Origin of the sequence: Pseudomonas sp. DP-17, assembly GCF_022380625.1 — a bacterium.
GTDB classification, from domain to species: Bacteria; Pseudomonadota; Gammaproteobacteria; order Pseudomonadales; family Pseudomonadaceae; genus Pseudomonas; species Pseudomonas nitroreducens_A.
The window spans coordinates 226152-453872 of sequence record NZ_JAKSXG010000001.1 but is presented as its reverse complement, the minus strand read 5'-3'; the positions used below and the strand labels follow the sequence as shown (position 1 = coordinate 453872).

The window sequence follows — 227721 nt, the reverse complement described above, 5'->3', positions numbered from 1 at the left end:
GACAGGTAATCGCCCAGGCGTGCGGCGATGTGCGGACGTTGCTGGGGGGGCACGTCGATCTCGATCTGCAGGATGAAGTGCGGATTGTCCACGCAGGCATGGGCGGTGATCGGGGCGGGTTGCGTCATGTTCCTTGGCTCCCTGGCTTGTACCGAATGCCTGGCGAGGGTAAAACCTCAACATAAGTTGAGGTCAATAGCCCATGAAAGAAACTTCTTCCTGCTCCATGCACCGCGAGTTGAGTGTCGGCGAACTGGCCAAACGCGCGGGCGTGGCCGTTTCCGCGCTGCACTTCTACGAGGCCAGGGGTCTGATCAGCAGCTCCCGCAACGCCGGCAACCAGCGCCGCTATTCACGCGACACGCTGCGTCGGGTGGCGGTGATCAAGGTTGCGCAACGGGTCGGCATTCCCCTGGCTGAGATCGCCAAGGCGCTGGGCTCGCTGCCCACCGGGCACAACCCGACGGCGGCGGACTGGGCGCGGTTGTCGGCGCGCTGGCGGGATGACTTGAACGAGCGGATCGAAAAGTTGCTGCTGCTGCGCGATCAGCTCGATGGCTGTATTGGCTGTGGATGCCTGTCGATGGAGGCCTGCCCGCTGCGCAATCCGGGGGACAAGTTGGCGGAGGAGGGGCCGGGGGCGCATTGGCGGGGGGAGTTGGAGTGAGTGTGCGGGAGTATTACCGAGTAACCCAAGAGCCCCTCTCCCCAACCCTCTCCCTGAAGGAAGAGGGCAAGCCCTCCGCTCCGAGGTCCAACGAAATACTCACCGCTCCCGCAAGGCCTCCCACCGCGCTTTGAGCACCGGCTTCAAGATGTAGTCCAGCACGCTCTTCTCGCCGGTGATGATGTCCACCGTCGCCACCATGCCGGGGATGATCAGCAGGGGCTTGGCGTCCGTGCCCAGGTGGTTCTTGTCGGTGCGCACCTGGATCATGTAGAAGCTGTTGCCCTTGTCATCGGTGATGGTATCGGCGCTGATCACTTCCAGCTTGGCCTTGAGCCCACCGTAGATGGTGTAGTCGTAGGCGGTGAACTTGACCGTGGCGCTCTGGCCGGGGTGGAGGAAGGCGATGTCCTGCGGGCGCACCCGAGCTTCCACCAGCAGGTTGTCCTCCAGCGGGACGATTTCCACCATGTCGTTGCCCGGCTGCACCACGCCGCCGATGGTATTGACCTTGAGCTGCTTGACGATGCCACGCATCGGCGCGACCACCAGGGTGCGGTTGACCTTGTCGTCGATGGCGCGGCTGGTGGCGGTGAGCTTGTTGAGGTCGGTGCGCACGTCATTGAGCTCCTTCAGCGCGTCGCTGCGAAAGCCCAGTTTCGACTCCTCCACCTTGCGCTGGATCTCGTTCACCGCCGCCTCCGCGCGGGGGATCGCAAGGTTGGTGGCGTTGAGGTCGCCACTGATTTCCACGGCGCTGCGGCGCAGGCGCAGCAGTTCGACCGGGGAGACCGCGCCAGCCTTCACCAGCGGCTCGGACATGTTGATCTCCTGCTGTACCAGCCCCAGGCTCGAGCGATATTGCTGGGTCTTGGCGCGGAACTCCTGCAGCTCCTGGCTCTTCTGCCGCAGTTGTTCCTGGAGGATGTTGAGCTCGCTGCTCTGCCGCTGCATGCGGGTCTGGTAGAGCGCCAGTTGGTCTTCCACCACCTGCGGCGCGGACTTCTTCAGGTCATCGGAGAACACCGGTTCGCGTCCTTCGGCTTCCGCTTTGAGGCGTTCGACGCGGGCCTCCAGCGAGTTGCGGTCGGCCTCGGTCTCGCCCTTGTTGGAGGTAAAGCGCGTGTCGTCCAGGCGCAGCAGCGGCTGGCCCTTGTTCACCACCTGGCCCTCGCGGACGAAGATTTCCGAAACGATGCCGCCTTCCAGGTTCTGGATGGTCTGCACCTTGGAGGAGGGAATCGCCTTGCCCTCGCCCTTGGTCACTTCCTCGATGTCGGCGAAGTAGGCCCAGGTGATGGCCGCCACCAGCAGCCCGAGCGCCGCCCAGAGGGTGATGCGGGTGGCGTTGGGCGAGTCCTCCAGCAGGGTGCCCTGGACTTCGGGCATGAATTCGGTATCGCGGGCGCCGTTGCCGCCGAGGTAATCGCGGATCGATTGCGAGAAGTGCATGGCCATTACCCCGCTGCCGGGCCGACGTGGCCCTTGCGCAATGCTTCGATGACCGCCTCTTTCGGGCCGTCGGCGACGATGCGGCCGCTGTCGAGCACCAGCAGGCGGTCGACCAGGCTGAGCATCGAGGTGCGGTGCGTGACCAGCAGCAGGGTCTTGTCGCGGCAGGCCTCGTGCAGACGTTTGCGAAGGATTTCCTCGCTGCTGTTGTCCATCGCGCTGGTGGGCTCGTCCAGCAGCAGGATCGGCGGGTCGAGCAGCATTGCGCGAGCCATCAGCACCGCCTGGCGCTGGCCGCCGGAGAGCAGCTGGCCGCGCTCGCCCACCGGACGGTCGAAGCCGGCCGGGTGTTGCCGGGCCAGTTCGCTGACGCCGGTCAGCTCGGCCACTTCGAGCATTCGCGCATCGCTGACGTAGCGCGCGCCAAGGGTCAGGTTGTCGCGCAGGCTGCCGGCCAGCAGCGGCAGGTCATGGGCCACGTAGCCGATCTGCTGGCGCAGGTCGGAGACATCGAGCTGGCGCAGGTCCAGGCCGTCGAGCAGGATCTGCCCTTCATCGGGGTGATAGAAGCCCATCAGCAGGCGGCCGAAGGTGCTCTTGCCCGAGCCGCTCTTGCCAATGATGCCGATCTTCTCGCCGGGGGCCATGCGCAGGCTGACGTGGTTCAGCGCCGGGGTGGTCTGCTCCGGATAGCTGAAGCTCAGTTGGCGGACTTCCAGTGCGCCGTGCAACTGGGTGCGCTCCAGCGGACGCTGGCGGGCCTGGCGCTCCTGTGGCAGTTCCATCAGTGCGTCGGTGCTCTTCATGGTCAGGCGCGCCTGCTGGTAGCGGGTGATCAGCCCGGCGATCTGGCCCAGCGGGGCGAGCACGCGGCTGTTGAGCATGTAGCTGGCGACCAGCGCGCCGACGCTGAGGTTGCCGGCGAGGATGCTGTAGACCCCGGCGCAGATCATCGCAAGGCCGGCGAACTGCTGGAGGAACAGGGTGCCGTTGGTGGCCAGCGCGCTGAGGAAGCGCGCGTGGTTGTCCAGCCGCGCCAGGGCGCCGTGGGTGGATTCCCAGCGGTACTGGCGCTCGCTCTCGGCGCCGCAGGCCTTGAGGGTTTCCAGTCCGCCCAGGGTCTCGATCAGCAGGGCCTGGCGTTCGGCACCCAGGGTCAGGCTCTTCTGCACGGTGTCGCGCAGGCGGCTCTGGATGATCAGGGCGAACACGATGGTGATGGGGAAGGCCAGCAGCGGCACGGCCACCAGCCAGCCGCCGAGCAGGCCGATGACCAGGATCATCAGCAGCGAGAAGGGCAGGTCGATCAGGCTGGTCAGGGTCAGGGCGGTGAGGAATTCGCGCAGGCCCTGGAAGTCATGGATGCTTTGGGCGAAGCCGCCGACGGTCTCGGGCCTGGCCTTGAGCGACATGCCGGTGATGCGTTCGAACAGGGTGGCGGAGAGGACCACGTCGGTCTTCTTGCCGGCCATGTCCAGCAGGTTGGAGCGCAACACCCGCAGCAGCAGTTCGAACAGCGTGCCGATCAACAGGCCGGCGGCGAGTACCCAGAGGGTCGACAGCGCCTGGTTGGGCACCACGCGGTCGTAGGTCTGCATGACGAACAACGGCACCAGCATGCCCAGCAGGTTGATCAGCAGGCTGGCGACCAGTGCGTCCGTATAGAGCCACCTGGACAGCCGCAGGGTATCGCGGAACCAGGCTTCGACGCGCGGCACCAGGGGTTTGCGCGCGGCCTCCAGTTCGTGCCGCGGGCGCGCGAAGAGGGCCTGGCCGCTGTACTGGGCAGCCAGCTCGGTGGCGCTGACGGACTGTTCGCCGCCATCGGTCTCGCACGGCAGGATCAGCGCCTGGCCGTCGTCGCGCCACTGGCGCAGCACCGCGCTGCGGCCGTCGTTGAGCAGCAGCAGGACCGGCAGGTTCAGGTTGGAGATGCTCGTCAGCTCGCGGCGCAGCAGCCGGCCCTGCAGGCCAGCGCGTGCGGCGGCGCGGGGCAGCAGGGCGGCCGAAAGCCGCTGGTCGCGCAGCGGCAGCCCGGCGGACAGGCTGTTGCGACTGACCGAACAGCCGTGCAGGCGGCAGAGAATCAGTAATCCATCGAGCAGGGGATCGTCATGGCTCAGGCGCGGATCGCCCGGCGCGGGTGCACTGCGCTCCTGGATGATCATGGTCACGCTACTTCCTCCCGGGCCGGGCCGCCGCGCGCCAACGCCACCCGGCGAACACTTGCAGGTGTTCGCCAGGGGCCGGTCGTCGGGTTCTCCGAGCCCTGTCGTATCGCTTCACGACCGTCGCCCCGACGCCGGGCGGCGCGGGGCAGGGACGGACGCATGCGATTTTCTTATTTCAGGTCAGGCAGGCGCGCCTCGTTCTTCACATCCGACAGGGCCACGGCCTCGTGCGGTGCCACCACATGCTGCGAGCGCAACAGGCTGCCCATGCTGCCGAGCACGCGGTACATCGAGTATTCCTCGGTGTAGCGCACGTCCACATAGCGGCGGTTGGCGGTGAACAGTTCGTTCTCGCTGTCCAGCAGGTCGAGCAGGGTGCGCTGGCCGAGGGTGAACTGCTGCTGGTACGCCTCGCGCACCTTGCGGGTGTAGTCGGCGTATTCGCGCGCCGGCTGGGTCTGCTTCTTGGCGTTTTCCATCGCGTCCCAGGCCAGCGAGAGGTTCTCGTTGAGCAGCCGCAGCGCGTTGTTGCGGATGTCCTGGGCCTCGTTGATCTGGTGCGAGGTGGCGTTCAGGTGGGCCTTGTCGCGCATCCCGTTGAACAGGTTGTAGCGCATCACCACCTGGGCTTCCCAGCTGTTGTAGTGGCCTTCATCGCCGTCGACGTTGTTGTTGGCCGCCTTGGCCAGCTCGGCGTCGAAGCGTGGGTAGAAGGGCGCCTTGGCGGCCTCGTACTGGGCTTCGGCGGCGTTCACGTCGGCCTGGGCCGATTTCAGCAGCGGGTTTTCATCGAGCATGCCCTGGCGCGCCGCCAGCAGGTCCGGCGGAACGTCCGCCTTGACCGTTGAAGGCGATTCGAGCTGGTCCGGCATGCGGCCGGTGGCGCTATAGAAGCTGGCCTCGGCATCGGCCAGGTTCACCTCTTCGGTGTAGAGGTTGTTCTGCGCCAGGGCCAGACGAGCGATGGCCTGGTCGTTGTCGGCAGTGCTGCCGACACCACGCTCGCTGCGCAGGCGGATCTGGTCGCCGATACGTTCGTGGGCCTGCAGGTTGTTCTTCGCCAGCGCTACCATCTCGCGGCGCTTGAGCACATCGAGATAGACCTCGACGGTGCGCAGGGCGGCGGTTTCCGACGTGCCGAGGATGCGGAAGGCCTTGGCGTTGACGTTGGACTCGTTGCGCTTGACCTCGTTGGGAGTGCCGAAGCCGTCGAACAGCATCTGCCGCAGACGGATTTCCGCATCACCGCGGGTCAGGGTTTCCTTGTTGTGGTCGCCCAGTGCGCGGGTGCTGGGGCTGTCGGTGTTCTCGCGGCCATAGCCCGCGACAAGGTCGACAGTCGGCAGGTAGCCGCCCCTGGCAAATTTGAGCTCTTCATCCGCGGTGAGGCGGCTGTTTACGCTCTGGCTGATTTCCGGGTGGTATTGCAGCGTGCTTTGTATAGCTTCGGTCAGCGTCATGGCTTGCCCATGAGTCCCCGACACCGCCAAAAATACACCGCTCCATAGTGCCGCGTTACGACTGCGCATGGCTTTGCTCCTGGTGTTCTCGTACTTCGATGCTCTTGGATCGCCAATTTATTGGCTTTTTTCTCTTATCAAGCGTTTCACGCCTGTAACATCAGAGCTAAGAACAACTTTTCGAAAACCTCAGAAGAATTTTTCACATGGGTTATTCGGAAAAAATCTTATGAGCCCTGTGAAAAACCGCACATTGTTTGGACGTGCAAGCCCTCGTGTTTCCTGGGTATGGGCCGGAGAAGGCGCTTGCAGAAAAGCCAGGTACGGTTTGTAGCAGTAAGGGCGGGGACCACCGCAGAAGGACAGAAAATGCGTGGCCAGCATGACAAAAAATTGTCGCTGGCTTTTTGATGCAAAAGCGCTAGCAGTCCTTTTTGCTCCCTTCGCAACTTTCTTCGCAGCATCCGGATACAAGCGTGCCGTGGCCTGTTTCGGTCAATTGCGCGCCGGTGGAACCGGCCGCGAGATGTGCAGCGGAGGAAGGACTCATGGCTACTTTGATGGGTGTCGTCAGCAAGGTAATCGGCGAAGTGTTTGCGGTAGCCGCCGATGGATCGCGTCGTCCTTTGGAACAGGGAGACAAGGTTTTTGTCGGTGAGCAGCTGGTCACCGGCGCCAATGGCGCGGTCGCGCTGAAGGTCGCCGGTGGCGGCGAGATCACCCTGGGCCGCGACAGCGCCCTGCCGCTGACGTCGCAGATGCTTTCCGCCGCGCACCAGGCGGAACAGGGTGACCAGGCAGTTGCCCAGCAACAGCCGGCAACGCCGACCCAACAGGACGTCACCGACGTCAAGGCCTTGCAGGCCGCCATCGCTGCGGGCGTAGACCCGACCCAGGCTGCCGAAGCCACTGCCGCCGGACCGAGTGCTGCGGGCGCCGCCAATGGCAAGCCCGGTGGCGGGCACTCCTTCGTCCTGCTGACGGAAGTCGGTGGGCACATCGACCCGGTCATCGGCTTCCCCACTGGGCCCATCGGCTCCGGTCCCTTGCCGCTGCGCGAGTTCGACGGTACGCCGGATGTACGCCCCGAGGCTGAACCGCCCGTGGTTCCGGTCGATGGCGTACCCACCGCCGGCCCGGGAGCGGCCAGCGTGTTCGAAGCCGGCCTGCCCGGCGGCCTGCCCAATGGCGCGGGTGAGGGCTCGACCTTTACCGGCAGCCTGGGCTACAGCTTCGGTGCCGACGGCGTCGGCAGCTTTACCTGGGGCACTGCCGGCCTGCCGAACCTCACTTCCGGCGGCGTGCCGCTGACCTACAGCGTCAGCCCCGATGGCCTGACCCTTACCGGTAGCGTCAATGGCGCTCCGGTGTTCACCCTGACCATCACCGACATCAACACCGGTGCCTTCGAGTTGAACCTGCAGCAGCCGCTGGATCATCCGCTGCCGGGCTCCGAGGACACCCTGACCCTCGAGCTTTCCTACACCATCACCGACGGCAACGGCACCCCCGCCGGCGGTACCCTTACCGTGGGCATCGTCGACGATGCGCCGCAGGCCAGCCTGTCCGCCGATAACGGCGTGGACGTCCTGCTGCAGACCCACGACGCCAGCACCGCTGGCGTGGCTTTCGACACCTCCACCGCCGACTACAGCTCGGCCTTCCAGGTGACCGCCAACTACGGCGGCGACGGCGCGGGAACCACCCAGCTGAGCTACAGCCTGAACCTGGTGGGCGGCAACGGCGCCGACTCGGGCCTGACCAGTGGCGGCGCCACTATTTACCTGTACAGCGTGGGCGGCGCCATCGTTGCCTCCACCTCGGCCAGCGCCGCTGGCATCACCGGCGAGAACACCATCTTCAGCCTGTCGGTGAACGGCAGCAGCGGGGTGGTCACCCTGACCCAGTACAGTGCCATCGACCATGCCTTGCCGGGCAGTGAAAGTGGTTATGCCAGCCAGAGCGTGGCGCTCGACTCCGGCCTGGTGCAACTGCAGGGCAACCTGACGGTCACCGACCGTGACGGCGACAGCGTTTCCTCCAGCAGCTCCATCGACCTCGGCGGCCGGGTCAGCTTCACCGACGACGGCCCGAGCATTGCCGTGGGCAACACCGAAGGCCTGCAACTGACGGTAGATGAATCGAACCTCGGACAGGACGCCACCAGCAGCGTGGCGGCGGGCGATCTGTTCAATGTGCAGTTCGGTGCCGACGGTGCCGGCTCGGTCAGCTACAGGATCGAAACCCAGGACAACACCGACAGTGGCCTGAAGGACACCGCTACCGGCAGCCAGATATTCCTGTTCAACACCGCCAGCGGCGTGGAAGGTCGTGTGGGTGGTGTGAACGGTGAAGTCGCCTTCCGCGTGACCCTCGGGCAGGACGGCAAGATCACCCTCGACCAGGTCCGCGCCCTGGTGCACCCGGACGACGCTGACTCGAACGACCCGCTCAGCCTGGGTCAAGGCAAGATCAGCCTGACCGCCACCGTGACCGATGCCGATGGCGACCATCAGAGCGCCAGCCTCGACCTGGGTAGCAAGCTGACCTTCCTCGACGACGGCCCGAGCATTGCCGTGGGCAACACCGAAGGCCTGCACCTTACGGTGGACGAGTCCGACCTGGGCCAGAACGCCATCAGTTCTGGCTCGGCGGCCGACCTGTTCAACACCCAGTTCGGTGCCGACGGTGCCGGCTCGGTCAGCTACAGGATCGAAACCCAGGACAATACCGACAGTGGCCTGAAGGACACCGCTACCGGCAGCCAGATATTCCTGTTCAACACCGCCGGCGGCGTGGAAGGTCGTGTGGGTGGCGTGAACGGTGAAGTCGCGTTCCGCGTGACCCTTGGGCAGGACGGCAAGATCACCCTCGACCAGGTCCGCGCCCTGGTGCACCCGGACGACGCTGATTCGAACGACCCGCTCAGCCTGGGTCAAGGCAAGATCAGCCTGACCGCCACCGTGACCGATGCCGATGGCGACCATCAGAGCGCCAGCCTCGACCTGGGTAGCAAGCTGACCTTCCTCGACGATGGGCCGAGCATTGCCGTTGGCAACACCGAAGGCCTGCAACTCACGGTAGATGAGTCGAACCTCGGTCAGGACGCCACCAGCAGCGTCTCGGCGGGCGACCTCTTCAACACCCAGTTCGGCGCTGACGGGCAGGGTTCGATCAGCTACAGGATCGAGACCCAGGACAACACCGACAGTGGCCTGAAGGACACCGCTACCGGCAGCCAGATATTCCTGTTCAACACCGCCAGCGGCGTGGAAGGTCGTGTGGGTGGCGTGAACGGTGAAGTCGCCTTCCGCGTGACCCTTGGGCAGGACGGCAAGATCACCCTCGACCAGGTCCGCGCCCTGGTGCACCCGGACGACGCTGACTCGAACGACCCGCTCAGCCTGGGTCAAGGCAAGATCAGCCTGACCGCCACGGTGACCGATGCCGATGGCGACCATCAGAGCGCCAGCCTCGACCTGGGCAGCAAGCTGACCTTCCTCGACGATGGGCCGAGCATTGCCGTGGGCAACACCGAAGGCCTGCACCTTACGGTGGACGAGTCTGACCTGGGCCAGAACGCCATCAGTTCTGGCTCGGCGGCCGACCTGTTCAACGCCCAGTTCGGCGCTGACGGGCAGGGTTCGATCAGCTACAGGATCGAGACCCAGGACAATACCGACAGTGGCCTGAAGGACACCGCTACCGGCAGCCAGATATTCCTGTTCAACACCGCCAGCGGTGTGGAAGGTCGTGTGGGTGGTGTGAACGGTGAAGTCGCCTTCCGCGTGACCCTCGGGCAGGACGGCAAGATCACCCTCGACCAGGTCCGCGCCCTGGTGCACCCGGACGACGCTGACTCGAACGACCCGCTCAGCCTGGGTCAAGGCAAGATCAGCCTGACCGCCACGGTGACCGATGCCGATGGCGACCATCAGAGCGCCAGCCTCGACCTGGGCAGCAAGCTGACCTTCCTCGACGACGGGCCGCACATCGCGCCCATCGAAGGTGGCGACCTGCAACTGAGCGTGGACGAAACCACCCTCGGCCAGACGGCGACCAGCAGCGGCCCGGTAGCCGAGCTGTTCAACGGCCAGTTCGGCGCCGATGGCGAAGGCTCGATCACCTACAGGATCGAAGCCGCCAACAACTCCGACAGCGGCCTCACCGATACCGCCAGCGGCCAGCGGGTGATCCTCTTCAACACCGCCAATGGGGTGGAAGGGCGCCTGGAGATCAGTGGCGAAACCGCCTTCCGCGTCACCCTCGGCCAGGACGGCAAGGTCACCCTCGAGCAACTGCGCGCGCTGGTGCATTCCGATACCAATGATCCCAATGACTCGCTGAACCTGGCCGGCAAGATCGCCCTCAGTGCAACCATCACGGACAAGGACGGCGACAGCGCAACCACTTCGATCGACCTGGGTGGCAAGCTCAGCTTCCTCGACGATGGTCCGAGCATCACGCAGGCCTCGGGGCACGACCTCCAGCTGACGGTGGATGAAACCAGCCTGAACCTGGATGCCACCAGCACTGCCAGTGTTTTCGACTTGTTCAACGCCCAGTTTGGCGCTGACGGTCCGGGGCAGATCACCTACAAGGTCGAGACCAGCGACAACACCGATAGCGGCCTGAAGGACACTGCCACCGGCAGCAAGATCTTCCTGTTCAACACCGCCACCGGCGTGGAAGGGCGCGTAGGAGGGGAAGATGGCACTGTTGCCTTCCGTGTGACCCTGGGGCAGGACGGCAAGATCACCCTCGACCAGGTGCGCGCCATCGTGCACCCGAATCCGGGCAGCAACAACGAGGGCGTCAGCCTCGACCCGAACACCCTGGCGCTGACCGCCACCATCACCGACAAGGACGGCGATAGCGCTACCACCTCCATCGATCTGAGCGGCAAGCTGTCCTTCCTCGACGACGGCCCGAGCATCACGCCGAGCACCAACGCCGACATCAAGCTGACCGTGGACGAGACCCACCTCGGCGTGCCGGATACCAGCAGCACGTCGGTCGCCGACCTGTTCAGCACCCACTTCGGTGCGGATGGCGCCGGTACTATCACCTACAAGCTGGCCGGCGCGGACAACAGCGACAGCGGGCTGAAAGATACCCAGACCGGTGAGAAGGTCTACCTCTACAACACCGCCGACGGCATCGAAGGCCGCCTGCAGGGCACCGACACCGTGGCCTTCCGCCTGTACGTGGACGGCGACGGCAAGGTCACGCTGGAGCAGCTGCGCGCCCTCGCGCATCCGGACACCAGCAATCCCGACGACCCCCTCAACCTGCCCGGCCAGATCACCCTGACCGCCACCATCACCGACAAGGATGGCGACAGCGCCAGCGCCCAGATCGACCTGGGCAGCAAGCTGACCTTCCTCGACGACGGCCCGAGCATCATTCCCTGCGTGGACGCCGACATCAGCCTGGAGGTGGACGAGTCCAACCTGTCGAACGACGCCCGCGTCGAAGTCAGCCTGGTGTCCCAGCTGTTCACGCCGAACTTCGGCGCTGACGGCCCGGGGACCATCACCTACAAGGTGACCACCGTCGATGGTACCGACAGTGGAGTGAAAACCACCCAGGGCGAGAGCATCCTGCTGTACAACGTCAATGGCACCGTGGTCGGCAAGGTGGCCGGCACTGGCGCCATCGCCTTCGTGGTCAGCGAGGACCAGGGCGCGCTGATGCTCGACCAGCGCCTGGCGCTCAAGCATCCCGACACCACCAACCCGGATGAGGCGCTGCGCCTGCCCGACGGCAAGATCACCCTCACCGCCACCATCACCGATGGCGACGGCGACAAGGCTTCGGCCCAGGTCGACCTCGGCACCAAGATGGTGTTCTACGACGATGCCCCGACCATCAACGCGAATGCGCAGGGCGCTCCCAGCCTGGTAGTGGACGAGACCAACCTGGCCAACAATGCCAGTGCGGACTTCTCCGGCCAGTTCAACGGCAACTACGGGGCGGACGGCCAGGGCTCGCTGACCTACAAGGTCGAAGCGGTCGCCAACGGCGCTGACAGCGGCCTGCAGACCAGCCAGGGCCAGACCATCCTGCTGTTCAACGAAGGCACCGGTGTGGTCGGCCGCGTGGGCGGCCCGGCCGGTGCAGTCGCCTTCAAGGTCACGGTAGCCGACGGTGTAGTGACCCTCGACCAGCAGATGGCGCTCAAGCATCCGAACGCCAGCAACCCCAATGACTCGGTGAGCATCGCCGGCGGCAAGATCAATCTGGTTGCCATCATCACCGATGGCGATGGTGACTCCAGCCGCGCCCAGCTTGACCTGGGCGGCCGTCTCACCTTCCAGGACGACGGCCCGAGCATCAGCGCCAACAGCCAGGGCGCGCCGGTACTGACGGTGGATGAAACCAACCTGGCGCTCAACGCCAGCGCGGACTTCAGCGGGCAGTTCACCAGCAGCTTCGGCGCCGATGGCGCCGGCAGCCTGACCTACCAGCTCAGCGCCGTCACCAACGGCATGGACAGCGGCCTGAAGACCACCCAGGGACAAACCATCCTGCTGTTCAACGAGGGCGGCAATGTCGTCGGTCGCATCGGTGGGGACCAGGGAGCCGTCGCCTTCAAGGTTACGGTTACCGACGGTGTGGTCACTCTGGACCAACAGATGGCGCTGCAGCACCCGAACGCCAGCAACCCCGATGACCCGGTCAGCCTGCTGAACGACAGGATCAACCTGGTTGCCACCCTCACTGATGCCGACGGCGATACGACCTCAGCCAGCCTCGATCTCGGCGGCCGGCTGACCTTCAAGGACGACGGCCCGAGCATCACCGCCGGCGCCGGCCAGGCACCGGTCCTGACAGTGGACGAAACCGTGCTGAGCACCGATGCCACCGGCAACTTCAGCGCGGCCTTCACCTCCAACGGTGGTGCCGACGGCGGCACTGTCAGCTACAGCCTGTCGGCGACCGACGGCACTGCGAGTGGTCTGCAGACCACCAGCGGGCAGAGCATCGTGCTGGTGAAGGTCAGCGACACCCTGGTCGAGGGCCGCGTGGGCAACACCAGCGGCGCGGTTGCCTTCAGCCTGACCCTCAACAGCGCCACCGGTGATCTAACCCTCGATCAGCGGCTGGCATTCAAGCACGCCGATACCACCAGCCCCGACGACCCGGTGAGCCTGCTGGGCAACAGGATCTCCCTGGTGGCGACCATCACCGACGGCGACGGCGATCAGCAATCCGCCAGCCTCGACCTGGGCGGCAAGCTGGTGTTCAAGGACGATGGCCCCGTGCTCATCGCAGGCGGCAGCGTGAGCGGTCAGGTCATGGAGGATGCGCTGACGGGCGGCAACCCCGACGGCGCCAGCGACACCACCACCGCCACGGGCTCGCTCACCAGCCTGGTGAACTTCGGCGCTGACGGCCCCGGTGCCTTCTCGCTGACTGGTGACTACTCCTCGCTGACCTCGCAGCACCTGACTTCCGGCGGCGTGGCACTGACCTACAGCGTGGTCGGCAACCTGCTGACCGCCATGACGGGCACCAAGACCGTCTTCACCCTGTCGGTGGATGCTGTGGGCAACTACGAGTTCAAGCTCGTCGGCCCGCTGGATCATCCGCTGCACAACGGCAGCGATGCCGAGCAACTGGCACTCAACCTCGGCGGCGTGATCAAGGCCACCGATGGCGACGGCGACCCGGTCAGCCTGGGCAGTGGCTCGCTGGTGATCAACGTGCAGGACGACCTGCCGGTCGTGCACAGCGAACCGCCGTGCCAGGATGTCGCCGACTCCCAGGGCTTCATCCTCACGGGAGCGCTGGATGTCAGTTTCGGCGGCGACGGCCTCGGGGCATTCGACCTGAGCGGCAACACGGCACCGGAGGGCCTGACCTACGTCGTCACCAGCCTGGCCGGTGGCGGTTCGCAGCTGACCGCCTATGACGACAGCAACCAGCCGTTCTTCGTCCTCAAGGTCAATGCCGACGGAACCTACAGCTTCGAAGTGGTGAACTCGCGACCGACCACTTCGGTGGAATACGACCTGACCAAGGTGTCCGCCGGTGGCCCGCAGCCCTCCATCGTCCTCAATTCCGATGGCCTTACCGCTACTTTCACCAGCCCGGGGAGCGTGGTGAACCCGTCCAACAATGGCATGGGCGTAGGTGGCAACAACCTGATCGATACCGGCGAGGTTCTCAACGTCTCGTTCAACGACAAGATCTATGACGTCAGCTTCGACGTGCAGAAACTCTCGGCCAACGACACCCTGACCTGGAACGTCTATGGCGAGGGCGGCACGTTGCTGGCCAGCGGCACCTACTCGCCTCCGGCCGGTACCGGGGAGGGCGATGCCATCCACTGGAACCTGCTCACCGACGGTCACTTCACCTCGGGCTCGGCCTACCAGTTGTCGCAGACCGGTTTTACCAGTGTCGTGCTCGGTAGCTCCAGCGGCGACTACCGCGTTGCCAGCATCGAAGTGAAACAGTCCGTGCTGCCCGAGGACCTGGACCTCAACTTCCACCTGGGCATTACCGACGGCGACGGCGACGCCACCAGCCTCAACCTGTGCCTGGACCTGAGCACGCCCAACCCGTTGCTGGTGGTGGGCAGCAATGACAATGACAGTGGCTCCTCCACCAGCCAGCACACCATTCCCAACCCCAGCGACGCCGACAAGAGCGGCGACATTCTCGGCGGCAATGGCAACGACGTGCTGGTGGGCGACAAGGGCGGCGTCTCGGTGTCCACCACACCGGGCAAGAACTACAACATCGCCCTGGTCCTGGATCGCTCCGGCAGCATGAACGAGCTGGGCGGGCCTGACCGGCTCACCTTGGCGAAGAACGCGTTGATCAATCTGCTTAACCAGGTCAAGGGTCATGATGGGGTGATCAACGTCGCGCTGGTCTCCTTCGCCAGCTCCTCGACCATCGCCACCCTGGCCGGGCTCAACAGCAGCAACGTGCAGGGCATGATCGACAAGATCAATGCGCTGACCGCCGACGGCAACACCAACTACGAGGCCGCGCTGAAGTCCGCCAGTGCCTGGTTCGCCGGGCAGGTGGGAGGCGGCGCGGATGCGGCGCACAACTACGTCAACCTGGCGTTCTTCCTCACCGACGGCAATCCGACAACCTTCAATGGCGACCTGACCAACTCCGGCAACAGCACCGAGTACAACGACGTGCAGAAAGCGCTGGTCGCCGGTGCCGACATGCTCAATGGCACCGGTGTGTTCGCCGGCGCCGACCATGTCTGGGTGAATGCCATCGGTATCGACGACGGCGTCAACACCAATATCCTGCGCTTCTTCGACAACACCAACACCGTTGGCACCGGGACCATCGACTTCGGCAAGAACGATGTCGCCGGCAATGTCGGCCAGCCGCAGATCATCCACACCGGCAGCGAACTGACGACGGCTCTGCAGGAGGGCGTGAGCAACGTCTCGCCGGCGCCGGTGGGTAACGACCATCTGGTGGGCGGTTCGGGCAATGACATCATCTTCGGCGATGTCATCAACACCGACGGCCTGTCCTGGGCCGGCCATGCCGCGGGTTCGCACAACGGCCAGGGCTTCCAGGGGCTGGTGGACTACCTGACCGCCACCAACGGCGGCGCGGCACCCACGTCCGGGCAACTGCTCGATTACATTGCCGCCCATGCCCAGGAGCTCAACGTCAGCGGTGACACCCGCGGCGGCGACGACATCCTCGAAGGCGGCGCCGGCAATGACCTGATGTTCGGCCAGGGCGGCAACGACAAACTGATCGGCGGGCCCGGCGACGACATCATGTTCGGTGGCACCGGAGCCGACGAGTTCGTCTGGAAATCCGGCGACACCGGCCACGATGTGATCAAGGACTTCAGCATCGCCGAACATGACGTGCTGAACTTCGCCGACCTGCTGCAAGGGGAAGCGGCTACGGCCTCGTCGCTGGCGCACTACCTGACCTTCTCGGTCAACACCGGCACCACCACCATCGGCGTCAGCCCCACCAGCGGCGGCGCCGTCACCCAGACCGTCGACCTGGCCAACGTCGACCTCGCCGCCAAGTACGCGGGCCATGCCGGTAATGGTGTGCTCTCGGCGGGGGATACCCAGACCGTGCTCAACGGGCTGCTGGGCGATCACGCGATCAAGACCGACACCGTCTGACCCTGTGTGAAACCCGTCGAAACCGCCGCCTTCGGGCGGCGGTTTCGTTTGCTTCCCGCCCAACGAGGGTGGGGGCACGGTCATACGGCTGGTGAATAATCGTCGCGGTGTGTCCTCAGCGGCGCTTATCCTCGGGCCACACCTTTCCTCAGTCCAACAACAAGCAACGAGGTTTCCCATGCGCGAAGTGGTGATCGTCGACAGCGTCCGTACCGGCCTGGCCAAGTCCTTCCGTGGCAAATTCAACATGACCCGTCCGGACGACATGGTCGCCCATTGCATCGACGCGCTGCTGGCGCGCAACAACCTCGACCCGCTGCTGGTGGACGACTGCGTGGTCGGCGCCGGCTCCAACGAAGGCGCCCAGGGTCACAACATCGGCCGCAACGCCGCCGTGCTGTCGCGCCTGGGCATCCACGTCGCCGGCATGACCCTGAACCGCTACTGCTCCTCGGGCCTGCAGGCCATCGCCATTGCCGCCAACCAGGTGGCTTCTGGGTGCAGCGACATCCTGGTGGCTGGCGGCGTCGAGTCCATCACCCTGACCATGGGCAAGCAGAACCTCGACAACTTCGTGAACCCGCGCCTCAAAGACGAATTCCCCGGCATCTACTACCCCATGGGCCAGACCGCCGAGATCGTCGCCCGCCGTTACAACGTCACCCGCGAGCAGCAGGACCTGTACTCCCTGCAGAGCCAGCAGCGCACCGCCCGCGCCCAGGCCGAAGGCCTGTTCGACGATGAAATCGTGCCGATGAGCGTGAAGTACCTGGTGGAAGACAAGGCCACCGGGGAAAAGAAAGTGCTCGACGGCGTGGTCGACCGCGACGACTGCAACCGCCCGGACACCACCCTCGAAGGCCTGAATTCCCTCAAGCCGGTGTTCGCCGAGGACGGCTCGGTCACCGCCGGCAACGCCTCGCAGCTCTCCGACGGCGCCTCCATGACCCTGGTCATGAGCCTGGACAAGGCCCTGGAACTGGGCCTGAAACCCAAGGCCTTCTTCCGCGGCTTCACCGTGGCCGGCTGCGAGCCGGACGAGATGGGTATCGGCCCGGTGTTCTCGGTGCCCAAGCTGCTCAAGGCCAAGGGCCTGCAGGTCAGCGACATCGACCTCTGGGAACTCAACGAAGCCTTCGCCTCTCAGTGCCTGTACGCCCGTGATCGCCTGGGCATCGACAACGAGAAGTACAACGTCAACGGCGGTTCCATTTCCATCGGCCACCCGTTCGGCATGACCGGCTCGCGCCAGGTCGGCCACCTGGTACGCGAACTGCAGCGTCGCAACCTGCGCTACGGCATCGTCACCATGTGCGTGGGCGGCGGCATGGGCGCCACCGGGCTGTTCGAAGCCGTTCGCTGAGCACGGCGGGCGAGGGCACCAGTCCTCACCTGGATGGCACCGACCGCTCCACGCAAGCGGTTCGGTGCCCTGAGAACCCCCGGCGGTGACGCCGGGGGTTTTTTATTGCCGGTGCCGGGAGCAATCTCGGCGCAGGGTTCGCTCGTCTGGTTGTCGGTCGGCAGAAAAACAAACCCCGGCACCGGGCCGGGGTTCCTGATCACAGCCTTGCTGCTCGCCGTTACTGCATCCGCGCAAACAACGCCGCGGCCTGCCGCATGCGGTCGATGTACTGCGCCACCTCGCGCTCGGCATCGAAGCGGGTGAAATAGGGCCCCTCCAGGGTCCCTTCGCGAGTAGAGAAGAAGTACTGGCCATTGACCGCACTGATGCGGTCGCTGCGGTAATGGGTGGCCGCCTGACTGTCGTTGACCCGTTGTCCCAACATGAACCCACCTCCCGAGCCAAAGAAATAATTAAATCGAGTGTATGCCGCAAAGCCGCGCCGTGCCTGGGCTGCAGAGGGCAGGCGACGAACGGCCAACGACTGTTTCAGCGGTGAAACACTCGCCGGCATGGGCTTCGTGCTCACTTGACTATGCTCAGTATCCGGCGGCGGTCGCCGTCGAGCAGGGTCCGGAAAAGAGAGATAATTCGGTTATAAGAAGATCGAAATATATTCTTTTTAATGCGTAAAGACCTTGTGCATAGTGGCTACCAACACGAACAAGGAGAGACCCATGAGCTTGCGACTTGGCGACATCGCCCCCGACTTCGAACAGGAATCCAGCGAAGGCCGCATCCGTTTCCATGAGTGGCTTGGCAACAGCTGGGGTGTTCTGTTCTCCCACCCGGCCGACTTCACCCCGGTATGCACCACCGAGCTGGGCCTGACCGCCAAGCTCAAGGATCAGTTCGCCGCCAAGGGCGTGAAGGTCATCGCCCTGTCCGTCGACCCGGTGGACTCCCACCTGAAGTGGATCGACGACATCAACGAGACCCAGAACACCGTGGTCAACTTCCCGATCATCGCCGACGCCGACCGCAAGGTGTCCGAGCTGTACGACCTGATCCATCCGAACGCCAACGACACGCTCACCGTGCGTTCGCTGTTCGTCATCGACCCGAACAAGAAGGTGCGCCTGACCATCACCTACCCGGCGAGCACCGGGCGCAACTTCAACGAGATCCTGCGCGTCATCGACTCGCTGCAGCTCACCGACAACCACAAGGTCGCAACGCCGGGCAACTGGCAGGACGGCGACGACGTGGTGATCGTGCCCTCGCTCAAGGACGAGGAAGAGATCAAGCAGCGTTTCCCCAAGGGCTACCGCGCGATCAAGCCCTACCTGCGCCTGACCCCGCAACCGAACAAGTGACTCTCCGCTCCCCATCCGGGGAGTCACTGTACGAGCAAACCTCGAGCGGAAATCGGGCCGGTCCGCCGGCCCATTTTTTATTCTTCATGCGCGGACCACGCCGCGCTTTTTTATTCAGCTCTGCTCTCTATCCGATCCATCCGATCTGACTTGCCCGCCAAACGGGAAGAAGACGCAAGCCCCGCCAAGGAGAAGACCATGGGTCATTCCACCTGGCGCCGCAGCCTGGCCGTCGCTCTTCTCGCGAGCCTGCCGATCGGCGCCTACAACAGTTCCGCCCAAGCCGCCGACGCACCGAAAGAGGTGCGTCTGGACTACGCCTATTACGCACCCACCAGCCTGGTGCTCAAGCACTTCGGCTATCTGGAAAAAGCCCTCAAGCCGCAAGGCACCGAAGTGCGCTGGGTGCTTAGCCAGGGCAGCAACCGCTCGCTGGAGTATCTCAACGCCGGCAGTACCGATTTCGCCTCAACCGCGGGGTTGGCCGCCGTGCTCAGCCGCGCCAATGGCAGCCCGCTGAAGACCGTGTACATCGCCAGCCGGCCGGAGTGGACCGCGCTGGTAGTACCCAAGGATTCGCCGCTGAAATCCGTCGCCGACCTCAAGGGCAAGAAGATCGCCGCCACCAAGGGCACCGATCCCTACCTGTTCCTCCTGCGCAGCCTGCAGCAGGCGGGGCTGGACAAGAACGACGTGGAGATCGTCCACCTGCAGCATCCTGACGGCCGCGCCGCGCTGGAGCAGGGCAGGGTGGACGCCTGGGCCGGCCTCGATCCGCACATGGCCGCCAGCGAGCTGCAGGCAGGCTCACGGCTGCTGTACCGCAACGTCGACTTCAACAGCTACGGCGTGCTCAGCGTCACCGAGCAGTTCGAGCAGGAACAGCCGGCACTGATCAAGCAGGTCATCGCCGCCTATGAAGAGGCGCGCCAGTGGGCCGTGGCCCACCCGGAGGAGACCGCGAAACTGCTCGCCGAGGAAGCCAGGCTGCCGCTGGAAGTGGCCAAGCTGCAACTCTCGCGTACCGACTTCAGCAAGCCGCTGCCCGGCGCCGAGCAGGTCGCCGCACTGAAGGCCGCCGCACCGATCCTGCTGGACGAGCAACTGGTGCGTCCGGGGACCGATGTCACCGCCGTGGTCGACCAACTGATCGCGCCGCAACTGGCCGGCGAGGTGATCGGCAAACCCGCCGTCGCCAAGGCGGGGCAATAATCCATGCCAACCCAGAGCCTGCCCCTGGCCCGCCAGCGTCGGGCACTGAAACTGCGCTGGCCGCGGCTGGGCTGGCGCGCCTGGCTGGTGCCGCTGCTGCTGTGTGCGACGCTGGAGCTGTCGGTGCGCGTCGGCTGGCTCGCCGAGCACCAGATGCCGGCGCCCAGCAGCGTCGCGCTGACACTCTGGCAACTGGCCCAGGGCGAGCTCTGGAAACATGTTGCCGCGAGCCTGGCGAGGGTCACTGCCGGATTCTTCATCGGCGCAGCCGCTGCCGTGCTGATCGGCACCTGGGTGGGCCTCAGCCAGCGCGCCGAGGCTTACCTGGAGCCCACTTTCCAGGCGCTGCGGGCTATTCCCAGCCTGGCCTGGGTGCCCTTGCTGCTGCTCTGGCTGGGCATCGACGAAACCCCGAAGATCGTACTGATCGCCCTCGGCGCGTTCTTCCCGGTGTACCTCTCCCTGGTGGCCGGCGTGCGCAACGTTGACCGCAAGTGGGTGGAGCTGGGCCGGCTGTATCACCTGTCGCCCTTCGCGCTGGTGCGGCGCATCCTTCTGCCGGCGGCGTTGCCCAGCCTGTTCACTGGTTTGCGCGGCGCCTTGAGCCTGAGCTGGATGTTCCTCGTTGCCGCCGAACTGATCGCCGCTACCCGCGGCCTGGGCTACCTGCTCAGCGATGGCCGGGAAACCTCGCGGCCGGACATCGTCATTGCCGCCATCCTCGTATTGGCTGTGCTCGGCAAGCTCAGCGACGGCCTGCTGAAGGCGCTGGAGCAGCGCGCGCTGGGCTGGCGCGATACCTTCCTGGGCAATGGAGAGAGTCAATGAGCGCCCTGCTGGAACTGCGTGATATCCGCAAGAGCTTCTCCGGCGTGCGCGTGCTGGACGACGTCAGCCTGAGCCTGGCGCCGGGCGAGGTGGTCAGCCTGCTGGGCCCCAGCGGCTGTGGCAAAAGTACCTTGCTGCGCATTGCCGCCGGGCTGGACGACGAATTCGCCGGCTCCCTGGAACGCAACCCGCTGCTGGGCTTCGGCCCGGATGGCGACAGCGGCCGTGGCGGTGGTGGCGTTGGCGTGGTGTTCCAGGAGCCGCGCCTGCTGCCCTGGCTCACCGTGGCGCAGAACATCGGCTTCGCCGACGGCTGGCTGGCGGACGACCACCGCATCGAACACCTGCTGCGCGACGTGGGCCTGGAAGGCAAGGGCGGCCTGCTGCCCAAGCAGCTCTCCGGCGGCATGGCCCAGCGTGCGGCCATCGCCCGTGGTCTCTACGGCCGGCCGCAGGTGCTGCTGCTGGACGAACCCTTCAGCGCCGTGGACGCCTTCACCCGCATCCGCCTGCAGGACCTGATCCAGCAACTGGCGCTGGAGTACGACATCAGCATCCTGCTGGTCACCCACGACCTCGACGAAGCCTTCTACCTCAGTGATCGCGTCCTGCTGCTGGGCGGCACACCCAGCCGCCTGCGCCGCGAATTCCCCGTGCCGCTGCCGCGCCCGCGCGACTGTCGCGCCGTCGAGCTGGCCTTCCTGCGCGGCGAAGCGCTGACCGAGCTGCACCAGTCCCACGTCATTTGATCCCGCGCACTTCGTAGGATGGCGTGGAGCGAAGCGATACCCATCAAATCGCGAACGACATTTCCACATGGGTATCGCTTCGCTCCACCCATCCTACATATAAATCTAAAATGCATAACTAAATGAATAAATAACATTTATTGGAATATGCGGAGGGCTGTTAAGGTCTATGCATATGGTTAGCAGGACGGCATTTGTACCGGCCTGATCGTTATAAGGAAGCGTGCGGATGTATGTAGTCACCCTTGCCGGCAGCCCGAGCCAGCGTTCCCGTTCCGGTGTGCTCCTGGATATTGCGCGGAACTGGCTGCACGCCCACGGCGCCGAGGTGCGCTCCTACAGCGTGCACGACTTCCCGGCCGAGGATCTGCTGTACGCGCGCTTCGACAGCCCGCGGGTGGTCGAGCTGATCGAGCAGGTCCTACGCGCCGATGGCCTGGTGATATCCACCCCGGTCTACAAGGCGTCCATCGCCGGTGCGCTGAAGGTCATTCTCGACCTGCTGCCGGAGCGGGCGCTGGCGCACAAGGTGGTGCTGCCCCTGGCCACCGGCGGCAGCAACGCGCATATGTTGGCAGTGGATTACGCGCTCAAGCCGGTCCTCGCCGCATTGAAAGCCCAGGAAACCCTGCACGGCGTGTTCGCCGAAGAGGGCCAGGTGCAATACCCCGAGGGCAATACCCCGGCGCGCCTGGAATCGACCCTCGAACACCGGCTGCTGGAGTCGCTGGAACAGTTCCACGGCGCCCTGGCGCGCCGACCCAAACCCATCGACCCCAACCTGCTCAATGAGCGGCTGATCAACGCCCGCTGGAGCATCTGACCGACAACACCCACGCAGGTGAACGCCAAGCCCCGACCCGGCAGGCGCCCACTGCGTCACTAACGAAAAGGCCCTCACCGTCCCGACAACGGGACCGCAGGTCCGGCAAGCACACTCGATGAAGGAGCACTCCCATGCGGACCCTCACTTTGCGTAGTGGACTGGCGGCCCTGCTGATCGCGGCCCTGTCCTACAACGCGCAGGCGGACGAACAGCCCGGCACCCTGCGTATCGGTTACCAGAAGTACGGCACCCTGGTGCTGCTCAAGGCCCGCGGCACACTGGAGAAGCGCCTGGCCGAGCAGGGCGTCAAGGTGCAATGGACCGAATTCCCCGGCGGTCCGCAGCTGCTGGAAGGCCTGAACGTCGGCAGCATCGACTTCGGCGTCACCGGCGAAACCCCGCCGGTGTTCGCCCAGGCCGCTGGCGCCGATCTCGTCTACGTCGCCCATGAACCGCCGGCGCCGACCAGCGAGGCGATCCTGCTGCCCAAGGGCTCGCCGATCCAATCCGTCGCCGAGCTCAAGGGCAAGAAAGTCGCCCTGAACAAAGGCTCCAACGTGCACTACCTGCTGGTGCGCGCCCTGGAGAACGCCGGCCTGAAATACAGCGACATCCAGCCCGTCTACCTGCCGCCGGCCGACGCCCGCGCCGCCTTCGAGCGTGGCAGCGTGGATGCCTGGGTGATCTGGGACCCGTACCAGGCCGCCGCCGAGAAGCAGCTTTCCGCCCGCACCCTGGTGGATGGCACCGGCCTTGTGGATAACCACCAGTTCTACCTGGCGACCCGTCCCTATGCGAACCAGCACCCGCAGGTGATCACCACCCTGATCGACGAGGTGCGTTCGGTGGGCGAGTGGTCGCAGCATAACCCGCAGCAGGTGACCGACCAGGTTGCGCCGCTGCTCGGCCTGCCGGCGGACATCACCTTGACCGCCGTGAAGCGCCAGGGCTATGGCGCCCAGCCGATCACCGCGGAAGTCACCGCAGCGCAACAGAAGATCGCCGACACCTTCACCGGCCTGAAGCTCATTCCCAAGCAACTGAGCATCAAGGACGTGGTGTGGACCGCGCCAGCCAAGGTCGCCGCCGCCCAATGATCCCTACGTAGGAGCGGACTCTGTCCGCTCCTACGAAAACCGCTGGACGTACAGCGAATCCCATCATCGCGCGGCTACGCCACGCCGGCGCGCTTATCTGGAGTTACTGCGATGAGTCTCGACATCTTCTGGTTCCTGCCGACCCACGGCGACGGCCACTACCTGGGCACCGCCGAAGGCGCCCGCGCCGTGGACCACGGTTACCTGCAACAGGTCGCCCAGGCCGCCGACCGCCTCGGTTTCGGCGGCGTATTGATCCCCACCGGCCGTTCCTGCGAAGACTCCTGGCTGGTCGCCGCCTCGCTGATCCCGGTGACCCAGCGCCTGAAGTTCCTGGTCGCCCTGCGCCCGGGCATCATTTCCCCGACCGTGGCTGCCCGCCAGGCCGCCACGCTCGACCGGCTTTCCGGCGGACGCGCGCTGTTCAACCTGGTGACCGGCGGCGACCCCGACGAACTCGCCGGCGACGGCCTGCACCTGAGCCACGCCGAACGCTACGAAGCCTCGGTGGAGTTCACCCGCATCTGGCGTCGCGTACTGGAAGGCGAGACTGTCGACTACGATGGCAAGCACTTGCAGGTGAAGGGCGCCAAGTTGCTCTATCCGCCGATCCAGCAGCCGCGCCCGCCGCTGTATTTCGGTGGCTCCTCCGATGCCGCCCAGGACCTCGCCGCCGAGCAGGTCGAGCTGTACCTGACCTGGGGCGAGCCGCCGGCCGCCGTCGCCGAGAAGATCGCCCAGGTGCGCGAGAAGGCTGCGAAACAGGGCCGCAGCGTGCGCTTCGGCATCCGCCTGCATGTGATCGTCCGCGAGACCAACGAGGAAGCCTGGAAGGCCGCCGACCGCCTGATCTCCCACCTGGACCAGGACACCATCGACCGCGCCCAGGCGTCCCTGGCGCGCTTCGATTCCGTCGGCCAGCAGCGCATGGCCGCCCTGCACGGCGGCAGCAAGGACAAGCTGGAAGTCAGCCCCAACCTCTGGGCCGGCGTCGGCCTGGTGCGGGGCGGCGCAGGTACCGCGCTGGTGGGTGATGGCCCGACTGTCGCGGCCCGTGTGAAGGAATACGCGGAACTGGGCATCGACACCTTCATCTTCTCCGGCTACCCGCATCTGGAAGAGTCCTACCGGGTCGCCGAACTGCTCTTCCCGCACCTGGACATCGCCCGTTCGCAGCAGCCGCAGGCACGTGGTTACGTCAGCCCGTTCGGCGAGATGGTCGCCAATGACATCCTGCCCAAGGCGGCATCGGCGAGCTGACCAGACCGTAGGGCGAATAACGCGCAGCGTTATCCGCCATCGATCCAGAACGGCGGATGAAGAATCCGGAGAGAAGAGATGAGTGTTTCCAACAACCTTTCCCAGCGCCTCGCGCCCTGGGCCCTGCCGGTGGGCCTGCTGCTGATCTGGCAGCTCGCGGTGGAATTCGGCTGGCTGTCCAGCCGCATCCTCCCCGCACCCAGCGCCGTGGCCGAGGCCGGCTACCACCTGGTGGTCAGCGGCGAGCTCTGGCAGCACCTGGCGATCAGCACCTGGCGCGCCGCCGTTGGCTTCCTCATCGGCGGCAGCATCGGCCTGGTGCTGGGGCTGATCACCGGCCTGTCGAAATGGGGCGAGCGCTTCCTCGACAGCTCGGTGCAGATGATCCGCAACGTGCCGCACCTGGCGCTGATCCCGCTGGTGATCCTGTGGTTCGGCATCGACGAGTCGGCGAAGATCTTCCTGGTCGCCCTCGGCACGCTGTTCCCGATCTACCTCAACACCTACCACGGCATCCGCAACATCGATCCGGGCCTGCTGGAAATGTCGCGCAGCTACGGGCTGTCGGGGTTTGCGCTGTTCCGCCAGGTGATCCTGCCCGGCGCGCTGCCCTCGATCCTGGTGGGCGTGCGCTTCGCCCTGGGCTTCATGTGGCTGACCCTGATCGTCGCCGAGACCATCTCCGCCAACTCCGGCATCGGCTACCTGGCAATGAACGCCCGCGAGTTCCTGCAGACCGACGTGGTGGTGCTGGCGATCCTGCTCTACGCCGTACTCGGCAAGCTGGCCGACCTCGCCGCTCGCGGGCTGGAACGGATCTGGCTGCGCTGGCACCCGGCCTATCAGGTCAAGGGAGGTGCGGCATGAACGCGGTCCACAACCTGCCCAAGCAACTCAAGAAAGGCATCCCGCTGGCACTGGAAAACGCGCGCAAGCGCTTCGGCGAACGCGAGGTGCTCAAGGGCATCGACCTGCGGATTCCCGCCGGCCAGTTCGTCGCCATCGTCGGCCGCAGCGGTTGCGGCAAGAGCACCCTGCTGCGCCTGCTGGCCGGGCTCGATGCAGCCAGCGAGGGCCAATTGCTGGCCGGCTCCGCGCCGCTGGAAAGCGCCCGCGAGGAGACTCGCCTGATGTTCCAGGACTCGCGCCTGCTGCCCTGGAAGCGGGTGATCGACAACGTCGGCCTCGGTTTGAAAGGCGACTGGCGCCCGAAGGCGCTGGAAGCGCTGGCGGCGGTGGGGCTGTCCGACCGCGCCAACGAATGGCCGGCGGGCTTGTCCGGCGGGCAGAAACAGCGCGTGGCCCTGGCCCGTGCGCTGATCCACCAGCCGCGCCTGCTGCTGCTCGACGAGCCGCTGGGCGCGCTGGATGCCCTGACCCGCATCGAGATGCAGCAGCTGATCGAAGGTCTCTGGCAGCAACATGGTTTCACCGTGCTGCTGGTCACCCATGACGTCGCCGAGGCCGTGGCCATCGCCGACCGGGTGATCCTCATCGAGGACGGCGAGATCGGCCTGGACCTCAACGTCGACCTGCACCGGCCGCGCGCGCGTGGTTCGGCACGCCTGGCCGCGCTCGAAGCCGAAGTGCTCGAACGCGTGCTGTCGCTGCCGGCCCAGCCGCCTGAACCGGAACCTGTTTCCCCACTGCCCACGCAATTGCGTTGGGCGCTCTGATCCACGTTCATCCGTGAAAACCCCATTCTCCCAAGGAGCTACGCCATGACCATCAAAGCCATCAACGTCCGCAACCAGTTCAAAGGCACCATCAAGGAAATCGTCGAAGGCGATGTGCTGTCGGAAATCGATGTGCAGACCGCCGCCGGCATCGTCACCTCGGTGATCACCACCCGTTCCGTGAAAGAGCTGGAACTGGCCATCGGCAGCGAAGTGATCGCCTTCGTGAAATCCACCGAGGTCTCCATCGCCAAGCTGTGAGTGCGGCGCTGGACAAGAACGGGCAGGCCGGAAACGGGCTGCCCGTTTTCTTTTTCGCTGGCGCGGTTTTCCCAATGGGCGTAGGAGCGGACTCCGTCCGCGATCGATTCCCGGCCACTCCGAGCCGGCCGGTGGCACATCGCGGACGAAGTCCGCTCCTACCCCGTGCCACCCTTGTGCAGGCTAGAGCAATTACTCTACCTCCCCTAGACTCCGCTCAAACCAACAAGAGAAAGGAGTCCCGCATGTCCCTCAGCCCCTCTGCCTTCGCGTTGCTCGGCCTGGTCGCCTGGACTGTGCTGCTGGTCCTGCTGCTGGTCAATCAGCGCGGCCTGCTGGTGATGTCCGGCCGCATGAAGGTCAACGCCTTCGCGGCCGACGGCAGCAACACCCCCGGCACCTTCGGCCAGCGCCTGGCGCGCGCCCACGCCAATTGCGTGGAGAACGTACCGCTGTTCTGCGCCGTGCTGCTCTATGCCATGGTCACCCAGCAGACGGTGATCACCGACCCGCTTGCGCCGACCCTGCTGGTGGCACGCATCGTCCAGTCGGTGGTGCATCTGGCCAGCACTTCGGCACTGGCGGTGTGGGTGCGCTTCGCCGCGTTCCTCGTCCAGCTGATCATCCTGATCTGGTGGCTGTTGCGCCTCTCGACCCTGATCTGACTGGCAGCGACGCAGCGTCGTCGGCGGATGACCGGAACAGTTGCGCAGGCCAACTGTTCCTATGGGGCGATACCGCCATGACTTAGCATGGCGGACCGCACACGCGTCGAGGCTCCCATGCACGTTTCATCCGGCCGCTGGCAATTCGGCCTGTTTCTCGCCCTGGTCACCGCCGTCCTCTGGGGCATTCTGCCGATCAAGCTCAAGGAAGTCCTGAAGGTCATGGACCCGATCACCGTCACCTGGTTTCGCCTGGTGGTTTCCGGTGGCCTGCTGCTCATCTACCTGGGCTTCACCCGTCAGTTGCCGCGCTTCGCGCCGCTGGGCAAGCGCGGCAAAGGGCTGGTGCTGGTCGCCATCCTCGGCCTGACCGGCAACTACGTCTGCTACCTGATCGGCTTGCGCATGCTCACCCCCGGCACCACGCAACTGGTGATCCAGATCGCGCCGATCCTCCTGCTGCTGGGCAGCCTGTTGGTCTTCAAGGAGAGCTTCAGCATCGGCCAGGCACTGGGTCTTGCGGTGCTGATCGCAGGCTTCGGGCTGTTCTTCAACCAGCGCCTGAGCGAGCTTTTCGGCTCGCTCGGCGAGTACACCACCGGTGTGCTCATCGTGGTCTTTGCCGCCTTCATCTGGACCTTCTATGGCCTGGCGCAAAAGCAGCTGCTGACCCAATGGACCTCGGTCCAGGTGATGATGGTGATCTACCTGGGCTGCGGCGCGCTGCTCACGCCCTGGGCGCATCCGCTGGAGGCGCTGGAGCTGTCGCCGCTGCAGGGCTGGCTGCTGCTGGCCTGCTGCCTGAACACCCTGGTGGCCTACGGTGCCTTCGCCGAGGCGCTGGCGCACTGGGAGGCTTCGCGGGTCAGCGCGACCCTGGCGATCACCCCGCTGGTGACCTTCGCCTCGGTGGCGCTTGCCGCCTCGCTGTGGCCGGATTTCGTCCTGCCCGAAGACCTCAACGGCCTGGCCTATGTCGGTGCGCTGCTGGTGGTCGGCGGCTCGGCACTGACCGCACTGGCGCCTTCGCTGTTGCGCAGCTACCGGGCGCGAAGGGCGCGTATCGCCAACGTCTGATTCCGAGGAAAGGCCGCCGTAGGGCGGCCTTCTGCTATCCATTGCTCGCGTGCGACTTCATTTTTGTAAATGATATGTATTATCATTTGTGTCATTCGATGGTTGTCGGGGCCCAGGGCCTCGGTTCGGGGGCGAAGTGGCAGCGGGCAACAGCAGGGCAGGGCGGCGACGCCGGGAGGCGTGCGTCGATGGATGAGCGCTTTTCCCGTTCGGTATCCCAGGCCTATCGCTCCTTCCACGGCGAGTTGCTGCGCTTTCTGCGCAAGCAGCTGGGCAGCTCGGCGGACGCCGCGGACCTCGCCCAGGACACCTTCGCCCAGTGGCTCAAGTCCTCTTCGCGGCATGAAGTGGAGCAGCCGCGCGCCTTCCTGTTCCAGGTCGCGCGCAACCTGCTGCGCGATCACTGGCAGCGCTCCCGGCGCTTCACCAGCGAGCCGGAAACGGCCAGCGACACCGACCAGCAACCGGCCGCCGAAGGGGGCGAACCCGTGGTGCAGTTCGAGCGACAACGTTATCTTCGCGAGCTTTCCAGGGCATTGGACAGCTTGCCGCCACGGCGTCGCGAGGCGTTCATCCTGCACAAGTTCGACGGCCTGTCGCAGCCCGAGGTGGCCAGGCGCATGGGGATCTCATTGAGCATGGTGGAGAAGCACGTCGCCAGTGCGCTGTTGCATTGCAAGCGTCAGGTTCAGGGGGAGGGCGAAGCATGACGCCGCCAGAAGAGCGCCAGCGCGTGATCGACGAACTGGCCGCCAAGTGGTTCAGCCGTCAGCGCTCGGGTGCCTGGGATGCACGCGAGCGGCAGGCCTTTGCCGACTGGTTGGCGGAACACGCTGCCCATGAGTGTGCTTACCGCGAAATCGAACAACTGTGGACTGACCTCGACCAGGTTCGTCGGCCCGCGTTCGCACCGACTCGCCGGCCTGCGCTGCCCTGGCGCGGGCTCGCCGCCGCCAGTCTGTTCCTCGGCGCATTGTTGTTGGCCAACGACTTCAGTGGCGGTCGGCTGGCCGATCCGCAGCAGGTGCAATCCACTGCGCCAGGCGAACAGCGTGAGGTAACGCTGAACGACAACACGCGGGTATTCCTGGCGGCGGATTCGGCGCTGCGGGTGGATTACTCCAGCAGCTTCCGCGATGTGCAGCTGCTGCGCGGCGAAGCCTATTTCGAAGTGACCCACGAGGCTGACCGGCCTTTCCGCGTGACCGCCGGCGATAGTCGAGTGCGGGTGCTCGGCACCGGCTTCGATGTGCATCGCGAGGGTGATGGACTGAGTGTCGCCGTGCGCCACGGCAAGGTGGCGTTGCAGGCGCAGCTCGACGCGCCAGGTGAGCAGACGCTGACGGCTGGCGACCGGGCCCGGTTGTCGAGCGGAGCAGGGGAGGCGCAGGTGGACCGCGTGCCCGTCGCCTCCATCGCCGCCTGGCGTGACGGCATGCTCGCCTTCCGCAACCAGCCGCTGGGTGCTCTGGTCGACGAGTTGTCGCAGTATCGCGCAGCGCCCATCCGCCTGGGCGATGAGCGCCTGGCGAACAAGCCCATCTCCGGCAACGTGCGCCTGGCTCGCCCGGACGACTTCCTCGCTGCCCTACCGGTGCTGCTGGACGTGCGCGTGCAGCGCAAGGCCGACGGCAGCGCCGTCATCCTGCCGCGCTGATCGCTTTTTTTGTAGGAGCGAGCTTGCTCGCGAACGTGTTTCCCGGCAGCACCCGAGCTGGGCCGGTTCGCGAGCAAGCTCGCTCCTACGAAAATCCCGAATCCCGAATCCCGAATCCCGAATCCCGAATCCGCTCGCACGTGCTCGGAATCTTTTTTTGAGAAATATTTTTATTTGCAGGTGTGGTTTTTTCTCGAGTGACGGTCTTCCCCGTCATTCGCTGCGAAACGCGCAGCGCTTTTCGACCCTGGGGAGGGCCTTGCATGCAGTCTCGATTCAACTTCCCGTTCGCGCGCCCGCTGGGCTGCGCCGTGCTGCTCGGCAGCCTGATGATGGCGGAGTACAGCCGCGCCGCCGACTGGCAGGTCGACCTGCCGGCGCAGGCGCTGAGCGAGTCCATCGGCAGCCTGTCGCAACAGGCCGGCGTGCAGGTGCTCTACGACGCCTCCCAATTGGACGGCCTCAAGGCGCCAGCGGTGAGCGGCCGCTACAGCGTGCGGGAAGCGCTGGAGCATCTGCTCAAGGGCTCTTCGCTGGAGCTGGTGGAGGCGGGTGACGGCTTCGTCGTGCGACGTTCGGGCAAGGTCGACAAGTTCAGCGACAACGCCATCGAACTGGATTCGCAGACCATCGTCGGCAGCGGCCTGTCCGTGGATTCCAGCAGCGTCGGCCGTTCGACCCTGACCCGCAAGGACATCGAGCGCATCCAGGCCGACAACATTCCCACCCTGCTGCAGACCCTGCCCGGCGTGACCATGGGCGGCTCGCCAAAGCCGGGCGGGCAGACCGTGAACATCTGGGGCCTGGGCGATGCCGAGGACGTGCCCTTCACCCTCGATGGCGCCCCCAAGAGCGGCTTCGAGCGCTACCAGCAGGGCACCGTGTTCATCGAACCGGAGCTGATCAAGCGCATCGAGGTGGAGAAGGGCCCGCACTCGGTCTACAACGGCAACGGCGGCTTCGGCGGCACCGTGCACATGGAGACCAAGGATGCGCCGGACATGCTGCGCGACGACCAGAACGTCGGCGCCATGCTCAAGTACGGCTACCACTCCAACGACCAGCAGAAGATCTACAGCGGTGCCGTCTACGGCCGCACCGAGGACCGGAAGGTCGATGCGCTGGCCTACCTCACCGCCCGTGACGGCCGTGACATCAAGCTCGCCGGGCATATCCCCGACCCGAACAACAATTACCCCATCAACCCCAGCCGCCTGCCCAACAGCGCCCAGGACCTGGACGCCGGGCTGTTCAAGCTGAACCTGCACCCCAACCTCGACAACGACATCAGTCTGGCCTACAGCCGCTCCCACAGTACGCGCTGGACGCCGTTCTCCTCGGCTTCCTACCCGACGCCGCCGACCCAGTCGAGCATTGACCGCTACGGCTACGAGGCCGCGCTCAAGCGTCTGCTGGCGCATCGCGACACCACCGACACCACCTGGTCCGGCAAATACGAATACCACCCCATCGACAACCCGCTGATCGACCTGATGGTGCAGTACTCCGAGTCGCACATCGACCAGACCGACGAGCGCAACCCGGACGCCTTCTTCCAGGTCTCCACCGGTGGCCGCAAGATGGACACCGACTACAAGGACAAGGTGCTCGAGCTGCGCAACACCAGCCTGTTCGCCACCGGCCCGGTGCAGCACGCGTTCACCGTGGGCACGCAGTTCCACCGCCACACCCGCACCACCGACATGTACATCCCCGGCTCCACCTATGACACCGCGCGCTACAACCACGGCCACTTCCAGCCGACCTTCATGCCCAGCGGCAAGCAGAACACCAACAGCGCCTACCTCCAGGACGCGCTGACCCTGGGCAGCGTGACCATCACCCCGTCGTTGCGCTTCGACCACGTGCGCAACCAGGGCAAGGACAACGACGCGCCGATCTACAACAACGCAGCCCAAGGCCACGACTACAGCTCGCAGACCTACAGCGGCTGGTCGCCGCGCCTGTCGCTGTTCTGGACCGCCACCGAGCGCCTGGGCTTCTTCGCCGACTACAGCCGTACCTGGCGCGCGCCGGTGATCGACGAGATGTACGAGGTGCAGAACAGCAGCACGGTCAGCGCCACCAGCCGCGACCTGGACCCCGAGCGCATCCACGCGCTGCGCTTCGGCTCGCTGGTCAACCTGCCGGACCTGTTCATCAACGGCGACAACCTGCAGGTGCGTACCACGCTGTTCCAGAACAAGATCAAGGACGAAATCTTCCGCACCCGTAGCGTCGGCTGCGAACAGCAGGCCATCGACAACGGCACCCTCTCCGGCAGCTGCGGCGATTTCCTGCCGCTCTCCAACTACCGCAACCTGCCGGGCGTGACCTACAAGGGCTTCGAGATCGAGAGCTTCTACGACAGCCCCTGGCTGTTCGGCGGGCTGTCGTATTCGTGGGTGACCGGCAAGCACGACGGCGCCTACAGCAACCCCTGGGGCCCGAACGTGTGGGCGCGCGACGTGCCCCCGGCCAAGTGGGTCGCCACCCTGGGCACCAGGATCCCGTCCTGGGACGCGCAGATCGGCTGGCAGGGCGAGTTCGTTCGCAAGACCGACCGCCTGCCCAGCGACAAGTACTCCGGCGGCATGGGCACCAGCGTCGGCGACATCTTCTGGGACCAGACCGTCAACGACAGCTACGACACCCACCGCATCTTCGCCAGCTGGAAGCCGCGCCGCCTGGGCCTGGAGAACACCGAGCTGAACTTCACCGTCGACAACCTGTTCAACCGCGACTATCACCCCGCGCTGGCGGGGGACAGCGTCTACAGCCAGGGCCGCAACGCCAAGTTCAGCCTGACCCAGTACTTCTGATCCGGTAGGCCGCCCAGGCCTGGATGGCGGATAACGCCGTGGGTGTTATCCGCCCTACGGAAAGTGCCAGCAGCCAAGGGTCGCTCGCCGAGTGCCCAGCGCAGGGCGCATAAGGTGGAACGCTTTATCCGCCGATGGCCTTGCAGCCGCAACGAAAAAAGGGCGCCTCGAGGCGCCCTTTTTCTTGTCGCAGGTAGCAGGCTCAGGCCGCCGGGCGTACCACGCGGTAGACCAGTGCACCGATCACGCCGCCCACCAGCGGGCCGACCCAGAACAGCCACAGCTGCTTCATGAAGGCCGGATCGGCGAACAGCGCCACGCCCAGGCTGCGCGCCGGGTTCACCGAGGTGTTGTCGATCGGGATGCTGATCAGGTGGATCAGGGTCAGCGTCAGGCCGATGGCGATCGGCGCAAAACCGGCCGGGGCCAGCTTGCTGTCGGTGGCGCCCATGATCACGAAGAGGAAGAACGCGGTCAGCAGTACCTCGATGGCCATCGCCGAGTGCAGGCTGTAGCCGGTCGGCGAGAGGGCGTCATAACCGTTGGCGGCGAAGCCGGCCAACGCATCGAAGCCCGGCTTGCCGGAGGCGATGTAGAACAGGACGGCACCGGCGATCACGCCGCCGATGCACTGGGCGACGATGTACGGCACCACATCCAGCGTGCGGACGCGGCCGCCGGCCCACAGGCCGAGGGTGACGGCGGGGTTCAGGTGGCAACCGGAGATCGGGCCGATGGCATAGGCCATGGTGACCACGGTCAGGCCGAAGGCGAGGGCGACACCCAGGACGCCAATGGCGTGGGCGGCGAAGATGGCGCTGCCGCAACCACCGAACACCAGCCAGAACGTGCCGATCATTTCGGCGGAAAGTTTGCGAAGCATGCTGCCTCCAGAGGCAAGAGGAACCCCGGATTGGGGCGAGCGCATGCTAGGGAAGTCGAGGGTGGGCGCGGTGTAGGAGAATTCCTTGAGTGGGTCGGGCAGTTCCGAAGCGGCAATGCGGACGCCGCGGCCTGGGCGCGGCGCAGGATGGCGTGGAGCGAAGCGGTGGATGAGCTGTTCTCGGCGTTGGCGAAGGTGAAGGCGTCTGCCGAGGCGGCTTGATCGGCTGGGGGGTGGAAATCCCGCTCCGGGTTATGCGCCCTACGGCTCTTCGTAGGAGCGAGCTTGCTCGCGAACAGCTCAACGCCGGCGCTGTCGTTTGACTCTGTTCGCGAGCAAGCTCGCTCCTACAGGTTTCTATCGCTTCCGCCGCGCGGTTCAGGCTTGCGTACCCAACTGTTCCGCCCGGCGCAGCCAGCCCTGGCGCTGCTCTTCACCGGAGCCGCGCACCGGGCTGAATTCTTCCAGGTGGTGCAGGGCGATGCCGCAGGGCGCGAGGATGCAGCGGGTCATCTGTCGGTGCGCCGGGGCGCCCTGGCGCAGGCGGTAGTGCCAGTGGGTCTGGTCATGGCTGACCAGCAGGTCGGCGCTGCGCCCGCCCAGCAGTGGCTCGAACTCGCGGGACTCCAGCGAGCGGTAGCGGAAGGCGAAGCCCGGTTGCAGCACGCGGTCGAAGAAGCCCTGCAGCAACGCGGGCAGGCCGCCCCACCAGATCGGGTAGATGAAGGCGATGTGCTGCGCCCAGTGGATCTGCCGCTGGGCTTCGAGCACGTCCGGCTCCAGGTTCTGGCTCTGTTCGTAACCGCCGCGCAGCACTGGGTCGAAGTTCAACTCGCCGAGCCTGAGCGTGTGCACCACATGGCCCTTGGCGCGGGCGCCGTGAGCGTAGGCCTCTGCCAGTGCATGGCAGAAACCGCCCGGCTTGGGCGAGCCCAGCACCAGCAGCACGCGCTTGCCGTCGCCCTCAAGCGGGGTTGCCCCGGAACGGGTCGGTTCAGCCATTCTGCCCGGCCTCCAGCATGGTCTCCGGGCGCACCCATTGGTCGAACTCGGCGTCGGTCAGGTAACCCAGTTCCAGCGCGGCTTCGCGCAGGGTCTTGCCCTCGGCGTAGGCCTTCTTGGCGATCTCGGCGGCCTTGTCGTAGCCGATGTGCGGGTTGAGCGCGGTCACCAGCATCAGGCCGCGGTCGAGGTGCTCGCGCATCTTCGCCGCGTCCGGCTCCATGCCGGCGATGCAGTGGGTGTTGAAGTTGCGGCAACCATCGGCCAGCAGGCGCGCGGACTCCAGCAGGTTGTGGATGATCACCGGCTTGTAGACGTTGAGCTGCAGGTGGCCCTGGCTGGCGGCGAAGGTGATGGCGGCGTCGTTGCCGAAAACCTGGCAGGCGAGCATCGACAACGCCTCGCACTGGGTCGGGTTGACCTTGCCGGGCATGATCGAGGAGCCCGGTTCGTTGGCCGGCAGTCTTACCTCGGCAAAACCCGCGCGCGGGCCGGAGCCGAGCAGGCGCAGGTCGTTGGCGATCTTCATCAGCGCCACGGCGAGGGTCTTCATGGCCCCGGCCAGGGTCACCAGCGGTTCGTGGCCGGCGAGGGCGGCAAACTTGTTCGGTGCGGAAACGAAGGGCAGGCCGGAGAGGTCGGCCAGCTCGGCGGCGATGGCGTCGGCGAATTCCTTCGGCGCGTTCAGCCCGGTGCCGACGGCGGTGCCGCCCTGGGCCAGTTCGTAGACAGCCGGCAGCGCCGCGCGAATGGCGCGCTCGGCATAGTCCAGCTGGGCGACGAAGGCAGAAAGCTCCTGGCCGAAGGTCACCGGCGTTGCGTCCATCAGGTGGGTGCGCCCGGTCTTCACCAGGTTGGCGTGGCGCGCGGCCTGCTGGGCGAGCCCGCCGCTGAGCTCGGCGATGGCCGGCAACAGGTCGTGCTGTACCGCCTGGGCGGCAGCGATGTGCATGGCGGTGGGGAAGCTGTCGTTGGAACTCTGCGCGCGGTTCACATGGTCATTGGGGTGCACCGGCTTCTTGCCGCCGCGGCCGTTGCCGGCGATCTCGTTGGCGCGCCCGGCAATCACCTCGTTGACGTTCATGTTGCTCTGGGTGCCGCTGCCGGTCTGCCAGACGACGAGGGGGAACTGGTCGTCGTGCTCACCGGCGAGCACTTCGTCGGCGGCTTCCTCGATCAGGCTGGTGATGTTCTCCGGCAACTCGCCCAGTTGCGCGTTGACCCGCGCGGCGGCCTTCTTGATCAGCGCCAGGGCGTGGACCACGGCGAGCGGCATGCGCTGCCCGCCGATGGCGAAGTTCTGCAGCGAGCGCTGGGTCTGCGCACCCCAGTAGGCGTCTTCGGGGACCTCGATGGGACCAAGGCTGTCGGTTTCGGTGCGGCTCATGGCGCTTCTCCGGAAAAAGGGTCTCGGCCAGTTTAGGCCGCTACGGGGCTTCCGGGTTCCTCGCTGGCTCAATGGCCGTGATAGAGCGGTTTCAGTAGCGCAGCAGATCACCAGCGGGCATGCGTGGCGCCGATCCAGCCGAGGGCGCCGCTGACGGGCACCAGGTCGCCGTCGGCGCTGCGCAGCGAGCCGTCGAAGCGCCCGAACCACTGGCTGGTCTCGGCGAACAGCGGGCCCAGGCGAGGGCAGGCGCGATGCAGCTTGCGCGGCGTGAAGGTGAGTTCGACGCGCTCCTCGCTGCCGCGCAATTGCCAGGGCGAGAGCGGATCGTGCGGTGCCTGGTGGATATCCACCGGGCCGTCCAGCGGCTGCAGCTCGCCGCCGAACCACAGGGCGTTCTCGCTGAGGTGGCTGTTTTCCGTCCAGCCGCTGCCGAAGTTGCCGGCTATACCACCGGGCGCGGCGAAGGCAGCGCGGGTCCAGTGGGTATTGAATGGCCAGACGCCGCGACCGAAATCCAGCGCGGCGAAGCTCTGGCCTTCGCTGCAGCGATAGGTCTTGTGGCCCAGGGTCAGGCTGCCGCTGATCGGCAGGCCCATCTGCCGGCTGCAGGCGTGGAAGCACTTGCCGCCCATGGGCACCACCAGGTTGACCGACTCCAGGTGCGCCGGGCGCTGCACTTCCAGCGAGAGGTTCAGCGGCTGCCCGCCCAGGTTGGGCGCGCAGGCGGTGATGCGCAATTGGCCGGGCTGCTCGTCGAAGCCCAGGCGCAGCTGGCCGTGTTCGAAACCATGGGTCTGATTCGGCGTATCGGGCAGCTGGCAGCCCAGGCCGAAGGGGCTGAACTGGGTACGGTGCACCGACTGTCCGGTTTCCAGGTCGAGGAAATAAACGGCGCCGTAGCCCAGGTAGTCCAGGTCGGCGATGGTGATCGACAGCATCCAGCCCGGCGCGTTGATGCACCAGTGGTTCCAGCGCTTGCGCCGGCCGGCGTTGCCGGACAGCTGGCAGAGCGTCTGCGGCCGCGACGACCAGCCCACGGCCGCGCTGTTCAGGCGGCCGCGCGCATCGCACAGGAGCGGCGCGGCGAAGGGCGTCGGCGGGCGGGTGAGGGTGTTCATCGGTCACATCCGTGTGGCAACGCGCCGCAGCATGCCGTTTCATGAACTGTCCTACAAGAGAAGCCGGTCACTTCCAGGGCATTTGCCATTCTCTTGAGCGCATTCCGAACTTAGGCGCAGAATGGCGGGTCCCACCCGGACACACTTTCAGACTCACAGGACTGCCCCATGACCGTTCTTCGTTCCCTCTGCACCGCAGCACTACTGGTTGGCTTCAGTTCCATGGCACTGGCTGATGCCAACGCCGAGGCGGAGAAATTCCTCAAGCAGGTCCATGCCGACAAGCTGACCGTTCCGGTCTACGCACAAGTCCAGCAGATGCTCGCCCAGCGCTTCGCCCAGGCCAAGGCGCCGGACAGCAAGAAGGCCGTGCTCGATCGCTACCAGGCCAAGGCCAACGCCGAACTGGACCGCGCTGTGGGTTGGGACAAGCTCAAGCCTGAACTGGTCAAGCTCTACACCAGCAACTTCAGCGAATCCGAGCTCAAGCAGCTGAACGACTTCTACGCGTCCCCGCTGGGCCGCAAGGTGCTGGAGAAGATGCCGCGCCTGACCGCCGAATCCGCCCAGCTGACCCAGGCCAAGCTGCAGACCGCAGTAGAGCCGGTGAACAAGCTGATGGCCGACATGGACAAGGAACTGGGCGTGAAGGCCCCGGCTGCTCCGGCCAAGAAGCCCTGATCGTCCTGATTTCCATCTGCCTGAACCGTACTGACTGCCAGCGAGGCCCGACATGAGCATGCGTGACCGACTCCAATCCGCCCTGGGCGCTCTCGAACCGCAACACCTCGAGGTGCTCGACGAGAGCCACATGCACAGCCGCGGGCAGGAAACGCACTACAAGGCGGTGATCGTCAGCCCGGCCTTCTCGGGGTTGAACTCGGTGAAGCGGCACCAGAAGGTCTACGGCACGCTCGGCGAGCTGATGGGCCAGATCCACGCCCTGGCCCTGCATACCTACACTCCGCAGGAGTGGGCGCAGCAGGGACAGGCGCCGGATTCGCCGACCTGCCGCGGCGGCAGCAAGCACGATCTTCCTCACTGATCGGCTCGGCTGACCAACCGCGTGCGGGGTTCGCCCCGCTCCGGTAGAATGCGACACCCAGCGCCGGCTTCTGCCGGCGCTGTCATTTTCAGCTGTCGATCAGCTTTTGTTTCCAAACTTGCTTTTCCAAAGAAGCCCGGTCCGCCCTTTACGCGGGCGACCACTGGAGTGATGCATGACCACCGAAAGAATCGTCGTCGCGGCGTTGTACAAGTTCGTCTCACTGCCCGATTACGTCGCCCTGCGCGAACCCCTGCTGCAGACCCTGCTGGACAACGGCGTGAAGGGCACCCTGCTGCTCGCCGAGGAAGGCATCAACGGTACCGTCTCCGGCACCCGCGCCGGCATCGACGGCCTGCTCGCCTGGCTGCGCAACGACCCGCGCCTGGCCGATGTCGACCACAAGGAGTCCTATTGCGTTGATCAGCCCTTCTACCGCACCAAGGTCAAGCTGAAGAAGGAAATCGTCACCCTCGGCGTGCCGGGCGTGGACCCCAATGCCAAGGTCGGCACCTACGTCGAGCCCAAGGACTGGAACGCGCTGATTTCCGATCCGGAGGTGCTGCTGATCGACACCCGCAACGACTACGAAGTGGCCATCGGCACCTTCGAGGGCGCCATCGACCCGAAGACCAAGTCGTTCCGCGAGTTTCCCGACTACATCCGCAAGCATTACGACCCGGCCAGGCACAAGAAGGTCGCGATGTTCTGCACCGGCGGCATCCGCTGCGAGAAAGCCTCGAGCTACATGCTCAGCGAAGGCTTCGAAGAGGTCTTCCACCTCAAGGGCGGCATCCTCAAGTATCTGGAGGAGGTGCCCGAGGCGCAGACGCTCTGGCGCGGCGACTGCTTTGTGTTCGACAACCGCGTGACCGTGCGCCATGACCTGACCGAGGGCGACTACGATCAGTGCCATGCCTGCCGCAACCCGATCTCGGTGGAGGATCGCGCCTCCGAGCATTACGCGCCGGGCATCAGTTGCCCGCACTGCTGGGACTCGCTGTCGGAGAAGACCCGCGCCAGCGCCCGCGAGCGGCAGAAGCAGATCGAGCTGGCGCGCCAGCGCAACCAGCCGCACCCCATTGGCCGTGACCCGCGCGCGGAGACCTGATCCATGACCAGCCGCCTGCTCTACGTAATGGACCCGATGTGTTCCTGGTGCTGGGGCTTCGCCCCGGTGGCCGAGAAGCTCGTCGAGCAGGCACGCGCCGCCGGCGTGCCGCTGGCGCTGGTGATGGGCGGGCTGCGCACTGGCCAGGGCGCGGCCCTGGAGCCGGCCACCAAGCGCTACATCCTCGAACATTGGCAGGCAGTGCATCACGCCACCGGCCAGCCGTTCCGCTTCGAGGGCGCGCTGCCCGATGGATTCGTCTACGACACCGAGCCGGCCTGCCGCGCGGTGGTCACCGCTCGCCGCCTGGACGAGGACTGCGCCTGGGCGCTGGTGGGTGAAATCCAGCAGACCTTCTACGCCGAAGGCCGCGACGTCACCCAGGCGGCCGTACTCACCGAACTGGCCGAACGCGTCGGTCTGCCACGCATCGAGTTCGCCGAAGCCTTCGACAGCCAGGACAATCACCTGGCGACCCTGGCCGACTTTTCCTGGGCGCGCGACCTGGGCATCGCCGGCTTTCCCACGCTGCTGGCCGAGCGCGATGGCCAACTGGCCCTGCTGACCAACGGCTACCAGCCGCTGGACGAACTCGCGCCGCTGCTGGAGCGCTGGCTGGAGCGCGGGCGGCATGCCTGAGCCGTCCGCTGACCGCCTGAGCTGGGCGGAAATCCGCCGGCTCGCATTTCGTCATCGCAAGGCCCTGCTCCTCGCCAACCTGGTCGCCGTGCTGGCCACCGCCTGCAGCGTACCGATTCCGCTGCTGCTGCCGCTGCTGGTCGATGAAGTGCTGCTGGGCAAGGGCGACGCCGCCCTGCAGGTGATGAACCACTGGCTGCCCGACGGCTGGCACAGGCCCGCCGGGTACATCGGCCTGATGCTGCTGGTGACCCTGGTGCTGCGCAGCTGCGCGCTGGTGTTCAACGTGCTGCAGGCCAGGCTGTTCGCGCGGTTGTCCAAGGATGTGGTGTACCGCATCCGCCTGCGCCTGATCGAACGGCTGAAACGTATCGCCCTGGGCGAGTACGAAACCCTGGGTGGCGGCTCGGTCAGCGCGCATCTGGTGACCGATCTCGACACCCTCGACAAGTTCGTCGGCGATACCCTGAGCCGCTTCCTGGTGGCGCTGCTGACCCTCTGCGGCACCGCCGGCATCCTGATCTGGATGCACTGGAAGCTGGCACTGCTGATCCTGCTGTTCAATCCGCTGGTGATCTTCGCCACGGTGCAGCTGGGCAAGCGCGTGAAGCACCTGAAGAAGCTGGAAAACGACAGCACCTCGCGCTTCACCCAGGCGCTGACCGAAACCCTCGAAGCCATCCAGGAAGTGCGCGCCGGCAACCGCCAGGGCTTCTTCCTCGGCCGCCTCGGTGTGCGTGCCCGGGAAGTGCGCGACTACGCCGTCGCCTCGCAGTGGAAGAGCGATGCCGCCGGGCGCGCCAGCGGGCTGCTGTTCCAGTTCGGCATCGACCTGTTCCGCGCCGCAGCCATGCTCACCGTGCTGTTCTCCGACCTGTCCATCGGCCAGATGCTCGCGGTGTTCAGCTACCTCTGGTTCATGATCGGCCCGGTGGAGCAATTGCTCAGCCTGCAGTACGCCTTCTACGCCGCCGGCGGCGCGCTGACCCGCATCAACGAGTTGCTGGCGCGCGCCGACGAGCCGCATTACCCGCACCGCCGCGACCCGTTCGCCGGGTACACCAGCGTCGGCATCCAGGTGCGCGACCTGAGCTTCGCCTATGGTGAGGAGCGGGTGCTGGACGGGCTCGACCTGGACATCGCCCCCGGCGAGAAGGTTGCCATAGTCGGCGCCAGCGGCGGAGGCAAGAGCACCCTGGTGCAGCTGCTGCTGGGCCTCTACCAGCCGCAGGCCGGCAGCATTCGCTACGGCGGTGCGGCGCTGGAGGAGATCGGCCTGGACTGCGTGCGCGAGCACGTGGCGGTGGTGCTGCAGCATCCGGCGCTGTTCAACGACACGGTGCGCGCCAACCTGACCATGGGCCGCGAGCGCGACGACCCAGCCTGCTGGCGCGCGCTGGAAGTGGCGCAACTGGCCGACACCATTCGCGCCTTGCCGCAGGGGCTGGACAGCGTGGTCGGGCGCTCCGGTGTGCGCCTCTCCGGCGGCCAGCGGCAACGCCTGGCGATCGCCCGCATGGTGCTCGCCGAGCCCAAGGTGGTGATCCTCGACGAGGCGACTTCTGCTCTCGATGCCGCCACCGAGTACGCATTGCACCAGGCCCTGGAGCGTTTCCTCGAGGGGCGCACCACACTGATCATCGCCCACCGCCTGTCCGCGGTGAAACAGGCTGACCGCGTGCTGGTGTTCGATGGCGGGCGCATCGCCGAGGACGGCGACCACCAGCAACTGATCGCCGAAGGCGGGCTCTACGCCCGCCTGTACGGGCACCTGCAGCAGGTTGATCAGCCGTAGCGGGTGACTTCGAGGAAGGCCACGCAATTGCCTGGGTCGTGGAAGACTCGCGCGCTGGCGATGTCGTTGTAGGGGATGCCCAGCAGCAGGTCGAGCAGAGCGGCGTCGTTGCGGTAATGCGGGTGCCAGTCCAGCAGGCCTTCGAGATAGGCGATATTCGGCACGCCGGGCAGGAAATTGCCCATCAGCAGGCGTCCGCCGGGCAGCAGGCGGGCGAAGAGGTTGCGGGTCAGGTCGCGGGCGTCTTGCTCGTCCAGCACCTCGTAGAGGCCGGGCGAGTAGATCAGATCGAAATGACACAGGTCCTGGCGACCGTAGAACAGATCGTCCAGCGTACAGAGCTGGGTGCGGATGCCGAGCGCGGCATAGCTGGCTTCCACTGTCTGCAGGGACAGCACCTGCGCATCCAGCGCGGTGAAGGCGCGGAACTGGCCATGGCGCAGCGAGCGCGCCAGATCGGCTTCGCGCAGGTGCCCGCAGCCCACGCAGAGAATGCGCGCCTGGCCGTTGAGCTGGTCACAGCTGCGGTCGATTTCTCGCGCCAGCAACTGGCGCCGCGAGCGCAGCGCGCGGGCGGCCGGTGCCGAGCTTGCGTAGCGGAACAGTTCTTCGGTGGGACCGTCGGGCAGCAGTGAACGCAGGGTGCTATCGATGCCGTACAGGTAATCCATCAGTACGGCATTGCCCGCGCCTTCGCCCATCGGTCGTTCGCGGCGCCTCGGAAAGGGCAGCACGCGCGGGGTTGGCATCGCCGGCCGGGCGCCGACCGCCAGCGCCAGCAGGTCGGTCTCGTCGTCCTTGAGGTGACGCAGTTGCTGTTCGAGTTGTTCGATGGCTTGGGTGAGTGAGTCCGGATGCTGCTGAATGCGATTGTCCATTCCGTCCGCCTGGAGTGCTCTGCTCAGTGAGATGAGGGGTACCGGCCGGCCAGGCCGGTGATCCGTTCATCACCTTAGGGGGCGCTTGGCCCCCGGGCCATCATCTGAATGAATGACGACCGCGAATATTCAGCGTTGCCCGAGCCGGACCAGCAGGCTGACCAGTTCAGCCTGGCGGCTGGTGCGGGTCTTGCGGAACAACGCACGTAGCTGGCTGCGCACGGTGTTGATCGAGGTGCCGAGCTGGTCGGCGCATTGCTCGGGCGCCAGGCCGCTAACCAGCAACGCGCCCAGGCGCTGCTCGGCCGGAGTGAGGCCGAACAGATCGCCCAGCAGGCCGCTCTGGCGATGCGCGTCGAGCAGCGCCAGCAGTACCAGCGGGCGTTGGAAGGGCTGGTTGAAGCTCGCTTCGGCGGGCACCGGCGTGACCAGCAGTTCCTGACCGCTGCCGTCGTCCAGCGGCAGCCAGCCGGCTTTGCCCTTGCCGGTGCCGGGGGCCGCGTGGCGTACCAGGGCCTGGAGCTTCGCATCGTGCTGGCGGCAATGCAGGCGACCGAAGACTTCCTGGAACAGGCTGCCGCGCAGCCCCAGCCGCTGCTGCGCCGCCTGGTTGGCATAGAGCACGCGGGCATTGCCTTCCAGCAGCCAGAGTGGCGTAGGGTGCTGATCCAGCAGCAGGTCGCGGTGGGCCAGTTGCTGGCGCATCGCGTCGATGCGCCCGAACATGCGCGCAGCGCGGGTCAGATGCTGGCTCACGCGGTTGAGCAGCGCCTGTTCCTGCGGGGCGGGATAGCGGGCGCCGATATTGGTCAGCACCGACAGGTAGATGCCTGAAGCGTCCTGCTCGTTGAGCTTCACGCAGGACACGTTGTGCATGCCGTTGGGCCGCTGGAATTCCTGGTAGTAAGGATCGCGGGCGATGCGCTGCGCGCCGTATTCCTCGCGGTCGTGGTACCAGTGACCGACCGGCCGGCGCTGCATGAAGCCCTTGCACGGGTCGATGGCGCTGAACTCGCGATTGTAGGTCTCGATGGCGCCCGGGTCGCAGAGGTTGATTTCGCTGGCCACCGCGCCGCTCTCGGTCTGGTCCCAGAACAGCATCGCGCCCTGCTGGCGGCCGCTGGCGCCGATCAGCCCGGTGAGCAGCGGCAGCCAGTTGGCCTCGTCGAGCACGCACTCGTAGGCCAGGCCCACGAGGTGATCGAACTGCCTGTCCAGATCCCGCCGTGGCATGGCCGCTCCGTCGGTTGGTTGCAGATTGCACGACTGAGGTATGGCACATGGCCTTGTGCCCTGCAAGACCGCCGATCGTTCAATCGTGCCAGCCCGCTTTTGGAGTGATAACAGGCATTTCTCGCTGCAAAAAACACATTTTTCCGCCGGACGGCGGGTCTCACGGCACAAAGGCCCCTGCCGGAATTCCCATGATCGGCTAGAAGTTAAGAAAGGGGCGGCCTGAGAGAAAAGTCCCGGGTGAGCCTGCTTTGCACCCTTGTGGCCTGCCAGGCATTTAAGAAGGAAGTCGAAACTGGTTATGGATGCAATGGGACTCTTGCCGACCCGGCGTACGACGCGTCTGCTCAGGCTGGTCTGGCCGTTCATGGTCGTGGTCCTGCTACAGACGCTGATCGGCAGCGGCAGCTTCTTTATCCTGTCCGGCGTACGCGCCTATGTCGGCGGCGAGAGCCTCTGGTCCAAGGGGCAGAAGGACGCCATCCATTACCTGCAGCTCTATGGCCAAAGTCGCGACCCGGCGGATTACGAGCGCTACCGGGCTGCCATCGCCATTCCCCAGGGTGACCGCACTTTCCGCGCCGCCCTCGATCTCAGCCAGCCAGACCTCGAACTGGCCCGCGCCGGCGCCCTGCAGGGTGGCATCCATCCCGACGACATCGGCACACTGATCTGGCTGTACCGCTACTTCCATGAGTACAGCTACTTCGACCAGGCCGTGAAGATGTGGATCATCGGCGATGCCTACCTCGACCAGCTGGAGCAGCTGTCCGATGAGATGAGCGCGAAGATCCGCGCAGGCGACGTCCGCCCCGGTGACCTGAGCTACTGGAACAGCCGCATCCAGGCCATCAACGACGGCGTCACGCCGGCTGCCATGGCCTTCTCCGCGGCACTGGGGCAGGGCTCGCGGATGATCATGTGGGTGCTGCTGGTGGTCAACGGCCTGACCGGACTGGCGCTGATCCTGCTGGCGGTGTGGCGCACGCGCAAGCTGCTGCGCCAGCAGCGCGCCTTCGAAAGCGCCCTGGATACCGAGCGGGAACGCGCCCAGACCACCCTGGCGGCTATCGGCGACGGCGTGGTCACTCTCGATGCGCACGAATGTATCGCCTACTTCAATCCGGCCGCCGAGCGCCTGATCGGCTGGGACAATTCCATGGCGGTCGGCCTGCCGCTGCGCTCGCTGCTGCGGGTATTCGACGAGAACTCCCAGGTGGAGGGGCTGCCGCTGGTGGGGCAGATCCTGCGCGGCGAAGTGGACGGTGGCAGCGAGACCAGCAAGCTGATCCAGCGCCTGGACGGCACCAGTGTGGCGGTGACCCTGGTCGCCACCCCCATTCATGCCGAAGGCAAGGTGGTCGGCACGGTGCTGGTGCTGCATGACATGACCCGCGAGCGCCAGTACATGGCCAGCCTGTCGTGGCAGGCGACCCACGATGCGCTGACCGGCCTGACCAACCGCCGCGAATTCGAGTTCCGCCTCAAGCAGGCCCTGGATAGCTCGGCGGACTCCCACGACCGGCATTCGCTGATGTACCTGGACCTGGACCAGTTCAAGCTGGTCAACGACACCTGTGGCCACGCCGCTGGCGACGAGCTGCTGCGCCAGGTCTGCTCGGTGCTGCAGCAGTGCCTGCGCGACGGCGACACCCTGGCCCGCCTGGGCGGCGACGAGTTCGGCATCCTCCTGGAACATTGCCCGGCAGACCTCGCTGAGCAGATCGCCGAGCGCATCCGGCTGACCGTCCAGGCCCTGCATTTCATATGGGAAGGCCGTGGCTTCAACATCACCGTGAGCATCGGCGTGGTGCACATCTCCGCCATGCTGGTGTCGGTGGAAGAGGCGTTGCGCTGCGCCGACATGGCCTGCTACATGGCCAAGGAAAAGGGCCGCAATCGCGCCCAGGTGTTCCGCCCGGACGATACCGAGCTGTCCAACCGCGTCGGCGAGATGGCCTGGGTGCAGCGCATCCGCCTGGCGCTGGAGGAGGAACGCTTCTGTCTTTTTGCCCAGCCGATCTTCCCGGTCGACGATCGCGTGCTCGAAGGCGCCCATGTCGAGCTGCTGCTGCGCCTGAACGACGAGTGCGGGCGGCTGGTGGCGCCGATCAACTTCATCCCTGCCGCCGAGCGCTACGGCCTGATGCCGGAGATCGACCGCTGGGTCGTCGAAAACGCCTTCAGGACGCTGGCCGAACGCGCCGCCGAGGGCGGTTACGAACCGATCCACACCTGCGCCATCAACCTCTCCGGTGCCACCATCGGTGACGACACCTTCCTCGACTTCCTCCGCGAAGTGCAGCCGCGCTACGGCATCGAGCCCGCCAGTGTGTGCTTCGAGATCACCGAGACCAGCGCCATCGCCAACCTGGTCAACGCCACGCGCTTCATCCAGGAGCTCAAGGCCCTGGGCTATCGCTTCTCGCTGGACGACTTCTGCGCCGGCATGTCGTCCTTCGTCTACCTCAAGCATTTGCCGGTGGATTACCTGAAGATCGACGGCAGCTTCATCAAGGACATGCTCGAAGACCCCATCGACCGCGCCATGGTCCAGGTGATCAACCAGATCGGCCATGTGATGGGCAAGCGTACGGTGGCGGAATTCGTCGAAACCCAGGAAATCCTCGAAGTGTTGCGGGAAATCGGCATCGACTACGCCCAGGGATATGGCTTGGCGCGGCCGCAGCCCTTCAATCGAAGCTTCCTGCGTGAGACCCACGTCGCAGCTGTAGTATCCGACACAACCTCCGGACGGTGACGCGGAGCCGTGAGAGGACTAACCTGAGGCCAGATTTACCGGTGCTTGCATGGATCGACCAGCAACGGAGCCTTGGATGAACGACACCTTTGTTCGCAGTGGGCCGCTCAAGGAGCTTTCCAGCTATCCGCAATGGGCCCAGCGCCTGGTGCAGGAGTGCGAGGCCAGCCGTCTGGCGGTGGTCGAACACCCCCTCTACGCGCGCATGCGCGACGGCCAATTGAGCCGTCAGACCATGCGCGCCTTCCTGGTCGGCGGCTGGCAGGTGGTCGAGCAGTTCCCCCTGTACATGTCCCACAACCTGCTCAAGACGCGCTTCGGCCGCAGCCCCGGCGAAGACATGGCGCGGCGCTGGCTGATGCGCAACATCCGCGTCGAGCTCAACCATGCCGACTACTGGGTGCGCTGGGCCGAGGCCTACGGCGTGACCCTGGCCGAGCTCAAGGCGCAACTGGTCCCCGCCGAGCTCCACGCGCTCGGGCACTGGTGCTGGCACAGTTGCGCCACCGAAGAGCTGGCGCTGGCCATGGCGGCCACCAACTACGCCATCGAAGGCGCCACCGGCGACTGGTCGGCGCTGGTCTGCTCCACCGATACCTACGAACGCACCCTGCCGGCTGGCAGCCGCAAGGACGCCATGCGCTGGCTGAAGATGCATGCCCGCTACGACGACGATCATCCCTGGGAAGCCCTGGAGATCATCTGCACCCTTTGCGGTCCGCAGCTCGCCATGCCGCGTTGCCTGCAGCTGCGCGAGGCGATCTGCAAGAGCTACGGCTACATGCGCCTGTTCCTCGACCAGTGCCTGGCGCTGGAGCAGGTGCAGGGGGACGTGAAGCGGGGGCCGATGCAGATAGCGGGGTAGGATTTTCGGCTTTCGTGCGATGGTTGGCGCGGGAGCGGGAGGCCCTCTCCCCAACCCTCTCCCTGAAGGGAGAGGGGGCAGGTCGGCGTGACGGTTTTGGGTCTTGGCGCTCGCCGGAAACTCGCGCAGTGTATACAGGATGGTGACGCCTTCGCTGGCCTGCTCGGATGACGCCCTCTCCCTTACAGGGAGAGGGCGGGGGAGCGGGGTTCTCCGGCAACTTCAATACCATCCTCACGGCACGAGAATGATCTTCTCGCTGCTGCCTTCGTTGATCTCGTGATAACGCTGCACGCCTTCGCTCAGTGGCACTTCGTGCAGGCCGGTGGGCAGCGGCAGCCGGCCGTCGTCGAACCACTGGCCGAACTGGCGGAGCATCGCCGCGCAGGCGACCGTGTCGTACAGCAGCGAGTTCACTCCCACCACCGAGCCGCCGCGGCGATACAGCGCCAGGGCCGGCAGTTGCACGTGGCCATCCACCGGTGCGGCGATGATGGCGATGCGGCCGAAGGTCGCCAGGGCGGAGACGGCTGCGGGCAGCCAGAAACCGGTGGTGTCGAAGATCACCTCGGCGCCACCGGCGAAGTGCTCTTCCACCTGCGCCGCCAGGGTGTCCGCCGAGCCCAGCAGAATGCTCGGTACGCTTTGGGCCTGCAGTTCCACCTGCGACTCGGCACGACGCACCGCGCCCAGCACCTGCGCGCCACGGGCCTTGGCCAGGGAAATGGCCGCCGCGCCGACAGCGCCGGAACCGATCACCAGCAGGCGGGTACCGGCACCGACCTGGCTGCGCTCCAGCGCGTCCCAGGCGGTGGTGAAGGGTACGCCGCAGCTGGCAGCCTGGGCGAAACTCATGCGCTCGGGCATCAGCGCCACACCGCCGACCGGCACGCTCATCAGCTGGGCGTGGCTGCCGTTGCGGGTGAAGCCCAGGGCCTTGCCGGTGCCCCAGACGGATTTGCCCAGCAGTTCGGCCGGGCCTTTTACCACGGTGCCGGCGAAGTCGCGGCCCGGCACACGTGGCAGGGTGGTGTAGGGGAAGCGTCCGAGGACGTTCTTCACGTCGCTGGGGTTCAGGCCGGCGGCGTGGACTTCCACCAGTACTTCATCGGTGGCGGGCAGCGGGTCGGCGATGTCGGTGAAGCTCAGGGCGGCGAGGTCGCCGGTGCGGTCGAATTGCAGGGCTTTCATGTTCGGGTCCTTGGCAATCAGTGGTAGATGAGGAAATCAGTGGAACCAGCGAGTCAGCAGCGGCAGGGCGTTCTCGCCGATCTGCATGCCCAGCAGGCCGACCAGCGCCACCAGGGGCGGCGCTGGCGAGCGGAAGTCGAGGAAGTGGTAGGCGAGGCCGACGGCGATGCCGATGGCCAGGGAGATCAGGTAACTCATGGTGTCCTCCGTGGATGGTTCCGGCGGCTGGCGGGAATGGAGCCAGTCTAGGAGCCGCGTCTTGGCGCCGCCGGTCATTGGCTTCGGAATATCGGACAGATGATGGACAGGGTATTGGAGGAGCGTGCCGGCCCCCGAGAAGGCTGAGGCCCGATCGTAGGGTGCATAACGCGCCAGCGTTATCCGCTGCGAGGTAATCAGCGCATAACCCGTTCCGGGTAATGCGGCCTACGGTCCTGCGTTGGCTTGAGGTTTTCAGCGCCGCGACGGCTTGCGCGCAAATTCAGTGTTTCGCCCCCTCGGGCGACCTTCTTTGGCAAACGACCCAAAGAAGGCAAAGGTCTTGCCCCGGACATCCGGTTTTTCGCTTAGGCGAAAAATCCCCTCGTTGAATCGAAGTTTCAGGGGCACGCTGCGGAGGGCCATCCCTGGCCCATCGCAGCTCTCGCGACATCCATGTCGCTCAACCCCTGAAACTCCAATTCAACGAGGCCTTCTGAACGGGGCATTCGGGAGCGCCTGGATGTTTCTCTGGAAGTCTTCTAGAAGCCGGAGCCGGAGCCGGAGCCGGAGCGTGGAGCACGCTTTTCCTGTAGGAGCGAGCTTGCTCGCGAACCCGCAAGGCACGGTGCAATGCCGTTCGCGAGCAAGCTCGCTCCTAAGAAAGGCCCGGCCTACCGGACGCAGTATTCCGAAGGCGTCACGCCCAGCTCACGGCGGAACATCTCGCTGAAACTTCCCGGCTGATACCCCAGCCCATGGGCGATCTGGCTCACCGCGAAGCCCTCGTTGAGTTGCGCCACCGCCGTAGCCAGTTGCACCTGCCGCCGCCATTGTGCGAAGCCCATGCCCAGGCTGCGCTGGAACAGGCGGGCGAGGGTGCGCACGCTGGCGCCGGCGTCGGCGGCGTGCTGCTCGAAGGAAATCTCCTGGCTCGGCTCGGCCATCACCGCCAGGCACAGGTTCAGCAGGCGGCGGTCGGAGTCGTCCGGCAACGGCACGCGCAACAGCAGGCTGCGGGCGCGTTGCAGCTCCAGCACGGCCAGTTGCGACAGCGCCTGGTAATACTCGGTGTCCGGTTCTCGCTCGTGCTCCACCAGCTTGACGATCAGCTCGCGCAGCAGCCCGCCCACTTCGAACGCCTGCACTTGCTCACCGAGCGTGTCCGCCGTCCCCGGCCGCAGGTAGATGTTGCGCATCTGCAGTTCGCTGACCACACGGATGCCATGGGGCACCTGCGGCGGCAGCCAGACGGCGCGATTGGGCGGCACCAGCAAGGCTTCGGAAGGCGTCTCCAGCCACATCACCCCGGACATGGCGTAGAGCACCTGCCCCCAGTCGTGGGAGTGCGGCTCGATGTGCAGGCCGCGCGGGTAGCTGCGGGCCAGGGCGCGCAGGGAGGCCGGGGTGGCGGCGAAATCGGGGGGAGCGGCGCGGGCCATGGTACGGGCGACAGTCGATTCGGGCAGGGAGATGGGCCGCATGGTAGCCGCCGCACGGCCCTCTGACGAGAGCGCGGCACTCGCGCTGGCAGGCTGGCGCACCGCCTTGTCACGAAATCTTTACGGTGCGGCGGCATGCCGCACGGAGCTTTGGCTCTCGTAACGATTTCTTGCCGGGCCAACCTCGCAGACAGGCCGCAAAACGGCGGCACCCGTCTTGTTCCAGAGCTGCGCGACAGATGAGATGAAGGCATTCCAGACGCCTGGACGGCCCCGCGCCGAGCCAGCCGATAACGACAACGAGGAGGCCGGATGAACGCCGTGACCAAGATCGAGCAACACAACCCCATCGGCACCGACGGCTTCGAGTTCGTCGAATTCACCGCCCCCGACGCCCAGGGCATCGAGCAACTGCGCCAGCTGTTCACCGGCATGGGCTTCACCGAGACTGCCAAGCACCGCTCCAAGGAAGTCTTCCTGTTCCAGCAGAACGACATCAACATCGTGCTCAACGGCAGCCCCACCGGCCACGTACACGAGTTCGCCAAGAAGCACGGCCCGAGCGCCTGTGCCATGGCCTTCCGGGTGAAGAACGCCGCCCAGGCCGCCGCCTACGTCGAATCCCAGGGCGCCAAGCTGGTGGGCAGCCACGCCAACTTCGGCGAGCTGAACATCCCCTGCGTCGAAGGCATCGGCGGCTCGCTGCTGTATCTCGTCGACCGCTATGGCGACAAGAGCATCTATGACGTCGACTTCGAGTTCATCGAGGGCCGCAGCGCCAATGACAATGCCGTCGGCCTGCTGTGCATCGACCACCTGACCCACAACGTCAAGCGCGGCCAGATGGATGTCTGGTCCGGCTTCTACGAGCGCATCGCCAACTTCCGCGAGATCCGCTACTTCGACATCGAAGGCAAGCTCACCGGGCTGCTGTCCCGCGCCATGACTGCGCCCTGCGGCAAGATCCGCATCCCGATCAACGAGTCGGCGGACGACAAGTCGCAGATCGAGGAATTCATCCGCGAATACCACGGCGAAGGCATCCAGCACATCGCCCTCACCACCGACGACATCTACGCCACCGTGCGCCAGCTGCGCGCCAATGGCGTGGACTTCATGAGCACCCCGGACACCTACTACGCCAAGGTCGACACCCGCGTCGCCGGTCACGGCGAGCCGCTGGAGCAGCTGCGCGAACTGAACATCCTCATCGACGGCGCGCCGGGCGACGACGGCATCCTGCTGCAGATCTTCACCAACACGGTGATCGGCCCGATCTTCTTCGAAATCATCCAGCGCAAGGGCAACCAGGGCTTCGGCGAGGGCAACTTCAAGGCCCTGTTCGAATCCATCGAGGAAGACCAGATTCGCCGTGGCGTGATCTCCGACCAGTAACTCGCTTGCCGGGCGACCGCGCGCATAGCGTGGCCGCCTGCGGAGAACCGCCATGCTCACCCTGTATTCCTACTGGCGCTCCAGCGCCGCGTACCGCGTGCGCATCGCGCTGGGCCTGAAGGGCCTGGCCTATCGCCAGGTGCCGGTGCACCTGGTGAAGGACGGCGGCCAGCAGCACGCCGCCGACTACAAGGCGCTCAACCCGCAGGAGCTGGTGCCGTTGCTGGTGGAGGGTGATGTGCGCATTGCCCAGTCCCTGGCGATCCTCGAGTACCTCGATGAAACCCATCCGCAACCCGGCCTGCTGCCGCGCGATCCGCTGCAGCGTGCCCAGGTCCGCGCGTTGTCCCTGCATATCGCCTGCGACATCCACCCGCTGAACAACCTGCGCGTGCTGCAGTACCTCAGCGGCCCGCTGGGTGTGGCGGACGAGACGAAGAATGCCTGGATTCGCCATTGGGTCGAGACCGGCCTGCGGGCGGTGGAAGAGGGCGTCGCCAACTGGACCGGCCCGCTGTCCCTTGGTGAGCGCCCCGGTTACTTCGAGGCCTGCCTGATTCCCCAGCTGTACAACGCACGTCGCTTCGATTGCGACCTCTCCGATTGTCCACGCCTGCTCGCCATCGCCGCGCGCTGCGAGGCCCTCGAAGCCTTCCAGCAGGCCGCCCCGGAGGTGCAGCCCGACGCCCAGTAATCCATCAGATCAGCCTGCTCGTTCCACCGCTCTTTAGCCTTGCCTTGCCCGCACCGCCCAGCCACGAGCCGGGCGGCCGATTCCCGTCACAGATAAAAACAACAGGTGACGCATGACGCGTGAAACTCAACACGCAGGCCAGCTCCAGCGCGGCCTGAAGAATCGCCATATCCAGCTGATCGCCCTGGGCGGCGCCATCGGTACCGGGCTGTTCCTCGGTTCGGCCGGGGTGCTCAAGTCCGCCGGGCCCTCGATGATCCTCGGCTACGCCATCGCCGGCTTCATCGCCTTCCTGATCATGCGCCAGCTCGGCGAGATGATCGTAGAAGAGCCCGTCGCCGGCTCCTTCAGCCACTTCGCGCACAAGTACTGGGGCGGCTTTGCCGGCTTCCTCTCGGGGTGGAACTGCTGGGTGCTGTACATCCTGGTGGGCATGTCGGAGCTCACGGCGGTGGGCAAGTACATCCACTACTGGTGGCCGGAGGTGCCGACCTGGGCCACCGCCGCGCTGTTCTTCCTCGTGGTCAACGCGATCAACCTGTTCAACGTGAAGGCCTTCGGCGAGGCGGAGTTCTGGTTCGCCATCATCAAGGTCGCCGCCATCGTCGGCATGATCGCCCTGGGCTGCTACCTGCTGGCCAGCGGCACCGGCGGCGAGCAGGCGGCGGTGAGCAACCTGTGGGCCCACGGCGGCTTCTTCCCCAACGGCATCAGCGGGCTGGTGATGGCCATGGCGATCATCATGTTTTCCTTCGGCGGGCTGGAGATGCTCGGCTTCACCGCCGCCGAGGCCGACCAGCCGAAAACGGTGATCCCCAAGGCGATCAATCAGGTCATCTACCGCATTTTGATCTTCTACATCGGCGCGCTCACCGTGCTGCTTTCGCTGACGCCGTGGGACAGCCTGCTGCAGACCCTCAGTGCGTCCGGCGACTCCTACAGCGGCAGCCCGTTCGTGCAGATCTTCTCGATGATCGGCAACAGCACCGCGGCCCACGTCCTCAACTTCGTGGTGCTCACGGCAGCGCTGTCGGTCTACAACAGTGGCACCTACTGCAACGGCCGCATGCTGGTCGGCCTGGCGGAGCAGGGCGATGCGCCGCGCGCGCTGGCCAAGGTGGACAGCCGTGGTGTGCCGGTGCGTTCACTGATGGTCTCGGCGGCGGTGACCTTCCTTGCCGTGCTGGTGAACTACCTGGTGCCCGCCCGCGCCCTGGAGCTGTTGATGTCCCTGGTGGTGGCCGCGCTGGTGATCAACTGGGCGATGATCAGCCTGGCGCACCTGAAGTTCCGTGCACGCATGGACGCCGACGGCAAGCGCACCGCCTTCCGCGCCGTGGCTTATCCGACGGCCAACTGGCTGTGCCTGGGCTTCGTGGTGTTCATCCTCGGCGTCATGCTGCTCACCCCGGGCATCCAGGTGTCGGTCTACGCGATTCCCGTCTGGCTGCTGGTGATGTACGGCTGCTATCGCCTCAAGCGCCAGGGCGAGGTGCGTAGCGAAGTGCGGACGGCGTTGGCGGACTGAGGCGCCCGACTTTGAGACGGGCCGCCCGAGATTGACCGTGCGGCCCGACCTTTCCTAGAGTGACCGGGCCATTTTTCGTCAGAGGGATACTCATGAAAAAAGCACTTTGGCTGCTTGCCGCGGCCGTGCCGGTCCTCCTCGCCGCCTGCGGTGGCGAAGAGCAGAAAGCCCCCCAGGTCGATGCGCTGGTCCTGCCCGGTGACGCCAAGCTGGATTCGCGCAGCGTCTCGTACAAGTGCGAGGACGGCCGCAAGATCAGCGTGCAGTACCTGAACAAGGGCGACAACAGCCTGGCCGTGGTGCCGGTGACCGACGCCTCGACCCTGGTCTTCGCCAACGTCATCTCCGCCTCCGGCGCTAAATACGCTGCCGGCCAGTACATCTGGTGGACCAAGGGCGAAGACGCGACCCTGTACAAGGATTGGAAAGGCGGCGAACCCGCCGACGGCGTGGCCTGCAAGGAGAGCTGATTCTTCTTGAGGCGCCCCCATGAAAAAGCCCGGCAGATGCCGGGCTTTTTCATGGGTATGCAAATCCGCGTCGATGCCGGGAGCACCCGTAGGATGGCGTGGAGCGCAGCGATACCCATCACCAACTGCGTGGTATCGGCGATGGGTATCGCAAGCTCCCCCATCCTCCGTTGAACCCTCGCTCAGAAGGTGAACTCCAGATTCACCGTCGGCGTCGAGGTACGCGTACCGCGTCCACCGTCCACGCCGAACTTGTTGTGCCAGTACTCGTAGCCCACGCCCAGCCACAGGTTCGGCTGGCGCTTGGTGCCCGGCAGGGTGGCGAACATCAGCGAGGTGCGGATCAGCGTTTCCGGAGCGGTGTCGTTGTCGTTGTAGTCCTCGCCCTTTTCCCCGGTGTAGTTCAGGAAGCCCTGGAACTTCGCTCCGTGGTCGCCCAGCTGGAAGGGCCGCAGCCAGGTCAGGTTGACCATGTAGGTGGCGTCGAAGGTGTGGTCCGGATGCTTCACGTTGGGGATGCCGGAGTGATTCTTCTCGCGGTAGTAGAACAGCGAGAGGTCCAGTACGCCGGGGCCGTTGAACTTGAGGGTGGGGCCGAACACCAGCGCGCGTTTCTTCGCCGAACCGAGGTTGTTGTTGCGGCTGGCGTCGAAGCCGAAGGTGAAGGCGTGGTCCTTCACCAGTCCCTTGCCCTGCGGCAGGTCGAACACCCGCGAGGCGTACAGCTGGCTGCGGAATACTCCGTAGACCTCGCTGCTGCCGCTGTCGGTGCCCTTGCGCGGGTCATCGCTGTCGGACTGCAGCACGTCGAGGTGGAAGAAGTTGCTGCCGTAGCGGTAACCGTCGGCATGGCTGAAGCTGAAGATGCGCTTGCTGATGTCGTGCGGGTTGTTCGGGTTGGTGAAGCCCTTGCCGTAGCGGAAGCCCAGCGTGTTGCTGGTCCACTCGAAGAAGCGATCGTCGTCGGCCTGCGCCATCCCCAGCGGGGCGAGCACCAGCGCGGTACCGAGGGCGAACCGGCGGCCGGTGCTCAGGCGGCGGCTGGAACGCGGTTGGGGGCGGGCGGCGCCAAGGGCCGTCGTCGCGGAAGAAACCATGCTGCACCTCTGTTCTTGTTTTTTTGGTTCTGGGGGCTTCGGGGCCGGCGTCCCGCAGGGTGAACTGCGGTCGGTGACAAGGCTGGGTTCTAATGGTGAATTGATGACATTGCAAGAAAAACTTGTACACAAATTCGTATACAAAAATTGACGTGAAAGTCAGGAACGGACGCGCCGGCGCGAACTAGATGGCTTGGGACAGGTGCGGTGGTGCAGGGTATCCTGATGATCATTTCCTCCATGAATCTTCACCATGCTGCAGATTTCCAACTCCGTGCAGATCCCCGATGCCGAGATCGAGCTGAACGCCATCCGTGCCCAGGGCGCTGGCGGGCAGAACGTCAACAAGGTGTCCAGCGCGATGCACCTGCGCTTCGACGTGCGCGCCTCATCGCTGCCGGAGTTCTACAAGGAACGCCTGCTGGCGCTGAGCGATCAGCGCATCACCAGTGACGGTGTGGTGGTGATCAAGGCGCAGCAGTACCGCACCCAGGAACAGAACCGCGAGGATGCGCTGAACCGCCTGGCGGAGCTGATCCGCAGCGTGGCGAAGGTGGAGAAGAAGCGCCGCCCGACCAAGCCGACGCTGGGTTCGAAGACGCGCCGGCTGGAGGGCAAGAGCAAGCGTGGGGCGATCAAGGCGGGGCGGGGGAAGGTGGATTTCTGATCCGTTGATTTGGCTGGATACTGGTGCTCGGGCGATTCCCTCTCCCTGAAGGGAGAGGGAGTTTCCGAGTCTCCTCAAGCATGGGCGGGTGCTGAAAATTGGGTGTTATCGGCTGACACCCTGCGTTCATCCGAGTCACCGAACCAGTCCCCTCTCCCTTCAGGGAGAGGGTCAGGGAGAGGAGTTCTTGCGCTAGCAGGAGCTGCATCGCCGTGCGTCAGTGCACCAGCATCCCGGTGAACACATAGGCCTGCGCCAGGGTGATCAGCCCGATGAACGCGGCGAAGATCAGGCTGTGCTTGACCGTGAAGCGGAACAGGTCCGACTCGCGTCCGACCATCCCGGTGGCCGCGCAGGCCACGGCGATGGACTGCGGCGAGATCATCTTGCCGGTCACCCCGCCGGTGGTGTTGGCCGCCACCAGCAGCGTATCGCTGACTCCGAGCTGGTGTGCGGTGGTCGCCTGCAAGGAGCCGAACAGCGCGTTGGACGAGGTGTCCGATCCGGTCAGGAATACTCCCAGCCAGCCAAGGAAGGGCGAGAAGAATGGGAAGGCCGCGCCGGTGCCCGCCAGCACCAGCGCCAGCGTCGTGGACATCCCCGAGTAGTTGGTGACGAAGGCGAAGGCCAGCACCATGCCAATGGTCAGCACCGGCCACTTCAGCTCCTTCAGCGTTTCGCCGAAGGTTGCAGCGCCGCTCTTCACGCCGATGCGCAGGATGGCCATGGAGATCAGCGCCGCGAGGAAGATCGCCGTGCCACTGGCCGACACCAGGTCGAACTTGTAGATCGCCGGCATGGGCGTCGCGTTGGCGACGATGGGTGCAGCCTTGAGTACCAACTGATCGAGGTAGGGCACCGGGATTACCGCCACCCAGCTTTCCAGCGCACCGCCGGGCAGGAACATTGCCTTGAACGGCTTCATCGTCCAGATCGTCACCAGCACGGTGAGAATCAGGAAGGGCGACCAGGCCTTGAAGATCTGCGCGAAGCTGTACTGCGATTCCCGGCGCTGCCCGCCACCGCCACCCCCACCGACGCTGCCCAGCGTCGCAGTGCCATCGGCGTTGATGCTGGAGAACTCCGTCTCACGCACGTTCGCCGGCTGCCATACGCGCAGGAACAGCGTCAGGCAGACCATGCTCAGCAGCGCCGAGGTGATGTCCGGCAGCTCCGGGCCGATGAAGTTGGAGGTGAGGAACTGGCTGATCGCGAAGGTGCCGCCGGCCACCAGCAGCGCCGGCCAAGTTTCGCGCACTCCGCGCCAGCCGTCCATCATCGCCACCAGCCAGAAGGGCACGATCACCGACAGGATCGGCAGTTGTCGCCCGGCCATGGCGCCGATCTTGAACGCGTCCACCCCCGATACCTGCCCGGCGACTATGATCGGGATGCCCAGCGCGCCGAAGGCCACCGGCGCGGTGTTGGCGATCAGGCACAGCCCCGCCGCGTACAGCGGGTTGAAACCCAGCCCGACCAGCAGCGCCGCGGTGATCGCCACCGGCGCGCCGAAGCCTGCCGCACCCTCGAGGAAGGCGCCGAAGGAGAAACCGATCAACACCACCTGCAGGCGCTGGTCGACGGTGATCGACAGCACCGAGCTGCGGATGATCTCGAACTGGCCGCTCTTCACCGTCAGCTTGTAGAGGAATACTGCCGCGACGATGATCCAGGCGATCGGCCAGAGCCCGTAGAAGAAGCCGTAGACCGCCGAAGCCAGCGCCTTGTCCACCGGCATGTGGTAGACCGTCACGGCGATCAGCAGCGACAGCACCAGGGTGATGGCGCCGGCGACGTGGCCCTTGAGGCGGAACACCGCCAGGGCGAGGAAGAAGAAGATGATCGGTACCAGGGCCGCCAGGGCCGACAGGCCGAGGCTGCCCAGGGGGGTATAGAGCTGCTGCCAGGTTTGCATGGGGATTGTCCCTTGTTGTTGTCAAAGGCAAAACGTCAGCGGTGGGTAACGCCTTCAGGAGGCGCATGCCTGGGCGGCGCGCGGGCCGGCAGGCATTGAAAAAGCCCCGCAACGCGGCGCGTAGCGGGGCTTCTGAAAGCGGGTGCGGGCAAGCTTTTCGGGGTGTCGCCACAGGCTCGCTCGAGGCCGGTGGCGACCATGACTCGGCCGCCGGCCACCAGTCGCCAGGGCCGCATGATCTTTTTCATAGCGCTGCCACTCCGGCGCTGGCGACCTGCGCATCCTCGCCGGCCTTCACACCGGAAACGCCCACCGCGCCGATCACCTGACCGTCCAGCACGACCGGCACGCCGCCTTCGAGCGAGGTGATCAGTGGCGCCGTGACGAAAGCCGTGCGGCCGCCGTTGACCATCTCCTCGTAGCCCTTGGTTTCGCGCCGGCCCAGTGCTGCGCTGCGGGCCTTCTCGGTGGCGATGTAGGCGCTGGCCGGTGCGCAGCCGTCGAGGCGCTCCAGGGCCAGTGGATGGCCGCCATCATCGACCACCACGATGGAGACTGCCCAGCGATTGCGCTGGGCTTCGGTGCGCGCGGCGGCGAGGATGCGGCCGACTTCCTGCTGGGTCAGAACGGCTTTGCTGAGCATGTTTCCACCTCGCCTTGGGAGTTTTGTGGGGCGTCGGCCAATGCCTGTTCCACCAGTTCGATCCAGTGCCGCACCGGCGTGCGCCCCGCGCCGCCCAGGTGCGTCTGGCAGCCTATGTTGGCGGTGACTATGACTTCCGGGGCGCCGCTCTCCAGCGCCTTCAGGCGATTGTCGCGCAGGCGCCGGGACAGCTCCGGCTGGGTCAGCGAGTAGGTCCCGGCGGAGCCGCAGCACAGGTGGCTGTCCGGTACCGCGGTGAGGCTGAAGCCCAGGCGAGTGAGCACGCCTTCGACCGCACCGCCGAGCTTCAGCGCGTGCTGCAGCGTGCACGGGCAGTGGAAGGCCAGGCGCCGGTCGCCGTGAAGGTGCAGCTCCTCCAGCGGCTCGTCGCGCAACACTTCGGACAGGTCGCGGGACAGCTCGCTGACCCGCCGGGCCTTGGCTGCGTACTGCGCATCGCGCTCCAGCAGATGGCCGTAGTCGCGGACGAAGGCACCGCAGCCGCTGGCCGTCTGCACTATGGCTTCAGCGCCGGCTTCGATGGACGGCCACCAGGCGTCGATGTTCCGGCGTGCGCGCTCAAGACCTTGCTCCTGGGCATTCAGGTGATAGTCCACAGCGCCGCAGCAGCCGGCGTCCGCGGCCGGGATCAGGCTGATACCGAGGCGATCCAGCACCCGCGCGGCCGCGGCGTTGGTGTTGGGGGAGAGGGCCGGCTGCACGCAGCCTTCGAGTATCAGCATGCGCCGCGTGTGACGTGGCTTCGGACGTTCCACGGGCGGATGCGGATGGCGCGGCAGCTTGCTCTGCAGGTTCGCCGGCAGCAGCGGGTAGAAACTGCGCCCGGCCTTGGCCAGTGCGCCGAACAGCGCGGCATTCGGCACCACGGCACGCAGGCCACGGCGCAACATTCGCTCGCTGAACGTACGCGGCACTTGCTGTTCGACTACCGCGCGGCCGATGTCCAGCAGGTTGTGGTAATCCACGCCGGAGGGGCAGGTACTCTCGCAGTTGCGGCAGCTCAGGCAGCGGTCCAGGTGCTCGCGGGTGCTGGCGCTGGGCTCGGCGCCTTCGAGCACCTGCTTGATCAGGTAGATGCGCCCGCGCGGGCCGTCCAGTTCATCGCCCAGCAACTGGTAGGTGGGGCAGGTGGCGGTGCAGAAGCCGCAATGCACGCAGGAGCGCAGGATGCGCTCGGCTTCCTCGGCGCGTGGCAGGAGCTTGGCCTGCTCGCTCAGGTTGGTTTGCATCAGAGCTCCCTGTACATCCGGCCGGGGTTGAAGATGCCCTGCGGGTCGAGCTGCCGCTTGAGACTCTGGTGGTAGCGCAGCAGCGCGGCGGGCAGCGGGTGGAAGCCGTCCTCGCCCGGCGTGTAGCGCAGCGCGTGGCCGCCGACCTCGGCGACGCTGTGGCGAACCAGTTCGGCGTCCGCGTCGGACTTCAGCCAACGCTGCGCGCCGCCCCAGTCGATCAGCTGTTCGCCCGGCAGGGCCAGCGCGGGCGACGCGTTGGGCAGCGACAACCGCCACAGCGTGCCGGTGCCGGCGAAGAAGGCCAGGCGCTGTTCGCGCAGGTCCTGCCAGTAGGCGCTGTCGATCTCCTCGCCACCCAGGCGCAAGCGCGCCGAACACACCGAGCCTTCGCCTCCTTCCAGGCGCAGGTGCAGCGCGGTGCCGTCATGGCACGCGGCGGTGATCGGGATCGGCTGCGCGCCCCATTCGGCCAGTTCTCCCAGCGCCTGATGCACGCCCATTTCCAGGCGCAGGCTGGCGCACATCCGCGGTTTGGGCAGCACCTTCATCGAGACTTCGGTGATCACCCCCAGGCAGCCGAAACTGCCTGCCAGCAGACGCGACAGGTCGTAGCCGGCGACGTTCTTCATCACCTCGCCGCCGAAGCGCAGCAGCTTGCCGTGGCCGGTGATCAGCCGCGTGCCCAGCACGTAGTCGCGCACCGAGCCGGACCAGGGCCGGCGCGGACCGGATAGCCCGGCAGCGACCACACCGCCGAATGTTGCGCCCGAATGATGGGGTGGCTCGCACGGCAGCATCTGTCCGGCCGCCTCCAGCGCCGCTTCGATCTCTGCCAGCGGTGTACCGGCGCGGGCGGTGAGCACCAGTTCGGTCGGGTCGTAGCTGACGATGCCGCTGTGCGGGCGCGTGTCCAGTTCCACGCCGTTCACCGGGCGACCCAGGAAGGCCTTGCTGTCGCCACCGCGAATGCGCAGCGGCGTTCGTGCGCTGAGCGAATGGTTCACCTGTTCGAGCAGGTCGGCGCTGGCGTCGGCCATCAGAAACGCTCCAGGTCGGGGAAGGGCAACCGGCCGTGGTGCACATGCATCGCGCCGAATTCGGCGCAGCGGTGCAGGGTCGGGATGTTCTTGCCGGGGTTGAGCAGGCGGTCCGGGTCGAAGGCCGCCTTCACCGCGTGGAACAGGGTCAGTTCGTCGCTGTTGAACTGCGCGCACATCTGGTTGATCTTCTCGCGGCCCACGCCATGCTCGCCGGTGATGCTGCCGCCCACCGCCACGCAGAGTTCGAGGATCCTGCCGCCGATGGCTTCGGCGCGTTCCAGCTCGCCGGGCACGTTGGCGTCGAAGAGGATCAGCGGGTGCATGTTGCCGTCGCCGGCATGGAACACGTTGGCCACGCGCAGGCCGAATTCCTCCGACAGCTCGGCGATGCCGTGCAGCACGCGCGGCAGCTCGCGGCGCGGGATGGTGCCGTCCATGCAGTAGTAGTCCGGCGAGATGCGCCCCACCGCCGGAAAGGCGTTCTTGCGCCCGGCCCAGAAGCGCACGCGCTCGGCTTCGTCGCAGGCCAGGCGCACGTCGGTGGCGCCAGCCGCGCGCAGCACGCCGTCGACGCGTTCGCAGTCGTCCTGGACATCGGCTTCCACGCCGTCCAGTTCGCACAGCAGGATGGCCGCCGCGTCCACCGGGTAGCCTGCGTGGATGAAGTCCTCGGCGGCGCGGATCGACAGGTTGTCCATCATCTCCAGCCCGCCGGGGATGATGCCGGCGGCGATGATGTCGGCCACCGCGCGGCCGGCCTTTTCCACCGAATCGAAACTGGCCAGCAGCACCCGCGCCACCTGCGGGCGGGGCAGCAGCTTGACGGTGACTTCGGTGACGATGCCGAGCATGCCCTCGGAGCCGGTGAACAGCGCCAGCAGGTCGAGTCCGGGGCTGTCCAGGGCGTCGCTGCCCAGCGTGAGGTGCTCGCCCTCGACGGTGAGGATGTCCACCTTGAGCAGGTTGTGCACGGTCAGGCCGTATTTGAGGCAATGCACACCGCCGGCGTTCTCGGCGACGTTGCCGCCGATGGAGCAGGCGATCTGCGAGGACGGATCCGGCGCGTAATACAGGCCGTGTGGCGCGGCGGCCTGGGAGATCGCCAGGTTGCGCACACCGGGCTGCACGCGGGCGAAGCGCCCCTGAGGGTTCACTTCGAGAATCCGGTTGAAGCGCGCCATCACCAGCAGGATGCCTTTCTCCAGCGGCAGCGCCCCGCCGGAGAGCCCGGTGCCTGCGCCGCGGGCCACCACCGGCACCTTGCGCGCATGGCAGAGCCTGAGCAGCGCCTGCACCTGCTCGATGCGCTCGGGCAGCGCCACCAGCATCGGCACGCTGCGGTAGGCGGAGAGGCCGTCGCATTCGTAGGGCTTGAGGTCCTCGGCGCGATGCAGCAGTTCGAGGTCGGGCAGGGCCGCGCGCAGCTCGGCCAGCAGGGCGGACTTGTCGACGGCAGGCAACGCGCCATCGACGCGTTCGTCGTAGAGGATGTTCATAGGCAGGCGGTGCTCTGATCTTGTTCTTGTTCGATAACAGCAAAGGTTCGCGCCCGCCAGGCGGTCGCGTGGAGCCACGGCTCCATGAAAATGCGACTGCCGGTCAGGCCGCGTCCACTGGCGCCGGCACTGGTCCTACCAGTTCTTGTACGGGTGTCCACTGGAAAGGCCCTGTCCTGACAGCTAGGGTTCTGGGCAGCTGTGCAGGCGAGAGCCTGCTGGTCCTACCAGTTCGGGAGAGCGCCAATGACGACTTATGCACAAGGCAAGCAGCGCGTCGCCGACCAGGTGGCCGAGAAGATCGAGCGACTGATCGTCGACGGCGTGCTCAAGGTCGGCCAGGCGCTGCCCTCGGAGCGGCGGCTGGTGGAGAAGCTCGGCTGTTCGCGCTCGGCATTGCGAGAAGGACTGCGGGCACTGCGCGGGCGCGGCATCGTCGACACCGAGCAGGGGCGCGGTTCGTTCGTCGCCGACCTGACCGGCGCCGAGGACGTGTCGCCGCTGCTGCACCTGTTCCGCTCGCAGCCGCGCACGCTCTACGACCTGCTGGAAGTTCGCGCTTTGCTGGAAGGAGAGTCGGCGCGCCTGGCTGCGCTGCGCGCCACCGAGGTCGACCTGCTGCTGATCGGCCGGCGCTTCGAGGAAATGCGTGCCGCCTTCGAGCAACCGCAGCCGCTGGACCCGCGCGAGCATGCGCGGCGCGATCACGCCTTCCATCAGGCGATCAGCGAGGCCTCGCACAACCCGGTGCTGGTGCACACGCTGCAGTCGCTCAACGAACTGATGCTCAGTACCGTGTTCGCCTCGGTGAACAACCTCTACAACCGCCCGCCGCAGAAGCGCCAGATCGACCGCCAGCATGCGCGGCTGTACCGCGCCATCTGCGAACGCCAGCCGGAGCAGGCGCAGCGCGCCGCCCGCGAGCATATCCACGGCGTGAGGGATAACCTGCGGGAGATCGAGCAGGAAGAACAGCGGCTGGTGCGGGCGACCTTGCGCCTCGAGGGGTGGAAATGACGTAGGAACGGACTTCGTCCGCGATGTGCAACCGGTCAGTCCGGCGCTGCCAGGAATCGATCGCGGACGGAGTCCGCTCCTACGCTCGCCGGCATTCTCGGAGCAGGAGCGGGCGATGCCCGCGATCGCATGACAGGCCGGAGCGTGAAATCAGGATTCGCTGGGGGCAGGGCGCTTCGCTGAAGCAGCGGACTTGGTCCGTCCATCACGGGCATCGCCCGCTCCTACAGGTCTGGCCTTGCGCTCGCGCATCTCCGCCAGCATGCGTTCGGCATTCGCGGCGCAGCCCATGCCCTCGGGCTTGTTCTCGATGCCGTCGATCACCTCCAGCAGGCGTAGACGGTTCTGCCGCAGCTGCTGCTCCATCGCCTCGATCTCCGCCACCTTGCGGCGCAGGCCGGCGACCAGTTCGCCGTGGCCGTTCTCGATGGAATTGGAGTGGGGCAGCAGGCTGCGGATTTCCTCCAGGCTGAAGCCGGTCTGCTGGGCGCTGCGGATGATCTCCAGCAGGTCGAGGGTTTCCGGCGGGTACGCGCGGTAGCCGTTGGCCAGGCGGCGCGCCGGGGCGATCAGCCCGCTGGCTTCGTAGAAACGGATGCGCGAGGGCGCCAGACCGCTGAGGCGGGCCAGTTCACCGATTTTCATGCTGGACTCCGAAAGGGGCTTGACCTTGAAGTGAACTTTAAACTTAGCCTTGCTCGCACCACAACCTCGGAGCCGCCTCATGTCCCCGTTCCAGCCCCTGCGCCTGCCCAACGGCGGCGAAGTTCCCAACCGCATCGCCAAGGCCGCCATGGAAGAGAACATGGCCGACGCCGACCAGGCGCCCTCGGCCGCATTGCTGCATCTTTACCAAGCCTGGGCGGACGGCGGCGTCGGCCTGATCCTCAGCGGCAACGTGATGATCGACGGCCGTGCCATGACCGGCCCCGGCGGGGTGGTGCTGGAAAACGACCGCCATCTCGAGCGCTTCCGCGAATGGGCGCGTATCGGCCGTTCCCGCGGCGCGCAGTTCTGGCTGCAGCTCAACCACCCCGGTCGCCAGGTGCAGACCAACCTCGGCCAGGGCGCCATCGCGCCGTCGGCGGTGCCGCTGGAAATGGGCAAGTTCTCCAAGCTGTTCGCCGTCGCCCGCGAGATGACCGAAGGCGATATCGCCCAGGTGATCCAGCGCTTCGTCCGCGCCGCCAAGCTGGCCGAGCAGGCCGGCTTCAACGGCGTGCAGATCCACGCGGCGCACGGCTACCTGCTCAGCCAGTTCCTCTCGCCGCTGGCCAACAAGCGCCAGGACCGCTGGGGCGGCTCGCTGGAAAATCGTGCACGGCTGTTGCTGGAGGTCGTTCGCGCGGTGCGCGCCGAGGTGTCGCCGGCGTTCTGCGTCGGGGTGAAGATCAATTCCGCGGATTTCCAGCGAGGCGGCTTCGACGCCAGCGATGCGCGCCAGGTGATCGAGTGGCTGAATGACGAAAAGGTCGATCTGGTCGAGCTCTCCGGCGGCAGCTACGAGGCGCCGGCCATGCAGGGCGAGGCCCGCGACGGCCGCACCCTGGCGCGGGAAGCCTACTTCCTCGAGTTCGCCCGTGAGATACGCGAGGCTGCGCGCATGCCGCTGATGGTGACTGGCGGCATCCGTCGCCTGCCGGTGGTGGAACAGGTGCTGGACAGCGGGTTGGAGATGGTCGGCATCGGCACCGCCCTGGCACTGGAGCCGCAGCTGGTGCTGCACTGGCAGCGCGGCAGCCAGACCCAGCCGCAGCTGCCACCGATCCGCTGGCGCTCCAAACCGCTGGCGGCGCTGGCCTACATGGCGCTGGTCAAGCTGCAGCTGAAGCGTATCGGCGCCCGCCGCGCGCCCAATCCGCAGGCTTCGCCTTTGCGCACCCTGGTGATGGAGCAGTGGCACACGCTGCGCCGCGCCAAACAGTACCGCCGCTGGGCAGCGCGGCAGGGCGCGTGATGACTGCGAAGGAGAGGGGCGTGCGGCCAGGGTCAGGAAGAGGGAAGTCCTGAAGGGAAAAAACCATCCCGCAGTGGGCGTTGCCTCAAGCGCGGACCTTCCGCACGCCCGTCGCCCGCAGGGACAGCAGCAGGACCAGCGAGGCCGCGAGGATCTGCAGGCTGGCATAGCCGTTGGTGGTGGCGACCAGGCCGTAGCGCTGGATCGCCAGCCCGGCCAGAATCGCCGGCACGCTGAAGGCCAGGTAGCTCAGCACGTAGAAGCTTGCCATCAGCGCGCCACGCTCGTGGGCATGGGCCAGCGGCACCACCGAGCGCAATGCGCCGAGGAAGGCGCCGCCGAAACCCAGGCCAGCGACGGCGGTGCCGAGGAAGAACAGCCAGAGGTTGGCGCTGTCCACGCCGAGCAGGGTGACCAGCAGGCCGAAGATCAGCGCCAGGCCGCCACGGCGCAGGATCGTCGGCGGCGGCTGGTTGCGCAGGGCGAAGATCGCCACGGCGCCGCAGAAGCACAGCAGTGACACCAGAGCGCCGCCGATCATCGGGACCTGAAGGCCCGTTACCTGCCGCGCCAGGGTCGGCCCCAGCGACAGGTAGAAACCGCCCAGCGCCCAGAGGCTGGCGTTCAGGGGGGCGACGCTCCAGAACGCCCGGCGCGCTTGCGGAGGAACGCGGATGCGCGGTTTCAGCGAGGCCCAGGCGCCGGGCTGCGGGCTGACGCTTTCCGGCAACCAGCGCAGCAGCATCAGCGCCAACGCGAATACCACCAGCAGCCAGACGTAGACGCGGTGCAGCGGGTCGCCGCCGAACTGCACCAGGGCGCTGCTGCCCAGGGCGCCCAACGCCATGCCGAGCATGGGCGCCACGCTGTTGATCAGTGGGCCGCGCTCGCGGTCGATGTCCAGCATCGCGGCGCCGAGCACGGCGGTGGCGATGCCGGTGGCGAAACCTTGCAGCAGGCGCGCGGCAATCAGCAGCTCCACCGAATTGGCATAGAGGAACACACTCATCGCCAGCAACTCGATGATCAGCGCCGCACGGATCAGCGGGCGGCGGCCGAGGTAGTCCGACAGCGAGCCTAACACCAGCAGTGCCAGCATCAACCCGCCGGCGTAGATGCTGAATACCAGGGTCAACAGGGCCGGAGAAAAGTGCCAGGATTCGCGGTACAGCGCATACAGCGGCGTGGGCGCGGCCGCGGCGGCGAGGAAGGCCATGAGGATGGCCGTCAGCAGCCACGCCGAGGCCCGGGGTGAGAAGCCGGCCGCGCTTTTCGAGGGTGGGTGTGTCATGATTCTGCTCGCAAAGGCTAAGATTTTGCTTTTGCGAGATGCTGGACCCCTTTCGGGATAAAAGCAAATTCTTTGCGTTAAGGTGCTTATGGCAATCAATCAGGGTGTTCGGCCGGGGGGCCGCAGCGCGCGGGTACAGGCCTCGGTGCATAAGGCCGTGGCGGAGTTGCTGGAGGAGCGTGAGCGCGCGGAACTGACGGTGCCGATGATCGCCGCCCGCGCGGGTGTCACGCCTTCGACCATCTACCGGCGCTGGGGCGACCTCAACGAACTCTTGGGCGACGTCGCCCTGCAGCGCATCCGCCCCGACGCCGAGCCGGTGGATACCGGCAGCCTGCGCGGCGACCTGCTGGCCTGGGGCGAGCAGTACATGGAGGAGACTGCTTCAGTGCCCGGCCGTGCGGTGGTGCTCGACCTGCTGGCGGCCGGCGGCGGCTGCTCCGGGCGCTGCATGGCGATTGCCTGTGGCCAGTTCGACATCATCCTGTTGCGCGCCAGGGAGCGCGGCGAGAACCTGCCCGAGGTCGATCGCATCGTCGACCGGCTGATGGCGCCGCTGGTGTACCGCATCCTGTTTTCCGCCGAGGAGCTGGATGTGGCGTATGTCGAGCGGCTGGTCGACCTGACGCTGGAGGGGTTGTAACGGATTTGCGGGCCGGCTCCACGCCTGCCATTGACGTATTGGTAAGATGGCGTGGAGCGCAGCGATACCCATCGATCCTGGCACCAGCAGCATGGGTATCGCCTAGGCTCCACCCATCCTACAGGTCAGCACCGGCGCTTCGAATGGCATCTGCCCACGACTGAAGAGCGTCGCAGGCTGCGAGTGCAATCTCTTCATCGCTACGCCCGGCAAACACCCTCTCCAGTGCATCCGCCGCGATCAGCCCGGCAACGGTCGGCGTGCCTACGGCGTCGGTGAGGTCCAGCCACTCGCCGAAGCTGGCCGGCGTGTCGTACCAGCGCAGGTAGCCTGACGGCGAAACCGGCCACCAGCGCTCGTCGAATTGCAGCACGACTTTCTCAAGTTGCCCCATGCCCAGGTGGTCGAGCGCATCCTGCTGCGCTGCCGGCAGGGGCGGGGTGAAGCGGATGGCGGGAACTACGCCGATGGGGGCGGTACAGATGCAGAAATCGGCGCTTTCAGCGCCCACACGTACCTGCTCGCCAGACCAGTCGACGGCGGTCACCGGCTGGTTGAGGCGGATATCCAGCCCGGCGGCGAGCTGCTCGACCAGCTGTGAATAACCCTGCGGGAGGAAGCGGTCGCCGGCGCCGACGCCTTCTTCGTCCAGCGCATCGACAGACAGCGACTCCAGCGGCAGGCAGGCTTCCAGGATCAGGTTGGCGTCCAGGGCGAAACGGGTGGCGCGGCGAGTTGGCTCGTCGCAACTCTCAAGATAGTGCGTGACACCTTCCGCCAGCGGCAGGCGGCGGTCGATCCCGGCGCGCAAGGCTTCCCAGGCTGCATCGATGTCCGGCACCGGGCCATCGGACGCCGCGGCCAGGGGCTGGCCGAAATCGGTTTCCCGCAACGGCAGGTCGAAGTGCCGCGCTTGGGCGGCCAGTGGGTTGTCATCGAATTGCTGCAGCCAGGCGGCACCTTCGTCGACCCGTACCGGCCCCAGGGTGATGCTGTGGACGCGGCCACCGATGCGGTCGCGGGCTTCCAGCACCACGCAGTCGATTCCAGCATCCCGCAGACGCCGGGCGGCAGCGAGCCCGGCGAAGCCCGCACCGATCACCAGTACCCGTCGGGCACCGCGTTCGATGGCGAGTTCGGCGGCGCGCAGGCCGTCGTTCCAGGCGCCATGGGTCATGGCCGGGGCGATGGGATTGCAGGCCTCGCCCGCCAGCACCAGCTTGCCGTCCAGCACTTCGCCGAGGCTGCGCCGATGTTCCGGCGTACCGCCGGGCAGCAGGGTGCTGTAGGCGCCGCGGCTGAACGGGTCGTCGCTCCAGTGGGTGACGTGGAAGGCGGTGGGGTGGTGGCGAAGGCTATCCATGGCGGTCTCGCTCGACAAAGAGCGACGACCTTAGAGGCGGCGAGGTGGTGAGTTCAATACTCAGATGACGGCTTTTCCGTGGGAGCGGGGGCGCCTGGCGCTTGCTCGCGAAAAGCGTGAGCCGGCAGCTTCATGGCTGGGTGGGTCGCGAACAAGCTCATTCCCACAGGTCAGGCATGGCTCAGGCGAATGACCTGGCGCGCCACCCAGACGCCGGTGAACAGCACCACGAACAGCCGCAGCGTCTGCATCGCCAGCACCAGGCCGACGTCGGAGTGGGTGTCCACCGCGATGATCGCCATGGCGTCCAGGCCACCGGGGCTGGTGGCGAGGTAGAGGGAGAGGAAGTCCATCCCGGTGATGGCCGCCAGCGCCCAGGCAAACAGCGCACAGCTGGCGATCAGCCCCAGTGCGCTGACGATCATGGCCGGCAGGTGGCGGCCGACGTAGGCCAGGCTCTCGCGGTCGAAGCGCAGGCCGATGTAGCAGCCGATGACGCCGTAGGCCGTGGCCAGCAGCCAGTGCGGCAAGGTGATCTGCAGTACACCGGTCAGTTGCAGCACGGCGCCGGCCACCAGTGGCACCAGCAGAGGGCCAGCCGGCAACTTCGCGCCGGCCGTGGTGCAGACGAAGATCAGCAGCAGGCAGTTGATCAGGTCGGGCAGGGTGGCGGTGTCGAGGATCGGCGTGCTGTGCGCCGCCGAGCCGCCGCCTTCGATCCCCAGCAGGCGGCCGACCAGGGCGCCGGCCATGACCACACAGACCACCCGCACGTACTGCATGGTGGCGACCACGCGAGGGTCGGCGCCGTTGGCTTCGGCCATCGACACCATGGCCGCCGCACCGCCCGGAGCGGTGCCCCAGGCGGCGGTGCTGCCGGGGATGCCGCCGAAGCGCACCATGGCGTAGCTGACGGTGGCGGAGAGCAGCACGGTGAGCACGGTAGCGCTGAGCATCAGCGGCCAGGAGTCGACCATCGCCTGCAGCACCGACCAGCTCATGGCGTGGGCGACCAGCAGGCCGATGCAGCCCTGGCTCAAGCGGAAGGCGCTGCGCGGCAGGCGAATTTCCGCGCCGCTGACGCCGAAGGCGATGGCCACCAGCATCGGGCCGAGGAACAGCGCGGCGGGGATCCCGAGCCAGGTCAGCAGTTGCCCGGCGCCTGCGGCTCCGAGCGCCAGGGCCAACCATTGCAGGCTGACGGGAATGCGGGCGACGGACAGGGCAGGGCGACTGGACACGGACGGCTCCGGGCGGGGAAGACGGGCAAATTATCGGTAGCCGGATCGATCAAGTCTATTTTCTAATAGTCATGAATCCATTCCTGAAATTTATCAGTTGGCGACCATGGACCTGCGCGATCTCGTCTACTTCGAAACCATTGCCGAACTCGGCCACCTGGGCCGTGCCGCCGAGCGCCTGGGGCGTAGCCAACCGGCACTGACCAAGAGCATCCAGCGCCTGGAGGAATCCCTCGGTGCACGATTGTTCCAGCGCGACGGCCGACGCATCCGTCTGACGCCGGCCGGTGAACTGATGCTCCAGCGTGCCCGGCAGCTGCGGCAGGACATCGATGAAACCCGCCGCGAGGTGCGCGATTTTGCCAGCGGCGTCGTAGGCAATATCCGCCTCGGCTGCGCCGCGACCATGGCCGAGTACCTGTTGCCGCGTCTGACCGAGGATCTGCTCGCACGTGCGCCGGACGTCACCATGAGCCTGGTGCTGGGCCAGGACGATGTGCTGCGCGAGGCACTGCGCAGCGGGCGGCTGGACATGGCGATCTGCTCGCGGATCGTCGACGATCCGCAGCTGAGCAGCGAGCCGCTGTTGCAGGACCAGGTGGTAGTGGTTGCCAGCCGCGACCATCCGATCTTCGACGCACCCGTCGCCATGGCCGACCTGTGTCGCTACCGCTGGGTACTGCCGGCGACGGGGGTGTCTTCGCGGCGCTGGATGGACGCCACCTTCCAGGCCCACCACCTGCCGATGCCGCAGGTGCAGATCGAGACCAACGCGATCCCGATGCTGCCCAACCTGATCGCCCGTACCCGCCTGCTCAGTTTCATCGCCCGCGAGGCGCTGGCCGGCGGGCACGGCATGGACCAGTTGCGCGAGGTGCAGCTGGCCGAGACCACGCTGACGCGGACCATCGGCCTGGCAGTGCGCGAGGGCGCCTATCTGTCGCCGGCCGCGCAGTTGTTGCGGGGAATGTTGCGCGAGCATGCGGGGCGGTTCGGGGCGGATCTTTAGGAACCGGGCCCGCGAGCCGCGAGCGGGCCCGATCAACGGCTCATCGTTCGAAGCTGCAGCCGACGCGCCCCAGCCCGTCGATCTCCAGCTCGACTACATCCCCTGGTGCAACTGGCGACATCGGCGCCAGGGCCCCGCACAGCAGGACGTCGCCGGACTTCAGCGGCACGTCCAGGCGCGCCATGCGCTGCGCCAGCCAGAGGCCGATGTCGAGCATCGCCCCGAGGCTCGTCTGGGTCGGCGGGAAGGCCGGTGCGCCATTGCGTAGCAGTTGCACAGCGAGAGCGGCATCTTCCAGTTTTTCCAGCGCCACCGGCTGATCGCCGGTCAGGTAGAGACCCGCGCAGAGGTTGTCGGCGACCGAGTCGAGCAGGCCGATCTGCCAGTTGGCCACGGCGGTGTCGTTGATCTCGATGGCCGCGACCGCTCCGGCGATACAGGCGCGGAACGTGGCCAGGTCGAGCTCTCCCGGCGGCAGGTCGCGGCCGATGAGCAGGGCCAGTTCCGCCTCTATACGCGGTTGCAGCAGGCGTTCGCGGGCGATGCACGCGCCGGACTGGCAGCGCAGGCCGGCGAGCAACCGGCCGTAAACCGGTTCGCCGACCTTCAGTGCCACCTGCATCGCCGGTGAGATCAGTCCGGCCTTGGCGCCCGCCAGGCGTTCGCCGCCGGCCAGCGCGAGGTCGATGCCCAGCGACTGTACGCGATAGGCATCGTCCAGCCCGGTGAGGCCAAAGTGTGCCGCGGGCGCGGCGATGGGCGTTCGGCTGGCCCGCGCGTCGGTGAGGGCGCGAGCGGCGGCGTGGAGATTGTCCGTGGTCATTGTTGGGCTCCTCAGCGGCTCGGCACTTCGCCGACGACGGTGGTGCGGTACATCTCGCGGCGCATGCCGTGGTAGTCCGACACGGGGTAGTGCCAGGTGCTGCGGTTGTCCCAGATCGCCAGGGTGCCGGCGCTCCAGCGCATGCGGCAGGTGAAGGCCGGCTGGGTGGCGATGCTGAACAGGTAGTCGAGCAGCGGCTGCGATTCGGCCGGGCGCATGCCCTTGATGCCGCTGGTGTAGGCCGGGTTGATGTAGAGGACTTTCTTGCCGGTCTCCGGGTGCCTGGTGACCAGCGGGTGCGAGCGCACTTCGCCGTCATGGCTGCCGTAGCGCACTGCCATGTTCTCCATCAGGTCGTTGTGCTTGGCCTCGGCGCCGTAGGCGCGTTCGGGGCTGTGGATGGCGTCGAGGGTTTCCAGTTGCGCGCGCAGTTTCGGCGACAGCCATTCGTAGGCCAGCGCCAGGTTGGCGTACAGGGTGTCACCGCCAAACGGCGGGATGTCGTGGCCGTAGAGCAGGGTGAAGGCCGGCGGGCGCTCCTGGAACGACCAGTCGCTGTGCCAGGCACCGCCGAACACCACCGGGGTCTTTTCGTTGGCTTCCTTCACCACCCGCACCACGTGCGGATGATCGTCCATGCCGACCACGTAAGGCTCGCGGCCGAATTCGCCGAAGCGCAGGGTCACGGCTTCGAGGGCTTCCACGCTGAGCGACTGGTCGCGGATGAACAGCACCTTGTGCGCCAGCAGCGCCTGGCGCAGCTCGGCGTAGCCGGCTTCGTCCAGCGTGGTCAGGTCGACGTCGCTGACGTCCGCGCCGATGGCGCCGGTGGCCGGGACGATGCGGAAGTGCTTGTACTCGGCGGCGCGGTTCTGGCTCGGCAGCGCGTAGAAGAACTCGAACATGGGGAAGCCTCTTGTGAGTGTTATTGGCACCTGAAGCATGGTCAGCGCCGCCACTTTCTTCCATGATCAAGTCCGCCAAAAATTGACTATCTCCGCCAAGTAGCCGCCCGCGAGGAATCACCGATGGACTGGCGCCAGACCCGCGAGATCACCGGAGTGCAGTACCTGCTCGACAGCGCCCGCGAGGAGGGCATCGGCGTGGACGATTGCCTGGTGGGCAGCGCCATCGCTCTGGCCGACCTGCAGGCGCGTTCCGGGCGTATCCAGGCCTGGCAGGAGCTGGCGGTGATCCGCAACCTGCTGCAACGGGTCAGCCGACCCGGTCTCGGGTTGGCGACGGGGCGGCGCTATCACCTCACCTCGCTGGGACTGCTGGGATTCACCATGCTCGCCAGCCGTACCTTGCAGGAGGCCTTCGAAACCTTCGGGCGTTTCCAGAGCCTGGCGCTGACGCTCTGCCCGGTGAGCAGCGAAGCAGAAGCGCGCGGGTTTTGGCTGGTGTACGACGACCGGGTGTTGCCGGAGGATGCCCGCGCCTTCGTGGTGGAGCGCGGCATCGCCGGGTGCTGGCAGCTTTCCGGCGAATTGCTGCAGCGGCCCTTGCGGCCGCTGGCCATCCAATTGCGCAGTGCGGCACCGGGCGACACCTCGCCGTTCCTCGACACTTTCGGCATCGAACCGGAGTTCGATGCGCCGCACAACGCCATGCTCTTCGCGCTGGAAGACCTGCAAGCGCCGCTGCCACAAGCGCAGATCAGCGCCCGCGACAGCGGCGAGCAACTCTGCGAACGCCTCTGTGGCGAGCTGGCGCTGACGCTGGTCGCCACACCCACCGCGCGGCAGGTTCAGCAACTGCTGCTGCGCGACTCCGCCAGCCTGCTCGGCGCCAGCGCGGTGGCCGAGCGGCTGGGCCTTTCCGAGCGCACGCTACAACGCCGTCTGGCCGAGGAGGGGCAGAACCTGCAGGCGCTCAACGACGGCATCAAGCAGCGTCTCGCCGAACGCCTGCTACGCGAATCGCGCATGGACCTTCACGGCATAGCCCAGTGCCTGGGCTATGCCGAGGCGGCGAGTTTTTCCCGCGCTTTCCAGCGCTGGACAGGGCAGTCGCCCGGTCGTTGGAAACGTCAGTCCGGAACCCTCCCGACGCCCTGAAGTCGAACCGCCCGCGATGCCTCTGGAACGGGTGGAAGCCGCGAGATAGAGCCTTCTGGTGTGGCCGATTGCCATCGGTCACGGGCTAATTTCGCGCGCTTCCCATCCGTTGCCCTCAAGAGACGCATCGCCATTTTTCGCGAGGCGCCCGACAAGAAAAGGAGAATCCATGTCCTCAGCAACCTACCTGCGCGCGTGCCTCGGAAGGCGCGGCGCGATGACCGTCACTGCGCTGCATGGGCGGACTTGAGCCGCCACCCAACCCCTTGCACCGGCACCGCGCGAGCGGCGCGGCCGCGTGCCCCTGGCCGGGCATCCGGCCGTCATCCGAGCATTGAGGGAATCAATGAGCAAGACCTTCCGACTGGCCGCTGTGGCCGGTAGCCTGCTGGCCACCGGATTGCCCGCGCTGGCCTATGGCGCAGCACTCGAGGCGCAGATCCGCTGGACCCGCTACGGCATCCCGCATATCCAGGCCAAGGACGAACTGGGCCTGGGCTACGGCATCGGCTACGCCTATGCGCGCGACAACGCCTGCCTGCTGGCCGAGGAAGTCCTCACTGCGCGGGGTGAGCGCTCGCGCTACTTCGGCGTAGACGGCAAGTCCTCCGCCGGCATCGGCAACCTGCCTTCGGACTTCTTCTTCACCTGGCTCAACGACAACGAATCCCTGCGCCGCATGCGCAGCGCCCAGCCGCAACCGATCCGCGACCTGCTCGATGGCTACGCCGCCGGCTACAACCGCTGGCTGTGGGATACCCAGGCCGCCGGCACGCAGTGCGCCGGCAAGGCCTGGCTGCGCCCGCTGGAGGCAGACGACCTGCTGCGTCTGACCCGTCGTCTGCTGGTGCAGGCCGGTGCCGGGCAGTTCGCCGAGGCCATGATTGCGGCCACGCCGCCGGGACAGGCGAGCACCTCGGTGGTCAGCGACGCTGAGGTCGTGGCATCAATGGAGCGGCGCGAAAACTTCCACCGCGATCACGGCAGCAACGCCGTCGCCGTGGGCAGCGAGCGCTCGGCGGACGGCAACGGCCTGCTGCTGGCCAACCCGCATTTCCCCTGGTTCGGCGCGCTGCGCTTCTACCAGATGCACCTGACCATTCCCGGCCAGCTCGACGTGATGGGCGCCTCCCTGCCGGGTATGCCGCTGGTGAACATCGGATTCAGCAAGGACGTGGCCTGGAGCCACACGGTGGACACCTCCAGCCACTTCACCCTGTACCGCCTCGACCTCGATCCGCAGAACCCGCACAGCTACCGCGTCGATGGCCTGTCGCGGCCACTGAAGGAAGTCACCCTGCGCGTTCGCGTGCTGGAGCCCAATGGCCGGGTGGGCACGCGCAGCCATACGCTGTACGAGTCCGAATACGGCCCGTTGCTCAGCGTGCCCGGCAAATTCCCCTGGAATGGCAACGAAGCTTTCGCGGTGCGCGACGCCAACCTGGGCAACGACCGCGTGCTGCAGCAGTGGTACGCCATCGATCACGCACGCAGCCTGGACGAATTGCGTGACAGCGTGGAGCGTCTGCAGGGCATCCCGTGGGTCAATACACTGGCCACCGATGCGGGCGGCAAGGTGCTCTACCTCAACCAGTCGGTGGTGCCGTACCTGAGCCAGCAGCAACTGGCCGACTGTGCGATCCCCGAGTACCAGAAACAAGGCCTGCCGGTATTGCAGGGCGGACGCCGCGCCTGCAACTGGTCGAGCGCACCGGGCACTCGCCATGCAGGGCTGACGCCGCCGGAGCAGATGCCTTCGCTTGTGCGCGAGGACTTCGTGCAGAACTCCAACGACAGCGCCTGGCTGAGTAACCCGGCGCAGCCGCTGACCGGTTTCTCGCCGCTGGTGAGCCGCGATTCGGTGCCGATCAGCGCCCGTGCGCGCTTCGCCCTGGAGCGCCTGGAGGGCGACGACAAGATCGGCCCGGACGACCTGCAGAAGATGGTCACCGACAACCGCGTCTACCTGGCCGACATGCTGCTCGACGACCTGCTGCAACTGTGCAAGCCGGCCCCGGCGGGCACCGAAGCGGCCTGTGCCGCGCTGGGTTCGTGGGACCGCCACGTCAACCTCGACAGCAATCCGGGCTTTGCCTACTTCCAGGCCTTCGTCGCGCGCTTCCTGAAGATCGACGGCGGCTGGCGCCTGCCCTTCGAGCCCAAGCTGCCGCTGGCCACGCCCTCGGGCATCGCCCTGGACAAGCCGGAGGTTCGCCAGCAGGCGCAGCAGGCGCTGGCCGCCGCCGCACAGGAGATCGACGGGCGCAGCATCCGTGCGGACGAGAAGTGGGGCGAGCTGCAACTGACCGGCGATGTTGCCAACCCGCTGGGCATCCCCGGTGGCTCCGGCAACGAGGGCGTGTACAACGCCATCACCTCGGAGTGGCAGGGCGACCATTACCGCGTGCTCAGCGGCAGCAGCTACATCCAGCTGGTGGACTTCACCGCCGACGGGCCGAAGGCGCGCGGGTTGCTGGCGTTCTCGCAATCCAGCGAACCCGGCTCGCCGCATCATCGTGACCAGACCGAGCTGTTCGCCCGGCAGCAATGGCCGGAGCTGCCGTTCACCGACGAGCAGATCAAGGCCGATCCGGAACTCAAAGTAATGGAGCTGCGCGAGCAGTGAGCCTGCTGTTGCAGGAGCGGGCACGCCCGCTCCTGCAACAGGCGCGCAGTGCCGGCGCTGTCACCAGCCTGACACCGCGCGCTCCTACTCTGGCGGCAAAGCCCCGAACCGCAGGCCGCCGCCATGCCCCTGACCCATGAATCCATGATCCGCCGCATCCACCGCGAACTGCTCGACCACAGCGACGAAGAGCTGGAGCTGGAGCTGGAGCTGCTCGAAGACGTGCGCAACCTCGACGAGCTGTTCGACGAGCATGCCGACGTCGACGAAGAGAAGCTCGCCCGCCGGCGCTATTTCAGCGAGCTGTTCCGCCTGCAGGGCGAACTGGTGAAACTGCAGAGCTGGGTGGTGAAAACCGGCCACAAGGTAGTGATCCTGTTCGAAGGCCGCGACGCCGCCGGCAAGGGCGGGGTGATCAAGCGCATCACCCAGCGCCTGAATCCGCGTGTGTGCCGCGTTGCCGCGCTCCCCGCGCCGAACGACCGCGAGCAGACCCAGTGGTACTTCCAGCGTTACGTCTCGCACCTGCCGGCGGCGGGGGAGATCGTCCTGTTCGATCGCAGCTGGTACAACCGCGCCGGTGTCGAGCGGGTGATGGGGTTCTGCTCGGACGACCAGTACGAGGAGTTCTTCCGCAGCGTGCCGGAGTTCGAGCGCATGCTGGCGCGCTCGGGCATCCAGTTGATCAAGTACTGGTTCTCCATCTCCGACGATGAGCAGCACCTGCGCTTCCTCAGCCGCATCCACGACCCGCTCAAGCAGTGGAAGCTCAGCCCCATGGACCTCGAGTCGCGGCGTCGCTGGGAGGCCTACACCAAGGCCAAGGAAATCATGCTCGAGCGTACTCACATTCCCGAGGCGCCCTGGTGGGTGGTACAGGCGGACGACAAGAAGCGCGCGCGGCTGAACTGCATCAGCCACCTGCTGAAGCTGATTCCCTACGAGGAGGTGGAACACCCGGCGGTGATCCTGCCGCAGCGCCAGCGCCACGAGGACTACTCGCGCACGCCGACGCCGCGGGAGATCGTGGTGCCGGAGGTCTACTGACGTGTGGCATAGCGCGTAGGAGCGGACTTCGTCCGCGATCGGCTTCGCATCGTGGCGGATGCCATCGCGGACGGAGTCCGCTCCTGCAAGAGCCCCTCGCCCTCTCCCGCAAGCGTTAGAGGGGACCGTTCGAAGCAGGATGAAACCACGCCATCAGCCGGCACGGACGGCTCCCTCTGCCTTCGGAGCGGGGCGCGCAGCCAGGGTTGGGGAGAGGGAAAACGTAGGCACGGAATTTCAGAAGAAGACAGTTGCTCCTACGCTCAGCCCGCCGGCAGGGTTGCTTGAGACACAACCTGTAACATTCGCCGCCGATCATGACCGGGCCCCCCTCCCAGCGGACTCCCAGCATGACCACCGATACCCTGGCCGTTCCCGTCGTCGAAGACCGGCCCCATCTGGAACACAAGCCCGGCCGGATCACCGCCTTCATCTTCTTCGCCGTGCTCGCAATCGGCCTGCTGTTCTCGGCCTGGAGCCTGGTGCGCGATGTCGACGACGTCACACCGCGGTCACCACCTGGACGCCGTTCCTGCTGCTCGGGGTCGCCCTGTTCATCGCCCTGGGCTTCGAGTTCGTCAACGGCTTCCACGACACCGCCAACGCGGTGGCCACTGTCATTTATACGCACTCGCTGCCGCCGCATTTCGCGGTGGTCTGGTCGGGCTGCTTCAACTTCCTCGGCGTGCTGCTCTCCAGCGGCGCGGTGGCCTTCGGCATCATCGCCCTGCTGCCGGTGGAGCTGATCCTGCAGGTCGGCTCCTCGGCCGGCTTCGCCATGGTCTTCGCCCTGCTGATCGCCGCCATCCTGTGGAACCTCGGCACCTGGTGGCTGGGCCTGCCGGCGTCGTCCTCGCACACCCTGATCGGCTCGATCATCGGCGTCGGTATCGCGAACGCCTTGATGCACGGCCGCGATGGCACCAGCGGCGTCGACTGGGCGCAGGCGGCCAAGGTCGGCTATTCGCTGCTGCTCTCGCCGCTGATCGGCTTCGTCTGCGCTGCGTTCCTGCTGCTGGCGCTGAAGAACCGCGCGCTGTACAAGGCGCCCAAGGGCAAGACGCCGCCGCCGTGGTGGATTCGCGGCCTGCTGATCCTCACCTGCACCGGTGTGTCGTTCGCCCACGGCTCCAACGACGGGCAGAAGGGCATGGGCCTGATCATGCTGATCCTGGTCGGCACCCTGCCGATGGCCTACGCGTTGAACCGCACCATGCCGGCGGACCAGACCGTGCAGTTCGTCGCCGTCGCCGAAGTCACCCAGCAGGCGCTGGTCCGTGCTGCTCCGCAGCCGGCCCCGGCCGACCCGCGCGCGGTGCTGTCGGAGTACGTGCGCACCAAGGAAGCCAAGCCGGAGCTGATCCCTTCCCTGGCGGCGCTGACCGGCGCCATCGGCGCGGAAGTGAAGGGTTATGGCAGCCTGGCGCGCGTGCCGGCCGAAGCCATGGGCAACGTGCGTAACGACATGTACCTGACCAGCGAGGCGATCCGCCTGATGGACAAGGACAAGGTCGGCAACTTCGATGCGGATACCACCAGCAAGCTGGCCGCGTTCAAGGGCAAGATCGACGAGTCGACCCGCTTCATCCCGCTGTGGGTCAAGGTCGCCGTGGCCATCGCCCTCGGCCTGGGCACCATGGTCGGCTGGAAGCGCATCGTGGTCACCGTCGGCGAGAAGATCGGCAAGACCCACCTGACCTATGCCCAGGGCGCCTCGGCGGAGCTGGTGGCGATGATGACCATCGGTGCGGCGGACATGTATGGGTTGCCGGTGTCGACGACCCACGTGTTGTCCTCGGGTGTGGCCGGCACCATGGCCGCCAATAGCTCGGGCCTGCAGATGCGCACCATCCGCAACCTGCTGATGGCCTGGGTGCTGACCCTGCCGGCGGCCATCGTGCTGTCCGCGTCGCTGTACTGGCTGTTCACCCATCTGTTCTGACCTTGGGTGATGCAGTGAAAAACGCCGCTCCCCGGAGCGGCGTTTTCATTCTGCGCATCCGTACGTGCGCGCACCATTTTCCCGGCGTGGGCCTTTGTAGGATGGGTGGAGCGCAGCGATACCCATGCTGTCGGTGCGCCGATTTGATGGGTATCGCTGCGCTCCACGCCATCCTACGTCGTGCTCATCCCGTTACTCCGCTCGGTGGCTTTAGCAACGGTCCCATTCTGGCCCGCTTGAAATATCGAACGCGTGGTGCGTATTTTGTACGGGCTCGCGCACCTCGCGCGGCGTCCTGTGACAGGGACAAGAAGAACAAGGATAAGAAGTCATGAGTAGCGATCTACGCAGCCCACTCGCCGAACGCCTGGCTGGAGTGGAAGAGATCGAGTGCGTCACCCCCGACCTCAACGGGGTGCCGCGTGGCAAGGTGATGACCGGCGAGGGCTTCCTCGCCGGGCGCCGGCTGCAACTGGCGCGCGGCGTGCTGCTGCAATGCATCATGGGCGGCTATCCGCCGGCCAGGTATTACGGCAGCGACGACGGCGACCTCGCCCTGGTCGCCGAGCCGACGCAGATCCACCGCCTGCCCTGGAGCGACGAACCCCGCGCCTTCGCCATCTGCGATGCGCTGGAGCTCGACGGCAAGCCCTCCGGCCTGTCCACCCGCGGCCTGCTCAAGCAGGTGGTCGCGCGCTATGCCGAGCGGGGCTGGAGCCCGGTGGTGGCAACCGAACTGGAGTTCTTCGTCTTCGCCCCCAACCCCGACCCGCTGGAAGCCTTCCAGGCGCCGGTCGGCCTCGACGGTCGCCGCGAGATCGGTCACTCGGCCTTCAGCGTGTCGTCCAACAACGGCCTGCGCCCGTTCTTTCAGGATGTCTATCGCTGCATGGCGGCGGTAGGGCTGGAGCGCGACACCTTCATGCACGAGATGGGCACCACCCAGTTCGAGATCAACTTCCTGCACGGCGATCCGGTGCTGCTGGCCGACCAGACCTTCCTGTTCAAGCACCTGCTCAAGGAAGTGGCGCTCAAGCACGGGCTTATCGTGGTGTGCATGGCCAAGCCGCTGGCGCACACGCCGGGCAGTTCGATGCACATCCACCAGAGCATCGTCGACGGCGAGGGCCGCAACATCTTCAGCGACGCCCAGGGCGAGGCCACGCCGGCTTTCCGCCATTTCATCGGCGGTCTGCAGGCGTGCCTGTCGGACTTCACCCTGCTGTTCGCGCCGAACGTGAATTCCTTCCAGCGCCTGTGCCATCCCTACGCTTCGCCGAACAACGCCTGCTGGTCCCACGACAACCGCGCCGCCGGCCTGCGCATTCCGGCCAGCGCGCCGGTGGCCCGTCGCGTGGAGAACCGCCTGCCGGGCGCCGACGCCAACCCCTACCTGGCCATCGCCGCGAGCCTGGTGGCCGGCCTGCATGGCATCGAGCGAGCGCTGGAACCCACTGCGCCGATCCAGGGTGAGTTCGAGGTGCCCCCGGAGCTGCTGCTGCCCTGCACGATGTACGACGCGTTGCAGCGCCTGCAGCGCAGCGAGCTGGCCCGCGAGGTGTTCGGCAACGAGTTCATCGACGGCTACAGCGCGACCAAATCCATGGAGCTGACCAGCTTCTTCGACGAGATCACCCCCTGGGAGCGCCGCGTTCTCGCCGCACAGGCCTGAGTGCGGAAACGCTGACACAGCTGCGTCGAAACCGGCGCGGCTGTGATCGGCAGCCATCTCCAGGCGATCTTCAGGCCATCCTCGTTCATCCCGCCGACATCCTTCGATATGCCCCGCATGACCGCGCGCGACACGCGCCATTCCAGGCCCGGCAGGCCTCTCGACGCGCCGATTGGCAGCCTCTAAGGTGTGAGCGCAAGTCCCGCTTTCCGCTACCCGACCGTCGTGCCGGGGTTGTCCTGGACCAGGAGGTCCAATGCTTCGGATCGTCACTGCCTTCCGCGCTCTGTACTTCGCCGCCGTCATGCTCCTGACCGGTTCCGGTCTGCTCAGTACCTACCTCGCGCTGCGCCTGGGCGCGGAGAAGGTCGACGGGCTGTGGATCGGCGCCATGATGGCTGCCTACTACCTCGGCCTGGTGCTGGGTGGCAAGATCGGCCACCGGCTGATCGCCCGCGTCGGCCACATCCGTGCCTACGTCGCCTGTGGCGGGTTGGTGACCGCTGCGGTGCTCGGCATCGGCCTGTTGCCCTGGCTGGGCTTCTGGCTGGTGCTGCGGGTCGCCATCGGCCTGGGGATGATGTGCCAGTACATGGTCATCGAGAGCTGGCTCAACGAGCAGGCCGAGGCGCGCCAGCGCGGCGTCGTGTTCGCCGGCTACATGGTGGCTTCGTACCTGGGGCTGGTGCTTGGCCAACTGGTGCTGGTGGTGCATCCGGGGCTCGGTCCTGAGCTGCCGATGCTGATCGCACTGTGCTTCGCGCTGTCGCTGATCCCGGTGGCTATTACCCACAAGGTCCATCCCGCGCCGCTGCGTCCGGCTCCGCTTGAGCCGCGCTTCTTCATCCAGCGGGTGCCGCAATCGCTGACCACGGTGCTGGTGTCCGGGCTGGTGGTGGGCTCGTTCTACGGCCTGGCGCCGCTCTATGCGGTGGACCAGGGTTTGGGCACTGAGGAGATCGGCCTGTTCATGGGCGGCTGCATCTTCGCAGGCCTGCTGGTGCAATGGCCGTTGGGCTGGCTGTCGGACCGCATCGACCGCGCCGTGCTGATCCGCAACGCCGCTATCCTGCTGCTGGTGGTGGCCCTGCCGCTGGCGGCGCTGCCGTTGCTGCCGGTGCCGCCGATTTCATTGGCGTGGCTGTTGCCGATGGGCTTCGTCGTCTGCCTGGTGCAGTTCACCCTGTATCCGTTGGCGGTGGCCTTCTCCAACGACCACGTCGAGGGTGAGCGTCGCGTTTCCCTGACGGCGATGCTGCTGGTGACCTTCGGCGTCGGCGCCTGCATCGGCCCGCTGGCGGCCGGCGCGCTGATGAAGCTGTTCGGCAGCAACATGCTCTACGCCTTCGTCTGCGTCTGCTCGCTGATCCTCATCTGGCGCGTGCAGCCGGAGAAGGTCAGCGGCGTGCACCGGGTCGACGAGGCGCCGGTCAAGCACGTCGCCACGCCGGACAGCCTGGCGTCCTCGCCGCTGTCCGCCGCCCTCGACCCGCGGGTCGATGAAGCGGCCGTGAAGGAACAGATGACAGGCAACGACAACAGCGCCCCGGCAGTCGAGCCGGAAGTGGAAGCAGAAGCCGAGGAAGAAAGCCGGCCCGCATGAGGCGGCCGGGGAAGGGCGGCAAATGCTTACCGCCCCGGGCGACCTAGAACAGCTCGTCCTTCTCGAAGCGCCGGGCTTCGCGTTGCAGCTGGTAGACAAAGCGCTCGATGTTGCGCTGCGCCAGCCCGCTCATCTGGTGGAAGCGCATGCCGGCGAAGCTGTAGCCGACCTTGTCCTCGAAGTGTACGTGGCGCAGTTCGACTTCCATGGTCAGCGCGCCGAAGGGCAGTCGCGCGGTGAATTCCTCGTAGACCTGGCCGGGCTGCAGGCGCTCGGCGGCATTGCCTTCGATGCGGATCTTGCAGCCGGTGGCGGAGATGTCGATGAGGGTGCCCTTGAGCGGTGACTTCAGCTTGCTGCCGCCAATCTCCACCGGCACGGGCTGGCCTTGGCCAACCGGGGCGCGGAAGGCGTTGCGGCGCTGGTGGTAGAGCATCTCGGCCGGCACCGGCAGCCAGTAGCAGCGGGCGCCGTCGATCTCGGAGAAGAAGGCGTTCCGGGTGTTTTCCCAGGCGATGCGCACGCCTTCGTGGAAGGCTTCGATGCGCAATTGCTCGCCGTTCTGCAGGAAGCGTTCGCCATCGTTGGGGATCAGCTCGTCCAGGGCGACGATGTTGCGCTCGCGGTTGATCTCGACGACAAAACTCTGGAAGCGCTGGCTGCGCCCTTCGAAGGTGACGACCAGGGGATCGTGACTGTCCATCAGCGTTTTCAGGCTGGCATGGATCTCCACCGGAGCTTTCAGCACTTTCGGCGGTTGAGGGCCATTTTCCTCGGCGAACAGATTGGACACGGTCCGCGGGTCTCCATTGTGTTTGTTATGAGTGTTGCACAGGGCAGGGCGAGTAATGGCATTTTGCCCTAGGGCGGGCGGGCAGACCAGCGCCGTCTCTCGACAATCGGAGTGGCGTCGCAGCGGCGATCAGGCCTGGCTGAGCGGGCGCTGGCGGCTGCTCTGGGTAGCGCCGCCACGGCGGTCGTAGAGATTGGGCGTGTCCTGGCCACGCAGGATGTCGAGCAGGCGGCCCGTGCTGGCCTGGCCGGCGCGGATGATCTTGCCGTTGCGCTGGTTGGCTTCCTGGCATTGATCGAGGAGGGCGGCGAGTTCGTCGCCGCGCGCCAGCAGTTCGCCGTTGCCACTGGCCTGGGCGAGCTGGGCGAGACCCTCGCGGTCGACACTCACGCCGGCCTGCTGGAGCGCCAGGCTGCGTTCGCGACCATTGCGCTCGAGCTGCTGGAGCAGCGGCAGCTTGCGATCGAGCAGCTTCTGCAGCTGGCCCAGGTCGCGCACCTGCAGCGCCTGGAACTCGTCGTCGATCAGCTGCAGCAGTGCGGTGGCTGCTTCGATGTCGCCATTGATCAGGGAAAGCAGGGCGTCAGACATCTTGGGCTCGGCGGTCTACGAGGGTGGTCCAGCGCGAGCGGGCTCAGCGCTGGGATTCGAAGTCGAGCAGCTTGCCGGCTACCCGCTGGCTGTCGACCTGATAGCTGCCGTCAGCGATGGCCGCCTTGATGCGAGCCACTTTCTCATTGTCGACCACGGGCTGGTCCTTCAGTTGATCGCTCACTTTCTGCAGCTGTTGCGCGGTGTCGCTGAGCTGTACAGGTTCGCCGCTCTTGGCCGGGGCGTTGACGGTGGGCTCGGCGGCGGCTTCGCTGCGACCGCTCTGGGCGGCACCGCTACGGCCAGTGGTGGCTGGCGTAGTGGCCGGGTTCAGCCGGTTGAAGTCGATAACCATGGTGGAAACCTCTGGAGGTATTGGACGCTTGCCAAGCTTTTCGGCCGTCTGCAGAAAAACTTTAGGCCGAATTTTTGTGCGCCCTTACACATTTTGCTGACTGCTGCCGTCATCATGCCAGAAATGGCCGTAAACCGCAGAGCTACAGGGTGACTTCGACGGTCCCCGGCTCGATCACCCGCGCCTTGACGATACGCTGCGAGCGGAGGTTGCGCACGCGGATCTGCTCGCCGGGCACGCCGTCGGACAGCGCCTCGCCGGGCATCAGCACGTTGATGGCGCTGGTGCGCGCGCGGATTACCACCTGCTCGCCCTTGCGAATTGCGGCAGCCTGTTCGAGAAAGACCGGTGCCAGCACCTGATCGTTCACTGTGGCGCGCTTGAGCTTCTGTCCCAGGGCCCGCTCGGGGTCGGTCAGGTAGCCCTGGGTCAGGGGGCCGACGTCGCGCTCGACGACACTGATGTCGGCGGCCTCGATCACGTGGTCGCGCTTGAGCGGCTGGGTGGTGACGACCACCTGACGGAACAGCCTGACCGTGGCCGGCACGAAGACCGTCCAGGGCGAGGAGCCGTCGCAGCGAACCCGCACGGTGACCCGACCAACGGGCTGCGCCGGGCTTTCCAGCGCCTGCGTCAGGTCCTTGTCGCATTGCGCCAGGCGCAGGCGGGGGTCGATGCGCGCGACTTCGATGTCGTAGCGCGCGTCTATGCCGGAAGTCTGCAGATAATCTTCCACCTTGAACTCAAGAAAGCCCTGGGTGGAGCCGATAAGGATTTCAGGCGCGGTGAAGCCTTGCGCCCCAGCCGGGGAGAAGGTCAGCGCACCCGTCATGCCGAACAGGGCCGCCACCCGGGTGGGCGCGCTTGGCAGACGTCGGAAAAATGTCGTTGCTTGTTTCATGCAACGATCCAAGCAATGGTCATGCCGTCTTCGCGAGTCGGGCGGCGTTGCGTGCACAGGAGGCTCAATGGCCGGAGTCATGGATTCGGTCAACCAGCGTACGCAGCTGGTTGGCCAGAATCGTCTCGAACTGCTGCTGTTCCGCTTGAACGGCAGCCAGCTGTACGGGATCAACGTGTTCAAGGTGAAGGAGGTGCTGCAATGCCCCCGCCTGACCGTGATGCCCAAATCCAGCCAGGTGGTGCGCGGGGTGGCGAACATCCGCGGCGGTACCATTCCGATCCTCGACCTGGCGCTGGCCACGGGGCGTCACGCCCTGCGCGACATCGCCAACAGTTTCGTGATCATCACCGAGTACAACACCAAGGTGCAGGGCTTCCTGGTGCACTCGGTGGAGCGCATCGTCAACATGAACTGGGAGTCGATCCATCCGCCACCCAAGGGCACCGGTCGCGATCACTACCTGACGGCGGTGACGCGGGTGGACAACCAGCTGGTGGAAATCATCGACGTGGAGAAGATACTCGCCGAGGTGGCACCGACTTCGGAGGACATCTCCGAAGGCGTGCTGGATGCCGAAACCCAGGCCCGCGCGGTGAGCAAGCGTGTGCTGGTGGTGGACGACTCGTCGGTGGCGCGCAAGCAGCTGGTGCGTTGCCTGGAGACCGTCGGCGTGGAAGTGCTGGCGCTCAACGATGGCCGCCAGGCACTGGATTACCTGAACCAGATGGTGGAAGCCGGCGGCCATCCGGGCAGTGATCTGCTGATGGTGATCTCGGATATCGAGATGCCGGAAATGGACGGCTACACGCTCACGGCGGAAATCCGTCACGACCCGCGCATGCAGGATCTGCACATTCTCCTGCATACTTCGCTGTCCGGGGTGTTCAACCAGGCCATGGTGAAGAAGGTCGGTGCTGACGACTTCCTGGCCAAGTTCCGTCCCGATGACCTGGCCGCCCGCGTGTCGGAACGGATCAAGGCAGTGGATGGCGCAACGGCCTGATGCGGCATGTAAAGACGCGGGTGGCGCCGGTGCCGCCCGTATCGTCTATGTTTTTTGGAACACCGGTCAGGCGGCTGCCGTCCTAGCAGGCAACAGCTGTCCACGAGTAAAGAGGCGTATCTGTGACATCCACCAATTCCGAATTCGAGCTGTTCCGGGATTTCCTGGAGAAGACCTGCGGCATCCTCCTGGGCGCCAACAAGCAGTACCTGGTCTCCAGCCGCTTGAACAAGTTGATGGAGCAGCAGGGCATCAAGTCGCTGGGCGAGCTGGTGCAGAAGATCCAGGTTCGCAGCCAGCTGCGCGAGCAGGTGGTTGACGCGATGACCACCAACGAGACCCTGTGGTTTCGCGATACCTATCCCTTCGAGGTACTGAAGAACCGCGTGCTGCCGGAAATGATCAAGGCATCGCCCGGCCAGCGCCTGCGCATCTGGTCGGCGGCCTGTTCCTCGGGGCAGGAGCCGTATTCGCTGTCCATGGCCATCGACGAATTCGAGCGCACCAACCTCGGCCAGTTGAAGGCGGGCGTGCAGATTGTCGCCACCGACCTCTCCGGCTCGATGCTCACCGCCTGCAAGGCCGGCGAGTACGACAGCCTGGCGATTGGCCGTGGCCTGTCGCAGGAGCGCCTGGCCCGCTACTTCGACCAGAAGACCCCGGGGCGCTGGACGGTCAAGCCGGCGATCAAGAGCCGCGTGGAGTTCCGCGCGCTGAACCTGCTGGACAGCTACGCCACACTGGGCAAGTTCGACATGGTGTTCTGCCGCAACGTGCTGATCTATTTCTCGGCCGAGGTGAAGCGCGACATCCTCCTGCGCATCCATGCCACGCTCAAGCCGGGCGGCTACCTGTTCCTCGGCGCCTCCGAAGCGCTCAACGCGTTGCCGGACCACTACCAAATGGTCCAGTGCAGCCCGGGAATCATCTACAAGGCCAAGTGATGGCCGACCCCCGCCTGTTCGGGCGGGGTTCTTGCAGTGTTGACCCGTTGCGGGAAGGGTTTTCCGCGCCGCTACGGTGTGTGCTGAGACCTCTTGGTTTCGCCCCTCGGGCGACCCGCTTTGGAGAGACGGATGGCCGCCCCACCCAAAGTGGGCAAAGGTCCTGCCCCTTCATCCGGCTTTTCGCTTAGGCGAAAAATTCATCGAGGCGCAGTTTCAGGGGCACGAACTAGGCGTCCTCCCACGAAGGGCCATCCCTGGCCGATCGCGGCTCTCGCGGCATCCATGCCGCTCAACCCCTGAAACTGCACTTCAGCGAGGCCACCTGAAAGGGGCGGCAAAGCGCAGCGGCAAGCTTGCCGCCTTGCCCCTGGCGGCAAGGAAACGGGTTGCCGCTTTGCCGCTGTTTGCCGCTCCTTGCCGCGTCGGAAATCCTCTCAAGCCATTGATTAACAAGGAAATGACAATATGGCACGCACCTTGCTGAAGTGTTGGCAAGCCCACACCGGCAAACAGGTTCGTGACCATGAGCATCAGCTTCGACAAAGCCCTCGGCATCCACCAGCAAGCACTGAGCTTCCGCTCCCAGCGCGCCGAAGTCCTGGCCAACAACCTGGCCAACGCCGACACGCCCAACTACAAGGCGCGCGACCTGGATTTCGCCTCGGTGCTGGCGGCCCAGTCGGACAAGATGAAGAACGGCACCTTCAGCGCCACCCTGACCAACGCGCATCACATTGCCGCGGACGGTTTCGGCATCGGTGACGAGTCGCTTAAATATCGCAACCCGACCCAGCCGTCGATCGACCAGAACACCGTCGATGAACAGATCGAACAGTCCAACTACGCGGAGAACTCCGTGCAGTTCCAGGCTTCGTTCACTTTCCTCAACAGCAAGTTCAAAGGGCTGATGAACGCCCTGCGCGGGGAGTAATCGCCATGTCGCTTGCCAGTGTCTTCAACATCGCCGGTACCGGCATGAGTGCCCAGACCACCCGTCTGAACACCACCGCCTCGAACATCGCCAACGCCGAGACCGTGTCCTCCAGCGTCGACCAGACCTACCGTGCCCGCCATCCGGTGTTCGCCACCATGTTCCAGCAGGCCCAGGGAGGCGGCGAGCAGGGGTCGCTGTTCGGCGAGACCGACCAGGCCGGCTCCGGCGTGCAGGTCCTGGGTGTGGTGGAAGACAAGAGCTCGCTGGTCCCTCGCTACGAGCCGAACCACCCGGCCGCCGACAAGGACGGCTACGTCTATTACCCGAACGTCAACGTGGTGGAGGAGATGGCCGACATGATCTCCGCCAGCCGCTCGTTCCAGACCAACGCGGAAATGATGAACACCGCCAAGCAGATGATGCAGAAGGTCCTGACCCTGGGTCAGTAAGCTGAGGAAAGAGCACGATGAGCATCGATAACAGCAGCATCAACGGCTCCAGCTCGGTTCTGGACCAGTATGCGATCAACAAGGACAGCGGCGGCACCGCGACCGCCGGTAAGAGCAATCTTGGCAAGGACGAGTTCCTCAAGCTGCTGGTGGCGCAGATGAACAACCAGGACCCGATGTCGCCCCAGGAGAACGGCGAGTTCATCGCCCAGCTGGCGCAGTTCAGCACCGTGGAAGGCATCCAGTCGCTGAACACCAGCATGGACAGCGTGCTTTCCAACTACCAGTCGTCCCAGGCGCTGCAGGCCTCGTCGCTGGTCGGCCGCAAGGTGATAGTTCCAACCGAGAAATCGATGGTGGATACCGCCGAGACCTTCAAGGGCACCTACACCCTGCCGGTGTCCACGGCCAACAGCTGGGTCAACATCTACGACGACAGCGGCACCCTGGTGAACCGCGTGGAGATGGGCCAGCAGACCGCCGGCAACGTCAGCTTCATGTGGGACGGTAAGGACTCCAGCGGCAAGCTCGCGCCGCCCGGCCGCTACAAGTTCGAAGCGCAGACCAACTACGAGGGCAAGACCTACGGCCTGACCACCTTCCTGCCGGCCAACGTGGACAGCGTGACGCTGGGGCAGAACGGCGGCGAGCTGACCCTCAACCTCGCCGGACTGGGCAGCATCGGCCTGTCCAAAGTCCAGATCATTGGCCAGTAAGTCGGCGATACCGACCAGGAGCTAAGCATGTCATTCAATATCGGGCTCAGTGGTATCAAGGCCGCTTCCAGTGACCTCAACACCACCGGCAACAATATCGCCAACGCCAGCACCGTCGGCTTCAAGCAGTCCCGCGCGGAGTTCTCCGACGTCTACGCGGCCTCCGTACTGGGCAGCGGCAGCAACCCGGTGGGCAGCGGCGTGCTGCTGTCCAACGTCTCGCAGTTGTTCAACCAGGGCACCATCGATTCGACGCAGAACGCGCTGGACATGGCCATCAACGGCAACGGCTTCTTCGTCACCAGCAACAACGGGGCGGTGAGCTACACCCGCGCCGGCTACTTCGGCACCGACAAGAACGGCTACGTGGTGGACAACAACGGCTACCGCCTGCAGGGCTACCCGGTGAACGCCCAGGGACAGTTGCAGAGCGGCGTGGTCGGCGACCTGCGCATCGAGACCTCGAACCAGGCGCCCAAGGCGACCACCCAGGTCAGCCAGACCTTCAACCTGAACTCCACCAACACCGCACCGACCGTCACCCCGTTCAACTCGGCCGACCCGACCACCTACAACTCCTCGACCTCGGTGAACATCTATGACAGCCAGGGCAACGCCCATGTCATGACCCAGTACTTCACCAAGACCGGAGCGAACACCTGGACCATGAACGTGCTGGTGGACGGCCGCAACCCGGCCAGCCCGAGCGACGACAGCACTGCCATCAGCGCGGCCACCACCGCGGCTGCGGCGACCGGCGCGACGCCGGCCAGCGTTGCCGCCGCCGTTGCCGGCTCTGGCGCGACCCCGGCGGCGATTGCCGCTGCCAACGCGGCTGCCGCTGCCACAGGCGCGACCCCGGCCAGCGTGCTGGCCGCCGTCAGCGGCATGGGCACCAGCCCGTACCAAGTCAACCTGACCTTCAGCCCGGCGGGCCAACTGCTGACCCAGACCCCGGTGAACAACGGCACCGGCGATGCCTTCACGGTCAACCCCACCGACGGCACCCTGGTGATGGGCGACTGGGTCCCGGCCATCTCCGATGGCAAGACTCCGGCCACCTGGAGCGCCAACGGCGCCACCGCCAACGCCGGCGGCATCACCCTGGACATCCGCAAGTCGACCCAGTACGCCACCGCCTTTGCAGTGAACAGCGTCAACCAGGACGGCTACACCACTGGCCAGCTGTCGGGCCTGGAAATCGACGACGAGGGCAACATCTTCGCTCGCTACACCAACGGCCAGTCCAAGGTGCAGGGCCAGGTGGTGCTGGCGAACTTCGCCAACGTCCAGGGCCTGACGCCGATCGGCAAGACCTCCTGGGTACAGTCCTCCGAGTCCGGCGAGCCGGTAGTCGGCACGCCGCGCTCGGGCACCCTCGGCGCCCTGCAATCGGGTTCGCTGGAGGCGTCCAACGTGGACCTGTCCAACGAACTGGTGGACCTGATCGTCGCCCAGCGCAACTACCAGGCCAACGCCAAGACCATCCAGACCGAAGACGCGGTCACGCAGACCATCATCAACCTGCGCTGATCGTCGTCATGAAGAAGCCCCGCCGGTTTGCCCGGCGGGGCTTTTTCGTTGCAGCTCATTCTCTACAAGGGAGTGGGCTGTCAGCGAGCGAGGTGGTTCTCGATCATTTTCACCACGTCACCGGCGTGCCCGCTGATCACCGCCTTGGCCGCGTACAGGGCCATGCCCTTGACCGCATCCGGCGCGACCTTGGGCGGCATCACCAGCTCCTGGTTGACCACCACGTCGAGCAGCGCCGGGCCGGGTTGTGCCAGCCATTCGACGACGGCTGCCTCCAGATCCTCGCAGTGGCTCACCTTGCGCCCCCACAGGCCGATGGATTCCGCCACGCGGCCGAAGTCCGGGTTCTGCAGGTTGGTGAAGGCGTCGAGCAGGCCTTCCACCCGTTGCTCCAGTTCGACGAAGAACAGCGCGCTGTTGTTGAACACCACCAGCTTCAGCGGAATCTGCTCCTGAACCAGCGTCAGCAGGTCGCCCATCAGCATCGACAGGCCGCCGTCGCCGCACAGGGCGATGACCTGGCGTTCGGGGAAGGCGACCTTCAGGCCCATGGCCTGCGGCATGGCGTTGGCCATGGTGCCGTGGACCAGGCTGGCCAGGGTGCGTCGGCCCGCCATGGCGCTGATGTAGCGCAGGATCCAGATCATCGGTGAGCCGCCGTCGGCGGTGAACATTGCGTCTGCGTCGGCGTGGCGGTCGATCAGGCTGGTCAGGTACTGCGGGCGGATCAAACCATTGCGCGTCGGCTGGGCATGTTCGCGCAGGCCTTCCAGCGACTTGCGGTGGTGCTCCAGGCATTGTTCGAGGAAGCCGCGCTCCTGCCGCGGTGTGATCAGCGGCAGCAAGGCTTCCAAGGTGCTGCGCACATCGCCCACCGCGCCCAGGCTGATCGGGTGGCGGCGGCCGAGATGACTGGCCTGGATGTCGATCTGGATGATGCTCGCGTGTTCCGGGTAGAACTGCCGCCAGGCGAAGCCCGAGCCGAGGATCAGCAGGGTGTCGCACTGGCTGACGGCGTGGCAGCCGGACTCGTGGCCCATCATGCCGATCATGCCGACGTTGAAGGGGTTGTCCGGCTCGAGGAAGTCCTTGGCGCGGGAGCTGTGGGCGATGGGCGCCTGCAGGGCCGCCGCCAGTTTCTTCACCTCTTCCTGTGCGCCGGCGCAACCGATGCCGCCGTAGATGGCGACGGACTTGCCGGTGTTGAGCGCTGCGGCGATCTTCTGCAGTTCGTCGTCGCCCGGACGTACCCTGGGCCGCGGCCGGATCGCCGGCAACGTCCTGGCGCCGGTCGGCGCGGGCATGCCGGCGATGTCGGCCGGCAGCACCAGCACGGCCACGCCGCGCTTGTTCAGCGCTTCCTGAACGGCCTGCCGGGTTTTCTGTAGCGCCTGTTGCGGGCTGTGGATTTCCTCGCAGTAGACGCTGCAACGGTTGTAGACCTGGAGGAAGTCGACTTCCTGGGGGAAGTCCGTGCCCTGGTCGTCGCTGTGGATCTGGCTGGCGATCAGTACCACTGGCGCACCGTTGCGGTGGGATTCGAACAGCCCGTTGATGAAGTGCAGGCTGCCTGGCCCGCAGCTGCCGGCGCACAGGGTCAATGTGTCGCTGACCAATGCTTCTGCACCGGCGGCAAAACCGCCGGCTTCTTCGTGACGCACGTGTACCCAGCGGATGCCACCCTGCCGGCGCAGGGCGTCGGTGAAGTGGTTGAGGGTGTCGCCGGGAATGCCCCAACAGTGCCGGGCACCTGCGCCATGCAGGATGTCGACCATCAGTTCTGCCACTGTCTGGCTCATATCGGGTTCCTTGAATCAACGGTGAGGGGGCGGCGCGCCCCTGAAGGTCCTGCGGGGGCCCCGTCATGGCAGGGCCGTTGTCGGAATTGAAGGCTCAGTGCTTCTTGCGCACGGCAGTGACTTCGATCTCCACCAGCCAGCCGGGATCGAACAGGCCGGCGACCTGGATGGCCGAGCGCGCCGGCACCTTGGGCTGGGCGGCGGTGCCGAAGAACTGGTTGTAGCCCTCCATGAAGCCGGAGAAGTCCATCTTGCCGCCGTGCTTGGGGTCGCCCACCAGGTAGGCCTGCATCTTCACCACGTCGCCCATGCCCAGCCCCATGGACTTGAGGGTGCCCTGGATGGACTGGAGGACGCTGACGGTCTGGGTCTTGGTGTCGCCGTACACCACGGTGGCGCCGGAGAGATCCTTCTGCGGCACGGCACCGGGCGTGAGGCCGCTGACGTGGATTTCCGAATAGCCTTCGGGCACTTCCACGGCCAGGGCGATGGGGAAGTTGGAGTCGGGCAGCTTGTAGCGGATCACCTCGGCGGCGCTGGCGCCGGGCGGGCCGGCCAGCACGGCCAGGGAGAGCGCGAGGGTGAAGGAATGGTGTCGTTTCATCGGTCGGCCTTCTGTTGTGACGGGAGGCGGGTGTGGAGTCAGCCTTCCTGGTAAACGATGGGTTTGGGCGGCCGCAGCTCCTTGACCTGCTGTTCGCTGATGGTCTGCGTGCTCTTGTTGCCGAAGTGGGTGGTCACGTAGTTGGCGACGGCGGCGATCTGCGCGTCGTTCAGGTAAGCACCGAAGCTCTGCATGCCATGCAGACCGTTGAGCATGATGGTGGCGGGATAGCCCGGGGTGGTCAGGCGCGGGTTGTCGGCGAGCTTGGGGTACATCCCCGCGCCGCTGTGGGCGCCCTGACCTCCGGGCATGTGGCAGCCCTGGCAGATGGACTGGTAGAGCACCGCGCCATCGGTGCTGGTGAAGTCGTGGTTGGCGTCGTTGCGGAAGATCACGTCGTCGTGGCGGTAAGGGTCCGGCGCGGCCACGGCCAGCGTTGACACCAGGGCGAGCAGGGCGGTGCCGAGGAAGGTTCGAGACATAGTTGGGCTCCTGTTCATGGGGCAGCCGACGATGCGCTGGTGCAGGCGGGTGATCGCGTCACGCGCGGACAGCGCGGCGCCTTCCTGCCAGGCCGGAATGTAGGAGGCGTGCTCGCCTGCCAGGAGGATGCGCCCGTCGATCCGGCACAGGTTTTCGTAGTGTTCCTTGCGCGTGTCGTCGGTCCACAGGCCATAGCAGCCGTTGGTCCAGGGCACGCGGTGCCAGGCGACGCTGATGCCGTTGTCGAACTCTTCGTGGTACTGCGGGTGGATCTGGGCGCCGTACTCGACGACTTTCTTCAGGCGCTCGTCAGGGGTCATCGCGCTGAACTTGTAGGAGTCCGCGCCGAAGGTGTAGGCCGCCAGCAGCACGCCCTTGCCTGGCTGGTTGATGCCGGCCATGGGGTAGCTGATGCGGTTGATCGGCAGGTTGGTGCGGGTTATGCCGCCGTAGATGCGCTCGTCGTCTTCCCAGAAGCGCCGCTTGAACTGGATGCCGGCCTTGAAGCCGGTGTCATAGGGCACCGCCGCGATGGCGGCTTTCATCTTGTCGCTGACGTTGATCTCGAGCTGGCTGAGGATCGACAGGGGCAGGGTGCAGATGCACCAGTCGGCATTGGCGTGCTCGGTCCTGCCGGTCTTCAGGTCGGTGTAGGTGGCGGTGACGCCCTTGTCGTTCTGCTCGATCCCGCTGACCTTGGCGTTGAAGCGCAGTACGGACTTGAGCTCGCGCTCGAAGGCCCTGGGCAACATGTCCATGCCGCCAGTGGGTTGGAACAGGGCGGTCTGGTACTCATAGAGCTGGCCCTGGGAGATGGCCGACCACATTCCGGAGTTAAGCAGATCCTTCAGCTGCATGGGCTGGGATGGCTGCGCCAGTGGCATCAGACCGCCGCCCGGGTCGATGTCGTAACCGCGCCGCGCGCTCGTACCGAGGCTCTGGGAGTAGCGGTAGTTGTTGTCCAGGGCGCCAAAGTCTTTCAGGGACTCGAGCAGCTTTTCCTGGTCCTCCTTGGTCAGCGGCGCGTCCAGCTTGCCCTGGCCGACCACCTTGGCCAGCAATTCGGAAACGCCGCCCTGGTAGTCGCTCTGCACGTGGCGCAGGCGCTGCGGCTTGCCGCCGAAAGCGTCGCTGGAGTGAACATAGGCGTTGTAGTTGACCTGGAAGAATGGATCGAGGCCGACGCCCAGCTCCCTGTAGTAGTCGAGCATCGCGTAGTGGTTGTAGGGGATGCGCCACGGGCCGGGGTTGATGTAAAGCCCCTCGTCGAACCGGCAGGTCTGCTTGATACCGCTCAACTCGGTGAATTCATCGCCTCCGCGCAGCGTCCAGGATCGACCGCCGGCCTTGGCGTTGTATTCGAGGACCTGCACCTTGTAGCCGGCCTTGCGCAGTTCGTAGGCCGACACCAGACCGGCGATGCCGGCGCCGAGGATCAGCACGCTGGCGCCCTTGGGGTCGCCGCCGAGCCTCATCGGGCCGCGGTACGGCGGCACGGCTGCATAACCCAGGCTGGTCATGGCCTGGTACAGCACCGCGCCGCCAGCGGCCATGCCGATCATGGAGAGGAGATTGCGTCGTGTCAGGGTGGAGGGGGAGTCACTCATGGTTAAGCACTCGCTTGCGGAAGGGAGTCTTCAGTCCGAAAGGGACTGCATGAAGCTTTAGCACTCTCGTTGCGGGTGGTGACGGGCAGGGCGTGGATGCAGACGGTTCTTTGACGCTTTGGAGAATAGTCGGACGGCCGGACTTCCTACTGGAAGTGCCTAGGAGTCGTAGAGCCATTGCGGCATTGGGGATGGGAAAAAGCTGGCATGCCTCTGGGAATGACGGGCATTGCGAGCATGACCCGGCCTTGCCGCCAGCGGCAGAGCGTCGCCGCTTTGGCGCTTCGGATCGCCGGGGTTTCTATTTTTTGCTTTTGCAATCAGCAAGTTAACTGAATTTCGTCGGATTGGTACGGCACTTGCTTCCTCCGCTTGCAAACGCCCGCAGCGGCAATCAGCTCGGGTCTGGAGGATTCGATGGACAAGATGCTTTACGTCTCCATGAGCGGAGCAAGCCAGAACACCCTGGCCATGCGCGCCCACGCCAACAACCTGGCGAACATCTCCACCAACGGCTTCCGCCGGGACTTCGAGCAGGCGCGCTCGATGCAGGTGTTCGGCGACAGTTTCCCGTCGCGGGTCTACGCCATGAGCGAACGCCCGGCCACCGACTTCTCCGCCGGCAGCCTGCAGGAAACCGGCCGTGACCTGGATGTGGCCGCCAAGGGCGACTCGTGGATCGCCGTGCAGGCGCCCGATGGTGGCGAAGCCTACGTGCGCACCGGCAGCCTGGAGATCGACGCCCTTGGCCAGCTGCGCACCGGCGACGGTTTGCCGGTGATCGGCAATGGCGGGCCGATTGCCGTGCCACCGCAGGAAAAGATCGACATCGGCGAAGACGGCACCATCAGCATCCGCGGCCTGGGCGACAACCCCAGCGTGGTCGCCGAGGTGGACCGCATCAAGCTGGTTACCCCGGACCCCAAGCAACTGGAAAAGGGCGCCGATGGCCTGGTGCGCATCAAGCAACAGCCCGGCCAGCCGGCGGTGCAGGCTGACGCCAACGCCAAGATCGAATCGGGTTTCCTCGAGGCGAGCAACGTCAATGCTGTCGAGGAGATGACCTCGATTCTCTCGCTGTCCCGCCAGTTCGAGCTCCACGTAAAGATGATGCGCACCGCCGAAGATGATTCGGCCGCCATGGCGCGTGTTTTGCAGTTCAGCTGACAAGAAACCTGATTAACCGTTCGAGGCGCCACGAATCCGGCGTCCGAGGAGATCGACATGCTTCCGGCACTTTGGGTCAGCAAGACCGGTCTGTCCGCCCAGGACATGAACCTGACCACCATTTCCAACAACCTGGCCAACGTCTCGACCACCGGCTTCAAACGTGATCGCGCCGAGTTCCAGGACCTGCTGTACCAGATCAAGCGTCAGCCCGGTGCCAACTCCACCCAGGACAGCCAACTGCCCTCGGGCCTGCAGCTGGGTACCGGTGTGCGCATCGTCGGCACGCAGAAGAACTTCACCGAAGGCAGCCTGCAGACCACCGACCAGCCGCTGGACATGGCGGTGAACGGCCGCGGCTTCTTCCAGGTGCTGATGCCCGACGGCACCGTCGGCTATACCCGTGACGGCAGCTTCCACCTGAATTCCGACGGGCAGATCGTCACCGCCAACGGTTATGCGCTGGAGCCGGCCATCGTCGTGCCGAACGAGACCCAGACCTTCACCGTCGGCCAGGACGGCACCGTCTCGGTGACCACCAACGGCAACGCCCAGCCGCAGATCATCGGCAACCTGCAGACCGCCGACTTCATCAACCCGGCCGGCCTGCAGGCCATCGGCAACAACCTGTTCCTGGAAACCGGCTCCAGCGGCGCGCCGCAGGTCGGCACTCCGGGCCTGAACGGCCTGGGCACGGTGCAGCAGAACACCCTGGAAAACTCCAACGTCAACGTGGTCGAGGAACTGGTGAACATGATCACCACCCAGCGCGCCTACGAGATGAACTCCAAGGTGATTTCGACCGCTGACCAGATGCTCTCCTTCGTCACGCAAAACCTGTAATCCATTGATCCCGTAGTCGCTCTCCCCGAGAGGTAGCTGTAGATGAACCGTTCCCACCTCCTTCCGCTGCTGGCCATCGCCGCGTTGGCAGGGTGCGTGAGCCCGCCGCCCAAACCGGACGATCCCTATTACGCGCCGGTGCTGCCGCGCACCCCGATGCCGGCCGCGCAGAACAACGGTTCGATCTACCAGTCCGGTTTCGACAACAACCTCTATGGCGATCGCAAGGCGTTCCGCGTGGGCGACATCATCACCATCACCCTCAACGAGAAGACCCAGGCCAGCAAGAAGGCCAGCGCCGACATCTCCAAGGACAGCAAGACCAAGATGGGCCTGACCGGCATGCTCGGCAGCAGCCTGACCACCGACAATCCCATCGGTGGCGGCGACCTCAGCCTCTCCGCCGAATATGGTGGCTCGCGCGATGCCAAGGGCGACAGCCAGGCCGGGCAGAGCAACAGCCTGACCGGCTCGATCACCGTCACCGTGGCCGATGTGATGCCCAACGGCATCCTCGCCGTGCGCGGCGAGAAGTGGATGACCTTGAACACCGGCAACGAGCTGGTGCGCATCGCCGGCATGATCCGCGCCGACGACATCGCCACCGACAACACCGTCGCTTCCAACCGGGTGGCTGATGCGCGCATCACCTACTCGGGCACCGGTGCGTTCGCCGACGCGAGCCAGCCGGGCTGGTTCGATCGCTTCTTCCTCAGCCCGCTGTTCCCGTTCTGAGGGTGAAGACGATGATGGTCTCTGGGAAAACGGTGGTAGCGATCGCGGACAAGGTCCGTTCCTGCGTTCTTGCGGTGTTGTGTGCGTTGCTCATGGTCCCGGTGGCACACGCCGAGCGGTTGAAGGACATCGCCACCATCCAGGGCGTGCGCAACAACCAGCTGATCGGCTACGGCCTGGTCGTCGGCCTCAATGGCACGGGCGACCAGACCACGCAGACGCCCTTCACCCTGCAGACCTTCAACAACATGCTGGCGCAATTCGGCATCAAGGTGCCGGCCAACGTTGGCAACGTGCAGCTGAAGAACGTCGCGGCCGTTTCCATCCATGCCGACCTGCCGCCCTTCTCCAAGCCCGGCCAGGTGATCGACATCACCGTGTCGTCCATCGGCAACGCCAAGAGCCTGCGCGGTGGCAGCCTGCTGATGACCCAGCTCAAGGGTATCGACGGCCAGACCTACGCCGTGGCCCAGGGCAACCTGGTGGTCGGCGGCTTCGATGCCGAAGGTCGCGACGGCTCCAAGATCACAGTCAACGTACCGTCGGCGGGTCGTATCCCCGGTGGCGCCACCGTCGAACGCGCGGTACCGAGCGGCTTCGACCAGGGCAACACGCTGACCCTGAACCTCAACCGCCCGGATTTCACCACCGCCAAGCACATCGTCGACCGCATCAACGAGCTGCTCGGCCCGGGCGTCGCCCAGGCCGTGGATGGCGGCTCGGTGCGCGTCAGCGCGCCGCTGGACCCGAACCAGCGCGTGGACTACATGTCGGTGCTGGAAAACCTCGACGTGCAGGCCGGCGAAGCCGTGGCCAAGGTCATCATCAACTCGCGCACCGGCACCATCGTGATCGGCCAGAACGTGCGCGTGTCGCCGGCCGCCGTGACCCACGGCAGCCTGACCGTGACCATCACCGAAGACCCGATCGTCAGCCAGCCCGGCCCGTTCTCCAACGGCCAGACCGCCGTGGTCCCGCGTTCGCGGGTGAACGCCGAACAGGAAGCCAAGCCGATGTTCAAGTTCGGCCCCGGCACCACGCTGGATGAAATCGTCCGCGCCGTTAACCAGGTGGGCGCCGCGCCCAGCGACCTGATGGCGATCCTCGAAGCCCTGAAACAGGCCGGCGCGCTGCAGGCCGACCTGATCGTGATCTGAGGACGCCGACGTGGATGCCAAACTGCTTTCCGCAGGCTCCTCCGGGACCAACTCCGGGGCCTACACCGACCTCAACCGCCTGGCGCAGCTCAAGAACGGCGCCGGCCGTGACAGCGAGGGCAACATCCGCAAGGTGGCCCAGGAATTCGAATCGCTGTTCATGAACGAGATGCTCAAGTCCATGCGTTCGGCCAACGACGTGCTGGCCGAGGGCAACTTCATGAACACCTCGACCACCAAGCAGTACCAGGAAATGTACGACCAGCAGCTGTCCGTCAGCCTGTCCACGAAGGGCCGCGGCATCGGCCTGTCGGACGTGCTGACCCGGCAGCTGTCGAAGATGAACGGCGGCAGGCACAGCGGCGCAGCCAACCCCTTCGCCCAGGTCGCCGGCGCCGATTCGAAACTCAACAGCACCGCCAGTTGGCCTTCGACCACCGGTGTGAACGCCAGCGGCAAGGCCTTGCCGCAACCCGAGCAGGGCCGCGACGACTCCAAGCTGCTCAACGCCCGCCGCCTGACGCTGCCGGGCAGGCTCGCCGACCGCGTCATGGCCGGCATCGTGCCGGGTGCGGCGAAGTCCGAAGAAGAGGGCAAGCCGCTGGCCGGCAACGACTGGAAGACCTCCAGATCCTTCGCCGATGCGGTGCAGGCAGTGGATGCCGCGGCGGCCGCCGTCGGCGCCACTGCCTCCGCTTCGGCGGAAGACGCCGGCAGCCGCCGCTCCGCCCAGACGACGCTGCAAGCCAGGGCCAAGTCGGCCTTCGCCTCGGCGGACGAATTCGTCGCCACCATGCTGCCCATGGCCCAGAAAGCCGCCGCCCGCATCGGCGTCGACGCCCGCTACCTGGTAGCCCAGGCCGCGCTGGAAACCGGCTGGGGCAAGTCCATCATTCGCGAACAGGATGGCTCCAGCAGCCACAACCTGTTCGGCATCAAGGCCGGCTCCAAGTGGGGCGGCGACTCGGCGCGGGCGCTGACCAGCGAATACGAGAACGGCAAGAAAGTGAAGGAGGTCGCGGCGTTCCGCTCCTACGACTCCTTCGAGCAGAGCTTCAACGACTACGTGAGCTTCCTGCAGAACAACGACCGCTACTCGGACGCCCTGGACTCCACCGAGCGTCCCGAGCAGTTCATGAAGGAACTGCAGCAGGCCGGCTATGCCACCGATCCCAACTACGCCCGCAAGGTGTCGCAGATCGCCAGGCAGATGCAGGTCTACCAGGCGGTCGCCGCGGCGGACACCCCGCCCCTGGGATAAGGACCAAGAGCGATGAGCGATCTACTTTCCATTGGCCTGTCTGGCCTGCGTTCCAGCCAGACGTCGTTGACGGTGACCGGCCACAACATCACCAACGTCAACACGCCCGGCTATTCCCGCCAGCAATCGGTGCAGCAGACCGGCATCCCGCAATACAGCGGCGCCGGCTACATCGGGTCGGGCAGCCAGGTCGTGGACGTGCGCCGGCTCGCCAGCGACTTCCTGTTCTCGCAGGTGCGTACTGCTACCAGCCAGTCCAACGAACTGAGTGCTTTCCAGGGCCAGATCGAACAGCTCGACTCGCTGCTCTCCGACACCACCACCGGCATCAGCCCGGCGCTGCAGAAATTCTTCGCCGCGCTGCAGACCGCCGCCGCCAACCCCTCCGCCAGCGAGGGCCGCGAGGCGCTGCTGGCCGAGGCGCAGGGGCTGTCGAAGTCGTTCAACACCCTCTACGACCAGCTCGACAAGCAGAACAGCCTGATCAACCAGCAGCTCGGCTCGCTGGCCAGCCAGGTCAACTCGCTGGCTTCCAGCGTCGCCAGCTACAACGACGCCATCGCCAAGGCCAAGGCCGCCGGCGGGCAGCCCAACGACCTGATGGACGCCCGCGAGGAGACCATCCGCAAGCTCTCCGAGCTGATCGGCGTGCAGGCCGTTCCGCAGGACGACAGCTCGGTCAACCTGTTCATCGGCACCGGCCAGCCGCTGGTGGTAGGCACCACGACCTCGTCCCTGCAGGTGGTGCCGGGCACCAATGACCCGAGCCGCTTCGAGGTGCAGCTGGTCAGCGGCAGCGCCACCCAGACCATCACCTCGCAGGTTTCCGGTGGCCAGATGGGCGGCCTGATCGCCTACCGCGACACCGCCCTGGACGCCTCCTACAACAAGCTGGGGCAGATCGCCCTGACCTTCGCCGACACCGTCAACAAGCAGCTCGGCCAGGGCCTGGACCTTTCCGGCAACGCCGGCAGCAACCTGTTCGGCAACATCAACGACCCGAGCATCGCGCGCCTGCGCGTGCTGGCACAGGCGAGCAACACCGGCACTGTGGATGCCCAGCTGCAGATCACCGACACCAGCAAGCTGGGCGCCAGTGACTACCGCCTGGAATACGACGGCAACAACTTCACCGCGCGGCGGCTTTCCGACAACGCGCAGGTCAACGTCACGGTCAGCGGCACCGGGCCCTACACCCTGAGCTTCGCCGACGGCAGCGGGGCGGACCAGGGCTTCACCGTCACCATGCCGACGCTGCCGCCGGCTGGCGATGGCTTCACCCTGCAACCGACCCGTCGCGGCGCCGCCGACATCAGCACCGTGCTGACCAAGGCCGACCAGCTGGCTTTCGCCGGCACCGCCCGCAGCGAGGCCACCACCAACAACCGTGGCACCGGCGCCATCGGCCAGCCCAAGCTCACCGGCGGCCCGTCGCCGATCAACACCGCCGACCTGCAGAACCTGTTTGGCGCCAATGGCCTGAAGCTGAGCTTCGATGCGACGACCAACAGCCTCACCGGCACGCTGCCGGCGGGCGCGACCCTGAGCTACGTGTCGCCCTCGACCACCGGCCTGACCTCCGGGCAGACCAACACCGTGCGCCTGGACTACACCGACCCGGGCACCGGCAACAGCTACCGCTACGAATTCACCCTGAGCGGCGCCCCCCAGGCCGGCGACAGCTTCACCCTCGGCATGAACACCAAGGGCATCTCCGACAACAGCAACGCCCTGGCGCTCTCCGGCCTGCAGAGCAAGGCCACCGTGGGCGGCACCGGCAGCGCCGGTTCCACCTACAACGACGCCTACGGCGGCCTGGTGGAACGCATCGGCACCCTGACCGCGCAGGTGCGCAACAACGCCGACGCCAGCGCCACCGTGCTCAAGCAGGCCCAGGACAACCGCGACTCGCTGTCGGGGGTGAACCTCGACGAAGAGGCTGCCAACCTCATCCAGTTCCAGCAGTACTACAGCGCTTCGGCCCAGGTCATCCAGGTCGCCCGCTCGCTGTTCGACACCCTGATCGGCGCGTTCCGCTGATAGCTGACGAAGGACTCGACCATGCGCATCTCCACCATCCAGGCGTACAACAACTCCGTCGGCGGCCTGCAGAAGAACTACGGCAGCGTTACCCGCACCCAGGAGCAGATCAGCACCGGCAAGCGCATCCTCACCCCGGCGGATGACCCGGTGGCCTCGGTGCGCCTGCTGCAACTGAGCCAGGAGCAATCGCTCAACGACCAGTACAAGAGCAACATCACGGCGGCGAAGAACAGCCTGACGTCCGAGGAATCGATCCTGCAGTCGGTGGGCAACGTCATCCAGCGCATCCGCGAAATCGCCGTCGAAGCCGGCAACGGCGCCCAGGACCCCAGCGACAAGAACGCCCTCGCCACCGAGTTGTCGCAGCGCGAAGACGAGCTGCTCAACCTGCTCAACAGCAAGGACGCCAGCGGCAAGTACCTGTTCTCCGGCAGCCAGGGCGATACCCAGCCCTTCGTGCGCAACCCCGACGGCAGCTACAGCTACCAGGGCGACGAAAGCCAACGCCAGGTGCAGATCGCCAGCAGCACCTTGCTGGGCATCAGCGACAGCGGCAAGGCGCTGTTCGACGACGTCAACAACATCAATCGCGTGACCACCGGCGCTGCTGCCGCGAACACCGGCACCGGGCGCATCTCCCTTGGCCTGGTCAACGACAAGCAGGCCTATGACGGCACCTTCCCGTCCAGCGTGCCGCCGGCCGCCACCGACGGCATCGGCATCCGCTTCATCGATGACAAGAACTACGAGGTCTACGACCTCAACGACCCAGCGCTGCCCGGCAGCTATACCCCGCTGAAATCCGGCGCCATCGACGACAACAGCCAGACCAACGACTTCATCGAGTACGGTGGGGTCAAGGTGCAGATCGACGGCAAGCCCGCGGCGGGGGATACCTTCAGCATCAACCGCGATCCCTCTACCGAGAAGAAGGGCCTGCTCAACGTCGTGGCCGACCTGCGCAAGGCACTGTCCAGCGCGACCTCGGACCAGGAAGGCAACTACGCCATCCGTGACGCGACCGCCGTGGCCATCTCCAACCTCGACTCGGTGAACACCCAGGTCCTCTCCGGCCAGGGCAAGATCGGCGCGCGCCTGAACGTGATCGACTCCACCGAGACCTTCATCGACGACGTCAAGCTGGTGAACACCGGCGTTATCTCCGACCTGCAGGACCTCGACTACGCCGAAGCGCTGTCGCGCCTGTCGATGCAGTCGACCATCCTGCAGGCGGCGCAGCAGAGCTACGTGAAGATCAGCGGGCTGAGCCTGTTCAACTACCTCAATTGATCTTCACACCGGCGGCGCTCTGCCGCCGCTGCCGCTCCTTTCATCGAGATTTCTTTCGCTACTGGGTGATTTGGGCATCCGGATTGCTTTACCTGTCTCCGGAGACCTCGCGCGTCATGATTCTGTCGCCAGGTCAGTGCAGATAATCAGCGCCGCCCCGCAGCCCGCGGGTGGCGTCCAGGGGAGCACCCATGAGCGATTTTCAGGACATCCGGGACCGGGCCTATCATCACTTTTCCGCCGGCGAACTGGGCGAGACCCTCTCGTTGCTGACGGAGCTGGAGGCCAAGGCCGGTGTCGATGCCGAGCTGGCGAACGACCTGGGTGTTGTGCTCTTCCGCATGGGCGACCACCTGGCAGCATTGCGGCGCTTCCAGCAGTCCGCCGCGCTGGAAGGCGAATCCCTGGTCGCCGGCAACCTCATCGGACTGCTGGCTGAGCAGGTGCAGCAGAACCAGTCGCAACAGGAAGAACTTCAGGCGTTCGTCGCGGCGCAGGCCAAGCCGAGTGCTTTCGAAACCCTGGGCAGCGAATTCTTCAGCCGCAGCCTGGGCCTCTGGCAGAAGGACAGCGCTCGTGCGTTGCACAAGGCAGCCTCCGCACTGAGCGATGAGCAGTGGCTGGAAGCGTTGCACGGCAGCGTCGAAGGCCAGACACTGGATGGCCACTTCCTGCCCGGATTCATCGACCCGGAGATGCAGCGCATCTATGTCGGCTCCTCCGGCGTGGCGGCCCTCAACGAGGCCCATCGCTTTATCCGACTGATGCTCGACTACGCCCGCGACAATGGCCTGGCGTTCGACGAGCGTACGCGCGCCGTGGATTTCGGCAGCGGCTGGGGCCGCTACACCCGCTTCATGCTCAAGTACGTTCAGCCGGACAACCTCTACGGTCTGGAAGTGAATCCGGGCATGACCGAGCATTGCCGCAAGGCATTCGGCATGGGCAACTTCCTGAAGGTCGAGAGCTTCCCGCCCTGCGACCTGCGCGATGACCTGGTCGACCTGATCTTCGGCTACTCGGTGTTCTCCCACCTGGCGCCCGATTGCGCCGACGCCTGGATCAAGGAATTCGCCCGCATCACGCGCCCGGGTGCGTTGGTGCTGATGACTACCCAGGGGCGCGACTTCATCGAGTTCTGCCGGCGCATCCGCGCCAGCAACGACCGCAGTCATCCCTGGTACGCCAATCTCGCCGATTCCTTCGTCGATCCCGAGCAGGCCTATGCCGACTACGATGGCGGCGCGTTCCTGCATGCCGGTTTCGGCCAGTACGACGGTACTTACGGCGAGTCGCTGATCTCGCGCGGCTACATCGAGCAGAACTGGCTGGAAGACTTCGAACTCATCGACTTCGTCGATGATCGCCGTGTGCTGCCCCAGGCGCTCTTCGTGCTGCGTCGCAAGGCGCGCGGCTGACTCCTGTATCGACTTTCCCGCAGCGCGGCAGCGGCCGCGTTGCCCAGACTTTCCGAGATGAGTGATGAACCAGAGCAATCCGCCCGCTGATTCCGGCCTCCACCGCCAGCCGCTGGCCGCGTTCAGCCAGGACGCCGCCTCCGGCGTCTGGAGCAATGGCGCGCAGAAGGATTTCGGTTACTCCGATGGCGATGCCGCCGAACAGAAGGTGGGCAGGACCGTTGCCGGGGCGACGGATGTCTCGGTCCATTCCGCCGAGTTGATCGCCCAGGTCGACGACTGGCCCAGCGAATACCACTTCTCGCCGCGCCGCTCGAACCTGTTGCACTGGATCGACGGGCTGGGGCAGGGCACCCGTGTGCTGGAGCTGGGTTGCGGCTGCGGGGCGATAACCCGCGCACTGGCCGAGCGCGGCTGCCGGGTGGACGCTGTGGAAGGTTCCCCGCGCCGGGCCGGCATCGCTGCTCGCCGCGTGCAAGCGTTCGCCGATGTGCGGGTGTTTCACTCCAACTTCCAGGACATCGCCTTCGAGCCGGTCTACGACGTCGTCACGCTGATCGGCGTGCTCGAATATTCGCCGGTCTACCTGGATGCCGAAGACGCCTTCGTCGCCTGCCTGCAGATGGCCGAGCGCGCGCTCAAGCCCGGTGGCGTCCTGGTGGTTGCCATCGAGAACCAGATGGGGCTCAAGTACTTTTCTGGCATCACCGAAGACCATTTCGCCAAGGCCTACTACGGCGTGGAAGGGCGCTACGGTCATCGCCAGACGACCACCTACGGCCGCCGCCGGCTGGCCGCGAAACTGGCGGCAGCGGGCTTCACCGAGCAGCATTTCGCCTATCCCTTCCCCGATTACAAACTACCGGAAGTGGTGGTCGGCGACGCCGGGGTGGCTCGCGGCGGCTTCGCGCCCGAGGACCTGGTCGCCTATCTGGAGAACCGCGACTACTCCGGCGTCGGTGCTCCCCAGTTCAACCTGCCCCTGGCCTGGGAAGGCGTGGCCAAGGAAGGGCTGCTGGGCGATTTGGCCAACTCCTTCCTGATCCTCGCTCACCGGGCGGGCGATTGCCGGTTCGTGCGGCGCAACCTGCTGGCGCAGAAGTACACCGATAACCGGCGTCCGGGACTGAATTGCATCACCTCCTTCGTCGAGCAGGACGGGGAGGTGAGGGTGCAGAAGTCGCCGCTGGGCGTGGGCGATGCCAGCAGCGAACTGGTATCGCAGTCGCTCCATGAACAGGCTTACGTCGCTGGCCGCAACCTGGGCGTCCTGCTGCGTAACGCCATTCTCCGGGAGCAGCGCGACATCGTGGTCGCCTTGCTCAACCATTGGCTGGCTGAGCTCACCGCACATGCCCGTGACGGTGAGTTGCCGTCGGGTTGGCTTGATGCCACGCCGGACAATTTCATCCTGCAAAGTGATGGCAGCCTTGCCCTTATCGATGACGAATGGCGGACGGCACAGCCGATCAGCCTGTCGGTGCTGTTCTACCGTGGATTGCAGTGCCTTGCCGCCGACGCGACCGTGGCGAGGCATCTGCCGGGCGCCGACGAAATGGCGCGTGTGGCGGAGCTCTGCCAGTGGCTGTCGCTGGAGTTTTCCGAGGCGGGACACGACGAGGCATCGCGGCTGAACCGCCGACTCTGGCAGGAAATCTATGGCAATGGGCGCTGGCGCGTGGACATGTACCGACGTGCTGGCGGGCGGCCGGAACTCGAGGCGCTGCCGGCAACTCCCCAGGCCGACCAGGCGCATGAAGTCTTTGAACCGCGCCTGATCGCCTTCCACCTGCCGCAGTTTCACCGAATCGAACAGAACGACAACTGGTGGGGCGAGGGCTTCACCGAATGGACCAACGTCCGCCAGGGCGCGCCACTCTTCGAAGGCCACTATCAACCCCACGTGCCGACGGCTGAGCTCGGCTATTACGACCTGGCCGACGTCGCGACCCTTGAACGTCAGGCCCGCATGGCGCTGGAGCACGGGCTGCATGGTTTCTGCTTCTACTACTACTGGTTCGATGGCGAGCGCCTGCTGGAGCGGCCGGTGGACCAGTTGCTCGCCAACCCGCAGATCGACCTGCCGTTCTGCCTGTGCTGGGCCAATGAGAACTGGACGCGCCGCTGGGACGGTGGCGAGCAGGAAATTCTCATGCACCAGAGCTATTCGCCGCAGCTGAACCCGCGGTTCGCCGCGGACCTGGTGCCGTACATGAGCGACCCGCGCTACATCCGCGTCGGTGGCAAGCCGGTGCTGCTGGTCTACCGCGGTGACATCATTCCCGACCTGCCGGGCACCCTGGCGGCCTGGCGACAGCACTGGCGCGAAGCGGGCGTGGGTGAGGTGTACCTGATCGGCGTGGAAAGCTTCCAGGTGATCGCCCCCGCCGAGAGCGGCTTCGACGCGACCTGCGAATTCCTCCCCCACCAGGTGCGCCTGGATCGTATCCGGTCGCCGCAGCCGCTGCGGCAACTGAAGGATGCAAGCATCCACGTGGGAGATTACGAGCAACTGGCACAGGCGCAGCTGGCGCGTCCGGCGCCCGGCTACAAGCGTTTCCGTGGTTTGGTTCCCGGCTGGGACAACGCTGCACGCCGGCGCAAGGGGGGCGCCACGATGTTCGTCGGCTCGACGCCCGAACGCTATCAGCGCTGGCTGGAGCGCACTCTGGAGCTGACCGCGCAGGAGCAGCAGGGCGACGAGCGCCTGGTGTTCATCAACGCGTGGAACGAGTGGGGTGAAGGTTGCCACCTGGAGCCGGACGAGCGCTTCGGCATGGCCTACCTGCAGGCGACCCGCGATGCACTGGCGAACAAGGCGGAGAGTTTCTGCCAGCCGGCGCGCACCGCGGCACTGGATGGCGCCACCCGGCAGTACCGCGAATGGCTGGCTCACCGCGAGCTGTCGCCGGTCCAGCGGGCCACGCTGGAAGAGCGCGTCGCCGGCTGGTCCGCATGGCCTCGCGTGAGCGCGGTGATCCTCGATAAACACAGTAATGCCCGCAGCGTCCAGGCGACCCTGGACAGCCTCGACGCGCAGCTGTACCTCGCGCAGCAGACGCTGGTCATTTCCGATGCTCCCGCGCAGGCTCGCGACGGCTTGCTGTGGCTCTCCGCCGGCGGCGAGCCCATGGACGTGCTCGGTCTTTCGCTGGAAGCGCTCACTGGCGACTGGGTGCAGGTCCTGGTGGCGGGTGACCGCCTGGATGCCCACGCGCTGCTGGTGCTCGCCGAACGCATCAATCTGGCGCCGGACATGCGCTGCTGCTACTACGACGAGGACCAACTCCTCGACAGCGGGCACGCTTTCCCCTTGCTCAAACCCGACTTCAACCTGGACCTGCTGCGCAGCTACCCCTACACCGGCAGCGCCCTGGCCTTCCAACGCTCGGCTGCCTTCGAACGGGGTGGCATCGATCGCCGCTTCGGCGATCTTGCGCTACACGACCTGCTCCTGCGCCTGGTGGAATCCACCGGCTTCAATGCCGTGGGGCACATCGCCGAGATACTGTTGCATACCCGCCAGGGCTTCGGTACCTGGCTGGCCGAGGCCGCCACTGGCGACAACGCCGCGCGCCTGGTCTCGGCGCACCTGGATCGCCTGGGGCTGCGGCATGAGATCTACGCGGGCGCGGTCGCCCCGATCAATCGGGTGCAGTATCTGCACGAGCAACAGCCGAAGGTGTCGATCCTCATCCCGACCCGCGATCAGTTGCCGATCCTGCAACGCTGCGTGGAAAGCGTGCTGGAGAAGACCCGCTATCCGCACTACGAAATCCTCATCATCGATAACGACAGCCAGGCTGCCGACGCCTGCGCCTGGCTAGCCGGCATCGAGCAGTTGGACAGCGAGCAGGTGAGGGTGCTGCGCTACCCGCATCCGTTCAACTACTCGGCGATCAATAACTTCGCGGCGAAGCAGGCCACCGGCGATTACCTGGTGCTGCTCAACAATGACACTGCCGCGCTGCAGGAGGATTGGCTCGAGGCCATGCTCCACCACGCTCAGCGCGAGGAAGTCGGCATCGTCGGAGCCAGGCTGCTGTTCCCCGACGGGCGTCTTCAGCACGGCGGTGTCGTGCTGGGCCTCAACGGGCCGGCCGATCATGTGTTCATCGGTGACCCCGGCCATTCCCCCGGCTACATGCACCGCCTGTTCGCCGACCAGAACTACAGTGCGGTAACGGCGGCCTGCCTGATGATCCGCAAGTCGCTCTACGAAGAACTCGGCGGTATGGACGAGGAGGACTTCAAGGTCTCCTACAACGACGTCGACCTCTGCCTGAAGGCCCGGCAGGCGGGTTACCTCTCGGTGTGGACACCCTATGCGGTGCTGCTGCACGAAGGCAGTGTCAGCCAGACGCATGTCGATTCCTCCGCGCAGCAAGCCAAGCGTGCGCGCTTCAAGGGCGAGCAGCAGGCCATGTACCGGCACTGGCTGCCGGCGCTTGCCGAAGACGCGGCCTACAACCGCAACCTCTCGTTGCGCGGCAAGGGCTTCACCCTGGACGAGTGCGCGGCCAAGGCCTGGCAGCCGCTGGTGCAGCGAGTGGCGCCGAGCTTGCTGCTATACGCCGCCGACGATGCCGGTTGCGGCCATTACCGCGTGCGCCAGCCGTTCGCGGCAATGCGTCGTGACGGCCTGCTGGACGGCGTGATCAGTGCAAACCTGCTGGAAACGGTGGAAGAAGCGCGCCTCGCGCCGGACGCGGTGATCTTTCAACGCCAGATCACGGCACGGCAGCTGGAAATCATGGGCGACCTGCGCGCTTCGACCTCGACCTTCCGGGTCTACGAAGTCGACGACTATCTGCCCAACCTGCCGCTCAAGAGCGCGCACCAGGGCGAGATGCCGCGCGACATCCTGCGCTCGCTGCGCCAGGCGGTCTCGCTGTGTGATCGCTTCGTCGTCTCCACCCAGGCGCTGGCCGAGGCCTTCGCTGACCTGCACGGTGACATTCGCGTGCGGCCCAATCTGCTCCCGGTGGAGTGGTGGAAGGACCTTTCCAGCCAGCGCCGCGTCGGGCGCAAGCCCCGTGTGGGCTGGGCGGGCGGTATGGGGCACGGTGGCGATCTGCAGCTGATCGCCGATGTGGTGCGCGAATTGGCGAACGAGGTCGAGTGGGTATTTTTCGGGCTCTGCCCGGAGGCGCTGCGGCCCTACATCGCCGAGTTCCACCCCGGACGCACCATCGAGGACTACCCGCAACGCCTTGCTTCGATGAATCTCGACCTGGCGCTGGCCCCCCTGGAGCAGAACCGCTTCAACGAGTGCAAGAGTAACCTGCGTCTGCTCGAGTACGGCGTGCTGGGCTATCCGGTGGTTTGCAGCGACGTACGTTGCTACCAGGGCGACCTGCCCGTCACCCGCGTGAAGAACCGTTATCGCGATTGGGTGGAGGCCATCCGCATGCACCTGGCCGATCTGGATGCCACCGCGCGGGCCGGCGATGCGCTGCGCGAAGTGGTGCGCCGCGACTGGATGCTCGAAGGCGAGAAGGTGGTGGATTGGGCGCGAGTCTGGTTGCCTGACTGACGCCGCCGTCATCGATGCAAAGGGGCCCCAGGGCCCCTTTTTTGTGTCCATGGAAAAACCAGCTCTGCCATTGCCCTAAAGGAATGGTCGCGGTGGCCGATTTCTTCGTTGTCCGCGCGGGTTCTGACCTTCGCGGACGGTGCAAGACCTGACGCAATGGTTGGAATGTCGCCCCGGCAGGTCGTTGGAATGCGCCGCGAAGTGCGTTCAATGTCTTGAAAAACAAGGGGAAAAAAAACTTCCCGTTTTTCGCTAAAGCTCTTCGCGGCAACGCCGATAAACAGTACGAATGCGAATTCTTGGTGTCCCTGAGCAAGCAGGCCGAGATCTCGCAAGCTCAGGAACTAACAGGACCTCTGAAGGAGACCATCATGGCCCTTACCGTCAATACCAACATTGCTTCCCTGAACACCCAGCGCAACCTGAACGGTTCGTCGAACGCGCTGAGCACCTCGCTGCAGCGTCTGTCCACCGGTAACCGCATCAACAGCGCCAAAGACGACGCCGCCGGCCTGCAGATCTCCAACCGTCTGTCCAACCAGATCAGCGGCCTGGGCGTTGCCACCCGTAACGCCAACGACGGTATCTCCCTGGCGCAGACCGCTGAAGGTGCCCTGCAGCAGTCCACCAACATCCTGTCGCGTATTCGTGACCTTTCCCTGCAGTCCGCCAACGGCTCCAACAGCGACGCCGACCGCGCTGCCCTGCAGAAGGAAGTGTCCGCCCAGCAGGCTGAACTGACCCGTATCGCCGACACCACCACCTTCGGTGGCCGCAAGCTGCTCGACGGTTCCTTCGGTACCTCCAGTTTCCAGGTCGGTTCCAACGCCTACGAAACCATCGAGGTGAGCCTGCAGAACGCATCGGCCAGCGCCATCGGCTCCTACCAGATCGGTAGCGAAGGTGCCGGCACCGCTGCCACCGCAGCCGGCACCTCCAGCGCCTCGGGCGTTGCAGGCGGCGCAATCAACCTGGTGGGCGGCGGTCAGGCCAAGACCATCACCACCGCCGCTGGCGCCAGCGCCAAGGACATCGCCGAGCAGTTCGACGGCGCCATCCCGAACCTGTCCGCCCGTGCCCGTACCGAGTTCACCGCTGACGTTTCCGGCGTGACCGGCGGCTCGCTGAACTTCACCGTTCAGGTCGGCAGCAACACCGTCAACCTGGCTGGCGTAACCTCCACCCAGGACCTGGCTGACCAGTTGAACTCCAACGCTTCGAAGCTCGGCATCACCGCCAGCATCGACGACAAGAACGTGCTGACCGTCACCTCCGCCACCGGTGAGAACGTGACCTTCGGCGCCAACACCGGTACCGCTACTGCGGGTTCGGTGAACGTCAAGGTGATGGGTTCGGACGGCAATCTCGAAGCTACCGCCCACGATGCCCTGACCGCGGCCAACTCCAAGATCACCGGCTACGTCCAGCTGAACTCGCCGACCGCCTACTCGGTCAGCGGTGCCGGCAGCGCCGAAGTGTTCGGTAACTCCTCCGCCGCGCAGAAGAGCACTGTCGCCAACATCGACATCTCCACCGTGGAAGGTGCCCAGAACGCCATCGCCGTCATCGACAACGCCCTGGCCGCGATCGACTCCCAGCGTGCCGACCTGGGTGCCGTACAGAACCGCTTCGACAACACCATCTCCAACCTGACCAACATCTCCGAGAACGTCGACGCTGCCCGCAGCCGCATCAAGGACACCGACTTCGCCTCGGAAACCGCCACCCTGTCGAAGAACCAGGTTCTGCAACAGGCCGGCACCGCGATCCTGGCTCAGGCCAACCAGCTGCCGCAGTCTGTACTCAGCCTGCTCCGCTAACGGTTGGCGGATCTTCGATCCGACCGCAGGAGGAAGGGGCAACCCTTCCTCCTTTTTGCCTTTTCGAAGGAGTGAACGATGGACGTTGGAAACATAGCCGGACTTCCGGCGTTCAAGGGGACGAATCGCACCGACTCCGCGGTTCCCGCCACCAGCACCGCTGCGCCGCAGGATGGCGAGGCGCGCCCGGTGGAGCAGAAGGATTCGCGCGCACGCCTGGACGACGCCGTGTCGGACATCCAGAAGCATGTGCAGAGCGTGCGTCGCAACCTGAACTTCAGCATCGACGACACGACCGGCGATGTGGTGGTAAAGGTCATCGACGGCGATTCCGGCAAGGTGGTGCGGCAAATTCCTTCCGAGGAAGTGCTGAAACTTGCCGCCCGACTCGACGACATACGCAGCCTGATGTTCGAAGCCCAGGCGTGACGGGCTGTTCACAGAGCTGGTACGGCAATTGCTCTAATCTGGTGATTGGATAGCGCCGAACAGATTTTTGACGGAGGTGGAAGATGGCTGGTATCACGGGACTGGGTTCGGGACTCAACATCGACAATATCGTCACCGCGCTGGTGAATGCCGAGAAGACTCCCAAGCAGAACCAGATCGATGCCCTCGAGAAAAAGACCACCACGCAGATCACCGCGATCGGTGGGCTCAAGAGCGCCATCAGCACCTTCCAGACCGCCCTGGGGAAACTCAACACCCTGACGCAGTTCCAGGCGCGCAGCTTCACCTCGTCCAACACCGATGTGCTCAAGGGCAGCGCGACCGAGAAGGCTGCCGCGGGCACCTATCAGATCCAGGTCGAGCAACTGGCCGCCAGCAGCAAGGTGGCCCTGGGCGCCGTTCCGGCAACCTCGACCTCGACCTTCAACAGCGGCACCCTGAAAATCTCCGTGGGTGACGTCAATCTCGACGACATCACCATCGACGGCAGCAACAACACCCTGGCCGGCGTTCGCGACGCGATCAACAAGGCCGGCAAGGACAAGGGCGTCACCGCGACCATCGTCAACGATGCGCAGGGTTCGCGCCTGGTGGTGTCCAGCAACAAGACCGGTGAAGGCAAGGACATCAAGATTCAGGCCGTCGACAGCGGCGCGGGGGGTACCCAGGCCCTGAGCAAACTGGCCTTCGACCCGGCCAGCGCGCCCGATCTGTCCAAGCTGACCGACGCCCAGAAGGCCAACGGCGACGGCGGATTCATCACCCATGCGCAGAGTGCCCTGCTGACGGTTGATGGTCTGGAGATCAAGAGCGACTCCAACAGCGTGTCCACCGCCATCGAAGGCGTGACCATCGACCTGAAGACCAAGACCGAAGTCGACAAGCCCGTGACGCTGACCATCGACCTGGACCGGACGACCGTCAAGAACAACATCAAGTCCTTCGTCGACGCCTACAACACCCTGGTCAGCTTCGTGAACACCCAGACCAAGGTGACCAAGGTCGGTGAGGACAAGACGCCGGTGACCGGTGCGCTGGTGGGAGACGCCACTGCGCGTTCGCTGCTGAGCACCGTACGCAACGAGCTGGTCGCCACCCAGGGCGACAGCGACAGCAACATGCGCGTCCTGGCCGACCTGGGCATCACCACCAAGGCCGACGGTACCCTGGAAATCAACAACGACAAGCTGGACAAGGCAGTCGCCAACAACTTCCAGGACGTCGCCAATCTGTTCACCGGTGACAAGGGCCTGGCCACCCGCCTGGACTCCAAGCTCAAGGCGTACACCGATACCAACGGCATCCTCGACCAGCGCAACAGCATCCTGCAGAAGACTCTCAACAGCGTCGACGATCAGCAGGCAGCCCTGGACCGCCGCATTACCTCGCTGCAGGAACGCTTGTACAAGCAGTACAACACCATGGACTCCCTGGTCAGCCAGCTCACCCAGACCACCACGAGCCTGACCAGCCAGCTCGCCAGCCTGCCGTTCGCCAAGAGCTGACCCTGACTTCACCGTGGCCCGCTGAAGCGTGGCCACGGTGAAAAAATCGCAAACTAATCTTCAAGCTCCCGCTTCACTGGCCGATAGCTTGGTCAGTAAGAAAATTTGCAGCAGGAGCCTGCCATGTACGCCATGAAAGCCATGAAGCAATACCAGCAAGTCAGCCTGGAAGCACGCGTCGCCGAGGCGTCGCCGCACGGGCTGATCCAGCTGCTCATGCAAGGTGGCCTGGAACGTCTGGCCCAGGCCCGTGGCGCTATCGAGCGTGGCCAACTGGCCGAGCGCGGCGAGCTGATCAGCAAGGCCATCGGCATCGTTGGTGGCCTGCGCGAGGCGCTGAACCCCGAAGTGGGTGGCGAACTGGCCCTGAATCTGGACCGCCTGTATGCGTACATGACCGAGCGCCTGCTGGAAGCCAACCGCAACGGCGATGCGGCGATCCTCGACGAGGTTTCGGGGCTGCTGCGTGAAGTGAAGTCGGGCTGGGACGCCATCGCCGCCTGAAGGAAGGAACAGTCATGAGCCAGGCCATGCTTCAACTCAACGAGACTCGCGCCGCCCTGAGCGACGCCATGCATAACCAGGACTGGGAAGCCATCGGCGACCTCGACCAGAAATGCCGTGAGCAGGTCGAAGTGGCCATGCAGGATGCCGAGCGCGACGAGCAGGCCCTGCGCGAAACCATGGAACAGCTGCTGGCGCTGTACGCCGAACTGGTCCAGGTGTGCACAGCCCAACGCAGCGCTATCGGCGCAGAACTGACCGCGGTGAATCGCTCCAACAAGGGTGCCAAGGTCTACCAGATGTTCGGCTGATCCGTCCGGATCGGCCTTCCCTGGGCGGTGATCGGCCAAGTGCCGGTGGTCACCGCCTCCGCTTCGAACTACGCTCCACTTCAATTGCCATGACGGGGATCAACACCCTTCGTCGGGCGCCATCAAAAAAAACACGCCATAAATTTGACTCGAGCCACAAATTTGACTTAACTAGTGGCCAAATGCTGGCTAGCACGAGGAAATTGTGCTGAGGCCAGATCGTGTCAGCCGCCGTAGTACGGCCAGCCCGGGATGACAAGCTAAGATGTGGCGCGAAACGAAAATCCTCGTGATCGACGACAACCAGGACCGCTGCCGGGACCTCTCGGTGATCATCAGCTTCCTGGGCGAAGACCAGCTGTCCTGCGGCAGCCGCGACTGGCGGCAGGTTGTCGACCCGCTGCCCAACGGCAGCCGCGACGTCCTCTGCGTTCTGGTCGGCGCCGTGGAGAGCAAGGGCGGGGCGCTGGAGCTGCTCAAGCAGCTCGCGGCCTGGGACGAATACCTGCCCGTCCTGCTGATGGGCGAGCCGGTGCCCAACGAGTGGCCCGAGGAATTGCGCCGCCGTGTGCTGGCCAGCCTCGAGATGCCGCCCAGCTACAACAAATTGCTCGACTCCCTGCACCGGGCCCAGGTCTACCGCGAGATGTACGACCAGGCCCGCGAGCGCGGCCGCCAGCGCGAACCCAACCTGTTCCGCAGCCTGGTGGGCACCAGCCGTGCCATCCAGCAGGTGCGGCAGATGATGCAGCAGGTCGCCGACACCGACGCCAGCGTGCTGATCCTCGGTGAATCCGGCACCGGAAAGGAAGTGGTCGCGCGCAACCTGCACTATCACTCCAAACGCCGCGACGCACCCTTCGTGCCGGTGAACTGCGGCGCAATCCCGGCGGAGCTGCTGGAAAGCGAGCTGTTCGGCCATGAGAAGGGTGCCTTCACCGGCGCCATCACCAGCCGCGCCGGGCGCTTCGAACTGGCCAACGGCGGCACCCTGTTCCTCGACGAGATCGGCGACATGCCGCTGCCGATGCAGGTCAAGCTGCTGCGCGTACTGCAGGAGCGCACCTTCGAGCGCGTGGGCAGCAACAAGACGCAGAACGTCGACGTGCGCATCATCGCCGCGACCCACAAGAACCTCGAGAAGATGATCGAGGACGGCAGCTTCCGCGAAGACCTGTACTACCGCCTCAACGTCTTCCCCATCGAGATGGCCCCGCTGCGCGAGCGCGTGGAAGACATCCCGCTGCTGATGAACGAGCTCATCTCGCGCATGGAGCACGAGAAGCGCGGCTCGATCCGCTTCAACTCCGCCGCCATCATGTCGCTCTGCCGTCACGACTGGCCGGGCAACGTGCGCGAGCTGGCGAACCTCGTCGAGCGCCTGGCGATCATGCACCCCTACGGCGTGATCGGCGTGGGCGAGTTGCCGAAGAAATTCCGTCACGTCGACGACGAGGACGAACAACTGGCGACCAGCCTGCGCGAGGAGCTCGAAGAGCGTGCGGCGATCACTGCCGGGCTGCCGGGCCTCGACTCGCCGGCCATGCTGCCGGCCGAGGGCATCGACCTGAAGGACTACCTGGCCAACCTCGAGCAGGGCCTGATCCAGCAGGCGCTGGATGACGCCAGTGGCGTCGTTGCACGCGCCGCCGAACGCCTGCGCATCCGCCGCACCACCCTGGTGGAGAAAATGCGCAAGTACGGCATGAGCCGCCGCGAAGAGGAAATGGCGGAGGATTGACGCTTCCGCCGCTCTCGTTTTTTTAAGTCATTGAAATATAACGAATAAATTTTAGGCACGGGGTTTGCTAAGACTCATCCGACCGACAGATTCACGCCGTCGGACGGATGAGGAAAAACCCGCATGATGCCCGCCACCCATCGCCAGACTGAACTCGCTGCCCAGCTTCCTGCAGATCCGCTGCAGGTGCCGGTGGAGCAGCAGAGCCGCGCCCATCTGGAGCAGACCTTCGCGCTGTTCAGCCAGATGTCCAGCCAGCTCAACCAGTCCTACAGCCTGCTGGAAGCCCGCGTTACCGAGCTCAAGGGCGAACTCGCCCTGGTCAGCGCGCAACGCATGCAGGAGCTGGCCGAGAAGGAGCGCCTGGCCAACCGCCTGCAAAGCCTGCTCGACGTACTGCCCGGCGGCGTCATCGTGATCGATGGCCAGGGCGTCGTGCGCGACGCCAATCCGGTGGCGGTGGCCCTGCTCGGCAAGCCGCTGGTGGGCATGCTCTGGCGCGAGGTGATCTCCCGCAGCTTCGCCCCCCGCGCTGACGATGGTCACGAAGTTTCCCTGCGCGATGGCCGCCGTGTGTCCATCGCCATCCGCCCCCTGAATGGCGAACCCGGCCAACTGGTGCTGCTCAATGACCTGACGGAAACCCGTCGGCTGCAGGATCAACTGGCCCGCCACGAACGGCTGTCCGCCCTGGGCCGCATGGTCGCATCGCTCGCCCACCAGATCCGCACACCGCTCTCGGCTGCCATGCTCTATGCCGGCCATCTGAGCGAAGGCGAGCTGCCGGTCGAACAGCAGCAGCGTTTCGCCGGCCGGATCAAGGAGCGCCTGCACGAACTGGAAAGCCAGGTGCGCGACATGCTTGTGTTCGCCCGTGGCGAGCTGCCGTTGCCGGATCGCCTGATGCCCAACCAACTCTTCGCCAGCCTGCGCGCCGCGGCCGAATCCCACGTCGCCGGCCTGAATGTCCGCTGGCAGTGCGATGCCCGCGCGGGCGAACTGCTGTGCAACCGCGACACCCTGGTCGGCACCGTGCTCAACCTGGTGGAGAACGCCATCCAGGCTGCCGGGCGCGATGTGCGCCTGAAGGTGCACCTGTACTCGCGCGACAACAGCCTGCGCCTGTGCATCAGTGACAACGGCCCGGGCATGAGCGCCGAAACCCTGGCGCGCCTGGGCGAACCCTTCTTCACCACCAAGACCACCGGCACCGGCCTCGGCCTCGCAGTGGTGAAAGCCGTGGCCAAGGCCCACCAGGGCGAGCTGAGCCTGCGCTCGCGCCCTGGTGTCGGCACCTGCGCCACCCTGATTCTGCCGCTGATCCTGGCTCAACCCGTCGTCAACGAGGAGTGATTCCCATGGCCGCCAAAGTCCTGCTGGTCGAAGACGACCGCGCCCTTCGTGAAGCCCTCTGCGACACCCTGTCGCTCGGCGGGCACGATTTCGTCGCCGTGGATTGCGCCGAGGCCGCGCTGCCGGCGCTGGAGAAGGACGCCTTCAGCCTGGTGATCAGCGACGTGAACATGCCGGGCATGGACGGGCACCAGTTGCTCGGCCTGATCCGCAAGCGCTACCCGCAATTGCCGGTGCTGCTGATGACCGCCTACGGCGCGGTTGATCGTGCCGTGGATGCCATGCGCCAGGGTGCCGCCGATTACCTGGTCAAGCCGTTCGAACCGCGCGCGCTGCTGGAACTGGTGGCCCGCCATGCGCTGGGCGCCGTTCCCGCGAGCGCCGGCGAAGGCCCTGTGGCGCTGGAGCCGGCCAGCCAGCAGTTGCTGGAACTGGCTGCCCGTGTCGCGCGCAGCGATTCCACCGTGCTGATTTCCGGCGAGTCCGGCACCGGCAAGGAAGTGCTGGCCCAGTACATACACCAGCAATCGCCGCGCGTCGGCAAACCCTTCGTGGCCATCAACTGCGCGGCGATCCCTGACAACATGCTCGAGGCCACGCTGTTCGGCCACGAGAAGGGCGCGTTCACCGGCGCCATCGCCGCCCAGCCGGGCAAGTTCGAACTGGCCGACGGCGGCACCATCCTGCTCGACGAAATCTCCGAGATGCCGCTGGCGCTGCAGGCCAAGCTGCTGCGCGTGCTGCAGGAGCGGGAAGTGGAACGCGTCGGCGCGCGCAAGCCGATCAGCCTCGACATTCGCGTGCTCGCCACCACCAACCGCGACCTGCTCGGTGAAGTGGCTGCCGGCCGCTTCCGCGAAGACCTCTACTATCGCCTGTCGGTCTTCCCGCTGGCCTGGCGTCCGTTGCGTGAGCGTCCCGCCGACATCCTGCCGCTGGCCGAACGCCTGCTGGCCAAGTACGCCCGCAAGATGAACCATGCGCCGGTCACCCTGGCCGAAGACGCCCGTGCCGCTTTGCTGGCGCATCCCTGGCCGGGCAACGTGCGCGAGCTGGACAATGCCATCCAGCGCTCGCTGATCCTGCAGCAGGGCGGGCAGGTGCAAGCTGCCGACCTGTGTCTGACTGCGCCCATCGGCCTGGCTCCACGCCCGGTGCTGTCGGCAGTCCCGACGGCGGCAGCCCAGGCTGCCTGCGTCGAAATTCCGTCACCGGCCCCTGCCGAAGCGGGGCAGTTGGGCGAAGACCTCAAGCGCCGCGAGTTCCAGATGATCATCGACACCCTGCGCAGCGAGCGCGGCCGCCGCAAGGAAGCCGCCGAGCGCCTGGGGATAAGCCCGCGGACCCTGCGCTACAAGCTCGCGCAGATGCGCGATGCTGGCATGGACGTGGAGGCCTACCTCTACGCCAGTTGATCGGCGAACCAACAACCCCTCTTGGCCCGCATTCGTGCGGGCCTTTTCTTGACGCCTTCCCCGTGCGGGAAGGCAGGGCTTTTGTAGGAGCGAGCTTGCTCCCGAACCGGCCTTGCAGCGGGGCTGTTCGCGAGCAAGCTCGCTCCTACAGGTCTGGCCCAACCCTGGCAGTCGGCGGGCCTTCTGCGTATTTGCATAGCTTCTGAAAGGCCCATCCCAGAGCCTTCCTCCGCATTTTTCCTACGCCCTGAAAAACTGGCACCCAAGTTGCAATCTCCTCTGCAAAGCACCGCGCAGTGTCAAAAAACCGCGGTCAGTCGGAGGGGTAAGTGATGAGTCAGGGTATCGAGTTCAATCGTCTGTTGCTGGAAATGCGCTCCATGCAAATGGAGGCCATGGCAAAGGCGAAGACGCAGGCCGCGCCGGTCGAGCCGGGGGCGCCGAGCTTCTCGCAGATGCTTGGCCAGGCGGTGGACAAGGTGAACGGTACCCAGCAGGTCGCCTCCGACATGGCGTCCGCTTTCGAGATGGGGCAGGGCGGTGTCGATCTCACCGACGTGATGATCGCCTCGCAGAAGGCCAGTGTTTCTTTCCAGGCGATGACCCAGGTGCGCAACAAGCTCGTCCAGGCGTACCAGGACATCATGCAGATGCCGGTTTGAGCGGCGAGGATCGTAGGTAATGTCCCAAGCCTCCGTTGTTGACAGCCAGGTCCCGGCCAAGGTCGGCGAGCCGAAAAAGCCGCTGCTCGGCCTGACGTTCCTCGAGAACCTCGCGGATATGCCGGTGCTGCGCCAGGTCGGCCTGCTGGTCGGCCTCGCCGCGAGCATCGCCATCGGCTTCGGCATGGTCCTGTGGTCGCAGCAGCCGGACTACAAGCCGCTATACGGCAGCCTCAATGGCGTGGACGCCAACAAGGTGGTCGAGGCGCTGTCCGCTGCCGACATCGGCTACAAGATCGAGCCCAACTCCGGCGCGTTGCTGGTGAAGGCCGATGACCTGGGCCGTGCGCGCATGAAAGTCGCCGGTGCCGGCCTGGCGCCCACCGACAGCAACGTCGGCTTCGAGATCCTCGACAAGGAACAGGCGCTGGGCACCAGCCAGTTCATGGAAGCGACCAACTACCGTCGCGGCCTGGAAGGCGAGCTGGCGCGTACCGTCTCCAGCCTGAACAACGTCAAGGGCGCCCGGGTGCACCTGGCGATCCCGAAAAGCTCGGTGTTCGTCCGTGACGACCGCAAGCCCAGCGCCTCGGTGCTGGTCGAGCTGTATCCGGGCCGCACCCTGGAGCCGAGCCAGGTGCTGGCCATCGTCAACCTGGTCGCCACCAGCGTGCCGGAGCTGGACAAGGGCCAGGTCACCGTGGTCGACCAGAAAGGCAACCTGCTGTCCGACCAGCAGGAACTCTCCGAACTGACCATGGCCGGGAAGCAGTTCGACTTCACCCGTCGCATGGAAAGCAACTTCACCCAGCGCGTGCACAGCATCCTCGCGCCGGTGCTGGGCAACGGGCGCTACAAGGCCGAGGTCTCGGCCGACGTCGACTTCAGCGCGGTGGAATCCACCTCCGAGTCGTTCAACCCGGACCAGCCGGCCCTGCGCAGCGAGCAGAGCAACAACGAGGAACGGCAGAACAGCAACGGCCCGCAGGGCGTGCCGGGTGCGCTGTCGAACCAGCCGCCGGCGCCGGCCAGTGCGCCGCAGACCACCGGCGGCAGCGCCCCGTCCGACTTCGTCGCGCCGGGCCAGCCGCTGAAGGATGCCAACGGCCAGCCGATCATCGATCCGAAGACCGGCAAGCCGGAGCTCGCCCCGTACCCGACCGACAAGCGCGCGCAGAACACCCGCAACTACGAACTGGATCGCTCGGTGAGCTACACCAAGCAGCAGCAGGGTCGCCTGCGCCGGCTTTCCGTCGCAGTGGTGCTGGATGACCGCGTGATCGCCGATCCGAAGACCGGCGAAGTCAGCCACCAGCCCTGGACCGCCGACGAGCTGGGCCGCTTCACCCGCCTGGTGCAGGACGCGGTAGGCTATGACGCCAGCCGTGGCGACAGCGTCAGCGTGATCAACGCGCCGTTCGCCCCGGAACAGGGCGAAGAAATCGCCTCGCCGCCGTTCTACTCGCAGCCCTGGTTCTGGGACGTGGTCAAGCAGGTGCTGGGCATCGTCTTCATCCTGGTGCTGGTGCTGGGCGTGCTGCGCCCGGTGCTGAACAACCTGTCGGGCAACAAGAGCAAGGCCCTGGTGGGCGGCGGCGCTGCAGGCGAAGGCGGCCTGGGCGAGCTGGGCGGCCTGGAGGGCGAACTGTCCGAAGACCGCGTGAGCCTCGGGGGCCCGGCCAGCATCCTGCTGCCCAGCCCGTCCGAGGGGTACGATGCACAATTGAATGCGATCAAGACACTGGTCGCCCAGGACCCGGGGCGTGTTGCCCAGGTAGTGAAGGACTGGATCAATTCCGATGAGTGAAGCCCGCATGAGCGCCAAACTGAACAAGGTCGACAAGGCTGCCATCCTCCTGCTCTCCCTGGGTGAGACCGATGCCGCGCAGGTGCTGCGCCACATGGGCCCGAAGGAAGTGCAGAAGGTCGGCGTGGCCATGGCGCAGATGCGCAACGTGCACCGCGAGCAGGTCGAGCAGGTGATGGGCGAGTTCGTCGAGATCGTCGGCGACCAGACCAGCCTGGGCGTGGGCGCCGACAGCTACATCCGCAAGATGCTCACCCAGGCCCTGGGCGAGGACAAGGCGAACAACCTCATCGACCGCATCCTGCTGGGGGGCAACACCAGCGGCCTGGACAGCCTGAAGTGGATGGAGCCGCGCGCCGTGGCCGATGTGATCCGCTACGAGCACCCGCAGATCCAGGCCATCGTGGTGGCCTACCTCGACCCGGACCAGGCCGGCGAAGTGCTCAGCCACTTCGACCACAAGGTGCGCCTGGACATCATCCTGCGCGTGTCCTCGCTCAACACCGTGCAGCCCTCCGCGCTCAAGGAACTGAACCTGATCCTGGAGAAACAGTTCGCCGGCAACGCCAACTCCACCCGCACCACCATGGGCGGCGTGAAGCGCGCGGCGGACATCATGAACTACCTCGACAGCTCGGTCGAAGGCGCGCTGATGGACGCCATCCGCGAAGTCGACGAGGACCTGTCCGGACAGATCGAAGACCTCATGTTCGTCTTCGACAACCTGGCCGATGTCGATGACCGCGGCATCCAGGCACTGCTGCGCGAGGTTTCCTCGGACGTGCTGGTGCTGGCCCTCAAGGGCTCGGACGAGGCGATCCGCGAGAAGATCTTCCGCAACATGTCCAAGCGTGCCGCCGAACTGCTGCGCGACGACCTGGAGGCCAAGGGCCCGGTGCGCGTCAGCGAAGTGGAAGGCGCACAGAAGGAAATCCTCACCATCGCTCGCCGTATGGCCGAATCCGGCGAAATCGTGCTGGGTGGCAAGGGCGGCGAGGAGATGATCTGACGTGGTACCGCCGGCCAAAGACGAAGACAAACTCAGCGAGCTGATCCGAGCGCGCGACGTGGCGGGTTTCGACCGCTGGTCGCTGCCCAGCTTCGACCCGGCGCGCCCGGCCCCCGAGCCCGAGCCGGAACCCGAGCCGGAGGTCGCGGAGCAGCCGCAGATCGAGGAAGTGCCGGAGGAAGAGGTCAAGCCGCTGACGCTCGACGAGCTCGAGGCGATCCGCCAGGAGGCCTACAACGAAGGTTTCTCCACCGGTGAGAAGGATGGCTTCCATGCCGGCCAGATCAAGGCGCGCCAGGAAGCCGACGCGGCGCTGCAACCGCGCCTGCAGAATCTCGAAACCCTGATGTCGCACCTGCTCGACCCCATCGCCGAGCAGGACCAGATGCTCGAGGCGGGCATGCTCAACCTGGTGACCCATGTGGTGCGCCAGGTGGTGCAGCGCGAGCTGGCCACCGATTCCAGCCAGATCCGCCTGGTGCTGCGCGAAGCGCTCAAGCTGCTGCCCATGGGCGCCAGCAACATCCGCATCCAGGTCAACCCGCAGGACTTCGAGTTGGTGAAGGCCCTGCGCGACCGCCACGAGGAAAGCTGGAAGATCATCGAGGACGACGGCCTGCTGCCCGGCGGCTGCCGCATCGAGACCGAACATTCGCGCATCGACGCCACTGTCGAGACGCGCCTGGCCCAGGCCGTGAAGCAACTTTTCGAGCAGCAGCGCGACCAGGCGACCCATGCCCTGGAGCCCGACCTGCACGTGAACCTCGACGTCATCCAGGGCGGCTCCGATGCGTCTTGACCGCGTCAGCTTTGCCCGCCGTCTGCAGGGCTACAGCGACGCCGTGAGCCTGCCGACCCAGCCGGTGGTGGAAGGCCGCCTGCTGCGCATGGTCGGCCTGACCCTGGAGGCCGAAGGGCTGCAGGCCGCCGTGGGCAGCCGCTGCCAGGTCATCAACGACGGCGGCTATCACCCTGTGCAGGTGGAAGCCGAAGTCATGGGCTTCGCCGGCAGCAAGATCTACCTGATGCCGGTGGGCAGCCTCGCCGGCATCGCCCCCGGCGCCCGCGTGGTGCCGCTGCCGGATTCCGGCCGCCTGCCGATGGGCATGTCCATGCTCGGCCGCGTGCTCGACGGCGTCGGCCGCGCGCTGGACGGCAAGGGCGGCATGCGCGCCGAGGACTGGGTGCCGATGGACGGCCCGATCATCAACCCGCTGGCGCGCGACCCGATCCATGAGCCGATGGACGTCGGCATCCGCTCGATCAACTCCCTGCTCACCGTCGGCCGCGGCCAGCGCCTGGGCCTGTTCGCCGGGACCGGCGTCGGTAAATCGGTGCTGCTGGGCATGATGACGCGCTTCACCAAGGCCGACATCATCGTGGTCGGGCTGATCGGCGAGCGGGGCCGCGAGGTGAAGGAATTCATCGAGCACATTCTCGGCGAGGAAGGCCTCAAGCGTTCCGTGGTCGTGGCCTCGCCGGCGGACGACGCGCCCCTGATGCGCCTGCGCGCCGCGCAGTACTGCACCCGTATCGCCGAGTACTTCCGCGACAAGGGCAAGAACGTCCTGCTGCTGATGGATTCCCTGACCCGTTACGCCCAGGCCCAGCGCGAGATCGCCCTGGCCATCGGCGAGCCGCCGGCGACCAAGGGTTATCCACCATCGGTGTTCGCCAAGCTGCCGCGCCTGGTCGAGCGTGCCGGCAACGGCGAGAAGGGCGGCGGCTCGATCACCGCTTTCTACACCGTGCTCAGCGAAGGCGACGACCAGCAGGACCCGATCGCCGACGCCGCGCGCGGTGTGCTCGATGGCCACTTCGTGCTGTCGCGCCGGCTGGCCGAGGAAGGCCATTACCCGGCCATCGACATCGAGGCCTCGATCAGCCGGGTGATGCCCCAGGTCACCACGCCCGAACACCTGCGCGACGCCCAGCGCTTCAAGCAGCTGTGGTCGCGTTATCAACAGAGCCGTGACCTGATCAGCGTCGGCGCCTACGTGGCCGGCGGCGATCCGGAGACCGACCTGGCCATCCAGCGCTTCCCGATCATGCGCCAGTTCCTGCGCCAGGCGCTGGACGAAAGCCAGAACCTCGACGACAGCCGCCTGCTGCTGGATGCCGTCGTCAGCGGCAAGGCCGGCTGATGATCAACCTGCACGGTAGCTCCCGTAGGATGGGTGGAGCTTGCGATGCCCATCGATCCAGAGCGTCGGTCATCCCGGTGATGACGGAGCCAAGGCAGCATGGGTATCGCTGCGCTCCACCCATCCTACGAAAAGCGCAGCGGGAGATGTGTTCATGAACCGCCGCGCCGAACGCCTCGCCCCGGTGGTGGACATGGCACTCAAGGCCGAGCGCGAAACCGCGCGCCAACTCGGCCAGGTGCAGGGGCAATTGCAGCAGGCGCAGCGCAAGCTCGCCGAGCTGGAGCGCTACCGCCACGACTACCAGCAGCAGTGGATCCGCAACGGCCAGCAGGGCGTCAGCGGCCAGTGGCTGATCAATTACCAGCGCTTCCTTTCGCAGCTCGAAGGCGCGGTGGAACAGCAGAACCGCGCGGTGGACTGGCACCAGGGCATCGTCGACAAGGCCCGCGTCGCCTGGCAGGAGAAGTACGCCCGCCTGGAAGGCCTGCGCAAGCTGGTCGAGCGCTACCGCGAGGAGGCACGCCTGGCTGCCGACAAGTACGAGCAGAAGCAGCTCGACGAATTCGCCCAGCGCCTGAAACCCTCACCCGATTGACAGCCCGATGGCCGTGGTAGGCTCCGGTGCGAACCCAGACCGGAAACCCTCCATGTCACTGCCTCCTCCGCGCACCGCCGATTTCCAGTACCTGCTGAGCCTCTGGAAACTGGTCCCGGAAGGCGAGCCCATCGTCACCCCCAGCAGTCACCTGCTGCCGGTCCGCTGGCAGGGCCGGGCGGCGATGATCAAGGTCGCCCTCGATGTGGAAGAGCAGGGCGGTGGGCAAGTCATGCGCTGGTGGGACGGCGAGGGTGCGGCCCGGGTGTTCGCCCACGAAGGCGATGCGATCCTGCTGGAGCGTGCCGAGGGCAAGCGCTCGCTGCTGCACATGGCGCTGCATGGCGAAGACGACCAGGCCAGCCGTATCGCCTGTGACGTGGTGCGGCACCTGCATCGACCACGCGGCAAGCCATTGCCGGAGCTGATCGACCTGCGCCAGTGGTTCCGCGACCTCGCCCCGGCTGCCCGGCGCTATGGCGGCCTGTTCCCGCGTTGCCTGGAAACCGCCGAAGCGCTGCTGGCCAGTGAGCAGGATCGCAGCGTGCTGCATGGCGACGTACACCACGACAACATCCTCGACTTCGGCCCGCGCGGCTGGCTGGCCATCGACCCCAAGCGCCTGCATGGCGAACGGCTTTTCGACTATGCCAACCTGTTGTGCAATCCGGACCTGCCGACCTCTCGCGAGCGCACGCGCTTTCTCCGCCAGCTGGACGTGATAGTCGAGCACGCCGGCGTCGACCGGCGTCGTTTGCTGGAGTGGGTCCTGGCCTTCGCGGGGCTCTCCGCGGCCTGGTTCCTCGATGACGGCATGGCCGCCGACAGCGACCTGAGCGTGGCGCACCTGGCCGCCGCCGAGCTGGACCGCATGGCACGCTGCGCCTGAATCCTGGTCTGCCGCGGCGTATCGATGGCCGAGCCTGGCGGCACCTGCAGCCGATCGGCTGGCGCGGTCAGGACTGCAGCGTTTCGACAGCCAGCCTTAGCGCCATCGCGACGAAAGCCAGGGTGAACGTCCAGCGGATCAACGTCATCACCGCCGGGCGTCCGATCACATGCTGGCGCACCCAGGAAGCCAGCAGTCCGTAGCCGATGAACACGGTGAAGGTCATCAGGGCGAACACCAGGCCCAGCACCAGAAACAGGGCGCGGGTATCCTCGCTGCCGGTCGGCACGAACTGCGGCAGGAAGGCCAGGAAGAACAGCCCGAGCTTGGGGTTGAGCAGGTTCAGCCACACACCGGTGCCCAGCACCTGCGTGGTGCTGCGCGGGCTGCCGGCCGAATCCAGCGCCAGCGCGCCACTGCCGCGAAATACCTGCCAGGCGATGAGCAGCAGATAGGCCGTGCCCATCAGTCGGATGACCTGCAAGCTGGCCGCGCTGGCCTGCAGGATCAGGGACAGGCCGAAGGTGGCGACCAGCAGTTGCGGGACCATGCCCAGCGTGCAGCCCAGCGCCGCGACCATGGCTGCGCGGGCGCCGAGGCCGAGGCCGACGGCCAGGGTGTAGAGCACGCCAGTGCCGGGTAGCAGAACGACGACGAATGCCGTGAGCAGGAATTCTGCGCTCATTCCCTTGGGTTCCTGTATGGAGTAAGTGGCGCCGCGAGGCTGGCGCGTTCAGGGTGCTGGCGGTTGCCGGAGTGAAGACCGCCATTGGCCCGGTGTCAGTCCGAGCTGGCGGGCAAAGGCACGGGTCATGTGCGACTGGTCGGCGAAGCCGGCGAGCAGTGCGGCGTCGGCCAGCGTGCGGCCCTCGCCGATGGCCTTGTACGCTTGCCGTACGCGGTATTGCAGTAGGTAGGCGTGGGGAGTGGTACCCAGTTCGCGGCGGAAGCGCCGCAGTGCCGCGTAAGGCGTCAGCCCGGCGATGCCGGCCAGCTCCGCCAGTGCGGGGGCGTTGCGCGGGGCGTCGTGAATCCGTTCGAGCATACGCGCCACGCTGCGGGACGGCAGGGATGCCACGCTTGTGTCGAGGCGCTGGTCGAGCAGTTCGCCGAACAGGTCGAGCACGCCTTCGCTGGCTTCATCTGCACAGACCTGCGGCAGGTGTTGCAGCAGGCTGGCAATGCGCCGGGCGAGTTGCGGGTCGGCGAGGGCGGGTTGGGTGAACTCGCGACGGGCCATTTCCGCACCGGCCAGTTCCGCCAGCAGCACCGGTTCGACGTAGAGCATCCGCCAGCGCCGCGGCGCGCCGCGCAGGGCAATGCCGTCGTGCAGTTCATTGGGGCTCACGGTGATGATGTCGCAGGGATTCGCCTCGACCTGGCCGCGGCCGCTCCACGAGCGGTGCCCGCCCTCGAGCATCACGCCGAGGCCGTACTCGTCGTGGGCGTGGCGCGGGAAGCTGCGCTGCGTGAGGATCTCGACGATGCGCAGGCCGGGCAGGGCGGCGGCGGAGCAGTTCACTCGGTGCAACATCGCTGGGTCACCAGGGGTTGTGAAGTCGCCTTCGGGCGAGGGGTTCGCGCCTGAAGTGGGAGGAGTGACTGCAACCTTAGCCCGCCGTGCAGCGGCGCTCTTGAATGAAATTGACTTTCTGCGGCCGCGAGGCCGCTCAGAAGAACGGCCGCGAGGCCTTGAACATGAGCGCCGAATCGCAGTAGGCGTTGTGTCCGGAGTAGGCACTGCAGTCGCCGCCGGTGAGGCTGCTGCCGCTGTAGGAGAAGTTCAGGTCGATGCCTTTCCACGGGCGGCTGAAGTTCAACGACCAGTCGCCGAATTCGCTGACAGTGCCGCCGCTGCCCAGGCTCACCGGCGAGGCGAGGCTATAGGCGGAATACTTGAAGGTCACGTCGAAGCCCAGGTCTTGCTGCACACCGAGGTCGGTGAACAGGGTGGCGGTGCTGCGCCCGGCCTGAGCACTGTAGGCTGCGCCAAGACGGCTGCCGAATACCGAGAGACCGCCGTACAGGGCCTGGCTGTCATAGTCGGGCTGCTCCGGGCGGCTGTAGCGCAGGGTGCCCACTTCGTAGCCCAGCTTGCCGTCGCCCAGCGGATGCTTGTAGCCGGCGTAGCTGTCGATCTCCAGCGGCTTTTCCTGTTCCAGGTTCGACGTCCAGCTGCCGACGTACCAGCCACTGTCGTGGGTGATGTCGAGGCCGCCCTGGGCACTGTTGGCCTGGCCCGGCTGGACCAGCCCCTGGGCCATGCTGCGCGTGGGCGAGTTGGCGAACTTGAGCTCGAAGTCGCCCAGCTCGCGTTGCATCACCTGGGCGTTTGCGTACGACGCCGCGCAGAACACGCAGGCCGCGATGAGTATGGACTTGGACATGCTCCCCCCGTCTTTGCCTGGTGCGACCCTTCCAAGGCCTCTGGTGAGCCTTCGCTCTGCGTCGCACGGGTAAAAGGGTAAAGGCATTCGCCGTGGCTGTGGCGACCGGCGGTCCATTAATCGACCTGGCGGGTGCCGTTCGACCGGTCTGGCGGGGCGCTTTCCAATCGTTCGCCGAGGTTGCCCCTGTCATCGCTAACTGCTACATCTTCAAGCTCGTGCGCGACCATCGATCGATAAGGAGAATCCCATGGCCATTACTTCCGTACCCTCCGCTGACGGGCAGGAGCTCACCATCGTGGTCCAGGGGCGTTTCGATTTCGGCGCACACCAGGAATTCCGCAATGCCTACGAGCGCGTCGAGACGACGCCCAAGCGCTACGTGGTGGATCTCAAGGGCGCCACCTACCTCGATAGCTCTGCGCTGGGCATGCTCCTGCTGCTGCGCGACCACGCCGGCGGGGAGAGCGCGCAGATCCGACTGGCGCATTGCAACCCGGACGTGCGCAAGGTGCTGTCCATCTCCAACTTCGAGCAGTTGTTCAAGATCAGCTGACGCGGCGCGGTCTGCAGTGGCAACGGCCATGTCCGAACTCCTCACCGTCCTGATCGCCGACGACAACGCCGCCGATCGCCTGCTGCTGTCGACCATCGTCAGCCGACAGGGCCATCGCGTGATCACCGCTGCCAACGGCCTGGAAGCCCTGGCGCTGTTCGCCCAGGAGCGGCCGCAACTGGTGCTGATGGATGCGCTGATGCCGGTGATGGACGGCTTCGAGGCGGCGCGGCGGATTCGCCGTCAGGCCGGCGAAGAGTTGGTGCCGATCATCTTCCTCACTTCGCTGAGCGAGCCCGAGGCACTGGTGCAGAGCCTGGAGGCGGGGGGAGACGACTTCCTCTCCAAGCCCTACAACCGCGTCATCCTCGAAGCCAAGATCCGCGCCATGGGGCGCCTGCATCACCTGCAGCGGATGGTGCTGGAGCAGCGCGACCTGATCGCCCGGCACAACGAGCACCTGCTCAACGAGCAACGGGTGGCCAAGGCAGTATTCGACAAGGTGGCGCACTCAGGTTGCCTGAACGCGGCGAACATCCGCTACCTGCAATCGCCCTTCGCCCTGTTCAACGGCGACCTGCTGCTGGCGGCCTTCAAGCCCTCGGGCGGCATGCATGTGCTGCTTGGCGACTTCACCGGCCACGGCTTGCCGGCGGCCATCGGCGCCATGCCGCTGGCGGAGGTTTTCTACGGCATGACCGCCAAGGGCTACCCCATGGCGGACATCCTTCGCGAGATGAACGCCAAGCTCAAGCGCATCCTGCCGGTGGGCGTGTTCTGCTGCGCCGCGATGCTCAACCTGAGCTTCCAGCGCGGTCTGGTGGAGGTGTGGAACGGCGGCCTGCCCAACGGCTACCTCCACCGCCACGGTGGCGGTGAACTGCAGCCGCTGGTGTCGCGCCATCTGCCGTTGGGCATCCTCGATGCTGCCGCCTTCAGCGACCACTTCGAGGTTTACGCAATGGAGGAGGGCGACCGCGTGTTCCTCTTCTCCGATGGTGTGCTGGAGGCGCGCAATGCGTCCGGCGAGGCCTTCGGGGAGGATCGCCTGCGCCTGGTACTCAGCGAGGGCCATGCGCCGTCGCGCCTGTTCGACGACATCCAGGCGGCGGTTGCGCGCTTTCGCGGCGAGGCCCAGGACGACGTCAGCATGCTGGAAATCGCGCTGGTCCCCGAGGACTCGCTGCAGCGTCCGCCGCTGGCGTTCTCCGACAACGGCCTGAGCAGCCCGCTGGACTGGTCCGCCAGCTTCGAATTCCGCGCACCGACCCTGCGCAACTTCAATCCGCTGCCCTTCCTGCTCCAGTTGCTGATGGAGGTGCACGACCTGCGCCCGCGCGGCGGGGCGCTCTACACCGTGCTCGCCGAGCTCTACTCCAATGCGCTGGAACACGGCGTGATGGGCCTGGACTCGACGCTCAAGTGCGACGCCGCCGGGTTCGCCCGCTATTACCAGGAGCGCAGCAAGCGCCTGGTCACGCTGCGCGACGGCTTCGTGCGCTTCCACGTCGACCTTGCTCCCCACGGCGACGGCGGGCGTTTGCTGGTGCGGGTCGAGGACAGTGGCGACGGGTTCGACGTGGGCGCGGTGCTGGCTTCGCAGCAGGCTGCCGGCAGCCTTTGCGGGCGCGGCCTGACACTGGTCCGTCAGTTGGCCGACCGTTGCCAGTGGTCGGGCGATGGCAAGTCGGTGTCCGTGGAGTTCTTCTGGTCGGCTCAGGCATAATCGGTGCCTTCTTGTCCCCCCAAGGGTGGCGAGCCGTCCTTCAGGGAGTGCCCCATGTCCGAGCCGCATCTCGATGGCGCCGTGCTGAGCAATTTGCTGTCGATCATGGAAGACGAGTACCCGCTGCTGGTCGAGACCTTCCTCAGCGACTCCGAGGAGCGCCTGCGTAGCATCCGCGAGGCCTTCTCCGCCAGCGACGCACCGACCCTGCGCCATGCCGCGCACAGCTTCAAGGGCAGCTGTGGCAACATGGGCGCTGCGGTGCTGAGCAGCCTGTGCAAGCGTTTGGAGGAGGCCGCACGGCATAACGATCTGGACAGCGCCCAGGGTCTGATCGCCAAGGTCGAACATGAATTCTGCATCGTCCGCACCCTGTTGTTGCCCGGTCGCCCCTGACCTTTTCCGAGTTGGCCCGCGCCTTGCTATCTCCGTGTTGGATATTCACATCAACGGAGAACTCCGATGGCTGTCGCCCCGGATATTTTATTGACGCCCACGCCTGACTCCAGGCCCAAGGCGGCGCTCTCCAAGCCTGCGCAGAATTCGCCAAATACCAGCAACGACAAGGGCTCCAGCTTCGCCGACGTCTATGCGCAGGAGCAGCGTCCGGCGGCCAGCGAGCGCCCGGACAAAGCGCCCAAGGCCAAGACCGAAAAGCCCAGGGACGGCGCCGACAAGGATTCCAAGGTCAGCGACGCCAAGGACGCCGCTGCCGCCGACAAGCCAGCGCTTGCCGAAGACGGCAAGGCCTTGCCGGCCGATGACGTCAGCCAGGCGGAGGCGGACAAGGTGGCCGGGGGCGATGAGAATCCCGAGGCGACCCTCGACCCGTTGCTGATGCTGGGCATGACCGGCCAACTGCCCGTCACCGAGGCGCCGCCGCTGGTGGTCAGCAGTGGTATTGGCCAGCAGACCGCGGCCAGCACCGATGGCGATCTGGAGAAGCTCAACGTGCTGCCGGGAGTGATCGCCGGGGCCCAGGACCAGGCGCAGCAGACGCAGGCCGTCGGTGACCTGGCGGCCAAGGCCAAGACCGGCGATGCGCCGGTTGACGGCAAGGCCAAGCCGGACCTTTCCGCCGCCCTGGCTGCGCTGGACCCGGATGCCACCGCCAGGAGCGCCGCAGGCAAGCTGACGGAAGGCGCCCTGCAGGCCAGCGTCGACCTGAGCCAGCAACTGCCGGAATTGCAGGTGGAGGCCAAGCCGGAAGCGCCGCGCAACGACACCTTCGCCGCGCGCCTGGATTCGCTGACCCAGGCGCTGAACACGCCGCAGGCCATGACCAACCGCCCGGTGAATCCGCTGGTGCCGGGGCAGCCGGTGTCGGTGCAGCAGAACGGCTGGACCGACCAGGTGGTGGACCGGGTGATGTGGATGTCTTCGCAGAACCTCAAGTCCGCCGAGATCCAGATGGACCCGGCCGACCTCGGTCGCCTGGAAGTGCGCATCCACATGAGCGCCGACCAGACCCAGGTGAACTTCATCAGCGCCAACGCTGGCGTGCGCGAAGCGCTGGACAGCCAGCAGCACCGCCTGCGCGAGATGTTCAGCCAGCAGGGCATGGGCCAGCTGGACGTCAACGTGTCCGACCAGTCCGCCCGTGGCTGGCAGCAACAGCAGCAGGGGGATGAGCGTGGCAGCTCGCGGCGCGTGGCCGGCCCTGACAGCGGTGATGACGAGCCGATGATCAGCGGCGTATCGGAAATCCGCCCGCAGACGGCGGCGCAGGGCAGGGGACTGGTGGATTACTACGCGTGATCCCTGGCGATCCTGAGAGCGATGGGCGTGGCCTTGTAGCGCCCTCTCCCTGAAGGGAGAGAGGCGTTGTTCGCAGCGCGCTGAACGATCGGCGCTCGCCGGATGGCACATCACTTGGCACTGCACGGTTAGCTCACTCTCCCTTCGGAGCGGGGCGTGCAGCCAGGGCTGGGAGAGGGGAGCCCCGAGCACCAGGCTCCAGCCTGGATTCGCCCCCTGGTCGACCTGTCTGGGGCGTCCCAGGCGAAAATTCTTACGCTCCCCGTGACATCCTCCGTCTAGCCTGTAATATCCGCGGCGGCGCCAGTCGGACAATTCCGAACTGGCACAGCCCTTGCTGTTACCCCGGTATCAGCGCATCGCGCCGCAAATGTGACGGATTATTGGCATGGCCAAGAAAGAACAGACGCCTTCTCTCCCTGATGGCCAGGCGCCCGGCAAGGGCAAGCTGAAGCTCATCATCATCATCGCGCTGGCCTTCCTGCTGGCGGTGGGCGCGTCGGTGGGCGGCACCTGGTTCTTCCTGCACAAGAGCGCCAAGCCCGAAGCGGCTGAGGCCAAGGCCGCGGAACACGCCGAGCCGACGAAGAAGCAGGCGGTGTACGAGATTCTCGCACCGTCCTTCGTGGTCAACTTCAATCAGAACGGCCGTCAGCGCTATCTTCAGGTGGCCGTCGCCCTCATGGGCCGCGACCAGGCGCAGATGGATGCCCTGCGCGAGCAGATGCCGCTGGTGCGCAACCAGTTGGTGATGCTGTTCTCGAGCCAGAATTTCGACAACCTGGTGACGCCGGTCGGCAAGGAGATGCTGCGCCAGCAGGCGACCAGCAGCCTTCAGGAACTGGCGAAGAAAGCCACCGGTCAGTTGACCGTGGAGCAAGTGCTTTTCACCAATTTCGTATTGCAGTAGGTATCCGCCATGGCCATGCAGGATCTACTTTCCCAGGACGAGATCGACGCGCTGTTGCACGGCGTCGACGACGGCCTGGTGGAAACCGAGTCCGACGTCGAGCCGGGGGCGATCAAGTCCTACGACCTGACCAGCCAGGACCGCATCGTCCGGGGCCGCATGCCGACCCTGGAGATGATCAACGAGCGGTTCGCCCGCTACACCCGCATCAGCATGTTCAACCTGCTGCGTCGCTCGGCGGATGTCGCCGTGGGCGGCGTGCAGGTGATGAAGTTCGGCGAATACGTGCACTCGCTGTACGTGCCCACCAGCCTCAACCTGGTGAAGATGAAGCCGCTGCGCGGAACCGCGCTGTTCATCCTCGACGCCAAGCTGGTGTTCAAGCTGGTGGACAATTTCTTCGGCGGGGACGGCCGCCATGCCAAGATCGAGGGCCGCGAGTTCACTCCCACCGAGCTGCGGGTGGTGCGCATGGTCATCGAGCAGGCCTTCGTCGACCTCGCCGAGGCCTGGCACGCGGTGATGCCGATTGCCTTCGAGTATGTGAACTCCGAGGTGAACCCGGCGATGGCCAACATCGTCAGCCCCAGCGAAGTGGTGGTGGTCTCCACCTTCCATATCGAGCTGGACGGCGGCGGCGGCGACCTGCACATCACCCTGCCTTACGCGATGATCGAGCCGATCCGCGAGATGCTCGACGCCGGCTTCCAGTCCGACGTGGACGACCAGGACGAGCGCTGGATCAACGCCCTGCGCGAGGACATCCTCGACGTCAACGTGCCGGTGGGCGCCACCGTCGTGCGTCGCCAGCTCAAGCTGCGGGACATCCTGCACATGCAGCCGGGCGACGTGATCCCGGTGGAGCTGCCCGAGCACATGATCATGCGCGCCAACGGCGTGCCTTCCTTCAAGGTCAAGCTGGGTTCGCACAAGGGCAACCTGGCCTTGCAGATTCTCGATCCGCTCGTGCGTCCGCGCTGAGCGAATCCCCAGAGGACCCACCATGTCAGACGAAGAAAACGTAACTCCCGAAGAACAGGCGCTGGCCGACGAGTGGGCCGCGGCACTGTCCGAGTCCGGTGACGCCAACCAGGATGACATCGACGCGCTGATGGCCCAGGGCGGCGCCACGCCGGTGGTCCCGGCCGCACCGCGTGCGCCGATGGAAGAGTTCGGCATGGCGCCCAAGGCGCCGACCATCGCCGGCCTCGAAGGCCCGAACCTGGACGTGATCCTGGATATCCCGGTGACCATTTCCATGGAGGTGGGCCACACCGACATCAGCATTCGCAACCTGCTGCAGCTCAACCAGGGCTCGGTGATCGAACTCGACCGCCTGGCCGGCGAGCCGCTGGACGTGCTGGTCAACGGCACCCTGATCGCCCACGGTGAAGTGGTGGTGGTGAACGAGAAGTTCGGCATCCGCCTCACCGACGTGATCAGCCCCAGCGAACGCATCAAGAAGCTGCGCTGACATGGCCGGCCTGCTCGCTAAGCTGTCCGTCCTGCCGCTGGCAGGGCTGTCGCTCCTGGCTGTGGCCGAAGAGGCCGCCAAGGCGCCGGCATCCAACCCGGCCATCGTCCATGCCAGCTCCACGCCGAGCCTGATCACCGGCAGCGCCGGCGCACAGCTCATGCAGTTGCTGCTGGGCCTGGTGCTGGTGGTTGGCCTGATCTTTCTGCTGGCCTGGCTGGTGCGCCGCGTGCAACAGGTCAGCCCGCGCAGCAATCAGGCGATCCGCCTGATCTCCAGCCAGGCGCTGGGCCCGCGCGATCGGCTGGTGCTGGTGCAGGTCGGCGAGGAACAGGTGCTGCTCGGGCTGACTCCCGGCCGCATCACGCCGCTGCACGTCATGCGCCAGCCGGTGCATGCCGCCGAATCGGAAGCGGCGCAGCCGGAATTCGCCCAGCGCCTGCTGGAATTGCTGAACAAGGACAAGGGCCGCCCGCAGTGACCCGTTCGCCGAACCTCTCCGCTCTGGTCGGTGCGCTCAAGGCCGTCGCGCCGCTTCTGCTGGCCCTGCTGGCGCTGATGGCGCCGCAGGCCTTCGCCGCCGATCCTACGCAACTGACGGCGATCACCGTGACCACCAACCCGCAGGGGCAGCAGGAGTACTCGGTCAGCCTGCAGATCCTGCTGATCATGACCGCGCTGAGCTTCATCCCGGCGTTCGTCATGCTGATGACCAGCTTCACGCGGATCATCATCGTCTTCTCCATCCTGCGTCAGGCGCTGGGCCTGCAGAGCACGCCGTCGAACCAGATCCTGGTGGGCCTGGCGCTGTTCCTGACGATGTTCGTGATGGCGCCGGTCTTCGACAAGATCAACAGCACCGCGCTGCAGCCCTACCTGAACGAGCAGATCCCCGCCCAGGAGGCGATCAGCCGCGCCGAGGGGCCGATCAAGGCCTTCATGCTGGCGCAGACCCGGCAGTCGGACCTGGAGCTGTTCGTGCGCCTGTCCAAGCGCACCGACATCCAGAACGCCGACGCCACGCCCCTGACCATCCTGGTGCCGGCGTTCGTCACCTCGGAGTTGAAGACCGCGTTCCAGATCGGTTTCATGATCTTCATTCCGTTCCTGATCATCGACCTGGTGGTGTCCAGCGTATTGATGGCGATGGGCATGATGATGCTCTCGCCGCTGATCATTTCATTGCCGTTCAAGATCATGCTGTTCGTCCTGGTGGACGGCTGGGCGTTGATCATCGGCACCCTCGCCGGCAGTTTCGGGACGGTGTAGCGATGCTCTCTGCTCTTGTAGGAGCGAGCTTGCTCGCGAACCGAAATGGCACAAAAGCTTCGCGAGCAAGCTCGCTCCTACAGGCTGCTGCGAAAGAGGACCGACCATGACTCCCGAAGTTGCCGTAGACCTGTTTCGCGAAGCGCTCTGGCTGACCGCCATGATCGTCGCCATCCTGATCGTCCCCAGCCTGCTGGTGGGGCTGCTGGTGGCGATGTTCCAGGCCGCCACGCAGATCAACGAGCAGACCCTGAGCTTCCTGCCGCGCCTGATCGTGGTGCTGCTCACCCTCATCGTGCTGGGCCCCTGGCTGATCCGCCAGCTGATGGAGTACACCCAGACGCTGATTACCAGCATCCCCACGCTGATCGGCTGATGCTCGAGCTCAGCAACGCGCAGATCGGCAGCTGGATCGGGTCCTTCCTGTTCCCGCTGTTCCGCATCGCCAGCCTGCTGATGGTGATGCCGATCTTCGGCACCCAGCTGGTGCCCACCCGCGTGCGTCTCTACCTGTCCCTGGCGATTGCCGTGGTGCTGGTGCCCAGCCTGCCACCGATGCCACAGGTCGATGCGCTGAGCATGAAGGCCATGTTCCTGATCGGCGAGCAGATCCTCATCGGCGCCATGCTCGGCTTCGCCCTGCAGCTGATGTTCCACGCCTACGTCATCGCCGGGCAGATCATCTCCATGCAGATGGGGCTGGGCTTCGCCTCGATGATCGACCCCACCAACGGCATTTCCGTGCCGGTGCTGGGTCAGTTCTTCACCATGCTGGTGACCCTGCTGTTCCTCTCCATGAACGGCCACCTGGTGGTATTCGAAGTGCTCGCCGAGAGCTTCGTGACCCTGCCGGTGGGCGAGGGCCTGTCGGGTAACCACCTGATCACCGTCGCCGGCAAGCTCGGCTGGGTGATCGGCGCCGGGTTGATCCTGGCGCTGCCGGCCGTCACCGCGTTGCTGGTGGTCAACCTCGCCTTTGGTGCCATGACCCGCGCCGCGCCGCAGCTGAACATTTTCTCCATCGGCTTTCCGCTGACCCTGATCATGGGCTTCATCATCGTCTGGATCGGCAGCGCCGACGTTCTCTCCCAGTACCAGTCGCTTGCCAGCGAAGGGTTGCAATTGCTTCGCGAACTCGTGGGGGCCCGCTGATGGCCGAGAACGACAGCAGCGAAGACAAGACAGAGGAACCCACAGAGAAACGGCGCCGGGAGGCGCGCGAGAAAGGGCAGCTGCCGCGATCCAAGGAGCTGAACACCCTGGCCGTGCTCGTGGGCGGCGCCGGGGCGCTGCTGATGTACGGCGCCAACCTGGCCGACGCGCTGATGCGCCTGATGCGCGGCAGCTTCGAGCTGGACCGCGCCACGGTGATGAACAGCGAGAGCATGCTCAACCTGCTGGCGGCGGCGGCGAAGATCGCCGGCGACGGCGTCTGGCCGATTCTTGCCGTGCTGCTGGCGGCGGCGCTGATCGGCCCGGTATCGCTGGGCGGCTGGCTGTTCTCGGCGGAGGCGCTGGCACCCAAGTTCAGCCGGATGAACCCGCTGGAAGGGCTCAAGCGCATGTTCTCCATACGCTCGGTGGTGGAGCTGTCCAAGGCGCTGGTGAAGTTCGCGGTGGTGCTGGCGGTGGCGATCCTGGTGCTCAAGTCCGACCAGGACGACCTGCTCGCCATGGCCCACGAACCCATGGAACAGGCGCTGATCCACTGCGCCAGGGTAGTGGGGTGGAGCGCGTTCTGGCTGGCCTGCAGCCTGATGCTCATCGCCGCCTTCGACGTGCCCTACCAGCTCTGGGACAACCGCCAGAAGCTGATGATGACCAAGCAGGAGGTCAAGGACGAGTACAAGGACTCCGAAGGCAAGCCGGAGGTCAAGGCCAAGGTGCGCCAGATGCAGCGCGAGATGGCCAACCGCCGGATGATGCAGGCGGTGCCCCAGGCCGACGTGGTGATCACCAACCCGACCCACTTCGCCGTGGCCCTGCAGTACGACCCGGCCGCCAGCGGCGCGCCCAAGCTGCTGGCCAAGGGCAACGACTTCATGGCGCTGAAGATCCGCGAGATCGCCCAGGAGCACAAAGTCACGGTGCTCGAATCCCCGGCGCTGGCACGGGCGGTGTACTACTCCACCGAACTCGATCACGAGATTCCCGCCGGCCTCTACCTCGCCGTGGCCCAGGTGCTGGCCTACGTCTACCAGCTCAAGCAATACCGCGCCGGCAAGGGCAAGCGCCCGGGGCCGATGCCGGACCTGCCGATCCCGCCGGACCTGCGCCGCGACGAGTGATCCGCAGGCGCCGCGGGTGCAGTAGCATGGTCGGCTTGCGCTCGGCGTCGAAGGCTCCGGGCGGCCTGTTCAGCCAAGGGAACGTTTCATGCTTCGGGATTCCTTCGCCGGCCTGCGCTTCGCGTTCTGGCTCTTTCTCTGCCTCCTCACCTGCGTCCAGCCCGGCTGGGCTGACGCGCCTGCCGATGGCGGCGTGCTGCTGCCGCTGAACGAGCGCGTGGTGGATGTCACCGGCACCCTCGATCCAGCCTCCAGGGCCCGCCTGATCGACAAGCTCAAGGCCCTTGAGGATCGCCGCGGCGCGCAGATTGCGGTGGTGATGTTGCCCACTGTTGGCGAGATGGGGATCGAAGCCTTCTCGAACCGACTCTTCAACCTCTGGAAGCTTGGCCGCAAGGGCCTGGATGACGGTGTGCTGCTGGTGGTGGCCAAGGACGACCGCCTGATGCGCATCGAGGTCGGCTATGGCCTGGAAGGCGCGATTCCCGACGTGCTGGCCGGGCGCATCATCCGTGAGCGCATGGCGCCGGCCTTTCGCGAGGGCAATTACGCCGGCGGCATCGAGTCGGCGTTGGACGCCCTGATCACTCTGGTCGATGGCGAGACGCTGCCCGAACCCGTCCCCGAACCATTGCACCTGCCACTGGAAGCCTGGTTGTTGCTGGCGTCTTTCGTCGCGGGTGGCGTGGGCGGGGTGCTGCTCGCGGCGCGTCGAATGGGCTGGCGTGGGGCTCTGGCACTCGCTGCCGTGGTCGTCATCGGGGTGGCGCTGCTGGCCAGCGGCACGGACACCGTGGCGACCGTGGCGATCTCGCCCTTCTGCCTGCTGATCGGCGGCGCCACCTTCGGCGCGCTGTGGACGGTTCGCGCGGTGTTCTATGCCGTGCTCGGCCTGATCGCCTACTGCATCCTGCTCGGCTACCTGACGCCGCGATTCGGCGGCCTGCTCTGGGTCTATGCGCTGGCCGCCCCTGCGGCGCTGATGATCATCCTGGGTCTGTGGTGGTTGCTGATCTCGATGATGCGCGATGCGTGGCGCGGCGGGAGCCCGGGTCGGAAAGGACGCAAGCCGGCCAGGGGACGGGGCGGCCGCAAGGCCTTTTACTGGCGCCTGGCAGTCTTCATCGGCCTGTACCCTTTGCTCGGACTGGCTATCGGTGCGCCGGCCGCTCCGCTGAACTGGCTGCTGCTGTTGCCCTTCATGTGCCTGCCGGGGCTGCTGGCATTCGGCGCGGGGCAGGGTGGTGCGGGGGCAGGCTCAGGCTCCGGTGGCAGCTCGTCCAGCGGTAGCTCGGGGGGTGGCGGATTCTCCGGTGGCGGCGGCTCCAGCGGCGGTGGCGGCGCATCCGGGGGCTGGTGAGAAGGCCCGCTCTGTTCCAGGCATTTCAGCTCTTTCGAGAAAGTTGGAACGCTTCCTGCAAAACCCTGTGCGGATGCCGGTTGGGCGTCAAAAGTTTGATCCGGTGGCCGTCAGGGTCGCCAACGCGCAGGGGAAATTCGGGTGGATCGCACGCAACTGATCGGCACTGTTCGCAGCAATCTGGTAGGGCTCAGCCGGGGCAACCTCGGCGTGCCCCTGCTGTTGCTCGCCATGCTGGCGATGATGACCCTGCCCATCCCGCCGTTCCTGCTGGATGTGCTGTTCACCTTCAACATCGCCCTGTCCATCGTGGTCCTGCTGGTCAGCGTCTACGCCCTGCGCCCGCTGGATTTCGCCGTGTTCCCGACCATCCTGCTGGTCGCCACCCTGCTGCGCCTGGCGCTGAACGTCGCGTCCACCCGCGTCGTGCTGCTCCACGGCCACGACGGCCATGCGGCCGCGGGCAAGGTGATCCAGGCATTCGGTGAAGTGGTGATCGGCGGCAACTACGTCGTCGGTATCGTGGTCTTCGCGATCCTCATGATCATCAACTTCGTGGTGGTCACCAAGGGCGCCGGGCGTATCTCCGAGGTAAGCGCGCGTTTCACCCTCGACGCCATGCCCGGCAAGCAGATGGCCATCGACGCCGACCTCAACGCCGGCCTGATCGAGCAGGCGGAAGCCAAGAAGCGTCGCGCGGAAGTCGCCCAGGAAGCCGACTTCTACGGCTCCATGGACGGTGCCAGCAAGTTCGTCCGCGGTGACGCCGTCGCCGGCCTGCTGATCCTTTTCATCAACCTCATCGGTGGCGTGGCCATCGGCATGATCCAGCACTCGATGAGCTTCGGCGATGCCGGCAAGGTGTACGCCCTGCTGACCATCGGTGACGGTCTGGTGGCGCAGCTGCCCTCGCTGTTGCTGTCCACCGCTGCCGCGATCATGGTGACCCGCGTTTCCAGCGCCGAGGACATGGGCCAGCAGGTCAACCGCCAGATGTTCGCTTCGCCCAAGGCGCTGGCGATCTCTGCCGCCATCCTGATCGCCATGGGCCTGGTTCCGGGCATGCCGCACGTGTCCTTCGTCGGCCTGGGCGGCCTGGCCGCCGCCGGCGCGTACCTGATCTGGCATCGCCAGCGCCAGGCCAGCCAGAAGGCCGAGCAGGAAGCCCAGACCCAGCAGGAACTGCTGCCGGCGCAGCGCGCCGAGCAGACCAAGGAGCTGGGCTGGGACGACGTGACCCCGGTGGACATGGTCGGCCTGGAAGTGGGCTACCGCCTGATTCCGCTGGTGGACCGCAACCAGGGCGGCCAGCTGCTGGCGCGGATCAAGGGCGTGCGCAAGAAGCTCTCCCAGGACCTGGGCTTCCTCATGCCGTCGGTGCACATCCGCGACAACCTCGACCTGCTACCCAACGCCTATCGTTTGACGCTCATGGGCGTCAGCGTGGCGGAAGCGGAGATCTACCCGGACCGCGACCTGGCAATCAACCCCGGCCAGGTGTTCGGCACCCTCAACGGCATCGCCGGCAAGGATCCGGCCTTCGGCCTGGAGGCCGTGTGGATCGAGGCCTCGCAGCGCGACCAGGCGCAGTCCCTGGGCTACACCGTGGTCGACGCCAGCACCGTGGTCGCCACCCACCTGAACCAGGTGCTGCACAAGCATGCCCACGAGTTGCTCGGTCACGAGGAAGTCCAGCAACTGATGCAGCTGCTGGCCAAGACCTCGCCCAAGCTCGCCGAGGAATTGGTGCCGGGGATGATTTCCCTGTCGACCCTGCTCAAGGTGCTGCAGGCGCTGCTGCAGGAACAGGTGCCGGTGCGCGACATCCGTACCATCGCCGAAGCCATCGCCAACGTGGCGGTGAAGAGTCAAGATCCCGCCGCGATGGTGGCGGCGGTTCGTGTCGCGCTGTCCCGCGCAATCGTGCAAACCATTGTGGGACTAGAGCCGGAGCTGCCTGTGATCACCCTGGAACCCAGGTTGGAACAGATATTGCTGAATAGTCTTCAGAAGGCCGGACAGGGCTCCGAAGACGGCATGTTGCTGGAGCCCGGAATGGCCGAGAAGCTGCAACGCTCGATGGTTGAAGCGGCGCAGCGCCAGGAGATGCTTGGCAAGCCTGCAATTCTGCTGGTGGCGGGTCCGGTCCGCGCGATGATGTCCCGATTCGCCCGGATGGCAGTCCCCACCATGCATGTGTTGGCGTACCAGGAAATCCCCGACAACAAACAAGTCACGATTGTCGCCACTGTTGGGCAGAACTGATTGAGGTCCAAGGCCATGCAGGTAAAACGCTTCTTCGCCGCCGATATGCGTCAGGCCATGAAACTGGTCCGCGACGAGCTGGGCCCGGACGCCTCGATCATCGGCAACCGCCGTGTCGCCGGCGGCGTGGAGCTGACCGCGGCGCTGGATTACCAGGCCCCGGTGGCGGCCAGCAAGCCGAACCCGGCGCTGGAGGCCGAGCTGCGCAAGACCCAGGCGAAGATCGCCCAGGCGAAGGCGGACCTGTCGGCTCCCGCCCGTGCCGGCGATGGCGTGCGCAAGGACCGTCAAATGTACGGCACCGAGAAGCCGCGTCGCAGCGCTGCCGAAACCCTGGCCGAAGCCATGGACGCACCGGTCGCCCCGGCGCCGGCCGCTGCCGGTCAGCAGGCGCTGGAGGCCATGCGCTTCGAGCTCAACGGCCTGCGTGAACTGATCGAAGTCCAGTTGGGCTCCATCGCCTGGAACCAGCTGCAGAACCAGCGTCCGAAACAGGCCAACCTGTGGCGCCGCCTTCAGCGCATGGGGCTGCCGGCCGACCTGTCGCGCAGCCTGCTGGAGCGCGTGGCTTCCATTGCCGATCCGAAGCAGGCCTGGCGCATGCTGCTGGCGCACCTGGCGCGCTCGATCAGTACCCCGGAAATCGACCTGCTGGAGCAGGGCGGGGTGATCGCCCTGGTCGGCCCGGCCGGCATGGGCAAGACCACGACCCTGGCCAAGCTGGCCGCGCGCTACGTATTGAAATACGGCGCGCAGAGCATCGCCCTGGTGTCGATGGACAGTTTCCGCATCGGCGCCCAGGAGCAGATCAAGACCCTGGGCCGCATCCTCAACGTGCCGGTGACCCTGGTCGATCCGGGCCAGTCGCTGATCCAGGCCATGGCCCCGCTGGCGCGCAAGCGCCTGGTGCTGATCGATACCGCGGGCTTGCCCGCCAACGATCCGGCGCTGCGCATGCAGCTCGAAGCGCTGTCCTCGCTGAGCCTGAACGTGAAGAATTATCTGGTGCTGGCCGCGACCAGCCAGGCCCAGGTGCTCAAGTCCGCCTGGCAGAACTATCGCTCCTGTGGGCTGGCCGGGTGCATCCTGACCAAGCTGGACGAAGCGGGAAGCCTCGGCGAAGCTCTGGCTCTGGCTATCAGCCAGCATCTACCGGTAGCCTATCTGGCTGACGGGCCGAAGATTCCCGATGACCTGCATGTGGCGCGCGCGCACCAGTTGGTCAGCCGCGCGGTGAGCCTGCAGTCGCCGGAAGAACCCAGCGAAGACGCCATGGCCGACATGTTCGCCGGCCTTTACCAGCAGCCGGTGCGTCGCGCCAGCTGAAGATTGTGAGCCCCGGGTGGGGCGTGGGACGGCCGGTTGAGCCGTCCAAGCGATGCGGATGCTCTGCAAGACGATCCGCGAGCACCGGCAGCAGTGGAGCACCGCCGCCGGATTAGCCGAAGCGTCAGAAACGCGACGGTCGAACGACGAGACAAGGTATTGATATGGGTATGCATCCCGTTCAGGTAATCGCAGTCACCGGCGGCAAGGGTGGCGTGGGCAAGACCAACGTGTCGGTGAACCTGTCGCTGGCGCTGGCCGATCTCGGCCGCCGCGTCATGCTGCTGGACGCCGACCTGGGCCTGGCCAACGTCGACGTGCTGCTGGGCCTGTCGCCCAAGCGCACGCTGGCCGACGTCATCGAAGGCGAGTGCGACCTGCGCGACGTGATCCTCCAGGGACCCGGCGGCATCCGCATCGTCCCGGCGGCCTCGGGCACCCAGAGCATGGTGCACCTCACGCCGATGCAGCACGCCGGCCTGATCCAGGCTTTCAGCGACATCAGCGACAACATCGACGTGCTGGTAGTGGACACCGCTGCCGGCATCGGCGACTCGGTGGTGAGCTTCGTCCGTGCAGCGCAGGAAGTGCTGCTGGTCGTCTGCGATGAACCCACGTCGATTACCGATGCCTACGCTTTGATCAAGCTGCTCAACCGCGACTACGGCATGACCCGCTTCCGCGTACTGGCGAACATGGCCCACAGCCCCCAGGAGGGCCGCAACCTGTTCGCCAAGCTGACCAAGGTGACCGACCGTTTCCTGGACGTGGCGCTGCAGTACGTCGGCGCCATTCCCTACGACGAGTCGGTGCGCAAGGCGGTGCAGAAGCAGCGTTCGGTGTATGAGGCGTTCCCGCGCAGCAAGGCTTCCCTGGCCTTCCGTGCGGTGGCGCAGAAGGTCGACAGCTGGCCGCTGCCGGCCAACCCACGAGGGCACCTGGAGTTCTTCGTCGAGCGCCTGGTGCAACATCCCACGGGTTCGGCCGTATGACCGCGGCCTCCGGAGCGCGTATGTACAGCAAGGCACAGGCGCACAACTCCCAGGAACTGCTGATCCAGAAGCACGCGCCTCTGGTCAAGCGCATCGCCTACCACCTGCTCGGCCGTCTGCCGGCCAGCGTGCAGGTGGAGGACCTGATGCAAGCCGGCATGATCGGCCTGCTGGAGGCCGCGAAGAAATACGATTCAGGCAAGGGTGCAAGCTTCGAGACCTACGCCGGCATCCGCATCCGCGGCGCCATGCTCGACGAGGTGCGCAAGGGCGACTGGGCTCCGCGTTCGGTGCACCGCAACACCCGCATGGTCAGTGACGCCATCCGCGCCGTCGAGGCGAGAACCGGACGCGACGCTAAAGATCAGGAGGTTGCTGCCGAACTCAATATGAGCCTCGAAGATTATTACGGCATCCTCAGCGACACCCAGGGCAGCCGTTTGTACAGCTTCGACGACATGTTGCAGGACGGTGACCAGGGCAGTGGCTTTGCCGAGGACGCCTCGCACCACGACAACGAGCCGTCCCACGGGCTGGAAGACGAACGCTTCCAGGCGGCGCTGGCCGATGCCATCACCAAGCTGCCCGAGCGCGAGCGACTGGTGCTGGCCCTCTATTACGACGAGGAACTCAACCTCAAGGAGATCGGCGAGGTGCTGGGCGTCAGCGAATCGCGGGTCAGCCAGTTGCACAGCCAGTGCGCCGCGCGCCTGCGTTCGCGTCTGGCGGAGTGGCGCGCTCGCTGAGCATCGGGTAGTTTCGCGCCTGCTTGTTCCTAGCGAAAAGGCTGAAGGAATTTTCCCTAGGCAAGTTAAAGGCTTACGAATTTCTGGGTGACGTTCCTTTGACGCCCCCACAGCGAAGAGCGCTCGGCGCTCAATGAATTGACGGCACGCCCGCCAGGGCGCGTTTGGTATCGATGGAGGCAGGTTTGGACAAGAATATGAAAATTCTCATCGTGGACGACTTTTCCACGATGAGGCGCATCATCAAGAACCTCCTGCGGGACCTGGGGTTCACCAACACCGCAGAGGCCGACGACGGCACCACTGCGCTGCCGATGCTGCACAGCGGCAACTTCGACTTCCTCGTGACCGACTGGAACATGCCCGGTATGACCGGCATCGACCTGCTGCGTGCGGTCCGCGCCGACGAGCGCCTCAAGCACCTGCCGGTGCTGATGGTCACCGCCGAAGCCAAGCGCGACCAGATCATCGAAGCGGCCCAGGCCGGGGTCAACGGCTATGTGGTCAAGCCTTTCACCGCTCAGGTGCTGAAAGAAAAGATCGAGAAGATTTTCGAGCGGGTCGGCAGCTAAGGCCGGCATAGAGGGCGTCATGGATTTCAACGAATCCGCGGGTGACTTCGAGTCGACCCTGAAAAAACACGCGCGCGAATTGGTCGAATGCCTCGAGCAGGGCGACGTTCAGACCGCCGTGCAACTGATCTCCGAACTCAACCAGGCGCGTGATCGCGGGCTCTACCAGGAAGTGGGCAAGCTCACCCGCGAGCTGCACAACGCCATCGTCAACTTCCAGATCGACCCCAGCTCCCCGCGCGCCCAGGAAGTCTCGCAGATCGCCGATGCGACCGATCGCCTGTCCTACGTGGTGACGATGACCGAGAAAGCGGCCAACCGCACCATGGACCTGGTGGAAGAGTGCACCCCGGTGGTCATGCACATCGAGACCCAGGCCAAGGAGCTGCAGGAAGACTGGTCGCGCTTCATGCGCCGCGAATTGGGCCCGGACGCCTTCCGCGACCTGGCCAAGCGCGTCGAGCAGTTCCTCTACATCAGCGCCCAGGACAGCCGCAAACTCTCCGCGCACCTGAACGACATCCTGCTCGCGCAGGACTTCCAGGACCTCACCGGACAGGTGATCAAGCGCGTCACCAAGCTGGTGACCGAAGTCGAGTCGAACCTCGTGAAGCTGGTCTGGATGGCGGGCCAGGTGGATCGCTACGCCGGCATCGAGCATGACCACGAGAGCATGCGCGACGCGGTGGAAAAAGAAAGATCATCCAAGGGTGAAGGTCCGCAGATTGCTGCCGATACAAGAAAGGACGTCGTGTCCGGTCAGGACGATGTCGACGATCTGTTGTCCAGCCTTGGTTTTTAAGCGTCCGCTGACGCTGTAGAGGGAGCATCCGAATGAGCTTCGACGCCGATGACGAAATCCTCCAGGACTTCCTGGTGGAGGCCGGCGAGATTCTCGAGCTACTGTCCGAGCAACTGGTCGAGCTGGAAAGCCGTCCGGAAGACATGGACCTGCTCAATGCCATCTTCCGTGGGTTCCACACCGTCAAGGGTGGGGCAGGCTTCCTCCAGCTGAATGCGCTGGTGGAGTGCTGCCACATCGCCGAGAACGTGTTCGACATGCTGCGCAAGGGCGAACGCCGCGTGGATGCCGAGCTGATGGACGTGATGCTGCAGGCGCTGGATACCGTCAACGTCATGTTCCAGCAGGTGCGTGACGCGCAGGAGCCGACCCCGGCGACTCCCGAGCTGCTGGCCGCGCTGTCGCGCCTGGCCGACCCGAACGCCGCTCCTGCCGAGGCTCCCGCTCCCGCAGCTGCCCAGCCCGTGGTGGCTGCGGCTCCGGCTGAACCGGCGGCTTACGGTGACATCACCGACGATGAATTCGAACAGTTGATGGATGCCCTCGAGCCTTCCTCCGAAGCGCCTGTCGCGCCGGTTGGCAGCGGTGGCGACGACATCACCGATGATGAATTCGAAGCGCTGCTCGACCAGCTGCATGGCAAGGGCCAGTTCAGCGCTGGCGCCAAGGAGCCTGCCAAGGCGGCTGCGGCTGCCGCTGTCGAAACGCCGGCCGGTGGCGACGAGATCAGCGACGACGAGTTCGAAGCGCTGCTCGACCAATTGCATGGCAAGGGCCAGTTCACCGGCGCGAAGGAAGAAGCTCCTCCCGTCGAAACCGTTGCCCCGACCAAGCCCGAGGAAGCTGCGGCTGCGGGCGGCGACGACAACATCACCGACGACGAATTCGAGAAGCTGCTCGACGAGCTGCACGGCAAGGGGCAGTTCACCGGCGCGAAGGAAGAACCGGTCGTGGCCGCCCAGCCGCCCGCCCAGCCGGCTCCGGCGCCCAAGCCCGCTGCCGCTGCCGCCAGGCCTGCGCCGGCCAAGCCCGCCGCTGCGGCCGCCGAGAAGCCGGCCAACGAAGCGGAAACCACCGTGCGCGTGGACACCGCCCGCCTGGACGAGATCATGAACATGGTCGGCGAACTGGTGCTGGTGCGTAACCGCCTGGTGCGCCTGGGCCTGAACAGCGGCGACGAGGCGATGGCCAAGGCCGTCTCCAACCTCGATGTGGTCACCGCCGACCTGCAGTCGTCGGTGATGAAGACCCGCATGCAGCCGATCAAGAAGGTCTTCGGCCGCTTCCCGCGGCAGGTCCGCGACCTGGCGCGCAACCTGAAGAAAGAGATCAACCTCGAGCTGATCGGCGAAGAGACCGACCTGGACAAGAACCTGGTCGAAGCCCTGGCCGACCCGCTGGTGCACCTGGTGCGCAATGCGGTCGACCACGGCATCGAAGGCCCGGACGAGCGCGAGGCCGCCGGCAAGTCGCGTTCGGGCAAGGTGGTGCTGTCCGCCGAGCAGGAAGGCGACCATATCCTGCTGTCGATCTCCGACGACGGCAAAGGCATGGACCCGGACGTGCTGCGCGCCAAGGCCGTGGAGAAGGGCCTGCTGGACAAGGACGCGGCCGATCGCCTGTCCGAGTCCGACTGCTACAACCTGATCTTCGCCCCGGGCTTCTCGACCAAGACCGAGATTTCCGACGTCTCCGGCCGCGGTGTCGGCATGGACGTGGTGAAGACCAAGATTTCCCAGCTCAATGGGATCATCAACATCTACTCGACCAAGGGCCAGGGCTCGAAGATCGTCATCAAGGTCCCGCTGACCCTGGCGATCATGCCGACCCTGATGGTGATGCTGGGCAACCAGGCCTTCGCCTTCCCGCTGGTCAACGTCAACGAGATCTTCCACCTCGACCTGTCGAACACCAACGTGGTCGACGGCCAGGAAGTGGTGATCGTCCGCGACAAGGCCCTGCCGTTGTTCTACCTCAAGCGCTGGCTGGTGCCGGGCGCGCAACATGACGAGCCGGGCGAGGGCCATGTGGTGATCCTCTCCGTGGGCACCCAGCGCATCGGCTTCGTGGTCGATCAGCTGGTGGGCCAGGAAGAGGTGGTGATCAAGCCGCTGGGCAAGATGCTGCAGGGCACGCCGGGCATGGCGGGGGCGACCATCACCGGGGACGGGCGCATCGCGCTGATCCTCGACGTGCCGAGCATGCTCAAGCGCTACGCCCGTCGTATCTGACCGCCATGGGCGGGCCGCGGCTCGCCCATGTGATGGAAGAAGTTTTTTCAGGAGTGTCTATGGCTGTCAAAGTCCTGGTGGTGGACGATTCGGGGTTCTTCCGCCGCCGTGTCTCGGAGATTCTTTCGGCTGACCCGCAGATCCAGGTGGTCGGCACGGCGACCAACGGCCGCGAGGCGATTGATCAGGCCCTGGCGCTCAAGCCCGACGTGATCACCATGGACTACGAAATGCCGCTGATGGACGGCATCACCGCCGTGCGGACCATCATGCAGCGCTGCCCGACGCCGGTCCTGATGTTCTCCTCGCTGACCCACGAGGGCGCGCGGGTGACCCTGGATGCGCTGGATGCCGGCGCGGTGGATTACCTGCCGAAGAATTTCGAGGACATCTCGCGCAACCCGGATAAGGTCCGCCAGCTGCTGTGCGAGAAGGTCCACACCATCGCCAGGAGCAACCGCCGCTTCGCCGCGTACTCTTCGTACTCGTCGAGCCCGGCCGCACCGGCTTCGACTCCCGCTGCCGGCAGCGCGCGCCCGGCCGCTCCCGTTTCCTCGGGCGGCAGCCATGCGCCGGCCGCTCCGGCTGCGGCGACCTCTGCCGCCCCAAAGCGTAAGCCCTACCGGCTGGTAGCCATCGGCACTTCGACCGGTGGGCCGGTGGCGCTGCAGCGGGTGCTGACCCAGCTGCCTGCCAACTTCCCGGCGCCCCTGGTGCTGATCCAGCACATGCCGGCGGCCTTTACCAAGGCCTTCGCCGAGCGCCTGGACAAGCTGTGCAAGATCACCGTCAAGGAAGCCGAGGACGGCGACATCCTGCGTCCCGGGGTGGCCCTGCTGGCTCCCGGCGGCAAGCAGATGATGGTCGACGCTCGTGGCGCCGTGCGTATCCTCCCCGGCGATGAGCGGCTGAACTACAAGCCCTGCGTCGACGTGACCTTCGGTTCCGCGTCCAAGGCCTATGGCGACAAGGTCCTGGCGGTGGTGCTCACCGGCATGGGCGCCGATGGCCGCGAAGGCGCGCGGATGCTCAAGCAGGGCGGCGCCCAGGTCTGGGCCCAGGATGAAGCCAGCTGCGTGATCTACGGCATGCCCATGGCGGTCGCCAAGGCAGGCCTGGCCGACGCGGTTTACAGCCTCGACGACATTGGCCGGCACCTGACCGAGGCCTGCGGCTGATGGATGTCCTCAGCCTGGTCGGCCTGATTCTCGCGCTGGTCGCCATCATCGGTGGCAACTTCCTCGAGGGCGGGCACGTCGGTGCCCTGGCCAATGGCCCGGCGGCACTGATCGTAGTGGGCGGCACCCTCGCCGCCGCGCTGCTGCAGACTCCCGTGGCGGTGCTCAAGCGCGCCGTGACCATGCTGCGCTGGATGATCCTGCCGCCCAAGGTGGACCTGGTCGGCGGCATCAACCACGTCGTCGGCTGGAGCATGACGGCGCGCAAGGAAGGCCTGCTGGGCCTGGAAACCGTCGCCGATGCCGAGCGCGACCCATACGCACGCAAGGGGCTGCAACTGCTGGTGGACGGCACCGAACCCGAAGCCATCCGCAGCATCCTCGAAGTCGACCTGTACAACCAGGAAAGCCGCGACCTGGCCGCCGCCAAGGTGTTCGAGGCCATGGGCGGCTATTCGCCGACCATCGGCATCATCGGTGCGGTGATGGGCCTGATTCATGTGATGGGCAACCTCGCCGACCCCAGCCAGCTCGGCAACGGCATTGCCGTGGCCTTCGTCGCCACCATCTACGGCGTCGGCCTGGCCAACCTCCTGCTGCTGCCCATCGGCAACAAGCTGAAAAGCATCGTGCTGCGCCAGTCCTGCTACCGCGAAATGCTCATGGAGGGCCTGCTGTCCATCGCCGAGGGAGAGAACCCGCGCTCCATCGAGCTGAAGCTGCAAGGCTTCGTCGGCTGAGGGGGAGATGCGCATGCCTCGCCGCAGACGTCATGAGGAACACGAGAATCACGAACGCTGGCTGGTGTCCTACGCGGACTTCATCACCCTGCTGTTCGCCTTCTTCGTGGTGATGTACTCGATCTCCTCGATCAACGAGGGCAAGTACAAGATCCTCTCGGAGACGCTGACCGGCGTGTTCAACCAGCCGGACCGCTCGATCCGCCCGATCCCCGTCGGCGAGGAGCGCCCGCGCACCCAGCAGCCGGACGAATCGCTCAACGAGCCGCAGGACGAGGGCCAGGCCCAGGGCAACCCGGACACCCTGCAGCAGATCACCGACAGCGTGCGCCAGGCCTTCGGCGACCTGATCGCTACCGATCAGCTGTCGGTGCGCGGCAACGAGTTCTGGATCGAGATCACCCTCAATTCCAGCCTGCTGTTCCCCAGTGGCGACGCGATCCCCAACGACGCCGCCTTCGCAATCATCGAGAAGGTCGCCAGGATTCTGGCGCCTTACCGCAACCCGGTCCATGTCGAAGGCTTCACCGACAACGTCCCGATCCACAATTCGCAGTACCCGACCAACTGGGAGCTGTCCGCGGCCCGCGCCGCCAGCATCGTCCGCATGCTGGCCCAGGACGGCCTCGACGCCGGTCGGCTGGCGGCGGTGGGCTATGGCGAATTCCAGCCAGTGGCGGACAATGCCACGGCGGATGGCCGCGCACGCAACCGCCGGGTGGTGCTGGTGATCTCCCGCAACCTGGAGGTGCGCCGCAGCATCAGCGGCGTGGGCAGCGGCAAGGCGCAGCCGGACCCGGCGTTGCGGCATGCTGGCACGCAAACTGCACCAGTGGTTGCCAGCGAGGCGCCCGGCAGCGGCGCCGTCAATTCTTCGTCATCGGCAGGGACTGAATGATATGAACACCCTGAACCGAAACACGGCCTGCGGGGAGCCAGCACTATGAAAGTCTGGGCGGTAGCCAACCAGAAAGGCGGGGTCGGCAAGACCACGTCCTCCATCGCATTGGCGGGCCTGCTGGCGGACGCCGGCAAGCGCGTGCTGATCGTCGACCTGGACCCCCACGGCTCGATGACCAGCTACTTCGGCCACGACCCGGACACGCTAGAACACAGCGTGTTCGACCTGTTCCTGCACCAGGGCAACGTGCCCGAGGGACTGCCCGAGTCGCTGCTGCTGCCCACCAGCCACGAGAACATCCGCCTGCTGCCCTCGAGCACTGCGCTGGCCACCCTGGAGCGCCAGTCGCCTGGGCAGAACGGCCTGGGCCTGGTGATCGCCAAGAGCCTGGCGCAGCTGTGGAACGAATTCGACTACGCGATCATCGACAGCCCGCCGCTGCTGGGCGTGCTGATGGTCAACGCGATGGCGGCCAGCCAGCACCTGGTGATCCCGGTGCAGACCGAGTTCCTTGCCCTCAAGGGCCTGGAGCGCATGGTCAATACCCTGAAGATGGTCAACCGCTCGCGCAAGCAGGCGCTGCCGTTCACCATCGTGCCGACCCTGTTCGACCGCCGTACCCAGGCCTCGCTGGGCACCCTGCGGGTACTGCGCGACACCTACCCGGACACCCTCTGGCAGGCGTTCATCCCGGTGGACACCAAGCTGCGCGACGCCAGCCGCCTGGGCACCGTGCCTTCGCGCAACGACAGCAACAGCCGCGGCGTGATCGCCTACCGCGCGCTGCTCAAGCATCTGCTGGCCCACGTGCCGGCGAGCCAGGTAGCCTGACCATGGCGCCGCCGAGAAGCGCAGGCTCCAACAAAAGAATCCGACGGATGCGCTCAAGAGCGGCGCATCCGCTGCCGATAGGCTGGACAGTCACCTTGCGCGGTTATCCATCATGAGTCGTTCCGCTACCGCCACTCGCCCCCAGCTCGCACTGCAGTCCTACCTGGATGCGCTGCTGCAGGAGGCTACATTCGAAGACTTCGCTCCGGAACCGGAAGCGCAGCCCGTTGCCGCGCCTGTGGCCCTGGCTCCGGTTGCACCGGTGGCGTTGGTGGTCAGCGAGCCGGTGGCGCCGCTGGTTCCCGAGCCTCAGGCTGCGGTGGTGCAGACTTCGGAAACCAGCGTCAGTCTCGATGAATTCGAAGCGGCCGTGCTCGAAGAGCAGGTCCGCGACGCGCGCTTGAACGTGCCCGCGCGCGCGCCGGCTATCCAGGCTCCGGCGGCTGAACTGCGCTTGCCCGAGCCGACTGCCCCGGCGGTGGAAACCGTTGTCGCCGATGAGCCGCCGGCGCAGCTGGGCCAGGTCATCGACCTGCACCAGCCCGGCAGTGCCGAGCTGCCCGCCGCGCCGCTGAAGCTGCTCGACGACGGTCGCCCGGTGTGGGCGGCCGAACCCTTCGAGTGCCTGCTGTTCGACGTCGCCGGGCTGACCCTGGCCGTGCCGCTGGTGTGCCTGGGCTCGATCTACCCCCTGGCGGGGCACGACCTGACCCCGCTGTTCGGCCAGCCGGACTGGTTCCTCGGCATCCTGCCGGGCCAGAACGGCAACCTGAAGGTGCTCGATACCGCGCGCTGGGTAATGCCCGAGCGCTACCGCGACGACTACCGCGAGGGGCTGCAGTACGTGATTTCCGTGCAGGGCTATGAGTGGGGGCTGGCCGTGCATCAGGTCAGCCGCTCGGTGCGCCTGGACCCGTCCGAAGTGAAGTGGCGCAGCCAGCGCCAGCAACGGCCGTGGCTGGCCGGCACGGTGATCGACCAGATGTGCGCGCTGCTCGACGTCTCGGCCCTGGCCGAACTGATCGCTAGCGGTGCGGCCAAGCGCCTGCAGCCTTGAGGCCGGCTTGAAAACCACCTGAATTGAAAGACAACCTCCGCGCCGCAGGCGGCGCGGAACCAGAAGAGGCGAGGGGATATGAAGAAAACGTCAGCGCAAGGTGCCGAAGATCCGATTCTGCAGTGGGTCACCTTCCGCCTGGACAACGAGACCTACGGCATCAACGTGATGCAGGTCCAGGAAGTGCTGCGCTACACCGAGATCGCGCCGGTGCCGGGAGCCCCGAGCTATGTGCTGGGGATCATCAACCTGCGCGGCAACGTGGTCACCGTGATCGACACCCGCCAGCGCTTCGGCCTGGACCCGGCGCCGGTCTCGGACAACACCCGCATCGTCATCATCGAAGCCGACAAGCAGGTGGTGGGCATCCTGGTCGACAGCGTCGCCGAGGTCGTCTACCTGCGTCAGTCCGAGATCGAGACCGCGCCGAACGTCGGTAACGAGGAATCGGCCAAGTTCATCCAGGGCGTCTGCAACAAGAACGGCGAGCTGCTGATCTTGGTCGAGCTGGACAAGATGATGACCGAGGAAGAGTGGTCGGAGCTGGAGAGCATCTGAGGTGCTGATCGCTCTGGTGGTGCTCGGTATCGCCTGCGTGGGCCTCGCGCTGTCCTGCGTCTGGCTGTTCGGCCGCCAGCGCGCCCAGGAAGCCCGGGCGGCTCAGCTGGAGAAGCAGCTCGCGGTGTTCGAGCAGCGTCTGAAGGAGCAGGGCAAGCGCATCGAGTCCTACCAGCAGATCAACGTCCGCATGGGCGAGGAGCTGCGCGAGCTGAACAAGCAGGTCGCGCCGCTGCCCGAGCGCCTGGTGCGCATCGAGCAGCGCGACCCCACCAGCCTGTCCTTCAGCCAGGCCGCGCGCCTGGTCGGCATGGGAGCAAGCCCCGAAGACCTGACCCAGAGCTGCGGCCTGTCCCAGGCCGAAGCCGAGCTGGTCGCCCGCCTGCATCAGGGCAAGGCGCGGGACTGAGCCCGCGCCCGCTGTTTTCGTGACGAATCGCTATCCGCGGCGGTAACCGGCGGCCTCGATGGAAATGGCGTCGGAGCGGCACTCCTTGCGGTCTTCGCTGCGCCGTGGAGCGAAGTGGCCATCCATGATTTCCCTGACGGAGCGTGCGCCTCTGAAGTCCTGGGGCAGCACGATGCGTATCTCCTCCAGGTAGTCGCCGCGGCAGATCAGCAGGGCGTTGTTGGCCGCCGCCGTGCTGCCCAGTTCATCGGTCAGTTTTGAGTAAAACGTCTGCTTCGATATCGTGCCGCCGACGTGTTCCCGGACATAGCTGCCGGGAGTCGAATCGTTGAAGGATTTCGTCAGGTCGACGGCAAGACGGAAGTAATCGTCATCGCTCAGAGCGGTTTGGCAGACGCCGTGCGTCTTCCATTCGTAGTTGCCGAATTGGGTGCTGAACTGGAAGTTGGGCATCCACGGCTTGATGTACTCCAGGGTCGAGTTGCTCAGCTCCAGGGATGCCCCTCGGCAGTTGCCGTAGCGCTTGCCGCATGGCGTCTTGTTCGGCCACAACCCGTGCAATGTGAAGTTCGACACCGCCAACCGGCCATCCTTCATCGCCTGGCATTCGGGCTTCTGGCCGCCAGCCGGGTTATGCACGCAGAAGCCTGGCTGCCAGGTCAGGGCCAGCACATAGCTGTCGTAGGTGTCGGCCATGCTGCACTGTGATGAGCCGGTTTGACGGCCGCCGATGAGCAGGTCGCTGACCGAGCCGCAGCCGCTGGAGACCCAGCGCAAGTCATTGGAGACTTGCACGCGGACCCAGTCATATTGCTGCTTGTTGACCTCGACGATACGGTAGGTTTCGCCCGGTTGCACGACGAGTGAGCCAGGGTTGCTGCCTTTCTTGAACGACTGGTAGGCCTCGCACTGCGTCGTGACATCGAAGGTGCCTTGCGTGACTTCCACGGCCTGGGCGCGAAGACCGGCAATCAGCGACAACGTAACGAATATCCCTGTGACGACGCGCTTAATGTCCATTGGCTGATCCTGTGGTGATGCGGCGTTGCCGATTTGCGCTGTCCCAGTCCGCCAGAGCTCGCAGCAGAAATAGTAAAGCCCCTGGGAGGGGCTTTTCGGGCAGAGCATGATTGCATTCAGTCGCCGTTGCGCGGGGTGCCGATATTGAAGCGTTGAGCAATGACGCCCATCGCTACGATCACAGCTGCCAGCAGGAGTGTATACACCACTTCGTAGAAGTAGGTGCCTTCCCAGACCATGACGATGAACGCGCCGATGATAAACAGGATCACCGCGTAGGTCAGCCAGGGGAACAGCCAGACCTTGAGCTGGATGTCCTTGCCTTCGGCTTCCAGCTTGCGGCGCATCCGCAGTTGCGAAAAGGCGATGGCGAGGTAGACGAGCAGGGCGATGGTCCCGGTGGTCTGCATCAGCACGTCGTAGACGTCCATCCATTGCATGGCCGTCAGGACAATCGCCACCAGCGCGAAGATGCTCGAGATCAGCACGCCAACGAACGGAGTGCCAGTGCTGCGGCCGGTGATCTGCATGATGCGGTGGGCATCCCCGCGGCGGGACAGCGAGTACAGCATGCGCGAAGCGGTGTACAGCGCTGAGTTGAAGCAGCTGCACACGGAGGTGAGGACAACGAAGTTGACGATCAGGCCGGTGTAGGGAATGCCCAGGGCATCCAGCGTTACGCGATAGGAGCCCCAGGTCGGATCGCCCAGGTGCGGGTTGTTCCAGGGTACCAGCGCGACCACGATGAAGATCGAACCGATGTAGAACAGGCAGATCCGCCAGACCACCGATCTGGTGGTGCGGATGATTTCCTTGCCGGGATTGGCCGACTCGGCGGCGGCCACGGTGACGATCTCGGCTCCCAGGAATGCGAACATCACGCCGAGCAGGGCAACCACCACCGATTTGCCGCCATTGGGCATGAAGCCACCCGTCGAGGTCAGGTGCGACCAGCCACGGGTCTCGCCCCAGGGCCAGAGGTGGGCAATCGCCAGGCTGCCAATGATGATGAAGATGACGATGGCGATGACCTTTACGAGCGCGAACCAGAACTCGAATTCGCCATAGCTGCGCACGTTCATGAAGTTCACCACCATCAGCGACAGCGTGACGATCAGGGCGAAGCCCCAGCCAGGGATCAGCGGGAACCAGCTGTTGAGGATGTTCCCGGCGACAAAGGCTTCCCAACCCATCAGCAGGGCCCAGAAGTACCAGTACAGCCAGCCGATGGTGAAACCCGCCCAGCGGCCAATGGCACGGTCGGCATAGGTGGAGAACGAACCCGTGTCCGGTTGGGCGACGGCCATTTCGCCCAGCATCCGCATGACCAGCACCACCAGGATGCCGCCGCCCAGATAGGCCAGCACTGCAGCGGGCCCGGCCAGCGCGATGGTCTTGCCGGAGCCCACGAAGAGTGCTGCGCCAATGACCCCGGCGATGGACATCATCGTCAGGTGGCGCGACTTCAGGCCACCCTTGAGTTCGGTGTTGTGAGGCGTGCTGCCTGCGTCATTCAAACTGCTCAAATCAGACTTTCCTGACCGATGCGCGATCGGATCGAACGAGTGGATGTGTATGGCGGCCTCTGCGCTAGACCGGTTCAGTGGATAGGGAGCGCGGCGGGAGGGGCGAAACGGTCAGGGTGTTTACCTGAGGTCCGATGGAACCTTCACGCTTTCTCACAGCCCCGTTGAGCTTCTTGCGCAAAACCGAACGGGCTCGAGGTTTCCCGAACCGCGCTGTCTTCTGGGCACGATGCTTTCATTTCTGCGTTGGGAACGGGTCAGGTAATCCGGGCTCTGGCTTTGTCGTGCGACAGTAGCCGCGGGGGCCGTCTGTCGGGATTCCTGAGTTGTAGGAATTTCACTACTGGTGATTAGGACTCGTCTGATAAGAAAGGCGGCAAATCGTCGCTAAATTGGCCTCGTCAAACTTTCCGAGGCCATCGATATGGCGACCATCTCACGACGTGCCATGGTGCTGTGTTCGCACCCGGACCGGCTGCTGAACTACAGCGTGCTGCTCAATCGCCTGGAGTTCTACCACCTGAGCCTGTGCCTGAACCTGGACGAAGTACGCAAGGCGCTGGCGACCCGGCAGCGCTACGGTCTGTTCATCCATGACGACTTCCGCCCGGGCCCGAGCGAATTGCACAGCCTCAAGGCGCTGAGCCGCAGCAACACCTTCCGCCAGTTCCTGCTGGTGGGAAACTACAGCGCCGAGGAGCGACGCGGCCTGATGCAGTGGGCCTGGGCCAACCGCGTGCCGCTGCTGGACGTGCTGGACAAGCCGATATCGCTGGCGCAGCTGCGCGAGGCGACCAGCAGCATGGTCCTCTACCACAGCGAAGACGAGCAGCCGATCCGTCAGTCGGTGCGCGAGTTCCAAGACTACGCACCTGCCAACGATCACCCGTCGTACCAGACAGGTACCGAGTGCTTGCGCTGATTCCTCTCAGTCGGGACGGGAAGCCGGTCCTTCGAGCAACAGTGGCGCATCGCCTTCCTGCGCGCTGGAGCGGTTGTTCAGCGGGCTCTTGCCCTTGAGGTACCAGGCGAAGGCGATGATTTCCGCGATGGTGCGATAGAGCGCCTCGGGTATCGCTTCGCCCAGTTCTAACCGCGCCAGCAGACGCACCAGCTCGGCGTTCTCGTAGATCGGCACCTCGTGGTGACGGGCAATGGCCAGAATGGTCTCCGCCAGCTCGTCGTCACCCTTGGCGGTCAGCGTCGGAGCGCTCTGGCCGTCATAGTTCAGGGCGATGGCCTGACGCGGCGGCGATTTCATCTTCTTCTTCATGCGGTCTCATCCACCCAGCGTTGCTCCACCGACGTACGGGGGCCCTGTGGCGGCTTGCCCTGACTGCAGGACAGCTCGCCGACGGTCAGGCCGGCATCGTTCAGGCGCTGGCGCAGGGTGCCCAGCTCGCGGTCCACCAGGCTCGCGGTACTGGCGTGTTCGGCCCACATCTGGCTGGCGATGCTGCCGTGGGCGAGGGTGGCCTGCACCTGCATCGGGCCCAGCGGTTCGAGATCGAAAGCCAGCTCCACCCGCCACAGCGTGTCCTGCTGTTGCGGGTCGCGCTCGCTGGCGGGCTTTTCTTCCTGCTGGATACGCACCTGCAATGGCACCCACTGGTGCTGGTGGCGCATGGGGATTTCCATCTGCCAGGTGTTGAGCAGGGTGCCGTCGGGCAGTACATCGCTTTGCGCAAGGCTGCTGAGCTGGTGCGTCTGCAGGCGTGAGACGGCAGCGGCGGCCAGCTTGAGCAGGGATTCGAGGTCGCCTTCTTCTTCCAATTGGTGGGCCAGCCGGCTGGGCAGCGGGAAGCTGGTCGGCGCCGCTGTGCGTCCGCCGGTCTGGCCCAGGACGCCGAGCGCGTTGCGGACGAAGGCCGGCAGCGACTGCGCCAGGTTGCTGGCACCCGCCAGGGCGTTGCCGGACAGGTTGCCCAGGACCCCGGCGGCGGTGCCGTTCGGCGCGGCCGGCAGCAATTGGGCGATCAGTCGCAGCAGGTTGGCCTTGAGGTCCTGCGGCAGCGGCTCGGCTCCGCGCAGCAGCTGCGCCTCCAGAAATGCCCCGCTGTGCTGCAGCGCCTGGGCGACTCCCTTGGCATCGCTCAGTTGGCGGATGTCGGGGAGGGCGGCGAGCAACTTGTCCACAGCCTGGTGCATTTCCGGGGACATCGCCGGGCTGCGCCCTGCGCCCTGCAAAGCGCTGAACAGACTTTCCAGCGGGCCCTGGCGGCCCTGCTGTGCGGAGAGTTGGCGGGTGAGTTCGAGCTGGTCGAGGCGACTGTCCAGCGGCAGGAACTGCAGGGCATTCCGGTCCTGTACGCGGGCGCTGAGCAGGCTGTTCAGGGGCAGCGGATTCGGGGATTCGATGCTCAACTGGCGCCCCGCCAGGGGGGTATTGAGCAGCGTCACCAGCACCTTGTAGATGGCCTGTTCCGCCTTGTTCTGGGCGAGCAGTTGGCTGGAGTCGACCTTGCCCTGCAGCAGCGTGCCCACCGGCAGGAGATCGAGGTCCAGGCTGCCCAGCGGCGGCTGGCGGCCGCCCAGGCCCAGCTGGCTGATGCTCGGCTGGTTGATCAGCGTGGCGGCGAGGTTGGTCTGGGTCAGCGTGGCGAGCTCCAGCGTGCTGCCCTTGGGCAGGGCCTGCGGGCTGTCCGCGACAACCAGGGCCTGCTGGCCGCTGGCCATGGTCAGGCGCAACAGCAGCTGGAAGTTGACCGGCGTTTCGCGTACCGCCAGGACTTCGGCATTGGCCTTTTCCCCTGGCGGCAGCAGGTCACCCAGGCTCTGCGCGAGCTTGAGCGTCAGTTCCGCCGAGCTTTGCGCGCTGCGCGGGGTAGGCATGGGCGGTAGCGGGCGGGAAGCGCCAATTTCGCTCGGCATCGAGGACCTGTCCGGAAGACAAAACGGGGTTGCGCCCAGTGTATCGGCGGCGGTTGCCCGCACTTTAGACCGCCCGGCGGTGAGTGCGCAGCGTAATCGGTCAGGATAGACGCAACGCAAGGTGCGCTGATCTGACGTTACACCCTGTCGAAAAACCTGACGTCGGGCGTAGGAACGCCTGTGTATAATGCGCCGCCCGAGGCCGCGCTTGGCGGCCCGCGCGATATGGCCGCGTTTTTGCACCCCTGACGTTTTCTGCCCGACGGTTGCCGATGCCCTTGAACCATCCCCTCCTCGAAACCGTGGCGCTCGCCTGCGAGCGGGACTGGCGCATGCTGTTCGAGCGTCTCGATTTGCGACTGGGCGCTGGCGAGATGCTACAGATCGTCGGCCCCAACGGCAGCGGCAAGACCAGCCTGCTGCGCCTGCTCAGCGGGCTGATGCAGCCCACCGCCGGCGAGGTGCTGCTCAATGGCAAGCCGCTGACCGAGCAGCGACATGAACTGGCTCGCCTGCTGCTTTGGATCGGCCACGCCGCGGGCATCAAGGGCCTGCTCACCGCCGAAGAGAACCTTGCCTGGCTCTGCGCGCTGCACCAGCCGGCCAACCGCGACGCCATCTGGCAAGCGTTGGAAGCCGTCGGCCTGCGCGGCTTCGAGGACGTTCCCTGCCATACCCTGTCCGCCGGCCAGCAGCGCCGCGTGGCCCTGGCGCGCCTTTACCTGGACGCGCCGCCGCTGTGGATCCTCGACGAGCCCTTCACCGCCCTGGACAAGCAGGGCGTGGCGCAGCTGGAAGAGCACCTGGCCGGCCATTGCGAACGCGGTGGCCTGGTCGTGCTGACCACCCACCACACCCTCGAACGCATGCCGCAAGGCTACCGCGCACTCGACCTCGGCCAGCATGCACGGGAGGTGGCGGCGCGATGAGCAACGTCTTCACCCTGCTGCTGGCCCGCGAAGCGCGCCTGCTGTTCCGTCGTCCGGCGGAGCTGGCTAATCCTTTGGTGTTCTTCGCCATCGTCATCGCGCTGTTCCCGCTGGCGGTCGGCCCTGAATCGGAAATGCTCAAGAACCTCTCGCCGGGGCTGGTCTGGGTCGCGGCTTTGCTGGCGGTGCTGCTGTCGCTGGACGGCCTGTTCCGCAGCGATTTCGAGGATGGCTCTTTGGAACAGTGGGTCCTTTCGCCGCACCCCCTGCCACTACTGGTCCTGGCCAAAGTGCTGGCACACTGGCTGGTTTCAGGGCTGGCCCTGGTGCTGCTGTCGCCGCTGTTCGCCCTGATGCTGGGCCTGCCGGCGCGCTGCCTGCCGGACCTGCTGCTGTCGCTGCTGCTGGGGACACCCATCCTGAGCCTGCTGGGCGCCGTGGGCGCGGCGCTCACCGTGGGCCTGAAGCGCGGCGGCCTGCTGCTGGCCCTGCTGATCCTGCCGCTCTACATTCCGGTGTTGATCCTGGGAAGCGGAGCGCTGCAGGCATCGCTGCAGGGGTTGCCCACCGCCGGGCACTTGCTGTGGCTGGCCAGCCTGACGGCGTTAGCATTGACGCTGACGCCCTTTGCCATCGCCGCCGGGCTGAAGATCAGCGTCGGCGAATGAACGAACGATCGCCGGGCTTTCGAAGCGGCACCGGCGGCAGACTAGAGCTTTGACTGACAGAGCCTGATGATGAACTGGACTTGGTTTCACAAGCTTGGCTCGCCCAAGTGGTTCTACGAGATCAGCGGACGCTGGATGCCCTGGTTCGCGGTCGCCGCGATCCTGCTGATGGTTGCCGGCACCGTCTGGGGCCTGGCCTTCGCGCCGCCGGACTACCAGCAGGGCAACAGCTTCCGGATCATCTATATCCACGTGCCGGCGGCGTTCCTCGCCCAGTCCTGCTACGTGATGCTGGCGGTGGCCGGCGCGGTCGGGCTGATCTGGAAGATGAAGATCGCCGACGTCGCGGTGCAGTGCGCCGCGCCTATCGGCGCCTGGATGACCTTTGTCGCGCTGGTCACCGGCGCCATCTGGGGCAAGCCGACCTGGGGCGCCTGGTGGGTCTGGGATGCGCGCCTGACCTCGATGCTGATCCTGCTGTTCCTGTATTTCGGCATCATCGCGCTCGGCCAGGCCATCACCAACCGCGACAGTGCGGCCAAGGCCTGCGCCGTGCTGGCCATCGTCGGGGTGGTGAACATCCCGATCATCAAGTACTCGGTGGACTGGTGGAACACCCTGCACCAGCCGGCCACCTTCACCCTGACGGAAAAACCGCCGATGCCGCCGGAGATGTGGATCCCGCTGCTGATGATGGTCGCCGGTTTCTACTGCTTCTTCGCCGTGGTGCTGATGATGCGCATGCGCCTGGAAGTGCTCAAGCGCGAAGCCCGCGCGAGCTGGGTCAAGGCTGAGGTGGAGCGCGCGCTATGAGTTTCCAGTCCTTCTCCGATTTCCTCGCCATGGGCCACCATGGCCCTTACGTGTGGTCCGCCTACGCTATCTGCCTGGCGGTCCTGGCGATCAACGTCGTCTCGCCGATCGTGGCGCGCCGGCGTTACCTGCAAGAAGAGGCGCGTCGTCTGCGCCGGGAGGCCAGCAAGTGAATCCGGTCCGCAAGAAGCGTCTGTACATCGTCCTCGCCATCGTCGCCGGCGTGGGCGTCGCCGTCAGCCTGGCGCTGTCGGCCCTGCAGGAAAACATCAACCTGTTCTACACCCCGACCCAGATCGCCAATGGCGAGGCCCCGCACGACACGCGCATCCGCGCCGGCGGCATGGTGGAGAAGGGCTCGCTCAAGCGTTCGGCGGACTCGCTGGACGTGGAGTTCGTGGTCACCGACTTCGCCAAGGAGGTCACGGTGAAGTACCGCGGCATCCTGCCGGACCTGTTCCGCGAAGGGCAGGGTATCGTCGCCCTCGGCAAGATCGACGAGAGCGGCGTGCTGACCGCCGACGAAGTGCTGGCCAAGCACGACGAGAAATACATGCCGCCGGAAGTCACCAAGGCGCTCAAGGACAGCGGCAAGCTGGAGCACTACGAAGCCAGCCAGAGCGGCAACCCCGCACCGCAACAGGGGAGCAACTGACATGGTTCCCGAACTCGGCCACCTCTCGCTGATCCTCGCGCTGTGCATGGCGCTGGTGATGTCCTTCTTCCCGCTGGTCGGCGCCTGGCGCGGCGACCGCCAGTGGATGAGCCTGGCGCGCCCGGCAGCCTGGGGGCAGTTCGCCTTCCTGCTGTTCTCCTTCGGCTGCCTGACCTGGGCCTTCCTCCACGATGATTTCTCGGTGGCCTACGTCGCCAGCAACTCCAACAGCGCGCTGCCCTGGTTCTACAAGTTCAGTGCCGTGTGGGGCGCGCACGAAGGCTCGTTGCTGCTCTGGGCGCTGATCCTCGGCGGCTGGACCTTCGCCGTGTCGGTATTCTCCCGCCAGCTGCCGGAAGTGATGCTGGCCCGCGTGCTGGCCGTGATGGGCATGATCAGCACCGGTTTCCTGCTGTTCCTGATCATCACCTCCAACCCCTTCAGCCGCCTGCTGCCGCAGGTGCCGGCCGACGGCAACGACCTCAACCCGCTGCTGCAGGACCCGGGCCTGATCTTCCACCCGCCGATGCTCTACATGGGCTACGTGGGCTTCTCGGTGGCCTTCGCCTTTGCCATCGCCGCACTGCTCGGCGGTCGTCTCGACGCCGCCTGGGCACGCTGGTCGCGTCCGTGGACCCTGGTGGCCTGGACCTTCCTCGGTGTCGGCATCGTGCTCGGCTCCTGGTGGGCCTACTACGAACTGGGCTGGGGCGGCTGGTGGTTCTGGGACCCGGTGGAAAACGCCTCCTTCATGCCCTGGCTGGTGGGCACCGCGCTGATCCACTCGCTGGCGGTGACCGAGAAACGCGGCGTGTTCAAGAGCTGGACCGTGCTGCTGGCCATCGCGGCCTTCTCGCTCAGCCTGCTGGGTACCTTCCTGGTCCGCTCCGGCGTACTGACTTCGGTGCACGCCTTCGCCTCGGACCCCGAGCGCGGCGTGTTCATCCTCGCCTTCCTGCTGGTGGTGGTCGGCGGCTCGCTGACGCTGTTCGCCCTGCGCGCGCCGGTGGTCAAGAGCCAGGTCGGTTTTGCCCTGTGGTCGCGCGAGACCCTGCTGCTGCTGAACAACCTGATCCTGGTGGTCACCGCCTCGATGATCCTGCTGGGCACCCTCTACCCGCTGGTGCTCGACGCCATCAGCGGCGCCAAGCTGTCGGTCGGCCCGCCGTACTTCAACGCGCTGTTCGTGCCGCTGATCGCCATCCTCATGCTGGCCCTGGCGGTCGGCGTGCTGGTGCGCTGGAAGGACACCCCGACCCGCTGGCTGCGCAACATGCTCACGCCGGTGCTGATCGGCACCGTGGTGCTGGGCGGCCTGGGCAGCTTCCTGTATGGCGAGCTGCACTGGGAAGTGCTGGCCGTGTTCATGCTGGCCGCCTGGGTGGTGCTGGCCGGTGTGCGCGACTTCTTCGACAAGGTTCGCCACAAGGGCGTGATCGCCGGTGCCGCGGGCCTCAACCGCAGCTACTGGGGCATGCAGCTGGCGCACTTCGGTATCGCCATCTGCGCCATCGGCGTGGTCCTCACCAGCCAGTTCAGCGCCCAGCGCGACCTGCGCATGGAGCCGGGCGAGTCGGTGGAGCTGGCCGGTTACCAGTTCCGCTTCGAGGGTACCCACCACTTCGAAGGGCCGAACTTCACCTCCGACAAGGGCACCGTGCTGGTGACCCGCAATGGCTCGGAAGTCGCCACGTTGCACCCGGAGAAGCGCCTGTACAGCGTGCAGAACTCGATGATGACCGAGGCCGGCATCCACGGCAGCCTGACCCGCGACCTCTACGTCGCCCTGGGTGAGCCGCTGGACAACGGCGCCTGGGCCGTGCGCGTGCACATCAAGCCGTTCGTGCGCTTCATCTGGCTCGGCGGCCTGCTGATGGCCCTGGGCGGCGTGCTGGCGGCGCTCGACCGTCGCTACCGGCTGAAAGTGAAAACGCGTGTACGCGAGGCCCTGGGTCTCGCCGGACAGGGAGCCTGAGTGTGAAGCGTGCGATCCTGCTGTTGCCCCTGGCGATCTTCCTGGTCGTCGCGGTATTCCTCTTCCGTGGCCTCTGGCTGGACCCCAGCGAGCTGCCCTCGGCGCTGATCGGCAAGCCGTTCCCGGCGTTCTCCCTGCCCAGCGTCACCGAGCCGGGCAAGACCTACACCGAGGCCGATATCAAGGGTAAGCCGGCGCTGGTCAACGTCTGGGGCACCTGGTGCCCGACCTGCCGCTTCGAGCACCCGGTGCTCACCGACCTCGCCGCCAAGGGCGTGGTGATCTACGGCATCAACTACAAGGACGATGGCGCCGCCGCGCAGAAGTGGCTCAAGGAGCTGCACAACCCCTACCTGCTGAACATCGCCGATGCGCAGGGCACCCTGGGCCTGGACCTGGGGGTCTATGGCGCGCCGGAGACCTACATCATCGACAAGGACGGCATCATTCGGCACAAGCTGGTCGGCGCCGTCGACGAGAAGGTCTGGCGCGAACAGCTGGCGCCGATCTACCAGGGGCTGGTCGACGAAGCGGAGGGCAAATGAAGCGACTGCTTGCCGCCGCCGCGCTCGGGCTGTGCCTGACCGGCATCGCCCACGCCGCCATCGACACCTACGAGTTCGCCAATGACGCCGAGCGCGAGCGCTTCCGCGACCTGACCACCGAGCTGCGTTGCCCCAAGTGCCAGAACCAGGACATCGCCGACTCCAACGCGCCGATCGCCGCCGACCTGCGCAAGCAGATCTACACCCAGATGGCGGCCGGCAAGAGCAACCAGCAGATCGTCGACTACATGGTCGACCGCTACGGCGAGTTCGTGCGCTACAAGCCCGAAGTCAGCGAGCGCACCTGGCTGCTCTGGTTCGGCCCTGCCGCACTGCTGGGCCTGGGCGTGATCGTCATCGGCGCCATCGTGGTACGCCGCCGTCGCCCGGCAGCCGCCACTTCCACCACGCTGTCCGCCGAGGAGCAGGCGCGTCTCGACCAATTGCTGGATAACCAAGACAAATGATCGATTTCTGGCTCGCTGCCGGCCTGCTGTTGCTGGTGGCCCTGGCATTCCTCCTCGTCCCTCTGCTGCGCGGCCGCAAGGCCCAGGCCGAGGAAGACCGCACCGCCCTCAACGTCGCCCTGTACCAGGAGCGCCTGGCCGAGCTCGCTACCCAGCGTGACGCCGGCACCCTGGACGCGGCTCAGTTCGAAGCCGGCCGCGCCGAAGCGGCCCGCGAGCTGCTGTCCGATACCGAGGGTGCCAGCGAAGACCGCCGCTCCCGTCTCGGCCGTGCGGCGCCGATGATCGTGGCGCTGGTCCTGCCGTTCCTCGCCCTGGGCCTGTACCTGCACTGGGGCGCCAGCGACAAGGTCGCCCTGGCCCGCGAGTTCGCCACCGCGCCGCATTCCATGGAGGAGATGACCACGCGCCTGGAGCGTGCCGTGCAGGCGCAGCCGGATTCCGCCGAAGGCTGGTACTTCCTCGGCCGCACCTACATGACGCAGAACCGCGCAGCCGATGCCGCCAAGGCCTTCGAGCAGGCCGCACGCCTGTCCGGCCGCCAGCCGGAGGTGCTCGGCCAGTGGGCGCAGGCGCTGTACTTCGCTGGCGACAAGGCGTTGACTCCGGAAGTGCTCGGGCTGGCCGATGAAGCGCTGAAGAAGGACCCGGAGGAAGTTACCACCCTGGGCCTGCTCGGCATCGCCGCTTTCGAGGGCGAGAAGTACGCCGACGCCATTGACTACTGGGGCCGCCTGGTCGCCGTGCTGCCGCAGGACGACCCGTCCCGCGAAGCCATTGCCGGTGGCATCGAGCGTGCCCGCCAGAAAATGGTCGAGAAAGGCCAGACTCCGCCGCAAGCACCCGCCGTCGCGCAAGCGGCTGGCGTCACCTTGAAGGTGAAGGTCGACCTGACCGCCGCCGTGAAGGGTCAGGTCAAGCCGGACGACAGCGTGTTCGTCTTCGCCCGCGCCGTGAGTGGCCCGCCGATGCCGCTGGCGGTGAAGCGCCTGAAGGTCTCCGACCTGCCCAGCGAGGTGTCGCTGAGCGACGCCGACGCGATGATGCCGCAGCTCAAACTGTCGCAACATCCGCAGGTGCAGCTCGTCGCCCGGATCTCCCGTGCCGGCAATGCCATCACCGGCGAATGGATCGGACGCAGCGAAGCGTTGTCTACTGCCAACGCGGGCGAACAGAGCGTGACCATCGACAGCCCGGACCAGAAGTAACCAGACAAGAGAGGTGGATCGATGAAGGGCAGAGTGCTGGCGCTGGGCGCCATGCTGGTTCTGGGTGGTTGCGTGGTGCAGCCGCCGCAGCCGGAGCAACCGCCATCGCAGACTCCGCCGCCTTCGCAGCCGAGCAAGCCGATCCCGCCGGCCAAGACCTCAAGCTCGCCGATCACCCCGCAGCCCGGCGCTGCGCCGGCTGCCAAGCGCCCGACCCAGTTCGCCCCGCCGCCCGGCGGCAAGGGCCGCTGGGATGCCAGCCTGGGCGTCTATGTGATCCAGGGCCAGAAGAACCTCTTCTATCGCCAGCGCACCTATTACCACTGGGACAACGGCTGGTACTGGGGCGTCGGCCCGCAGGGTCCCTGGACCGAAACCGACAGCAGCGGCGTACCGCCGGGGCTGACCCGCAAGTACGCGCAGTAACACGATCTGCAGTCCTGCTCCGTCGTATCCCTTCACGTAGGAGCGGACCCTGTCCGCGATTGGCTGGCCTCGCTCCGTGACAGGCCTGAGCGGCAGCCGATCAATCGCGGACGGAGTCCGCTCCTACGCGCCCCTGCAGCCAGGGGCTCAGGCGTTCAATCGAACGTCCCCATCTCCGTTCCCAGTTCGATCACCTCCACCCGATTTCGCCCGCTCGCCTTGGCCTTGTACAGCGCCTTGTCCGCTGCGGCGTAGAGGCCCTCATAGGTGCCCGGCACGCCAGCCTCCAGGCAGGCGATGCCAAAGCTCGCGGTGAGGTAGAGCAGGCCGTCCTTCATCGGCAGCGGGGTTTCTTCCAGCAGGCGGCGCACCTTCTCGGCGATCACCCGCGCCTGGAGCTGTGAAGTATCGGGCAACAGCAGCAGGAATTCCTCGCCGCCCAGGCGCGCCACGCTGTCGCCGGTGCGGGTGTAATTCCTCAGCAGGCTGGCGGTGTGGCGGATGACTTCGTCGCCCAGTGGGTGGCCGTAGCGGTCGTTGATGAACTTGAAGTGATCCAGGTCCACCATGAGCAGGCTGATCGGCGCCGGCTGGCGGGCGGCGCGCGAGAGCTCCATGCCCACCAGCTGGTCGAACTGGCGGCGGTTGAACAGCCCGGTCAGGGGGTCATGGCCGGCCAGGTATTCCAGTTGGCGATTCTTCTCCTCCAATTCCAGCCGTTGCTGGCGGAGGTACTCGCGCTGGCGCAGGTTGCGCACATGGCCGTGCCAGAGGATGAACGACAGCACCAGGCCGATGCCGCAGATGGTCAGCCCACCCATCTGGTTCGACAGGCGCAGCTGTGGGCTGGCCTGGGTCAGCGCCATGGTCAGCTCGAGGCTGGCCAGGGCGAGGATGTAGAGGGCGATGGCCAGGCCCGGGCGCAACAGGATGAGCAGGGCGGTCGCCACCGAGGCCATGAGGAAGGGCGTGATGCTGCTGGTAACCTGCTGGTCGGCGCCGGTGATGGCGATGCCGAACCCCAGCACCAGGGCGCTGCCCAGCACGGTGAGCAGTTGCATGTACCACAGTGGCGCGCTTCGACGCGGTGGCGAGGCCAGCCAGGCCAGCAGGCCGAGGAGGGAAAAAAGCACGGCGACCACGGCGTGGACTCGGATGATGTCCAGCCGCCAGCCGTCATACTCGGGGCTTGAGCCCTGGAGGTTGAGGCGGAATACCAGTATGTGGATAAGGTCGAAAGGCACCGCCAGCAGGGCGGCGAAGTACAGGCGCCGCAGGTTTTCCCGGGCAATGGGCAGCGCCAGCGCGTCGTTGACCGCGATGGCGTGGTGCAGTCGCTGGAGCAAGGTCCTGGGCACGGGCTCTGGCCTCCTGCGCAAGTGCCGGCCAGTAGCAGGATAGACGCAGCGCCGCTGCGCTGCGGTGCAGATTGAAATCGACGTAACTCTGCACGACATCGCGGCAGTCACAGGCCGCTACGCTGAGAACTCCGAGTCAGGCGACAAATTGGCCTGGAACATTGTCGGATAAGCCCTCTGCGGGCATAGTCCGCACCCGGTTAATTCAAGGACGCTGTCATGAACAGAGTGAAACGACTGTCGGCGCAACAAGGGCTCGATGCCGAACGTACGCTGCTCGATGCCGCCTTCGCCGGTGAGCGCGACAGCGGCCTGCTGTTCTGGAGCCCAGTGGAACAGTCCCTGGTGATGCCGCGTCGGCTGAGCCGCCTGGAGGGCTTTGCCGCCGCCGAGGCCGCCTGTGCCGGGCTGGGTTGGCCTATCGCCCTGCGTGACACCGGTGGCGAGCCGGTGCCGCAGTCCGCCGGGGTGCTCAACGTCGCGCTGGTCTACGCGATCCCGCCGCGCGACAACGAGCAGACGCGCATCGAAACGGCCTACCTGCGCCTGTGCCAGCCGCTGTGCGACTGGCTGGCTGCCCTCGGCCTCGATCCGGGCCTGGGGGAAGTGGAGGGCGCTTTCTGCGATGGCCGGTACAACGTCAACCTGGGCGGTCGCAAACTCGTGGGCACCGCCCAGCGCTGGCGCCGCCGGCCCGGCGACGGGCGCTACGTGGTATTGGCCCACGGCGCCATCCTCATGGAAAACCAGCGCGAGCCGATGGTCGCGGCGGTGAATGCCTTCTACGAAAACTGCGGGCTCGAAGCCCGCGTGCGCGCCAGCAGCCATGTGGCGCTGGACGAGCGCTACGAACAGCCCTGGGACCAGGTGGACGCGCTGGCCGGGCAGTTCCAGCGTCACTTGCTGGCCGAGGGCGTGGCGCTGGATGTGTGAGAAGAACGACGTGGGTGGATCTTCGCTTCGCCCCAAACCTTCCAAGGAGTCTCGAACGATGGAACATGGGACGAATTACCTGCAGTCGGCAGCGGTCTTCCTGCTCGCGGCGGTGTTCATGGTGCCGCTGGCCAAGCGCCTGCAACTGGGCGCGGTGCTCGGCTACCTGCTCGCCGGGGTGTTCATCGGCCCTTCGCTGCTGGGGCTGATCGACAACCCCGAAAGCGTCGCCAGCCTGTCCGAACTGGGCGTGGTGCTGCTGCTGTTCATCATTGGTCTTGAGCTTTCGCCCAAGCGCCTGTGGGTGATGCGCAAGCAGGTGTTCGGCGTCGGTCTGGCGCAGGTGCTGCTCACTGGCCTTGCCATCGGCAGCGTCGCGGTGCTGGCCTTCGACATGCCGGTGAATACTTCCGTGGTGCTGGGGGGCGGCCTGGCGCTGTCGTCCACCGCCTTCGGCCTGCAGATCCTCGCCGAGCGCAAGGAGCTGAACAGCCCTTACGGCCGCCTTGGCTTCGCCATCCTGCTGTTCCAGGACATTGCCGCCATCCCGCTGATCGCCATGATCCCGCTGCTGGGCGCGCGCGCCGACTCGGCAGCGCCGGGCGGCGACCTGGGACATGTCCTGGAAGTGGTCGGCAGCATCGCCGTGGTGGTGATCGGCGGGCGCTTCCTGCTGCGACCGGTGTTCCGCTCGGTGGCCCGTACCGGCCAGGCTGACCTGTCCACCGCCACCGCGCTGCTGGTGGTGGTCGGCACCGCCTGGCTGATGGAGTGGGCTGGCGTGTCCATGGGGCTGGGCGCCTTCCTCGCCGGCCTGCTGCTGGCGGACTCGGAATACCGCCACGAACTGGAAGCGCAGATCGAACCCTTCAAGGGCCTGCTGCTCGGCCTGTTCTTCATCAGCGTGGGCATGAGCGCCGACCTCGGCCTGCTCAAGAGCGAGCCGCTGGTCGTGCTTGGCCTGACCCTGCTGCTGGTGGGTATCAAGTTGCCGCTGCTGTTCCTCATCGGCCGCCTGGCCGGTGGGCTGGACAAGGTCTCGGCGATCCGCCTGGGCGTGCTGCTGGGCGCCGGCGGCGAGTTCGCCTTCGTGGTGTTCAAGCTGGCCCTGGCCCAGGGGCTGATGGACGGCAAGCTGCATGCGCTGCTGGTGCTGTGCATCACCCTGTCCATGGCAATGACGCCGCTGCTGGTGCTGGCCCTGGCGCGCAGCATCAAGCCCAAGCCCGCTGTGCTGCGCGAGCCGCCGCCCGAATACCGCCAGTTGCCGGACGACGCGCCGCGCGTGGTGATCGCCGGCATGGGCCGGATGGGCCAGGTGGTCGCCCGTATCATGCGCGCCCAGGGCGTGCCCTTCGTCGCGCTGGACACCTCGGTGGACACCATCGAGCTGACCCGCAGCTACGGCAATATCCCGATCTTCTATGGCGACCCGCTGCGCCCGGAGATCCTGCGCGCCGCCCAGGTGGAGAAGGCCGAGTTCTTCGTGGTCGCCACCGACGATCCGCAGACCAACATCGAAACCGCGCGGCTGGTACGCAAGCTCTATCCGCACCTGAAGGTCATCGGCCGGGCGCGTAACCGCCAGCACGTCTACCACCTGCTGGACGCCGACGCGACGCCGGTGCGCGAGACCTTCCACTCGAGCCTGGAGATGAGCCGCCTGCTGCTGACCGGCCTTGGCTTGAACGAAGAGCAGGTCGCCGCGCGCATCCGCCGCTTCAAGCGCCACGACGAAGCGGTGCTGATGGCCCAGTACCGCGTCTACGACGACGAGACCGCGGTGATCCAGACTGCACGCGAGGCGCGCAAGGAACTGGAAACCCTGTTCGAGGCGGACCACCTGGAAGACCAGGGCATCGGCCACCACTGACGGGGTGGCGTTGTTTCGGCAGGTGAGAAGGCATGCGAGCGCGGCAGGGACGGCGCGCTCGGTGTCGGCAGCCGGATCGGACCGTTATCGAGGTGGGTATCAGGCCGTTCTGGCGAGAATCGCTTCGTTCGCCGCGCCCACCAGTACCGGCCGGGCCATCTGATGCTTCACCGCTGGACGCGGCTGGCGGCTGACCGAAGGACGACGGTCGGGGATGACCACGGCCGACCCCGGCGAGCGCAGGGTCAGCACGGCGATGATGCTGACCACCACCACGGTGGCGAGCACGATGCTGGCCAGGGCGACGTACAGCAGCAGCTCTACCAGGGAGCCGACGAGCAGCAGGAAATCGAGAATGACTTGCATGGTGGTGTCCTCTTGACGATCCGTTGGGGGCGCCTCGCGAGTAGCTTGTTCGCCCCTGCGGCCTGACTGCGGGGCCGGCGAATCTCCTGCCAGCGAGTTGATGGGGCAAAGATGCCGCGCGCGGACCATCAAGAGAACTGAATGCGTCGACTGGTGACTATCGACGTTATCGATAGCGGCCGAAAGCCGCGGACTAGAAGGGCGTCCCGGTTATTCGAGGGCACCTGCGACCTTCGTCTGGCAGACGCTCAGAACTTCTCGCCCGGCTGCAGGAAGCGCCATTGGCCGACGGGCAGCTTGCCCATGGCCACGCCGCCCAGGCGCAGGCGGCGGATCGACAGGGCTTGCAAGCCGACCGCGCGGCACATGGCGGCGATCTGGCCGGGGCGGAACTGCTTGCCGGCGAAGCGCAGGCGGTTCTCGCTCTGCCAACTGACTTTCAGCGGCGGCAGTTCGCGGCCGTCGATCACCAGGCCGCGGCACAGGCGCTTGAGGCCGTTATCGGCGATCTGCCCGCTGACCTCGACCACGTACTCGTGCTCGATGTTGTCCGCCTCGTCCACCAGCCGGCGCTGTACGCCGCGGCTCTGGGTGTAGACCAGCAGGCCGCTGGCATCGGTTTCCAGCACCGTGGTGTTGAACTGGTGGCCGAAGTGCTTGCGCAGCAGCCGCTGCTGCAGGTTGTCCTCGGCCCAGCGCTTGTCCGGCGTCAGCAGTTGCTGGGCGGAGTTGGCGCCGTTGCCGCTGCCCAGGCCGACCGGCTTGTGTACCAGGATGGTTACCGGCGGAATCGGGTCGGCGGACGCACCGGGCAGCAGTTCGATGCGCTGGGTGTCGACCTTGAACTGCGGTTCCTCCACGCGCTGGCCGTCCACCGTCACCCAGCCGCCCTCGATGTACAACTCGGCTTCGCGGCGCGAACAGGGCAGCAGCTCGGCGAGGCGCTTGGACAGGCGGATGGCTTCGGACATTTCGGGTAACCAGGCAAGGGGAAGGCTCCCATTGTAACCGCAAGCCGGCGGAATGATCCGCGCCTTGGCCGGTCACAACCTCTGAGCGAGCAACGAGGAAGCACGATGCGGATCACCCTGATAGACGGCTTGGGTTGGGACCTGGACGAACACGGCAGCGGCGGCCTGACCAACCGGCGCGGCGAAAAGGTACACCTGCGCCAGGGCGACATGGACGGCGCCTGCGGGCCGTACTGCCTGGTGATGGCCATGCTCGCCCGCAACCAGCTGGGACGCCGCCAGGCCAAGGGGCTGGCGCCGGTGGATTCGCGCACTCGTTACGGTCGGCTGATGGAGGCGCTGAACCAGCATGAGACGCTGGTGCGCGTCGGCACCACGGGGGCCGATCTGCTGGAGCTGCTCAAGGTCATCAGCGACAAGGAATACCGGGTCGAGCGCGGCGACGGCGTGCGGATGGTAGAACTGACCCGTCGCCATCTGGAGGACAACATTCCGGTTGTGCTGGGTATCCATGGACGCAAGGACAGCGACATTCGCCACTGGTGCCTGGCGGTGGGGATGTGCGAGGACGCCTTCTTCCTCCTCGACCCGGCCCACGATCTGCAGCGCGGGCTGGCCTGGAACGCGGTGCTCACCACCCAGGCCAATGGCTCGCGCTTCGGCTATCGCTACCTCAACGCAAAGGGGACCTGGGCGGTGACGCTCAAGGAGATGGTGGCGCTGCTTTGAGCCTTGCCTGCTGAGGCGCGCCTCAGCGGGTGAAGCGGAACAGGTTGTAGCCGCCGAGCTGCTCGGGCACCAGCAGCACGAAACCGTCATAGGCATTACGCACCACGCCAACCACGTCGGTCTCGCGCGCCGCCGTTTGCTCCAGCCCGCTGTAGCCCACCTGTGGCTCGTCGTTCACCGAGGCGCCACCGACGAATACCAGTTGCCTGTCGTCCAGGCGTTGCAGATAGCCGCTGATGCGTTGCGAACCGCTGGTCTTCTCCAGGAACAGGCCCTTGGGCATCTGCCGCACGGAGCACTTGAAGTTCGGGTAGCCATAGAGTGCATCAGCCTCGAGCTGTACCGAGCGGCACTTCCAGTTGCCGGTGAGAGCGGCATCGGTGAGCGGCTCCGGGTCTTCCAGCACGATGCGGTAGAGATTCAGCGCGTCGTTGCGGGTGGTTTCGTCCTCGCTCTGCTGGAGCTGGTCGAGCAACTGCTTGACCTGCGCGTCGAGGGTGGTCAGGCGCTGCTGGTCGGCGGCGTTGATCACCGCGGGCCAGATGACGGCAGGCTCTTCGGCGAAGGCCAGCGGGGAGATCAGCAGCCCGGCGGCGAGCAGGGCAGCGGTGAGGGAGCAGCGTTTCGACATCGTGTGCATTCCATTGCGAAGTGGGGCCCGCGATCCGGGGGCGCGGGCCGGGGATTCAGGGAACGGGTTCGATGGGCGGTGCGACGGGCGCCTCGCGCTCATGGACCCAGGACATGAACAGTTCGTAACCCAGGGCCAGCACCACCGGGCCGACGAACAGACCGATGATGCCATTGCTGAGCATGCCGCCCAGGGCGCCGATCAGGATCACCGGCATCGGCACCTTGCCACCTCGGCCAAACATCAGCGGCTTGAGCACGTTGTCGCTGAGGCCGCCAGCCAGGGTCCAGATGGTGAAGAGGATGGTGATCAGCAGCGAATCGTTGGTCATGAAGACGTAGATGATGGCCGGCAAGGTGATCAGGACCACCGGCAACTGGGTGATGCCCAGCAGCAGGACGCCCAGGGCCAGCAGGCCGGCGCCGGGAATGCCCATGACGACGAACCCCAGGCCGAGAATCATCGTCTGGATGAAGGCCACGCCCACCACGCCCTGGGCCACCGCGCGGATGGTGCCGGTGCACAGCTCGGCCAGCCCGGGACCACGGTCAGGGCCGGAGATGCGGATGGCGATGTCGCAGGAGGTCCGGCTGCCCAGCTCACCGTAGGCCATGATGACCCCGGCGATGACGAACGCCGCGAGGAACTGCATCAGGCCCATGCCGGCGCCGGCCGCCTGGCCCGCCAGGGTCTTGGCGACGCCCTGCAGGTGAGGCGCCATCTGGTGGACAACGCCCATGAAGTCGGTGGCGACGCGGGTCCAGAAGGGATAGACGTACTGCCCGATCACCGGCCAGTTCTGTACCGACTCGGGCGGCAGCGGGATCTGCAGGGTGCGGTTCTGGATGGCATGCACCAGGTCGCGCACGGAATCGGCCATGGACATGCCGATTACCACCACCGGCACCAGCAGGATCACCAGGCCGAGCGCCACGATCAGGGTCGCCGCGCTGTTGGGCCGCTCGCCGAGCCAGCCGCTGAGCAACTGGTGCAGCGGGTAGAGGGTGATGGCGAGGATCACCGACCAGAGCATCAGGTCGAGGAAGGGGTGGAAGATGCGGAAGCAGAAGACGGCCAGCAACAGGATCAGGCCGGCGCGGATCAGCACATCGAGCAGGTTGCGCGACAGCAGCTTTTCCGGAGAGGGCAGCATGGGGTGCTCCTTGCGAGTGGCCGGGAGTTGGCCAAGTCCTGACTATGGATGGACTCTGCCCGAGTGCAAGGCGTGCAGGCAACACAGGAACAACGGAATTGCGGAGGTTTTGGTGTAAAGCGAGCGGGGTGACGCGGAGGATGGTGAGGCGGAGAAGGCGGGCAGCCTGCCGGGAGCCGGCAGGCTTGCCTGCGAATATTACTTCTTGCCGAGGCTGATATGGCGACTCGGTGCGCCGTAGTTCTGACCAGTCACGCCCTTGGCGATCTGCTGGATCTCACCGCCGGAGTTCAGGAAGGCGGCGATCTGGGCTTCCAGAGCTTCGCTGGTCGCGGTAGCGGCGGGAGCCTTGGGGGCTGCTTTCTGGCGGGTGGAGGGCTTGGTAGTCATATCTGCCATACCTGTCTGCGCAAATTGGCCGCTCATTGTACATCAAACGAGCAGCTTTCGGGGCGGTTATGGAACGAACGGTCCCATTCGCTTGCCTGAATCGTCCTTCGCGCGCGGCGTGCCGGCGGTGCTACCCTCTGCCCACTCCGGCCGTTCAGAGCCCGCCATGTCCCTGTTGTCGTCCCGCCAGCGCAACGCCTTGCGCCTGGCTCGCTCGTTTCTCGCCCCGTACCGGTGGCGCGCGCTCGGCGCCTTGCTGGCGCTGCTGTTCACTGCCGCCATTACCCTGTCCCTGGGGCAGGGCATCCGCCTGCTGGTGGACCAGGGGTTCATCACCCAGTCCGAACAGCTGCTGACCCGCGCCATCGGCATTTTCTTCGCCCTGGTGCTGTGCCTGGCGGTGGGCACTTTCGTGCGCTTCTACCTGGTGTCCTGGATCGGCGAGCGCTTCGTCGCGGACATCCGCCAGCGTGTGTTCGACCACCTGATCGAGTTGCACCCCGGCTTCTACGAGAACAACCGCGCCTCGGAGATCCAGTCGCGCCTGACCGCCGACACCACGCTGCTGCAGTCGGTAATCGGCTCCTCGCTGTCCATGGCGCTGCGCAACGTGCTGATGCTGCTGGGCGGGGTAATCCTGATGTTCTTCACCAACGCCAAGCTGACCAGCATCGTGGTCGCCTCGCTGCCGCTGGTGATCGCGCCGATCCTGCTGTTCGGCCGCCGCGTGCGCAGCCTGTCGCGCCTCAGCCAGGACCGCGTGGCGGACGTCGGCAGCTACGTGGGGGAGTCCCTCGGCCAGATCAAGACGGTGCAGGCCTACAACCACCAGGCGCAGGACCGCGCACGCTTCGGGCGCACGGTGGAAGGCGCCTTCGACACCGCACGCAAGCGCATACTGCAGCGCTCCTGGCTGGTCAGCGTGGTGATCCTGCTGGTGCTGGGCGCGGTCGGCGTGATGCTCTGGGTCGGCGGCATGGACGTGATCGCCGGGCGCATCAGCCCCGGCGACCTGGCGGCCTTCGTGTTCTACAGCCTGATCGTCGGCATGGCCTTCGGCACGCTGAGCGAAGTGATCGGGGAATTGCAGCGCGCGGCCGGCGCTGCCGAGCGTATCGCCGAACTGCTGCGGGCACGCAGTGAAATCCATGCGCCGGTCACCGACCTGCTGCGCCTGCCCGAACGAATCGTCGGCAGCATTGACCTGCAGGGCGTGCGCTTCGCCTACCTATCGCGCCCGGAGCAATGGGCTATCGATGGCATCGACCTGCGCGTGGCGCCGGGCGAGACCCTGGCGCTGGTCGGCCCCTCGGGTGCCGGCAAGTCCACCCTGTTCGACCTGCTGTTGCGCTTCTATGACCCGCAGCAGGGGCGCATCCTGATCGACGGCCAGCCCATTGCCCAGCTCGACCCGACGGACCTGCGCCGCAGCTTCGCGCTGGTGTCACAGAACCCGGCGCTGTTCTTCGGCACGGTGGAAGAGAACATTCGCTACGGCCGCCCCGGTGCCAGCGATGCGGAAGTCGAGGCCGCCGCCCGCGCCGCCCATGCCCATGAGTTCATCCTGAGACTGCCCCAGGGCTACCAGACGCACCTGGGTGAGAGCGGCCAGGGATTGTCCGGCGGCCAGCGCCAGCGTTTGGCGATTGCCCGCGCGTTGCTGGTGGACGCGCCTATCCTTCTGCTCGACGAAGCCACCAGCGCGCTGGATGCCGAGAGCGAACACCTGATCCAGCAGGCGTTGCCGGGGCTGATGCGCGACCGCACCACGCTGGTGATCGCCCACCGCCTGGCTACCGTGCTCAACGCCGACCGCATCGCGGTGATCGAGCGCGGCCGCATGGTGGCGCTGGGGCGGCATGCGGAACTGGTGAGCAGCAACGCACTGTATGCGCGTCTGGCCGAGCTGCAATTCGGTCAGGTGGAGCAGCACTCATAGGAGGGGGCTTGCTCGCGAACTGCTTGAGTGCGCAGCTGCCGGAAAGCATGGGTCGCGAGCAAGCTCGCTCCTGCAAAAGCCGGCATTCGCCGGCTGAAGGCGCATCCTCGCGCCAATGCGCGTAGAATGCCTGCCCCGTTCACGAGGTAAGCGTCATGGCAGTCATAGGTCGATTCAATTCGTTGCAGGTGGCCAAGCACACCGATTTCGGTCTCTACCTGGATGGCGAGAGCCACGGCGAAATCCTGCTGCCCAAGCGTTACGTGCCGAAGAACGAACCCACCGAAGTGGGCGACTGGCTCAACGTGTTCATCTACCTGGACAGCGAAGACCGCCTGATCGCCACCACCCAGAAACCCAAGGTGCAGGTCGGCGGCTTCGCCAGCCTGAAGGTGGTGGAGGTCAACCGCGTCGGCCTGTTCCTCGACTGGGGCCTGCCCAAGGACCTGTTGCTGCCGCACTCGGAAGAGAAGCGCCCGCTGCAGGTCGGCGATTATTGCGTGGTCTACGTCTACCTCGACGAGCGCAGCCGCCGCATCACCGCCACCGCGCGCCTGGACCGCTACCTGGACAATGTCCCGGCCAACTACAAGGCCGGCCAGCAGGTGGACCTGCTCGTCGTCGAGCGCACCGACCTCGGCTACAAGGCCATCATCGATGGCAAGCACTGGGGCCTGATCCACAAGAACGAAGTCTTCAAGTTCATGCGCAACGGCCTGCGCGAGACCGGCTACATCAAGGAAATGCGCGCCGACGGCAAGATCAGCCTGAGCCTGCAGCCCGCCGGCGCCGGCCTTTCCGATGCGTTGAGCGAGCAGATACTCAAGGCTCTGCGCGAGGCTGGCGGCCAACTGGCGCTCAGCGACAAGAGCCCGCCGGACCTCATCGCGAAGCAGTTCGGCGTCAGCAAGGGCAACTTCAAGAAAGCCATCGGCGGCCTCTTCAAACAAGGCCTGATCGTCATCCACGACGACGGTATCGAACTGGTCTGACCGGCTCAGCCCCGCCCGCGAACAATGGACTCGGCCACTGCGCAACGCGGCTCGGCCGGGGCCAGCGAGCCCATGCGCTGCAGGTCGACCGGCGTGCCCGGCGCGGCCTTCAATCGACGGCGCAGGTCGTCGAACACCCGGTCATGTTCCTGGCGAAAACGCAGCACCGGCCCGTGGCAGACCCGCAGGCCGTGGCGGCGCAGAATGCGCGTGGCGCTGCCGGCGAAATTGAAGGCGAGGTCGCCGGGCAGGTCGAAGCCGTCCTTGAACGGCCGACCGTCGATCTCGCCGTCCAGTTCGAACTTCACCCGTGCGTCGCGGCTGGCCGCACTCTCCACGCTGTAGCTCAGGCGGATGCGGTATTGCTGGGCGTCGAGGCCGGCGATGGAGCGAACGGTGACCTCGCTGGGCATGGTCATGCTGTCCTCCTGGGGGACGATACGGTCTGAGCGCGATAGGGGCAGTCTCGAACCCGTGGATGCAGTACCGAATGATATGCATCAAAGGTAGGTCGTTTCTGTAGGAAGCGGGCACATAAAGGCCCGCCCGCACCGTGATGGGCGGTGCGGGCGGGCATTGCGGCTCTATGGCAGTCGTCACATCATGTGGCGGAAGCGGTTCCAGGCGTGCTCCATGGAAAGCCACCAGGCCGGCGCGGCGTTGCCAAAACCGGCGATCTCCAGGCGCGGGTGGTGGCGAACCACCATGTCCAGCACCGGTTCCTGTTCGGGCTTCACGTCGACGAAGAAGACGTGGCGACCTTCATGCAGGTTGTCCTGGAAGCGGCGGACGTCGCCGCTGGGGCGCTGCAGGCCGAAGAAGCTGCTTTCCCACAGGCTGAAGCCCAGCAGCACTGCGGCCAGGAAGACCACCGGAATCCAGCCGGCCGCTGTCTGCGTCCAGCCGCTCAGGTAGCCGACCACCAGTACCAGCACGGCCAGCGCGGCGCCGATCATCAGGCCGATCTTGCCCCAGTGCACCACGTCCTTCTTCATCATCGAGGGCACTTCGTGGAGGCGGTGTTCTTCCAGCTCCGCGTCGCTGTCGCTGAGCACGTGCATCTGCTCGATGCCGATACCGCTTTGGGAGAGCTCCTGCTCGACCTGCTCCAGGTCGTCCAGGTTGTCGCTGATGTAGTAATGCCTGTTCATGACGGACCTCACGCCCCTCGGAATGAAAGTTCCCCCCAGGGTTCGACCGCCATCTGCCGTGAAAATCGGCAAATATCCGTCGTTAGATGGTTGTCGTCGACGTTCAGTCTAACACCGTGGTCCTGTGGGCCCCGCGGCGCTGCCCGGCGGTCGCGGGCTTGCCAGACCGGTCGCAGGGACCGAGGATGCAGCTCTCATGGGAAGCATGCCGCTTTCACTCAACGGCGAACGAGGCACAGATGATCCGCGACATTCTCAAGATGGGCGACGAGCGCCTGCTGCGCATCGCCCCGCCGGTGCCCGAATCGATGATCGGCAGCGCCGAACTGCAGCAACTGATCGACGACATGTTCGAGACCATGCGCCACGTCGGCGGCGTTGGCCTGGCCGCGCCGCAGATCGGCGTCGACCTGCAACTGGTAATCTTCGGTTTCGAGCGTAGCGAGCGCTACCCGGACGCACCGGCAGTGCCGCCGACCATCCTGCTCAACCCGGTGATTACGCCCATCGGCAATGAGCTGGAGGAGGGCTGGGAAGGCTGTCTGTCGGTGCCGGGCCTGCGCGGCGCGGTGAATCGCTACCAGCGTATCCGCTACCAGGGTGTCGGCCCGCAGGGGCAGCTCATCGATCGCACCGTGGAAGGCTTCCACGCCCGCGTGGTGCAGCACGAGTGCGACCACCTGATCGGCCGCCTGTACCCGTCGCGCATTACCGACTTCAGCAAGTTTGGCTTTACCGAGGTGCTGTTCCCTGGGCTCGATCCCCAGGCGGACGACTGACCGCAGGGCCAACGGTGGCCCCACCCGGTAGGCGCGGACCTTTTCCGCGAAGTCCCAACCGTGCAGGCCGGCATCGCGAAGGGGCTCCGCTCCTGCGAAACTCCCACTTGCCTCAGTCTTCCTCGTCGAGCTGGTAGCGTGTCGGCACCAGGCTCTCCTTGATCCTGCGCAGGTGTGGTTGGAAGTCCACGCCACGGCGCAGGGTCACGCCGGTGGCGAGTACGTCGAGGACGGTCAGCTGGATGATCCGCGAAGTCATCGGCATATAGATGTCGGTGTCCTCGGGCAGCGGAATGTCCAGGCTCAGGGTGCTGGCGCGGGCCAGCGGCGAGTCGGCGGCGGTCAGGCCCAGCACCGAGGCGCCGTTCTGCCGCGCCAGGTGCGCCACGTCCACCAGCTCGCGGGTGCGACCGGTGTAGGAAATCACCACGAAGAGGTCGCCGGTGTGCGCCACCGAGGCGATCATCCGCTGCATCAGCACATCGCTGTGGGCCGACACTGCCAGGTTGAAGCGGAAGAACTTGTGCTGCGCATCGAGCGCCACGGAGCTGGAGGCGCCGAGGCCGAAGAAGTGGATCTGCCGGGCCTGGATCAACAGGTCCACGGCGCGGTCGATCAGCTTCGGATCGAGCAGCTTGTGGGCGCTGTCGAGCGAGGCGATGGTGCTGCTGAAGATCTTGCGCGTGTAAGCCTCGGGGCCATCGTCAGCGGCCACCGCCTGGGTCACGAAGGCCGCGCCGCTGGCCAGGCTCTGGGCCAGCTGGATCTTCAGCTCGGGGTAGCCGCTCATGCCGAAGGAGCGGCAGAAGCGATTCACCGTCGGCTCGCTGACGCTGGACGCCTGGGCCAGCGCGGCGATGCTGAAGCGCGTGGCCTGCTGCGGGTCGCGCAGGATCACCTCGGCGACCTTGCGCTCGGCCTTGTTCAGCTCTTCCAGACGGCTCTGGATCTGCTCCAGCAGGTTTTTCATCCGCACTCCTTGGGCAATCGACGGTTGACCGGTCGGGGGCGGTCAGCGGCGCTATCCTAACGTCAGGCCGGCGAGCGACCAACAACGGCGCGAAACGGCAAAAATATGTTGTTTAATTACTACATATTTGTCTTAATGCCGGCGTGGAAGGCTAACTATCGTTCAAAATTTGGTTGGTAACAACAAATGCCTGAAGTCCGCGTTCTTCCGTGTACCCTCGCGCTGTTCGGCGCCCTGGGCGATCTCGCCCTGCGCAAACTGCTGCCGGCGCTTTACCAGCTCGACCGCGAGGACCTGCTGCACCGCGATACCCGCATTCTTGCCCTGGCCCGCGACGACGGCGCCAGCGAAGAGCCCCTGGCGACCATCGAGCGTCGCCTGCGCCAATATGTGCCGCAGAAGGAATGGGACGAGCAGGTGTGGGCGCGCTTCCAGGCGCGGCTGCATCACCTGAGCATGGATTTTCTCGATGCCGGCTCCTACCAGGCGCTGGCGGAGCTGGTGGGTGACGAGAAGACCCTGGTCGCCTATTTCGCCACTGCCGCCTCGGTATTCGGCGGCATCTGCGAGAACCTTGCCGCCGCCGGCCTCGCCGAGCGCACCCGGGTGGTGCTGGAAAAACCCATCGGCCACGACCTGGAGTCGTCCCGCGCGGTGAACGACGCCGTGGCGCGCTTCTTCCCGGAAAACCGCATCTACCGGATCGACCATTACCTGGGCAAGGAGACGGTGCAGAACCTCATCGCGCTGCGCTTTGCCAACAGCCTGTTCGAGACCCAGTGGAACCAGAACCACATCTCCCACGTGGAGATCACCGTGGCCGAGAAAGTCGGCATCGAAGGCCGCTGGGGCTACTTCGACAAGGCCGGCCAGCTGCGCGACATGGTGCAGAACCACCTGCTGCAGCTGCTCTGCCTGATTGCCATGGACCCGCCGGCGAACCTTACCGCCGACAGCATCCGCGACGAGAAGGTCAAGGTGCTGCGCGCGCTGGAACCCATCGCGCCAGAGCAGCTGGCGAGCCGCGTAGTGCGCGGGCAATACACCGCCGGCTACATCGACGGCAAACCGGTGCCCGGCTACCTTGCCGAGGAAAACGCCAACCCCAACAGCGATGCCGAGACCTTCGTCGCGCTGCGTGTGGATATCCGCAACTGGCGCTGGTCCGGCGTGCCGTTCTACCTGCGTACCGGCAAGCGCATGCCGCAGAAGCACTCGCAGATCGTCATTCACTTCAAGGAGCCGCCGCACTACATCTTCGCCCCGGAGCAGCGTTCGCTGATCAGCAACCGGCTGATCATCCGCCTGCAGCCGGACGAGGGGATTTCCCTGCAGGTGATGACCAAGGACCAGGGCCTGGGCAAGGGCATGCAACTGCGTACCGGCCCGCTGCAACTGAACTTCTCCGAAACCTTCCAGACCGCCCGCACGCCGGATGCCTACGAGCGACTGTTGCTGGAAGTCACGCAAGGCAACCAGAACCTGTTCGTCCGCAAGGATGAGATCGAGGCCGCCTGGACATGGTGCGACGGCCTGATCGACGGCTGGGGGCGCCTGGGCGAGGAGCCCAAGCCCTATCCGGCCGGAAGCTGGGGCCCGCAGGCCTCGGTTGCCCTGATCGCACGCGACGGGAGGGACTGGTATGGCGATCTCTGAACCGAAACTGGCTGAGGGTATGGCCTGGAAAACCTGGAACAACGCCGCCGAGCAGGCGCGCGGGCTGGCCGACGCGGTGGCCGATGCACTGCGCGAGGCGTTGGTCGAACGCGGCCGTGCACTGCTGGTGGTGTCTGGCGGGCGCAGCCCGGTGGCGTTCCTCGAGGCTTTGAGCGGCGCGGTACTGGATTGGTCGAAAGTGGCCGTCAGCCTCGCTGACGAGCGCTGGGTGCCCGAGTCGCATCCGGACAGCAACGCCGGCCTGTTGCGCCGCCACCTGTTCAAGGGCGCTGCGGCCAAGGCGCAATTCATCGGTCTCTACCAGCCGGCGGCCAGCCTGGAAGAGGCGGCCGACAAGGCCGACCGCTACCTGCATGAGCTGATGCTGCCCATCGACGTGCTGGTGCTGGGCATGGGCGACGACGGTCACACGGCTTCGCTGTTCCCCGGCAGCACCAACCTGGTGGAGGCACTCGACCCGGCTGGCACCCGCCGTTGCCTGCCGATGTGGGCGCCGACCGTGCCGCACCAGCGCCTGACCCTGACCCGCGCCGTGCTGCAGGGCGCGCGGGTGCAGATCCTGGCCATCCAGGGCGAGTCCAAGCTGGCCACCCTGAGCCAGGCGCTCAGCGACAACGACGACCAGCGCATGCCGGTCAATGCGTTCCTGCGTTCACCTCTTTCGATCCACTGGTGCCCCTGAGGCACGGAGTTACCGTAATGTCTGAACAACACATCCAGCAGATCGATGCCCTCGCGCAGCGTGCTCGCATCCTGCCGGTGATCACCATCGACCGCGAGGCCGACATCCTGCCCATGGCGGATGCCCTCGCGGCCGGTGGCATCAGCGTCCTGGAGGTGACCTTGCGGACCGCGCTGGGCCTCACGGCGATTCGCCAGTTGAGCGAGCAGCGCCCGGAGTTGATCATCGGCGCCGGCACCGTGCTCGATCCGCAGACCTTCCGCCAGGCGGAAGAGGCGGGGGCGAAGTTCATCGTCACGCCCGGTTGCACCGATGAGTTGCTGGCGTACGCGGTGACCCGCCCGGTGCCGCTGCTGCCCGGCGTGGCGACCGCATCGGAAATCATGGCTGCCTACCGTCATGGCCTGCGCCGCTTCAAGCTGTTCCCGGCCAAGGTGGCCGGCGGCGTGGAGGCGCTGAAGGCCTTTGGCGGGCCCTTCCCTGAGGTGCGTTTCTGCCCCACCGGAGGTGTCGGCCCGGACAACCTCAACGATTACTACCGGCTGGCCAACGTGATGTGCGTGGGCGGCAGCTGGATGCTGCCCAAGGCCGCCATCGACAGCGGCGACTGGGCCACGGTCGAGCGCCTGAGCCGCGAGGCGCTGGCGCTGTTGGATACACACTGAGCTGTCCTGGATTTGGACGTGCCCGGCCTTGAGCCGGGCTTTTTTATGGGCAGATTCTGCGGCTTGCCCTTCGTAGGATGGTGTGGAGCGAAGCGATACCCATCAATGGCTTGGAAGGTAAGGCCGATGGGTGTCGCACGCTCCACCCATCCTACGAAAAGCTTGCCGTCGCTCACCCGGCAACAACGACGATACTGCTCAATCCACCCCGACGAACCCACCCGTCTGGTGACGCCACAGCCGCGCATACAGCCCGCCATGGGCCAGCAGTTCGGCATGGCTGCCGCTCTCGACCACGCGGCCGTGCTCCAGCACCACCAGGCGGTCCATGCGCGCGATGGTGGACAGGCGGTGAGCAATGGCGATTACCGTCTTGCCCTGCATCAGGGTCTCCAGGCTTTCCTGGATCGCCGCTTCCACTTCCGAGTCCAGCGCCGAGGTGGCCTCGTCGAGGATCAGTATCGGCGCGTCCTTGAGCAGCACTCGGGTGATCGCAATGCGCTGGCGCTGGCCGCCGGAGAGCTTCACGCCGCGTTCGCCGACATGGGCGTCGAGGCCGAAGCGGCCCTCGGCGTCGCTCAACTGCGGGATGAACTCCGAGGCGCGGGCCTTCTGGATCGCGTCCTGCAACTCGGCCTCGCCGGCATCCGGGCGGCCGTAGAGGAGGTTGGAGCGGATCGAGCGGTGCAGCAGCGAAGTATCCTGGGTGACCATGCCGATCTGCGCACGCAGGCTTTCCTGGGTCACCTGGGCAATGTCCTGGCCGTCGATCAGGATGCGTCCGCCCTCCAGGTCATACAGGCGCAGGAGCAGGTTCACCAGGGTCGACTTGCCGGCGCCGGAGGGGCCTACCAGGCCGATCTTCTCGCCGGGGCGTACGGTGAGGTCGAGGCCGCTGATCAGGCCGCCGCCCTTGCCGTAGCTGAAGTTCACCTGGTCGAAGCGCACCTCGCCACGTGTCACTACCAGCGGCTTGGCGTCGGGCGCGTCGATCACCTGGCGCGGCAGGGCAATGGTCTGCATGCCGTCCTGCACCTGGCCGACGTTCTCGAAGATGCCGCCGACCACCCACATGATCCAGCCGGACATGTTGACGATGCGGATGACCAGGCCGGTGGCCAGGGCGATGGCGCCTACCGAGATCAGCGACTGGGTCCACAGCCACAGGGCCAGGCCCGTGGTGCCGGCGATCAGCAGGCCGTTGAACACCGTGATGGTGACGTCCATCGAGGTGACCACGCGCCCGGCGCGCTGGGCCTTGCGGGTCTGGTCGTCGATGGCGTCGCGGGCGTAGTCCTCTTCCTGCCGCGTATGGGCGAACAGCTTGAGGGTGGTGATATTGGTGTAGCCGTCGACGATCCGGCCCATGAGTTTCGAGCGCGAATCCGAAGCGATGACCGAGCGGTGCTTCACCTGCGGAATGAAGTAGCCCAGCGCGCCGACGTAGCCGATCATCCAGAGCAGCAGGGGAATCATCAGTCGCCAGTCTGCCTCGGCGAACAGCACCAGGGAGCTGACGATATAGATGAGTACGTGCCAGATGGCGTCGACCGCTTGCACGGCCGAGTCGCGCAGAGAGTTGCCGGTCTGCATGATGCGCTGGGCGATGCGTCCGGCGAAGTCGTTCTGGAAGAAGCCCAGGCTCTGCTTGAGCACGTAGCGGTGGTTCTGCCAGCGGATCAGGTTGGTCATGCTGGGGTTGATGCTCTGGTGCACCAGCATATCGTGCAGGCCGAAGAACACCGGGCGCAGGATCAGCGCCACCACGGCCATCCAGATCAATTCGCGGCCGTGCAGGGTAAAGAAGTCGGCAGGGGCCGTGCCTTGCGCGAGATCGACGATACGCCCGAGGTAGCTGAACAGCGCGACCTCGATCAGCGCGGCGACCAGGCCGACGAGGAGCAGGGCAAGGAACACCGGCCAGACCTGGCGCAGGTAGTAGACGTAGAAGCGGATGACGTCGGTGGGCGGCATGCGCTCGGGGACGTCGCGGAAGGGATCGATCAGGCGCTCGAAACGACGGTAAAGCATGATGCCTCTCGGGTTGTGTCGGCGAGCCCGTCCTGGGCTCGCCTTGAATGGCCTCCGTCAGCCGTGGTCCCGCAGAATCACAGACGCTTGGCGGAGAGGATGACCACCGGGGTGGTCGGTACGTCCTGGAACATGCCGCGGTTGCCGGTCTTCACGCCGGCGATCTGGTCGACCACGCCCATGCCGCGCACGACCTTGCCGAACACCGCGTAGCCGAAATCGCGGGCGCCGTGGTTGAGGAAGTCGTTGCCGGTCAGGTTGATGAAGAACTGGCTGGTGGCGGAATTCACATCGCTGGTGCGTGCCATGGCCAGGGTGCCGCGCTCGTTGAGCAGGCCGTTGTCGGCCTCGTTCTTGATGGGCGCCTGGGTGTCCTTTTCCTTCATGGCTTCGGTGAAACCGCCGCCCTGGATCATGAAGTTGGGAATCACGCGGTGGAAGATGGTTCCGTTGTAGAAGCCGCTGTCCACGTAGGACAGGTAGTTCTTCACAGAAATCGGCGCCTTGTCGGCGTACAGCTCGATTTCGATTTCACCCGAGGTGGTGGACAGCAGCACGTGCGGCTTGTTGGCATCGGCGGCAAATGCGGAGCCGGCCAGGACCAGGGAGCAGGCAGCGAGCAGGAAGCGTTTGAGCAGGGTCATTTGGCGGATGTTTCCTGAAGGTTCTAGGGATGGTCGACCTGATCGAGGAAGTCGAGCAGGGTGGTATTGAATCTTTCCGGCTGGTCCAGCGGCGTGGCGTGGCGCGAGTCCTCGATCACGACCAGGCGCGCGTTGGGCATGCGCCCGACATAGGCCTGCTTGAGCGAGACCGGGGTGTAATCGCGGTCGGCGCTGATCACCAGGGTTGGACAGGTTATGCGCGCGAGGCGTTCCTGCACACCCCAGCCGATGATGGCGTGCAGGCTGGAAAGGTAGGCGCGCTTGTCGTTCTGCGGCCAGCGCTGCTGGATCTTGCGGCGCAGGTCGCTCTGTTCTGGCTTGGGGAAGAGCAGCTTGCCCAGTGCCTTGCCGACGGTATCCAGGCCCAGCACGTGGGCCAGGAACAATCGCCGCGCCACTTCCAGGTACTCGCGTGGTGTGCGCGGTTTCACTTCCGGCGCGCTGTTGACGATGGTCAGGCTGTTCAGCCGCTCCGGCCAGCGCGTGGCCAGTTCGAAACCGATCATGCCGCCCATGCTGATGCCGACCAGGTGCACACGGCCGAGGTTCAGGTGATCGAGCAGGGCGATCACGTCCTCGGCGAAGGCGGCGATGCTGTAGCGCTGGCGCGGTTTGTCCGACTGGCCGTGGCCGCGTACGTCGAGGGCGATCACCCGGTGGCGTTTTTCCAGTTCCGGTACCTGGAACTCCCAGTCGCGGGTGCTGGAGCCAAGCCCGTGCACCAGCAGGACCGGCGTGCCCAATCCACTTTCCTCGTAGTGCAGACGGTGACCGGCGTGGTCGAAGAACGGCATGATGGGCTCCTTTGTCGTGCGACCTGTCCGATCAGGCCGGGCTCTCGGGCGCGGCGAAGTGGGCATCCAGCGGCACGTTGGCATAGGCGGTCAGCAACTCGACGAGAATCTGCGTGGCCGGGCCCAGCGGTTTTTCCTTGTTCGGGTAAAGATAGAAGCGGCTTTCGCGCACGCCGCCCTGTTTCATCGGCAGCGGCTTGAGCTGGCCGTCGCGCAGTTCGCGCTCGATCATGTGGCGCGGCAGCCAGGCGAAGCCCAGGCCGTTGCTGACGAAGGTGGCAGCGGTGGCGAGGCTGCCGACCGTCCAGCGCTGTTCGGCGCCGAGCCAGCCGACGTCACGCGGTTGCAGGCGGCCGGAGTCGCGGATCACCACCTGCATCTGGGTTTCCAGGTCCTGGTGGGTGACCTCGCGCTGCAGGCGATGCAGCGGGTGATCCGGGTGAGCCACGGCGACGAAGTCGACGACGGAGAGGTCCGCACCCAGGTGGCCGGGAATGTTCAGGCCGCTGATGGCGAGGTCCGCATGGCCCTGCACCAGGGCTTCCTCGACGCCTGACAGCACTTCCTCGCGCAACAGGACGCGGCAACCGCGGCTCTGCGGCATGAAGGCTGACAACGAACGCACCAGGCGCACCGTGGGGTAGGCGGCGTCGACCACCAGGCGCACTTCCGGCTCCCAGCCTTGCTCCATGTGGTGGGCCAGTTCTTCCAGTTGGCCGGCGGATTTCACCAGTTGCCGTGAGCGGCGCAGGAGTACCTCGCCGGCTTCGGTGAGCACGGCCTTGCGCCCGTCGATGCGCAACAGCGGCACGCCGAGCTGCTCCTGCATGCGCGCCACGGTGTAGCTGATCGACGACTGCGAACGGTGCAGGGCTTCCGCCGCCTGGGCGAAGCCGCCATGGTCGACCACGGCCTGCAGGGTTCTCCACTGATCCAGGGTAACGCGGGGCGCTTTCATCCTCGCTTCCTCTTGTCTACTCTGGCGGTCCGCAGAAGACCAACAAGAGACCGCCATGAAAAAATTCTGTTGTGCCGTTCTGGCCACGTTGCCGCTGACCGCCCTGGCCTATCCCATCGAAGTGCAGAAGAGCCTCAATGGCACCGAAATGGATATCGAGACCCAGGATATCGGTGACCAGATGGGGGCGATCCTCCTGCGCAATGGCGGCCAGCAGCCGGTGACCTGCACCGCGGTCTTCGTCAACGGTCCCGAGACGCCGCACGTACGCAAGGCCACTATTGCGCCAGGCAAGGAGGCCAACCTGACTTCCAGCTTCAGCCGCGCGGTAATCAAGCTGCGTATCAAACTGACCTGCAATCCTTCCTGATCCCCCGACAAGACTAGAAGTAGTCGGATAGGAAATCAAATTATTCGATAATTTAAAGCGATTTTTTAAGCTTTTTTATCGATTTGATCGTCTTTAGGATGGCCTCCATCGACACATTCAACGACCGATGGAGGTCCAGTCCATGTCCCGCGTTCTGGTTATCGAAAGCAGTGCCCGTCAGGAAGGTTCCGTTTCCCGTCAGTTGACCCGCGACTTCATCGCCCAGTGGCAGGCCGCTCATCCGGCCGACGAGATCAAGGTCCGCGATCTGGCCGTTGAGCAGGTGCCGCATCTGGACGCCCATCTGCTGGGCGGCTGGATGAAGCCCGCGCAGGAGCACAGCGAGATCGAACGCGCCGCACTGGAGCGCTCCAACCAGCTGACCGCCGAACTGCAGGCCGCCGACGTGCTGGTCCTGGCTGCGCCAATGTACAACTTCGCCATCCCCAGCACCCTGAAGTCCTGGCTGGACCACGTGCTGCGGGCCGGCGTCACTTTCCAGTACACCGAGACCGGCCCGCAGGGGCTGCTCACCGGCAAGCGCGCCTTCGTCCTGACCAGCCGCGGCGGCGTCTACGCCGGCGGTGCGCTGGATCACCAGGAACCCTACCTGCGCCAGGCACTGGGCTTCGTCGGCATCCACGACGTGACCTTCATCCACGCTGAAGGCCTGAACATGGGGGGTGAATTCGCCGAGAAGGGCCTGGCCAAGGCCAAGGCGCAACTCGCCGCCATCGCCTGATCCGTTTCCTGTTTGCGCGTCCTTCCGCTCCTGGGCGTGACCGTGGCCGATCTCTTCCCCGGGGATCGGCCATTTTTTATTTGCCAACGACTTGACCGGCTGAAAACACATCCTTCCCGTTCGGGCTGTTCAAAGCATGATCAGCATGCTAAAAGAACCTGGAGCTGATCTAGCCGCTTGAAAAAGAAGGGAAAACCATGACCAAGTCGGAGTTGATCGAGAGAATCGTCACCCATCAGGGGCAGCTTTCCGCAAAGGATGTGGAGCTGGCGATCAAGACCATGCTTGAGCAAATGTCCCAGGCTCTGGCCACTGGGGATCGCATCGAAATCCGGGGTTTCGGTAGCTTCTCGTTGCATTACCGTGCGCCGCGCACCGGCCGTAATCCGAAAACTGGCGAGTCCGTGCGCCTGGACGGCAAGTTCGTCCCGCACTTCAAGCCTGGCAAGGAACTGCGCGACCGCGTCAACGAACCCGAGTGATCCCGGGATATCCGTCTTCAAGAAGGAGTGTCCATGCTTCGGGCAAAACGTTTCCTGCTGATTCTGGCGCTGGCCATCCTGGCCGTCGCCGTTGTGGTTTTCGTCCTGGAAAACCTGCAATCCGCACAGCTGACCTTCCTCGGCTGGCAATCGCCGCAGTGGCCGCTGGTTGTCTTCATTTCCCTTGCCTTTATCCTCGGCGGCGTGATCGGCCTGCTGCTGAGCATTCCTTTCCGTGCCAAGGCGCATGTCCGTATGACCGGCCTGCGCTCGGAAGTCACCCGTTTCCGCAAGGAGAATGACGCGCTGCGTGAAAAGTCGCTGACGGACCATGCCTAGCGTCATCGCCACGCTGTTCTTTTTCTGCGCCCTGGCCATCGGCTGGTGGATGGGGCGTCGCTCTCTTTCCCGGCCGGATGCGCCTGCCCCGGAGAAGCTTCGGGCTCGCGTCCACAGCATGCACAATCTGCTGGAGCGGCATTCCGACGACGCACTGGAGAGCCTTTCCCAGGGCCTGGTCGTCAGTCCGGAAACCCTCGAAAGCCACCTCCATGTCGGCAACCTGTTCCGGCGCCGGGGCGATATCGAAAAAGCCATCCATATCCACCAAGATCTTCTGGGCCGTGCCGGTGAGGATGGAGCGCTGGTTGCCCAGGTGCGCCTGGAGTTGGCGCGCGACTATATCGCTGGTGGCCTGCTGGGCAGCGCCGAGGAGTTGCTCGACGAGCTGACGCAGCAGCGTGACGAGCCCATTTCCCTGGAAGCGCTGGATGAGCAGCGCCTCATCTGCGAACGCGAGAAGAGCTGGTCGCGCGCCATCGAGTTGGCTGCCCGGCTGGTGCCGAGCCGGCCCGAACTGAGCGCTGCGCTGGCCAACTATTACTGTGAGCTGGCCCTGGAAAAGGGCAGGAGCGGCGATCGCAGTGCCATGCAGGAATTGCTGCGCGAGGCGCGTCGCGTCGACAAACGCTGCGTGCGCGCCCTGCTGATGCGGCTGGACTGCGAGCTGTGGCGCAAGGATTCGGCGGCAGCCGTTGCCACCATCGGCGAGCTCGCGCGCGATGCCAAGGCCTTCCTGGGGGAGGTCGTGCCTCTGCTGCGTCGTTACGATGGCCTCGCCCGGCCTGAAGTGCTGGTTTGCCTGCGTGAGCTGGCCAAAGGAGAAGAGGTGCCTCCGGCCATCCTCGCCATGCTGGCAGAAAGCGAGCAGCCGGAGGGCGCGTCGTCCTGGCGTGAGGCCTTGCTGGAGCGTGTGGAGCGCCATCCTTCCTGGCAGGGCGTCGGCGAGTACCTTGAAGTGGTCGAAAACGATGCTGAAAAAGACTCGGCCACAGGAAAAATCGCTCCAATAATCATCGGGTTGTATAAGACAATGCCGCGCTATCGATGCGGCAAGTGCGGCTTCGCTGGCCGTGAACTGCACTGGCAGTGCCCTAGCTGCCACGCCTGGAATGCACTGCGGCCGGTCATTTCGCCGCTCTGACGCGCACGCTCAAACATGGAAGACGCCGCTGGCGTCAGGTTCTGCAGGTACTGGATTGAAGGTTCTACTCACGGGCGCGACCGGTTTTGTCGGCCGGGGCGTGCTGGCGCGCTTGCGTCAGGAAAAGGATGTTCAGCTTCGCGTCGCCCTGCGCGGCGCTGCAACGCAATGCCTGGAGGGTGCCGAGGTGGCACTTATCGAAGGCTTGAGCGTGGCCCAGTCCTGGGCCCATGCCCTGGATGACATCGACGTGGTAATCCATTGCGCTGCCCGCGTTCATGTCATGGACGAGCAGGCGGTCGACCCACTCGCCGAGTTTCGTGCAGTGAACGTCGAGGGGACGCGGCATCTCGCGCAGCAGGCCGCGGCGGCAGGAGTGCGGCGCTTCGTTTTCGTCAGCTCGATCAAGGTCAATGGCGAGGAGACCTCGCCGGGCCGTCCTTTTACCGCCGACGCCGAGCCCAGACCGCAGGACCCTTACGGGCAGTCCAAGCTCGAAGCCGAGCAGGCGTTGTTCGAGATTGCCCGGCAGACCGGCTTGGAGGTGGTCGTGATACGTCCGCCGCTGGTCTATGGCCCGGGTGTGAAGGCCAATTTCGCCAGCCTGACGCGCGCCTTGCAGCGCCGCCTACCGTTGCCGTTCGGCTCCATCGACAATCGCCGCAGCCTGGTAGCGCGGGACAATCTGGTGGATCTGCTGCTGCTTTGCGCTCGTCATCCCGCGGCCGCCGGACAGGTTTTTCTGGTGAGCGACGGTGAGGATTTGTCGACGGCGCAGCTGTGCCGTGGTCTGAGCGAGGCGCTGGGCGTTCGTCCCCGATTGCTGCCGGTTCCGGCTGCGCTGCTGCGTCTGCTGGGGGCGCTGACGGGACGGAGCCAGCAGGTCCAGCGCCTGCTGGGCTCGCTGCAGGTGGATATTTCGGCTACGCGCAAGCGACTGGGCTGGACGCCGCCGGTCACAATGGAGCAGGCGCTGCAGGAAGCCGCGATGGAATTCGGACGGGAGCAGGGGCGATGAACATGGGCATTCTGCTGGCGGCCGTGTTCGTCGCGTCCTGCGCGATGACCGCCGGTGTGCGTCGCTACGCGCTGGCGCGCAGCATCATGGACATTCCCAATGCCCGTAGCTCGCACCGGATCCCGACGCCGCGCGGCGGCGGCGTCGCCATCGTCCTGGGCTTCCTGGGTTGCCTGCCGTTGGCAGCCGTGCTTGGGGCAGTGGACGGAAATAGCCTGGTGGCCCTGTTGCCGGCTGGCGCTCTGGTCGCAGCCATTGGTTTCCTCGACGATCACCGGCATATTCCGGCACGGTGGCGACTGCTGGGGCATTTTGTCGCTGCGCTCTGGCTACTGGGCTGGCTGGGCGGGGTGCCTGTGCTGCCGATGCCCTGGGGGGCGCTGGATCTGGGGTTGGTCGGCGATTTCCTGGGGCTGGTGTTCCTGGTCTGGCTGCTCAATCTGTACAACTTCATGGATGGCATCGACGGGATTGCCGGCCTGGAAGCCATCAGTGTCTGCCTGGGCGGTGCCCTCTGCGCCTGGCTCGTCGGCGATTCGCAACTGGTGTGGCTGCCCTTGATCCTGGGCATGGCCGCGGCGGGGTTCCTGGTCTGGAATTTTCCGCCGGCGCGGATTTTCATGGGTGACGCCGGTAGCGGGTTCCTCGGGTTGATCCTTGGCGGGCTGGCGTTGCAGGCGGCATCGCTGTCGCCACCGCTCATCTGGAGCTGGCTGATCCTGCTCGGCGTGTTCGTGGTGGATGCGACCTTTACGCTGACCCATCGCCTGATGCGCGGCGAACGTGTCTACGAAGCGCATCGCAGCCACGCCTACCAGCGTGCCTCCAGGCGCTACGGGAGCCACTTGCGGGTATCGCTGGCGGTGACGGCCCTCAACCTGCTGTGGCTCATGCCGCTGGCATTGCTGGTCGCGTTGGGCCATGTTTCGGGTTTGCTGGCGCTGTTTGTGGCCTATGCTCCCTTGGTGCTTGTCGTAGCTCATCTGGGCGCAGGTCGTCCGGATGACCAGGAAGTGAGCTGAACTCCGCCGAATCTGGTGGTCAATAGCGGGTGGACATTCCTTCCGCTCGGGATTAAGGACAAGCGCTGATGCTCCGAGAACGCCTGCTGAGGCTTCCGAGACGACATAAACGATTATTGCAGGTCTTCACTGACATCTGGCTGGTGTGGTTCGCGCTGTGGCTGGCCTTCATCGTGCGCCTGGGCACCGACGATCTGGAGTATCCGTTCCGCGTCCACGGCTGGCTGTTCGTGGCGGCGCCGGCGGTGGCGATTCCGCTGTTCATTCGCTTCGGCATGTACCGCGCGGTGATGCGCTACCTGGGCAATGACGCACTGATCGCTATCTGGAAAGCCGTCACGATCTCCGCGTTGCTGCTTTCGCTGGTGGTGTACTGGAATCGCTCGGTGACCGAGGCGGTTCCCCGTTCGCTCGTGCTGAACTACTGGTGGCTCAGCCTGCTGATGATCGGCGGCCTGCGCCTGGCCATGCGTCAGTACTTCATGGGCGATTGGTACAGCACGGTCCAGGCGGTTCCTTTCCTCAAGCAGCAGGACGGCTTGCCCAAGGTTGCCGTCTATGGCGCGGGTTCTGCCGGCAACCAGCTGGTGGCGGCGCTGCGCCTGGGACGCGCGATGCGTCCGGTGGCCTTCATCGATGACGATGATGAGATTGCCAATCGGGTCATCGCCGGCTTGCGCGTCTACAAGCCCAAGCATATTCAGCAGATGATCGACGAAACCGGCGTGCAGGAAGTGCTGCTGGCGATTCCGTCTGCCACCCGTGCCCGCCGTCGCGAGATTCTGGGCCTACTGGAGCCTTATCCGGTCCATGTGCGAAGCGTTCCTGGGTTCATCGAGCTGGCCAACGGCCGAGTGCGGGTGGACGACATTCAGGAGGTGGATATCGCCGACCTGCTCGGGCGCGACCCCGTCGAGCCACGCAAGGAGCTGTTCGAACACTGCATCCGTGGCGAAGTGGTGATGGTCACCGGCGCTGGCGGCTCCATCGGTTCGGAGCTGTGCCGGCAGATACTCGGCTCCGGGCCGACCGTGCTGGTGCTGTTCGAACACAGCGAATACAACCTTTACCGGGTCCATCAGGAACTGGAAAGCCGCGTCAAGCGCGAGTCCCTCGCGGTACAGCTGGTGCCGATCCTGGGGTCGGTGCGCAGCGCCGAGCGCCTGCTGGACGTCATGCGTACCTGGAAGGTCGCTACGGTTTATCACGCCGCCGCCTACAAGCACGTGCCTATCGTCGAGCACAACATTTCCGAGGGCGTGCTGAATAATGTGATGGGCACTCTGCATACCGCTCAGGTGGCAGTGCAGGCTGGTGTCGAGCACTTCGTGCTGATCTCCACCGACAAGGCGGTACGCCCGACCAATGTCATGGGCAGCACCAAACGCCTGGCGGAAATGATCCTTCAGGCGCTGAGCCAGGAGTCGGCGCCGGTGCTGTTCGGCGACAAGTCCGGCGTGCACCAGGTCAACAAGACCCGGTTCACCATGGTCCGCTTTGGCAATGTGCTGGGGTCGTCCGGTTCGGTCATTCCCCTGTTCCGCGAGCAGATCAAGCGCGGCGGACCGGTCACCGTGACCCATCCGGGCATCACCCGATACTTCATGACCATTCCCGAGGCGGCTCAGCTGGTAATCCAGGCCGGCTCCATGGGGCGCGGCGGCGACGTCTTCGTGCTGGACATGGGGCAGCCGGTGAAGATCCTCGAACTGGCCGAGCGGATGATTCACCTTTCCGGCTTGAGCGTTCGCTCAGAACGCGTGCCCCATGGGGACATCTCCATCGAGTTCAGCGGCCTGCGGCCCGGCGAGAAGCTCTACGAAGAGCTGCTGATCGGCGACAACGTCAGCGCGACTGAGCACCCGATGATCATGAAGGCCAACGAGGAGCTGATGCCCTGGGAGGGTTTCAAGCTGGTGTTGGCCGACCTGCTCAAGGCGGTGGACCAGGGCAACTACGCGCGGGTGCGGCAACTGCTGCGGGAGACCGTCAGCGGCTATTGCCCGGAAGGCGAAATCGTCGACCTGATTCACCAGCAGCGGCGCATGGAGCCCTGAACCACGGCTCCTAGCAGACGTGGTGATCGCCGCGTCTGCGAGCACCGTCAGCTCTTTCCTGGCGATCTGTCGGCGGCGCCGGAAACTGCCGCCGACTCTCTAAACCAAGGTATTTACCCGCTTTCCTGGCGATATGTTCTTTCAGGCGGCGCAATCGCGCCTGCCCCGAAGTCATTTACGCAAGGAAAAGACCCCATGAGTAAGAAACTGCTTTCCATTGCCAGCATGATCCTGTTCGCCAGCCTCTCCTTTGGAGGCCTCGTCCAGGCTGCCTCACCCGCACAGCCCGCCACCAAGCCGGCGGCCGAAGCGCCGGCTCCCGCTGCGAAGGCGCCTGTGTCCCAGGTGGAGGCGGTGAACATCAACACGGCGTCCGCCGAAGAGCTGCAGAAGTCCTTGAAGGGCATTGGCAAGGTGAAGGCCCAGGCCATCGTCGACTACCGCACCAGCAACGGCCCGTTCACCACGGTTGATCAGTTGCTGGAGGTGAAGGGCATCGGCAAGGGTACCCTGGACAAGAACCGCGACAGGATTTCGCTCTGAATCTTCGCCTTATGGAATGAAAAAGCCGGTCGATGACCGGCTTCTTCGTTTCGCGACAAAAAAAAACCGGCATGTGCCGAGGGCTTTGAATTCTGGCTCCGCGACCTGGACTCGACGGCGTCAGCCGAACGCGCTTCAGCGCGGCCCCGAAGGGGGAATCACCTGGGACGCAGTCCCTGGAGAGAGTCCAGCGCCCAATAAAAAAGCCCCCGGCATGTGCCGAGGGCTTTGAATTTTGGCTCCGCGACCTGGACTCGACGGCGTCAGCCGAACGCGCTTCAGCGCGGCCCCGAAGGGGGAATCACCTGGGGCGCAGTCCCTGGAGAGAGTCCAGCGCCCAATAAAAAAGCCCCCGGCATGTGCCGAGGGCTTCGAATTTTGCCTCCGCGACCTGGCCTCGACGGCGTCAGCCGAACGCGCTTCAGCGCGGCCCCGAAGGGGGAATCACCTGGGACGCAGTCCCTGGAGAGAGTCCAGCGCCCAATAAAAAAGCCCCCGGCGTGTGCCGAGGGCTTTGAATTTTGGCTCCGCGACCTGGACTCGAACCAGGGACCCAATGATTAACAGTCATTTGCTCTACCGACTGAGCTATCGCGGAACAACGAGGCGTATCTTACTGATTAAAAAGGGGAAGTCAACATCGTGCCGATGACTTCCCCTGATTTTTTTACAGCACCTGGACGATGGCGCGGGTCACGGTGTCCAGGTTGCCGTTGTTCAGCGCGGCGACGCAGATGCGGCCGGTGCCGACGGCGTAGATGCCGAACTCGTTCTTCAGGCGTTCCACCTGTTCGGCGGTCAGGCCGGAGTAGGAGAACATGCCGCGCTGCTGGGCAACGAAGCCGAAATCACGCTTGGCGCCCAGGGCGGCCAGTTGCTCGACCATCGCAACGCGCATGGCACGGATGCGGGTACGCATTTCGCCCAGCTCTTCTTCCCAGACCGCACGCAGTTCCGGGCTGTTCAGCACGGCGGCGACGACGCTGGCGCCGTGGGTCGGCGGGTTGGAGTAGTTGGTGCGGATCACGCGCTTGACCTGGGACAGGACGCGGGCGGATTCCTCGCGGCTGTCGGTCACCACCGACAGCGCGCCGACACGCTCACCGTACAGCGAGAACGACTTGGAGAAGGAGCTGGAAACGAAGAAGTTCAGACCCGACTTGGCGAACAGGCGTACAGCGAAGGCGTCTTCATCGATGCCCTCACCGAAGCCCTGGTAGGCGATGTCGAGGAAGGGCACGTGGCCTTTGGCCTTGAGCACGTCCAGGACCTGCTTCCAGTCGTCAAGGGTGAGGTCGACGCCGGTCGGGTTATGGCAACAAGCGTGCAGTACGACGATCGACTGAGAAGGCAGCGCGTTCAGGTCTTCCAGCAGGCCGGCTCGGTTTACACCGTTGGTGGCGGCGTCGTAGTAACGGTAGTTCTGCACCGGGAAACCGGCGGATTCGAACAGGGCGCGGTGGTTCTCCCAGCTCGGGTCGCTGATGGCGACGGTCGCGTTGGGCAGCAGGCGCTTGAGGAAGTCGGCGCCGGTCTTCAGCGCGCCAGTACCGCCGACGGCCTGGGTGGTGACCACGCGGCCTTCGGCCAGCAGCTCGGAATCAGCGCCGAACAGCAGCTTCTGCACGCCCGAGTCGTAGGCGGCGATGCCTTCGATCGGCAGGTAGCCGCGCGGAGCGTGGGCCTCGATGCGGGCTTTCTCCGCGGCCTGGACGGCGCGCAGCAACGGGAGACGGCCTTCCTCGTTGTAGTACACGCCCACGCCCAGGTTGATCTTGTCCGGGCGGGTATCGGCGTTGAAAGCTTCGTTCAGGCCCAGGATCGGGTCGCGGGGGGCCATTTCGACAGCGGAGAACAGACTCATGTTGGCAGCAGCTCTAAGGCGGGAGTGAAGTGCAATTGCAACCCACCCGCTCACGGCGCTGGGGGTTGCGTCGACGGGCCGGTATTATATAGGCCTCTACGGCAGGCGGCGAGTTGTCGCGCATGCTTTTCGACTGGTATGACGCTTTGGCGACCGAAGCGTCACACGCCAAAGCGAGGTTCCCATGTCGATTTTTCAACTGGATTCGCGATTCAAGCCTGCTGGCGACCAGCCCGAAGCCATCAGACAGATGGTCGAGGGGCTGGAGGCAGGCCTGTCGCACCAGACGCTGTTGGGGGTGACCGGCTCCGGCAAGACCTTCAGCATCGCCAACGTCATCTCCCAGGTGCAGCGCCCGACTATGGTGCTGGCGCCGAACAAGACGCTGGCCGCGCAGCTCTACGGCGAGTTCAAGACCTTCTTCCCGAACAATGCCGTCGAGTACTTCGTGTCCTACTACGACTACTACCAGCCCGAGGCCTACGTGCCGTCCTCGGACACCTACATCGAGAAGGATTCCTCGATCAACGACCACATCGAGCAGATGCGGTTGTCGGCGACCAAGGCGCTGCTGGAGCGCAAGGACGCCATCATCGTCTGCACCGTGTCGTCGATCTACGGCCTGGGCGATCCAGCGTCCTACCTGAAGATGGTCCTGCACCTGGACCGCGGCGACAAGATGGACCAGCGCGAGCTGCTGCGCCGCCTGACCAGCCTGCAGTACACCCGCAACGACATGGATTTCGCCCGTGCGACCTTCCGCGTGCGCGGCGATGTGATCGATATCTTCCCGGCGGAATCGGACCTGGAGGCCATCCGCGTCGAGCTGTTCGATGACGAAGTGGAGAACATAGCCGCCTTCGACCCGCTGACTGGCGAGGTGCTCACCAAGCTGCCGCGCTTCACCTTCTACCCCAAGAGCCACTATGTCACCCCGCGGGAGACGCTTCTGGAGGCGGTGGAGCAGATCAAAGCCGAACTCAAGCAGCGCCTGGATTACCTGCGCACCAACAACAAGCTGGTGGAAGCCCAGCGTCTGGAGCAGCGCACCCGTTTCGACCTGGAGATGATTCTCGAGCTGGGCTACTGCAACGGCATCGAGAACTACTCGCGCTACCTCTCCGGGCGCGGCCCCGGCGAGCCGCCGCCGACACTGTACGACTACCTGCCGGACAACGCCCTGCTGGTGATCGACGAATCCCACGTCAGCGTTCCCCAGGTCGGCGCCATGTACAAGGGCGACCGCTCGCGCAAGGAGACCCTGGTGGAGTACGGCTTCCGCCTGCCTTCGGCGCTGGACAATCGACCGCTGCGTTTCGAGGAGTGGGAGGCGATCAGCCCGCAGACTATCTTCGTCTCGGCGACGCCTGGACCTTATGAAGACCAGCACGCCGGCCGGGTGATCGAACAGGTGGTGCGCCCCACCGGCCTGGTCGACCCGGAAGTGGAAATCCGCCCGGCGACCACCCAGGTGGACGACCTGCTCTCGGAAATCGGCAAGCGCGTGGCGCTGGATCAGCGCGTGCTGGTCACCACCCTGACCAAGCGAATGGCCGAGGACCTCACCGACTACCTGGGCGATCACGACGTGCGCGTGCGCTACCTGCACTCGGATATCGACACCGTGGAGCGGGTGGAGATCATTCGAGATCTGCGTCTGGGCAAATTCGACGTGCTGGTGGGCATCAACCTGCTGCGCGAAGGCCTGGACATGCCCGAGGTGGCGTTGGTGGCGATCCTCGATGCGGACAAGGAAGGTTTCCTGCGTTCCGAGCGTTCGCTGATCCAGACCATCGGCCGCGCTGCGCGGAACCTTCACGGCAAGGCGATCCTCTATGCCGACAACATGACCGGCTCGATGCAGCGGGCGATCAACGAGACCGAGCGCCGCCGCGCCAAGCAGCTGGAATTCAACGCCAGGCACGGCATCGTGCCCAAGGGCGTGAAGAAGGACATCAAGGACATCCTCGAAGGTGCCGTGGTGCCGGGCGCCAAGGGCAAGCGCCGCAGCCTGGCGAAAGTGGCGGAGGAGAGCGGGAAATACGAGAACGAGCTGCGCACGCCGGATGAGATCGGCAAGCGCATCAAGCAACTGGAAGAGCGCATGTACCAACTGGCCCGCGACCTGGAGTTCGAGGCCGCGGCCGGGGTGCGCGACGAGATCGGCAAGCTGCGCGACCGCATGGTGGCGATGGGGTGACCAGCCGCGGAGCGCCCTCTCCCTGACCCTCTCCCTGAAGGGCGAGGGGACCGTTCGGCGCAGATCGATACCTTGGCCTCAGCCGGCACGGGCAACTCTCTCCCTTCAGGGGAGAGGGCGGGGAGAGGGGCTTTGTGGTGGCAGAAGACCTGGCTCTCTCAGTGCGCCCCGGCTCCCGCGCCTGCGCCCATGCCTGCCGGCAGCGGGCGGGTCAGCAGCACCGCCACCATACTCACCGCCAGCACGATACCGATGGCATGGAAGGCGTCGTTGTAGGCCATGATCGCCGCCTGCTGGTGGACGATTTCGCTGATCTTGCCCAGCGCCGCCTGCTGCGTGCCCAGTTGCGAGGTCAGCTGCGCCAGGCGCTCGTCCACTGCACCATTGACCGGCACCACTGCTTCGCGCAGGTAGTCGTAATAGACCTTGGCGCGGCTATCCAGCAGCGTCGCCAGTAGAGCGATACCAATGGCGCCGCCCAGGTTGCGCAGGATGTTGAACAGGCTGGAGGCCGATCCCGCGTCCTGCGGCTGCAGGTAGACGGTGGCGATCAGCGAGATGGTCACCATCACCATCGGCTGGCCGAGGGCGCGCAACAGCTGGATCTGGTTGAACTGCGGGCCGGCGAAGTCCGGGTTGAGCACGCCGGAGAAGAAACTCGCCATGCCGAACAGGCCGAAGCCCAGGGCGCAGAGCAGGCGCGGCTCGATGATCTTCATCAGCTTGGGGATCAGCGGAATGAGGAACAACTGCGGCACGCCCATCCACATGATCACCTCGCCGATCTGCATGGCGTTGTAGCCCTGGATCTGCGCCAGATACAGCGGCAGCACGTAGATCGAACCGTACAACCCCATCCCCAGGCCGATGCTGGAAATGCTCGACAGCCCGAAGTTGCGGTTGCGCAGAATCCCGAGGTTGATCAGCGGATTCGGCCGCGAGGTCTGCAGGATCACGAAGAGGATCAGGCTGACCAGGGCGATGCTGCCCAGGCTGACGATCAGGTTCGATTCCAGCCAGTCCTTGCGATGGCCTTCCTCGAGGAACACCTGCAGGCAGCCCAGGCCGATGGCCATGGTGACGATGCCGGCGTAGTCGGTGCTTTTCAGCAGTTCCCAGTGCGCCGGCTTCTTCTCCAGACCGTACAGCAGGCCGGCGATCATCAGCAGGCCCGGCGGGATGTTGATGTAGAAGATGTATTCCCAGCCGAAGTTTTCCGTCAGCCAGCCGCCCAGGGTAGGGCCGATGGACGGCGCGAAGGTGGCGGTGATGGCGAACAGCGCCATGCCCTTGGGGCGGTGGTGTTCCGGCAGCTTGATCAGCGCCAGGGTGAAGGCCAGGGGAATCAGCGCACCGCCGGTGAAGCCTTGCATGGCGCGGAACACGATCATGCTCTCCAGGTTCCAGGCGAACGAGCAGAGCAGCGAAGAGAACAGGAAGCCGACGGAAATCATCCAGGCCAGCCGGCGCGCCGAAAGCAGCTGCACCAGCCAGGCGGTGAGCGGGATCATGATGATCTCGGCTACCAGATAGGAGGTGGAGATCCACGAGCCTTCTTCCAGGGTGGCGGCCAGCGCGCCCTGGATGTCCTTGAGCGAAGAGTTGGTGATCTGGATATCGAGCACCGCCATGAACGCACCGAGCATGGCGCTGAACACGGCGATCCAGTCGCGGCGGGTCGGTTCGCCGACCGGCCGGATCAGTTGGTCACCGGCCACCCAGCTCGACCTCTGCCTCGACGGACATGCCGGGGCGGATCAGGCCCTTGAGGGGGTTGTCGTCGGCGAAGGTGATCTTGACCGGAATGCGCTGCACCACCTTGGTGAAGTTGCCGGTGGCGTTGTCCGGCGGCAGCAGGCTGAACTGCGCACCGGAGGCGGCGAACAGGCTCTGCACTTCGCCGTCGATGGGGGTGTCGGGGAAGGAGTCGAACACCAGGCGCGCCTTCTGCCCCGGGCGCATCTGGCCGATCTGGGTTTCCTTGAAGTTGGCCTGGACCCAGATGCCGTCGTCCGGCACCAGCGACAGCAGTTGGCTGCCCACCTGCACGTACTGGCCGACGCGGGCGCCGCGCTGGCCGACCAGGCCGCTGACCGGTGCGTGGATTTGCGTACGAGCGAGGTTGATCTCGGCCTGGGCGATGTCGGCGCGGGCGCTTTCGATCTGCGCCTGCAGGCGCTGCACATCGGTGGCGAGGGTTTCGCGCTGCACCCGCTGGGCCTGCAGGTCAGCCTGGGCCTTGGCGACCTGTGAGCGGGCGACGTTGGAGTCGGCGGCCAGGGTGGTCACGCGCTCCTCCGACACGTAGCCGGGCTTGCGCAGGGCCTGGGCGCGGCCGAGGTCGACTTCGGTGCGGCCGAGGGTGGCCTGGCTTGCATTCACATCGGCAGCGCTGGCGGCAATCATGCTGGTCTGGCCCTTGAGTTTGCTGCGCGCCTGCTCCAGTTCCGCCTCGCGGGTGGCCAGGGTGGCCTTGGCGCGGTCCAGGGCAAGCTGGAAGTCGGCGGCTTCGAGTTTCACCAGCAACTGGCCTTTCTCGACGTGCTGGTTGTCCTGCACCAGCACTTCGTCGACGCGGGCGCCGAGCTGGCTGGCGATGCGGGTGATCTCACCCTGCACGTAGGCGTTGTCGGTGCTCTCGACGAAGCGGCCGATGAAGTACCAGTGCGCCAGGAAGGCGAGGGCGACCACGGCAAGGAGGACGAAGAACACGGACAGGCGGCGTTTCAATTGTGCGGGCATAGGTAAACGAGCGTTTGGTTGGCCAAAAAAATGTTTGCCAATGTAACAGTGTTCCGTGGCGGCACGTAGCCGCTACACTTCGGAAACTTTGTTGCTTATACGGAACAATCATGGGGCTGGATGATGCGCTGATCTTCACTCGCGTGGTGGAGCTGCACAGTTTCACCCAGGCCGCCCAAAGTCTGGGGATGCAGAAGTCCACGGTGAGCCGGCGTATCGCCCTGCTTGAAGAGCGTCTGGGCGTGCGCCTTATCAATCGCACCACCCGCAAGCTGCGCCTGACCGAAGTGGGGCAGGCCTACTACGACCGCTGCCGGCAGATCATGCACGACTTCGCCGAGGCGGAGCAGGCGGTAATGCAGCTGCAGCAGGCACCTTCGGGATTGTTGCGGATCAGTGCGCCCATCGAGTTCGGCCAGATGTACCTGGCCAAGGTGGTGGGCGACTTCATGAACCTTTATCCACAGATCACCGCCGAGGTCGAACTGACCTCGCGCACTGTCGATCCGCTGGAGGAGGGCGTGGACATCGTCATCATGGTCGGCCAGCCGGAGGATTCGACCCTGATCGCCCGGCGCATGCTGACCACCAACCGCTGCCTGTGCGCCAGCCCCGACTACCTGAAGCTGCATGGCCGCCCGGAGACCGTCGAGGAGCTGGCCGGTCACCGCGCCGTGCTGCTGCAGGCAGACTCCCAGCGCTACTGGCCCCTGCGCGGGGAAACCGTGCCGTGCCATCGGGTGTTGTCCTGCAACAACATCACTTTTGCTCGCGAAGCCGTGCTGGCCGGAGTGGGAATCGCCTCGCTGCCGGAGCTGATCGTCGATGAACAGTTGGCCAGCGGACGGCTGGTACGCGTGCTGCCGCAGGTCCAGTTGCCAGTCGGCGAGCTCTACGCCGTCTACCCATCGCGGCGTTTCCAGGCGATGAAAGTGAAGGCCTTCCTCGACTTCCTCATCCATAACCTGCCCATCGATCCCGGTCGCTGGCTGGAGCCGAAGGCGGCCCGCCTGATACCATCGCACCCATGAGCGCGCGCGCCGTCGCGCGCTGTCCGCTTCACACGAAGAATTGCTGCACACGAGAGCCTTCATGACCACAGTCCGCACCCGTATCGCGCCGTCTCCCACCGGCGACCCGCACGTCGGCACCGCGTATATCGCGTTGTTCAACCTCTGCTTCGCCCGCCAGCACGGCGGTCAGTTCATTTTGCGCATCGAGGACACCGACCAGGTGCGCTCGACCCGCGAATCGGAACAGCAGATCTTCGACGCGCTGCGCTGGCTGGGTATCGAGTGGGACGAGGGCCCGGACGTCGGCGGCCCGCACGGCCCGTACCGGCAGAGCGAGCGCGGTGCCATCTATAAGCAGTACAGCGACGAGTTGGTCGAGAAAGGCCATGCCTTCCCCTGCTTCTGCTCCGCCGAGCGCCTCGACGCGCTGCGCGCCGAACAGCAGGCGCGCAAGGAAACCCCACGCTACGACGGCCACTGCATGCACATCCCGAAAGAGGAATCGGCCAAGCGCATCGCCGCCGGTGAATCCCATGTGGTGCGCATGAAGGTGCCGACCGAAGGCGTCTGCGTGGTGCCGGACATGCTCCGTGGCGACGTGGAAATCCCATGGGACCGCATGGACATGCAGGTGCTGATGAAGGCCGACGGCCTGCCCACCTACTTCCTTGCCAACGTGGTGGACGACCACCTGATGGGCATCACCCATGTCCTGCGCGGCGAAGAGTGGCTGCCCTCGGCGCCCAAGCTGATCAAGCTGTACGAGTATTTCGGTTGGGAACAGCCGGTGCTCTGCTACATGCCGCTGCTGCGCAACCCGGACAAGAGCAAGCTGTCCAAGCGCAAGAACCCCACTTCGATCACCTTCTACGAGCGCATGGGCCTGCTGCCCCAGGCGCTGCTGAACTACCTCGGCCGCATGGGCTGGTCCATGCCCGACGAGCGCGAGAAGTTCAGCCTGGCGGAGATGATCGAGCACTTCGACCTGTCCCGCGTGTCGCTGGGCGGTCCGATTTTCGACATCGAGAAGCTCTCCTGGCTGAACGGCCAGTGGATTCGCGAGCTGTCCGTCGAGGACTTCGCAAAAGAAGTGCAGAAGTGGGCGCTCAACCCCGAGTACCTGATGAAAATCGCTCCGCACGTCCAGGGTCGTGTGGAGAACTTCAGCCAGATTGCTCCGCTGGCCGGCTTCTTCTTCAGCGGCGGCGTGCAACTGGACGCCAAGTTGTTCGAACACAAGAAACTCGACGCCACCCAGGTGCGCCAGGTCCTGCAGCTGGTGCTGTGGAAGCTTGAAGCCCTGCGCCAGTGGGAAAAGGATCGCATCACCGCGACCATCCAGGCCGTGGCCGAGCACCTCGATCTCAAGCTGCGTGACGTGATGCCGCTGATGTTCCCGGCCATCACCGGCCAGGCCAGTTCGGTGTCGGTGCTAGACGCGATGGAGATCCTCGGTGCGGACCTGTCGCGCTATCGGCTGCGCCAGGCACTGGAGCTGCTGGGCGGTGCATCGAAGAAAGAAGCCAAGGAGTGGGAGAAGATTCGCGACGCCATCGGCTCCTGAGTTCTTTCCTACACTGAAAAAGGCCGGGCGCTGCGAAGCGTCCGGCTTTTTTCATACTGGCGACTTTGCTCGCGCCAGCGCCGGAGGAGGGCGGGCGAGCCGCGCATTTCGCCGGGAGGAAACCGGGGCGGTCACATAAGTGATTGTTCTTTGGGAGAAAAAAATAAGAAATCTGAAAAAATGTTGTTGACAGGGGTTCGGCTCACCCCTAAGATGCGCCCCGTTCCAGCGACGAACTGAACTGACAGGGCGAAGCGGAACGGTAGATCCAGCAGTACTTTTGGGGCTATAGCTCAGCTGGGAGAGCGCTTGCATGGCATGCAAGAGGTCGACGGTTCGATCCCGTCTAGCTCCACCAAATTTTTATGGACAGAGAGTCCAGTAGGTCTTGCCTGGTCCGGGCAAGGCTGAAATCGAAGGTTTTGCGTCCCCTTCGTCTAGTGGCCTAGGACACCGCCCTTTCACGGCGGTAACAGGGGTTCGAGTCCCCTAGGGGACGCCACTTATCCAGCGACGATGCATTCGCGTCGTCAGCCAGAGTCATCTGGGGCTATAGCTCAGCTGGGAGAGCGCTTGCATGGCATGCAAGAGGTCGACGGTTCGATCCCGTCTAGCTCCACCAAATTCCCGCATGGGATGAAGCCAGAATCCACCGCCTGGTGGGTTTCTTCGAAGGATATGTCCCCTTCGTCTAGTGGCCTAGGACACCGCCCTTTCACGGCGGTAACAGGGGTTCGAGTCCCCTAGGGGACGCCATTTTTATCGCTCTGCGATGCCTATAGGGCCACTGAGAATTTCAGTGGCCCTTTTGTTTTTTCCCTTCCGAGAAAATTTCCTCCGACCAATGGTTGCAGTTTCCGCTTGCTGATTTTTATTATGAGAATAATATTCTCCTCATAATATTTTTCCGCGCCAGGAGTCAGCCATGAGCGACAAGAAAGCCCAGACCCGCGAACGCATCCTGTCTGCCGCCACCAGTGCACTGCTGCAGCACGGTCCGGTCAGCCCCAGCGTGGGCGAGGTGATGTCGGCGGCCGGGCTGACAGTGGGGGGCTTCTACTCGCACTTCGAGAGCAAGGACGCGCTGATGCTGGAGGCGTTCCGGCAACTGCTCGCCAAGCGTCGCGAAGGACTCAAGCGCTTCGATCCCCGGTTGAGCTTTGCCGAGCGCCGGGCACTGACGGCGCAGTTCTACCTGTCGCGCAAGCACCGCGATACCGAGGAGGAGGGCTGCCCCATCCCCAGTTCGCTGAATGAGCTGGCCAACCTGCCGGAGGAGTTCCGTCAGACCCTGGAAGAGCACGTGGAACTGATGGTCGCGGCGCTGGCCGGCCGCCCCGAGGAAATCGACACCGTGCTCAGCGACATGGCCTTGATGATTGGTGGATTGGCGCTGGCCCGTGCCCTGGGCAATGGCGACCTGTCCGATCGCGTCCTGCGTGCCGCGAAGAAAGCGGTGATCTGAGGAGATACGGCAAATGAACAGTCTGAGCTGGGTACGAGGAATCAACGCCACCCTGGGCCGCGTCGCGCCGAAATGGGCAGCGCAGCGCATGCGTCAGCTGTTCGTGACGCCCAATGAATATGCCCCGCGTGACTGGGAGCTGCCGCTGCTGGCCAGCTCCGAACGCGTCACTCTGCGCTTCGGGTTGTCCGCGCTGCGCTGGGGAGAAGGCCCGGCCGTGCTGCTGATGCATGGCTGGGAAGGACGGCCTACACAGTTCGCCACGCTGATCGAGAAGCTGGTGGGTGCCGGTTACGGTGTGATCGCCCTCGACGGGCCGGGGCATGGCCGTTCGCCTGGCCATGAAGCCGATATTGTGCTGTTCGCCCGCGCTCTGCTGGAAGCCTCCAGTGAGCTGCCTCCGCTACGCGCGGTGATAGGCCACTCCATGGGCGGCGCCAGCGCGCTGCTGGCGACCCAGATGGGGCTGCGCGCCGAAACGCTGGTGACCATCGGAGCGCCGAGCAATGTTCTCGGTGTGCTGCGCGGTTTCGCCAGGATGGTCGGCTTACCGCCCCAGGCCCGTTCGCGCTTCATTCGCCTGATGGAGGCGCGCACCGGCATCGCCGCCAAGCAACTGGACGTCGCGCGCTATGAGCTGGATTTCCCAGGCCTGGTAGTACACGCCGAGGACGACAGGTACGTGCGCGTAGGCGAGGCCGCAGCCATCCATGAGGCCTGGCCGCGCAGTCGTCTGCTGCGCCTGAAAAGCGGTGGGCATCATCGCGTACTGGCAGATGCTGCGGTGACCGAGGCGATTCTGGAACTGTTGGAAGCGGTGGAGATGCCGCTTCCCTTGGCACTGGCTTCCTGACCATTCACCAGCCTGATGACGGCGGCCGGAAGGCCGCCGTTTTCGTTGCATGATGGTCGTGCGGGTCGTCAGGCCCGGCGCGCTGGCGTAGACTTTCGGGCATTTCCGGCTGCCCCGGCCTGGGCGCGAGGTCTTGCGCACGCGGGTGGCCGATTGGGGGAATGCATGAATCTGTCGCTGGATTGGGTGCTGCAGCAGGCGCGCCCGGTCATGCCGGTGTTGGTGATCGATGACGTGGCGCTGGCCGGCGATCTGGCTCGCGCCCTGTTTGACGGTGGTGTGCGTGTGCTGGAGGTGACCCTTCGCACGCCGCAGGCGCTCGATGCGGTGGCCGAAATCCGCCGCGAACTGCCGGAGATGACCGTCGGCGCGGGTACGCTGATCCACACCGAGCAGTTCCAGGAAGCCCGCGATGCCGGTGCGCAATTCGCCGTCAGCCCCGGCTGCACGCCGCGTCTGGTGGCGGCGGCGGAGGACGCGAAGATGCCGTTCCTGCCGGGAGTGATGACGCCCTCCGAAGTGCTGGTGGCGTTGGAGTACGGTTATCGCTCGTTGAAGCTGTTCCCGGCCGACGGCAACGCCGCAATCAAGATGCTCAAGAGCCTCAAGGCTCCCTTCGCCGGCATCCGCTTCTGCCCGACCGGTGGCATCACCCAGGAAAACCTGCTCAACGTGCTGCGCCTGCCCAACGTCGCCTGTGTCGGCGGGACCTGGATCGCACCGCCCAGCCTGGTTCGTGCCCGCGCCTGGGACCAGATCACCCAACTGGCCGCCGAAGCGATCGCGCTGGCCGCAAGCCTGGAGCACGCTTCATGAGTTGGCACTTGCCCGACCCGTTCGTCATCGACATCGAGGTCAAGTCCGAGGACATCGACGGTCTCGGCCACGCCAACAACGCCGTCTACGTCAGCTGGCTGGAGCGCTGCGCCTGGCGCCATTCCCAGAGCCTGGGGCTTGACCTGGCCGAGTACCGCCGACTGGATCGCGCCATGGTCGTGGTGCGCCACGAAGTGGACTACCTGGCTGCGGCCTACGAAGGAAATGAGTTGCAGTTGGCGACCTGGATCGTCGAGTCCGACCAGCGCCTGAAGATGACCCGTCACTTCCAACTGGTGCGTCCGGCGGATGCGCTGACCCTGCTGCGCGCGCAGACCACCTTCGTCTGCATCGAGCTGTCCAGCGGCAAGCCCAAGCGCATGCCGGTGGAGTTCATCGAAGGTTACGGCCGCGCGCTGCTCTCTCCGGAAACCGTGGCCGCTGGCGCGTGATCCGTCGTGCCGCGCTTTTCCCGGCGCGGCGCATTGCCTACAATCCGCGGCCTTCGCCATAGCCCGAGATTCCCCCGTGCAGATCGCCCTGGCCCCGATGGAGGGGCTGGTAGATGACATCCTGCGCGATGTGCTGACCCGCGTCGGCGGCATCGACTGGTGCGTCACCGAATTCATCCGCATCAACGACCGACTGCTGCCGCCGTCGTCCTTCCTGGCGCTCGCCCCGGAACTGGCCCATGGCAGCCGCACCCGTGCCTGCGTGCCGATGCGCGTGCAATTGCTCGGCTCGGACCCGCAATTGCTGGCGGAAAACGCGGTGCAGGCCTGCGAGCTGGGGGCTCCGGTGATCGACCTGAACTTCGGTTGCCCGGCCAAGACGGTGAACCGCTCCCGTGGCGGTGCCGTGCTGCTGAAGGAACCCGAGTTGATGTTCAGCATCATCGAGGCCGTACGCCGCGCGGTGCCCGCACCTATTCCCGTGACCGCGAAAATGCGCCTGGGCTACGACAGCCCGGACGGCGCCATCGACTGTGCCCGCGCCCTGGCCGACGCCGGTTCCGCCCATGTGGTGGTGCATGCGCGGACCAAGGCCGACGGCTACAAACCGCCGGCGCATTGGGAGTGGGTGGCGAAAGTGGCGGATGCAGTGAAGGTACCGGTGTTCGCCAACGGAGAAGTCTGGACCCTCGAGGATTACCACCGTTGCCGCTCCATCAGCGGTGTGGCGGACATCATGCTCGGTCGCGGACTGGTTTCCCGCCCGGACCTTGCCCGGCAGATCGCCGCCTGGCGCGATGGCCGCGAGGTGGTGCCGATGCCCTGGTCGGAAGTGCGCGTGCTGCTCGACGATTTCTGGCGCCAGGCTCGGCGCAAGCTGGCACCGCGCTATGCGCCGGGGCGCCTGAAGCAGTGGCTGGGGATGCTGACCCGCAGTTATCCCGAAGCCGTGGAATTGTTTGCCCAGGTGCGCCGCGAGCATGACTGCGAAGTGCTCGACCGGATGCTGCAGGTCGAGATCGAAGTCGCCGCCTGACTCCCCTTGGCTGGAAAACCGCTGAAACGCCCTCTCCCCAGCCCTCTCCCTGAAGGGAGAGGGCGCCGTTTGGTGCGCTCTGATGCTGAGGTGTCAGTCGGCGAGTGTCACACTTGCCAACTGCTCCGGACAGTCCCCTCTACTTTCAGGGAGAGGGGCTCTGGCGGAGGCAGGTATCGGTTCGCGAGCAAGCTCGCTCCTACAAAATCGTGTTCCGCCACGCCGCCAGATCAGCGCCCGCCGCTGACGTCGACAAAGCTGCCGGTTGAGTAGCTGGAGTCGTCCGAGGCGAGGAACAGGATCGCCCGTGCCACTTCCTCCGCCTCACCGCCCCGGCCCAGCGGAATCGCCGATTGCAGGCGTTCCACGCGTCCCGGCTCGCCGCCGCTGGCGTGGATATCGGTCCTGATCAGCCCTGGCCGCACGGCATTCACGCGAATGCCTTCTACTGCCACTTCCTTGGCCAGGCCGATGGTCAGGCTGTCTACCGCGCCCTTGGCCGCGGCGTAGTCGACGTATTCGTTGGGCGAGCCCAGGCGCGAAGCCATGGACGAGACGTTGACGATGCTTCCACCATTGCCGCCCTGCTTGCGCGCCATGCGCTTCACCGCCTCCCGGCAGCAGAGGAAGGTGCCGGTGACGTTCACTGCGAACACCCGCTGCAGGCGCGCCACGTCCATGTCTTCCAGGCGCATCTGGCGTTCGAGGATGCCGGCATTGTTCACCAGCACGTCGAGGCGGCCGAAGGCCTCGTCCACTTCGCGGAACAGTCGCAGCACGTCGCCTTCAATCGCCACATCGGCGGCAAACGCGCGCGCCTTGCCGCCGGCCGCGGTGATCTGTGCGGCCAGCGCCTCGGCTGCTTCGCGCTCGCGGCGATAGTTGATCGCCACGGCGAAGCCGCGCTCGGCGGCCAGTAATGCGGTGGCAGCGCCAATGCCACGGCTGGCGCCGGTGATCAGCATGATCTTTTTCACGAGGAAATCCTTTTTTTGAAATCGGGCTTGAAACGGATTTGGCCGTCCCTATCTATGTCCCTGCGGGAAGCCGAAGACGGGTCCCGCACCGGAGTTCTGATCTCAGGCTCCAGATCATACCTTGCTGAAATATTCAGGAGATTCGCCATGAGCAACGTCCTTTCCCTCGCCCCGCTGTTCCGCCAGTCCGTCGGCTTCGATCGTTTCAACGATCTGTTCGAATCCGCCCTGCGCAGTGAAAGCGGCAGTTCCTACCCGCCCTACAACGTCGAAAAGCATGGTGACGACAGCTACCGCATCGTCATCGCCGCCGCCGGCCTGCAGGAGGAAGATCTGGAGCTGCAAGTGGAGCGCGGCGTGCTGACCGTCAACGGCGGCAAGCGCGAAAAGGCTTCCGAGAGCGTCACCTACCTGCACCAGGGCATCGCCCAGCGCGCCTTCAAGCTGTCGTTCCGCCTCGCCGACCACATCGAGGTCCAGGGCGCATCGCTGAAGAACGGCCTGCTCAGTGTCGACCTGGTACGCATCGTTCCGGAAGAAGCCAAGCCCAAGCGCATCGCCATCAACGGCCAGCAACCGGCCATCGAAGGCTGAGCCTCGCTTCGGCGATAGCCGAGCGATAGCCGCAAAGCAAAACGCCCGTCTCGCAAGAGACGGGCGTTTTCGTTCGGGCCTCGATCAGGCGCTCTGCTGGTCGCGCAGCGGCGCCGAGCGATTGCGCCACCAGGCGAAGACGATGGCGGCCATCAGTACGAAGCCTAGGTAACCCATGGCCGGGTAGACCAGGCCCACCAGCTTGACGAAACCGACCTGGCTGGCGACGAAGGCGAGTACTACCGCAACCACGGTCGCCACGCGGAAGGGTACGCCGTAGGCGGCGCAACGGGCAGCGAGGGTGTAGGCGAATCCGCTGGTGGTGCAGTACAGCTTCACCAGCAGCAGGGCGAGCATCACGTCACCGAACCAGGGCGCGATGTTGTTGCTCAGCAGCAGGGTGGGAATGGCGCTGCCGCCGATCACGTCGATCTGCACCAGCATCACCAGGGCCATCGCAAGGATCAGTACACCGACGCCGATGCCGCCCAATACTCCACCCAGCGCCGCCGTGCGCAGGTTGGTCACGCTGGCGCCCATCACTACCACGGCGGCCGCGGTGGCGGCGACGTTGTAGGAGACATAGAGCAGCGCGCCGAGCAGCCAGTTGGGCGCCGGGTGTGGCACGGCCAGGGCGATCTGCTCCAGTTCCGCCAGTGGCTTTTGAATGTGCGTCAGCGCATAGACGGCGATGATTGCCACAATGATCATCAGCACCGGGGTAATCAGGCTCATCAGCGTGATCACCCGCTTCAGGCCCAGGCACACGGTGATGATGGTCAGCACACCGAGGACGATGCCGCCGATGGAGTGGCCGATGCCCAGTTGCTGTTCGAAGGAGGAGTTGGCGCCGGCGAACATGACCACCATGGTGCCGAACAGGAAGAAGGTCAGCATCAGGTCGACGACGCGGCCCAGCGGCTTGCCACAGATGTACTCCATGGCTTCCTTGTGCGACTGGGTCTGCAGGCGGCTGCCGATCTGGTAGAGGTTCATCAGCAGGAAGGCGAACAGCGCCAGTGCGACCGCTGCGCCGGCCAGGCCCATGATGCCGAAGCCGCCGAAGAACTGGAGGATCTCCTGGCCCGAGGCGAAGCCGACGCCCACCACCAGACCGATGTATGCCCCGCCGAGCTTGAGACTGGTTTTCATGATCGAGACTCTGTTGTTGTTATGAGAGCGGCCCCGCTCGCGGCGGAGCCGAGAAGGGTCACGCCTGGCCGACGTAGGCCTGGACTTCCACCTCGACGTCCACGCCCAGCGCCAGTGCCGACGCCACGCAGGAACGCACCGGCAGGCCCTGGTCGAAATAGCGCTTGTACACCTCGTTGAAGCCGGCGAAGTGCGCCATGTCCGACAGCCATACGGTGGCCTTCACCACCTGGGAGTAGTTGGCCCCGCAGGCTTCCAGACTCTCGGCGATGCGGGTCATCACCGCTTCGGTCTGGGTCTGGATGTCGCCCTTTACCACCTGGCCGTCCGCGGTCATCGGGATCTGCCCGGACAGGAACAGGAACCCGCCGGCCTTCACGGCGCGGGAGAAGGGGAAGGGCAGGGGGCTGGGGTAACGCTGGATATCGCTCATTCTAAGGTCTCCGGGAAATTCAACGCAGGCGCGCCGGGCTCAGGCGCTGGGGATCGACGCCTTCCTGGCGCAGGTATTCGGGCAACGGCTGGCCGAGCAGCAGCGACTGGGCCAGACGCGATACGCCGTCGGCGGACTGGATGCCGTATCCGCCCTGGGCGGCCAGCCAGAAGAAAGCCGGGTTCTGCGCGTCCGCACCGATCACCAGGTCGCCGTCGGCGACGAAGGAGCGCAGGCCGGCCCAGCTATGGCTGGGTCGGCGGATCGTCAGGGTGGTGTGCTCTTCGATGTGGTACACGCCCAGGGCGATGTCGAGTTCCTCGGGCTGCACGTCCTGCGCTTCCACCGGATCGGCATTGGCGGGGGAACCGAGCAACTGGCCGGCATCGGGCTTGAAGTAGAAGCTCTCGTCGATGCCGATCACCGTCGGCCACTGACTGATATCCACGCCGTCGGGCGCCGGGAAGGTAAAGGCGGTGCGGCGACAGGGCCGCAGGCCGACCGGGCGGATGCCGCAGCGCTCGGCCACGTGATCGGCCCAGGCGCCGGCGGCGTTGACCAGTTGCGCGGCCTGGACGGTTTCGCCCTGGCTGAGTTCGAGCGTCCACGCGTTATCCGTAAACTCAGCCGACAGCAGCTCGCGGTTGCAGCGCAATTCGCCGCCGCGCTGGCGCAGCGCACGCAGGTAGCCCTGATGCAGGGCGTGCACGTCGAGGTCGCGGGCGTCCGGCTCGTAGAGCGCACCGATGATGGCGTCGGCGCGAAGGGCCGGGAGGAGTTCCAACGCCTGTTTGGTGCTGATGCGTTCGACGCCGGGGGTGGCTTCGGCCTGCTTGAGAAGCTCGACGTGCTCGGGGCCGCCGACGTACAGGCAGCCGCGCGGGGTGAGGATCGGGTGGTCGCTGAAGCCGGCCGGCGGATTCTCGTAGAAGGCACGGCTGGCGCGGGTCAGCGCCTGGATCTGCGGCGTGCCGTAGGCCGCCATGAACATGGCGGCGGAACGCCCGGTGGAGTGGTAGCCGGGCTGCTCTTCGCGTTCCAGTACCAGCACCTTGTGCGTCTCGCTCAGGCGGTAGGCGAGTGAGGCGCCGGCAATGCCGGCGCCGATGATGACGAAATCGAAATGGCTCACTGCAAGGGCCTTCTGCAGATTTTCTCGTATGTGAGAAATCTAAGATATGAGAATTTTTGCGACAAAGGCAAGGCCCGGTAAACTTTCGTCGGCCCCCTCACGAGAAGTCCCATGAGCGAAACCGCCCAAGCACTGCCCAAGCCCCAGCAGCTGGATCGAGACGAAGTCGGAGCGCGCCTGCGGGCGGTTCGCAAGCAGCAGAAGTTGACCCTGAAACAGCTCTCCGACCTGTCTGGCGTAGCGGTTTCCACCTTGTCGAAGATGGAACTGGCGCAGGTCGCGGTGAGCTACGACAAGCTGGCCGCCGCCGCCCGCGCGCTGCAGGTGGATATCGCTCAGTTGTTCCGTCCGCTACCGCCCGTCGGCGGACTGATGGGACTGAAGACTTTCGTGAAGACCCGTGTCGATGAGACCGCCGGCTACGACACCGGCGGTTACGAGTACTACCCCATTGCTGGCGATTTCCCACAACGCAGCATGACGCCGCTGTACGCACGCATCTTCGCCCGAGAGGTGGGCGAGTTCGACGATTACGTCCGCCACCCTGGCCAGGAGTTCGCCATGGTAGTGTCCGGCCGCGTGCGCATTCAGTTCGAGACGGGCGAGTCAGTGTGCATCGGCCTGCGCGAAACGGCCTATTTCGACAGCAGCGTCGGCCACCTCTACCTCAACGACGGCGACGCCGGCGAGGCGCAGGTGATGGTGGTGATGTCGGAGTTGCGGCCCGCCGAGTAGCGAGCCTCAGTTTCCCTGCGGGGTGTCGCGGCCCGGCAGCAAGGCGATGAAGTCTTCCAGCGGCACCGGCCGGCCGAACAGGTAGCCCTGGTACAGGTGGCAACCCTGTTCGGTCAACAGCGCCAGCTGTTCGGGGGTTTCCACCCCTTCGGCAACCAGCTCCAGCCCGAGGCTGTGCCCCATGGCAATGATGGCGCGGACGATTTCCGCGTCGTTGCTGTTGCTCGGCGCGTCGCGCACGAAGCTCTGGTCGATCTTCAGGCTGTCCACCGGCAGGCGCTTGAGGTAGGTCAGCGATGAGTAGCCGGTACCGAAATCGTCCATGGCGAACTGCACGCCGGCCTCGCGTAGCCGCTCCATGCGCGCGATGGTGTCATCCAGCTGCTGAATCACGATGCCTTCGGTGATCTCCAGCTTGAGCAGGCGGGGTGGCAACTTGACCTTGTGCAACACGCCCAGCAGGCGTTCGACGAAATCGTTCTGACGGAATTGCCGTGGGCTGATGTTCACGCTCAGGCTGAAGTTCTCGATGTCGATGCGGCCTTCGGCGAGCAGCCGCGCGCCGGTGCGACAGGCTTCTTCTATCACCCACTGGCCGACTTCGACGATCAGCCCGCTGTCCTCCAGCACCCGGATGAAGCTGGCCGGCGATTGCGGCCCGCGGGTCGGGTGGCGCCAGCGCAGCAGCGCCTCGGCGCCGACGATGCGCGAGTCGCGGGCGTCCACCTGCGGCTGGTAGTGCAGGTTGAATTCGCGGCGGGCAAGCGCCATGCGTAGGCCGTTTTCCAGGCGCAGACGCTCACTGGCAGCCTGCTGCATGGACTCGTGAAACAGTTGCACGGTGTTCCGTCCGGCGTCCTTGGCGCGGTACATGGCGATGTCGGCGCGCTTGAGCAGGTCGTCCGGGGTCGCGCCGTCGTCGGGGATCAGCGCGATGCCGATGCTGGGGGTGATCTGCAGGCGATGGCCGTCGAGCAGCATCGGTTCGGCCAGCAGGTCGCGCAGCTTTTCCGCCAGCTGGCGCACCTGCTGGGCAGTTTCCAGGCGACTGCCCTCGATGCCGGTGAGCAGCACCACGAACTCGTCGCCGCCCAGGCGCGCCACGGTGTCTTCCTGGCGCACGCTGGCTTCCAGGCGAGCGGTCACCATCTGCAGGATGGAGTCGCCGACGGAATGACCGAGCGAGTCGTTGATGTGCTTGAAGTGGTCGAGGTCGAGGAACAGCAGGGCGCCGCGTAGGCTGTGACGCTGCAGCAGGGCGATCTGCTGCTTGAGGCGGTCCATCAGCAGCGCGCGGTTGGGCAGGTCGGTCAGGGCGTCGTGGTACGCGAGGTGCTGGATGCGCGCCTCGGCCTCCCTCAGTTCGCTGGTGTCGCGGGCGGTGAGCAGCAGGCAGTTCACGCCGCCCAGCTCGATCGGCTCCACCGACACGTCCACCGTCTTGATCGTGCCGTCACGGTGGCGGCCGCGCATTTCCAGATGGTGGACGAAGCCGTCGCGGTTCAGTGCGGCGAGCATGTTCAGCCGCTCGTCCGGGTCGGCCCAGATGTTCATCTCCAGCGAGGTCTGTCCCAGCACCTCTTCCGGGCGGAACCCGGTGAGGCGGTGGAAGCCTTCGTTGACCTCGATGTAGCGGCCGGTCTCGCGCTCGGTGATGGTGATGGCGTCGGGGCTGGAGTGGAACGCCTTGGCGAACTTCTCCTGGCTGGCCTTCAGTGCCGCCTCGGCCTGCAAGCGCCGGGTGACGTCGCGGAAGCTGGAGAGGATGCACAGTTGGCGATCGACCCAGATCAGCCGGCTGGCGACCATGCAGGTGATGGTCTGGCCTTCGCGGGTGAGGAACTGCACTTCGACGTTCTGCAGCGAATGATCGCGCATCAGTTGCTCGAACAGCCGTGAGCGCTGGTGATGGTCGGCCCAGAAGGTCACCTGGTGGGACGAGCGGCCGATGATGTCCTCGGCGAGCCAGCCGAAGGTGCTGCAGAAGCTCGGGTTGACCTCGACGAACTCGCCGTCGCGTACCCGCGATACACAGATCGGGTCCGGGCTGCCCTGGAACAGGCTGGCGAACTTCTCTTCCGAGGCCTGCAGGCTGCGTTCACGCAGCACGCGCTCGGTGATGTCGAGCAGGGTGCCGGCCATGCGCAGCGGTTTGCCGTGGGAGTCGCGGTACAGCCGCGCACGGCTTTCCAGGTAGCGCACTTCACCGGAGTCGAGCTGGGCGCGATAAGTGAACTGGTAGTCGTTCTCCGGCCCGCGGGCCAGCCGGGCATAGGCCTGGCGCATACGCTGGCGGTCGGTCTTGTCGACGCAGGCAAAGAACTCGCCGAAGGGGCCGTGGAAATCCCGGTCAGGCAATTCGTGCAGAACGGCGGCGCGGGCCGAGCCGTAGAGCAGGCCGCTGGGAATGTGCCAGTCCCAGATGCCCAGTTGCGCGGAGTCCAGCGCCAGGTCCAGGCGCTCCTGGCTGTCGCGCAGGGCCTGTTCCTGGGCGCGTACCCGGGTGATGTCGCGTACGGTCAGCACCAGGCAGGGGCGGCCATCCTGGTCGATCTGGCAGCCGTAGACGCGGGCGCTGCGGGTTTCACCGGTGCGGGTCAGCAACGTGACTTCGAAGCCGTCGATCTGCCGCTCGGCGGTGATCTTGTCGAGCATCCGCTGGCGTTCGTCGAGGCTGCGCCAGAGGCCCAGTTGCAGGGAGGTGCGGCCGAGGGCTTCGTCGCGGCTCCAGCCGAAATGGTCGACGAAACTGGCATTGAGCTCGAGGAATTGTCCGCTGTCCCGGTCGGTGATGACCATGGCGTCAGGCGCGGTATGAAAGGCTTTGGCGAACTTGTCCTGGCCGTCGATAAGCGGAGGCGAGAGGGGATCGCTGCTCATGCGTCGCTCCCCCTTTGTCTGCCGGCACCGGCCAAGCGGGGCCGGTCATCGCGAGGTGACATGCGGACGGGCATTCTGGCGCCTTCTTCTAATTCTGTCAGAACAATAGAGGTTAGGCCGCGACAGGCGCAAGTCCGGCCGCCTGGGCGTCGAGCAGGCGCATGAAGGCCCTTGCGGCGTTGGACAGCGTGCGCTCGGTATGCAGGATGTAACCCAGCTGGCGGCTGAGCTGGATGTCCTGCAGCGGCAGGCGGACGACGCTGTCGTCGAGCATGGTGCGCGGCAGCACGCTCCAGGCCAGGCCGATGGAGACCATCATCTTGATGGTCTCCATGTAGTTGGTGCTCATGCCGATGTTCGGCGTCAGGCCCTCGGCCTCGAGCATGCGCCGCACGATGTGGTGGGTGAAGGTATTGCCGCCGGGGAAAACCGCCGGGTGCCGCGCCACGTCGGCGAGGAACACCGGGCCCTGCACCGACAGGGGGTGCTCGGGGGCGGCGACGAAGTCCAGCGGGTCGTCCCACACTGGCACCGCGCGCACGGGTTCGGCGGTTTCCGGGGCGAGGGTGATCACGGCCAGTTCGGCGCGACCATGGAGAATTTCTTCGTAGGCCACTTCCGAGTCGCAGAACTGGATGTCCAGCGCCACCTGCGGGTGGGCCTTGGTGAAGGCGCGCAGCAGTGGCGGCAGGCGGTGCAGGCCGATGTGGTGACTGGTGGCCAGGACCAGCCGGCCGCTGACTTCGCCGTTCAGGTTGGTCAGGGCGCGGCGGGTGTCGTCCAGCACGCTGAGGATCTGGTAGGCGCGCGGCAGCAGGGCGCGACCGGACTCGGTGAGGGTCACCTCGCGACCGACGCGGTCGAACAGGCGCACTCCCAGTTGGTTCTCCAGGGCGGCGATGCGTTTGCTCACCGCCGGCTGGGTCAGGTGCAGGCGCTCGCCGGCCTCGGAGAAGCTGCCGGATTCGGCGATAGCGAGGAAGGTGTTGAGGCTGGTCAGGTCCATGTCGACTCCCTGCGCTCTGGAAGCGGCGCCCGACTTTTATAGCGCACCGTATTCCTTGTGGGAATCCTTTGGATAAAAAATATGAATTTGAGTTATTCGGCGCCTTTCCCTAGGATCGTCCCCACAAGCCCAAGGGGCATAGAAAGACGCTGATGAGGATTCTCTGATGGCCGGCAAGACGCTCTACGACAAACTCTGGGAAATGCATGAGGTGAAGCGCCGTGACGATGGTTCGTCGCTCATCTACATCGACCGCCACATCCTCCACGAAGTGACCTCCCCGCAGGCCTTCGAAGGCCTGCGCCTGGCTGGCCGCAAGCCGTGGCGCATCGACGCGAACATCGCGACCCCGGACCACAACGTGCCGACCACCCAGGTCGAGCGCAAGGGCGGCCTGGCGGCCATCGCTGACGAAGTGTCGCGCATCCAGGTGCAGACCCTGGACGAGAACTGCGATGACTTCGGCATCCTCGAATTCAAGATGAACGACGTCCGCCAGGGCATTGTCCACGTGGTCGGCCCGGAGCAGGGCGCGACCCTGCCGGGCATGACCGTGGTCTGCGGCGACTCGCACACCTCGACCCACGGGGCTTTCGGCGCGCTGGCCCACGGCATCGGCACCTCCGAGGTGGAGCACGTGCTCGCCACCCAGTGCCTGGTCGCCAAGAAGATGAAGAACATGCAGGTTCGCGTTGAGGGCAAGCTGCCCTTCGGCGTGACCGCCAAGGACATCGTCCTCGCGGTGATCGGCAAGATCGGCACCGCCGGCGGCAACGGCCATGCCCTGGAATTCGCCGGCAGCGCCATCCGCGACCTGTCCATGGAAGGCCGCATGACCATCTGCAACATGTCCATCGAAGCGGGCGCTCGCGTCGGCATGGTGGCGTGCGACGAGAAGACCGTCGAATACGTGAAGGGCCGTCCGTTCTCGCCGCAGGGCAGCGACTGGGACAAGGCTGTGGAAGCCTGGAGCGACCTGGTTTCCGACGCCGACGCGCACTTCGACACCATAGTCGAGCTGCGGGCCGAGGACATCAAGCCGCAGGTCAGCTGGGGCACTTCGCCCGAGATGGTCCTCGCGGTGGACCAGAACGTGCCGGACCCGGCGGCCGAAGCCGATGCGGTCAAGCGCGATTCCATCGTCCGTGCCCTCAAGTACATGGGCCTGAACGCCAACCAGGCGATCACCGACATCCAGCTGGACCGCGTCTTCATCGGCTCCTGCACCAACTCGCGCATCGAAGACCTGCGCGCTGCCGCCGCCGTGGCCAAGGGCCGCAAGGTCGCCGCCACCGTCAAGCAGGCGCTGGTCGTGCCGGGCTCGGGCCTGGTGAAGGCCCAGGCCGAACAGGAAGGCCTGGACAAGATCTTCATCGAAGCCGGCTTCGAATGGCGTGAACCGGGCTGCTCCATGTGCCTGGCGATGAACCCGGATCGCCTGGAGAGCGGCGAGCATTGCGCTTCCACCTCCAACCGCAACTTCGAAGGCCGCCAGGGCGCCGGTGGTCGTACCCACCTGGTGAGCCCGGCGATGGCTGCCGCGGCTGCCGTGACCGGTCGTTTCATCGACGTACGTGAATTGATGCAGGCCTGAGGAGACCGAACATGAAAGCCTTTACCCAGCACACCGGTCTTGTCGCGCCGCTCGACCGCGCCAACGTCGACACCGACCAGATCATCCCCAAGCAGTTCCTCAAGTCGATCAAGCGCACCGGCTTCGGCCCGAACCTGTTCGATGAGTGGCGTTACCTCGACGTGGGGCAGCCCAACCAGGACAACTCCAAGCGTCCGGTGAACCAGGACTTCGTCCTCAACTTCCCGCGCTACCAGGGCGCCAGCGTGCTGCTGGCCCGCGAGAACTTCGGTTGCGGCTCCTCCCGCGAGCACGCGCCGTGGGCGCTGGACGAGTACGGCTTCCGCACCGTGATCGCGCCGAGCTTCGCCGACATCTTCTTCAACAACAGTTTCAAGAACGGCCTGCTGCCGATCATCTTGAAAGATGAAGAAGTCGACGAGCTGTTCCAGCAGTGCGAGGCCACCGAGGGTTACCAGCTGACCGTCGACCTCGCCGCGCAGACCGTCACCCGTCCGGACGGCAAGCGTTACAGCTTCGAAGTGGACGCGTTCCGCAAGCACTGCCTGCTCAACGGCCTGGACGACATCGGCCTGACCCTGCAGGACGCCGAGGCCATCCGCAGTTTCGAAGCCGGTTACAAGCAGAGCCAGCCCTGGTTGTTCCGCGACGCCTGAGTGGCATCGCACCCTCGAAGGAGAGAGTCATGACCGAGAGTCGTCACGAGCAAGTGGTCCAGCGCCAGTTCGGCGCCCAGGCCAACGCATACCTGACCAGCGCGGTACACGCCCAGGGCGAGGAATTCGCGCTGCTGCGCGAGGCCGTGGCGGCTGACGCCGGCTCGCGCGTGCTCGACCTTGGCTGTGGTGCTGGGCATGTGAGCTTCCAGATCGCGGAGTTCTGCGATGAAGTGATCGCCTACGACCTCTCTCAGCAGATGCTCGACGTGGTGGCCTCGGCCGCCGCCGAGCGCGGCCTGGGCAACATCGCTACGCGCTGTGGCGCCGCCGAGCAGCTGCCGTTCGCGGACGGCGAGTTCGACTTCGTCTTCAGCCGCTATTCCGCGCACCACTGGCGGGATGTCGGCCAGGCACTGCGGGAAGTGCGTCGCGTGCTCAAGCCGGGCGGCGTGGCCTGCTTCATCGATGTCGCCGCGCCGGGCTTGCCTCTGCTGGACACCTATCTGCAGACTGTGGAAGTCCTGCGCGACACCAGCCACGTGCGTGACTACTCCCCGTCGGAGTGGGCGCGTCTTGTCGGTGAGGCGGGCCTCGCGGTGACTGCCGCCAAGCGCCAGCGCCTGCGCCTGGAGTTCACCTCCTGGGTCGAGCGCATGCGCACCCCCGAGGTCATGCGCCAGGCCATTCGTGCCCTGCAGCTTTCGATGGGCGACGAGGTGCGCGAGTATTTCGAGATCGACGCCGAGGGCTCCTTCAGCACCGACGTGCTGGTGCTCTGGGCGGAGCGCTGATTTCAGTTTTTTGATCGCTCCGGGTGGCCCACGCCGCCCGGAGCGTTACGTTTTTTGCCAAGCGACTTTTTAAAGTGAGCAGAGAGATGAGCAAACAGATTCTGGTTCTTCCCGGCGACGGTATCGGTCCGGAAATCATGGCCGAAGCGGTCAAGGTGCTGGAGCTGGCCAATGACAAGTTCGCCCTGGGCTTCGAGCTGACCGAAGACGTGATCGGCGGCGCCGCCATCGACAAGCATGGCGTACCGCTGGCCGACGAGACCCTGGAGCGCGCGCGCGCTTCCGACGCCGTGCTGCTGGGCGCCGTGGGTGGCCCGAAGTGGGACAGGATCGAGCGTGACATCCGCCCCGAGCGCGGCCTGCTGAAGATCCGCTCGCAGCTGGGCCTGTTCGGCAACCTGCGTCCGGCCATCCTCTACCCGCAGCTGGCCGATGCCTCCAGCCTCAAGCCCGAAGTGGTCGCCGGCCTGGACATCCTCATCGTCCGCGAGCTGACCGGCGGTATCTACTTCGGTCAACCGCGCGAGCAGCGCGTGCTGGAGAACGGCGAGCGCCAGGCGTACGACACCCTGCCGTACAGCGAGAGCGAAATCCGTCGCATTGCCCGCGTCGGCTTCGACATGGCCCGCGTGCGCAACAAGAAGCTGTGCTCGGTGGACAAGGCCAACGTCCTGGCTTCCAGCCAGCTGTGGCGTGAAGTGGTCGAGGAAGTCGCCAAGGACTACCCGGACATCGAGCTGTCGCACATGTACGTCGACAACGCCGCCATGCAGCTGGTCCGTGCGCCGAAGCAGTTCGATGTGATGGTGACCGACAACATGTTCGGCGACATCCTGTCGGATGAGGCTTCCATGCTCACCGGCTCCATCGGCATGCTGCCTTCTGCCTCGCTGGATTCCAACAACAAGGGCATGTACGAGCCTTGCCACGGTTCCGCGCCGGACATCGCCGGCAAGGGCATCGCCAACCCGCTGGCGACCATCCTCTCGGTCTCGATGATGCTGCGTTACACCTTCAATGAAGGCGCCGCTGCCGACGCCATCGAGAAGGCCGTGAGCCTGGTGCTCGACCAGGGCCTGCGTACCGGTGACATCTGGTCCGAAGGCTGCACCAGGGTCGGTACCCGTGAAATGGGCGATGCGGTAGTCGCGGCTCTGCGGAATCTGTAATCTGTTCGGCTCGCTCGTTCCCGCGCTCTTGTAGGAAAGCGGGAACGACGGCCCTCTAAATATATGAAGGTGTAGTAGCGATGAAGCGTGTAGGTCTGATCGGTTGGCGTGGCATGGTGGGTTCGGTGCTCATGCAGCGGATGCTGGAAGAGCGGGACTTCGACCTGATCGAACCGGTGTTCTTCACCACCTCCAACGTGGGTGGCGAAGGCCCGTCCATTGGCAAGGACATTGCCCCCCTGAAGGACGCCTACAGCATCGAGGAACTGAAAACCCTCGACGTCATCCTGACCTGCCAGGGCGGCGACTACACCAGCGAAGTCTTCCCCAAGCTGCGCGAAGCCGGCTGGCAGGGCTACTGGATTGACGCCGCCTCCAGCCTGCGCATGCAGGATGACGCGGTGATCGTCCTCGATCCGGTGAACCGCAAGGTCATCGACAACTCGCTGGACGCCGGCACCAAGAACTACATCGGCGGCAACTGCACCGTCAGCCTGATGCTGATGGCCCTGGGCGGCCTGTTCGAAGCCGGTCTGGTCGAGTGGATGAGCGCCATGACCTATCAAGCGGCCTCGGGCGCCGGCGCGCAGAACATGCGTGAGCTGATCAAGCAGATGGGCGCCATCAACGCTTCCGTCGCCGATGACCTGGTCAACCCGTCCAGCGCCATCCTCGACATCGACCGCAAGGTCGCCGAAGCCATCCGCAGCGACGCCATGCCGACCGAGAACTTCGGCGCGCCGCTGGCCGGCAGTCTGATCCCGTGGATTGACAAGGAACTGCCCAACGGTCAGAGCCGCGAAGAATGGAAGGGCCAGGCGGAGACCAACAAGATCCTCGGCCGCTTCAAGAATCCGATCCCGGTGGACGGCATCTGCGTGCGCATCGGCGCCATGCGCTGCCACAGCCAGGCGCTGACCATCAAGCTGAACAAGGATGTGCCCATTGCGGACATCGAAGGCCTGATCAGCCAGCACAACCCGTGGGTCAAGCTGATCCCGAACCAGCGCGAGATCAGCATGCGCGAGCTGACTCCGGCGGCCGTTACCGGCACCCTGAGCGTTCCGGTCGGCCGTCTGCGCAAGCTCAACATGGGCACCCAGTACCTGGGCGCCTTCACCGTAGGCGACCAGCTGTTGTGGGGTGCTGCCGAGCCGCTGCGCCGCATGCTGCGCATCCTGCTCGAGCGTTGATTCGCTCTGCATGACCCTCACGACGCCGGCCTCGAGCCGGCGTCGTGCTTTGTGATGCACGAGAAGTTCCCTGTGTGTAGGTGAACCGCCGCACAAAAACGCCACTCCGTATGATCGACGGCTCTTTGGCGCCAGTTTCTGTGACACACCCGTAAATGCCACCGGGAACCAGTCGCTATCCTCGCAGCCCGTCCATGGGGACAGGTTTCGGCGCGCTTTTTCGCGCTGGCCGACGGCAAGCAAGCAGCGGGGGAGAAAATGGCTCGGTTACACAGATTGTGGTTGGCGACGGCAGTGGCCGCGGCTTTCATGCCCGGCATGGCAGGCGCCCTGGAACTGGGCGACATCTCCTCGCGGGCGGCGCTGGGCCAGACCCTCTCGGCCAACATCGACCTGCGCGGCGCGGCTGACCTGAGCTCCGAGGAAGTCGTGGTGAGCCTTGCCTCGGCAGAAGACTTCGAACGCCTGGGCGTGGATCGCAACGTCGTCACCAGCGGGCTGAAGTTTACCCCTGACCTGGGCAGGAACGGCCGGGGCGTCATTCACGTCAGCTCCTCCAGGCCGATCCGCGAGCCCTACGTGAACTTCGTTCTTCAGGTGGTCTGGCCGCAGGGCCGCCTGGTTCGCGAATTCACCCTGCTGCTCGACCCGCCGACCTACGTGGCCAGCCCGGTGACACCGCCGGCCATCGCACCGATGGCCGCCACTCGCGCGCCACAGGTGCAGTCGGTGGTGCCTTCGGTAGCTGGCGCGCCTGCCGCGGACAGCTATCGCATCCAGCGCAACGATGCATTGTGGGATATCGCCTCGCGCAATCGTCCGTCCAGCAGCGTCTCGGTCATGCAGACCATGGCGGCGATGCAGCGAATGAACCCCGATGCCTTCGTCGACGGCAACATCAATCGCCTGAAGGTCGGCCAGGTGCTGCGCCTGCCCAGCGAGCAGCAGGTTCGCGAGCAGAGCCACGCCCAGGCCGTGGCGCATGTGGAAACCCAGAATTCGCAGTGGAAGGCCAAGCGCAATCCGCAAGTGGCCCAGCAGGGGCGCCAGTTGGACGCCACCCGCAAGGTCGAGGCGGGCAGCGCGCCGGCAAAGGCCGAAGAGCGCGACAGCCTGCGTCTGGTTTCCGGTCAGCCGGGCAAGGACAAGGGCAAGGTCGAGGCCGAACAGTTGGCCGTGGCCCAGGAAGGCCTGGACAGCGCGCGCCGTGAAGGCGATGAGCTGCGCAGCCGGATTTCCGATCTGGAAAGCCAGACCCAGAAGCTGAACAAGCTGATCGAACTGAAGGACTCGCAGATCGCCGGCCTGATCGCGCGGCTGGCCGAGCAGGATCGCGCCAAGGCGCAGGCCGCGCCACAAGCGGGCCATCCGCAGGCGTC

The 227721-nt window shown here is 65.6% G+C and carries 203 protein-coding genes, 5 tRNA genes and 1 pseudogene (2 of these 209 running past the window's edge); 146 read left to right on the top strand and 63 right to left on the bottom strand.

The features are described 5' to 3' along the window. A protein-coding gene (locus tag MJ122_RS02055) for an antibiotic biosynthesis monooxygenase (RefSeq protein WP_239742027.1) crosses the window boundary here: on the bottom strand, window positions 1-128 show its 5' portion. The gene continues 220 nt to the left of window position 1, outside the view; the window shows 128 of its 348 coding nt (coding positions 1-128); the start codon lies at window positions 126-128; its stop codon lies off the left edge, out of view. Window positions 129-202: 74 nt separating this feature from the next. Here MJ122_RS02055 and soxR point away from each other — a divergent pair, with 74 nt between their 5' ends. Beyond that, window positions 203-667 carry a redox-sensitive transcriptional activator SoxR gene (gene soxR / locus MJ122_RS02050; protein WP_088416635.1) on the top strand — a complete coding sequence of 155 codons (465 nt, stop codon included), beginning with the start codon at window positions 203-205 and terminating at the stop codon, window positions 665-667. Between the two features lie 99 nt (window positions 668-766). Here soxR and MJ122_RS02045 read toward each other — a convergent pair whose 3' ends face one another. From MJ122_RS02045 to MJ122_RS02035, 3 genes are all read right to left on the bottom strand, one after another. Beyond that, window positions 767-2119, bottom strand: a complete 1353-nt coding sequence (locus MJ122_RS02045; RefSeq protein ID WP_172419171.1) for an HlyD family type I secretion periplasmic adaptor subunit — start codon at window positions 2117-2119, stop codon at window positions 767-769. Between the two features lie 5 nt (window positions 2120-2124). Then, window positions 2125-4287 carry a type I secretion system permease/ATPase gene (locus MJ122_RS02040; protein WP_239742790.1) on the bottom strand — a complete coding sequence of 721 codons (2163 nt, stop codon included), beginning with the start codon at window positions 4285-4287 and terminating at the stop codon, window positions 2125-2127. Between the two features lie 173 nt (window positions 4288-4460). Continuing rightward, complete coding sequence (locus MJ122_RS02035) at window positions 4461-5819, bottom strand: TolC family outer membrane protein (protein WP_088416638.1); 1359 nt, start codon at window positions 5817-5819, stop codon at window positions 4461-4463. A 479-nt stretch (window positions 5820-6298) separates the two neighbouring features. Here MJ122_RS02035 and MJ122_RS02030 point away from each other — a divergent pair, with 479 nt between their 5' ends. Both MJ122_RS02030 and MJ122_RS02025 read left to right on the top strand, forming a co-directional pair. Next, window positions 6299-15889 (top strand): retention module-containing protein, encoded by a 9591-nt coding sequence (locus tag MJ122_RS02030; protein WP_239742025.1) that lies wholly within the window; start codon window positions 6299-6301, stop codon window positions 15887-15889. A gap of 178 nt (window positions 15890-16067) precedes the next feature. Next, window positions 16068-17252, top strand: a complete 1185-nt coding sequence (locus tag MJ122_RS02025; RefSeq protein WP_239742023.1) for a thiolase family protein — start codon at window positions 16068-16070, stop codon at window positions 17250-17252. Window positions 17253-17472: 220 nt separating this feature from the next. Here MJ122_RS02025 and MJ122_RS02020 read toward each other — a convergent pair whose 3' ends face one another. Then, window positions 17473-17679 (bottom strand): DUF6316 family protein, encoded by a 207-nt coding sequence (locus MJ122_RS02020; RefSeq protein ID WP_088416640.1) that lies wholly within the window; start codon window positions 17677-17679, stop codon window positions 17473-17475. A 292-nt stretch (window positions 17680-17971) separates the two neighbouring features. Between MJ122_RS02020 and MJ122_RS02015 the strand changes: the two genes are divergently transcribed. From MJ122_RS02015 to MJ122_RS01945, 15 genes are all read left to right on the top strand, one after another. Beyond that, a complete protein-coding gene (locus MJ122_RS02015; protein ID WP_017517643.1) occupies window positions 17972-18610 on the top strand; it encodes a peroxiredoxin in 639 nt (212 codons plus the stop codon). Window positions 18611-18808: 198 nt separating this feature from the next. Then, window positions 18809-19822: an aliphatic sulfonate ABC transporter substrate-binding protein gene (locus MJ122_RS02010; protein WP_088416641.1), complete on the top strand. Its 1014-nt coding sequence runs from the start codon at window positions 18809-18811 to the stop codon at window positions 19820-19822. Window positions 19823-19825: 3 nt separating this feature from the next. Further along, a complete protein-coding gene (locus tag MJ122_RS02005) occupies window positions 19826-20650 on the top strand; it encodes an ABC transporter permease (RefSeq protein ID WP_239742020.1) in 825 nt (274 codons plus the stop codon). Next, entirely contained in the window at window positions 20647-21399 is a 753-nt protein-coding gene (locus MJ122_RS02000) for an ABC transporter ATP-binding protein (RefSeq protein ID WP_239742019.1), read from the top strand. Before MJ122_RS02005 ends, MJ122_RS02000 begins: the two co-directional genes overlap by 4 nt. A 229-nt stretch (window positions 21400-21628) precedes the next feature. Next, a complete protein-coding gene (ssuE, locus tag MJ122_RS01995; RefSeq protein WP_239742017.1) occupies window positions 21629-22222 on the top strand; it encodes an NADPH-dependent FMN reductase in 594 nt (197 codons plus the stop codon). A gap of 134 nt (window positions 22223-22356) precedes the next feature. Continuing rightward, window positions 22357-23322 (top strand): sulfonate ABC transporter substrate-binding protein, encoded by a 966-nt coding sequence (locus tag MJ122_RS01990; RefSeq protein WP_239742015.1) that lies wholly within the window; start codon window positions 22357-22359, stop codon window positions 23320-23322. A gap of 111 nt (window positions 23323-23433) precedes the next feature. Then, window positions 23434-24582, top strand: coding sequence for an FMNH2-dependent alkanesulfonate monooxygenase (gene ssuD, locus MJ122_RS01985; protein ID WP_088416646.1), 1149 nt, complete (start codon window positions 23434-23436; stop codon window positions 24580-24582). A 78-nt stretch (window positions 24583-24660) separates the two neighbouring features. Beyond that, on the top strand, window positions 24661-25449 hold the full coding sequence (gene ssuC, locus MJ122_RS01980) for an aliphatic sulfonate ABC transporter permease SsuC (RefSeq protein ID WP_239742012.1): 789 nt from the start codon (window positions 24661-24663) through the stop codon (window positions 25447-25449). After that, window positions 25446-26258 (top strand): aliphatic sulfonates ABC transporter ATP-binding protein, encoded by an 813-nt coding sequence (gene ssuB / locus MJ122_RS01975; protein ID WP_239742010.1) that lies wholly within the window; start codon window positions 25446-25448, stop codon window positions 26256-26258. Before ssuC ends, ssuB begins: the two co-directional genes overlap by 4 nt. Before the next feature lie 45 nt (window positions 26259-26303). Then, window positions 26304-26519, top strand: a complete 216-nt coding sequence (locus tag MJ122_RS01970) for a TOBE domain-containing protein (protein ID WP_017517652.1) — start codon at window positions 26304-26306, stop codon at window positions 26517-26519. A gap of 245 nt (window positions 26520-26764) precedes the next feature. Beyond that, window positions 26765-27184, top strand: a complete 420-nt coding sequence (locus tag MJ122_RS01965) for an MAPEG family protein (RefSeq protein WP_088416649.1) — start codon at window positions 26765-26767, stop codon at window positions 27182-27184. 117 nt (window positions 27185-27301) lie between these two features. Further along, a complete protein-coding gene (locus MJ122_RS01960) occupies window positions 27302-28261 on the top strand; it encodes a DMT family transporter (protein WP_088416650.1) in 960 nt (319 codons plus the stop codon). 188 nt (window positions 28262-28449) lie between these two features. After that, window positions 28450-28971, top strand: coding sequence for an RNA polymerase sigma factor (locus MJ122_RS01955; protein ID WP_239742008.1), 522 nt, complete (start codon window positions 28450-28452; stop codon window positions 28969-28971). Continuing rightward, entirely contained in the window at window positions 28968-29918 is a 951-nt protein-coding gene (locus MJ122_RS01950) for a FecR family protein (protein WP_239742006.1), read from the top strand. Before MJ122_RS01955 ends, MJ122_RS01950 begins: the two co-directional genes overlap by 4 nt. Before the next feature lie 329 nt (window positions 29919-30247). Beyond that, window positions 30248-32740 carry a TonB-dependent receptor gene (locus tag MJ122_RS01945; RefSeq protein ID WP_275590577.1) on the top strand — a complete coding sequence of 831 codons (2493 nt, stop codon included), beginning with the start codon at window positions 30248-30250 and terminating at the stop codon, window positions 32738-32740. A 202-nt stretch (window positions 32741-32942) separates the two neighbouring features. Here the strand turns inward: MJ122_RS01945 and aqpZ are convergent, their stop codons facing one another. The 4 genes from aqpZ to MJ122_RS01925 all read right to left on the bottom strand — a co-directional run bounded on the left by aqpZ (window position 32943) and on the right by MJ122_RS01925 (window position 37133). Next, entirely contained in the window at window positions 32943-33623 is a 681-nt protein-coding gene (gene aqpZ / locus MJ122_RS01940; RefSeq protein ID WP_088416654.1) for an aquaporin Z, read from the bottom strand. A 378-nt stretch (window positions 33624-34001) separates the two neighbouring features. Beyond that, on the bottom strand, window positions 34002-34625 hold the full coding sequence (locus MJ122_RS01935; RefSeq protein ID WP_088416656.1) for an NAD(P)H-dependent oxidoreductase: 624 nt from the start codon (window positions 34623-34625) through the stop codon (window positions 34002-34004). Next, a complete protein-coding gene (locus tag MJ122_RS01930; protein ID WP_088416657.1) occupies window positions 34618-36012 on the bottom strand; it encodes a class II fumarate hydratase in 1395 nt (464 codons plus the stop codon). Before MJ122_RS01930 ends, MJ122_RS01935 begins: the two co-directional genes overlap by 8 nt. A 107-nt stretch (window positions 36013-36119) precedes the next feature. Continuing rightward, window positions 36120-37133 (bottom strand): DUF2804 domain-containing protein, encoded by a 1014-nt coding sequence (locus MJ122_RS01925; RefSeq protein WP_088416658.1) that lies wholly within the window; start codon window positions 37131-37133, stop codon window positions 36120-36122. Between the two features lie 168 nt (window positions 37134-37301). Between MJ122_RS01925 and MJ122_RS01920 the strand changes: the two genes are divergently transcribed. The 5 genes from MJ122_RS01920 (at window position 37302) to MJ122_RS01900 (ending at window position 41723) form a co-directional block, all read left to right on the top strand. Continuing rightward, window positions 37302-37814, top strand: a complete 513-nt coding sequence (locus MJ122_RS01920; protein WP_239742002.1) for a DUF2059 domain-containing protein — start codon at window positions 37302-37304, stop codon at window positions 37812-37814. A gap of 52 nt (window positions 37815-37866) precedes the next feature. Beyond that, entirely contained in the window at window positions 37867-38178 is a 312-nt protein-coding gene (locus MJ122_RS01915) for a BolA family protein (protein WP_088416659.1), read from the top strand. A 175-nt stretch (window positions 38179-38353) separates the two neighbouring features. Continuing rightward, window positions 38354-39289: a rhodanese-related sulfurtransferase gene (locus tag MJ122_RS01910; RefSeq protein ID WP_239742000.1), complete on the top strand. Its 936-nt coding sequence runs from the start codon at window positions 38354-38356 to the stop codon at window positions 39287-39289. A gap of 36 nt (window positions 39290-39325) precedes the next feature. Beyond that, a complete protein-coding gene (locus MJ122_RS01905; RefSeq protein ID WP_172419186.1) occupies window positions 39326-39928 on the top strand; it encodes a DsbA family protein in 603 nt (200 codons plus the stop codon). Then, window positions 39921-41723, top strand: coding sequence for an ABC transporter ATP-binding protein (locus MJ122_RS01900; protein ID WP_239741998.1), 1803 nt, complete (start codon window positions 39921-39923; stop codon window positions 41721-41723). Before MJ122_RS01905 ends, MJ122_RS01900 begins: the two co-directional genes overlap by 8 nt. On the opposite strand, the gene MJ122_RS01895 is transcribed toward MJ122_RS01900, so the two are convergent. Beyond that, window positions 41714-42601 (bottom strand): class I SAM-dependent methyltransferase, encoded by an 888-nt coding sequence (locus MJ122_RS01895; RefSeq protein ID WP_239741997.1) that lies wholly within the window; start codon window positions 42599-42601, stop codon window positions 41714-41716. The two genes, MJ122_RS01900 and MJ122_RS01895, sit on opposite strands and share 10 nt — an antisense overlap. 129 nt (window positions 42602-42730) lie before the next feature. Then, on the bottom strand, window positions 42731-43834 hold the full coding sequence (locus MJ122_RS01890; RefSeq protein ID WP_239741995.1) for a PAS domain-containing protein: 1104 nt from the start codon (window positions 43832-43834) through the stop codon (window positions 42731-42733). Between the two features lie 310 nt (window positions 43835-44144). On the opposite strand from MJ122_RS01890, the gene MJ122_RS01885 reads away from it, so the two are divergent. Further along, window positions 44145-46595 (top strand): EAL domain-containing protein, encoded by a 2451-nt coding sequence (locus MJ122_RS01885; RefSeq protein ID WP_239741993.1) that lies wholly within the window; start codon window positions 44145-44147, stop codon window positions 46593-46595. 76 nt (window positions 46596-46671) lie between these two features. Further along, a complete protein-coding gene (locus MJ122_RS01880; RefSeq protein ID WP_088416665.1) occupies window positions 46672-47460 on the top strand; it encodes an iron-containing redox enzyme family protein in 789 nt (262 codons plus the stop codon). Window positions 47461-47694: 234 nt separating this feature from the next. On the opposite strand, the gene MJ122_RS01875 is transcribed toward MJ122_RS01880, so the two are convergent. From MJ122_RS01875 to MJ122_RS01865, 3 genes are all read right to left on the bottom strand, one after another. Beyond that, a complete protein-coding gene (locus tag MJ122_RS01875) occupies window positions 47695-48651 on the bottom strand; it encodes a zinc-binding alcohol dehydrogenase family protein (protein ID WP_088416666.1) in 957 nt (318 codons plus the stop codon). Window positions 48652-48687: 36 nt separating this feature from the next. After that, entirely contained in the window at window positions 48688-48849 is a 162-nt protein-coding gene (locus tag MJ122_RS01870; RefSeq protein ID WP_081754002.1) for a DUF1427 family protein, read from the bottom strand. Window positions 48850-49523: 674 nt separating this feature from the next. Next, a complete protein-coding gene (locus tag MJ122_RS01865; protein ID WP_239742788.1) occupies window positions 49524-50291 on the bottom strand; it encodes a helix-turn-helix transcriptional regulator in 768 nt (255 codons plus the stop codon). Between the two features lie 312 nt (window positions 50292-50603). On the opposite strand from MJ122_RS01865, the gene hppD reads away from it, so the two are divergent. The 4 genes from hppD (at window position 50604) to MJ122_RS01845 (ending at window position 54378) form a co-directional block, all read left to right on the top strand. Continuing rightward, complete coding sequence (hppD, locus tag MJ122_RS01860) at window positions 50604-51686, top strand: 4-hydroxyphenylpyruvate dioxygenase (RefSeq protein WP_017517669.1); 1083 nt, start codon at window positions 50604-50606, stop codon at window positions 51684-51686. Between the two features lie 52 nt (window positions 51687-51738). Beyond that, the gene (gene maiA / locus MJ122_RS01855) at window positions 51739-52380 is read left to right on the top strand and encodes a maleylacetoacetate isomerase (protein ID WP_239741991.1); all 642 of its coding nucleotides are present in this window, start codon (window positions 51739-51741) and stop codon (window positions 52378-52380) included. 112 nt (window positions 52381-52492) lie between these two features. Beyond that, window positions 52493-53908 carry an amino acid permease gene (locus MJ122_RS01850; RefSeq protein WP_239741989.1) on the top strand — a complete coding sequence of 472 codons (1416 nt, stop codon included), beginning with the start codon at window positions 52493-52495 and terminating at the stop codon, window positions 53906-53908. A 92-nt stretch (window positions 53909-54000) separates the two neighbouring features. Beyond that, window positions 54001-54378 (top strand): MliC family protein, encoded by a 378-nt coding sequence (locus tag MJ122_RS01845; RefSeq protein WP_088416671.1) that lies wholly within the window; start codon window positions 54001-54003, stop codon window positions 54376-54378. Between the two features lie 182 nt (window positions 54379-54560). Here MJ122_RS01845 and MJ122_RS01840 read toward each other — a convergent pair whose 3' ends face one another. Further along, window positions 54561-55355, bottom strand: coding sequence for a nucleoside-binding protein (locus MJ122_RS01840; RefSeq protein WP_239742786.1), 795 nt, complete (start codon window positions 55353-55355; stop codon window positions 54561-54563). Window positions 55356-55728: 373 nt separating this feature from the next. On the opposite strand from MJ122_RS01840, the gene arfB reads away from it, so the two are divergent. Further along, window positions 55729-56142 carry an alternative ribosome rescue aminoacyl-tRNA hydrolase ArfB gene (gene arfB / locus MJ122_RS01835; RefSeq protein ID WP_239741987.1) on the top strand — a complete coding sequence of 138 codons (414 nt, stop codon included), beginning with the start codon at window positions 55729-55731 and terminating at the stop codon, window positions 56140-56142. Between the two features lie 217 nt (window positions 56143-56359). Here arfB and MJ122_RS01830 read toward each other — a convergent pair whose 3' ends face one another. The 5 genes from MJ122_RS01830 to glcD form a co-directional block, all read right to left on the bottom strand. After that, complete coding sequence (locus MJ122_RS01830; RefSeq protein WP_239741985.1) at window positions 56360-58057, bottom strand: lactate permease LctP family transporter; 1698 nt, start codon at window positions 58055-58057, stop codon at window positions 56360-56362. Between the two features lie 244 nt (window positions 58058-58301). Continuing rightward, window positions 58302-58700 (bottom strand): heme-binding protein, encoded by a 399-nt coding sequence (locus MJ122_RS01825; protein WP_239741983.1) that lies wholly within the window; start codon window positions 58698-58700, stop codon window positions 58302-58304. Then, window positions 58679-59950 carry a glycolate oxidase subunit GlcF gene (gene glcF, locus MJ122_RS01820; protein ID WP_239741981.1) on the bottom strand — a complete coding sequence of 424 codons (1272 nt, stop codon included), beginning with the start codon at window positions 59948-59950 and terminating at the stop codon, window positions 58679-58681. Before glcF ends, MJ122_RS01825 begins: the two co-directional genes overlap by 22 nt. Further along, window positions 59950-60990 (bottom strand): glycolate oxidase subunit GlcE, encoded by a 1041-nt coding sequence (glcE, locus tag MJ122_RS01815; RefSeq protein WP_239741980.1) that lies wholly within the window; start codon window positions 60988-60990, stop codon window positions 59950-59952. The genes glcF and glcE overlap by 1 nt, the downstream gene beginning before the upstream one ends. Next, window positions 60990-62489 (bottom strand): glycolate oxidase subunit GlcD, encoded by a 1500-nt coding sequence (gene glcD, locus MJ122_RS01810; protein ID WP_239741978.1) that lies wholly within the window; start codon window positions 62487-62489, stop codon window positions 60990-60992. The genes glcE and glcD overlap by 1 nt, the downstream gene beginning before the upstream one ends. A 246-nt stretch (window positions 62490-62735) precedes the next feature. On the opposite strand from glcD, the gene glcC reads away from it, so the two are divergent. Then, a complete protein-coding gene (gene glcC / locus MJ122_RS01805) occupies window positions 62736-63506 on the top strand; it encodes a transcriptional regulator GlcC (protein ID WP_239741976.1) in 771 nt (256 codons plus the stop codon). A 150-nt stretch (window positions 63507-63656) separates the two neighbouring features. Here the strand turns inward: glcC and MJ122_RS01800 are convergent, their stop codons facing one another. Next, window positions 63657-64151 (bottom strand): MerR family transcriptional regulator, encoded by a 495-nt coding sequence (locus tag MJ122_RS01800; RefSeq protein ID WP_239741974.1) that lies wholly within the window; start codon window positions 64149-64151, stop codon window positions 63657-63659. A 79-nt stretch (window positions 64152-64230) separates the two neighbouring features. On the opposite strand from MJ122_RS01800, the gene MJ122_RS01795 reads away from it, so the two are divergent. Further along, window positions 64231-65463 carry an NADH:flavin oxidoreductase/NADH oxidase family protein gene (locus MJ122_RS01795; RefSeq protein ID WP_239741972.1) on the top strand — a complete coding sequence of 411 codons (1233 nt, stop codon included), beginning with the start codon at window positions 64231-64233 and terminating at the stop codon, window positions 65461-65463. A gap of 85 nt (window positions 65464-65548) precedes the next feature. On the opposite strand, the gene MJ122_RS01790 is transcribed toward MJ122_RS01795, so the two are convergent. Continuing rightward, entirely contained in the window at window positions 65549-66754 is a 1206-nt protein-coding gene (locus tag MJ122_RS01790) for an MFS transporter (RefSeq protein WP_239741970.1), read from the bottom strand. An 88-nt stretch (window positions 66755-66842) separates the two neighbouring features. Here MJ122_RS01790 and MJ122_RS01785 point away from each other — a divergent pair, with 88 nt between their 5' ends. Continuing rightward, window positions 66843-67397: a TetR/AcrR family transcriptional regulator gene (locus MJ122_RS01785; protein WP_239741969.1), complete on the top strand. Its 555-nt coding sequence runs from the start codon at window positions 66843-66845 to the stop codon at window positions 67395-67397. Between the two features lie 118 nt (window positions 67398-67515). Here the strand turns inward: MJ122_RS01785 and MJ122_RS01780 are convergent, their stop codons facing one another. Both MJ122_RS01780 and MJ122_RS01775 read right to left on the bottom strand, forming a co-directional pair. After that, window positions 67516-68760 (bottom strand): FAD-dependent oxidoreductase, encoded by a 1245-nt coding sequence (locus MJ122_RS01780; RefSeq protein WP_239741967.1) that lies wholly within the window; start codon window positions 68758-68760, stop codon window positions 67516-67518. A 170-nt stretch (window positions 68761-68930) separates the two neighbouring features. Then, window positions 68931-70001, bottom strand: a complete 1071-nt coding sequence (locus MJ122_RS01775) for an AbrB family transcriptional regulator (protein ID WP_239741965.1) — start codon at window positions 69999-70001, stop codon at window positions 68931-68933. 106 nt (window positions 70002-70107) lie between these two features. Here MJ122_RS01775 and MJ122_RS01770 point away from each other — a divergent pair, with 106 nt between their 5' ends. Next, window positions 70108-71010 carry a LysR family transcriptional regulator gene (locus MJ122_RS01770; RefSeq protein ID WP_239741963.1) on the top strand — a complete coding sequence of 301 codons (903 nt, stop codon included), beginning with the start codon at window positions 70108-70110 and terminating at the stop codon, window positions 71008-71010. A 40-nt stretch (window positions 71011-71050) separates the two neighbouring features. Here MJ122_RS01770 and MJ122_RS01765 read toward each other — a convergent pair whose 3' ends face one another. Continuing rightward, window positions 71051-71833, bottom strand: coding sequence for a fumarylacetoacetate hydrolase family protein (locus tag MJ122_RS01765; protein WP_239741961.1), 783 nt, complete (start codon window positions 71831-71833; stop codon window positions 71051-71053). Window positions 71834-71844: 11 nt separating this feature from the next. Continuing rightward, on the bottom strand, window positions 71845-72738 hold the full coding sequence (locus MJ122_RS01760) for a TauD/TfdA family dioxygenase (RefSeq protein ID WP_239741959.1): 894 nt from the start codon (window positions 72736-72738) through the stop codon (window positions 71845-71847). A 123-nt stretch (window positions 72739-72861) separates the two neighbouring features. Between MJ122_RS01760 and MJ122_RS01755 the strand changes: the two genes are divergently transcribed. The 6 genes and pseudogenes from MJ122_RS01755 to MJ122_RS01730 all read left to right on the top strand — a co-directional run bounded on the left by MJ122_RS01755 (window position 72862) and on the right by MJ122_RS01730 (window position 82783). Next, complete coding sequence (locus tag MJ122_RS01755; RefSeq protein ID WP_239741957.1) at window positions 72862-73893, top strand: AraC family transcriptional regulator; 1032 nt, start codon at window positions 72862-72864, stop codon at window positions 73891-73893. Window positions 73894-74239: 346 nt separating this feature from the next. Continuing rightward, complete coding sequence (locus MJ122_RS01750) at window positions 74240-76519, top strand: acylase (RefSeq protein WP_239741955.1); 2280 nt, start codon at window positions 74240-74242, stop codon at window positions 76517-76519. A gap of 144 nt (window positions 76520-76663) precedes the next feature. Next, a complete protein-coding gene (ppk2, locus tag MJ122_RS01745; protein ID WP_239742784.1) occupies window positions 76664-77566 on the top strand; it encodes a polyphosphate kinase 2 in 903 nt (300 codons plus the stop codon). Window positions 77567-77916: 350 nt separating this feature from the next. Continuing rightward, window positions 77917-79508: pseudogene (locus MJ122_RS01740) on the top strand (inorganic phosphate transporter). 433 nt (window positions 79509-79941) lie between these two features. Then, window positions 79942-81180 (top strand): glutamine synthetase family protein, encoded by a 1239-nt coding sequence (locus tag MJ122_RS01735; protein ID WP_239742783.1) that lies wholly within the window; start codon window positions 79942-79944, stop codon window positions 81178-81180. A 256-nt stretch (window positions 81181-81436) separates the two neighbouring features. Continuing rightward, the gene (locus MJ122_RS01730; protein ID WP_088416694.1) at window positions 81437-82783 is read left to right on the top strand and encodes an MFS transporter; all 1347 of its coding nucleotides are present in this window, start codon (window positions 81437-81439) and stop codon (window positions 82781-82783) included. 43 nt (window positions 82784-82826) lie between these two features. Here MJ122_RS01730 and MJ122_RS01725 read toward each other — a convergent pair whose 3' ends face one another. The 4 genes from MJ122_RS01725 to flgA all read right to left on the bottom strand — a co-directional run bounded on the left by MJ122_RS01725 (window position 82827) and on the right by flgA (window position 85354). Beyond that, the gene (locus MJ122_RS01725) at window positions 82827-83576 is read right to left on the bottom strand and encodes a flagellar brake protein (protein ID WP_088416695.1); all 750 of its coding nucleotides are present in this window, start codon (window positions 83574-83576) and stop codon (window positions 82827-82829) included. A gap of 129 nt (window positions 83577-83705) precedes the next feature. Next, window positions 83706-84167, bottom strand: a complete 462-nt coding sequence (flgN, locus tag MJ122_RS01720; protein WP_017520246.1) for a flagellar export chaperone FlgN — start codon at window positions 84165-84167, stop codon at window positions 83706-83708. A gap of 43 nt (window positions 84168-84210) precedes the next feature. Next, window positions 84211-84522 (bottom strand): flagellar biosynthesis anti-sigma factor FlgM, encoded by a 312-nt coding sequence (gene flgM, locus MJ122_RS01715; protein ID WP_088416697.1) that lies wholly within the window; start codon window positions 84520-84522, stop codon window positions 84211-84213. A gap of 142 nt (window positions 84523-84664) precedes the next feature. Further along, the gene (flgA, locus tag MJ122_RS01710; protein WP_088417033.1) at window positions 84665-85354 is read right to left on the bottom strand and encodes a flagellar basal body P-ring formation chaperone FlgA; all 690 of its coding nucleotides are present in this window, start codon (window positions 85352-85354) and stop codon (window positions 84665-84667) included. A gap of 136 nt (window positions 85355-85490) precedes the next feature. Here flgA and MJ122_RS01705 point away from each other — a divergent pair, with 136 nt between their 5' ends. The 6 genes from MJ122_RS01705 (at window position 85491) to MJ122_RS01680 (ending at window position 91008) form a co-directional block, all read left to right on the top strand. Next, complete coding sequence (locus MJ122_RS01705) at window positions 85491-86429, top strand: chemotaxis protein CheV (RefSeq protein WP_017520249.1); 939 nt, start codon at window positions 85491-85493, stop codon at window positions 86427-86429. 122 nt (window positions 86430-86551) lie between these two features. Next, the gene (gene cheR, locus MJ122_RS01700; protein WP_017520250.1) at window positions 86552-87373 is read left to right on the top strand and encodes a protein-glutamate O-methyltransferase CheR; all 822 of its coding nucleotides are present in this window, start codon (window positions 86552-86554) and stop codon (window positions 87371-87373) included. Window positions 87374-87899: 526 nt separating this feature from the next. After that, window positions 87900-88307, top strand: coding sequence for a flagellar basal body rod protein FlgB (flgB, locus tag MJ122_RS01695; protein ID WP_017520251.1), 408 nt, complete (start codon window positions 87900-87902; stop codon window positions 88305-88307). Window positions 88308-88312: 5 nt separating this feature from the next. Further along, window positions 88313-88759: a flagellar basal body rod protein FlgC gene (gene flgC / locus MJ122_RS01690; protein ID WP_088416698.1), complete on the top strand. Its 447-nt coding sequence runs from the start codon at window positions 88313-88315 to the stop codon at window positions 88757-88759. Between the two features lie 17 nt (window positions 88760-88776). Further along, window positions 88777-89475 carry a flagellar hook assembly protein FlgD gene (flgD, locus tag MJ122_RS01685; RefSeq protein WP_088416699.1) on the top strand — a complete coding sequence of 233 codons (699 nt, stop codon included), beginning with the start codon at window positions 88777-88779 and terminating at the stop codon, window positions 89473-89475. Window positions 89476-89502: 27 nt separating this feature from the next. Then, entirely contained in the window at window positions 89503-91008 is a 1506-nt protein-coding gene (locus MJ122_RS01680; RefSeq protein ID WP_088416700.1) for a flagellar hook protein FlgE, read from the top strand. 80 nt (window positions 91009-91088) lie between these two features. Here the strand turns inward: MJ122_RS01680 and MJ122_RS01675 are convergent, their stop codons facing one another. From MJ122_RS01675 to MJ122_RS01665, 3 genes are all read right to left on the bottom strand, one after another. Beyond that, entirely contained in the window at window positions 91089-92807 is a 1719-nt protein-coding gene (locus tag MJ122_RS01675; RefSeq protein ID WP_239741952.1) for a thiamine pyrophosphate-dependent enzyme, read from the bottom strand. Between the two features lie 94 nt (window positions 92808-92901). Continuing rightward, window positions 92902-93411, bottom strand: coding sequence for a RidA family protein (locus tag MJ122_RS01670; RefSeq protein WP_239741950.1), 510 nt, complete (start codon window positions 93409-93411; stop codon window positions 92902-92904). 38 nt (window positions 93412-93449) lie between these two features. Further along, complete coding sequence (locus MJ122_RS01665; protein WP_239741948.1) at window positions 93450-95501, bottom strand: FAD-dependent oxidoreductase; 2052 nt, start codon at window positions 95499-95501, stop codon at window positions 93450-93452. A gap of 417 nt (window positions 95502-95918) precedes the next feature. On the opposite strand from MJ122_RS01665, the gene flgF reads away from it, so the two are divergent. The 24 genes from flgF to MJ122_RS01545 all read left to right on the top strand — a co-directional run bounded on the left by flgF (window position 95919) and on the right by MJ122_RS01545 (window position 127159). Next, a complete protein-coding gene (flgF, locus tag MJ122_RS01660; RefSeq protein ID WP_017520255.1) occupies window positions 95919-96668 on the top strand; it encodes a flagellar basal-body rod protein FlgF in 750 nt (249 codons plus the stop codon). A 57-nt stretch (window positions 96669-96725) separates the two neighbouring features. Continuing rightward, window positions 96726-97511: a flagellar basal-body rod protein FlgG gene (gene flgG, locus MJ122_RS01655; RefSeq protein WP_017520256.1), complete on the top strand. Its 786-nt coding sequence runs from the start codon at window positions 96726-96728 to the stop codon at window positions 97509-97511. Window positions 97512-97553: 42 nt separating this feature from the next. Beyond that, window positions 97554-98246: a flagellar basal body L-ring protein FlgH gene (flgH, locus tag MJ122_RS01650; RefSeq protein WP_088416705.1), complete on the top strand. Its 693-nt coding sequence runs from the start codon at window positions 97554-97556 to the stop codon at window positions 98244-98246. Between the two features lie 92 nt (window positions 98247-98338). Continuing rightward, the gene (locus tag MJ122_RS01645) at window positions 98339-99403 is read left to right on the top strand and encodes a flagellar basal body P-ring protein FlgI (protein ID WP_239742782.1); all 1065 of its coding nucleotides are present in this window, start codon (window positions 98339-98341) and stop codon (window positions 99401-99403) included. Between the two features lie 10 nt (window positions 99404-99413). After that, entirely contained in the window at window positions 99414-100664 is a 1251-nt protein-coding gene (flgJ, locus tag MJ122_RS01640) for a flagellar assembly peptidoglycan hydrolase FlgJ (protein ID WP_239741946.1), read from the top strand. Between the two features lie 12 nt (window positions 100665-100676). Then, window positions 100677-102704: a flagellar hook-associated protein FlgK gene (gene flgK, locus MJ122_RS01635; protein WP_239741944.1), complete on the top strand. Its 2028-nt coding sequence runs from the start codon at window positions 100677-100679 to the stop codon at window positions 102702-102704. A 21-nt stretch (window positions 102705-102725) separates the two neighbouring features. Continuing rightward, complete coding sequence (flgL, locus tag MJ122_RS01630; RefSeq protein ID WP_088416709.1) at window positions 102726-103997, top strand: flagellar hook-associated protein FlgL; 1272 nt, start codon at window positions 102726-102728, stop codon at window positions 103995-103997. 191 nt (window positions 103998-104188) lie between these two features. Continuing rightward, window positions 104189-105415, top strand: coding sequence for a methyltransferase domain-containing protein (locus MJ122_RS01625; protein ID WP_239741942.1), 1227 nt, complete (start codon window positions 104189-104191; stop codon window positions 105413-105415). 64 nt (window positions 105416-105479) lie between these two features. Further along, entirely contained in the window at window positions 105480-110951 is a 5472-nt protein-coding gene (locus MJ122_RS01620) for a glycoside hydrolase family 99-like domain-containing protein (RefSeq protein ID WP_239741940.1), read from the top strand. Window positions 110952-111322: 371 nt separating this feature from the next. Continuing rightward, window positions 111323-112771: a flagellin gene (locus MJ122_RS01615; protein WP_088416712.1), complete on the top strand. Its 1449-nt coding sequence runs from the start codon at window positions 111323-111325 to the stop codon at window positions 112769-112771. A 78-nt stretch (window positions 112772-112849) separates the two neighbouring features. Further along, a complete protein-coding gene (locus MJ122_RS01610) occupies window positions 112850-113200 on the top strand; it encodes a flagellar protein FlaG (RefSeq protein WP_239741938.1) in 351 nt (116 codons plus the stop codon). A gap of 83 nt (window positions 113201-113283) precedes the next feature. Beyond that, on the top strand, window positions 113284-114726 hold the full coding sequence (gene fliD / locus MJ122_RS01605) for a flagellar filament capping protein FliD (protein ID WP_088416714.1): 1443 nt from the start codon (window positions 113284-113286) through the stop codon (window positions 114724-114726). A gap of 123 nt (window positions 114727-114849) precedes the next feature. Then, window positions 114850-115230: a flagellar export chaperone FliS gene (gene fliS, locus MJ122_RS01600; protein WP_088416715.1), complete on the top strand. Its 381-nt coding sequence runs from the start codon at window positions 114850-114852 to the stop codon at window positions 115228-115230. A gap of 14 nt (window positions 115231-115244) precedes the next feature. Continuing rightward, on the top strand, window positions 115245-115541 hold the full coding sequence (locus tag MJ122_RS01595) for a flagellar protein FliT (RefSeq protein WP_239741935.1): 297 nt from the start codon (window positions 115245-115247) through the stop codon (window positions 115539-115541). Between the two features lie 265 nt (window positions 115542-115806). Beyond that, window positions 115807-117282 (top strand): sigma-54 dependent transcriptional regulator, encoded by a 1476-nt coding sequence (locus MJ122_RS01590; RefSeq protein WP_239741933.1) that lies wholly within the window; start codon window positions 115807-115809, stop codon window positions 117280-117282. Window positions 117283-117408: 126 nt separating this feature from the next. Beyond that, complete coding sequence (locus MJ122_RS01585; RefSeq protein WP_239742780.1) at window positions 117409-118635, top strand: ATP-binding protein; 1227 nt, start codon at window positions 117409-117411, stop codon at window positions 118633-118635. Window positions 118636-118640: 5 nt separating this feature from the next. Continuing rightward, window positions 118641-120050, top strand: a complete 1410-nt coding sequence (gene fleR / locus MJ122_RS01580) for a sigma-54-dependent response regulator transcription factor FleR (RefSeq protein ID WP_239741931.1) — start codon at window positions 118641-118643, stop codon at window positions 120048-120050. Window positions 120051-120382: 332 nt separating this feature from the next. Continuing rightward, window positions 120383-120712, top strand: a complete 330-nt coding sequence (gene fliE, locus MJ122_RS01575; RefSeq protein ID WP_017520272.1) for a flagellar hook-basal body complex protein FliE — start codon at window positions 120383-120385, stop codon at window positions 120710-120712. A gap of 19 nt (window positions 120713-120731) precedes the next feature. Beyond that, window positions 120732-122519, top strand: a complete 1788-nt coding sequence (fliF, locus tag MJ122_RS01570; RefSeq protein ID WP_239741929.1) for a flagellar basal-body MS-ring/collar protein FliF — start codon at window positions 120732-120734, stop codon at window positions 122517-122519. Then, window positions 122512-123528 (top strand): flagellar motor switch protein FliG, encoded by a 1017-nt coding sequence (gene fliG, locus MJ122_RS01565; RefSeq protein WP_017520274.1) that lies wholly within the window; start codon window positions 122512-122514, stop codon window positions 123526-123528. The genes fliF and fliG overlap by 8 nt, the downstream gene beginning before the upstream one ends. A gap of 1 nt (window position 123529) precedes the next feature. Further along, window positions 123530-124327, top strand: coding sequence for a flagellar assembly protein FliH (gene fliH, locus MJ122_RS01560; protein ID WP_088416718.1), 798 nt, complete (start codon window positions 123530-123532; stop codon window positions 124325-124327). Further along, complete coding sequence (gene fliI / locus MJ122_RS01555) at window positions 124317-125672, top strand: flagellar protein export ATPase FliI (protein WP_017520276.1); 1356 nt, start codon at window positions 124317-124319, stop codon at window positions 125670-125672. The genes fliH and fliI overlap by 11 nt, the downstream gene beginning before the upstream one ends. A gap of 154 nt (window positions 125673-125826) precedes the next feature. Then, window positions 125827-126270, top strand: a complete 444-nt coding sequence (gene fliJ, locus MJ122_RS01550; RefSeq protein WP_017520277.1) for a flagellar export protein FliJ — start codon at window positions 125827-125829, stop codon at window positions 126268-126270. 52 nt (window positions 126271-126322) lie between these two features. Then, a complete protein-coding gene (locus MJ122_RS01545; RefSeq protein WP_239741927.1) occupies window positions 126323-127159 on the top strand; it encodes an aminoglycoside phosphotransferase family protein in 837 nt (278 codons plus the stop codon). A gap of 67 nt (window positions 127160-127226) precedes the next feature. On the opposite strand, the gene MJ122_RS01540 is transcribed toward MJ122_RS01545, so the two are convergent. The 3 genes from MJ122_RS01540 to MJ122_RS01530 form a co-directional block, all read right to left on the bottom strand. Next, complete coding sequence (locus MJ122_RS01540; protein ID WP_239741926.1) at window positions 127227-127844, bottom strand: LysE family translocator; 618 nt, start codon at window positions 127842-127844, stop codon at window positions 127227-127229. A 48-nt stretch (window positions 127845-127892) separates the two neighbouring features. Further along, window positions 127893-128693, bottom strand: a complete 801-nt coding sequence (locus MJ122_RS01535) for an AraC family transcriptional regulator (RefSeq protein WP_239741924.1) — start codon at window positions 128691-128693, stop codon at window positions 127893-127895. Window positions 128694-128829: 136 nt separating this feature from the next. Beyond that, the gene (locus MJ122_RS01530) at window positions 128830-129546 is read right to left on the bottom strand and encodes a TorF family putative porin (RefSeq protein WP_239741923.1); all 717 of its coding nucleotides are present in this window, start codon (window positions 129544-129546) and stop codon (window positions 128830-128832) included. A gap of 250 nt (window positions 129547-129796) precedes the next feature. On the opposite strand from MJ122_RS01530, the gene MJ122_RS01525 reads away from it, so the two are divergent. The 27 genes from MJ122_RS01525 to MJ122_RS01395 all read left to right on the top strand — a co-directional run bounded on the left by MJ122_RS01525 (window position 129797) and on the right by MJ122_RS01395 (window position 155495). Next, entirely contained in the window at window positions 129797-130102 is a 306-nt protein-coding gene (locus MJ122_RS01525; RefSeq protein WP_017520282.1) for an STAS domain-containing protein, read from the top strand. Between the two features lie 28 nt (window positions 130103-130130). After that, window positions 130131-131828, top strand: coding sequence for a SpoIIE family protein phosphatase (locus MJ122_RS01520; RefSeq protein WP_088416723.1), 1698 nt, complete (start codon window positions 130131-130133; stop codon window positions 131826-131828). 54 nt (window positions 131829-131882) lie between these two features. Further along, window positions 131883-132224: an Hpt domain-containing protein gene (locus MJ122_RS01515; RefSeq protein WP_239741920.1), complete on the top strand. Its 342-nt coding sequence runs from the start codon at window positions 131883-131885 to the stop codon at window positions 132222-132224. Window positions 132225-132290: 66 nt separating this feature from the next. After that, the gene (locus MJ122_RS01510; RefSeq protein ID WP_239741918.1) at window positions 132291-133586 is read left to right on the top strand and encodes a flagellar hook-length control protein FliK; all 1296 of its coding nucleotides are present in this window, start codon (window positions 132291-132293) and stop codon (window positions 133584-133586) included. A 388-nt stretch (window positions 133587-133974) separates the two neighbouring features. Then, complete coding sequence (fliL, locus tag MJ122_RS01505; protein ID WP_088416726.1) at window positions 133975-134496, top strand: flagellar basal body-associated protein FliL; 522 nt, start codon at window positions 133975-133977, stop codon at window positions 134494-134496. A 9-nt stretch (window positions 134497-134505) separates the two neighbouring features. Further along, window positions 134506-135477: a flagellar motor switch protein FliM gene (gene fliM / locus MJ122_RS01500; protein WP_017520287.1), complete on the top strand. Its 972-nt coding sequence runs from the start codon at window positions 134506-134508 to the stop codon at window positions 135475-135477. A gap of 22 nt (window positions 135478-135499) precedes the next feature. Continuing rightward, window positions 135500-135970, top strand: coding sequence for a flagellar motor switch protein FliN (gene fliN, locus MJ122_RS01495; protein WP_017520288.1), 471 nt, complete (start codon window positions 135500-135502; stop codon window positions 135968-135970). A gap of 1 nt (window position 135971) precedes the next feature. Then, on the top strand, window positions 135972-136451 hold the full coding sequence (gene fliO, locus MJ122_RS01490; RefSeq protein ID WP_017520289.1) for a flagellar biosynthetic protein FliO: 480 nt from the start codon (window positions 135972-135974) through the stop codon (window positions 136449-136451). 77 nt (window positions 136452-136528) lie between these two features. Beyond that, entirely contained in the window at window positions 136529-137239 is a 711-nt protein-coding gene (fliP, locus tag MJ122_RS01485; protein ID WP_172419188.1) for a flagellar type III secretion system pore protein FliP, read from the top strand. Between the two features lie 106 nt (window positions 137240-137345). Continuing rightward, window positions 137346-137615: a flagellar biosynthesis protein FliQ gene (gene fliQ / locus MJ122_RS01480; protein ID WP_017520291.1), complete on the top strand. Its 270-nt coding sequence runs from the start codon at window positions 137346-137348 to the stop codon at window positions 137613-137615. After that, the gene (gene fliR, locus MJ122_RS01475; protein ID WP_088416728.1) at window positions 137615-138391 is read left to right on the top strand and encodes a flagellar biosynthetic protein FliR; all 777 of its coding nucleotides are present in this window, start codon (window positions 137615-137617) and stop codon (window positions 138389-138391) included. The genes fliQ and fliR overlap by 1 nt, the downstream gene beginning before the upstream one ends. After that, a complete protein-coding gene (gene flhB, locus MJ122_RS01470) occupies window positions 138391-139527 on the top strand; it encodes a flagellar biosynthesis protein FlhB (RefSeq protein WP_088416729.1) in 1137 nt (378 codons plus the stop codon). Before fliR ends, flhB begins: the two co-directional genes overlap by 1 nt. An 88-nt stretch (window positions 139528-139615) precedes the next feature. Beyond that, window positions 139616-140887, top strand: a complete 1272-nt coding sequence (locus MJ122_RS01465) for a YgcG family protein (protein ID WP_239741916.1) — start codon at window positions 139616-139618, stop codon at window positions 140885-140887. 141 nt (window positions 140888-141028) lie between these two features. Continuing rightward, window positions 141029-143152 (top strand): flagellar biosynthesis protein FlhA, encoded by a 2124-nt coding sequence (flhA, locus tag MJ122_RS01460; RefSeq protein WP_088416731.1) that lies wholly within the window; start codon window positions 141029-141031, stop codon window positions 143150-143152. Between the two features lie 15 nt (window positions 143153-143167). Continuing rightward, window positions 143168-144478: a flagellar biosynthesis protein FlhF gene (gene flhF, locus MJ122_RS01455; RefSeq protein WP_088416732.1), complete on the top strand. Its 1311-nt coding sequence runs from the start codon at window positions 143168-143170 to the stop codon at window positions 144476-144478. Window positions 144479-144642: 164 nt separating this feature from the next. Beyond that, a complete protein-coding gene (gene fleN / locus MJ122_RS01450) occupies window positions 144643-145470 on the top strand; it encodes a flagellar synthesis regulator FleN (RefSeq protein WP_017520297.1) in 828 nt (275 codons plus the stop codon). Beyond that, the gene (gene fliA / locus MJ122_RS01445) at window positions 145467-146216 is read left to right on the top strand and encodes an RNA polymerase sigma factor FliA (protein ID WP_026079185.1); all 750 of its coding nucleotides are present in this window, start codon (window positions 145467-145469) and stop codon (window positions 146214-146216) included. Before fleN ends, fliA begins: the two co-directional genes overlap by 4 nt. 197 nt (window positions 146217-146413) lie before the next feature. After that, entirely contained in the window at window positions 146414-146788 is a 375-nt protein-coding gene (locus MJ122_RS01440) for a chemotaxis response regulator CheY (protein WP_085988857.1), read from the top strand. A 19-nt stretch (window positions 146789-146807) separates the two neighbouring features. Beyond that, a complete protein-coding gene (locus MJ122_RS01435; RefSeq protein ID WP_017520299.1) occupies window positions 146808-147590 on the top strand; it encodes a protein phosphatase CheZ in 783 nt (260 codons plus the stop codon). Window positions 147591-147622: 32 nt separating this feature from the next. Beyond that, window positions 147623-149821 carry a chemotaxis protein CheA gene (locus tag MJ122_RS01430; RefSeq protein ID WP_239741915.1) on the top strand — a complete coding sequence of 733 codons (2199 nt, stop codon included), beginning with the start codon at window positions 147623-147625 and terminating at the stop codon, window positions 149819-149821. 59 nt (window positions 149822-149880) lie between these two features. Continuing rightward, entirely contained in the window at window positions 149881-150999 is a 1119-nt protein-coding gene (locus tag MJ122_RS01425) for a chemotaxis response regulator protein-glutamate methylesterase (RefSeq protein WP_239741913.1), read from the top strand. Then, the gene (locus MJ122_RS01420) at window positions 150999-151739 is read left to right on the top strand and encodes a flagellar motor protein (protein WP_017520302.1); all 741 of its coding nucleotides are present in this window, start codon (window positions 150999-151001) and stop codon (window positions 151737-151739) included. The genes MJ122_RS01425 and MJ122_RS01420 overlap by 1 nt, the downstream gene beginning before the upstream one ends. A gap of 13 nt (window positions 151740-151752) precedes the next feature. Further along, complete coding sequence (motD, locus tag MJ122_RS01415) at window positions 151753-152637, top strand: flagellar motor protein MotD (RefSeq protein WP_026079186.1); 885 nt, start codon at window positions 151753-151755, stop codon at window positions 152635-152637. Window positions 152638-152682: 45 nt separating this feature from the next. Next, window positions 152683-153471, top strand: coding sequence for a ParA family protein (locus MJ122_RS01410; protein ID WP_088416735.1), 789 nt, complete (start codon window positions 152683-152685; stop codon window positions 153469-153471). A gap of 112 nt (window positions 153472-153583) precedes the next feature. Next, window positions 153584-154528 (top strand): CheW domain-containing protein, encoded by a 945-nt coding sequence (locus MJ122_RS01405; protein WP_088416736.1) that lies wholly within the window; start codon window positions 153584-153586, stop codon window positions 154526-154528. A gap of 78 nt (window positions 154529-154606) precedes the next feature. Further along, window positions 154607-155086 carry a chemotaxis protein CheW gene (locus MJ122_RS01400; RefSeq protein ID WP_015476565.1) on the top strand — a complete coding sequence of 160 codons (480 nt, stop codon included), beginning with the start codon at window positions 154607-154609 and terminating at the stop codon, window positions 155084-155086. A gap of 1 nt (window position 155087) precedes the next feature. Then, window positions 155088-155495 (top strand): DUF2802 domain-containing protein, encoded by a 408-nt coding sequence (locus MJ122_RS01395; RefSeq protein WP_239741911.1) that lies wholly within the window; start codon window positions 155088-155090, stop codon window positions 155493-155495. Window positions 155496-155525: 30 nt separating this feature from the next. Here the strand turns inward: MJ122_RS01395 and MJ122_RS01390 are convergent, their stop codons facing one another. Then, window positions 155526-156515 (bottom strand): ribonuclease T(2), encoded by a 990-nt coding sequence (locus MJ122_RS01390; protein ID WP_239741908.1) that lies wholly within the window; start codon window positions 156513-156515, stop codon window positions 155526-155528. 116 nt (window positions 156516-156631) lie between these two features. Further along, entirely contained in the window at window positions 156632-157963 is a 1332-nt protein-coding gene (locus MJ122_RS01385) for an amino acid permease (RefSeq protein ID WP_239742778.1), read from the bottom strand. A gap of 502 nt (window positions 157964-158465) precedes the next feature. Here MJ122_RS01385 and MJ122_RS01380 point away from each other — a divergent pair. Further along, window positions 158466-158963: a hypothetical protein gene (locus tag MJ122_RS01380; protein WP_239741907.1), complete on the top strand. Its 498-nt coding sequence runs from the start codon at window positions 158466-158468 to the stop codon at window positions 158961-158963. 6 nt (window positions 158964-158969) lie between these two features. On the opposite strand, the gene MJ122_RS01375 is transcribed toward MJ122_RS01380, so the two are convergent. Then, the gene (locus MJ122_RS01375) at window positions 158970-159314 is read right to left on the bottom strand and encodes an EscU/YscU/HrcU family type III secretion system export apparatus switch protein (RefSeq protein ID WP_239741903.1); all 345 of its coding nucleotides are present in this window, start codon (window positions 159312-159314) and stop codon (window positions 158970-158972) included. Further along, window positions 159311-160912 carry a flagellar hook-length control protein FliK gene (locus tag MJ122_RS01370; protein ID WP_239741901.1) on the bottom strand — a complete coding sequence of 534 codons (1602 nt, stop codon included), beginning with the start codon at window positions 160910-160912 and terminating at the stop codon, window positions 159311-159313. The genes MJ122_RS01375 and MJ122_RS01370 overlap by 4 nt, the downstream gene beginning before the upstream one ends. Window positions 160913-161190: 278 nt before the next feature. Between MJ122_RS01370 and ccmA the strand changes: the two genes are divergently transcribed. The 10 genes from ccmA (at window position 161191) to MJ122_RS01320 (ending at window position 168598) form a co-directional block, all read left to right on the top strand. Beyond that, window positions 161191-161841: a cytochrome c biogenesis heme-transporting ATPase CcmA gene (gene ccmA / locus MJ122_RS01365; RefSeq protein ID WP_268744098.1), complete on the top strand. Its 651-nt coding sequence runs from the start codon at window positions 161191-161193 to the stop codon at window positions 161839-161841. Beyond that, the gene (gene ccmB / locus MJ122_RS01360; protein WP_017520311.1) at window positions 161838-162509 is read left to right on the top strand and encodes a heme exporter protein CcmB; all 672 of its coding nucleotides are present in this window, start codon (window positions 161838-161840) and stop codon (window positions 162507-162509) included. The genes ccmA and ccmB overlap by 4 nt, the downstream gene beginning before the upstream one ends. Window positions 162510-162575: 66 nt before the next feature. Continuing rightward, window positions 162576-163322, top strand: coding sequence for a heme ABC transporter permease (locus MJ122_RS01355; RefSeq protein WP_088416741.1), 747 nt, complete (start codon window positions 162576-162578; stop codon window positions 163320-163322). Then, complete coding sequence (gene ccmD / locus MJ122_RS01350; protein ID WP_239741900.1) at window positions 163319-163495, top strand: heme exporter protein CcmD; 177 nt, start codon at window positions 163319-163321, stop codon at window positions 163493-163495. Before MJ122_RS01355 ends, ccmD begins: the two co-directional genes overlap by 4 nt. Then, window positions 163492-163977 carry a cytochrome c maturation protein CcmE gene (gene ccmE / locus MJ122_RS01345; RefSeq protein ID WP_239741897.1) on the top strand — a complete coding sequence of 162 codons (486 nt, stop codon included), beginning with the start codon at window positions 163492-163494 and terminating at the stop codon, window positions 163975-163977. Before ccmD ends, ccmE begins: the two co-directional genes overlap by 4 nt. Before the next feature lies 1 nt (window position 163978). Then, window positions 163979-165952 (top strand): heme lyase CcmF/NrfE family subunit, encoded by a 1974-nt coding sequence (locus MJ122_RS01340; RefSeq protein ID WP_239741895.1) that lies wholly within the window; start codon window positions 163979-163981, stop codon window positions 165950-165952. Window positions 165953-165954: 2 nt separating this feature from the next. Then, window positions 165955-166497 carry a thiol:disulfide interchange protein DsbE gene (gene dsbE, locus MJ122_RS01335; protein WP_017520316.1) on the top strand — a complete coding sequence of 181 codons (543 nt, stop codon included), beginning with the start codon at window positions 165955-165957 and terminating at the stop codon, window positions 166495-166497. Then, window positions 166494-166964: a cytochrome c-type biogenesis protein gene (locus tag MJ122_RS01330; RefSeq protein WP_088416745.1), complete on the top strand. Its 471-nt coding sequence runs from the start codon at window positions 166494-166496 to the stop codon at window positions 166962-166964. The genes dsbE and MJ122_RS01330 overlap by 4 nt, the downstream gene beginning before the upstream one ends. Continuing rightward, a complete protein-coding gene (gene ccmI / locus MJ122_RS01325) occupies window positions 166961-168172 on the top strand; it encodes a c-type cytochrome biogenesis protein CcmI (protein ID WP_088416746.1) in 1212 nt (403 codons plus the stop codon). The genes MJ122_RS01330 and ccmI overlap by 4 nt, the downstream gene beginning before the upstream one ends. Window positions 168173-168193: 21 nt before the next feature. Further along, window positions 168194-168598: a hypothetical protein gene (locus MJ122_RS01320; protein ID WP_088416747.1), complete on the top strand. Its 405-nt coding sequence runs from the start codon at window positions 168194-168196 to the stop codon at window positions 168596-168598. Window positions 168599-168753: 155 nt separating this feature from the next. Here the strand turns inward: MJ122_RS01320 and MJ122_RS01315 are convergent, their stop codons facing one another. Beyond that, window positions 168754-169956, bottom strand: a complete 1203-nt coding sequence (locus MJ122_RS01315; RefSeq protein ID WP_239741892.1) for a GGDEF domain-containing protein — start codon at window positions 169954-169956, stop codon at window positions 168754-168756. A 219-nt stretch (window positions 169957-170175) separates the two neighbouring features. On the opposite strand from MJ122_RS01315, the gene MJ122_RS01310 reads away from it, so the two are divergent. Continuing rightward, window positions 170176-170889: a lipoate--protein ligase family protein gene (locus tag MJ122_RS01310; protein WP_239741889.1), complete on the top strand. Its 714-nt coding sequence runs from the start codon at window positions 170176-170178 to the stop codon at window positions 170887-170889. A gap of 58 nt (window positions 170890-170947) precedes the next feature. Beyond that, complete coding sequence (locus tag MJ122_RS01305; RefSeq protein WP_239741888.1) at window positions 170948-172762, top strand: monovalent cation:proton antiporter-2 (CPA2) family protein; 1815 nt, start codon at window positions 170948-170950, stop codon at window positions 172760-172762. A gap of 99 nt (window positions 172763-172861) precedes the next feature. Here the strand turns inward: MJ122_RS01305 and MJ122_RS01300 are convergent, their stop codons facing one another. Both MJ122_RS01300 and MJ122_RS01295 read right to left on the bottom strand, forming a co-directional pair. Further along, window positions 172862-173128, bottom strand: coding sequence for a hypothetical protein (locus MJ122_RS01300; protein WP_088416750.1), 267 nt, complete (start codon window positions 173126-173128; stop codon window positions 172862-172864). Between the two features lie 248 nt (window positions 173129-173376). Next, window positions 173377-174099: an RNA pseudouridine synthase gene (locus MJ122_RS01295; protein ID WP_239741885.1), complete on the bottom strand. Its 723-nt coding sequence runs from the start codon at window positions 174097-174099 to the stop codon at window positions 173377-173379. Between the two features lie 105 nt (window positions 174100-174204). Here MJ122_RS01295 and MJ122_RS01290 point away from each other — a divergent pair, with 105 nt between their 5' ends. Next, window positions 174205-174828, top strand: a complete 624-nt coding sequence (locus MJ122_RS01290) for a hypothetical protein (RefSeq protein WP_239741883.1) — start codon at window positions 174205-174207, stop codon at window positions 174826-174828. 22 nt (window positions 174829-174850) lie between these two features. On the opposite strand, the gene MJ122_RS01285 is transcribed toward MJ122_RS01290, so the two are convergent. From MJ122_RS01285 to MJ122_RS01275, 3 genes are all read right to left on the bottom strand, one after another. After that, window positions 174851-175459, bottom strand: coding sequence for a DUF4893 domain-containing protein (locus MJ122_RS01285; RefSeq protein WP_239741882.1), 609 nt, complete (start codon window positions 175457-175459; stop codon window positions 174851-174853). Between the two features lie 55 nt (window positions 175460-175514). After that, window positions 175515-176612 carry an AI-2E family transporter gene (locus tag MJ122_RS01280; RefSeq protein ID WP_239741880.1) on the bottom strand — a complete coding sequence of 366 codons (1098 nt, stop codon included), beginning with the start codon at window positions 176610-176612 and terminating at the stop codon, window positions 175515-175517. Window positions 176613-176810: 198 nt separating this feature from the next. Next, on the bottom strand, window positions 176811-177011 hold the full coding sequence (locus tag MJ122_RS01275; RefSeq protein WP_024765957.1) for a hypothetical protein: 201 nt from the start codon (window positions 177009-177011) through the stop codon (window positions 176811-176813). A gap of 157 nt (window positions 177012-177168) precedes the next feature. Here MJ122_RS01275 and MJ122_RS01270 point away from each other — a divergent pair, with 157 nt between their 5' ends. After that, window positions 177169-178941, top strand: coding sequence for an ABC transporter transmembrane domain-containing protein (locus MJ122_RS01270; RefSeq protein WP_239741877.1), 1773 nt, complete (start codon window positions 177169-177171; stop codon window positions 178939-178941). A 155-nt stretch (window positions 178942-179096) separates the two neighbouring features. Then, the gene (locus tag MJ122_RS01265; protein WP_239741875.1) at window positions 179097-179933 is read left to right on the top strand and encodes a S1-like domain-containing RNA-binding protein; all 837 of its coding nucleotides are present in this window, start codon (window positions 179097-179099) and stop codon (window positions 179931-179933) included. 5 nt (window positions 179934-179938) lie between these two features. On the opposite strand, the gene MJ122_RS01260 is transcribed toward MJ122_RS01265, so the two are convergent. Together MJ122_RS01260 and MJ122_RS01255 are read right to left on the bottom strand one after the other, a co-directional pair. Further along, entirely contained in the window at window positions 179939-180352 is a 414-nt protein-coding gene (locus MJ122_RS01260; RefSeq protein WP_239741873.1) for a DUF5064 family protein, read from the bottom strand. 177 nt (window positions 180353-180529) lie between these two features. Continuing rightward, window positions 180530-181084, bottom strand: coding sequence for a hypothetical protein (locus MJ122_RS01255; RefSeq protein WP_088416758.1), 555 nt, complete (start codon window positions 181082-181084; stop codon window positions 180530-180532). Window positions 181085-181323: 239 nt separating this feature from the next. Here MJ122_RS01255 and def point away from each other — a divergent pair, with 239 nt between their 5' ends. Beyond that, the gene (gene def / locus MJ122_RS01250) at window positions 181324-181863 is read left to right on the top strand and encodes a peptide deformylase (RefSeq protein WP_239741872.1); all 540 of its coding nucleotides are present in this window, start codon (window positions 181324-181326) and stop codon (window positions 181861-181863) included. A 112-nt stretch (window positions 181864-181975) separates the two neighbouring features. Here the strand turns inward: def and MJ122_RS01245 are convergent, their stop codons facing one another. Beyond that, the gene (locus MJ122_RS01245) at window positions 181976-182833 is read right to left on the bottom strand and encodes a MurR/RpiR family transcriptional regulator (RefSeq protein ID WP_088416760.1); all 858 of its coding nucleotides are present in this window, start codon (window positions 182831-182833) and stop codon (window positions 181976-181978) included. 186 nt (window positions 182834-183019) lie between these two features. Here MJ122_RS01245 and zwf point away from each other — a divergent pair, with 186 nt between their 5' ends. The 3 genes from zwf to MJ122_RS01230 are packed head-to-tail and all read left to right on the top strand — an operon-like array spanning window position 183020 to window position 185857. Continuing rightward, window positions 183020-184489 carry a glucose-6-phosphate dehydrogenase gene (gene zwf / locus MJ122_RS01240; RefSeq protein ID WP_088416761.1) on the top strand — a complete coding sequence of 490 codons (1470 nt, stop codon included), beginning with the start codon at window positions 183020-183022 and terminating at the stop codon, window positions 184487-184489. After that, on the top strand, window positions 184476-185192 hold the full coding sequence (pgl, locus tag MJ122_RS01235) for a 6-phosphogluconolactonase (RefSeq protein WP_088416762.1): 717 nt from the start codon (window positions 184476-184478) through the stop codon (window positions 185190-185192). The genes zwf and pgl overlap by 14 nt, the downstream gene beginning before the upstream one ends. Window positions 185193-185209: 17 nt before the next feature. After that, on the top strand, window positions 185210-185857 hold the full coding sequence (locus MJ122_RS01230) for a bifunctional 4-hydroxy-2-oxoglutarate aldolase/2-dehydro-3-deoxy-phosphogluconate aldolase (protein ID WP_088416763.1): 648 nt from the start codon (window positions 185210-185212) through the stop codon (window positions 185855-185857). A gap of 198 nt (window positions 185858-186055) precedes the next feature. Here MJ122_RS01230 and MJ122_RS01225 read toward each other — a convergent pair whose 3' ends face one another. The 4 genes from MJ122_RS01225 to MJ122_RS01210 all read right to left on the bottom strand — a co-directional run bounded on the left by MJ122_RS01225 (window position 186056) and on the right by MJ122_RS01210 (window position 190305). Beyond that, window positions 186056-187888, bottom strand: a complete 1833-nt coding sequence (locus MJ122_RS01225) for an ABC transporter ATP-binding protein (RefSeq protein ID WP_017520338.1) — start codon at window positions 187886-187888, stop codon at window positions 186056-186058. 77 nt (window positions 187889-187965) lie between these two features. Continuing rightward, complete coding sequence (locus MJ122_RS01220) at window positions 187966-188526, bottom strand: peptidylprolyl isomerase (RefSeq protein WP_026079190.1); 561 nt, start codon at window positions 188524-188526, stop codon at window positions 187966-187968. 29 nt (window positions 188527-188555) lie between these two features. After that, window positions 188556-189347 carry an alpha/beta fold hydrolase gene (locus MJ122_RS01215; protein ID WP_017520340.1) on the bottom strand — a complete coding sequence of 264 codons (792 nt, stop codon included), beginning with the start codon at window positions 189345-189347 and terminating at the stop codon, window positions 188556-188558. A 31-nt stretch (window positions 189348-189378) separates the two neighbouring features. Next, window positions 189379-190305, bottom strand: coding sequence for a LysR family transcriptional regulator (locus tag MJ122_RS01210; protein WP_017520341.1), 927 nt, complete (start codon window positions 190303-190305; stop codon window positions 189379-189381). Window positions 190306-190360: 55 nt separating this feature from the next. On the opposite strand from MJ122_RS01210, the gene MJ122_RS01205 reads away from it, so the two are divergent. From MJ122_RS01205 to MJ122_RS01165, 9 genes are all read left to right on the top strand, one after another. Beyond that, on the top strand, window positions 190361-190675 hold the full coding sequence (locus tag MJ122_RS01205) for a hypothetical protein (protein ID WP_017520342.1): 315 nt from the start codon (window positions 190361-190363) through the stop codon (window positions 190673-190675). 142 nt (window positions 190676-190817) lie between these two features. Then, window positions 190818-191417 (top strand): FMN-dependent NADH-azoreductase, encoded by a 600-nt coding sequence (locus MJ122_RS01200; protein WP_239741870.1) that lies wholly within the window; start codon window positions 190818-190820, stop codon window positions 191415-191417. Between the two features lie 197 nt (window positions 191418-191614). Continuing rightward, on the top strand, window positions 191615-191899 hold the full coding sequence (gene ihfB, locus MJ122_RS01195) for an integration host factor subunit beta (RefSeq protein WP_015478091.1): 285 nt from the start codon (window positions 191615-191617) through the stop codon (window positions 191897-191899). Window positions 191900-191932: 33 nt separating this feature from the next. Beyond that, window positions 191933-192238 (top strand): LapA family protein, encoded by a 306-nt coding sequence (locus tag MJ122_RS01190; RefSeq protein ID WP_088416765.1) that lies wholly within the window; start codon window positions 191933-191935, stop codon window positions 192236-192238. Further along, a complete protein-coding gene (locus MJ122_RS01185; RefSeq protein WP_239741868.1) occupies window positions 192231-193382 on the top strand; it encodes a tetratricopeptide repeat protein in 1152 nt (383 codons plus the stop codon). The genes MJ122_RS01190 and MJ122_RS01185 overlap by 8 nt, the downstream gene beginning before the upstream one ends. 55 nt (window positions 193383-193437) lie before the next feature. Further along, window positions 193438-194400, top strand: coding sequence for an SDR family oxidoreductase (locus tag MJ122_RS01180; protein WP_239741867.1), 963 nt, complete (start codon window positions 193438-193440; stop codon window positions 194398-194400). Next, the gene (locus tag MJ122_RS01175; RefSeq protein ID WP_239741864.1) at window positions 194397-195422 is read left to right on the top strand and encodes a glycosyltransferase family 4 protein; all 1026 of its coding nucleotides are present in this window, start codon (window positions 194397-194399) and stop codon (window positions 195420-195422) included. Before MJ122_RS01180 ends, MJ122_RS01175 begins: the two co-directional genes overlap by 4 nt. A 68-nt stretch (window positions 195423-195490) precedes the next feature. Beyond that, window positions 195491-197479: a nucleoside-diphosphate sugar epimerase/dehydratase gene (locus tag MJ122_RS01170; protein ID WP_239741862.1), complete on the top strand. Its 1989-nt coding sequence runs from the start codon at window positions 195491-195493 to the stop codon at window positions 197477-197479. A 195-nt stretch (window positions 197480-197674) separates the two neighbouring features. Next, on the top strand, window positions 197675-198022 hold the full coding sequence (locus tag MJ122_RS01165) for a helix-hairpin-helix domain-containing protein (protein ID WP_088416770.1): 348 nt from the start codon (window positions 197675-197677) through the stop codon (window positions 198020-198022). 522 nt (window positions 198023-198544) lie between these two features. Here the strand turns inward: MJ122_RS01165 and MJ122_RS01160 are convergent. After that, a tRNA-Asn gene (locus MJ122_RS01160) sits at window positions 198545-198620 on the bottom strand. A gap of 69 nt (window positions 198621-198689) precedes the next feature. Next, entirely contained in the window at window positions 198690-199886 is a 1197-nt protein-coding gene (locus MJ122_RS01155; protein WP_088416771.1) for an amino acid aminotransferase, read from the bottom strand. 184 nt (window positions 199887-200070) lie between these two features. Between MJ122_RS01155 and uvrB the strand changes: the two genes are divergently transcribed. Continuing rightward, window positions 200071-202086 (top strand): excinuclease ABC subunit UvrB, encoded by a 2016-nt coding sequence (uvrB, locus tag MJ122_RS01150; protein WP_239741861.1) that lies wholly within the window; start codon window positions 200071-200073, stop codon window positions 202084-202086. A 158-nt stretch (window positions 202087-202244) separates the two neighbouring features. Here uvrB and MJ122_RS01145 read toward each other — a convergent pair whose 3' ends face one another. Both MJ122_RS01145 and MJ122_RS01140 read right to left on the bottom strand, forming a co-directional pair. Further along, entirely contained in the window at window positions 202245-203744 is a 1500-nt protein-coding gene (locus tag MJ122_RS01145; protein ID WP_085988858.1) for an MDR family MFS transporter, read from the bottom strand. 49 nt (window positions 203745-203793) lie between these two features. Further along, a complete protein-coding gene (locus tag MJ122_RS01140) occupies window positions 203794-204828 on the bottom strand; it encodes an HlyD family secretion protein (RefSeq protein ID WP_239741858.1) in 1035 nt (344 codons plus the stop codon). A gap of 110 nt (window positions 204829-204938) precedes the next feature. On the opposite strand from MJ122_RS01140, the gene MJ122_RS01135 reads away from it, so the two are divergent. The 11 genes from MJ122_RS01135 (at window position 204939) to MJ122_RS01085 (ending at window position 212027) form a co-directional block, all read left to right on the top strand. Next, entirely contained in the window at window positions 204939-205859 is a 921-nt protein-coding gene (locus MJ122_RS01135; RefSeq protein ID WP_239741857.1) for a LysR family transcriptional regulator, read from the top strand. Between the two features lie 61 nt (window positions 205860-205920). Continuing rightward, the gene (gltX, locus tag MJ122_RS01130) at window positions 205921-207405 is read left to right on the top strand and encodes a glutamate--tRNA ligase (RefSeq protein WP_088416775.1); all 1485 of its coding nucleotides are present in this window, start codon (window positions 205921-205923) and stop codon (window positions 207403-207405) included. Window positions 207406-207687: 282 nt separating this feature from the next. Continuing rightward, window positions 207688-207763: transfer RNA gene (locus tag MJ122_RS01125), tRNA-Ala, on the top strand. A 68-nt stretch (window positions 207764-207831) separates the two neighbouring features. After that, window positions 207832-207907 (top strand) — tRNA-Glu (locus tag MJ122_RS01120). Between the two features lie 44 nt (window positions 207908-207951). Beyond that, a tRNA-Ala gene (locus MJ122_RS01115) sits at window positions 207952-208027 on the top strand. Between the two features lie 58 nt (window positions 208028-208085). Next, a tRNA-Glu gene (locus MJ122_RS01110) sits at window positions 208086-208161 on the top strand. Between the two features lie 169 nt (window positions 208162-208330). Further along, complete coding sequence (locus MJ122_RS01105) at window positions 208331-208870, top strand: TetR/AcrR family transcriptional regulator (RefSeq protein WP_088416776.1); 540 nt, start codon at window positions 208331-208333, stop codon at window positions 208868-208870. Window positions 208871-208883: 13 nt separating this feature from the next. Continuing rightward, window positions 208884-209723 (top strand): alpha/beta fold hydrolase, encoded by an 840-nt coding sequence (locus MJ122_RS01100; protein ID WP_239741854.1) that lies wholly within the window; start codon window positions 208884-208886, stop codon window positions 209721-209723. Window positions 209724-209888: 165 nt separating this feature from the next. Further along, window positions 209889-210539 carry a bifunctional 4-hydroxy-2-oxoglutarate aldolase/2-dehydro-3-deoxy-phosphogluconate aldolase gene (locus tag MJ122_RS01095; RefSeq protein WP_017520358.1) on the top strand — a complete coding sequence of 217 codons (651 nt, stop codon included), beginning with the start codon at window positions 209889-209891 and terminating at the stop codon, window positions 210537-210539. After that, on the top strand, window positions 210536-210991 hold the full coding sequence (locus MJ122_RS01090) for a thioesterase family protein (RefSeq protein WP_239741852.1): 456 nt from the start codon (window positions 210536-210538) through the stop codon (window positions 210989-210991). The genes MJ122_RS01095 and MJ122_RS01090 overlap by 4 nt, the downstream gene beginning before the upstream one ends. 76 nt (window positions 210992-211067) lie before the next feature. Next, window positions 211068-212027 (top strand): tRNA-dihydrouridine synthase, encoded by a 960-nt coding sequence (locus tag MJ122_RS01085; protein ID WP_239741850.1) that lies wholly within the window; start codon window positions 211068-211070, stop codon window positions 212025-212027. 230 nt (window positions 212028-212257) lie between these two features. Here the strand turns inward: MJ122_RS01085 and MJ122_RS01080 are convergent, their stop codons facing one another. Then, window positions 212258-213004, bottom strand: a complete 747-nt coding sequence (locus tag MJ122_RS01080) for an SDR family oxidoreductase (RefSeq protein ID WP_088416780.1) — start codon at window positions 213002-213004, stop codon at window positions 212258-212260. 147 nt (window positions 213005-213151) lie between these two features. Between MJ122_RS01080 and MJ122_RS01075 the strand changes: the two genes are divergently transcribed. Beyond that, window positions 213152-213598, top strand: coding sequence for an Hsp20 family protein (locus MJ122_RS01075; protein WP_017520362.1), 447 nt, complete (start codon window positions 213152-213154; stop codon window positions 213596-213598). A gap of 84 nt (window positions 213599-213682) precedes the next feature. Here the strand turns inward: MJ122_RS01075 and MJ122_RS01070 are convergent, their stop codons facing one another. From MJ122_RS01070 to MJ122_RS01060, 3 genes are read right to left on the bottom strand one after another with little or no spacing between them, the layout of a single operon-like run. Continuing rightward, window positions 213683-214750, bottom strand: coding sequence for a hypothetical protein (locus MJ122_RS01070; protein WP_239741847.1), 1068 nt, complete (start codon window positions 214748-214750; stop codon window positions 213683-213685). Between the two features lie 58 nt (window positions 214751-214808). Next, complete coding sequence (locus tag MJ122_RS01065; protein WP_239741845.1) at window positions 214809-215183, bottom strand: RidA family protein; 375 nt, start codon at window positions 215181-215183, stop codon at window positions 214809-214811. Between the two features lie 19 nt (window positions 215184-215202). Next, on the bottom strand, window positions 215203-216315 hold the full coding sequence (locus MJ122_RS01060; RefSeq protein WP_239741844.1) for an FAD-dependent oxidoreductase: 1113 nt from the start codon (window positions 216313-216315) through the stop codon (window positions 215203-215205). 111 nt (window positions 216316-216426) lie between these two features. Here MJ122_RS01060 and MJ122_RS01055 point away from each other — a divergent pair, with 111 nt between their 5' ends. Beyond that, window positions 216427-217050, top strand: a complete 624-nt coding sequence (locus tag MJ122_RS01055) for an XRE family transcriptional regulator (RefSeq protein WP_239741842.1) — start codon at window positions 216427-216429, stop codon at window positions 217048-217050. Between the two features lie 6 nt (window positions 217051-217056). Here MJ122_RS01055 and MJ122_RS01050 read toward each other — a convergent pair whose 3' ends face one another. Together MJ122_RS01050 and MJ122_RS01045 are read right to left on the bottom strand one after the other, a co-directional pair. Then, on the bottom strand, window positions 217057-219930 hold the full coding sequence (locus tag MJ122_RS01050; RefSeq protein ID WP_088416785.1) for an EAL domain-containing protein: 2874 nt from the start codon (window positions 219928-219930) through the stop codon (window positions 217057-217059). A gap of 112 nt (window positions 219931-220042) precedes the next feature. Then, window positions 220043-220936 (bottom strand): LysR family transcriptional regulator, encoded by an 894-nt coding sequence (locus MJ122_RS01045; RefSeq protein ID WP_239741840.1) that lies wholly within the window; start codon window positions 220934-220936, stop codon window positions 220043-220045. 166 nt (window positions 220937-221102) lie between these two features. On the opposite strand from MJ122_RS01045, the gene leuC reads away from it, so the two are divergent. The 6 genes from leuC to MJ122_RS01015 form a co-directional block, all read left to right on the top strand. Next, complete coding sequence (gene leuC, locus MJ122_RS01040; RefSeq protein ID WP_088416786.1) at window positions 221103-222530, top strand: 3-isopropylmalate dehydratase large subunit; 1428 nt, start codon at window positions 221103-221105, stop codon at window positions 222528-222530. An 11-nt stretch (window positions 222531-222541) separates the two neighbouring features. Beyond that, window positions 222542-223186 (top strand): 3-isopropylmalate dehydratase small subunit, encoded by a 645-nt coding sequence (gene leuD / locus MJ122_RS01035; protein ID WP_239741839.1) that lies wholly within the window; start codon window positions 222542-222544, stop codon window positions 223184-223186. Between the two features lie 29 nt (window positions 223187-223215). Further along, window positions 223216-223980 (top strand): class I SAM-dependent methyltransferase, encoded by a 765-nt coding sequence (locus tag MJ122_RS01030; RefSeq protein WP_088416788.1) that lies wholly within the window; start codon window positions 223216-223218, stop codon window positions 223978-223980. A gap of 86 nt (window positions 223981-224066) precedes the next feature. Further along, entirely contained in the window at window positions 224067-225149 is a 1083-nt protein-coding gene (leuB, locus tag MJ122_RS01025) for a 3-isopropylmalate dehydrogenase (RefSeq protein WP_088416789.1), read from the top strand. A gap of 80 nt (window positions 225150-225229) precedes the next feature. After that, window positions 225230-226342: an aspartate-semialdehyde dehydrogenase gene (gene asd, locus MJ122_RS01020; protein ID WP_239741837.1), complete on the top strand. Its 1113-nt coding sequence runs from the start codon at window positions 225230-225232 to the stop codon at window positions 226340-226342. Between the two features lie 309 nt (window positions 226343-226651). Continuing rightward, a protein-coding gene (locus MJ122_RS01015) for a FimV/HubP family polar landmark protein (protein ID WP_239741835.1) crosses the window boundary here: on the top strand, window positions 226652-227721 show its 5' portion. It continues 70 nt past the right edge of the window; the window shows 1070 of its 1140 coding nt (coding positions 1-1070); the start codon lies at window positions 226652-226654; its stop codon lies off the right edge, out of view.

What these genes read in the sequence shown, in the direction of transcription:
- MJ122_RS01730 (WP_088416694.1), top strand. Translation starts at nt 81,437, where the DNA reads ATGCTTCGGATCGTCACTGCCTTCCGCGCTCTGTACTTCGCCGCCGTC.
- MJ122_RS02035 (WP_088416638.1), bottom strand. Translation starts at nt 5,819, where the DNA reads ATGCGCAGTCGTAACGCGGCACTATGGAGCGGTGTATTTTTGGCGGTG.
- MJ122_RS01385 (WP_239742778.1), bottom strand. Translation starts at nt 157,963, where the DNA reads ATGATGTCCATCGCCGGGGTCATTGGCGCAGCACTCTTCGTGGGCTCC.
- MJ122_RS01440 (WP_085988857.1), top strand. Translation starts at nt 146,414, where the DNA reads ATGAAAATTCTCATCGTGGACGACTTTTCCACGATGAGGCGCATCATC.
- MJ122_RS02015 (WP_017517643.1), top strand. Translation starts at nt 17,972, where the DNA reads ATGAGCTTGCGACTTGGCGACATCGCCCCCGACTTCGAACAGGAATCC.
- MJ122_RS01800 (WP_239741974.1), bottom strand. Translation starts at nt 64,151, where the DNA reads ATGAAAATCGGTGAACTGGCCCGCCTCAGCGGTCTGGCGCCCTCGCGC.
- ccmI (WP_088416746.1), top strand. Translation starts at nt 166,961, where the DNA reads ATGATCGATTTCTGGCTCGCTGCCGGCCTGCTGTTGCTGGTGGCCCTG.
- MJ122_RS01530 (WP_239741923.1), bottom strand. Translation starts at nt 129,546, where the DNA reads ATGTCCAAGTCCATACTCATCGCGGCCTGCGTGTTCTGCGCGGCGTCG.
- MJ122_RS01170 (WP_239741862.1), top strand. Translation starts at nt 195,491, where the DNA reads ATGCTCCGAGAACGCCTGCTGAGGCTTCCGAGACGACATAAACGATTA.
- flgB (WP_017520251.1), top strand. Translation starts at nt 87,900, where the DNA reads ATGAGCATCAGCTTCGACAAAGCCCTCGGCATCCACCAGCAAGCACTG.
- zwf (WP_088416761.1), top strand. Translation starts at nt 183,020, where the DNA reads ATGCCTGAAGTCCGCGTTCTTCCGTGTACCCTCGCGCTGTTCGGCGCC.
- MJ122_RS01420 (WP_017520302.1), top strand. Translation starts at nt 150,999, where the DNA reads ATGGATGTCCTCAGCCTGGTCGGCCTGATTCTCGCGCTGGTCGCCATC.
- MJ122_RS01330 (WP_088416745.1), top strand. Translation starts at nt 166,494, where the DNA reads ATGAAGCGACTGCTTGCCGCCGCCGCGCTCGGGCTGTGCCTGACCGGC.
- MJ122_RS01265 (WP_239741875.1), top strand. Translation starts at nt 179,097, where the DNA reads ATGGCAGTCATAGGTCGATTCAATTCGTTGCAGGTGGCCAAGCACACC.
- MJ122_RS01140 (WP_239741858.1), bottom strand. Translation starts at nt 204,828, where the DNA reads ATGCCCGCACAATTGAAACGCCGCCTGTCCGTGTTCTTCGTCCTCCTT.
- MJ122_RS01155 (WP_088416771.1), bottom strand. Translation starts at nt 199,886, where the DNA reads ATGAGTCTGTTCTCCGCTGTCGAAATGGCCCCCCGCGACCCGATCCTG.
- MJ122_RS01870 (WP_081754002.1), bottom strand. Translation starts at nt 48,849, where the DNA reads ATGAGTTACCTGATCTCCCTGGCCATCGGCATCGCCGTCGGCCTCGCC.
- MJ122_RS01055 (WP_239741842.1), top strand. Translation starts at nt 216,427, where the DNA reads ATGAGCGAAACCGCCCAAGCACTGCCCAAGCCCCAGCAGCTGGATCGA.
- glcD (WP_239741978.1), bottom strand. Translation starts at nt 62,489, where the DNA reads ATGAACATCCTCTACGACGAACGCGTCGATGGCGCGTTGCCTGCCGTC.
- fliJ (WP_017520277.1), top strand. Translation starts at nt 125,827, where the DNA reads ATGAACCGCCGCGCCGAACGCCTCGCCCCGGTGGTGGACATGGCACTC.
- MJ122_RS01880 (WP_088416665.1), top strand. Translation starts at nt 46,672, where the DNA reads ATGAACGACACCTTTGTTCGCAGTGGGCCGCTCAAGGAGCTTTCCAGC.
- MJ122_RS01915 (WP_088416659.1), top strand. Translation starts at nt 37,867, where the DNA reads ATGAGCATGCGTGACCGACTCCAATCCGCCCTGGGCGCTCTCGAACCG.
- asd (WP_239741837.1), top strand. Translation starts at nt 225,230, where the DNA reads ATGAAGCGTGTAGGTCTGATCGGTTGGCGTGGCATGGTGGGTTCGGTG.
- MJ122_RS01615 (WP_088416712.1), top strand. Translation starts at nt 111,323, where the DNA reads ATGGCCCTTACCGTCAATACCAACATTGCTTCCCTGAACACCCAGCGC.
- MJ122_RS01255 (WP_088416758.1), bottom strand. Translation starts at nt 181,084, where the DNA reads ATGAACAGGCATTACTACATCAGCGACAACCTGGACGACCTGGAGCAG.
- flgN (WP_017520246.1), bottom strand. Translation starts at nt 84,167, where the DNA reads ATGTCTGACGCCCTGCTTTCCCTGATCAATGGCGACATCGAAGCAGCC.
- MJ122_RS01705 (WP_017520249.1), top strand. Translation starts at nt 85,491, where the DNA reads ATGGCCGGAGTCATGGATTCGGTCAACCAGCGTACGCAGCTGGTTGGC.
- MJ122_RS01680 (WP_088416700.1), top strand. Translation starts at nt 89,503, where the DNA reads ATGTCATTCAATATCGGGCTCAGTGGTATCAAGGCCGCTTCCAGTGAC.
- pgl (WP_088416762.1), top strand. Translation starts at nt 184,476, where the DNA reads ATGGCGATCTCTGAACCGAAACTGGCTGAGGGTATGGCCTGGAAAACC.
- MJ122_RS01935 (WP_088416656.1), bottom strand. Translation starts at nt 34,625, where the DNA reads ATGGCTGAACCGACCCGTTCCGGGGCAACCCCGCTTGAGGGCGACGGC.
- fliI (WP_017520276.1), top strand. Translation starts at nt 124,317, where the DNA reads ATGCGTCTTGACCGCGTCAGCTTTGCCCGCCGTCTGCAGGGCTACAGC.
- MJ122_RS01840 (WP_239742786.1), bottom strand. Translation starts at nt 55,355, where the DNA reads ATGGCGCAGGCCGACGACGATCGCTTCTTCGAGTGGACCAGCAACACG.
- arfB (WP_239741987.1), top strand. Translation starts at nt 55,729, where the DNA reads ATGCTGCAGATTTCCAACTCCGTGCAGATCCCCGATGCCGAGATCGAG.
- MJ122_RS01875 (WP_088416666.1), bottom strand. Translation starts at nt 48,651, where the DNA reads ATGAAAGCCCTGCAATTCGACCGCACCGGCGACCTCGCCGCCCTGAGC.
- MJ122_RS01770 (WP_239741963.1), top strand. Translation starts at nt 70,108, where the DNA reads ATGGACCTGCGCGATCTCGTCTACTTCGAAACCATTGCCGAACTCGGC.
- ssuC (WP_239742012.1), top strand. Translation starts at nt 24,661, where the DNA reads ATGAGTGTTTCCAACAACCTTTCCCAGCGCCTCGCGCCCTGGGCCCTG.
- fliO (WP_017520289.1), top strand. Translation starts at nt 135,972, where the DNA reads ATGGCCGGCCTGCTCGCTAAGCTGTCCGTCCTGCCGCTGGCAGGGCTG.
- flgK (WP_239741944.1), top strand. Translation starts at nt 100,677, where the DNA reads ATGAGCGATCTACTTTCCATTGGCCTGTCTGGCCTGCGTTCCAGCCAG.
- MJ122_RS01210 (WP_017520341.1), bottom strand. Translation starts at nt 190,305, where the DNA reads ATGAAAGCGCCCCGCGTTACCCTGGATCAGTGGAGAACCCTGCAGGCC.
- ssuB (WP_239742010.1), top strand. Translation starts at nt 25,446, where the DNA reads ATGAACGCGGTCCACAACCTGCCCAAGCAACTCAAGAAAGGCATCCCG.
- glcF (WP_239741981.1), bottom strand. Translation starts at nt 59,950, where the DNA reads ATGCAAACCAACCTGAGCGAGCAGGCCAAGCTCCTGCCACGCGCCGAG.
- MJ122_RS01910 (WP_239742000.1), top strand. Translation starts at nt 38,354, where the DNA reads ATGACCACCGAAAGAATCGTCGTCGCGGCGTTGTACAAGTTCGTCTCA.
- MJ122_RS01200 (WP_239741870.1), top strand. Translation starts at nt 190,818, where the DNA reads ATGTCCCGCGTTCTGGTTATCGAAAGCAGTGCCCGTCAGGAAGGTTCC.
- flhF (WP_088416732.1), top strand. Translation starts at nt 143,168, where the DNA reads ATGCAGGTAAAACGCTTCTTCGCCGCCGATATGCGTCAGGCCATGAAA.
- MJ122_RS01070 (WP_239741847.1), bottom strand. Translation starts at nt 214,750, where the DNA reads ATGAAAACCAGTCTCAAGCTCGGCGGGGCATACATCGGTCTGGTGGTG.
- ihfB (WP_015478091.1), top strand. Translation starts at nt 191,615, where the DNA reads ATGACCAAGTCGGAGTTGATCGAGAGAATCGTCACCCATCAGGGGCAG.
- MJ122_RS02005 (WP_239742020.1), top strand. Translation starts at nt 19,826, where the DNA reads ATGCCAACCCAGAGCCTGCCCCTGGCCCGCCAGCGTCGGGCACTGAAA.
- flgC (WP_088416698.1), top strand. Translation starts at nt 88,313, where the DNA reads ATGTCGCTTGCCAGTGTCTTCAACATCGCCGGTACCGGCATGAGTGCC.
- MJ122_RS01465 (WP_239741916.1), top strand. Translation starts at nt 139,616, where the DNA reads ATGCTTCGGGATTCCTTCGCCGGCCTGCGCTTCGCGTTCTGGCTCTTT.
- MJ122_RS01790 (WP_239741970.1), bottom strand. Translation starts at nt 66,754, where the DNA reads ATGACACACCCACCCTCGAAAAGCGCGGCCGGCTTCTCACCCCGGGCC.
- flgD (WP_088416699.1), top strand. Translation starts at nt 88,777, where the DNA reads ATGAGCATCGATAACAGCAGCATCAACGGCTCCAGCTCGGTTCTGGAC.
- MJ122_RS01340 (WP_239741895.1), top strand. Translation starts at nt 163,979, where the DNA reads ATGGTTCCCGAACTCGGCCACCTCTCGCTGATCCTCGCGCTGTGCATG.
- MJ122_RS01945 (WP_275590577.1), top strand. Translation starts at nt 30,248, where the DNA reads ATGATGGCGGAGTACAGCCGCGCCGCCGACTGGCAGGTCGACCTGCCG.
- MJ122_RS01545 (WP_239741927.1), top strand. Translation starts at nt 126,323, where the DNA reads ATGTCACTGCCTCCTCCGCGCACCGCCGATTTCCAGTACCTGCTGAGC.
- leuC (WP_088416786.1), top strand. Translation starts at nt 221,103, where the DNA reads ATGGCCGGCAAGACGCTCTACGACAAACTCTGGGAAATGCATGAGGTG.
- MJ122_RS01540 (WP_239741926.1), bottom strand. Translation starts at nt 127,844, where the DNA reads ATGAGCGCAGAATTCCTGCTCACGGCATTCGTCGTCGTTCTGCTACCC.
- MJ122_RS01370 (WP_239741901.1), bottom strand. Translation starts at nt 160,912, where the DNA reads ATGCCGAGCGAAATTGGCGCTTCCCGCCCGCTACCGCCCATGCCTACC.
- MJ122_RS01625 (WP_239741942.1), top strand. Translation starts at nt 104,189, where the DNA reads ATGAGCGATTTTCAGGACATCCGGGACCGGGCCTATCATCACTTTTCC.
- flgG (WP_017520256.1), top strand. Translation starts at nt 96,726, where the DNA reads ATGCTTCCGGCACTTTGGGTCAGCAAGACCGGTCTGTCCGCCCAGGAC.
- fleN (WP_017520297.1), top strand. Translation starts at nt 144,643, where the DNA reads ATGGGTATGCATCCCGTTCAGGTAATCGCAGTCACCGGCGGCAAGGGT.
- MJ122_RS01610 (WP_239741938.1), top strand. Translation starts at nt 112,850, where the DNA reads ATGGACGTTGGAAACATAGCCGGACTTCCGGCGTTCAAGGGGACGAAT.
- fliN (WP_017520288.1), top strand. Translation starts at nt 135,500, where the DNA reads ATGTCAGACGAAGAAAACGTAACTCCCGAAGAACAGGCGCTGGCCGAC.
- MJ122_RS01090 (WP_239741852.1), top strand. Translation starts at nt 210,536, where the DNA reads ATGAGTTGGCACTTGCCCGACCCGTTCGTCATCGACATCGAGGTCAAG.
- MJ122_RS01165 (WP_088416770.1), top strand. Translation starts at nt 197,675, where the DNA reads ATGAGTAAGAAACTGCTTTCCATTGCCAGCATGATCCTGTTCGCCAGC.
- MJ122_RS01175 (WP_239741864.1), top strand. Translation starts at nt 194,397, where the DNA reads ATGAACATGGGCATTCTGCTGGCGGCCGTGTTCGTCGCGTCCTGCGCG.
- MJ122_RS01185 (WP_239741868.1), top strand. Translation starts at nt 192,231, where the DNA reads ATGCCTAGCGTCATCGCCACGCTGTTCTTTTTCTGCGCCCTGGCCATC.
- fleR (WP_239741931.1), top strand. Translation starts at nt 118,641, where the DNA reads ATGGCCGCCAAAGTCCTGCTGGTCGAAGACGACCGCGCCCTTCGTGAA.
- flgF (WP_017520255.1), top strand. Translation starts at nt 95,919, where the DNA reads ATGGACAAGATGCTTTACGTCTCCATGAGCGGAGCAAGCCAGAACACC.
- MJ122_RS01065 (WP_239741845.1), bottom strand. Translation starts at nt 215,183, where the DNA reads ATGAGCGATATCCAGCGTTACCCCAGCCCCCTGCCCTTCCCCTTCTCC.
- motD (WP_026079186.1), top strand. Translation starts at nt 151,753, where the DNA reads ATGCCTCGCCGCAGACGTCATGAGGAACACGAGAATCACGAACGCTGG.
- fliF (WP_239741929.1), top strand. Translation starts at nt 120,732, where the DNA reads ATGTCCCAAGCCTCCGTTGTTGACAGCCAGGTCCCGGCCAAGGTCGGC.
- ppk2 (WP_239742784.1), top strand. Translation starts at nt 76,664, where the DNA reads ATGATCCGCCGCATCCACCGCGAACTGCTCGACCACAGCGACGAAGAG.
- fliE (WP_017520272.1), top strand. Translation starts at nt 120,383, where the DNA reads ATGAGTCAGGGTATCGAGTTCAATCGTCTGTTGCTGGAAATGCGCTCC.
- MJ122_RS01895 (WP_239741997.1), bottom strand. Translation starts at nt 42,601, where the DNA reads ATGGACAATCGCATTCAGCAGCATCCGGACTCACTCACCCAAGCCATC.
- MJ122_RS01275 (WP_024765957.1), bottom strand. Translation starts at nt 177,011, where the DNA reads ATGGCAGATATGACTACCAAGCCCTCCACCCGCCAGAAAGCAGCCCCC.
- MJ122_RS01830 (WP_239741985.1), bottom strand. Translation starts at nt 58,057, where the DNA reads ATGCAAACCTGGCAGCAGCTCTATACCCCCCTGGGCAGCCTCGGCCTG.
- MJ122_RS01890 (WP_239741995.1), bottom strand. Translation starts at nt 43,834, where the DNA reads ATGCCACGGCGGGATCTGGACAGGCAGTTCGATCACCTCGTGGGCCTG.
- fliR (WP_088416728.1), top strand. Translation starts at nt 137,615, where the DNA reads ATGCTCGAGCTCAGCAACGCGCAGATCGGCAGCTGGATCGGGTCCTTC.
- MJ122_RS01930 (WP_088416657.1), bottom strand. Translation starts at nt 36,012, where the DNA reads ATGAGCCGCACCGAAACCGACAGCCTTGGTCCCATCGAGGTCCCCGAA.
- MJ122_RS01300 (WP_088416750.1), bottom strand. Translation starts at nt 173,128, where the DNA reads ATGCAAGTCATTCTCGATTTCCTGCTGCTCGTCGGCTCCCTGGTAGAG.
- MJ122_RS01595 (WP_239741935.1), top strand. Translation starts at nt 115,245, where the DNA reads ATGAGCCAGGCCATGCTTCAACTCAACGAGACTCGCGCCGCCCTGAGC.
- MJ122_RS01955 (WP_239742008.1), top strand. Translation starts at nt 28,450, where the DNA reads ATGGATGAGCGCTTTTCCCGTTCGGTATCCCAGGCCTATCGCTCCTTC.
- flgH (WP_088416705.1), top strand. Translation starts at nt 97,554, where the DNA reads ATGAACCGTTCCCACCTCCTTCCGCTGCTGGCCATCGCCGCGTTGGCA.
- MJ122_RS01950 (WP_239742006.1), top strand. Translation starts at nt 28,968, where the DNA reads ATGACGCCGCCAGAAGAGCGCCAGCGCGTGATCGACGAACTGGCCGCC.
- MJ122_RS01205 (WP_017520342.1), top strand. Translation starts at nt 190,361, where the DNA reads ATGAAAAAATTCTGTTGTGCCGTTCTGGCCACGTTGCCGCTGACCGCC.
- MJ122_RS01590 (WP_239741933.1), top strand. Translation starts at nt 115,807, where the DNA reads ATGTGGCGCGAAACGAAAATCCTCGTGATCGACGACAACCAGGACCGC.
- MJ122_RS01215 (WP_017520340.1), bottom strand. Translation starts at nt 189,347, where the DNA reads ATGCCGTTCTTCGACCACGCCGGTCACCGTCTGCACTACGAGGAAAGT.
- MJ122_RS01675 (WP_239741952.1), bottom strand. Translation starts at nt 92,807, where the DNA reads ATGAGCCAGACAGTGGCAGAACTGATGGTCGACATCCTGCATGGCGCA.
- MJ122_RS02000 (WP_239742019.1), top strand. Translation starts at nt 20,647, where the DNA reads ATGAGCGCCCTGCTGGAACTGCGTGATATCCGCAAGAGCTTCTCCGGC.
- MJ122_RS01925 (WP_088416658.1), bottom strand. Translation starts at nt 37,133, where the DNA reads ATGAACACCCTCACCCGCCCGCCGACGCCCTTCGCCGCGCCGCTCCTG.
- MJ122_RS01280 (WP_239741880.1), bottom strand. Translation starts at nt 176,612, where the DNA reads ATGCTGCCCTCTCCGGAAAAGCTGCTGTCGCGCAACCTGCTCGATGTG.
- MJ122_RS01900 (WP_239741998.1), top strand. Translation starts at nt 39,921, where the DNA reads ATGCCTGAGCCGTCCGCTGACCGCCTGAGCTGGGCGGAAATCCGCCGG.
- MJ122_RS01785 (WP_239741969.1), top strand. Translation starts at nt 66,843, where the DNA reads ATGGCAATCAATCAGGGTGTTCGGCCGGGGGGCCGCAGCGCGCGGGTA.
- fliM (WP_017520287.1), top strand. Translation starts at nt 134,506, where the DNA reads ATGGCCATGCAGGATCTACTTTCCCAGGACGAGATCGACGCGCTGTTG.
- MJ122_RS01795 (WP_239741972.1), top strand. Translation starts at nt 64,231, where the DNA reads ATGTCCCCGTTCCAGCCCCTGCGCCTGCCCAACGGCGGCGAAGTTCCC.
- MJ122_RS01585 (WP_239742780.1), top strand. Translation starts at nt 117,409, where the DNA reads ATGCCCGCCACCCATCGCCAGACTGAACTCGCTGCCCAGCTTCCTGCA.
- MJ122_RS01075 (WP_017520362.1), top strand. Translation starts at nt 213,152, where the DNA reads ATGAGCAACGTCCTTTCCCTCGCCCCGCTGTTCCGCCAGTCCGTCGGC.
- MJ122_RS01990 (WP_239742015.1), top strand. Translation starts at nt 22,357, where the DNA reads ATGCGGACCCTCACTTTGCGTAGTGGACTGGCGGCCCTGCTGATCGCG.
- flgM (WP_088416697.1), bottom strand. Translation starts at nt 84,522, where the DNA reads ATGGTTATCGACTTCAACCGGCTGAACCCGGCCACTACGCCAGCCACC.
- MJ122_RS01620 (WP_239741940.1), top strand. Translation starts at nt 105,480, where the DNA reads ATGAACCAGAGCAATCCGCCCGCTGATTCCGGCCTCCACCGCCAGCCG.
- MJ122_RS01105 (WP_088416776.1), top strand. Translation starts at nt 208,331, where the DNA reads ATGAGCGACAAGAAAGCCCAGACCCGCGAACGCATCCTGTCTGCCGCC.
- MJ122_RS01645 (WP_239742782.1), top strand. Translation starts at nt 98,339, where the DNA reads ATGGTCCCGGTGGCACACGCCGAGCGGTTGAAGGACATCGCCACCATC.
- MJ122_RS02030 (WP_239742025.1), top strand. Translation starts at nt 6,299, where the DNA reads ATGGCTACTTTGATGGGTGTCGTCAGCAAGGTAATCGGCGAAGTGTTT.
- MJ122_RS01225 (WP_017520338.1), bottom strand. Translation starts at nt 187,888, where the DNA reads ATGCTTTACCGTCGTTTCGAGCGCCTGATCGATCCCTTCCGCGACGTC.
- MJ122_RS01375 (WP_239741903.1), bottom strand. Translation starts at nt 159,314, where the DNA reads ATGAAGAAGAAGATGAAATCGCCGCCGCGTCAGGCCATCGCCCTGAAC.
- aqpZ (WP_088416654.1), bottom strand. Translation starts at nt 33,623, where the DNA reads ATGCTTCGCAAACTTTCCGCCGAAATGATCGGCACGTTCTGGCTGGTG.
- soxR (WP_088416635.1), top strand. Translation starts at nt 203, where the DNA reads ATGAAAGAAACTTCTTCCTGCTCCATGCACCGCGAGTTGAGTGTCGGC.
- MJ122_RS01390 (WP_239741908.1), bottom strand. Translation starts at nt 156,515, where the DNA reads ATGGACATTAAGCGCGTCGTCACAGGGATATTCGTTACGTTGTCGCTG.
- leuB (WP_088416789.1), top strand. Translation starts at nt 224,067, where the DNA reads ATGAGCAAACAGATTCTGGTTCTTCCCGGCGACGGTATCGGTCCGGAA.
- MJ122_RS01735 (WP_239742783.1), top strand. Translation starts at nt 79,942, where the DNA reads ATGACCGGCGAGGGCTTCCTCGCCGGGCGCCGGCTGCAACTGGCGCGC.
- MJ122_RS01305 (WP_239741888.1), top strand. Translation starts at nt 170,948, where the DNA reads ATGGAACATGGGACGAATTACCTGCAGTCGGCAGCGGTCTTCCTGCTC.
- MJ122_RS01780 (WP_239741967.1), bottom strand. Translation starts at nt 68,760, where the DNA reads ATGGATAGCCTTCGCCACCACCCCACCGCCTTCCACGTCACCCACTGG.
- MJ122_RS01535 (WP_239741924.1), bottom strand. Translation starts at nt 128,693, where the DNA reads ATGTTGCACCGAGTGAACTGCTCCGCCGCCGCCCTGCCCGGCCTGCGC.
- hppD (WP_017517669.1), top strand. Translation starts at nt 50,604, where the DNA reads ATGAACGCCGTGACCAAGATCGAGCAACACAACCCCATCGGCACCGAC.
- glcE (WP_239741980.1), bottom strand. Translation starts at nt 60,990, where the DNA reads ATGGCCGACGCCAGCGCCGACCTGCTCGAACAGGTGAACCATTCGCTC.
- MJ122_RS01260 (WP_239741873.1), bottom strand. Translation starts at nt 180,352, where the DNA reads ATGACCATGCCCAGCGAGGTCACCGTTCGCTCCATCGCCGGCCTCGAC.
- MJ122_RS01430 (WP_239741915.1), top strand. Translation starts at nt 147,623, where the DNA reads ATGAGCTTCGACGCCGATGACGAAATCCTCCAGGACTTCCTGGTGGAG.
- MJ122_RS01960 (WP_088416650.1), top strand. Translation starts at nt 27,302, where the DNA reads ATGCACGTTTCATCCGGCCGCTGGCAATTCGGCCTGTTTCTCGCCCTG.
- MJ122_RS01885 (WP_239741993.1), top strand. Translation starts at nt 44,145, where the DNA reads ATGGGACTCTTGCCGACCCGGCGTACGACGCGTCTGCTCAGGCTGGTC.
- fliS (WP_088416715.1), top strand. Translation starts at nt 114,850, where the DNA reads ATGTACGCCATGAAAGCCATGAAGCAATACCAGCAAGTCAGCCTGGAA.
- ssuD (WP_088416646.1), top strand. Translation starts at nt 23,434, where the DNA reads ATGAGTCTCGACATCTTCTGGTTCCTGCCGACCCACGGCGACGGCCAC.
- fliL (WP_088416726.1), top strand. Translation starts at nt 133,975, where the DNA reads ATGGCCAAGAAAGAACAGACGCCTTCTCTCCCTGATGGCCAGGCGCCC.
- ssuE (WP_239742017.1), top strand. Translation starts at nt 21,629, where the DNA reads ATGTATGTAGTCACCCTTGCCGGCAGCCCGAGCCAGCGTTCCCGTTCC.
- MJ122_RS01045 (WP_239741840.1), bottom strand. Translation starts at nt 220,936, where the DNA reads ATGGACCTGACCAGCCTCAACACCTTCCTCGCTATCGCCGAATCCGGC.
- MJ122_RS01050 (WP_088416785.1), bottom strand. Translation starts at nt 219,930, where the DNA reads ATGAGCAGCGATCCCCTCTCGCCTCCGCTTATCGACGGCCAGGACAAG.
- def (WP_239741872.1), top strand. Translation starts at nt 181,324, where the DNA reads ATGATCCGCGACATTCTCAAGATGGGCGACGAGCGCCTGCTGCGCATC.
- MJ122_RS01295 (WP_239741885.1), bottom strand. Translation starts at nt 174,099, where the DNA reads ATGTCCGAAGCCATCCGCCTGTCCAAGCGCCTCGCCGAGCTGCTGCCC.
- MJ122_RS01100 (WP_239741854.1), top strand. Translation starts at nt 208,884, where the DNA reads ATGAACAGTCTGAGCTGGGTACGAGGAATCAACGCCACCCTGGGCCGC.
- MJ122_RS01525 (WP_017520282.1), top strand. Translation starts at nt 129,797, where the DNA reads ATGGCCATTACTTCCGTACCCTCCGCTGACGGGCAGGAGCTCACCATC.
- MJ122_RS01310 (WP_239741889.1), top strand. Translation starts at nt 170,176, where the DNA reads ATGAACAGAGTGAAACGACTGTCGGCGCAACAAGGGCTCGATGCCGAA.
- ccmD (WP_239741900.1), top strand. Translation starts at nt 163,319, where the DNA reads ATGAGTTTCCAGTCCTTCTCCGATTTCCTCGCCATGGGCCACCATGGC.
- fliP (WP_172419188.1), top strand. Translation starts at nt 136,529, where the DNA reads ATGGCGCCGCAGGCCTTCGCCGCCGATCCTACGCAACTGACGGCGATC.
- MJ122_RS01380 (WP_239741907.1), top strand. Translation starts at nt 158,466, where the DNA reads ATGGCGACCATCTCACGACGTGCCATGGTGCTGTGTTCGCACCCGGAC.
- MJ122_RS01765 (WP_239741961.1), bottom strand. Translation starts at nt 71,833, where the DNA reads ATGACCACGGACAATCTCCACGCCGCCGCTCGCGCCCTCACCGACGCG.
- MJ122_RS02010 (WP_088416641.1), top strand. Translation starts at nt 18,809, where the DNA reads ATGGGTCATTCCACCTGGCGCCGCAGCCTGGCCGTCGCTCTTCTCGCG.
- MJ122_RS01245 (WP_088416760.1), bottom strand. Translation starts at nt 182,833, where the DNA reads ATGAAAAACCTGCTGGAGCAGATCCAGAGCCGTCTGGAAGAGCTGAAC.
- gltX (WP_088416775.1), top strand. Translation starts at nt 205,921, where the DNA reads ATGACCACAGTCCGCACCCGTATCGCGCCGTCTCCCACCGGCGACCCG.
- fliG (WP_017520274.1), top strand. Translation starts at nt 122,512, where the DNA reads ATGAGTGAAGCCCGCATGAGCGCCAAACTGAACAAGGTCGACAAGGCT.
- flhB (WP_088416729.1), top strand. Translation starts at nt 138,391, where the DNA reads ATGGCCGAGAACGACAGCAGCGAAGACAAGACAGAGGAACCCACAGAG.
- MJ122_RS01435 (WP_017520299.1), top strand. Translation starts at nt 146,808, where the DNA reads ATGGATTTCAACGAATCCGCGGGTGACTTCGAGTCGACCCTGAAAAAA.
- MJ122_RS01850 (WP_239741989.1), top strand. Translation starts at nt 52,493, where the DNA reads ATGACGCGTGAAACTCAACACGCAGGCCAGCTCCAGCGCGGCCTGAAG.
- MJ122_RS01670 (WP_239741950.1), bottom strand. Translation starts at nt 93,411, where the DNA reads ATGAAACGACACCATTCCTTCACCCTCGCGCTCTCCCTGGCCGTGCTG.
- MJ122_RS01905 (WP_172419186.1), top strand. Translation starts at nt 39,326, where the DNA reads ATGTGTTCCTGGTGCTGGGGCTTCGCCCCGGTGGCCGAGAAGCTCGTC.
- MJ122_RS01970 (WP_017517652.1), top strand. Translation starts at nt 26,304, where the DNA reads ATGACCATCAAAGCCATCAACGTCCGCAACCAGTTCAAAGGCACCATC.
- MJ122_RS01230 (WP_088416763.1), top strand. Translation starts at nt 185,210, where the DNA reads ATGTCTGAACAACACATCCAGCAGATCGATGCCCTCGCGCAGCGTGCT.
- MJ122_RS01290 (WP_239741883.1), top strand. Translation starts at nt 174,205, where the DNA reads ATGCGGATCACCCTGATAGACGGCTTGGGTTGGGACCTGGACGAACAC.
- MJ122_RS01410 (WP_088416735.1), top strand. Translation starts at nt 152,683, where the DNA reads ATGAAAGTCTGGGCGGTAGCCAACCAGAAAGGCGGGGTCGGCAAGACC.
- MJ122_RS01865 (WP_239742788.1), bottom strand. Translation starts at nt 50,291, where the DNA reads ATGGCCCGCGCCGCTCCCCCCGATTTCGCCGCCACCCCGGCCTCCCTG.
- leuD (WP_239741839.1), top strand. Translation starts at nt 222,542, where the DNA reads ATGAAAGCCTTTACCCAGCACACCGGTCTTGTCGCGCCGCTCGACCGC.
- MJ122_RS01030 (WP_088416788.1), top strand. Translation starts at nt 223,216, where the DNA reads ATGACCGAGAGTCGTCACGAGCAAGTGGTCCAGCGCCAGTTCGGCGCC.
- MJ122_RS01095 (WP_017520358.1), top strand. Translation starts at nt 209,889, where the DNA reads ATGAATCTGTCGCTGGATTGGGTGCTGCAGCAGGCGCGCCCGGTCATG.
- MJ122_RS02025 (WP_239742023.1), top strand. Translation starts at nt 16,068, where the DNA reads ATGCGCGAAGTGGTGATCGTCGACAGCGTCCGTACCGGCCTGGCCAAG.
- MJ122_RS01190 (WP_088416765.1), top strand. Translation starts at nt 191,933, where the DNA reads ATGCTTCGGGCAAAACGTTTCCTGCTGATTCTGGCGCTGGCCATCCTG.
- MJ122_RS01920 (WP_239742002.1), top strand. Translation starts at nt 37,302, where the DNA reads ATGACCGTTCTTCGTTCCCTCTGCACCGCAGCACTACTGGTTGGCTTC.
- MJ122_RS01320 (WP_088416747.1), top strand. Translation starts at nt 168,194, where the DNA reads ATGAAGGGCAGAGTGCTGGCGCTGGGCGCCATGCTGGTTCTGGGTGGT.
- uvrB (WP_239741861.1), top strand. Translation starts at nt 200,071, where the DNA reads ATGTCGATTTTTCAACTGGATTCGCGATTCAAGCCTGCTGGCGACCAG.
- ccmB (WP_017520311.1), top strand. Translation starts at nt 161,838, where the DNA reads ATGAGCAACGTCTTCACCCTGCTGCTGGCCCGCGAAGCGCGCCTGCTG.
- MJ122_RS01425 (WP_239741913.1), top strand. Translation starts at nt 149,881, where the DNA reads ATGGCTGTCAAAGTCCTGGTGGTGGACGATTCGGGGTTCTTCCGCCGC.
- MJ122_RS01355 (WP_088416741.1), top strand. Translation starts at nt 162,576, where the DNA reads ATGATGAACTGGACTTGGTTTCACAAGCTTGGCTCGCCCAAGTGGTTC.
- MJ122_RS01845 (WP_088416671.1), top strand. Translation starts at nt 54,001, where the DNA reads ATGAAAAAAGCACTTTGGCTGCTTGCCGCGGCCGTGCCGGTCCTCCTC.
- MJ122_RS01825 (WP_239741983.1), bottom strand. Translation starts at nt 58,700, where the DNA reads ATGCTCAGCAAAGCCGTTCTGACCCAGCAGGAAGTCGGCCGCATCCTC.
- flgA (WP_088417033.1), bottom strand. Translation starts at nt 85,354, where the DNA reads ATGACGGGTGCGCTGACCTTCTCCCCGGCTGGGGCGCAAGGCTTCACC.
- flgL (WP_088416709.1), top strand. Translation starts at nt 102,726, where the DNA reads ATGCGCATCTCCACCATCCAGGCGTACAACAACTCCGTCGGCGGCCTG.
- glcC (WP_239741976.1), top strand. Translation starts at nt 62,736, where the DNA reads ATGACGACTTATGCACAAGGCAAGCAGCGCGTCGCCGACCAGGTGGCC.
- MJ122_RS01510 (WP_239741918.1), top strand. Translation starts at nt 132,291, where the DNA reads ATGGCTGTCGCCCCGGATATTTTATTGACGCCCACGCCTGACTCCAGG.
- MJ122_RS01270 (WP_239741877.1), top strand. Translation starts at nt 177,169, where the DNA reads ATGTCCCTGTTGTCGTCCCGCCAGCGCAACGCCTTGCGCCTGGCTCGC.
- MJ122_RS02045 (WP_172419171.1), bottom strand. Translation starts at nt 2,119, where the DNA reads ATGCACTTCTCGCAATCGATCCGCGATTACCTCGGCGGCAACGGCGCC.
- MJ122_RS01135 (WP_239741857.1), top strand. Translation starts at nt 204,939, where the DNA reads ATGGGGCTGGATGATGCGCTGATCTTCACTCGCGTGGTGGAGCTGCAC.
- maiA (WP_239741991.1), top strand. Translation starts at nt 51,739, where the DNA reads ATGCTCACCCTGTATTCCTACTGGCGCTCCAGCGCCGCGTACCGCGTG.
- MJ122_RS01965 (WP_088416649.1), top strand. Translation starts at nt 26,765, where the DNA reads ATGTCCCTCAGCCCCTCTGCCTTCGCGTTGCTCGGCCTGGTCGCCTGG.
- MJ122_RS01520 (WP_088416723.1), top strand. Translation starts at nt 130,131, where the DNA reads ATGTCCGAACTCCTCACCGTCCTGATCGCCGACGACAACGCCGCCGAT.
- MJ122_RS01285 (WP_239741882.1), bottom strand. Translation starts at nt 175,459, where the DNA reads ATGTCGAAACGCTGCTCCCTCACCGCTGCCCTGCTCGCCGCCGGGCTG.
- MJ122_RS01400 (WP_015476565.1), top strand. Translation starts at nt 154,607, where the DNA reads ATGAAGAAAACGTCAGCGCAAGGTGCCGAAGATCCGATTCTGCAGTGG.
- MJ122_RS02020 (WP_088416640.1), bottom strand. Translation starts at nt 17,679, where the DNA reads ATGTTGGGACAACGGGTCAACGACAGTCAGGCGGCCACCCATTACCGC.
- MJ122_RS01760 (WP_239741959.1), bottom strand. Translation starts at nt 72,738, where the DNA reads ATGTTCGAGTTCTTCTACGCGCTGCCGAGCCAGAACCGCGCCGCCGAG.
- MJ122_RS01755 (WP_239741957.1), top strand. Translation starts at nt 72,862, where the DNA reads ATGGACTGGCGCCAGACCCGCGAGATCACCGGAGTGCAGTACCTGCTC.
- MJ122_RS01405 (WP_088416736.1), top strand. Translation starts at nt 153,584, where the DNA reads ATGAGTCGTTCCGCTACCGCCACTCGCCCCCAGCTCGCACTGCAGTCC.
- fliA (WP_026079185.1), top strand. Translation starts at nt 145,467, where the DNA reads ATGACCGCGGCCTCCGGAGCGCGTATGTACAGCAAGGCACAGGCGCAC.
- MJ122_RS02040 (WP_239742790.1), bottom strand. Translation starts at nt 4,287, where the DNA reads ATGATCATCCAGGAGCGCAGTGCACCCGCGCCGGGCGATCCGCGCCTG.
- fliD (WP_088416714.1), top strand. Translation starts at nt 113,284, where the DNA reads ATGGCTGGTATCACGGGACTGGGTTCGGGACTCAACATCGACAATATC.
- MJ122_RS01515 (WP_239741920.1), top strand. Translation starts at nt 131,883, where the DNA reads ATGTCCGAGCCGCATCTCGATGGCGCCGTGCTGAGCAATTTGCTGTCG.
- MJ122_RS01665 (WP_239741948.1), bottom strand. Translation starts at nt 95,501, where the DNA reads ATGAGTGACTCCCCCTCCACCCTGACACGACGCAATCTCCTCTCCATG.
- fliQ (WP_017520291.1), top strand. Translation starts at nt 137,346, where the DNA reads ATGACTCCCGAAGTTGCCGTAGACCTGTTTCGCGAAGCGCTCTGGCTG.
- MJ122_RS01750 (WP_239741955.1), top strand. Translation starts at nt 74,240, where the DNA reads ATGAGCAAGACCTTCCGACTGGCCGCTGTGGCCGGTAGCCTGCTGGCC.